The following is a 225,790-nucleotide window of genomic DNA, read 5'->3' as shown; positions in this document are numbered from 1 at the left end:
GGTCAGCGAGCGCGCCTGGCACTTCAACCCGCACAAGCCGTCCAACCTCGTCCAGATCCCCGACAGCCTGAAGGACCGCGAGCACGAGGCCCGGCAGGAGATGCTGGAAGCGGTGGCCGACTATGACGACGCGCTTCTGGAAAAGCTGCTGGAGGACGTCGCCCCCGACACCCAGGAGGTCTACGACCGGCTGGCCAGCGAGCTGGCCGACGACCTGATCGTCCCGGTCTTCTTCGGCTCGGCGGAGAACGACAACGGCATCCGCCGCCTGCTGAAGGCGCTGCGCCATGAGGGACCGGACGTCGCCACCTCGGCGGAGCGCGCCGGCATCCCGGCGGACGCCACGGTGGCCGCCCAGGTCTTCAAGACGCTGAATGGCTCCCACGCCGGCAAGATCAGCCTCGTCCGGGTCTGGCGCGGCACCGTCAGCGACGGCATGACGCTCGGCGGGGAGCGGGTGTCCGGCGTCTTCCGCATGATGGGGCACAATCAGGAGAAGCTGTCCCAGGCGGCGGCCGGCGAGGTGGTGGCGCTCGGCCGGCTCGACAAGGCGGCGACCGGCGACCTGCTGACGGACAAGGGCAACGCCGGCCGGTCGCCGCTGTGGCCGGAGCTGCCGCCGCCCGTCTTCGGCCTCGCCCTGCACGCCCAGAACCGCAACGACGAGGTGAAGCTGACCGCCGCCATCCAGAAGCTGGTCGAGGAGGACCCGTCGCTGCGTCTGGACCAGTCCACCGACACCGGCGAACTGGTGCTGTGGGGCCAGGGTGACATCCACCTCCAGATCGCCATGGACCGGCTGCGCAACAAGTTCAACGTCTCGGTCAAGGGCGTGCCGCCGCAGGTCCCCTACCGGGAGTCGATCCGCAAGGGCACCGCCCACCACGCCCGCTACAAGCGGCAGACCGGCGGCCACGGCCAGTTCGCCGACATCCATGTGGAGGTCAAGCCGCTGCCCCGCGGCACCGGCTTCCAGTTCGAGGACGGCATCGTCGGCGGCGTCGTGCCGCGCCAGTTCATCCCGGCGGTGGAGACCGGCGTGCGCGACTACGCGGTGCGCGGGCCGCTGGGCTTCCCCGTGGTGGATTTCGCGGTGAAGCTGACCGGCGGCCAGTTCCACGCCGTCGACAGCTCCGAGATGGCCTTCAAGACGGTGGCGCGGCAGGCGATGACCGAGGCGCTTCCAGCCTGCGAACCGGTGCTTCTGGAGCCGATCCTGACCGTCTCCATCGCCGTGCCCAGCGACTTCACCTCGAAGGTGCAGCGGCTGGTCAGCGGACGGCGCGGGCAGATCCTCGGCTACGACGCGCGCCCCGGCTGGCAGGGCTGGGACGAGGTGAAGGCCTATCTGCCGCAGGCCGAGATGCACGACCTGATCGTCGAGCTGCGCTCACTGTCGCTCGGCGTCGGCACCTTCACCTGGAGCTTTGAGCGCCTGCAGGAGTTGACCGGCAAGGCCGCCGACAAGGCGGTGGAGATCCGCAAGGAGACGCTGGCCGCGCAATAGCTGGCGGATGGGACGGTGCATGGGGCCGGGGGAGCGTCCTCCGGCCCCTTTTTCATGGCCGGACGGCGCGCGGCGGTCTTGCGGGCGCAAGACCGGAGAAAGAAAATCCGCTCAACAACAAATCAGTGAGACAAACAATACGTAAGTCTTTCATAACACGCCATGTGATGAGGGCAAGAAAGCGATGCATCGATTGCGCTTCTGGTATTTGGTATACCAAGATACAGTGCCTTCATCGAACGACGGAGACGATCATGACCTACGCGACTGTGACCCATCTGCATGCCAACCAGAACGGCACGAAGGGCTCGACTTTCCTGCAGGCCTTCAAGTCCTTCATGGAAGCCTGGTGCGAGAAGTCCCGTCTGTACGGCGTCCTGTGAGCATGCCTTGCGGACAGCCGGACGACACCGGACGACGAAAGGGCCGCGATCCAGTCGCGGCCCTTTCTGATTCCAGCGTCATTCAAATCCGCGCGTTTTTTGTCGTTCGACGCCGTCACGCCGATACGGCGTCAATCCGAGGTTTCCGCCGCAACCCACAGATGACGGCGGGTCCCGCGCGGAGGCCGGTTCATGTTGGCTGGCCGCCCCCAGGGTCGCACGGGTGCAACAAGGGCGCCCGGATCCCGGTGGCTTCCCCACACCGCGGTCAGCACGGACGCGATGCCGGTCGCGGCGAAGGTGGCAAGGCACAGCGCCACGGCGAGTGAGATCGGTTCCAGAACCATGGAAGCTCCCGCACAAACTGGTCGGTGCGCCGGCTTCGGGCAGCGCAATCCTCTGAGGCAACGCCCCGACAACAGATTGGCCGGCGCGCGTTGCACGGCTTCCCGCTCGCCTTACCCTTCAGCATAGATGCTTTCCGTTCCGCAGGACCTGCGCTTTTTTCACAGGGCGGAAAACCAACGCATCGGTGCGGTTTCTTCGCGCTGAGCGGCGCGGCTTTAAAATTCGCGCAGGCTATGGATTAAAAACCTAGCTGATGCGTCTCCCGTGCCGACGCCGCTGCGGGATTTGGCGGTCGCCGCCATCAGTTTTCATCCCTGAAGATATCAAAAAAAATTCCGTCTTCATAGTACTGAGACGCGAAAAGGCTGCCCCTGACTCAACAGGGACAGCCTTTGGGGAGGCGACGCAGCGTGCGGCCCAAGCTCGCTGAGTCGATCAGCATATGGATGCATCCATTGCCCTGTGCGACAAACCAAATTGAACATGAATTCCTTTTTATGAATCACGAATTCATCATAACCAATATAGGTAGCAGCAGTTTTAGTCCCGAGTTTTGATTCTTTTTCTGAGTCTGAAAAACGTCCCTCCTCGCCAGATTTTTTTTCCTACGCCTCGCTGATATTTGGCATACCAAACTATGGCGTGCAGGAATCCAGCCCCTGCAGCAAAGCACGGATCGGAAAAGGAGCCGGACGGAACCGGGCCAAAAATTTCTCGAACGGCCCGACGCCAATCGACAGGCCAATCCTAGGGAGGAACGGGAATGAGCGTCAGCTCGACGAACAGTGCGGCCATCGACGCCGATGGCCTCTACGGCGGCACCGCCGCGGACGGAAGCGCCAAGAAAGTCATCCGCTTGGAAGCCCCCGGCACCGGCTTCATGGACACCTGGAAGGCCATGGGACCCGGCATCGCCGCGGCGATGACCGGCATTGGCGCCAGCCACATCATGCACGCGCCGACCGCAGGCGCGCTCTACGGCTACGATCTGCTGTGGGTGATTCTGGCCGCCTACATCATCAAATACTGCGCCTTCGAATTCGCCCACCGCTACACGATGGTGAAGGGCGAATCCATCATCAACGCCTATCACCGCGTCGGCACCTGGCCGCTGTGGTTCATGATCTTCCAGGGCTTCGCCAACACCGTGGGCATCGCCGGCCGCGCGCTCGGCTGTGCGGCGCTGATGTGGGCGGCCTTCCCCTTCATGTCGATGCAGCTCTGGGCGGTGGCCATCCTGCTGCTGACCGTCGGCATCCTGTGGATGGGCAGCTACAAGGCGGTCGAGGGCATCTGCAAGATCCTCATCATCGTCTTCGCCGTGTCCTGCTTCGTGGCCTTCGCGCTCCAGGCCCCGCCGCCGGGCGAGTATCTGTCGCGGCTGCTGCCGACCCTGCCGCCGATCGGGTCGATGATGCTGTTCGGCGCCATGTTCGGCTATTTCCCGACCACGCTGGAAGTCGCGCCCATGCAGTCGAACTGGGCGGTGGACAAGAAGGCCGGCATGGTCAAGGTCAACGAGATGCGGGCCCAGGGGCACACCGTGCACATGGACCCCAACTACATGAAGAACAGCCTGATCCTGTTCAAGCGCGACATGAACATCAGCTACATCATCTCGATGCTGTCGGGCATGATCTTCCTGATCGTCGGCGCCGTGGTGCTGCACCCGCAGGGTCTGGTGCCCAAGGGCTCGGAGATGGGCGTGACCATCGCCAGCATCTACACCGACACCTTCGGCGCGTGGATCTTCCCGGTCATCATCGCCGGCGGTGTGGCCGCGCTGTTCTCCACCGTCTTCACCTACTTCGACGGCCAGGCCCGCCTGTTCGAGGAATGCGTGGTCCGTCTGAAGCGCGACTGGGACACCGCGGCGATCCGCAAGCTGCTGTACCGCGGCATGCAGGTGGTGTGGCTGGTCGCCGGCATCGCGGTGGTGTACGGCCTGCCCGAGCCGATCTTCGTGGTCCAGCTCGCCTCGGTCATGGCCCTGGTCTTCTCGCCGGTCCTGTTCTGGCTGACCATCAAGGCGGTCAAGGACAACTTCACCAGCGATTTCGAGCGCGATCTGCTGCCGAGCAAGCTCCAGTTCGCCTGGGCCTGGGGCGGAACGATCAGCCTGGTCGGCTTGACGCTCTACGTCCTCATCACGAAGTTCCTCATGTGATGTTGCGCGGCTGAGAAGAAACCTGCGTTGGCGTCATGGCGAAGCCGCCATGACGCCACATTCTTTTCACAAATTGCTCCCTCACGAACTTCCCGGCAATCCCGCACTTCCGGCCAACCAGAAAAGGAAACAAGCGCCATGGATGCTCACAGGCAACCCGCCGGCCGGCGCCCGGCTGCTTTCATCCGGGACTTCATGAGCAACGAGGCGTCGGGCGGCATTCTGCTGATGGTCGCCGCGGCGCTGGCCCTGGTGGTGGCGAATTCCCCTCTGTCCGCCGCCTATTTCGATACGCTGCACACCTACGTCCTCGGGCTCAGCATCGGCCATTGGATCAACGACGGGCTGATGGCAATCTTCTTCCTGCTGGTCGGGCTGGAGATCAAGCGGGAGATGCTGGACGGCCAGCTGTCCACCTGGTCGTGCCGCATCCTGCCGGGCGTCGCTGCGGCGGGCGGCATGCTGGTGCCGGCGCTGGTCTATCTGGCCTTCAACGCCGGAAACCCGGCGACGGTCAACGGCTGGGCCATTCCGGCGGCGACCGACATCGCCTTCGCGCTCGGCGTGTTGTCGCTGCTCGGGCCGCGCGTTCCGGTCTCGCTCAAGATCTTCCTGACGGCCTTGGCGATCATCGACGATCTGGGCGCGGTCATCATCATCGCCCTGTTCTACACCGCCGACCTGTCCCTGCCCGCGCTCGGCGTGGCGGCCCTGCTCCTGGCGGCGCTGATCGGGCTGAACCGGTTCGGCGTGCGCACCCTCCTGCCCTATCTGGTCCTGGGCGCGGGGCTGTGGGGCGCGGTCCTGCTCTCCGGCGTGCACGCGACGCTGGCCGGCGTGACGCTGGCCCTGACCATCCCGTTGCGTCCCTCCTCCGGCGCGGCGGCGGACCCGCACGCGCCGCTGCTCCGGCTGGAGCACGGCATCCACCCCTGGGTGGCCTTCTTGATCGTCCCGGTCTTCGGCTTCGCCAACGCGGGCGTGTCCTTCGCCGGGATGGACGCCTCGATCCTCACCGGCTCGCTGCCGCTGGGCATCGCGCTCGGCCTGTTCCTCGGCAAGATGGTGGGGGTGTTCGGCACCGCCTGGCTGACCATCCGGCTGGGCTTCGCGAACATGCCGGCCGGCGCCAACACCGCGCAGCTCTACGGCGTCGCCCTGCTGTGCGGCATCGGCTTCACCATGAGCCTGTTCATCGGCGCGCTGGCCTTCCCGACCTCGCCGGAGCTGGGCGACGCGGTGAAGGTGGGCGTCTTCGCCGGGTCGATCCTGTCCGCGACGGCGGGTGCCGTGGTTCTGCGGCTGGTATCGGGCAAGGACGCCGCGCCGGCCCTGCAGGCCGCGGGCATCGACCGCGGCGTATAAGACAGCAGTACACAAACGAAAAGAGGGGGCCTTCCGGCCCCCTCTTCCTGTTCCGCCGGTCGCAAGCGCCGGGGATCAGTCCTTCAGATTGCCGCAGGCGCGTTGGATGCGCTTGCAGGCCTCTTCCAGGGCCTCGGTGCTGGTCGCGTAGGAGATGCGGAAGTGCGGGGCGAGGCCGAAGGCCGAACCCTGGACGACCGCAACACCTTCCGACTCCAGCAGGTAGGTGACGAAGTCCTCGTCGGTCTCGATCACCTTGCCATCCGGCGTCGTCTTGCCGATGGTGCCGGCGCAGGACGGGTAGACGTAGAAGGCGCCTTCCGGCTTCGGGCAGGAGATGCCCTTGGCCTGGTTCAGCATCGACACCACCAGATCGCGGCGCTGGGCGAACACCGCCGCGCGCTCCGTGATGAAGTCCTGCGGACCGTTCAGCGCCTCGACGGCGGCGGCCTGGGCGATCGAGGTCGGGTTGGAGGTCGACTGGCTCTGGATCACGCCCATCGCCTTGATCAGCGCCTTCGGGCCGCCGGCGTAGCCGATGCGCCAGCCGGTCATGGCGTAGGACTTCGACACGCCGTTGACGGTCAGCGTGCGGTCGTACAGCGCCGGCTCGACCTGAGCCGGGGTCACGAACTCGATGCCGTCGTAGAGCAGGTGCTCATACATGTCGTCGGTCATCACCCAGACCTGCGGGTGCTTCACCAGCACGTCGGTCAGGGCCTTCATCTCGTCGCGCGTGTAGGCGGCACCCGACGGGTTGGACGGGGAGTTCAGGATCAGCCACTTGGTCTTCGGCGTGATCGCCTTCTCCAGATCGGCGGGCTGCAGCTTGAAGCCCTGCTCGGCCGGGCAGGAGACGAAGACCGGCGTGCCTTCGGCCAGTTCCACCATGTCCGGGTAGGACACCCAGTAGGGGGCCGGGATGATGACCTCGTCGCCGGGGTTCAGCGTCGCCATCAGGGCGTTGTACAGCACCTGCTTGCCGCCGACGCCGACCGTGATCTGGTCGGGAGCGTACTTCAGGCCGTTCTCGCGCTCGAACTTGGCGCAGATGGCCTTCTTCAGCGCGGGCGTGCCGTCCACGGCGGTGTACTTGGTGTCGCCGGCCTGGATGGCCTTGATGGCGGCGTCCTTGATGTTGTCGGGGGTGTCGAAGTCCGGCTCGCCGGCGCCGAGGCCGATGACGTCGCGACCGGCCGCCGCAAGCTCGCGGGCTTTCTGGGTGACGGCGATGGTCGGCGAGGGCTTGATGCGCGACAGACGGGACGCGATGATCGACATGGCGTACTGGCCCCTATGACGAAGGTGGCGGAAGGTTGGGGTGAGAACTTGGTATGACCGCGCGAACGCGACGCGGGACCTTACTTCCGCCTTATTGCTCTTGCAAGCCGATCACTCCCCGAGCGGGGCGGTTTCCCGGCAGGCGGACGCACCGTTCGGCCGAAAGCCGGATGCTGCACCGCACGGGCCCGGCTTGACAGCCTGCGCCGCGGACGGGGTATCTTACCTCTTTCTAATCAATTCCATCATCCGGAGGATCTGCATGCTCACCCGCGTCACGCTGGCCGCCATGGCCGCCCTGCTCCTCGTCGGTGTCGGCGTCGGCGGCACGGCAATGGCTCAGGATCCGATCAAGGCGCGCAAGGACGGGTTCGAGGCCAACAAGAAGGCGATGGCCGAGATCAAGGACCTGCTGGGGAACGACAAGGTCGCCCAGGTCGGCCCGGTCGCCCAGCGCATGAGCGCCTTCGGCGCCCAGATCCCGACCCTGTTCCCGGCGGGCAGCGACAAGGGCGACACCAAGGCCAAGGCCGACATCTGGGCGAACAACGCCGATTTCGCCGCCAAGGCCCAGGCTTTCGAGGCCGCCGCCAAGGGACTGGAAGCCGCTGCCGCCTCCGGCGACAAGGCCGCCACTGCCAAGCAATTCGCCGCCGTGGGCGGCACCTGCAAGGCCTGCCACGAGAACTACCGCGCCGACTGATCCGGCAAGCCCGCGAATGCCTTCCCCGCCGGGTGCGGGGAAGGAACCGTGGGACCAGGCCCCTCAGCCCGCCTGCACCACCGCCGCCACCAGCCCGGCCGCCGCGGCCAGCACGGCCAGAGCCAGCGCCACCGGACGGCGCTTCGGCGACTCGACCGGCGCATCCGCCGGGATCGCCTTCCGCCCAGTGACCATCGGGCGGATCAGATTGTCCCGCTTGACCAGCAGATAGGCCAGCACGGCCAGCACATGCACGCCGATCAGGATCAGGATTCCGTCGGCCAGGACGCGGTGCAGCGTGCTGAAGCCGGCCACCACGGCCCCCGACGCCTGCGCCACCAGCGGCCCGTCCACCAGGATGTCGTCGGTGGTGAAGAGACCGGCCACCGCCTGGAGCGTCAACGCCCCCAACAGCGCCAACACCATCAGCCCGCCCATCGGGTTGTGCCCGACGATCGGCTCCGGCTCGGTGCCGCTGCGCCCGGCGCGGAGCATCCCGCAGGCGTAGGCGAGGACGGCGCGCGGCCCCTTCACGAAATGGCTGAAGCGCGCGGTCTGGCTGCCGATCAGCCCCCAGACGAGCCGGAACAGCAGAAGCGCCAGGATCGCCTCCCCCGCCAGCATGTGGATGGTCATGCGGTCGGTCTTGGCGGAGACCACCGCGACCGTCACCAAAAGGACCAGGCTCCAATGAAACAGGCGTGTCGGCAAGTCCCAGACCGCCACCTCGCGCCGGGCCTTCGTCCGATTTGTGGTATTACCAACAACCATGAATCATCCCTCGCTTCTTCTGTTCTTCCTTAGACTATGCCCCAAGGCGGCGCCTTTTGCCCAGATTTCGGAAAAAAAGCGACAATCGTGAGGGAAGGAGGCAGCGAAGCACTGTCATTGCACTTGAAGAAGCGGGCGGACGACGGATATGACGTACTCAAAAATCCGGCCCACCCCCCGTCCCCACCCCATCCCAAAAAGGATGCCCGCGTCATGCCCGACAAGCAGCTTCTCCACCTCGTCTTCGGCGGTGAACTCGTCCGTCCCGATTCCGATCAGTTCGTCGACCCGACGAAGGTCCACATCGTGGGCATCTTCCCCAACTACGACGAGGCCTACAAGGCGTGGCGCGGCGCCACCGGGATGACCATCGACGACGCTCACACCCGCTACTTCATCGTGCACCTGCACCGGCTGCTCGATCCGTCGGCGGACGGGCACAAGCACGATTGACGGACGGCGTCAACGGCGGCGCGGGGAACCCTTAGCGCCGCCGCTGCGTTGAGGCCCCTCAATGGCGGTCTTCTTCACCAGCGACACGCATTTCGGCCACACCGGCGCGCTCAGCCGCTTTCGCCGCCCTTTCGCCTCGGTCGCGGAGATGGACGAGGCCATGGCGGCCAACTGGAACGCCACGGTCGGCCCGGACGACGTGGTCTGGCACCTCGGCGACTTTGCCCTGCATCGCAAGCCGGACGCGATGGAGGCGCTTCTGGAGCGCCTGCACGGCACCAAGCACCTGATCACCGGCAACAACGACGGCCCCGCCACCCTGGCCCTGCCCGGCTGGGCGAGCGTCCAGCCCTACGCGGAGTTTCCGCTGGGCGAGCGGCGGCTGGTGCTGTGCCATTACGCCTTCCGCACCTGGAACGGCATGTACAAGGGCGCGCTGAACCTGCACGGCCACAGCCACGGCCAGTTGAAGGGCATGCCCCGGCAATTCGACGTGGGCGTGGATGTGTGGAGTTTCCGACCCGTCACCGTCGAACAGATCCTGGCCTCGCGGCAACGAGCGAGGAATCGGGAATAGTCGGCGCACCGTGACCTCCGGTCAGGGGCAGGCGCGCGAGTCCACCGTCGGCGCGGCGCCGTGCCGCTTCAGAAAGGCGAGCAGATCGTCGGTCGGCTGTGCGAAGCTGATGCGGCCGGACTGCTGCTTGTCCACCGCGATGAAGGTGTTCATCCCGATCACCCGGCCGCAGGCGTCCACCAGCGGCCCCCCCGAATTGCCTTGAAGGATGGAGGCGGTGTGCACGATGGCCGTGCCGCCGCTGGGAAGCTGCTGGATCGCCTGGACGGCGCCCTGCGTGACGTTCAGGTCGGGGGCGGCCCTCGGGTCGCCGCCGATCAACCGGCGGAATCCCTCGTCGTTCAGCACGGTCAGGCCGGGATAGCCCGCGGCGGTGACCCCGGCCAACTTCCCGAAGCTGGAGGTCAACGGCAGCACGCCGGCCGCCGCACCGCCGTCCAGCCGGACCAGCGCGAAGTCGGTGGCGCCCACCGGCCCTTGGGAGGAGGCGCCGATCACCGTACCCTGCCGGACCTGCCCCAGGCTGCGGCTCGCCACGAAGACCCGCCCATCCTTGGCGCTCTCCACCGCGTGGCGGTTGGTCACCAGCCGCGATTCGTCGATGAAGAATCCGGTGGCGATGCTGTCGTCCGCCACCACCAGAACGGTCGCACGCTCCAGCAGGCCGAGCAGTTCCGGTGCCGCCAGCTTCGCCGCCTCGCCGCCGGATGGCGGGGCTACGGGCGGGGGTGTTGTGGGATTCGTCTGGGCGGGCGGCAAGGGCGGAACCTCGACACCGGCGATGGCCGGCGTCTGCGGGGGCCCCGCCTCGGCGCGCCGCGCGGTTCCCGGAGGGCAGGCCAACGGTGAAGGATCGCGGCCCAGCCGGGCGATCTCGGCCTCCAGGGAGCGGTTGAGTTCCTCCAGCTGGCGCACGCGAGTCGCGAACGCCGGATCCGGGGCGGGAACGGCGGCGACGGGCGCTGGCACCGTCACCTCCGTCGGCTTGCGGAGCAACAGGTAAGCGGCGAGCAGCAGCACGAAGATGAGCAGAATCAGCGTGGTCGCGAGCCACAAGCGCCGGGCGGGTATTCCGGAGCCGGCCTCCCGACCGGCGACACTCTCCGACATGACCTCGTCCCTCCGCGCTCCCCACGCTTCTTATCAAGCGTCATGATTGATTAGCAAGGCAAAGGTTCGTTTGTAACGTGCGAAATGTAGACCTATACTTCGCGCTTCAGAACAACAGCCTCACCCAGATTGCGCGGTTGGCGGCCATGGCCGATACACGGATCACCACCACGGACTCTTCCGGCACCCGCCGGTTGGGCCTGCATGGACAACTCGCGGTGTCCATGCATCGGCAGCTGGCAACCATCCTCGGCAACCGACTCGGTCCCCGGCACGCCCGCTACTTCGCCCGCCCGGCGCTCAACCCCAGCGGCGGCCGGATCGACTGGTACGCGCCGCTTCCCGGAACCGCCCGTCCGCTGACCGCGCTGCCGGCCGAGGATGCGGAGCGGCTGGCCGCGCAGGCCCGGCAGATCGAATCGGACATCGCCCAGCTCGCCACCAAGCTGAAGGCCGAGGGCCAATCCGCCGAGCTGGTGGGCCGCATGCTGGAACTGGCTCTGGTCACCCCCGGCCAGCCGCTTCCCCATCTCTACGAGGTCGACGGCCAGCCGGTGCTGACCCTGTGGGGGCACGAGGCCGAGGGAGCGGCGGGACTGGGCGATGCGACCGCGCCGTCCGGCCCCACGCCCGGCCGCCCCACGCCCGGCCCCACCCCCGACGCCCCGCCCGCCGGGGATCCCGCAGGAGCGTGGTCCGCCCGGACGGAGGCCCCCACGGCTCCGGCGCCCGAAACCGCCGGCACACGCATCACCAGCACGGGCCCATCCGGCGTGCGCCGGCTGGGGCTGGATGGGCAACCGGCGGTGTCCGTGCACCGGCAACTGGCGACCATCCTCGGCAACCGGCTGGGGCCGCGGCACGCCCGCTACTTCGCCCGCCCGCTGCTCAGCCCGGACGGCGGCCGGATCGACTGGCATGCGCCGCTGGCCGGGACCGCCCGTTCGCTGAGCACACTGCCGGCCGAGGACGCGGAGCGGCTGGCCGCGCAGGCCCGGCAGATCGAATCGGACATCGCCCAGCTCGCCGCCAAGCTGAAGGCCGAGGGTCAGCCTGACGAGCGGATGGGCCGGCTTCTGGAACAGGCTCTGGTCACCCCTGGCCCATCGCGCGCCCACCTCTACGAGGTTGGCGGCCAGCCCGTGCTGACCCAATGGGGGCACGAGGCCGAGGGAGGAGCGCCGAGGCCGGGCGGCGCAAGCGCGCCCTCCTCCATCACGGAGGCGGGTACGGATGCCGCAAGGGCGCGGTCCGTCCATCCGGCGGCTCCAACGGTTTCGCAGACCGCCGAAGCCGGGGCGCTCGGCGCCACCGCGGGCACACCGACCCGGCGGACGCTCCGGGGTTGGCTGACATGGCTGCTGCCGTTGCTGCTGGCGCTGTTGCTGCTGTTCCTGCTGCTGCGGGCGTGCGAGCCGTTGCCTCCGGTGGCGGTCGAGACCCCCGGAGCCGTGCCGGCCTCACCAGCGGGCAACGGTGACGCCCTCGCCACGCTGGAGAGCGAGGAGCAGGCCCTGCGCACCAGGCTGGCCGAGCTGAACCGCTCCCGTGCGGAGGAGCTGGCGCAGTGCGGACCGATCCCGCCATTGGTTCCGCCGGCGGTCCAGCCGCCAGAGCCGGTCCCGCCGGCCCTGCCGCCACGGGCGGAGCTGTCGCCACCTCCCGCCGCACCCGCGCCCGGACCGTCGTCGCCCGACGTCGCATCATCCGCGCCCCCGCCGCCCCCACCGAAGCCGAAGGCGCAGTCCGTGCAGGCGCCGCCCGCCGAGACGAAGCCGCAGCCGAAGCCGAAGAGCTGCAATCCCACCTTCGCCCCCGGCGACGAGCCGGAGGTCGTGCTGATCGTCGACGGCTCGAAAAGCATGGACGAGCGCCATCTCGGCCCGCAGACCCGGATGGATCTGGCGCGGCGCTCCATCGAGCACATGGTGCGGGGCCTGCCGAAGCCGGTCGAGGTCGCCCTGGTCGAGTTCACCACCTGCACCGACGTGCGGCGCGACAAGTTCTACTCCGCCCCCGAGCGCGACGCCCTGGTGCGTGAGGTGCAGCGGCTGACCCCGACCGGCGGCACGCCGCTCGCCCGCAGCCTGGAGCGCGCCGGCAACATCGTGTCCAGCGACGCCGAAGCGACCATCATCGTGGTCAGCGACGGCGACGATACGTGCCATGGCGATCCCTGCGCGGTCGCCCGCGCCATCAAGGAGCGCAAGCCGCGCGTGACCGTCAACGTGATCGACCTCTCCGATCAAAGCGGACGCGCGACCGTCCAGTGCATCGCCAAAGCCACCGGCGGCAAGGTGCTGTCACCCAATTCAGGCGCCGACATGCTGCAGAAGATGCAGCAGGCCACGCGCCAGCCCGACGTCCGTCAATGCGGTCCCTAACCCAATGCAGACCTCCATGCGCACCGGCCCCCTCCTCGTCGCCGACTCGGTCGACCGCTTCCAGCCGCTGGGCGCCTTCGGGCAACCGGTCTATCTGAGCCACACCCAGCTCAAGGCGGCGGTGCGCCAGAAACTCGGCGCGCGGTACGCGAACTACTTCGCGCGGCCGGACCGCGACCCGCAGGGGCGCGCCATCCGCTGGCTGTCCGATGTGCCGGGAACCCCGCGGCGCTGGCGCGATTTGCCGCAAGGCGAGCAGGTGGCCGCCGCCATGGAGCTGCACGAGATGCGCGGCGCGTTCCAGGGCTACCTGACGGACCTGCGTGGCCAGCCCGGTTCGTCGCGCGAAGCCGCAGCCTTCGCCAGCCTGCTGGAAAACGCCCTGCTGGTGCCGGACGACGAGCACCTGTTCTTCGTGGACGGCCAGCCGATGGTCAGTTTCTGGGGCTTCCGTCACGGCGAAGGCGCCGGGTTCGACGCGCTGACCGTCGCTCCGGCCCTGCCGGCCGCGGCTCCGGTGTCGGTTCCCCCGCCAACCGCCGCAGTGGTGCCGCCGGTGGCAGGCGCCCGCTGGCCGTGGTGGGCGTGGGCGCTCGGCCTGCTGGCGCTCCTGCTGCTGCTTGGCCTGCTGCTGTCGCTGTGGCGCGGCTGGTGGCCCTTCGGCCTGTCGTTGCCCGGTTTCCAGGTTCCGGGCATCGAGCGCTCCGGCGCCCCGGCGGTGACGCCGCCGGACGTCGGGCTGCCCGACACCAAGACCGAGCCGGCCCGGCCCGAGGCGGGCACGCCGGCGGTTCCGCTGGTTCCGGTGCCGGTGCCGACCCTCACCCCGACGGTGCCCATCCCGTCGGGTCCGGCGGTCGGAACGCCCGCGACACCGGCTCCGGTGGCACCGGTTCCGAATCCCGGAGGACCCGAGCCGTCGGCGGCGCCCCCGCCGACAATGACGCCCCCCACGCCGCCGGTACCGGAAGCCTCCGCTCCCAAGCCGGTCCCGGTTCCGGAAGTCCCGCCGCGTCCGCCGGCCGCCGGCGCCGAGCCGCCCGCCCTCGCCATTCCGCCCGAGTCGGAGCGAACCGGCAGCGTCGCCTTCCTGGAAGGCTGGTGGCGCAGCGGCAATGGGCTGGTGGACCAGAAGGACAAGACGCCGCTCCAGCAGTTCTACCGCTTCGATCAGCAGGGCAAGGGCGAGGTCGTCGTCCGCCGCGCCGACGGCGCCGAATGCCGGGCCAAGGCCCAGGCGGTGATCGGCGCCACGGGACTCGAGGTGACGGAGCTGGGCGATCCCACCTGCCCGGACGGCAGCACCATCGACCGTTCGCACACCACCTGCCGTCGTGACGACGCCGGGCGCACCCAATGCTTCGGCGTCAACAAGGATGAGAGCCGCTACAGAGTTCCGGTCGAACGTCTGCGTTAGTCTTTCCCTAGGCGTGTCCGGTGTGCCAATCACTCGCGTTGTAAGCGGTCGATCTTTCCGTCTAATCTACCGGCAAAAGGCTCACGCCGGGTTTTCGAGGTCTGCGCATGCCGTTGAACGAGTTGACCAAGTTTCCGAACCTCGTCTCCGTGATTCCAGGGAGCGGAATCCAATTCCTGGACTTTGGCTTCTCGCTGCCGAAGGACGCTCCGGTGCCGCGCGACTGGGGTTTCTTCGAGGAGCGGACGGCGGCACTGAATGACGACACGATGCCGGTCCTGGTCCGCCGCGGCGACGAGGAGACCAACCGGCAGGAGCGCTACTCGATCAACGTGCAGCAGGTGGTCCAGATGATGGACCGCAACTGGATGCCGATCCCGCTGTTCCGCGAGGAGATGGGCGGCGGCTATTTCCGCGGCCCCACCAACTGGGCGCGCGGCTGCCTGGTGGCGCTGGACGAGCCGGACGCCGACGGCAACGCCTACCGCTTCGTGCTGGCGCTGGACACCAACCTGGCCGACTTCTTCGAGGAAGAGGCCTACCTTGCCCCATCCCCCGAGGACGCCCGCAATGGCCGCAGCTTCTCGCTGCCGTCGCGCCGCGACCCGCTGGACTGGTTCCTGCGGGAGCCGTGGTTCAAGGACTGGTGCCTGGAAGCCTTCAAGGAGATGGTCGAGCGCGACGAGCGCCGCCGCGCCGGATCGCGCCACGTCCAGCCGCTGTCCTCGGACGAGCTGCTGGAGCGCATGGAGGGTCCGCACGAGCACATCGCGCGCTACAGGGCCTTCATCGACCTGCTGCACGCGCTGGACATCCTGCCGAAGCTGAAGGTGGTGGACCGCTCGACCGAGCCGCGCCCGGCGCCGGTGGACGTGGACATGGTCATCGACCTCGGCAATTCGCGCACTTGCGGCTTGCTGATCGAGACGGAGCCGGACCAGCTCGGCGCCGACATCACCAAGGCGGTGAAACTGCAGCTTCGCGACCTCAGCCGCCCCGAATACGTCTACAGCGACCCGTTCGAGAGCCGGCTGGAGTTCAGCCGCGCCTCCTTCGGACGCGAGCACCTGTCGCTGCGCAGTGGCCGGCCGGACGCCTTCTCCTGGCCGACGGTGGTCCGCGTCGGACCGGAGGCCACCCGCCTCGCCAGCCTGCGGCGCGGCAGCGAGGGCTCGACCGGTTTGTCCGGACCGAAGCGCTATCTGTGGGACGAGGACGCGCGCGAGGACAGCTGGCGCTTCAACGCCGCCGACGTGCACGGTGAGCAGGCGCCCGTAGCGACCGGCGTGGCCTTCACCACGCTGATCAACGACTACGGCGAGGCGATCCACGGCATCGACATGGCGATGGAGGGGGCGGACATGCGCCTTCTGCCGTCCATCCGCGCGCTCTATTCACGGCGCAGCCTGATGTCCTTCGTGCTGGCCGAGGTGTTCCTCCAGGCGCTGTGCATGATGAACTCGCCGTCCCACCGGCTGCGGCGGCGCAACGCCGACCTGCCGCGCCGGCTGCGCCGCATCATCATGACCATGCCGACCGCCATGACCCTGGCCGAGCGGCAGATCCTCCAGCAGCAGGCCGAGGCCGCGCGCGACCTCGCCTATCTGTCGCTGGGCCTCGCCGACATCGACTTCGACGAGAACGGCGCGCAGAAGCCGGTGCCGAAGCCCGACATGCGCCTGCCCGAGGTCATCCTGAAATGGGATGAGGCCAGCGCCACCCAGGCGGTCTATCTGTACGGTCAGGTGGCACTGCAATACTCCGGCGACGCGCGCGCCTTCTTCGACGTGATGCGCCACCCCGGCAACGCCGCCGACCCACAGACGCGGGATTCGCTGCGCGTGGCCACGCTGGACGTCGGCGGCGGCACCACGGATCTGGTCATCACCAGCTTCCGCGCCGAGGGCCAGGGCGCCAATGTCACGCTGTTCCCCAAGCAGGAATTCCGCGAAGGCTTCAACCTCGCCGGCGATGACGCGGTGTTCCAGGTGGTGCGTGAGCTGGTGCTGAAGCCGATCCGGCAGGCGCTCGCCGACTCCGGCCTGGGCGAGCGCGCCGAATCCGTTCTGGACCGCCTGCTCGGCGCCGATCACGGCGAGATGCACGTTTCCGACCAGCTGCGCCGCCAGCAGTTCGCGGCGCAGGTCGCGGCGCCCATCGCGTTGGGTATGCTGGCGCATTACGAGACGTACGACCTCACCGCGCCCAGGGACGCGGAGCTGCGGCCCTTCGCCAGCTTCTTCACCGCGGACAGCAAGCCCAACGACGCGGTGGTCGCCTACATCAACCAGGAGGCGGCACGCCAGGGCGCGCGCGGCTTCGATCTTCAACAGGTGGTTTTCCTGGTGGACGACACGGAGACCGACCGCGTCGTCCGCTCGGTCTTCCAGGAGATGCTGCGGGCCTTGAGCGAGGTGATTTGGCGCTACCGCGCCGACGTCCTGCTGCTGGCCGGGCGTCCGTCGCGGCTGCCGGCGGTGCGCGACATCCTGGTGGAGACCGGCGCTCTGCCGCCGCACCGCATCGTGCCCCTGCATCGCTTCCGCGTCGGCCAGTGGTACCCGTTCCGCGGCCAGAACGCGACCATCGGCGACCCGAAGACCACGGCGTCGGTCGGCGCCATGATCTGCCTGCTGGGCGAAGGGCAGCTCCAGAACTTCAACTTCCGGTCCGACGCGCTGCGGCTGGGCTCGACCGCGCAGTTCTTCGGCAAGCTGGACCGCAACAACCGTCTGCTAGACGCCGACGTCTATTACCGCGACATGCGGCTGGACGCCGAGGACTACGACCTGCCCGACGCGCCGTTCCAGTTCCGCGGGCCGATGCCGCTGGGCTTCCGGCAGTTCCCGGTGGACTGGTGGCCGGCGACGCGGATGTACAGCCTGGACTACGCCAACAACGAGGTCGCGGCCGAGCTGAACGCCCGCACCCCGCTGAACGTCACGCTGCGCCGCCGGACGCGGGACGTGAAGAAGCAGGTGGTGGACAGCTTCGAGCCGGCCTCGATCATCGACGCGCTGGGCCGCACCGTGCCGAAGAACAAGCTGCGGCTGCGGCTGCAATCCATCGACGACCAGCAGGGCTATTGGCTGGACACCGGCATCCTCCTCGACAAGTGATGTGAGGCGACGACGTGAGTGAGTTTGCGAAGGATCTGGTCGGCGCCGCGCGCCGCGTCGCCGAGGGCAGCGGGCAAGCCCGCCGCTGGGTCGAGGAGGTGCGCGCCTCCGCGGTCAGCGTCGCCAACGAGGCGCACGGGTTGCGCGCGGCGACGCGCCGGTCGGAGAATCTGGCGCGCAAGCTGATCGGCGCGGCCGGACGGCGCAACTGCGTGGGCGTCTTCGGCCCCAGCCAGGCCGGCAAGTCCTATCTGGTGTCGGCGCTGGCGCGCAGCCGATCCTCCTCGCTGACCGCGGACTTCGGCCGCGAGAGGAAGGATTTCCTGACCGAGATCAACCCCCCCGGCGACCGCGAGTCGACCGGCCTCGTCACCCGCTTCACGGTCCACCGCGACGGCCCGGTGGACCCTGAGCACCCGGTCGAGCTGCGGCTGCTCAGCGAGACGGATCTGGTGAAGATCCTCGCCAACAGCTTCCTGTCCGATTTCGACCCCAACAACATGACGGTGAAGCTGCCGGACGAGGCGGAGATCCGGCAGGTGCTGGCGACCGCCGAGGCGGAGGCGACGGGAACCCCGGCGGCGCATCTCGACGAGATCGCGCTGTACGACCTCGGCGAATATTTCCAGCGCAACTTCGCGGCGCGCATCCGTGCGCTGGACAACACCGATTATTGGGAAGGCGTGATCCGCCACGCCGCCCGCCTGACCCTGGCCGGGCGGGCGCGTCTGTTCGCCATGCTCTGGGGCAATCTCGGCGCCTTCACCGAGCTGTTCCTGACGCTGGCCGGCGCGCTCGAACGGCTCTCCCACGCGCCGGACGCGCGCGCTGCCCTGTCCGCCCTGGTGCCGCGCGAGACCAGCATCATCGACGTCGAGGTGCTGAAGCGCGCGCTCGGCACGCCGGAGGACGCGCGCGACCTCGTCAGCGTCCGGCCGCTGGCCGGCAGCGCGGCGGGCGCCCCGGTGCCGCTGCCCCGCGCCACGCTGACGGCGCTGGTGGCCGAGCTGAAGATCGTCATGGCCGACACGCCCTGGCCCTTCTTCCAGCACACCGATCTTCTGGACTTCCCCGGCGCGCGTTCGCGTCTCAAGCTCCCCTGCCTGCCTTCGGACGACGGGGAGAAGACAGCACAGGTCCGCGAACTGCTGCTGCGCGGCAAGATCGCCTACCTGTTCCAGCGCTTCACCGAGGAGCGCGAGCTGACCGCCATGCTGCTGTGCATGCCGCCAAGCACGGCGGAGGTGAAGGACCTCGCTCCGATGGTGCGCGGCTGGATCGACGTGACCCACGGCGCCACGCCGGAAGCGCGCGCGCGGGCGCGCACCGCGCTGTTTCTGATGCTCACCAAGTTCGATCTGGAGTTCGTGGAGAAGGGCGGCGAAACCGCCGAGTCCCGCCGCGGCAAGTGGGACCGCCGCCTCGGCGCCTCCTTCCTGGAGCTGTACGGCAAGGACGGCTGGCCGGAGAACTGGGACGGCAAGCCCTTCGCCAACACGCTGTTCCTGCGCAACCCCGGCATGAAGCAGCTCCATCTCATGGACTACATCGACCAGCAGCGGCTGGTCGAGGCCGGGCCGTCCGCCGCCCAGGCCGGCGTGATCGCGGAATACCGCGCCGCCTTCGAGAACTCCCCGCTGTGCGCCCGCCACGTCGCGGACCGCGGCACCGTGTGGGACGCCGCCTTCATGCCCAACGACGGCGGCGTCACCTTCCTCGTGGAACGGTTGAACGCGGTGCTCGACCCGGCGCTGAAGGAAGCGCAAATCCGCCAGCGGTTGCAGGAGGAGGCGACGCACCTCGAGGCGAGTCTCAAGCGCTTCTACCACGCCGACGACGACGCCTCGCGCCGTGAGCGCGAGCAGGCGCTGAACGCCACCCGCGTCCGCCTCAACCAAGCCATGAAGCCGACGGACTACACGCTGTTCGGCCATTTGCTGGAGCGCCTGCAATTCCGCGAGGCCACGGCGCGCGAGATCTTCCTGAACGCGGCGGCGCTGAAGCTCGACCGCCTCGCCCCGGCTCCGGCCGAGGCCGCGCCGCCGGTCCCCGACGACGATCCCTGGGGCGCGGCGGCCGTCACCCCGGCGGAGGCGCCGCCGGTCCCCCGCCGGCCGCCAGCCGACCGTCCCGCGGTCTTCGCCGAACAGGTGATGAACCATTGGACCGAACATCTGCGCGCCCTGTCGCAGGACGCCGGCCTGCTGTCGCGGCTCGGCCTGCCGGCCGCCGCGCTGGACGATCTCGTGCAGGAGGTGATCGTCGGCGCCCACCGCCGTGGGCTGGGCGACGCCATCGCCGAGGGTGTGCGCGCCCAGGTGCAGGCCGCGCACACCCGTTGGGACGACGTGGTGGACCGGGCCGTCGGCATCGCCATGATGCGGCTCAACGACTACGTCGCCGGCCTGGGATTCGCCGGGCTGGACGAGGCCGCCCGCCCCGGCTTTCCCGAGGCGCCGCAGCCCCGCGCCCGCGCCATCTTCACCCCGCCGCCGGTGCCCGCCGGCCTGCCGCCGCTGGACGGCCGCCGCCTGCCGATGGAACGCGACCGCTTCATCGACTGGGGCGTCGCCTTCCGCCAGCTCGGTCTCGACAATGTGAGCTTCGCCGGAGGCCGTGAGATCGGCGAAGCCCACAACCGCGCGCTCGGCGAGATCCTCGCGACCATCGCGATCGCGCAGCCCACCCCCATCACCGCCTGACGGACCGTCCAACCATGCCCGCGCGCGCGACCCAACCCTCCACCTACCCCGGCGGCCGAGCCCTGATCGAGGTGATCGGCCCGCCCGACCGCTTTCCCGACCCGGTCGAGATCTGCCTGCTGCACCAGATGGGCGGAGTGGACAAGGCCAAGCACCTCGATCCGCGCACGCCGGACGATCCCTGGAAAAGCGCCGTCTTCTGGTTTCCACCTGAGACTGTCGCGCGCGCCGAGGGCCGGCTGTCCTTCGACCTCGACCACGGGGTGACGGCCCATCTGCGCCCGAACATCCCCTATGTGATGCGGGTGCGCGGCGCCGGAGGGGCCGTGGTCGAGGAACGGCTGGTGTGGAAGGCCATCCGCGGCAAGTCCACCCCGCCCGTGTGGACGCCGCCGAAGGGACCGGAATGGCCGAAGGAGACGAAAGGGGAAGCGCCGGCCGGTCCGGCGGAACCGCAGGAGCCCCAGAAACCCCAGGAGATCCATATCCCGGCCGACATCGAGACGGGACCGCCTCCCACCGGGCCCGTCGGCACCGGCAAGGCACCCCCCTGGGGCGCCATCGCCGCGGGGGTGCTGCTGCTGGCCGCGCTCGCCGGCGGCGGCTGGTTCCTCATGCAGAACGGGGAGTCCGAACCGGCACCGGTCGCCGAGGCCGCCAAGCCCGCCCTGCCGCCCGCCCTGCCGCCGCCGACGGTCGAGGAGGCCCGTAAGCTGGTGCAGCAGGGCACGCCGGCCGGCGACGCCTACGCGGCCGGGGAGCGGTTCCGGCAGGCCAAGGCGCTGGACGGCGCCTTCCTGCTGTTCCGCCACGCCGCCGAGCGCGGCAGCGCCGAGGCGGCGATCGCGCTGGGCGCGATGTACGACCCCGCCACCCATTCCGCCGAAACCAGCCCGCTGCCCTCGGCCAACCCGACCCAGGCCGCCGAGTGGTACCGCCGCGCCGCCGAGGCCGGCGATGCCGAAGCGCAGTTCCGTTACGGCCGGCTGCTGATGAGCGGCAAGACCGACGACCCGCAGGGGCCGGACGCCGGCCTCGCATGGCTGCGCAAGGCGGCCGACCAGGGGCACGCACAGGCCAAGGAGGCACTGCCGAAATGACCGCCGCATCCTTCCGTGTCCTGGCCGCCGCCCTCGGCGTCGCCCTGCTGGCCGGCACCGCCGCGCCCGCGCTCGCGCAGGCCACCGGCAAGCGCACGCCGCTGCTGATCGAGGGCAAGACCGCGCTGCACCAGCGGGTGCTGACCCGGCCGGGCGCGGTGCTGGCCGCCTCCCCCGGCGGCACCGGCAAAACCGTGCCACCGATGTTCGTCTTCTTCGTCTACGACCGCAAGGAGCAGGGCGGGAAGAGCTTCCTGGAGGTGGGCGCGGACAGCGAGGGCAAGACCGCCGGCTGGGTGGAAGCCTCCGACACCATCCCCTGGCGCCACACGCTGGTGATGGCCTTCACCAACCCGGCCAACCGCGAGCGGGTGCTGTTCTTCAAGGACCGCAAGGGCCTCGTCGACCTGCTGAATTCCGACCGGCTGCTGGTCGATGCCGAGGCCGCGCGCCAGCAGGTGGCGTCCGGCGCGGTGCCGGCCGACAGCCCGATCATTTCGGCCGAGCCGGAGACCTTCATCGATCTCCAGAAGCAGTTCTACCTGCTGCCGATCCTCGAGGCGAACTCGACGGTGCTGAAATCCGGCTTCCGGGTGCGCACGGTGCGCGTCGCCTCCGTGACCAAGGAGAAGGCGGAGCCGCTGGCCCCCACCCCCTCCCGCCGCGGCAATCCCGAAGCGGAACTGGCCGACTTCCGGTCCGGCGTGGTGTTCCTGGTCGACGCCACCTCCTCCATGCAGCCTTACATCGATCGGGCGCGCACGGCCATCGAGCAGGTTTTCCAGCAGGTCGAGGCCGCCAAGCTGAACGACCGCGTCCGCTTCGGCATGATCGGCTATCGCGACGACCCGCAGAAGTCCAAGGGGGTCGAGTATCTGACCCGCACCTTCGCCGACCCCAACAGCACGGCGACCAAGTCGGCCTTCTTCGACTCGGTCAAGGGCGTGTCGGCCTCCACCGCCTCCACCCGCGCCTTCGCCGAGGACGGCTACGCCGGGCTGGAGCAGGCGATCCGCAAGATCGACTGGAAGCCGTTCGGCGGCCGCTACGTCATCTGGTTCACCGACGCCAGCTCGCGCGAAGGCACGTCGCCGCTGGCCAGCACCGGCCTGTCCACGGCGCAGATCCGCCAGCTCGCGCTGGAGAACCGCATCGCCATCTACGTGCTGCACCTTCAGACCGCCGAGGGGCGCAACGACCATCAGACCGCCCGGTCCCAATATGAGCGGCTGAGCAACTTCCCCAACGTCGGCTCCCTCTATTTCCCGGTGGAGGCCGGCGACGCCGAGGCCTTCCGCAGCCAGGTGCAGCGCCTGTCCGAGCTGCTGGTCAATCAGGTGAAGACCGCCCAGGCGGCAGCCAAGCCCGACGCGCAGCCCGCCACCCCGGCGGACGACCGCATGGCGAAGGCGGCGGAGGACGTGGGCAAGGCGATGCGACTGGCCTACCTCGGCGAGGTGCAGGGCACCAAGGCGCCGGCCATGTTCGAGGCGTGGGCGTCCGACCGCGATTTCCGCAAGCCGGACATCGCGTCCTTCAGCGTGCGCGTCCTGCTGACCAAGAACCAGATCAGCGATCTCCAGGCCACGCTGCGCAAGGTGGTGGAGGCCGGCGAACGTGGGCAGATCGACCCCGGCGACTTCTTCAACCAGCTGCGCAGCGCCGCCGCCGCCATGGGGCGCGACCCCAACCGCATCGCCCAGGGCAAGGCGCGCAACCTGGAGGAAACCGGCCTGATGGGCGAGTATCTGGAGGGCCTGCCCTACCAGAGCCGCATCATGTCCATCGACCCGGACGGCTGGGCCCGCATGGGGGTGGGGGAGCAGCAGGCGATCATCGACGACGTGAAGTCGAAGGTGGCGCTGTACCAGCGCTTCCACGACGACGTGGACCGCTGGGTGACGCTGCACGACAAGGCCTCGGCCGGCGACGCGGTCTATCCCGTGCCGCTCGACAGCCTGCCTTGACGTCATGACGGCGCCGCTCGTCGATCTTCAGGACTGTGTCCACGAACGCGCCGCCGGAAGCGACCGGTTCCGGCTGGCGGTGGAGCGCTTCACCCTGTGCCCCGGCGACCAGATCGCCCTGGTCGGCCCGAGCGGCTGCGGCAAGAGCACGACCCTCGACCTGCTCTCGCTGATTGTCGCCCCCACGCGGGCCGGGCGCTTCACGCTGCGCATGCCCCAGGCCGGAATGCTGGCCGAGCCCGTTGACGTGATGGCGTTGTGGCGTCGCGGGGCGCGCGACCGCCTGACCGCGCTGCGCGCCGCCCACATGGGCTATGTTCTTCAAACCGGCGGGCTGGTGCCGTTCCTGTCGGTGCGCGAGAACGTGCTGCTGACGCGCCGGGCGCTCGGTCTGCCCTGCCCCGGCCCGGCGGTGACGCTCATGGAGACGCTGGGGGTGGCCGAGCTGGGGCGCCGTCTCCCCCGGCAGATCTCCATCGGGCAGCGCCAGCGCGTCGCCATCGCCCGCGCCTTGGCGCACCAGCCGGCGGTGATCCTCGCCGACGAGCCGACCGCGTCGCTCGACCCGTCGCTGGCCGAGGGAACCATGAAACTGCTGAGCGCCGTCGCCCGCTTCCAGAAGGCGGCGCTGGTGGTGGTCACCCACGACCATCGCTTGGCCGAGCGGACCGGCCTCACCGTGGTGGAATGCCGGACCGGCGCCGGAGCGAGCGTGGTTCGCCACGACTCCGCAAAGGCCGAGGCGGCGGCATGATGGCGCGCATCGCCCAGCTCTTCCGCCTCGCGCTGGCCGACCTGCGGGTCGAATGGCCCATCGCGCTGTGCCAGGTGATCGCCATCGCCGCCGTGCTGACACCGTTGCTGGTGCTGGCGGGCTTGCAGCAGGGGGCCATCGGCACGCTGATCGACCGGCTGAACCGCGACCCGGCCATGCGCCTCGTCGTGCCGGAAGTGACCGGCGGCCACCGCTTCGACCACGCGTGGTTCGCCGCCATGGCGGCGCGCCCCGAGGTGGATTTCGTCATGCCCGCCACCCGCCAGATCGCCGGCCAGATCGACCTGCTGCGCGACGAGGCATCGGGGGACCAGTCCGGCGGCCAACCCAACGGACGGGGTGAAGCGCGCGTCACGCTGCTGCCCACCGCCCCCGGCGACCCGGTGACCGGGCCGCACGCCGCGGCGGCGGCCATGGACGGCGTGATCCTCAGTTTCCGCGCCGCCGGCCGGTTGGGCGTGATGCCGGGCGCCGTGGTGACCGCCTACGCCGAGCGCACGCGCGGCGGCAAGGCCGAGCCGCTGGCCTTCCCCCTGCGCGTCGTGGCCGTGCTGCCCGCGCAGCGCGACGGCGGGATGAGCGCCTTCGCCACCCTGCCGCTGGTGCAGGCGGTGCAGGACTTCCGCGACGGGAAAGCGGCACCGGCGCTCGGCGCCACGGCGGGCGACCCGGCCGGGCCGGCCGCCGACTACCCGCTGTTCCGGCTCTACGCCCGCTCGATCCGCGACGTGCAGGCGCTGGCGGCCGACTTCCAGGCCAACGGCATCGCCGTAGCCACCCGCCATGCCGAGATCGCCTCCACCCTGACGCTGGACCGCAACCTGCGCGCCATCCTGCTGATCATCGCGACCCTGTCGGTGGCCGGCTACGTGGTGGCGGTGACCGCCAGCCAGTGGGGCAATCTGCGCCGCAAGCGGCGCGATCTGGCGATCCTCAACCTCACCGGCTACGGCAGCGGCTGGCTGGTCGCCTTCCCCGTGGCGCAGGCGGCCATCCTGGCGCTGGTCGGCAGCCTCGTCGCCGCGGCGGCCTTCGCCGGGGCGGCGGCGACCATCAACGGGCATTTCCAGGAGAGCATCGCGTCGGGCGAGGCGGCCTGCCGGCTCGGCGCGCCGGACCTGCTGGCGGCGGCGGCGCTGACGCTCGCCCTGTCGCTCCTGCCCGCGGCGGCCATCGGGCTCGCCTGCCGCCGCATCGAAACCAGCGAGGAGCTGCGCAGTGTCTGACCGCACACCGATCCTGCCCGTGCTGGCGGCGCTGCTTGCCGCCGCCGCCGCCCCTGCGCTGGCCGCCGAGCCGGTCAAGCCAGCCTCACCGGTCAAGCCAGCCTCACCGGTCAAGCCAGACTGGGCGGAAGCCCTCTACAACCCGCAGCCGGACAAGGAGGATCTGGTCCTTCCCATGCCCTGCGGCGGCGCCATGACCTTCCGCAAGGTGGCTGTGCCGGCCGAGGGCGTTCTGGATGACCGGCGCGTCGAGCTGGGCGGCGGCGAGGCGAAGTTCGCCTATTCCGAAAACAGCCGGCGCGACTATGTGGCCGGCGGCTTCACCGAAGCCAAGACCCGGAATCTGCGCTTCTTCTATCTCGGCAAATACGAGGTGACGCGCCAGCAGTTCGACGCGCTGTCGGGCGGCGCCTGCGCCGAGCCGGACGAGGAGGCCCGCCTGCCCAAGGTGCAGGTGACCTGGGCGGAGGCCGTGGCCTTCTCCGGCGCCTACGCCACGTGGCTGGTCAAGAACGCGACCGACCGCCTGCCGGCCGAGGAGGGCGCGTCCGGCTTCGTCCGCCTGCCCACCGAGGCGGAGTGGGAATTCGCCGCGCGTGGCGGCATCGCGGTGTCGGACAGCGTCTTCGTGCAGCCCGCCTTCCCGATGCCGGAGGGGCCGGCGCGCTACGTCTGGTTCCAGGGCAGCGAGTCCGCCAACAACGAGCTGAACGCCGTCGGCCTGCTGAAGCCAAACCCGCTCGGCCTGTACGACATGCTGGGCAACGCCGGTGAGTTCGTGCTCGACCCCTTCCGCCTGAACAAGCTGTCGCGGCTGCACGGGCAGGCCGGCGGCCAGACGGTGAAGGGCGGCGACTTCCGCACCCCGCTGGCCGACATCCGCAGCGCCGCGCGGGAGGAGTTCGTCCCGGTCGACAAGCGCGGTGAGCGCCGATCCCCCTCCACCGGGTTCCGCCTCGCTCTCGCCGCCCCGAGCCTGCCCACCACCCAGCGCATCGGCACGGTGCGCAAGGCGTGGGAGGATCTGCCGAAGGCCGCGGCGGCGGCCATCGCCGGGCCCCAGGACGACCCGGTCAAGGAGGTCGAGGTGCTCCGCGCGGCGGTCGAGGACCCGGCCCTCAAGCAGCGCATCGGAAACCTGTCCACCGTCATCAAGTCCAGCATCCAGACCAGCAACGAGCAGCGCGCCCGCGCCGCCCGCAGCGAGATCCGCGTCGGCGCCTACCTCGCCCGCAAGCTGGCCGACGACAAGCGCATCATCGCCACCAAGGAACGCCAGATCGAGGCGCTGTCGACCGCCAACCAGCAGCTCAAGGACGGCATCCGCCGGGCGCTGGAGGCCGACCGCGCGGCGCTCGACTTCAACCTCGGCTACTACATCGACACGCTCACGCAGCTGAACGCCGAGTACCCGGAAAACCTGATGCTGGCCCAGGCCGAGGGGCTGAAGCGCGAGTTCGAGGCGCGCGACCTCGCGGCGCTCAACGGCTTCATCGACCTTTGCATCCGGCACGCGGCCCGCCTGCGCGCCGACGGGAAGCTCGACCGCCCCAACACGCTGGGGGAAATCCCGGCGCCATGACCAAGACGACCGAAACGACGCCAAAAAGGGGGACCACATCATGGCTTCGCACGCCGCTTCGCTGCCTCACTTAACCACCGGCCGGGCGGGCCGGGCGATCGCGGTCGCGCTGGCGGGATCGCTGCTGCTGTCGGCCTGCGCGACGACGGGCAACAGCACCGCCTCCGGCCAATGCTCCAGCAGCACGGCTCAGCTCTCGGCCGCCGAGATGCAGCTCTGCAAGGATTCGCAGGTCTTCAACGAGACGGTGGCCGGCGGCGCCGCTACGGGCGCGTTGGCCGGTATCCTGGTGGGAGCGCTGGCCGGCGCCTTGACCGGCGACGCCCGCAACATCGCCAAGGGCGCGGTGATCGGCGGCGTGGCCGGCGGCATCGCCGGTGGTGTGGACGGCTACATCACCGCCAAGGCCCAGGAATCCGGCAACAACCGCGTGCGCATGGTCGATGCGATGACCCGCGACGTCGACGCCGACAACACACGGCTGAAGGCTTTGGTCAACAGCTCCAACCAGGTGCTGGCCGACTCGCGCTCCCGTCTGGAACGCACGACCGCCGAATACAAGTCCGGCAAGACCTCGCTCGCCAACCTGGAGAGTGAGCGCAAGCGCCTTGAGGACAACCGCGCGCTGATGGAAACCTCGCTGGAGTCGCTGCGCAAGAAGCGCGACAACTATCAGGAGACCAGCATGAAGATGGCGAACAGCGGTGCTTCCACCACGCAGTTCAACAGCAAGATTTCTGAGCTGAACACGCAGATCGCGCAGCTCGAAGAGAATGTCAGCGGCATGAACGCCGCCCTGACGATCTCCAAGGTTTAAGGGGCAGCAAGATGAACGGACGGATGAGAGGCATCCTCCTTGCCGGTGGCATGGCCGCGCTGCTGAGCGGCTGTGTGAGCACCTATATGGACCAGAAGGCCGACCTGCGCGCCGGCGGACCGCAGGCGCGCGAGGCTGCGGCACGCCAGCAATACGCCTCCGCAAAGGCGCAGAACACCGACCTCAACGACCAGCTGGTGTCCACCCAGCGCGACATCGACCGCAACGAGCGCCGCATCGCCGCGGCCCAGACGCAGCTGAGCACGGTCCGCCAGGATCTCGACCGCGCCCGGCGCAGCAAAAAGCTGAGCGACTCCGAATACCGGCGGATGCGGGCGGAAGCCGACGACATCAACCGCGACATCACGGAACTGGATTTCAAGATGAAGGCCGGCGGCGCCTCCACCCCCGCCGACGCTGCCGAGAAGGAGCGGCAGATCCAAGCGCTGGAAAAGAAGAAGGCGGAACTGGAGAGAGCCATCCAGCTGACGCTCGGCCAGTGATGCGCAAGGCGCTCGATGGCCCCCATCGGGCGCCTGATTGAGCGCCTCGGTCCCTATCTATGCCAGCGCCGGCTTCAGCCCGAAGACGTGCACCGCTTGGGACAGCGTGCCTTCCACGCCTTGGCATAGGGCGTAGAGCGGCCGTTCACTGTCCATCTCAGTCCGGTTCCGTGCTGCCACCAAGCGGTAGCCCGCTTAGCCCCGCTTACCAGGGGGTGCCCGTCCCTCTTTCAACCCGCCACCGTGGGCATGACGGTGCCAGGAGAAGCTCCACCGCGCGGCTCAATGGCGACCGCCACCGAGATAGCTGCTCAGCACTTCCGGGTCGTCGGCGACCTTCGAGCCGTGGGTCTGGAAGGCGATCGCGCCGTTGGCGAGCACATAGGTGGTGCCGGCGACCGCCGCCGGGACGCCGATGTTCTGCTCGATGAGGAAGATGGTCATGCCTTCCCCGTTGAGCCGCCGGATCACCTCGATCATTTCCTGGACCAGCCGCGGGGACAGGCCGTGCGACGGCTCGTCCATCAGCAGGATTCGCGGCCGCGCCATCAACGCGCGCCCGATCGCCACCATCTGCTGTTCGCCGCCGCTCATGGTGCCCGCCGGCACGCTCCGCCGCTCGCGCAGGCGGGGGAAGAAGTCGTAGACGCGCTCCAGGTCGGCGGCGATGCCGGCCTTGTCGTGGCGCGCCGCGGCGCCGAGGGCGAGGTTGTCGGCGACCGTCATGCTCGGCCAGACGAAGCGGCCCTGCGGCACCTGGATCACGCCCTTGGTGACGATGTCGTGCGGGTGCAGGCCGGCGATGGGCCGCTCGTCGAACTCCACCGCGCCGCCGCGCGGCTTGACCAGGCCGCTCAGCGTCTTCAGCAGCGTCGTCTTGCCGGCGCCGTTGCCGCCGAGCAGCGCGACGACCTCGCCGCGCGGGACCGAGAAGGTGACGTCGCGCAGGACCTCGCTGAGGCCGTACCAGACGCTCAGGTTACGCACGGTCAGCATCGGGGCTCTTTCCAAGATAGGCTTCCTTGACGAACGGGTCGGCGAGGATGGCGTCCGGCGCGCCGTCGGCGATCTTCCGCCCCGAGTTCAGAACGGTGATGCGGTCGCACACGCCCATCACCAGGCGGATGACGTGCTCCACCATGATGATGGTGATGCCGCGCTTGTCGCGGATGCGGCGCAGCAGTTCATCCAGCTCGGCGACGCGCGGCGGGCTGAGGCCGACCGCCGGTTCGTCCAGCAGCAGCACCTTGGGCTCGGCAACCAGCGAACGGGCGATCTCCACCAGACGCTGCTGGCCGAACGACAGCGAGGCGCCGTCACGCTCGGCAAAGGACAGCATCCCGACGAAGGCCAGCGCCTCGCGCGCCCGCTCGCGGGCCTGCCGCTCCTCGCGGAGCACGCCGGGCAGGCCGATGGCGGCGCCCAGCACCGAGGCGCGCAGTCCCTGGTGCATCCCCGCCATGACGTTCTCAAGCACCGTCATCCCTTTGAAGAGGAGCGAGGTCTGGAAGGTGCGCCCGACGCCGCGGGCGGCCACTTCGCTGGCCTTGAGGCGGGTGAGCGGCTGGCCGTCCAGGCGGATCTCGCCCCCGGTCGGACGCACCAGGCCGGAGACGACGTTGAGCAGGGTCGTCTTGCCGGCGCCGTTCGGGCCGATGATGCCGCGGATCTCGCCGGCCGGCACCGCGATGTCCACGTCGCTGAGCGCGGCGAGGCCGCCGAACGACAGCGACAGGCGTTCGATGCTGAGTTCGGCCATCAGTCCTCCTCCCCTCGGCTGTGCGGTTCCGTCCACCCCGGCAGCCAGCGCCGCAGCGCCTGCACGAGGCCGCCCGGCGCGAACAGCAGCATGACCAGCAGCAGCAGGCCGAGGCCGATCTCCTGGAAGTCCTGCATGCCGCGCAGCCCCTCCTGCATGCCGATCAGCAGCACGGCGGCGATCGCCGACCCGGCGATCGAACCGAGGCCGCCGACGACGACCATGCAGAACTGCAGGACGATCTGGAACAGGTTGAAGGACTCCGGCACCACCACGTTCAGCAGGCCGGCGAACAGGCCGCCCGCCACCCCGGCGTAGACGGCGGTCAGCGTGTAGGCGGTGATCTTGGTGCGGGTGATGTCCACCGCGATGGATTCCGCCGCCACCTCGCTCTCGCGCAGGGCCACCAGGGCGCGGCCGATGCGCGACCGCATGACGCCGTACGCCGCGGCCACCAGCAGGACGGCGAGGACGAGGCTCAGATAGTAGATGCCCGTGGTGGTGCGCAGGCCAAGCGCGGTGAAGTCGACCGGCGCCATGACGAAGCCCGCCGTGCCGTGGGTCACCGAGTCCCAGTGCACGAAGGTCCACAGCGCGAACTGCGCGAAGGCGATGGTGGCGAGCGCCAGATAGAGCCCGCGCAGGCGCAGCGCCGGCAGCGCGATCGCCAGCCCGATGGCCACGGTGATGGCGGTGCCGGCGGGCAGGGCCAGCCAGAAGGGCAGGCCGGCGTCGAGGCGGAGCAGGCCGGTGGCGTAGGCGCCGACGCCGAACAGGGCGCCGTTGGCGAAGGAGAGCTGCCCGGCGAGGCCGAGCAGGATGTTCAGGCCGACGGCCAGGATCACGTAGATGAGCGCCAGATTGCCGACATAGACCTGATAGGGGTTGGCCACCAGCGGCAGCACGGCGAACAGCAGGACGCCGACGGCGAGCGCCGGGCGCCGGCCGACCAGCCGGCCGAGGTTGCGGCGCCTGAGGGCGCGGGGCGCCGAGGGTTCGGCCGAAGGATCATTGGACAGAGTGACCATCGTGTTACACCTCCCGTCGGGCGCGGGCGCCCAGCAGGCCGGTCGGCCGGAACACCAGGACGGCCAGAATGATGATGAAGGCCGAGACGTCCTGGATGCTGCTGGCAATGTAGGTGCCGGCGAGCGCCTCGAGGATGCCGACCAGGAGCCCGCCGATGACCGCCCCGGTCATGCTGCCCAACCCGCCGAGGATGGTGGCGGCGAACGCCTTCAGCAGCAGGCTGAGCCCGATGTCCGGGGTGAGCAGGGTGAGCGGCGCCACGAAGACCGCGGCCACACCGGCGAGCGCCGCCCCGGCCCCCCAGGTCAGCATGTAGACGCGCTCGACGCGGATGCCGACGAGGTAGGCGGCGTGCGCGTTCTCGGCGGTGGCCTGCATCATCTTGCCGGCCCGCGTCCGGGTGAAGAACAGCGTCAGCAGCAGCATGCACACCGCCACGCTGGCGATGACCACGAGCTGCTGAGGGAACACGGCGACGCCGCCGATGAGGACCGGGGCCGGGCTGACCAGCGGCGGAAAGGGCACCACCTCGCCCTGGCCGCCCCAGAAATGGCGGCCGATGCCCTTCAGCACGAAGGACAGCCCGACTGTCGCCATGACCATGGCGATCGGCGGCGCCTTGATGAGCGGCTGGTAGACGACGCGGTCGGTGAGCACGCCCAGCACGAACGAGCCGGCCACTGCGCCCAGCAGCGCCACGATGTAGGGCAACTCCCACATCACATGCAGGGTGAAGGCGAGGAAGCCGCCGATCATGAACAGCTCGCCGTGCGAGAAGTTGATGTGTCCGGTGGTCCGGTAGCAGAGCACGAGGCCGACCGCGACGAGCGCGTAGAGCGCGCCGCTGGTGATCCCCGAGGACAAGGCATAGGCGAGCAGCACCGCCGGGCTCCTTTCTCTGGAGGGCTGCGCCGGTCCCCTCCGGGGAGCCGGCGCAGGGGATGCGGAATCAGCGGGTCGGCTTGGTGACGCCGATGCCGGTGACGCGGCCGTCCTGGAAGGCGAAGATGCCCAGCGCCTTGTGGCACTGGTGGTCGGTGGGCTTGCACTCCAGCGGACCGGCATAGGTGTCGGTCTTCACCGTCAGGTTCGACATGATCTGGAGGATCTTCTCCCGCGTCGGCTCCGGACCGGCCTGCTTGAGCGCCTCGACCGCGAACTGCCCGGCGGAGATGCCGTACATGTGCAGGACGTTGAAGCGGTCGCCGAACCGCTTTTCGACGATGCCCTTCCACTTCGCCACCTGCGGGTCGTCGACGCCGTAGCCGGCGGCGGTGACGGCGCGGAGATTCTTTACGGAGTCGGGCGAGCCGACGCCCTTGGCCAGCACGTCGATCTCGCCGAGCGGCGAGCCGCCGACCATCAGCGGTTGGAGCCCCACCTTGTAGGCGTCCCGCAGGAACGGCACCGCCGCCTTGGGGAACAGCAGGAGGAGCACGGCGTCCGGCTTGGTGGCCTGGAGCTGCAGGACGGTGGGCGTGGTGTCGGTCGGCTCGACGGCGATCTCCTGGATGGAGACCGGCTCGATGCCCTTGGCCTTGAAGGCCTGCTTCATCGGATCGAGGCGCGCCTTGCCCCAGGCGTCCGGCTGCCAGACCACGGCGATCCGCGTCTTGCCCTGGTCGAGGGCGAGCTGGAGCTGGCCGTAGACCTCCATCCAGGCGGCCGACATGGTGGTGAAGATGTACGGATTGACCGGCTCGGTCAGGGAGTCGGCGGTGGAGGCGACGATCACCCAGGGGATTTTCGCCTCGATTACCTCGGGCTTCTGCGCGATGGCGGCGTTGGAGCAGCCGCCGCCGACGATCATGAAGGGCTTCTCCTCGTGGATCAGCTTCTTGACCGCGCCGACGCCCCGGCTGGGCAGGCACTCGTCGTCCTGCTTGGTATAGACGATCTTGCGGCCATGGATGCCGCCGGCGGCGTTGGCCTCCTCGAACACCGCCTGCACGCCGTTGAGCTGCGGGATGATGAGCCCGGCGGAGGGGCCGGTGAGCCCGCCCATGCCGCCGATGACGATGGTGTCGGCGGTGACGCCGGTCTCGGCCAAGGCGGCCGGCGCCGCCATCAGTGCCAGGCCGGTCATCGTGGCCAAGCCGGTCATCGTGAGCGTGCGCATGTGCCTTCCTCCCATATCGTTGGCCCTTTTCCGGGCGCTGCCCCTGTGTGCGGTCCTGCCGCGTCGTCGTCCGGTTCGGTTCAGGCGCTGCGGTTGCTGGCCCCTCCGTCCACCGTCACGATGGTGCCGCTGACGTAGCCGGCCCGCGGCGAGGCCAGGAAGGTCACCACGTCCGCCACCTCGCGCGGGGTGCCCATCCGTCCGAACGGCAGGCCGAGGGCGCGCTCCACCTCCGGCCAGCGCTCGGCGTCGCCGTGCCTTTGCGCGCTGAAGGTCCGCATCATCGTCACGGCGCGGTCGGTGGCGGTCATGCCGGGGTTGACGCCGACCACCCGCAACCCGGCGTCCGGCGCCCGCGCGCCGAGCGCCCGGGTGAACGCCATCAGGCCGGCGTTGCCGGTGGTGCCGGCGATATAGGCGGCGTTCGGCCGTTCGCCGGCGGTGCCGATGACGTTGACGATGACGCCGCGGCCGCGCTCGCTCATGGCGGCGTAGAACAGCCGGCACAGCGCGATGTAGCCGAACACCTTCAGCTCCCAGGCGCCACGCCACAGCTCGTCGGAGACCTCGCCGATCTCGCCGCCCGGAATGGCGCCGGCGTTGTTGACCAGGATGTCGGCGCCGGCCCAGTCCGCCGCCAGGGCCTGCCGGGCCCGCTCGTCGGCCATGTCCGTGGGCACCGCCGCCGCGGCGACGCCGAAGCGCGCGGACAGGGTCGCCGCCAGCTCCTCCAGCTCCGCGGACCCGCGGGCCACCAGCGTGAGGTCGCAACCTTCCCCGGCGAGGGATTCGGCGACGGCGCGGCCGATGCCCTTGCTGGCCCCGGTGACCACCGCGCGCTTGCCCTTCAGGTCGAGATCCATGTCAGTCCTTCCATGTCCGTCCTCCCCTCACGCCACCTTGTAGCCGGTCGTGCCCGTTTCCCCGTGTTCGGGTGGCCGCCACGCGGTGTCCACCTGCGGACGGCGGACATGCTCGGGGCGCGCCTGCGCGAAGGCCGCGGCCGCTTCCAGCGCGCGGTCGTCGCGCAGGCGCCGGCCGACGATCTGGACGCCCACCGGCAGCCCCGCCGACGTGAAGCCGCAGGGGACCGCCACCACCGGCAGCCCGGTGACGGAGAAGGCGTAGGTGCCGAGGAACACGTCGTAGAAGCGCTCCAGCGGCCGTCCGGCGATCTCGGTCGGCAGGGGCCGGTCGAGGTCGAACGCCGCGATCCCCACCGAGGGGGCGATGATGTGGTCGAAACGCTCCAGCACCCGCCGCACCCGGTGCCAGTAGTCGCCGCGCAGCCGCTCCGCCGCGGCCACCTCGCGCACCGAGCGCTTGAGCGCGTCCTCGATCTGGTTGACCAGCGGCACCGTCATCTCCGCCCGGTGGGCGTCGAGCAGGTCCGCATAGCGCCCGACCATGCCGAACGCCCGCGTTCCCATGACGATCTCGCGCAGGCCGCCCACGTCGAAGCCGGCGGCGAGGTCGCCGCTCTCGACGACGCAGCCGAGGTCTTCGAAGGCGAGCGCGGCGGCGCGGGCCAGCCGCGCCACCTCCGGATCCGTCGGCACCAGCCCGCCGAAATCCTCGACGTAGAGGATCCGCCGGCCGCGCACGGTGTCGGTGCGCCGGGCGGCGGCGGCGAGGTCCATGCCGTCGTCGGGCAGCGAAGCGGGGTCGCGGTCGTCCGGTCCCGCCATCGCGGCGAGCATCAGCCCGGCGTCCTCGACGTTGCGGGTCAGCGGGCCCTGAACGTGCTCGACCAGGGTGTCCCAGGCGAAGGCGCTGGGGTACACCGGGACGCGACCCGGCGTCGGGCGGACGCCGACGATGCCGTTGAAGGCGGCCGGCACGCGGATCGACCCGCCAAGGTCGGTGCCGATGCCGATCGGCGCCATGCCGGCGGCGACGGCGGCGCCCGTCCCGCCGCTCGACCCGCCGGAGGTCGCGTCGAGCCGCCACGGGTTGCGCGTCGTGCCGAACAGCGCGTTGGTGGTGTTCACGTCGTGCGCGAACTCCGGCGCGTTGGTCTTGCCGAGCAGCACCGCGCCGGCGCGGCGCAGCCGCTCCACGGCCACCGCGTCCTCGGCGGGCACGAAGTCCCGGCGCAGCCGCGAGCCGTAGGTGGTGCGCAGGCCGGCGGTGTCGATGTTGTCCTTGACGACGAAGGGCACGCCCTCCAGCGGCCGCGGCGCGGCGCCGGAGGCCAGATGGGCATCGCAGGCGTCGGCCTCGGCGAGCGCCGCTGAATTGAGGGTGCACACGGCGTTGACCACGCCGTTCACCGCCTCGGTGCGGGCGAGGAACGCCTCGGCCACGGCGCGGGCCGACAGTTGGCGGTTGCCCACCGCCCGCGCGAGGTCCGCCGCTCCCATGGTCAGGATGTCGTCCATCGCCGTCACCTCCGCGTCCAAGTGCTGGCGTCCATGGTCAGGAGCCGGCGGCGGAACCGCCAGGTGCCGCCGTCGAGCACGATGTCGTCCTCGTACACCCCGCAGTCGCCGATGGCCGGCAGTTCGCCCGACGGACCGTTGAAGGCCATCAGGTAGCAGCGGCCGCGCACCGAGCCGTCGTCGCGCCGTTCCAGCAGCAGGTTGCCGTTCCAGTGCCGCCGGTAGCCCTGCCGGGTGGCGAGGTCGCGCACCTTGTGCCCGTGCAGCGCGGCCCGGCCGGCGATGCGCAGCTCGTGCGGCATCAGCTCCAGCACCCCGTCCGCCGTGAAGCAGTCGGCGTAGCCGTCGGGGTCGCCGAGGTCGCTGCACAGGTTGTACCGGCTGTACAGACCGCCGATCTCGAAGGCCTCCTGGGCCGAAAGCTCGCTCATCCGACGTCCCTCTCCCGTTGTTCGTTCAGACCCCGCGGAAGCTGGGCTCCCGCTTTTCCTTGAACGCCGCCTGACCCTCGCGGTAGTCGTCGCTGCCCAGGCAGGCCCGCACCAGCGCGTCGACGGCGGCGGTGTCGCGCTCCGCCGCCGGGCGTGCCAGCTCGACCAGGGCGCGCTTGACCGCGCGCAGGGTGAGCGGGGCGTTGCCGCCGATGGTGGTCACCAGATCCTCGACCGCCGCGTCGGCCTCGGCGGCGCCGAACAGGCGCCCGACGAGGCCCAGGCGCCGCGCCTCCTCCGCGTCGACCGTGCGGGCGGTGAACAGCAGGTCGGCCGTCGCCGAGGCGCCGAGGCGCGCCGTCACCAGCTCGACGTTGGAAAACGTGTAGCCCAGGCCCAACCGCGCCGCCGGGATGCGGAACCGGGCGTCCGCGGCGGCGACGCGGAGATCGCAGCTCAAGGCGATGCCGACGCCGCCGCCGAAGCAGGCGCCGCGGACATAGGCGACGGTCGGCTTTCCGGCGGCGAACAACGCCGCCTGAGCCGCCTCGACCGCGGCGTCGTAGACCCGCCCCTCGGCCTCGCCGCTGCGCTTCTCGGAGAATTGCGAGATGTCGGCCCCGGCGCAGAAGGCGGCGTCACCGGCCCCGCGCAGCAGGATGACGCGCACCTCCGGGTCCGCCTCGGCGCGGCGCACCAGATCCGGCAGCGCCGACCACATGTCGAGCGTCATGGCGTTGCGGCGCGCCGGGTTGTCGATGGTCAGCCGGGCGACCGGGCCGGTGGTCCGGTATCGGAGCGACGGCGCGTCCATCAGATCACCCGCCGGCTGCGGAAATCGGCGACCTCCTGCGGCGTGTAGCCGAGGCCGCCGAGGATGTCGTCGGTGTGCGCTCCGGCCTCCGGCGTGGGGGCGGCGATGCCGGCCGGGGTGCGCGACAGCACCACCGGTTGGCCGACCAGCCGGATGGCGCCGCGGCGCGGGTGCTGCACCGGCACCGCCATGCCCAGATGCTCGACCTGCGGGTCGGCGAACACCTCGTCCATCCGGTTGACCGGCCCGGCCGGCACACCGTGCGCGGTGAAGGCGTCCAGCCACTCGCGCGACGGGCGCTCCGCCAGGATGGCGCCGAGTTCGGCGTTGAGCTGCGGCCGGTTGGCCAGACGGTCGGGTTCGCTGCGGAATTCGGGCCGCTCGGCGAGGGTCGGATGCCCGATGGCGCGGCACAGGCGGCGCCACAAATCCTCGCCGGAGGCGCCGATGTTGATGAAGCCGTCCGCCGTCCGGTACAGACCCATGGGGGTCGAGGTGGGGTGGTCGTTGCCCGCCTGCTCCGGCACCACGCCATCGATGAGGTAGCGGGCGGCCTGGAAGTCGAGCAGGGCGATCTGGCTCTGCAGCAGCGACGTCTGCACCCACTGCCCCTCACCGGAGTCTCCGCGCTCGGCCAGCGCGATCAGGATGCCGACGACGGCGTAGAGGCCGGAGGCGCTGTCGGCGATGGCGACGCCGGCGCGCACCGGCCCCTGGCCGGGCAGCCCGGTGAGCCACATCAGCCCGCCCATGCCCTGGGCGATCTGGTCGAAGCCGCCGCGGTCGCGGTACGGGCCGGTCTGCCCGAAGCCGGAGATGGAGGCCAGGACGATGCGCGGGTTGATCGCCCGCAGCGTCTCGTAGTCCATGCCCAGGCGGTGCTTGACGTCGGGGCGGTAGTTCTCGACCACGACGTCCGCGGTGCGGACGAGGCGGCCGAGGATGGCCTTGCCCTCGGGCGTCTTGAGGTTGAGCGACAGCGAGCGCTTGTTGCGGTGGAGGTTCTGCATGTCGTAACCGTCGCGCGGCCCATTCATGCCATCGTTCGGGTCGGCCCCGGCCGGCGCCTCGATCTTGATCACGTCGGCACCGAAGTCGGCGAGGACGCGGCAGCAGGTCGGACCGGCCCGCACCCGCGTCAGGTCCAGCACGCGGAGGTTCGCCAAGGCGTCCGACGCCACCGGCCGGTCGCCGACCGGACCGGTGCCGGTTCGTTCATGGGGGGTACTCGACGCGGCCATGTATGATCGCCCTCGTTTCCATCCCTGCCCGTGCACCCGGCCGCCGCTTGGGGGCCAAAGTGCGCTCTGGAAGAAACGGTATCATTTGTTTGTTTCGTAAACGAATTAGATTTCCCCGTAGTCAGCCTTCGCGGAATTCGAAGGCGGAAGCGCCGTTGCACCGGTGTCGGCGCTGCTGCACACTGGTTGCCTGCGGAATCGGACAAGGCGGCCCGTCGAAAGCCGCCACTGAGATCCTTAAGCGGGAAGGGGCGGCGGATGGTACGGCACGATGTCCAGACGTTGCTGCTGTTCCTGCGGGTGTGCGAAACGAAGAGCATCACGCGCGCCGCCAGCCAGTCGAACCTCGCCTTGTCGGCGGCGAGCCGGCGCGTGAGGCTCCTGGAGGATGGCTGCGGCACCGCGCTGCTGCACCGGCTTCCCTACGGCGTGGAGCCGACCCCGGCGGGGCTGGCGGTGCTGCGCTACGCGCGCGGGGTGTTGGGGATGAACCAGCAGCTCGACGCCGAATTGGCCGACTACCGTGCCGGTGTACGGGGGTCCGTGCGGGTGTTCGCCAGCAGCTCGGCGCTGGTGCAGCGGCTGGCCGGCGACCTGTCCGCCTTCGCCCGCGCCTTCCCCTCGATCCGTCTGGAGCTGCAGGAGCGCCCGAGTGTCGAGATCGTCGAGGCGCTCTACCAGAAGGAAACCGACATCGGCATCATCGTGCGCGGTGGTGACCTGTGGCAGCTCCGCACCCGGATGTACGCCGAAGACCGCCTGGCCATCGTTGTGCCATCCGATCATCCTTTGGCCCAGGGCGGCCCGGTCGCCTTCGCGTCGGTTCTCAAGGAAGAACTCGTCACGCTCGATCATGCAACCGCCGTGCACCGGCTTGTGACCGATCAGGCGCGCCGCAGCGGGCAGACCCCGAGGGTGCGTGTGCAGGTCCGCAGTTTCGAGGCCATGTGCCAGATGGTGCTGCACGGGCTGGGTCTGGGCATCCTGCCGGAATTGGCGGCGCAGCCGCTGGTGGCCGCCTTCGGGCTGACGCTCTTGCTGCTCGACGAACCGTGGGCACGGCGGGAGCTGGCCATCTGCACCCGCGCCGGGGACGAGTTGGACGCGTCGGCGCAGCGCCTGATCGACTTCCTGGTGACCTGCACCGGGGCCGCGAGCAGCTGACGGCACCGCCAAGCCCACGGTGGCGGATTGGAAGGAGGGCGGGATGACGGGCGCCGCGCCAGACGACCCGCCCGCTCCATCGCGGAAGGAGCGTTGATGCCTGGATGGTGGCCATGGCGGTCGACACGGCGCCCGATCCCCATCTCCGCGCGTTCTGTTGGAAACACTGGATCTGATCGGTTTCTTCGACGCGGTGACGGGAGCTGAGGATGAACCAAGCAAGCCAGGAGGTTCCTCGCGGTGCCGGCCCGAAGGACGATATAGCCGTCTATAGGTCATGTATTCTGCAACTAAAGAATATATAATGATGCATTCCCAGTAAATTTACCGCGCCTCCACAAGGGAATTTGATTCGTTTAGTCCTTTCATCAGCGCGTCGACGATCTCCTCGGTCGCACCGTTCAGGCGGAAGTAGGCCGCAGGGTCGCGGGCCAAGGTGCCAAAGGTCGCCATTTGGGCCAGAGCCTTTTGCGCGCCCTCACGATTTCCCAGCGCACCCTGGGCAATCGCGATCAGCGCTTGGCTGACGCCCAGTCCGCTCGTGGCCGATCGTTCCGCGGCCTCAAGCGCTTCCGCGTGACGCCCCTGCAGATACAGGTCGATCGCGATCAGATGATAGTACCACCCGGGCGGGTTGACGGTTCGCTCGATCGCCTGCTTGAGCATCGGGATGCCTTCGTCGAATTTGCCCCGAACGGCCAAACGCCATCCAAGCTGCGCAAGTGTGTCCGGATCGTTGGGGTTGCGCTCCACGGCCCGCCGGGCGAGGCGCTCGCTCTCTTCATAATGCCCCATGTAATGGCTGATGGAGGAAAGCGCCTTGAGCGCCAGCGTGTTGTCGGGCTCCATGGCCACCGCTCGCGACGCTGCCTGAAAGGCCAGTTCATATTCCCTCTGGCGCGAGGCGGGTTCGAGGCTACCCAAACGGGCGTGATCGAGGTGAAGCCAACCAAGCATGGCCCAGGCTTCGCTGAAGGCAGGGTCGCGCCGCACCGACTCCTCCAGACACTGACGCACCGGCGCGATTTCGCTTCGCGAAAAATTACGGCGGTAAATATAGGCGCGCTGCACGCAGAGATAACTCTGCACGCTGGATACAGCCGGCGTCTTCTCCCGCAGGAGGTCCCGATTCACGACGCCGTAAGGCTGGCCGAGGATCGTCGCGATCTCGCCGGCCAAGTCCCGCTGCGCACGGATCAGGGCGCCGGGCGTCAACTGGCGATCGTAGGAGCCGGCCCACAGGACTTGACCGGTCGTGGTGTTGGAGAGCTGAGCCGAGACGCGTACATGCTCGCCTTCGGCACGTACGCTGCCACGGACGACATAGGCCGCGTCCGAATCACGGTCGGTGGCCCTCGGCCCGGTCACGGCTGTGCCGCCCGTACCGAGGGGCATGACATAGAGCCGGAATCCCGGAAAGCGGATCAGGTTGCCGATGAGATCCTGGGCGAGACCGTTGGCGAGGCTGTGCGCAATATCCTCATCTCCGAAGGCATCGAAGGGCATGACCATCAGAGCGGGCCCATGTGTCGACCCTGATGAGGCGGATCGCTGCTCCCCGTCCCTCAACAGGCCGGCCATGACCCCAAGCAACATGGAAAGGAGGAGTGTGGCGGCGATCCCGATGGTCCGCGGGGTAAGGTGTGCGGCCAAGGTTGGCGGCTGAGATAGGGAACGTGCCGACGCAGCACCGGCGTCGCTCGGGTCGATAGCGGTGGATGTGGCGGCGGCGATCTCCGTGCGTTCGAAGCGCGGGACATAGGAACCTTTCGGGATCGAAATGCGGACGGCGTTGTTCCGTCCCGCCGCGACGTAATAGGAATCGAGATCGCGTCGAAGGCGTCCGGCTTCGAGGCGCACGACCGGATCGGTTTGGGGATCGAAACGGTCATCACGACCGAACACGCCGACCGCGATGGTGAAGCCTTTCAAGGTGTCGGCGTGCCCAGCCAGCGTCTCGTCGACGATGAACCGCAGAAAATCGCGCCGCCTCTGGCTGCTCTCGAACGCCGTGCTCGAAAGAATGGCCGCCAGTTCCGCCCGCACCTCGTCCACGGTCGGAGAATTGGGAAGAAGAGGATCGAAAGTGACGGGATGCCGACGAGGCATGAGCTGCGCCTTGATCCAAAACGCCCCGGCGGAGCGGGAATCAACCTAGCCAGCCCGAAACACCGGCGTAAAGACGGGATTCCGGGGCACTGCCGCATAAATGGGCTGTCCGGACCCACTCTCCCGTTCGTACGCCTTCCGTCAGGCAGCGGCAGGGTACGTACAGGTTCGTACTTCCGATCACCGCCACGGCTGGAATGATGGCCATCGGATCGATCGCCGGAGCCTTTTCCATCGGAAAGCTGCGCGGTGAACCGATCAGGCTTCGTCGGAGCTTGGGCGACACGACATGGAGCAGTTCCGTTCCATCATCGAGCGGCTTCCGCAACGCGAACTGGACATTCGCCGGCGGTACGGCCGCGACGCGCAATTCCGGACGGTCTGTGCGGACCATGAGGAAGCGACGGCGGCGTTTCGCCATTGGCGCAGCCTTGCCGAACAGGCGGGACGGAAGGCCGAGGAGTACACCGGCATCCTTCAGGAATTGGAAGCCGAGGTCCTGAACCGGCTTGGCCGTCCGCCGCCGCAAGGATGACCCGTTCCGACAGCCCACCACCGATGCATTGACGCAGTGTCCAGTGTTCAAAGCGGGAGGACAGCTCATGCGACATCTCACGAGACACGGTTCGCGGATCGCCTCCGGCCGTGCCTCCAAGGTTCGTCGCGGGCTTCCCGATGCCCCGATGCTCTGGATCGAAGGCGGTGCGTTCCACATGGGTTCGGACCGGCACTACCCCGAGGAACGTCCTGTTCACCGCGTTCGGGTCGACGGCTTGTTCATGGACGAGACGCCGGTCACCAACGCCCAGTTCCGAGCGTTCGTCGAGGCGACGGGCCACGTCACCGTCGCCGAGATTCCGCCGAACCCGAAGGACTATCCCGGCGCGCTGCCTCACATGCTGAAGGCCGGCTCGCTGGTCTTTTCCCCGCCCGATCACCCCGTCGACCTGCGCAACTGGGGCCAGTGGTGGACCTTCCGTTTCCGCGCCAACTGGCGCCAGCCCTATGGTCCCGGCTCCTCCATCAAGGGGCTCGACGACCATCCGGTGGTCCATGTCGCCTATGCCGACGCGGACGCCTACGCGACCTGGGCGGGCAAGGACCTTCCGACGGAGGCCGAGTGGGAGTTCGCCGCGCGGGGCGGTCTCGACGGCGCTGAATACGCCTGGGGCGACGCGTTGAACCCCGAGGGGAGGCAGTTGGCCAACACCTGGCAAGGCGAGTTCCCTCACCAGAACCTCGCCCTCGACGGCTTCGAGCGGACCTCGCCGGTCCGATCCTTCCAGCCCAACGGCTATGGCCTCTACGACATGATCGGCAATGTCTGGGAATGGACGGCGGACTTCTGGACGACGCGCCATCCCGACGACGCGCCCAAGGCGTGCTGCGTGCCGATCAACCCGCGCGGCGGGGCCATGGAAGCGAGCTACGACCCCAACCAACCCGCCATCCGCATTCCCCGCAAGGTGCTGAAGGGCGGTTCGCATCTCTGCGCCCCCAACTATTGCCGGCGTTACCGCCCGGCGGCCCGCCATGCCGAGCCGGTCGACACCTCGACCAGCCATGTCGGATTCCGCTGCGTGCGCCGCGTCCCGAACGGGTGAGGTGCCTGCCATGCTCAACGCAGCCGGTGTCCTCGCGCGCCAGATGACGCTCATCACCGTTCTCACCCTTGCGCTCGTCGCGTCCGCGCGTGCCCAGACCGACCCGCTGCCCTCGTGGAACGAAGGCGCGGCGAAGGCCGCGATCGTCGGTTTCGTCGGTCGGGTGACCCGCGAGGGAGGGGCCGACTTCGTGCCCGTCGAGGAACGCATCGCGACCTTCGACAACGACGGCACGCTGTGGTCCGAGCAGCCCATGTATGTCCAGGCCGCCTTCGCCATGGACCGCGTCAAGGCGATGGCGGGCGACCATCCGGAGTGGAAGGACCGGCCGGCGCTCAAGGCGCTGCTGGACGGCGACCATGCCGCCCTGGCCGCCCTGGGAGAAAAGGGCGTCCTCCAGATCATCGCCGCCACCCACAGCGGCATGACGGTCTCCGCGTTCGAGAGGGCGGTGCGGGACTGGGTTCGGGCCGCGCGCCACCCCCGCTTCGACCGCCCCTACAACGAGATGGTCTATCAGCCGATGCTCGAACTGCTCGCCTATCTGCGGGCGAACGGCTTCAAGACCTTCATCGTCTCGGGCGGCGGCGTCGAGTTCATGCGGGCCTGGGCGCCGGACGCCTACGGCATCCCCCCGGAGCAGATCGTCGGCTCCTCGGGCAAGACCGAGTTCCGCCTCGACGGCGATCAGGCGTCCCTCGTCAAGCTCCCCGAGATCGAGTTCGTCGACGACGGGGCGGGGAAGCCGGTCGGCATCAACCATGTCATCGGTCGCCGGCCGGTCTTCGCGGCGGGCAACTCGGACGGCGACCTGCAGATGCTGCAATGGACCACGCTGAACGCCGGCCCGCGGTTCGGAGTGATCGTCCACCACACCGACGACGGGCGAGAGTGGGCCTACGACCGCAGTTCGCCGGTCGGGCGGCTCGACAGGGCGCTCGACGAAGCGCCGAGGCGCGGCTGGACGGTCGTGAACATGAAGACGGACTGGAAGGTCGTCTTTCCTTTCGAGAAGCAATGACCATGCCGGCGCTCGACTCCATTCTCGAGATCCAGAGGCGCGTCAACCGCTCCGTCATCGGCCAGGAGCGGGTGGTCGAGCGCCTCATCATCGCCCTGCTCGCCAACGGCAATGTGCTGCTGGAAGGACTGCCGGGCCTTGCCAAGACACGCGCGATCAAGAGCCTGTCCCAGGCGCTGGTGAGCGAGTTCAGCCGCATCCAGTTCACCCCGGACCTGCTGCCCTCCGACGTGACCGGAGGAGACGTCTACGTGTCGGACGCGGACAGTTCCGGCCGCTTCGAATTCCGCCAGGGGCCGATCTTCGGCAACCTCGTTCTGGCCGACGAGATCAATCGCGCCCCCGCCAAGGTGCAGTCGGCGCTGCTCGAAGCGATGGAGGAGCGGCAGGTCACCGTCTCCGGCACGCGCTATCGGCTGCCGGACCTGTTCATGGTCCTGGCCACGCAGAATCCAATCGAGCAGGAAGGGACCTACCCGCTTCCCGAGGCGCAGATGGACCGTTTCCTCATGCATGTGCGGATCGGATATCCAAGCGATGCCGACGAGGCGAAGGTGTTGCGGCTGGTCCGCAGCGAGGAGGCGGGGACGGACGAGGCGCCTCTCCCCAAGATCGCGCAGACGGAAATCTTCGACGCCCGGAAGGAGATCAACGCCGTGCGCATGGTGGAGGCTGTCGAGAGCTACATCGTCGCCCTGGTCGCGGCGACCCGCCGGCCGGCCGAATTCGGCGACCGGTTGAAGGGTTGGATCGCCGTCGGGGCGAGCCCGCGCGGCACGCTCGCGCTCGACCGCGCCGGGCGTGCCCATGCCTGGCTGAAGGGTCGCGACTATGTGACGCCCGAGGATGTCCAGGCCGTCGCCCACGACTGCCTGCGCCACCGCGTCGCGCTCACGTACGAAGCAACGGCGGACGCCAAGCGGGCCGACGACGTCATCGACGAACTCATCCGGCAGGTGGCGGTCGCCGTCTAGGGAGGCTGTCTTGGCAACGCAAGCCCGCACCTACATCACGCTCGACGATCTCCTGCGCCTGCGGCATCGCGCCAAGGGCTTCAGTTTCCTGCCGAAACAGCCGGTGCATTCGCTGCTCGCCGGACGCCATGCCTCACGGCTGAGAGGACGGGGGCTCGAATTCGAGGAACTCCGCCCCTACTATGAAGGCGACGACGTTCGCGCCATCGACTGGCGTGCCACCGCCCGTCTCGGCGCTCCGCAGCTGCGTGTCTACACCGAGGAGCGTGACCGGCCGGTGATCCTCCTGGTGGATCAACGCCTCAGCATGTTCTTCGGCAGCCGGCGGGCGACGAAGTCCGTTGTCGCCGCCGAAGCCGCGGCGCTCGCCGCGTGGCGGGTGACGTCGCTTGGCGATCGCATCGGCGGGATCGTCTTTTCCGAGAACGGCGTGGATGAAATCCGTCCGCGCGCGCGGCAGGCGGCCATCGGCGCGCTGTTCGAGGCGATCGCCCGGCACAACCGGGCGCTCCGCGCCGACGATCCCCGCCCCGCCGACCCGGGCCTGCTCAACATCGCGCTCGCCAAGGCGCTGCGACTGCTGCCGCACGACGGCCTGCTCACGATCCTCACCGACGCTGCGGGGGCGGATGACGAGACGGTGCGGCTGGTGACGCAGGTGACGGCGCACAACGACGTGCTGGTCGTCTTCGTGTTCGATCCGCTGGAGGCCGAACTGCCGGACATCGGCCGCACGGTGATCGCCGAGGGCAGCCGCCAGATCGAAATCGACAGCTCCGCCAGGGGCGTGCGCTCGCGCTTTGCGGACCGCTTCGCACAGCGCCGGGAGGCCGTCGAGAGCGTCTCGCGGCGCCGCGCCATTCCCGTCCTCCCCCTCTCGACCGGGCGCGACACCAGCGAGCAGTTCCGCGAACTGCTCGGACGGCGGCTCGCCCGGTCGGCGGACCCCGTGCGCCGCGCGAGTGCCCCGTGATGGACGATCCGGCCGATCTGTCCCGTCTCGCCGACATCGTGGTGCCGCCGCCCGTGGCATGGTGGCCGCCGGCGCCCGGCTGGTGGATCGTCGTCGCCGCTTCGCTCGGCATCCTCGCCATTCTCGGCACGGCGCTCGTCGCCCGCTGGCGCCGGAACGCCTATCGCCGGGCATCGCTGGCCGAACTGGCCGCCATCGGCACCGTCGACGACCCGGCGAGCGCGGCAGCGGTCTCCGTCATTCTCAAGCGGACAGCGCTGACCGCCTATCCGCGCGACATGGTGGCGAGCCTGACCGGGGCCGGCTGGCTGGCCTTTCTCGACCGAACATCGGGAAGCCAGGACTTTACCAAGGGGCCAGGGACGGGTCTCACCCGCGCGGCCTTCGGCGCTCAGCCCAGTGATGGCGATGGCGATGCGGTCGCCGCCGCCGCGCGCCGTTGGGTGAAACGCCACCGGGTGGAGGGCTGATCCCGTGCCGATCTTCGCCCATCCATGGTTCGCCCTGCTTCTGCCGCTGCCGATGCTGGTCTATTGGCTGCTGCCGCCCCATGAGACCCGCCGCCCGGCCGTCCGGGTGCCGTTCTTCGCGGAACTGGCGCGGCTGACCGGCGCGACGCCCAGCGAGGGGGCGAGCGTCGGCCGGCGCGGCCTATGGCGGACGCTGACGTTGATCGTGTGTTGGCTGCTCGCCCTGCTCGCGTTGATGCGCCCGCAATGGGTGTTGCCGCCCATCCACCACGACCGGCCGGCACGCGATCTCCTGCTGCTGGTCGATTTGTCCGGGTCCATGGAGACCGAGGACTTCACCGACGCGTCGGGGAGGACGGTCAGCCGGCTCGCGGCGGTGAAGCAGGTGCTGGACGATTTCCTCGCCCGCCGCGACGGCGACCGGGCCGGCGTCGTCGTCTTCGGCAACGCGCCCTTCGCGCTGGTGCCCTTCACCACGGACCTGACGCTCGCCCGGCGGATGCTCGCCGAGATGCAGGTCGGGATGGCGGGACCGCGCACCGTCCTGGGCGACGCGATCGGGCTGGGCATCAACCTGTTCGACGCCTCCAAGGCCCCGGCGAAAACCATGATCGCGCTCACCGACGGCAACGACACGGCCAGCCGCGTCCCGCCGTCCGAGGCCGCCCGCATCGCCAAGGACAGGGGGATCGTCATCCACACCGTGGCGGTCGGCGACCCTGCGGCGGCCGGCGAGGAAAAGCTCGACGAGACGGCGCTGAGGGATGTCGCGGCGGCAACCGGCGGAGGGTATTACCGCGCCCTCGACCGCGACGAACTCACCGGCATCTACAGCCGGCTCGACGCGGTCGAGGCCCGCAAGGTCGAGACCGTCTCCTTCCAACCCCGCCTCGAACTCTACTGGCTGCCGCTCGCCGCGCTCGCGCTGTTTTCCATGCTGGCGCAGGCCGTCCGGCTGGTCCGCTGGCCGCGCCGCCGGAGAGCGGAAGCAAAGGCGGACATGGAGGCGACGTCATGACCGAAACGCTCGCCGCCTTTCATTTCCTTCGCCCGGAATGGCTGCTGCTCGCCGTGCCGGCGCTTGCCCTGTGGTGGCTGGAACGGCGGGAAACCGACGCCGCCTCCCGCTGGCGGGCGGTGATGGACCCCGTTCTGCTCGCCCGCCTCACCGTCGGCGGTGACCATCGACGCAGGCTTTCGCCCGGCGACCTGTTGCTTGCGGCTTGGCTGCTCACCGCACTGGCCGTCAGCGGCCCGACATGGCGCCAAGTCCCCTCGCCCTTCGCACAATCGGCGCGCCCGGCGATGGTCGTGCTGAAGGTCACCCCGTCCATGCTTGAACGCGACCTGGCCCCGACCCGGCTCGATCGTGCGCGGGAGAAGATGGCGGACCTGCTGGCCCTGCGCGAGGGGGCACCCACCGGGCTCATCGCCTATGCCGGTTCGGCGCACCTCGTGCTGCCCCCCACCCCCGACGCTTCGGTGGTCGACAGCATGGCCCAGGCGCTGGCGCCGGACGTGATGCCGGTGCAGGGGGACGCGCTGGTGGCCGCCGTGGCACTGGCAAGGACGACGCTGGCGGAGGCGGGACAGGGCGGCTCGGTCGTCGTGTTCGCTGACACGGTACCGGCGCTCAACACGTCCGCAGACGGCGGCCCACCTCTTTTCGTTTTTGCCGCACTGCCGCCCGCGCGGGCCGCGGCCGACCCGGCGTTGCGAACGGCGGCGGCGGCTCTCGACGCGGCGCTCATCATGCCAACCATCGACAACCAGGATATCGAGGGGCTCGCCCGCCGCCTCACCACCGCAGGACCACCGCCCCCCGCGCCGGGGGAAGCGCCGCGCTGGCAGGAGGCCGGATGGTGGCTGACGCCGCTCATCGCGCTGCTGGTGCTGGTCTGGTTCCGCCGCGGATGGGTGCTGGCATGAACACCCGCCGCGCCTTCGCGGTGCTCGGCACCGCCGTCCTCGCCGCCCTCGCCGTCGCGGTGTGGCGCGTCGGCTGGACCGGCCTGTGGGCGAGCCCGGACCAGCATGGGCAGGCGCTTTTCGAACAGGGGCGCTTTCAGGATGCGGCGGCGGCCTTCGCCGATCCGATGTGGCGCGGCGTGGCGCAGACGCGGGACGGCGACTTCAAGGCGGCGGCGGCGACCTTCGCGGCCATCGACACCGCAGAGGGCGCCTACGATCAGGCCAACGCGCTGGTGATGCTCGGCAAGTACGAGGAAGCTGTGGCCCGCTACGACCATGCCCTCGGCCTCCGCCCCGGCTGGCCGCCGGCGGAAGCCAACCGGGAGATCGCGCGGCTGCGGGCGGAGCGGCTGAACGCTCCCGGCGCCGATGCCGGGGACCAGCGCGAGGGCGCCGACCGGATCGTCTACGACAAGGACGCCCGCAACCCGGAGGGCCAGGAGACGCAGGTGGCCGGCGCGCCCATGAGCGACGAGGCTGTGCGCGCGCTGTGGTTGAAGCGGGTGCAGACGAAGCCCGCCGATTTCCTCCGCGCCCGCTTCGCCTACCAGCGTCAGGCGCCGCCCCCGGCGTCCGGGAGACCGGAGGGGCCGCCATGACGCGGGTCGTCCTCGCCCTGCTTTTGCTGTGGCCGGCATTCCCGATCGCCGCGCAGGACTCGCCGGGATCGGACGTTCTGGTCCGCCAGAGCATCAAGCCGGAGTCCGGCGCGGTGATCGGGCAGCATGTGGCGCTGTACGTGGACGTGCTTTTCCGGAATGGGATGCCGCGGCCGCCGCGGGTCAGCCTTCCCGACGCGCCGGGCCTTCAGGCGTTCCGCTTCGAGACGCAGGCCACGACGATACAGGAGAGCATCGGCAACGAATCCTATGTCGGTCAGCGCTTCGAATTCGCGCTCTATCCGCGTCGGGGCGGTGTGTTCGAGTTGCCTCCGGCCGCCGTGACGCTGCTCGACCGGAACGGCGCCGAGACGCGCACGGCCCAGGGGCAGGCGCTGCGCCTCGATGTCGGCGTGCCGCCCGGTGTCGATCCATCGCAGCCCGTGGTCGCGACGCGGGGGCTGACCTTGACGGAGCAATGGGTCCCCGGACAGGACGGCACCTTCAAGGCCGGGGACGCCATCTTGCGCACGATCACGCGCAGCGCCGAGGACGTGCCGGGCCTCGCCATGCGGGACCTTGCCTTTCCCGTGCCGGACGGCGTGCGCGCCTATGCCGATCCGCCCGAGATCGACGATCACAGCAACCGCGGCGCCATCACCGGGCGGCGCACCGACCGCGTCACCTACGTCTTCGAGCGCGGCGGGCACGTCACAATTCCGGCCGTCGCGCAGCCCTGGTGGGATCTGGCCACGCGAACGGTCAGGACGGCGCAGGCGCCCGGCGCCACGATCACCGTGGAAGCGCCATCTGCCACTGCCACCCCGGCCGCTGCCGCCGCACGATCCGAAGGCGGCTGGCTGGCCCGGCACCGCTCCTCGCTGATCGCGGGTGGAGCCTTCCTCGTCGTGCTCGCCTTCGCCGTCGCCGGCTTTCTCCGCCATCGGCGGAGGACGGATGCGGCGGATGAGAGCGCCGCCTTCGCCGCCTTGCGCCGTGCCTGCGCGACGTCCGATGCCGCCGCCGTCTATCACGCCTTCGCGCGGTGGCGGGCCTTTCTGGCACCCGCTGAGCGCGAGGCCGCGAGCCGGGCCGCCATCCGGCTCGACGCCGCCTTGTTCTCAGGGGCTTCGGCGCGTTGGGAGAACCGCGATTCCGTCGAATTCGTCCGTCTCCTCGCGGACATTCGCCGGTCGCATTCCCCACACGCATCGGAGTTTCGGCTGGCACCCCTCAACCCCAGGAGTCCATGACATCGGAAAACGCTCCTCAAGGACTCCGCAAACCCGGAACTCAAAGGAGAATCGCATGCCGAAGAACCAGGAAAGGACCGCGGACAAGACGACCCCGAATGACCACAAGTTGAGCCGCCGTTCCGTTCTGGCGGGCTCGACGGCGCTCGTCGCGGCGGCCGCCGCGGCGTCGCAGGCGACCGCGCAAACCCAGGCTCCGCCTGCGGCGGCACCCGCCGCGGGCGGAGCCGGCGGCAGGCCGCCCAACATCCTCGTGATCTTCGGCGACGACATCGGTGTCTCCCAGATCAGTGCCTACACCATGGGGCTGATGGGTTACCGCACGCCGAACATCGATCGCCTCGCGGCGGAAGGGGCGATCTTCACCGACTCCTATGGCCAGCAAAGCTGCACCGCCGGCCGCGCCTCCTTCATCCTGGGGCAGGAACCGTTCCGCACCGGCCTCCTGACCATCGGCATGCCTGGGGACCCCCACGGCATCACCGACTGGATGCCGACCATCGCCGACGTGATGAAGACGAGAGGTTATGCCACGGGCCAGTTCGGCAAGAACCATCTCGGCGACCAGGATCAGCATCTGCCGACCAACCATGGCTTCGACGAGTTCTTCGGCAATCTCTACCATCTCAACGCCGAGGAGGAGCCGGAAGGCTATTTCTACCCGAAGGACCCCGAATTCCGGAAACAGTTCGGCCCTCGCGGGGTGATCCATTCCCACGCCGACGGCAGGATCGAGGACACCGGGCCGCTGAACACGAAGCGCATGGAGACGGTGGACGAAGAGTTCCTTGCCGCGGCGAAGGACTTCATCGATCGCCAGCACCAGGCGAACAAGCCGTTCTTCGTCTGGTTCAACTCCACCCGCATGCATGTCTTCACCCACCTGAAGCCCGAAAGCCTCGGCAGGACCGGCAAAGGCATCGAGGCGGACGGCATGGCGGAGCATGACGGGCATGTCGGGCAGCTCCTGAAGCAACTCGACGATCTCGGCATCGCGGAGAACACCATCGTCCTCTACACCACCGACAACGGCGCCGAACTCGCCTTGTGGCCGGACGGGGCCATGACACCCTTCCACGGAGAGAAGGGCACCACCTGGGAAGGCGGCATGCGCATTCCCATGCTGGTGCGTTGGCCGGGCGTGGTGAAGCCGGGTTCCCAGGTCAATGAGATCGTGACCTTGATGGACTGGATGCCGACCTTCGCCGCTGCAGCCGGCATTCCCGACCTGAAGGAAAAGATGAGGGCCGGTTTTCAAGCCGGCACCAAGACCTTCAAGGTCCATCTCGACGGCTATGACCTGACGCAATTGCTGAAGGGTGAGGCGAAAACGCCGCCGCGCGACGTGATGTACTATTTCGACCAGGGCGGGAACCTGAATGCGATCCGCTGGAACGACTGGAAACTGAGCTTCGCGATTGCCAGCGAGGGCAACATCGCGACCGCGACGCGCGAGACTCCGAGTTGGGCACAGATCACCAACCTCCGGATGGACCCCTATGAACGGGGACTGCGGGAAGGAGGAGGAGCAACGGAGTTCCTGGGCCGCAACATGTGGCTGCTCGTTCCCATACAGGGAAAGGTCAAGGATTTCTTCGCCGACTTCAGCCAGTTCCCCTATCAGGAGGGCAGCACGCTCAACCCGAGCGGCATCAACTACGGGTTGCTGCGGCAGCAGGCGGCACTCAAGCGTCTTCAGGACGTGGAACGGCTCGCACCGCCCCGGTGAACCTGGACAGATCGACGATGAAAGGGGCGACGCCAAGCGCCCCTTTCATACTGGGAGGGAGGACCCCACCCGAACCCGGCGGATCAAGGCGTTCGCCAAATTCCGCCGTACGCCTCCGGTAAGCACCGCCTTGGCAAAGTAGGGTCCGGCGTCTGAGCAGGCCGTCGGCGGCACGGACCAATCTTAGCAGTGTGTCGCCGCTGACCGGCATGGCCAAACGCTTAGCCAAACGCGCCCCCGGCTCGCCGCCCATGCCGCAGCCAACGTGGCGCTGGATCTCGGCGAGCCGCGCGATCCGGCGCACGCACGGCGCCAGAACACTGGGCAGTCATTCGGCCACGATTTTGAATGGGCAGTCCGAAGGGGCTCCGTGACCAAGGGGCTTTTTTGATAATAAGAATAGTTCGCATTCAAAGCTCGATGCGGCTATACCAGTGTGATCGGTATCCCGGGCGATGGCCACACGGGCGCTGGTTTCTTTGCATCCATCATTCCGCTCATCTGTGAACGACACCCTCCGCCCACCGCTGTTTGACGCCCACCATTCCTGGAACGCCCGATGACGGGTTCCGTAGGCACTTGGGCGCGCAAGATCGCGGAGTTGTTCGATGCGCACCGACTGCGCGTGGAGCGTGCCATCGCGCGGCGCACCGGGGATCCGCAAACGGCGGGCGACCTCGCGCAGGATGCCTTCCTGCGGTTGGCCCGTCTGCCCGATGGCGAGGCGATCCAGAATCCGGCCGGTCTGCTGTATGTGGTGGCCGACCGCGTGGCGCTGGACCATTGCCGGGTGGCCAAGCGCCAGCGCCGGCGTGAGGCCGGTCCACCCGACGAGGCGTTGCCCTCCTCCGGCCCCGGTGCCGACATGGTGGTGGAGCGGAACCAGACCATGGCCCGGCTGCGCGGCGCCATCGATTCCCTGCCGCCCAAAACCCGGGACGTGTTCCTTCTCTACCATGTCGAAGGTTTGTCCTACCGCGCCATTGGGGAACGGCTTGGTATCTCCCCCCGCACGGTGGAGTACCATCTGCGCACGGCGCTGGAGCAGTGCCGCGCGCGCATGAAGCGGCGTCCGCTGCGATGATGGGCGGGGCGAAGGTCCCGGCCGGTCAATTTCTTTGAGGGATCGGCCGCCCTCGACCGTCTATCCAAACACGAGACAACAGGAGCGCTCAGCGGGACGCGATGGATCATCAGGATGGACAGCGCAGCGAGCCGGCGGAAAGCGGACCGGTGGACGGCGGACCGGACGAGGACCGGCTGTTCTCGGAAGCCAACGCGTGGCACTTCCGCCTGCAATCCGACGACGTCAGGCCGGCGGAGCGCGCTGCCTTTGCCGAATGGCTGGCCCGCAGTCCGGCCCACGCCCACGCCTGGGCCGGCCTCCAGACCCTGCTTCACGACCTGAGGGAACCCGCCCGCGCCGCTTACGCCGAATCCCGCATCGCGCCGCCCCGCCGCCCCGCGGCGGCCGGTGTGCGGCGCCTTGCCGCGGCGATGACCATCCTGCTGGTGGTCGGCGGCCTCGGCGTCTGGCACGGACCGACGCTTTACCAGAATGCCGTCGCGGATCAGGTGACCTCGACCGGACAGCGCCGGACCCTGACCCTGCCGGATGGCTCCACGGTCGACATGAACGGCGACACCGCGCTGGCGTTCGATTATCGAGATGGCGAGCGGCGCGTCCAAATTCTGCGCGGCGAGGCGTGGTTCCGCGTCACGCGCGATCCCGACCATCCCTTCGTCGTCGATGGCGGGGCGGGTGCCGCCCGTGTGCTGGGAACCCAATTCAGCGTCCGGCGCAAGGACGACCGCACGACGGTCACCGTGGGCGAAGGGCTGGTGGAGGTCGTCGCCCATCGCAACGCTGACGGCAACGCCCCCTGGCCCGACAGCGTCCGCCTGCGCCCCGGCGAGAGTGCGGAGGCCGACGCCAACGGCCTGACCGGGCCGCGGGCGGTGGACCCCGCCGTCGCCTTCGCGTGGCGCCAGGGCCAGATCGTCTTCCGCCAGCAGCCGCTCGCCTCCGTCATCGCGACCCTGAACCGGCAATGGCCGGGCCGGGTGATCCTGCTGAACGACGAGGCGGCGGAGCGCGTCGTGTCCGGCGTCTTCGCGCTCGACCGGCCGGATGCCGTGATTGACGCGCTGGAGCGCGGCCTCGGCATGCGCGCCACCCGCATCACCCCCTACCTCACCCTGCTCCGCTGAAAAAAATCGTCGGGACCTGAAAAAAACTTCCCAGGGTTCTCCGCGCGCCCGTCGTCATGTCCGGGAAAGGAGAGAATGAGACGCAATCGCAGAAAGCGGCGCGCTCTCTCACCGGACGACAGAGGCGAGCGATGACATCGGTGAAGTGTGAAGCGACGGGTGTGACGAACGGACGCCGGGACAGCGTCCAGGGCGGTCGGTTGGGCTGCGTGTTCACGGGGCGGCTCCCGAGGACGTTCCTGTGGCGGCTCCTGGCGACGACGATGCTGATCGTGCCGGGCCTTCCGCTGTCCGGCGTTCCCGCAGCGATGGCGCAGTCGATCCCGGCCGGCCCGGTGACCTTCGCCATCGCGCCACAGTCGGTGGACGGGGCGCTCGCCGCCTTCTCCACCGCCACGCGCATCCAGGTGCTGACCCCCGGCGCCGTGACCCAGGGCGTCAATTCTCCCGGCGTCAGCGGATCGATGACCGCGCGCGAGGGGCTGAACCGTCTGCTGTCCGGCACCGGGCTGGCCGCCCGCTTCCTCAACACGGAAACCGTGACGGTCGAGCGCGTGGCCGCCGGCGACGCCGTCCTGCTCGATCCGCTGCAGGTCGAAGGAAGCCGGGGCGCCACCGGCCCCGGCGCCCTGCCCCCGGCCTACGCCGGCGGTCAGGTGGCGCGCGGGGGGCGCATCGGCGCGCTGGGCAACCAGGACGCGATGGACGTCCCCTTCTCCATCACCAGCTACACCGCCGAAACCATCCGCAACCAGCAGGCGGACACCATCGCCGACGTTCTGGCCAACGACCCGGCGGTGCGCAGCAGCCTCGGCTACGGCAATTTCTCCGAAAGCTTCGTCATCCGCGGCTTCCAGCTGGCGGGGGAGGATCTGTCGGTCGACGGCCTCTACGGCACCGCTCCGCGCCAGATCGTCGCCACCAACATGTTCGAGCGGGTCGAGGTGCTGAAGGGCGCCAACGCCTTCCTCAACGGCGCGGCCCCCAGCGGGTCCGGCATCGGCGGCGGCGTGAACCTCGTGCCCAAGCGGGCGGAGGACGATCCGCTGACCCGGCTGACCGCCAGCTACGCCATGGACAGCCGGCTCGGCCTGTCGGCCGATGTCGGGCGCCGGTTCGGCGACGCCAACCAGTTCGGCGTGCGCGCCAACGCCGCGGTCCGCGGCGGCGACACCGCCATCGACGACGAGGAGCGGAGTCTGACGCTCGGCTCCCTGGCGCTGGATTATCGCGGCGAGCGCGCCCGCGTGACGCTCGACGTCGGCACCCAGACCCAGCGGGTGGAACAGGGCCGCCCCGTGGTCTATGTCGGCAGCTTCGTCCCGGCGGTGCCATCGGCCGCGCAGAATTACGCGCAGCCCTGGAGCTATTCGCGGATGCGCGACACCTTCGGCCAGATCCGCGCCGAATACGACCTCCTGCCCAACCTGACCGCCTACGGCGCCTTCGGCCTGCGCAGCATGCGCGAGGACGGCGACTATGCCTCCCCCACCATCACGCGGCCCGACGGCACCGGCACGGTCCGGCGCCTGACCGTCCCGCGCGAGGATGACACCGTCACCGGCCAGGCCGGCGTCCGGGCCGACCTGCAGACCGGCCCGCTCCGGCACCAACTCAACGCCGGTGCCTCCGCGCTGCGGACGACCAACAACAACGGCTTCGAATTCGGCACGACCTCAACCATCAACCTCTACACCATGGTCGGCCTGCCGCGCCCGGCGACGACCTCGGCCAGCGGCATGGTCGGTGATCTGCCGAAGGTCAGCGAGTCGGTGCTGCGCAGCGTCTACGCGTCGGACACCGTGTCGATCCTGAACGACCGGGTGATGGTCACCGCCGGCCTGCGCCAGCAGAACATCCAGGTTCGCGGCTACAACCGGGCCAACGGCGCCCGCACCTCCGATTACGACCAGTCGGCGCTGACGCCGGTGGTCGGGCTGGTGGTGAAGCCGGTCGAGACGCTGTCGCTCTACGCCAACCGGATCGAGGGGCTGGCGCAGGGGCCGACCGCCCCGTCCACGGCGGTCAATTCCGGCGAGATCTTCGCGCCCTACCGGTCGGTCCAGTACGAGGTCGGCGGCAAGCTGGACTTCGGCAGCTTCGGCGGCTCGCTGTCGCTGTTCCAGACCACGCAGCCCAGCGGCGTCACCGACCCGTTCACCCGCGTCTACAGCGTGTCCGGCGAACAGCGCAACCGCGGCATCGAACTGATGCTGTACGGCGAACCGGTGCAGGGCGTCCGGTTGCTCGGCGGCGCCACCTTCATCGATCCGGAGCTGAGCGACACCGGCAGCGCCGCGACCGAGGGCAAGGACGCCGTCGGCGTGCCGCGCCACCAGTTCAACGCCAACGTCGAATGGGACCTTCCCTTCCTCCCCGCGTCCGTCCCCACCGTGACGCTGACCGGGCGCATGATCCACACCGGGTCGCAGTATCTCAACACGGCCAACACGCTGAGGATTCCCAGCTGGACCCGCTTCGACATCGGCGCGCGCATGGTCGCCGACGTTCAGAACCGTCCGGTCACCATCCGGGCGGCGGTCGAGAACGTGACCGACAAGGCCTATTGGGCGTCGGCCTCCGGCGGCTACCTGAGCCAGGGGAGCCCGCTGACGGCCAAGCTGTCGGTGTCCGTCGATTTCTGAGGGCGGATTTCCGAGGCTGGATTTCCGACCCGGCGAAGCCATGACGGCGGCATGAGGGGGCCCCGATGACCAATCGAACCATCCGGATCTGGACGCTGATCCACAAATGGACCAGCCTGATCTGCACGATCTTCATGCTGCTGCTGTGCCTGACCGGCCTGCCGCTGATCTTCCATGACGAGATCGAGGCGCTGACGGCCGAGGACACCCTTCCGCCGATGCCCGCCGACACGCCCTTGAAATCGCTGGACGAGGCGGTGGCCTCGGCGCTGGCGACCTACCCCGGCGAGCGTCCGCTGTTCCTCAGCTTCGACGTGGACCGGCCGGTGGTGAACGTCACCACCGGTCCGGGGGCCCGCCCCCCGGTGTCGCAGATGCACATCTCGGCCATCGACCTGCGCACCACGCGGATTCTGGCCGACCTGAACGACGACGGCGGTTTCATGCATGTGATGCTGCGCCTGCATGTGGACCTGTTCGCCGGGCTGCCCGGCGAGCTGTTCCTCGGCTTCATGGGCTTCCTGCTGGTCCTGGCCACCCTGTCGGGTGTGGTGATCTATGCCCCCTTCATGCGCAAGCTGTCCTTCGGCACGGTGCGGGCCGGGCGCGGCCGGCGGCTGAAATGGCTCGATCTGCACAACATGCTGGGCATCGTCACGCTGATGTGGGTGGTGGTGGTCGGGTTGACCGGCGTCATCAACACCCTGTCCGTGCCGCTGGTCGCCTATTGGCGCGCCAACGAGCTTGCGGCGATGATCGCCCCCTATGAGGGCAAGCCGGTTCCGGAGCGCTTCGCCTCGGTTGACGCGGCCGTCCGCACCGCCATGGAGGCCGCCCCCGGCATGCGGCCGCAATTCGTCGCCTTCCCCGGCGTGCGGTTTTCCAGCAACCACCATTATGCGGTGTGGCTGAGGGGAGCCACGCCGGCCACCCACCGGATCCTGACCCCCGCCCTGATCGACGCCGAGACGGGGGCCTTCACCGACATGCGCTCCATGCCATGGTACATGCTGGCGCTGCGGTTGTCGCAACCGCTGCATTTTGGCGATTATGGCGGGCTGCCGATGAAGATCCTGTGGGCGGTGCTGGACCTGCTGACCATCGTCATCCTCGGCAGCGGCCTGTATTTGTGGATCGCCCGCCGCCGCCTTGTCCAGAATCGCCGTGCCCAGGACCGGCCTGTCCAGGACCGGCCTGTCCAGGATCATGCCGCCGCAGGCCCCGGCCCGCGTGGCGCCGCCGGAGAGGCTGCGGAATGACGCCCCGCGCTCCCTTCCGGCCGTTGGCGGTCTTCGGCATTCCCATGGCGATCGCGCTCGTCACCACCATCGGGCTGATCGCCGCCCTGCTGGATGACGGCGTCGTGGACGCCGTGTCCTGGGCAGCACTGTCGGTCCCCGTGCTCACCGCGGTCTGGTCCTGGCGCAAGCGCAAGCGCTGAACGCAACTCCTCATGTCGTCATGGGGGCCGTTCAGGATGTCGTTCGACACAAGAAAGGCGGAGAAGGACCGGGCAGATTGTTTGCGCTGGCGTGACGCCGGCTTCCCGCACTGGCGCTGGCGGCCGATGGAGACAGCGCAGAGATGCAGGCGGGGTCTACGGCACAACCCCATAGGCCCCGCACTCCCATAGGCCCCGCACTCCCATAGGCCCCGCACTGATGTCCGGAAACGTCTGCCGACAGCGGCGTCAATCCGGCGCCAAGCGTGAGGCAATCTGTGGGGAACGCCTATTCCAAAACGAAAAAGCCCAAGCAAATCAATTGCTTGGGCTAAATTCGTGGCGGAGGGAGAGGGATTCGAACCCTCGATACCCTTTTGGGGTATACACACTTTCCAGGCGTGCGCCTTCGACCACTCGGCCACCCCTCCGCAGAGGCCGCGTTTATATCCAGCCCGAAGGCGGTGCGCAAGCCCCTGAAATCACTTTTTGGAAAAATCTTGCACCGCCTTATGGATGATCCGCCGGGCGGATCGAAGCCTTCCCTCTCAGCCGAGACCGCGGACCAGATCGCCCACCGTGCGACACAGCAGGTCGATGTCCTGGTCGCGCGACAGGCGGTGGTCGCCGTCCTTCACCAGCGTCACCCGCACGTCCGCGCTGCTCAGACGGTCGGCCAGGGTCAGGCTGACCTGCCAGGGCACGTCGGGGTCGGCCATTCCGTGCAACAGGCGCACCGGCTTGTCGAAGGCGATGGGCTGGCGCAGCAGCAGGTGGTTGCGCCCATCCTCGATCAGGGCGCGGGTGATCGGCTGCGGCTCCGGCCCGTAGTCGGAGGGGCGCAGCCAGCGGCCCGTCTCCAGGATCTCGCGGCGGACGGACTCGTCGAAGAGGTCCCACATCAGGTCCTCGGTGAAATCCGGGGCGGCGGCGATGCCGACCAGGCCGGCCACCCGCTCCGGACGGCGCAGGGCGGTCAGCAGCATCATCCAGCCGCCCATTGAGGAACCGACAAGGATCTGCGGCCCCACCGTGACGCGGTCCAGGACGGCCAGCGCGTCGTCGGCCCACAGCCCGATCGTCCCCTCGTCGAACCGCCCGCTGGAGGCGCCGTGGCCCTGATAATCGAAACGGGTGAAGGACAGCCCTTCGCCCGCCGCCCATTCCTCCAAGGCCAGAGCCTTGGTGCCGGTCATGTCCGACATGAAGCCGCCGAGGAACATCACGCCGGGGGCCAGCCCCTCCGGGTCGCGGCCGGGGGTGTGACGATAGGCTATGGTCGCGGCGCCGCGCTTCAGGCTATGGTGCGCGCCGCCCGGCGACGGGACGGGGCCGGCTGCGGGTTCGGTCATTTCGGACACCTCTGTGGGCCAGGACTTTAGGAATCTGTGACTATGGACGTCGAATCCCAGCTTAGCACCGGCGAGGACCCGCGCAACCCGGCCAACGCCTTCGCGAAGGACGCCTTCGCGGCCGCCGGCCGCCGGCCCGTCGTTCTCCAGGTGCTGCCGGCGCTGGTCACCGGCGGGGCCGAGCGCGGCTGCATCGACGTGGCGCTGGCTCTGGCCCAGGCTGGGGCGCTGCCGCTGGTGGCGTCCGAAGGTGGGCCGATGGCGGCGGAGCTGGACCGCGCCGGCATCCGCCACATCACCCTGCCGCTGGCCTCCAAGAACCCGCTGGTCATCCGCCGCAACGCCCGCAAGCTGGAGGCGATCATCCGCGAGAACGGCGTGGACATCGTGCATGCCCGCTCCCGCGCCCCGGCCTGGAGCGCCTGGCTGGCCTGCCAGGCGACCGGCGCGCGCTACATGACCACCTTCCACGCCCCGTACAACTACAAGAACGGGCTGAAGCGCTGGTACAATTCGGTGATGGCGCGGGGCGAGCGGATCATCGCCATCTCCGGCTTCATCCGCCGCCACATCCTGGAGAATTACGACGTCGATCCGGCGGTCATCCGCACCATCCACCGCGGCATCGACCCGCTGTCCTTCGCGCCGGAACGGGTCAGTTCCGCCCGCATGATCCAGCTCGCCCAGAAATGGCGGCTGCCCGACGACAAGCCGGTGATCCTGCTGCCCGGCCGCCTGACCCGCTGGAAGGGCCAGACGGTGCTGATCGACGCGCTGGCGAAGCTGGGGCGCAAGGACGTCTGCGCGCTGCTCGTCGGGTCCGACCAGGGCCGCACCGGCTACCGGCAGGAGCTGGAGGAGCAGGTGCGCCGCGCCGGGCTGGAAGGCGTCGTCACGATGACCGACCATTGCAACGACATGGCCGCCGCCTACCGGCTGTCCACCGTCGTCGTATCCGCCTCGCAGGAGCCGGAAGCCTTCGGGCGGGTGATCGTCGAGGCGCAGGCCATGGGCCGCCCGGTGATCGTCTCCGCCATCGGCGCCTACCAGGAGACGGTGATTCCCGGCGAAACCGCCTGGGTGGTGCCGCCCGCCGATCCCGACGCGCTGGCCAAGGCCCTGGACGAGGCGCTGTCCCTGACGACGGAGCAGCGCGACGCCATCGGTGCCCGCGCCCGCGCCTTCGTCGCCGAGCGCTACACCAAGCAGCGCATGTGCGCCGACACGCTGGCCGTATACGCGGAGCTTCTCGCCGAGCCCAAACGGGCCGCGCAAGGCCGCTGAGCCGCCCCCCTTTCCTGCCCGTCACACCACCGGACCCCATGACCGACATCGTCCAGCTTTCCGGCATCGCCCCCGTCATCGACCGTTACGACGGGGTCATCCTCGACCTGTGGGGCGTCCTGCACGACGGCGAGCGGCCCTATCCCGGCGTGCCGGAGTGCCTGGACCGCCTGCGCGCGGCGGGCAAGGTGATCTGTTTGCTGTCCAACGCGCCGCGACGCACCGGCGGCGTCATCGCCAAGCTGGACGGCATGGGGATCGGGCGGGAGCGCTACCACCACGTCATGACCTCGGGCGAGGCCGCCTACGACGCGCTGCGCGACCGCGACGACCCGTGGCACGCCGCGCTGGGGCGGCGGCTGTTCCACATCGGTCCGGACCGCGACATGGACGTGTATGAGGGGTTGGACTACACGCTCGTGGCGTCGCCGGACGAGGCCGATTTCGTCGTGAACACCGGCATCGTCGACTTTGGAGAGTCGCTGTCGGTCTACGAGCCGGCGCTGGAGGCCTGCCGCCGCCGCAACCTGCCGATGGTCTGCGCCAACCCCGACCTGATCGTGATGGTCGGCGAGCAGATGGTCATCTGCGCCGGCACGCTGGCCCAGCGTTACCAGGCGATGGGCGGCAACGTCTTCTGGCACGGCAAGCCGCACGCCCCGGTCTATGACCGCTGCCTGTCGCTGATGGGCATCAAGGACAAGGGGCGCATCCTGGCGGTGGGCGACAGCCTGCGCACCGATGTGGCCGGGGCCAACGCCGCCGGGATCGACGTGGCGCTGGTCACCTTCGGCATTCATCGGGAAGAGTTGGGCGGCGCCTGGGGCGAGGCCGTCGATCCGGCCAAGCTGGCGGCCGCCGCGGCTGCGGCCGGCCATCAGCCGACCTACGGCCTCCCCAGCCTGCGCTGGTAAAGGGAAACCACCGCCATCCGGCTCCTCAGTCGAAGGGCGGGATGGCGTCGTCCATGGCCTTGCGCAGAATGGTGGATGGCCCGTCTTCGGAAAAGCCGCGGCTTCCGATGGCGTTGCGGAAATAGCTGACAATGAAGACGCGGATCGAGGCGGTCAAATTCGCCTCTCCGCGCCTTTGATCGATCTGGGTGCAGATGTCGTTCAGCGTCAGCCCCTCACGCTCACAGATTTCCTTCAAGGATTCCCAAATATAGGGCTCCATCCGAAGACTGGTGCGTCGGCCCGAAACCTTGACATTGCGACAGACCAGGACCGGCCCTTCCTTGTTCCCCTGTCTGCCCGCCATATCGTTGCCCTTGGTCCCCTGCCGTTGCGGAAAGGCGCTCGCATTTCCGGCGAATATACATTCACTTGTATGATGATATTGCAAGCAGCGTGTGGGCACAAAGCCAATTTCGACCGGTGGTCGCGATCCCGCCCCCGTGTTCACCGTTCCAGTCACCGGGCGACCCCGGCCCGGGCAAAAGCCGCTTCCCTTCGCCGGCGGCTTCGCTGTACCAGTGCCTGGACGAATCGGCACAAGCTGTAGTGGTCACTTCCGATGGAGAACGAGCGATGGTGCGGCCGGCGGCGTGGGGGATCGCGGTGACGCTGATGGCCGGGCTGGCTCCCCTTCTGCCAGCCCACGCGTCCGACCTGCCCATCGACCGCATCCGCGCCGAGGTGTCGCGCCTCGTCCCGCCCCTCTGGACCGTCGAGGAGGTGACGGCGGACCCGATTCCCGCCCCGGCGCCCGATGGCAAGCCCGCCGCGAAATCCGCCGAATCGCGGGCCGCCGTCCGAATCGGCGCAAGGCTGCGGCTCGCCAAGCCGACCTACAGGGTGGAAAGCCGGGATGGCGCCGTGACCTTCATCCGCCCCGTGGCCGAGGCCGGGCTGGAGAAGACGCTCAGTGCCACGGCGGTCGCCACGCTCGGCCCCAACGGCTGGAGCGCGCGCATCGAATTGCGCAACCCGGAGGTGCTGGAGGGCATCGGCCAACCGCTGGAGGAGCTTCCCGGCCGCCCGGTGCTGGCCGGTTCCGCCGAGGCCAACCGCCTGCGTGACCAGATCGCCCGCGACACCGAGGCCCGCGGCGCCGAGGAGGACGCGCGGCGGCGCCGCGAGGAGGATCTGCTCGCCCGGCAGACCGCCGCGACCAAGGCCGAGCACGAGCGCGCCGCCGCCGAACGGCGGCAGGAGGAGGCCCGTGCGGCGCAGGTCGCCGACCTCCGTGCCCGGATTTCGGAGGCCGACCGCCCGGTGCGGATCGCCGCCTACGAGGCGGCACTGGGCGGCAACGACCCGTCGCTGCGCCAGATCGCCATGGAGGCGGCGCTGCAAAGCCGCGACGCGGTGCTGGGCAATCTGGCGCTGAAGGACTGGATCGCCCGCCGCAAGGCGGTACCGGTGCAGCTCTACGCGACGAAGGAGGACCCGCATTCCGAAACGGTGCTGAACAATCTGGGTCCGCTGACGCTGGAGATCGACTCCTTCAACCCGATCAGCGGCGCGATTGCCGGGCGGCTGGGCGCCCCCGGCTACAGCATTGCCAAGCCCTCCGCCGCTATCGGCACGCTGGCGCAGACCACCCTGACGGTGAACGCCTACGGTTGCGCCCTGTCCCTGCGCCTGACCGAGCACCTGACCATGGACGGGCTGTTCCGCTGCCAGACCCTGCCCGCGCTCATCGCCCGCATCGTCGTGGATTGAGGCGGCGGATGCGCCGGGTCGCCCTTTCCCTTCTCGGCCTTCTGGCGCTGTTCGGCGGCCCCTCGGCGCGGGCGGACGAGGCCGAACCGACCTTCACGCCGCGCCCGCCGCCGACCGCCGTTCTGCCCCGGCTGACTCCGCTTGGAACGCTCGGGAAAGCGGCGCCGCAGGGTCTGGCGCCGTTGCTTCCCGTGCCGCTGCTGACCGCGCCCGCGCCATCAACAGCGGCGGCGACGGAACCGGCCACCGCCGCTGTTCCCGCGGCGGAGCCCCCGGTGCCGACCACCTCCGACACCCTTGCCGGCCCGCTGCCGGCCCGCAAACCGGCTGGCCCCGCCCCTGCGGCGGTTGCGGAAAGCTCGCCGACGAACCGTTTCAAAGGCGGCTACGCTAAGGCCTCGAAGGAGGATCGCGGCTGCGCCCTGCCCGGCCATATCACCGAGGAGCGCAGCGCCAACACGCGCCGCCCGACCATCGCCGTGGGGACGCGGGTGCGCGTCCGCGCCGCGGCGAACCTGCGCGTCGCCCCCTTCTGCGACGCCAAGGTGGCGGACGTCCTGGAACGGGGAGAAACGGTCACCGTGATGGCCGCCTTCGGGTCCTGGTACGAGGTCGGGCGGAACGGGCGGGCGCTCGGCTTCGTCGGCGCGTCCTTGCTCGCCGGGGCGAAGGGCCGCTAACCCTTCACCCGGGCGGCCTCGACCATGAAGCGGCGCCAGATTTCCGCCGGGACGGAGCCGCCGGTTACCCCCTTCATTGGCGTGTTGCCGTCGTTGCCGACCCATACGCCCACCGTCAGCCCGCGTCCGGCCACGCCGTCGGCAAAGCCAATGAACCAGGCGTCCCGGTAATCGTTGGTGGTGCCGGTCTTGCCGCCCGCGCCCCGTTTGGCTAGCGCCGCCGGCAGGCGGGCCGTCTTGCCGGTGCCGTCCCGCATGACCGACGACAGCATGGATTTCAGGGTGGCCGCGGTCTGCGGGTCGATCACCCGGTCCGCTTTCGACGGGGTGTAGCTGTAGATGGTCCGCCCGACGGGATCGCCGATGCGCTGGAACAGATGGCCACTGACCTTGCTGCCGCCGTTGGCGACCACCGCGTAGGCCTGGGTGATCTCCAGCAGCGACACCTCGCTGACCCCCAGCGCAAGGCCGAGATCCGGTTCCAGCGGCGATTCGACGCCGAGACGGCGGGCGGCAGCGGCGATCTCCTCCGCATGGCCGCGGGTCAGCCGGGCCGAGGCCGTGTTGGTGGAATGGGCGAAGGCGTCGGCCAGCGTCACCGAGGACGGATAGCGGTTGTCGAAATTGCGGATGGCCCGCCCGTCCGTGAACTCCATGCGGGACCCGTCCACCGGGGACGCCGGGGTCAGCCCGCGCTCCAGCGCCGCCAGAAAGACGAACAGCTTGAAGGCCGAGCCGGGCTGGCGGCGCGCCTGGAGCGCGCGGTTGAAGTGGTCGCGCCGCGCCGCCGCGTCGCGCCCGCCGATCATCGCCAAAATCGCCCCGTCGCCGTCCAGGGCGACCAGGGCGACCTCTGCGTCGCCCAGGCTCTTGGCGTGGCGCTTCAGGGTGGTCTCCACGCTGCGCAGGGCGGCGGCCTGAAGATCGCGGTCGAGCGTGGTCCGCGCGGTGAAGGTCGGCCCTGGAAGATCGCCGCCGTAGCGGTCGGCGGCAAAACGATCAAAGCGGGCCTTGGCCGTCTCGCGGAAATGGCCGGTGGACAGCACCGCCGCCTTGTTGGCCGCGGCCAGCATGGGGCGCTGGCGCTTGGTCTGCTCCGCCGTGCGTTCGGTGATGAAGCCGGCGTCGGCCATGGCGTCGAGCACCAGGGCGGCCTTGGCCTCCGCCTTTTCCAGATCGGCAAAGGGATTCAGGCGGGAGGGGGCGGGCAGCGCGCCGACGAGCATCGCCGATTCCTTCAGCGACAGCTTGCCCGCCGGCTTGCCGAAGAAAACGCGGGCCGCGGCGTCTACCCCGTACGCGCCGAAACCGAAATAGGCGCGGTTGAGGTACAGGTACAGGACGTTCTTCTTGCCGAGCTGCTCCTCGAAATCGCTGGCGCTGTACAGCTCATACGCCTTGCGGGACCAGCGGTTGTAGCGGTTGAGGAAGATCAGCTTCATCGTCTGCTGGGTCAGCGTGCTGCCGCCCTGGCTGAAGCGGCCGGAGGTCACCGCCACAGCCAGCGCGCGGGCCAGCCCCTGGAAGTCGATGCCGTCATGCTCCAGATAGCGCCGGTCCTCCTTGGCGATCAGCGCCTGGATCAGGTGCTTCGGCAACTTCTCCAGCGTCAGCGTGTCGCCGTACGTCTCGCCGATGGACCCGATGAAGCGGCCCTGGCGGTCGAGGAAGCGCACGCCGTGGCCGCGGTTGTACGCCAGCACATCGTCGACGGTGCGGAACTCGTCCCCGAACAGGTCCATCGCCTGGGCGGGGGGTGGCGCGGACAGGCCGGACAGCAGCGGCAGCGCGAGCGTCAAAGCCAGGGCGGCGCGGCGGAACAGAGAGGGTCGGGGCATAGGCCGGATGTTGGAGGCGGGATGAGCCTCACGTCGGCGCGCTGCCCCGCTTCCACAATGCCGCTACCCCGTAATTGCGGACCGCCGCAACGGCCCCGCCGCCCAACAAAAAAGCCCGCCGGTTTCGGCGGGCTTTTTTGAGAACGCGTGCGCTTTGCCGAAGGCGGTCGGGCCGTCGCGCCGAAGGATCACCTCGGCGCCTTATCTTGGCGCCAGGACCATGACCATCTGGCGGCCTTCGAGCTTCGGCATCTGCTCGACCTTCGCCAGTTCGTCCAACTCGTCGCGCACGCGGACCAGCACGTTCATGCCAAGATCCTGGTGCGCCATCTCGCGCCCGCGGAAGCGCATGGTCACCTTGACCTTGTCGCCTTCCTCAAGGAAGCGGCGGGCCGAGCGCATCTTCACGTCGTAGTCGTTGTCATCGATGTTGGGTCGGAGTTTGATCTCCTTCACCTCGATGATCTTCTGCTTCTTGCGGGCCTCAGCGGCCTTCTTCTGCGCCTCGTACTTGTACTTGCCATAGTCGAGGATCTTGCAGACAGGAGGCTCCGCCTGGGGGGCGATCTCGACGAGGTCGAGGCCCGCATCCTCAGCGGCCAGCAGCGCATCGCGCAGCGAAACGACGCCCACCATCTCGCCGTCGGCACCGACGAGACGGATCGAGCGAGCCGTGATCTCCCGGTTCACCCGCGGTCCATCGCGGGTCGGAGCGGCTTCGGACGGTATCCTGGCTATGGACGCTTCTCCATGACTGGAAACCCACCGGGGCGCGACCTCCCGGAGGAAGGCCCGCCCGGACGGTGCGGTCGGTTAGAACGGCGAATCGAAAGCGGCGGCGCCCGCGGGGGACCTCGCCTCCTCGCTCAGTTTATTGAGCGCGGCGTCGAGGGCAAGAACTTCCTGATCCTTACCACCGAGGGTACGCAGCGCGACGGTCCGCTCCTCCGCCTCGCGCTTGCCCACGACCACCAGGACGGGAACCTTCTGAAGGCTGTGTTCACGGACCTTCAGGTTGATCTTCTCGTTCCGGGTGTCGAGTTCGGCCCGGATGCCGCGGCGCTTCAGCAGGCTGACGACCTCCTGCCCGTAGCCGTCGGCCTCGTTGGTGATGGTGCAGACCACCGCCTGGACCGGCGCGAGCCACATCGGGAACTTGCCGGCGTAATGCTCGATCAGCATGCCGATGAAGCGTTCAAGCGACCCCAGGATGGCCCGGTGCAGCATCACCGGACGGTGGCGGGCGCCGTCCTCGCCGATGTAGGAGGCGTCCAGCCGCTCGGGGAGGTTCGGATCGTACTGGAGCGTGCCGCACTGCCAAGTGCGCCCGATGGCGTCGGTCAGGTGGAACTCCACCTTCGGGCCGTAGAAGGCGCCCTCGCCCGGCAGGTCCTCATACTCCAGCCCGGCGGCGTCGAGTGCTTGGCGCAGCGCGCCCTCCGCCCGGTCCCACAGGTCGTCGGAGCCGGTGCGGACGTCGGGACGCAGCGCCAGCTTCACCGCGATCTTGTCGAAGCCCAGATCCCGGTACACGCCGAGCTGCAGCTTGAAATACTCCGCCGCCTCGCTCGCAACCTGATCTTCGGTGCAGAAGATGTGGGCGTCGTCCTGGGTGAAGGCGCGCACGCGCAGGATGCCGTGCAGCGCGCCCGACGGCTCGTTGCGGTGGCAGGCCCCGAACTCCGCCATGCGGATCGGCAGGTCGCGGTAGGAACGCAGCCCGTGCTTGAAGATCTGCACATGGCCCGGACAGTTCATCGGCTTGATGCCGAGCATCTTCTCGCCGTCGTCCGCCGAGACCTTGAACATGTTGTCGCCATACATGTCCCAGTGGCCCGACGCCTTGAACAGCGAGCTGTCGATGAGCTGCGGCGTCTTGACCTCGACGTAGTCCGCCTGGCTCAGCTTGGTGCGGATGTAGGTCTCCAGCGTGCGGAACAGCGTCCAGCCCTTCGGGTGCCAGAAGACCGAGCCGACGGCCTCCTCCTGCACGTGGAACAGGTCCAGCTCCTTGCCCAGCCGGCGGTGGTCGCGCTTCTCCGCCTCCTCAAGCTGGTGCAGGTAGGCCTTCAGCTCCTTCTCGTCGCGCCACGCGGTGCCGTAGATGCGCTGAAGCATCGGGTTGCGGCTGTCGCCGCGCCAGTAGGCGCCGGCCACCTTCATCAGCTTGAAGCCGTTGCCGACCTTGCCGGTGGTCGGGGCGTGCGGGCCGCGGCACAGGTCCAGCCAGTCGTCCTGGCGGTAGACGCTGATGTCCTGGTCCGCCGGGATCGCTTCGATCAGCTCAGCCTTGTAATGCTCGCCGAGCTTTTTGAAGTAGGCGACCGCATCGTCGCGGGTCCAGACCTCGCGCACGATGGGAACGTCCTTGGCGACGATCTCGCGCATCTTCGCCTCGATCTTTTGCAGATCGTCGGGCGTGAAGGGTTCCTCGCGCGCGAAGTCGTAATAGAAGCCGTTGGCGATCGCCGGACCGATGGTCACTTGCGTGCCCGGATAGAGCTTCTGCACGGCGTCGGCGAGGACGTGGGCGGCGTCGTGACGGATGACCTCCAGCGCGTCGGGATGACTGCGCGTGACGATCTCGATCTTGGCGTTGGTGGTGACGGTGGTGGTGAGGTCCTTCACCTCGCCGTCGAGCTTGACGGCAAGCGCATCCTTGGCAAGGCGCGGCCCGATCGACTGGGCAATCTCAAGCCCCGTCACCGGCCGGTCGAACTCCCGCACGCTGCCGTCGGGCAGCGTGATGGCGATGTTGGACGTCACCGAAGTCACCATTTGACTGTTTGCATCGCACCCGGCGGATGCCGGGAGGCGAAACTTCTAATGCGGGCGGGCTTTCTGTCAAGGGCGCCGGGGGCATTTCCGGCCTGAATCCGCCACCCGAACGGCGAATTTCCTTGCAAAATTATTTCACGGCGGTTTGCGCGCCGGGCGCGGCTCGCCGAACAGGTAGCCCTGGCCGAAATCGATGCCGTTGCGCAGGATCGCGTCGAGCTGCGCCTCCGTCTCGATCTTCTCGGCGATGAGGTCGATCCCCGTACCGTCCAGGCGCCGCCGCAGCGCCTCGACGCGCGGCGCCAGGGCGGAATCGAGCAGCAGGGCGCAGTCCAGCTTCAGATAGCGGATCTCGTGGCGCAGCAGCGCGTCCACGTCGATGTCCAGGTCGCTCACCCGGTCCATGGAGAAGCGGAAGCCGATGCGGGACAGCTGCGACAGGATGCCCATCGTCACCGCCCCGCCCGCCCGCAGCTCCTGCTGGCTCAACTCGAACACCAGCTTGGGCACCAGCGTCTGGTTCCGGGCCAACAGATCGAGGAACTGACGCATGAAGGCCGCGTCGCTGAGCGTGGCGGCGGACATGTTGCAGAAGAAGCCGATGGCGTGCTGGCGCCGCTCCGTCTCGCGGATCAGCTGGATGCAGCGGACCAGCAGGAGATTGTCGATGGTGGCCATCAGCCCCGCGCGCTCCGCGATCTCCAGATAGCGGTCCGGCAGGATCAGCGACCCGTCGGCGGCGCGCACGCGCGAGAACACCTCGAAGAAGCGGTGCTTGCGCTGGGGCAGGCTGACGATCGGCTGGAGGTGGATGTCGATCCGGTCGGCGGCCAGCGCGTCGCGCACCGCTTCCAGAACCGCGGCGTCGTCCATCGCCCTCGCTTCAGCTCCGGCCGCGGGCTGCGGGTCCGGAATGCGCGAGGCTAGGGGCGCAGGCCGGACCGGACGGGATGCCGCCGGCGGTTCGCGCTCTCCCGACGATCGGGACTCGCCGAGCCGGGCGACCAGCGTGTGCAGGAGCCTGACCTCCTGAAGCACGGCCTCGTGGGCGGTGGACGAAGGAACAGCGTTGTCGGTTTCCGCTCCCGGCGTGATCCGCTGCTCCAGCCGTTCGCCCAGCGCGTCCACGCTCTTCTGAAGGTGGTCCAGCCGGCGCAGGGTGTCACGCTGCCGACGGGCCAAGCGGCGGTGCAGGTCCGCGACGCCACCCGCCAGAAGGACCAGCCCACCGCCGATCCAGCCCACCGCCGGGTCGGTGCCGGGTCGCAATTCCGGCAGGCCAAGGGCGACCGAGGCCGCCGCCGTGGCGACGGCAAGCCCGTACAGGAAGGCCGCCAGAGCCGCCATGCGCCCGCTCAGCGGTGATCCGCCCCCACGGCGTCGCTCAGCGAGACGAAGCCGTCGCGGCGCAGCAGGGCGGCGAGGTCGCGGCGGATCGCCAGCACCAGCGCCGGCCCGGCGTAGACCAGCGCGGAATAGAGCTGCACCAGCGAGGCACCGGCACGGATCTTGGCGTAGGCGTCCGCGCCCGACGCGATGCCGCCGACACCGACCAGCGGCAGCTTGCCGCCGGTCAGCCCGTACATCTCGCGCAGGACCGCGGTGGAGGGCGCGAACAGCGGCTTGCCGGACAGGCCGCCGGCTTCCCCGCGCAGCGGCTCCGGGATCTCCGCCGGGCGGGCGATGGTGGTGTTGGACACGATCAGCCCGTCGATGCCCGACTCCAGAGCGACCGCGGCGATATCCGCCTTGTCCTCGTCGGTCAGGTCCGGGGCGATCTTCAGCAGGACTGGCGGTGCCTTGGCCAGCCTGCAGGCCGACCGGGCGTCGAGAACGCGGCCCAGCAGGGTGCGCAGCGGGTCGCGCCCCTGAAGCGCGCGCAGGCCCGGCGTGTTGGGAGACGACACGTTGACGACCAGATAGTCGGCCAGCGCCGCCACCCGGGTCACGCCGAGGACATAATCGTCCGCGGCCTCCACCGTGTCCTTGTTCTTGCCGAGGTTGGCCCCGACGAGTCCCGGCGCCTTGCGCCCACCGGACTGGCGTCGCTCCAGCCGTTGGACGAAGGGCTCCAGCCCCTCGTTGTTGAAGCCCATGCGGTTGATGACGGCCCCCTGCTCCGGCACGCGGAACAGGCGCGGCCTGGGATTGCCGGGCTGCGGGCGGGGGGTGACGCTGCCCGCCTCGACAAAGCCGAAGCCCAGCCGCAGCATGGCGTCGACCACCTCGGCGTTCTTGTCGAAACCGGCGGCGAGGCCGACCGGGTTGGCGAAGTCCAGGCCGAACACGCGGCTGCGCAGGATGGGATCGTCCTTTTCCCGCACCGGCGGCATCAGCCCGCTCGACAGGGCCTTGATGGTCAGCCCGTGCGCCGTCTCGGGATCGAAGCTGCGCAGGATGGGGCCGACGATGGGAAAGAGGTCGATCACGGCGCGGTATCCTTAAAGGCGGCGTCCTTGAAGGTCGCCGGAAAGAGGTGGCGGCCGTCCGGCCCCAGCGGCAACGGGTCGGCGCGCAGCACCGCCGCGGGCGGCAGCGGGCCGTAGAGATGGGGAAAGAGCTGACCGCCGCGCGACGGCTCCCACCGGAGCGCGGCGCCCAGCGCGGCGCCGTCCACGGTCAGCAGGACGAGGCCGTCCTGCCCGGCGCGGTGCTTGGCGGCGCTTTCCTCGACCTGGGCGCCGGTGGAGAAATGGATGAAGCCGTCCGCCGCATCCTGCGACGAGCCGTGGTAGGCCCCGGCGGCGAGCGCCTTCTCCCACTCCGCGGCGCGGCACATATGAAAGATGATCCGTTCAGTCATGGCGGGGCGACCTTACCGCAAAGCCCTCCGCCAAAGCCAGCCGTGGCAAAAACGGGAGAACCGGCGGAGCGTTGATAACTTCAGAATGGGACGTTGCGCTGTTTGCTTCGCAATTTGCAAACGTGGCTTCGGGAATCCCCCGACATTTTGCAGAAGGAAAATTCGCCGTTCCGCCGCATCGCACCCCACCGACCACACGGAAAAGCCGCAGAATCAAGGGCTCTCCAAGGCAGCCGCCCCTTCGGCGGCAACTTTTCGGAATTGGCATTGGGATTGCTGGGAGGTGGGCAAGCAAGGAGAAGCCCCATGAACGCGATTGCGATGAATGTTGTGAAGGAACGCCACCCGGTGGAACACGCGCTCGACTCGCGCGTCCATGGGGTGATCGTGTCCAGCGTGGACAGCGCCCCCCTGACCGCCCTGGCGGAGCCCAGCAGCACGCCCGTTCCGCTGAAGCCCTCGGCGGCGATGCTGGCCGCCGGGTCGCGCGCCGGCGGCGTCTCGGTCGAGACGGCCTGGAAGATCTATCTGGCGATGATCAAGGAAGCCGCCTGACCGCTCCGTTACAACCTCTCCTTCCGCGATAGCGGTCCGGAGTGGTTGTCCGGCCCGGCAAAGCGCGTCGGGGAGGCGTCGGTGCAGAACGACAGGTCATTCGACGTCGTCGTAGAACTGGAACCCGCCGATCTCGGCACAGACGCTACGCCCTTGTGCCCATTGCGGGTTCATCCCCGCCCGGTGCATGTGTGTCGCTCCGCCCGTCGGGTCATCGAGCAGACCGGCCACCGCGCGGCGGGCAATCCGCTGGGCTGCGGCGAAGACCGGATCCGCAGCGGTGACCGACAGCAGTCCCAGCCGTCCCGGCGCGTCCGGGTCCCAGCAGGGAAACTGTCCCGGCAGGCGGCAGACGGCGACCACGTCATTCCCCCACCACCAGCCTCCATGGTCGCGCGCCCGGCCGACGCGGTTCATCACGACCGCCGCCACCGCCTCCATGGCCCGCACGGACTCGCCGCGCGCCTCCCCCCACAGGGTGCGGGCGAGCGTGTCGATGGCTTGGCCGTGAGCATCGACGGACGGCACCAGCGGCGCGGCCACCGGTCCGGGCTCCGGCTTCAGGACACGCGCCCTCATCGGCGGCCCCCGTCGCCGTAGGGTGGGGCGAAGTCGCCGTAGGGTGGGGCGAACGACGCACAGCCGTTTTCCAGCTTGGTCTCGATGCGCAGCAGATGGTCGGTCAGCCGCCGCTCCACATCCTTCAGCGTCGCGACCGAGACGTAGGTCTTGGCGACCTCCAGCTTATAGGCGGCCAGGCTCTCGCGGACCTGCGCCTGGGCGGTCTCGGCGCGCGCCCGCAAGGTTTCCAGCGCGGACTCGGCGTCGCGGCGCAGCCGCGCGATCAGCCAGAACAGCCCGCCCATGACCGGCAGCTCGACCGCCGTGATCCACCAGGACAGGTCGATGGACTCCTGCATCTCCGTTCTCCAAGGAAAAAGGCAAAAGAAAAGGCCGCCATCCGGTGAGGAAGGCGGCCCGTCGGAACACGGGACTTTGCGGTCAGCGATCACACGTCCCATTCCTTTACCGGGACCGGCGAGGCCGCGGCGCGCCAGTCCGGCTTCCGCCCCGGCGCCGGCTGGCGGTCGAAGCGGAAGGGCTCGCAGGACAGCGCGCCGGCCACCGCGTCCAGCCCGTCGTCGCGGCCCGTATAGCGCCCGTCCGGCGACCATTCGCGCATCTCGCGGACGAAAGGCGTCTCCCACACCGTGGCGTGGGCCAGCAGCCGGCGGTCGGCCAGCAGGGCGTCGAAGGCCTCGCGGATGCGCAGCGCCTTGGCGCGGCGGCTGGCCTCCTCGACCACGGCGGCGCCGACCTTCTCCGCGCGCAGCGCCTTGCGCAGCAGGCCGGGCAGGAAGCGCCCGATGCCGTTGATCTCCACGTGCACCGCCGGCAGGTGATGCCGCTCCAGGAAGCGGGCGACCTGGAGGCACTGCTGCTCCGCCTCGGTGTCCGGATCGCCGGGGTCCACCGACAGGTAGAGCACGCGGTGCAGATAGAAGCGCCCGTCCGCCCCGCCGAACACCGCGGCGACGACGCTGGAATCGCCGGGCTTGCCGCCCTCCGCCGCCGGCCGTGCGAAGGCCGGGTCCCACCAGCAGGAGGCCGAGGCCATGCGCTGCCCGTTCAGCGTCAGAACCGCCAGCCCCGCCGACTCCCGGTATTCCAGTTCGCCGTCGTAGCGGCCCAGCCGATCGGGGTCGAGGAAACCCTCCGCCTCGTTGACCGGCTGCAGCAGCATCTGGCTGGTGAACTTGTTGGGGCCGGTCGTCTTGCGGATGCGGTTGACATGGGCCTCGCCGAAGCGCTGCGGCCAGGCGTAGCGGCGCCGGCCGTCCGGGCCGTCGGTGTAGACGGGCAGGACCAGCCGCGCGAAACCGTCCAGGAAGGGCCGCATCTCGCCCGCCTCCACCCGCGGCTCCTCCGCGTAGATGGAGTAGTAGCTGTGCGGCGTCCCGACATAGAGCTGCACCCCGCCCGGCACCAGCAGATAGTCGATCTCCGCCAGCTTCTCGCGCAGGTCGGCGCGCTTGCCCGGGCTGCCGGAGGTCCGCGGCACCTCGACGTCGTCGCAGATCACCACGTCGGCGCGGCTGCCCGTGATGTTGCCGCCCACACCCGCCGCCACCATGGAGGGGTCGCGCAGCTCCTGCGCCCGCAACACGGTGAACTGGTCGGCCGCCCACTGGTCGCGCTCCTTCGCCGGGGGCTTCAGGCCGCGGGTGTCGGGATGACGCTCGATGATGCGCTTGACGTTGCGCACCATCTTCTTGGCCAGCTTCAGGTCCGCCGCCAGAACGAGCAGCCGCCGGTTGGGGTCCTGGTAGAGCATCCAGGCCGCGAACAGCCCGACGATGGACGACTTGCCCGCCCCGCGGAAAGCCATCAGCAGCAGGCGCGGCCCGATGCCAAGGGACCCGACTCCGACCGCTTGCCGCTCCAGCCACGCGGCGATCTGCAGATGGTGGCGGGGGGTGGTCAGCTCCGATTGACGATTCCAGTCCTGGACGAAGGCGAAGAAACCCTTCTTGCGCGTTTCCGCCTCCATCACGCCACCCGGCCCAGAATGTGCCAGCCGGCGCCGTTGGACATGGCGGTGACCGCGCTGCCGGTGGAATTCAGCGTCACCGGGGCGTTGTCCGGTCCGCCGCCGCCCTGCACGGTGACGGTGACCGGGTTGCCCGAGACATCGGCCTTCTTGACCGTCACCGTGCGCCCGACCGCGTGCAACGCCCCAGGCGTCGGCAGCCGCACCGTGACGGCACCACTGAAGGCACTCACCAGATACAAGGCTTGGTTCAGGTCCGGCTCGAACAGGCCCGGCTGGTCGTGGAAGTGGGCATTGCCCGGCCGGCTGTTGCCGGCCACCACCCACCATCCGGCCCCGTTCGACACCACGGTCACGAAGTCGTAGCGGTTGCCCAGCGCCGCCGTCCGGCCGTCGGGTCCCGGCCCGCCCTCCTCGGTAATGGTCAGGCGGTGGGTGGAGGCGTCGGTGCGCTTCACCGTCACCGCATGGCCGTTGGCCGCGTCCGCCGCCGGCAGCCGAAGCTCCACGTCGCCGCTGTAGGCACTGACCAGATAGACGGAGCTGGCGAGGTCCAGCGCGACCACCCCGCCGCCCTGCGGCTCCACATATTCGGTGTCGTAGCGCAGGGCCTCGACGACCAGCTCGGAAACGCGGCTACGCGCCAGCCGGTTCTTTTCCGGATAGCCGGCGTTGACCGCCGTGTACCGGCCCCCCGACAAATCGTAGATGGCCGGGCCGGCGGACATGGACAGGAGGTTGACGATGGCCGTCTCCACCGACCCGGCGTCGAGCTGCACGTTCGGCACACCGCCCAGCGACTCCGCGTAAAAGTTCAGGATCAGCGTCTTGTCCGTGTTGGCGCCGACGCGGAAACAGGCCAGCGCCATGGTCGACAGGTTGGCCTCGCAGTCCTGGAAGCTGTTGTTGTACTTGCCCTGCTCCACGAAGAAGCCGCAGCCGGCGATGGGCGCCGACAGGGAATAGACGCGCACCATGGAAAAGCGGTTGGCATTGGGCGTGTCGCCCTCCCCCGTCCGGGTCAGCCACACCCCGTGCAGCGACGGCCGGGCCACCAGCACGCGCGACACCATGTTCCAGTAGCAGGGCCGGTTGGGATCGGCGTAACCGTCGAACAGCAGCCCGACCCGCGGGTCCCAGATGGTCAGGTCGCTCAGCGTGTTGTGCACGCAGGGGCCGTCCCGCCCGAACAGCCGCACCGCGGCGTCGCCCCGCTCCAGCCGCAGGCCGCTCACCGTGGCGTAACCGTCCGGCAGATGGATCAGGTCGAACCCCGCCGAGGCTCCGGCGATGACCGACCTCTGCCCCGCTCCGTAGAGCGTCTGGCCGTAGCCCACCGTCAGCGTGTTGGTGATCCGGTAGGTGCCCGGCGGCACATGGACGGCATCCGCGCTGGTCAGCGCGGCCTGGATCGCCCGCGTGTCGTCCACGATCCCGTCACCGACCGCGCCGAAATCCTTCACCGACAGGGCGTCGGACAGCTTCTCCCGCACCGGGCGGCGCACCGCGCCGGCGCCGGGAGCGACGAAGGTCGACAGCGCCTCCTCATCCACCGGTGGACGGGCGATGGGGTTTCCCACCGTATCAAAGGCCAGAAGCTGCCCCGCCCGCACCGCCCGTTCCGGCAAGCGATTGGAGGCCGGAAGGTCGGTGTCGGTGTAGCGCAGCATCAGCTCCTGGTCGCCGGCCACCTGCTGCAGCGCCGCAGTGAGCTGATCGAACTCGCGGTTCAGGCTGGCGGCCGGCAGCGGCCCGCTCTCCAGGAAGTCGCTCATCCGCTCGATGGGCAGGCGCCGGCGCAGCAGGACGGGCGTCCCGGCCTCCGGCGGTTCCGCGAAGGCCACCGTGCCGCCCGCCGTGTTCCCGGCGCCGCTCACCGCGTAGCCGGTGGTCTGCCGCGCCGCGCCCAGGAAGACCTGGAGGTCGCTGTCCTCGAAGACCGGAAACGGAAAGGTGAAGTCCGTCTGCACGCCGTCGGCAAGATACTGGACGCGCGGGTTGCCGCGCGGAACGTCGATTGCGCTGGGCATGGGCTGCGCCCCTCCTCCTGCGTGGATGGACCGGAATGCGTCAATAGAAGCGGCTCATGAACTCCAGCCGCTGGCGCTCGGCGAGCTGCGCCTGTTCCAGCAGGTTGCGGCGGCGCACGCTGTCCACCTCCTGCTGGATGGCCTCGCGCTTCAGCCGGTCGGCGCCTTCCGCCTCCCCGCGCTCCGCGGCGCTGTCCTTGACGACACCGAGCAGGATCGCCTCGCCCGAGCCGTCCGCCGCGCTGACCCCGTTGGAGCCGAGCGTCGCGCGGGTGCGCGCCACGGTGCGGCGGAGGGCGTCCACGCGCCGCCGCTCGTCGGATTGCGCGGCGGCGGACATCTGGGCCAGCCGTGTGCGGGCGTCGCCTTCCTTGTCGGCCAGCGTGGCGGCCTGCCCTGCGCGGAGCTGCTGGGCCGCCAGATTCTGGCTCTGCGCCAGCCAGTCCATCTCGCGGGCGCGCTGCCGCTCCGCCTCGGCGCGCGCCTGCTCCTCCTTCTGGCGCTGAAGCTCCTGGTCCTGGCGGCGCAGTTCGTCCTCGCGCTGCCATTGCAGGCGCTGCTGCTCCGCCTGATAGGCGTAGCGGCGCTCGTCGGCGGCCTGCTGCCGGCGCGCACTGTCCGAGCTGCCGGAGACGCGGTCCACCGTATCGGCGACGGAGTTGGCCAGCGGCAGCGCCGTCGTGGCCAGGGTCGTGATTCCGCCCATCAGTCGTTCACCCTCAGTTCCATGGTTACGGACAAAAGCGTGAAGGGCAGCGGCGCGTCCTGCCGGATGCTCCACAGCGGCCGGTCGCTGTCGCGCCGCCAGCCCAGCGCCCGCAGCTTGCGGTCGCCGGAGACCAGCGCGGGGACGCCGCCCGCCGGCTGCGGCCCCGTCCGGTGCAGCGGCAGCTCCTGAAGGCCGCGCCCCAGGTCGGCGTGCAGCGCCGCCGTCTCTTCCAGCCGGAAGCCGACGGCGACCAGCCGCACCGCGTCGGTCCCGCCCGCCTGCCCGAGCAGGCTGACCGGCAGCGGCTCGATGCGGTGGCTGTAGGGCAGCCCGGCCTCGACGTGGCGGGCCGGCGGGTCGAGCACGATCTTGCCGGCGGCGACGGTGGCATCGGCGCGGACCGTCCCGTCGGCGACCACCGCGACGGTCCGCCCTTCCAGATGGTCCAGCCCGCTCCACACCGCGGTCGGGGCGTCGTGGTCGCCGACCAGGGCGGCGTCGAGATTCAGCCCGTCGTCGAAGCGCTCGACGCTCCACCGCCCGGCGCGGTCGACCAGCGCGTAGACCTCGTCCCCGACCACCGCGACGCTGCGCACCGCCCCGTCGGTTTCCAGCCGGGTCCAGGCGGTCACCTGCTCCAGCCGGTAGACGGTCAGGGCGCACAGCGCGCCGTCCTCCATCACCACGAACATCAGCCGGCGGCCCTGGTCGTAGTCCTGGTCGCGCGGCTTCACCACCAGATGGCGGGCGAGCAGCGCCAGATCGTTGGCCTGATAGGCGGCCTCGGTGTCGGTGTAGAGGAATTCGCGGATCTCCCGCCCGTTGCGCGACACGAACAGGGTGGCGCCGTCCACGTCGCGCGGCGGCACGGAGCGGTCGACGGGGGAGCCGATGCGCGTCTGCCGGTGGACCTGGATGTTCTGCGGGGTCAGCGGATCGCCCGACACCATGTATTCCGCGCCCGAGGTGAAGACCTGGAGATGCCGCCCGGAGAAGACGGCGCGCACCGCGTTCACCTGATCGGACAGGATGCCGAACTCGATGGCCTCGTCGTCCTGCCCGGTGCCCAGATCGAAATTCCACAGATCAGCGGAGCGCGACAGCCACAGCCGGTTGGGCAGGTCGCGGGACCCGCCGATGACCAGCCGGTCCTGGTGGAAGGCCGCCGACACCGGCCAGCCGCGCAGCGGCGAGAAGGACTGCTCGTCCCAGGCCGTCGTGGCGGCGGTGCCGGACAGCGTCTCCAGCACCGTCGCGGAAACCTCGGTCGCCGACACCACCCCCTCGACGCGGAGCTGTTTGCCCTGGATGCGCAGGCGGGCCCCCTCCTGCTTCGGGTCGAAGACCGGGGCGGAGGCGGTCACCGTCACCAGCCCGTCCGTTCCCGACGGGTTCAGAGTCACAGCCGGGTCGGCGAAGCGGTAGAAGGGCATCGCCACCCGCTCCCCATCCGCGACGTAGCTCCAGCCGGTCAGCGCCCAGGCGTCGGCGCCGCTGCGGGTCAGCTTGCGCGGCGGCACGTCGGGGTGGCAGACCAGCAGCGTGTCGGCGCTCTGCGTCCAGGTGATCTGGGGAAGCTGGGCGGCGGTCCAGGGGGCCTCCACGCTGGCGATGGGCGCGTCGTTGCCGTAGACGTCGATCCGCCCTTCGGAGAAGACCAGCAGATAGGTCTGCTCGGTGTTGAACTCGAAGGCGACCAGCCGCCCGTCGCCGCGGGCCGGATCGACGAAGGCGAGGCCGGAGCGGCGCGTCACCCCGCCGGTCGGGTGGATGAACAGGTTGCGCAGCGCCAGCGCCCCGTTGTCGTAGGCGCGCAGGTCGCCGCGCCCCAGCAGGCGGCGGGAAATCTCCCCCGCCGTGAAGTTGGTCTTCACCTGACGAATCCGCGCCATCAGCCCCTCGCGTCGATCAGGGTGAAACCCTCGAAGCCCGGCTGGCTGTCCTGCAGGGCGTCGATCTGGCGGGCGCGGCGGAACTCGCTTTCCGCCAGCCGCTGCAGCAGCTCCGCCCGGCTCGTGCTCTCGGTCAGCGGAATGCAGAACTCCGCGGCGAGCCGGGCGATCAGCGCCTGGTCGAAGAAGGCGGGAAAGTCCTCCTCCGCCGGGCGCCCGACATAGGTCAGCACCACCGCGTCCGACGCTGCGTGCAGCGCCCGCCCGGCGATGCGGTAGTCGAGCCCCCGCCCTCGCCCGCCCGACCCGGCGCCGAGCGCGCGCAGGAAATCGGCGGGAAGCTGGAAGGCCGCGCCGTAATCGGCGACCGGGTCGTCGGCCAGCCGCGCCAGCCGGGCCTGCCGGGTGGCGAAGCTCCAGGCGTTGGCGGAGAGCAGCGCGTCGCGCGCCGGCTCAAAGAGCGCCCCCGCGACCTCCGCCTCGGCGGTGCCCTCGTCGAAGGCGGTGATCGCCGTCGCCCCGATCTTGATGAGCGCGCGGCTGCACAGCCCGATAGCCGTCAATGCCATGGGATCGATCCTTCCGATCAGAAGTCGCCTTTCCCTCTCCCCTGGAGAGGGGGGAGAGGGAAAATCGTGCCAAGTCCGTCAGTCGGTGTTGGACGCGCCGAAGGGCGACAGGTTGGTGACGTCCACCACCCCCGCCGCGTTGGCGGCGACCACGAAGACGCCGGCGGCGGGCGTCCCGGCGGTGCCGGTGTTGGCCAGGATCATGTCGCCGCTGCGCAGCAGATCGGACGCGCCGTTGAAATAGCCGCTGTTGTCCACCAGCGTGGCGGCGTCCGGCGTCGTGTAGTGCCACAAGGTGAAGCCGTTGGCGTAGGCGAGGACGCTCAGGTCCTTCGGAAGATAGGCCATGGGAGGAAACTCCATTTCGATCGTCGGCAGGGAGGGCGTCAGGCTTCCAGGCAGCGCATGGTGACGACGCCCGCCGCGTCGATCAGGCCGGCGCCCTGCGACATCATGTTGTTGACGAAGTGCGCGGCGCGGTCGCCGTGCCAGGAGATGTCCGTCTTCACGTCGGCGCCGGAGGCGTGACCGACGGCCGTCTTGTGGTACCAGTGGCACAGGCGCACGCCGCTCTCCGCCTTCAGACCGGAATGGGGCATCCACAGCGTGCCCAGCCAGCGCTTGGCCTGGGTGCCGCGCCAGGGCAGCTCGTCGGCGCCGACATATTCGGTGCTGGCGAACTCGTCGATGCCCAGAAGCTGGCTCCACTGCTTCCAGCCGACGACGGCGTAGCGCTGGCCGTCGTCCGGCACGTCGGACTCGCCCAGCTTCTCGAAGGCCGTCAGCACCTTCGCCTTGGTCAGCCCGTCGCTGGACGCACCCGCGTAGTTGGTGGACCGGTTCAGCTCGCCGAGAATGAGTTCGTCGGTCTTGCGGCCCAGCGCGTAGGCGCCGGCGCTGGCGATGATCTGCCGCTCGTCGATGTTGGTCTTCAGCTCGTCCAGCCGATCGACCCAATCGCCGGCGTAGAAGTCGTAGAGGGTGCATTCGACCGGCGTGTGGTCCAGGTTCATCACCGGAACCGCGCCATGGCGCGCCTTGGTCGACGCGGTGCCCTTGCCGACCTTCTGGAAGACGGTAGAAGCGCCCTGGACGTTGTTCTTGGTGCGCACCGTGTTGCGCAGCTTGGAGCCCATGCGCTGGTAGGCGTCGTGCACTTCGCGTTCGAACTGCTTGACGAAAGCCTGGGCGACCGAGGTGGACATCGGATTGTATTCCTTTCGCGTTCTGCGGTGGTCCCGTCCGGCGGGAAGCATTCCGCCACCCGGTTGTCAGGCGCGCCCGATCCCGGAAAAGGACAAGGGACGCGCGCCCGGCCGCGGGCGAAGCGCGAAAAAAGAAAGGGGCTGACCGGGCCTTTCGGTTGTCCGGTCAGCCCCTTTCAGGACAGGCATGGAGGGAGGTTCGGGATGCCGCGGCCCACCGCGTGAGGGGACGCACGACGGGCGTTGGCAAGAGAGTTTCTAGGACACCCGCCCTCTTATGTCAAGAATATTTTCCTTTGATGAACCGTCATCCCCTTGGCGCGGTACCCCCTCGGGGCGTGGAATATCCCCCGAAGCCACGCTGTTGAATGGTTGGCCTCAACGGCCCGAAAAACACGGCAAAAAAAAGGAATACGCTTCATGAAGACGATCATCACCGCCTGTGGCGTCGCCGCGCTTCTGCTCGCCACGCCGGCCCTGGCCGAAAGCACGTCTGGAACCACCGCCAAGGAGGTCCCGAGCAACAAGGCGACCGGGCAGGTCGCGGCCACCCACGGTTCGCTCGACCCGGCGGTCGCGAAGATGACCGCGGCCCAGCTCAAGGGGAAGGACGTCTACGGCAGCGACGGCAAGGACATCGCCGAGATCGAGGGCATCGTCCGCAAGGGCGGCCAGACCTTCGCGGTGATCGACGTCGATCACATCGCCGACATCAGCGACAAGGACGTCGTCCTGCCGCTGGAGCGGCTGCACATGAAGGGCAAGCGCCTGACCGTCGACATGACGGAGAACGACCTCAAGGGCCTGGAGTCCTGGCAGAAGGACAAGTACGAGGACGTCAAGGGCGCGCTGCGCTGACCTCAGGGCCGATTCGGGAGGAAGAACCGGGGGCGACGGCCCCCGGTTCTTCCAGATCTCACGCCGACCGGCGCAGGCGCACGGCCAGCAGGTCGGCGGCCTGCCCGGCGGGAACCGGGCGCCCGGTCAGCCAGCCCTGGACCAGGGTGCAATTGTGGTGGCGCAGGAAATTGGCCTGCTCCTGCTTCTCCACCCCCTCCGCCACCACGTCGAGCCCCAGCATATCGGCCATGGCGATGATGGTGGAGACGATGCCGTTGTCCTCCCGCTCGCTCGGCACGCCGTTCACAAAGGAGCGGTCGATCTTCAGCGTCGTCACCGGCAACCGCTTCAGGTAGCTCAGCGAGGAATGGCCGGTGCCGAAATCGTCCACCGCCACGCGGATGCCCATGGCCTTCAACGCGGCCAGGACGGACAGGGCGTGGTCCATGTCCTGCATCACAGCACCCTCGGTGATTTCCAGCTCGACCAGATCGGGCGACAGGCGGTGGCGGTCGATGATGCGGCGGAAATCCTCGGCGGAACGCTGGCGCAGATGGCGCGGGGAGATGTTGACGGCCACCGGCACCGGCTCCAGCCCGCGGTCGATCCACTCCCGCAACTGCCGGCAGGCCTCGTCGATCACCCAGTCGCCGAGCGGCACGATGAAGCCAGTGTCCTCGGCGACCGGGATGAACTCGCCGGGCGGGATCATACCGAAACCGGGCTTGTCCCAGCGCAGCAGCGCCTCGAACCCTTCCAGCGACTGGTCGACCAGCGACACCTTGGGCTGGTAGTGGAGCTGGAACTCCCCGCGCGCCAGCGCCGCCCGCAGGTCGCGGTCCAGCGCCAGATGGCGGTGCGCCTGGTCGGCCAGCTCCTTGCGGAAGAAGGCGTGGCGCTTGCCGCCGGCCCGCTTGGCCGCGTAGAGCGCCGTGTCGGCGGAGCGGACCAGTTCCTGCGCGCTGTCGGCATGGTCGGGGAACAGGGCGATGCCGATCGACGGGCGGACGTAATGCTCCGTCCCCATCAGCAGCACCGGCTCGTCGAAGGCGGCCAGGATCCGCTGGGCGGCGATCTCCACCTCCTGCGCCTCGCCGACCTCGTCGAGGATCACCGCGAAGTCGTCGGTGCCGATGCGCCCCACCGTGTCGCTCGCCCGGACCGTGAGGACGATCCGCGAGGCGACCTCCTGCAGCAGCAGGTCCCCGGCGTGGTGGCCCAGCGTGTCGGTGATCAGCTTGAAGCGCGACAGGTCCAGGCACAGCACCGCGAAGCGGCGGCCGTGGCGCCGCGCCCGCTCGATCGAGGTGTCGAGCAGCGATTCGATGAGGGCGCGGTTCGGCAGGCCGGTCAGCCGGTCGCGCGTGGCCAGCCGCAGCAGCTCCCGCTCGTGGCGCAGCCGCTCCGTCATGTCGGCCAGCGCGCAGACGTAGCTGCGCCGCCCCTGCACGTCCAGGCAGGACAGGGAGAGCGAGGCGTCGATCCGCCCGTCCGCCCGCTCGATCACCAGCTCCTCGGCACGTTCCCTGCGACCGCCGGTTCCCAACCCCGCGACGGCTCCGTCGGCCGGTGTCCCCAACCCCAGCAGCCGGGCGATCCGCTCGCGGTCCTCCTCGACGAACAGATCGGCGAAGCGATGGCCGTCGAGCCGCTCCGCGGGCACGCCGAACAGCGCGGCGGCGGCGGGGTTGTGCTCTTCCACCCGACCGTCCTCGCCGACCAGCACGATGGCTTCGCCGATGTTGTTCATGATGCCGAACAGCCGCTCGTCGCGCACGATCAGCGCCTCGGCGGCCTGCCGGAAATAGTCCATGGCGCGGGCCATGGCGCCGAACTCGTCCTTGCGGTCGCGGCCGGGGATGTCGATGCCGGTCTGCCCTTCGGTCAGCCGCTCCATCCGCTCCGACAGCGCCTCGATGGGACCCAGCACATGCTGCGATAGAAACACCGACAGCGGCCAGCTCAGCACCAGCAGAACGGCGATGAACAGGACGAAGGCCAGGGCCTCCATGGCGAACTCGCGGTCGAGGTCGTCGGTCCCGCTGGCCGCCGCGATGGTCCAGCCCCACGGCTCGAAGGTTAGGCTGGCGCGGACCGAACGAGCCTCGTCCATCCAGCCCTCGGGCACGCGTCCGTCGGTGAACACGCTGACATGGAAGGGATCGCGTCCCAGCGCCCGCAGCGCCAGCCGCGCCTGCCCCTGACCTTCGTCCCGTGGCAGGGCGCCCGCCTCGATGGCCGCGTTGATCTCGCCAAGCATGGCGTGCGCCGACCCAACCAAGGCGTGGGTCAGCCGTCCCCGCTCCGTGATCAGACCGCTGCGCAGCAGGTAAAGCGCCGGGATTGCCGCCATGAGGCAGCCGATCAGGCCGATCCAGGTCAGCCAGCGGATCTTGCGGCGCAGCGTCATCACGGTCCCGGCGGCAATCGTCGCACCCGGCTGCTTCCGGGCGGTTGTCATTCTGCGCGAAAGCGTCGCTTTTTTATTTCAAACACGCAACGGTCAAGTTGCCTGCCGCGGTTCGCCTTCGTCCTTTTCAAACCGGCTGCGACATTTCGCCCATCCGGCGCGGCGTGGGTTCGAAGGTCACCCCGCGAAGCACACCGCGCCACCGGTCCGCCGCCTCAGGCGCTCGGGTACAGGCGCTGGAACCCGTCGGTCACCTTCGACACCACCGCCGGGTCGCGGTCCCGCCAATAGCGGGGATCGCGCATCAACGCCTGCAGCTCCGCCTCCCCGCCGGCGGACGGCGCGCCGGCGGGCATCGACAGGGCGGCGGGCTCGCCGCCGGTCATCATCCGGTGAAGCGCCATCACTCCCTCATAGGTGGTCGACAGCCCCTCCACCGCGGCGGGCGGCAAGTTCTTCACCGCCCAGGCGTGGAGCTGCCGCGACACCTCCCGCCAGCGCTCGGCCCCGCCGAACTGGGCGGACAGCCGTTCGACCTCGCGTTCCGCCTGGAATTCGGCGGCCAGCTCCTGGATCAGCGGGACCAGACGCTCGGCGGCGAGGTCATAGACGAGCTGCGCCTGGTCCGGCGTGAAGCCGGCGCCGTGCAGGCGGCCGTTGATCGCCGGGTCAGGCTCGAACAACCCATGGTCGCAGGCGATGCAATAGCCCTCCGGCCCATCGGGCACGCCCGGCGCCGCCAGCAGGTCGGGCCGCTCACCGCCGTCGAGCGCCGGGGCGGGAGCGGACAGCTTGCGCTCCAGCTCCAGATAGGACTTCAGCAGCGCCTCCACGCGCACCGCACCGGTTTCCGGGTCGCGGAACTTCTCGGGCACCGCGGGCGGGGCGCCGGGAACGGTCGACGTCAGCAGGTTCTCGGCCATGGATAGCTCCTTATTGATGAAAGACTCAGGCGCCCTGCCCACGGGCGGTCAAGGCGAGGATGAGGGCGACCAGACGGCGCTGGCCCTCCAGGTCGCGCAGCGCGGCGTCGGAGGCGTCGGGGCCGAGCGTGCGGTCCAGCGTCATGGCCCTCAGCGTGGCCAGCACCCGCGCCCCGTCCGGCCCGGCGAAGCAGCGGGCGAAGCTGGGCGCCGGATCGCCGGCCGGAACCGCCTCGGTGGGCGTCATGCCCTCCAGCCAAGCCCAGCCGCCGTTGTTCCAATCCGCCGGATCAGCCATGAGGCGCCTCCGCCCGCACCAGTTTGGCGGGCACGCCGAAGGCCTCGCCCAGCCAGCGCGCGGTCGCCGCGACGTCCACCGCGGACAGCGCCTCCGGTCCGAGCTGCCGCGCGGTATCCAGCCAGCGCAGCGTTGCCTGGACGTCCCGCTGCGCCTGCGCCTGGGCCAGCGGCGAGCGGTGCTGCAGAGCGACCGTGCGCCCGTCGACCGCGATGTCCGGAATCTCGCCGCGGCGGCGTAGGATGCCGACGGCGCGCAGCACCAGCGGGGTCAGCAGCTCCGCCTGGAGCCGCCCATAGGTCGCGCCGAGCAGCCGGGCCATCTCGGCGGAGCGTTCGACCACCTCGGTCGCGGTCATGCGCGGCTGGTCCAGCGGCCCCAGCCGGTCGGCGAGCAGCGCGTGGCGGATGCGCGCCCGCAGGTCGTCGAGCACGAGCTGCGACACGTCGAACCGCCCGGGGTTGGCGAGCGGCGTCAGCCCGGCCGACCCCACCGCCTTGGGAATGATCGTCCCCGGCACCAGCCGGATCGTCGCGGGGTTCAGCACCCCGTCGTCGTCGGCCTGCCAGATGCCGGTGACGGCGACGGAGGCGTTCTTCAGCACCAGCTCGACCACCTTGTTGGCGGTCTTGATGTCGGGCAACGCCTTCATGACCGGCGACCGGCCATAGGTCTCTCCCGGTGCCTTCAGCCAGCGGAAATTGATTTTCTTTTGGGGGGGCAAATAAACGCTCTAACAGGCTGCTGAAAAACACCCTTCCCGGCGCGGCATGGTTGTGATTCGCTTGCCCTGTGGTGGTCAGGCGAGGTCATGGGGATGCGCGGACGGCAGTCGCACCAGGGCGCGATGTTCAGCTACGTCTCGCTGGAGGAGCGGATTCCGGCGAAGCATCCGCTGCGGGCGATCTGGGCGGTGGTCGACGAGGTGCTGGCTGGCATGGGCGCGGCGTTCGCCGGGCTTTACGCCAGCACCGGGCGGCCGCCCATCCCACCCGAACAGGTGCTCAAGGCGCTGCTGCTGCAAGCCTTCTACTCGATCCGCTCGGAACGCCAGCTCGCCGAGCAGATCGACTTCAACCTGCTGTTCTGCTGGTTCGTCGGGCTGGGCGTGGACGATCCGGTCTGGCATCCGACGGTCTTCACCAAGAACCGCGACCGCCTGCTCGCCGGCGACGTGGCCGGTGCTTTCCTCGGTGCCGTGGTCGCGCACGCCAAGATCAAGGGCCTGCTTTCGGACGAGCACTTCTCAGTGGACGGCACCCTGGTCGAGGCATGGGCCAGCATGAAGAGCTTCCGTCCCAAGGACGGGAGTGACGAGCCGCCGGGGCCGGGGCGCAACGGCGAACGGAACTTCCATGGCGAGCGGCGCAGCAACGACACGCACGCCAGCGTGACCGATCCCGAGGCCAAGCTGTTCCGCAAAGGACGCGGCAAGGAGGCCAAGCTCAGCTTCATGGGCCACGTGCTGATGGAGAACCGGAACTGCTTGGTGGTCGGGGCGAGGCTGACGCAGGCCAGCGGCACCGCTGAGCGGATCGCCGCGCTGGACTTGGTCGGCGCACTGGAGGGCCGGCACCGCATCACGGTGGGCGCCGACACGGGCTACGATACGGCCGATTTCGTGGCCGACCTAAGCGCGCTCAAGGCCACGCCGCATGTGGCAGAACACGTCGAGGCGGCGTTCGCGCATCGACGCGCGCACCACCCGGCATTCCGGCTACGAGGTGAGCCGACGCTGCCGCAAGCGCATTGAGGAGGTGTTCGGCTGGGTCAAGACGGTGGCTGGTCATCGCAAGAGCCGCTTCCGCGGCACCGCCCAGGTGGGCTGGGCCTTCACCTTCGCCACGCCGGCCTACAACCTGATCCGGCTGCCCAAGTTGCTGGAGGCGGCGCCATGACGACGGCACGACGTTGCAAGGTGCTCGGCAAGTGGCGCCTCACCGAAGCCGACCAGTGGGACTGTGCCAATCTCAATCTGGTCGAGCCGGCCTACATCCGTTTCGACGAGGACGGCCGCGGCAAGATGGTGTTCGGCGCTCTTCAGGCTGGCCTAGTGCACTGACGCAGACATAGGATTCATAGAGGGCCGCCGACGTGCGATTCTATCGGCATGGCCCAGACCGTTAGCGTCATCGTTGGACCGGAGGACCGCGCGCGCTTGGCTGTGCTCCTCGGCGACCGCAACCGCCCGCTCAAGCATATCCAGCGGGCAAACATCATTGTGCTCTCGGCCGACCGGCTGCCCGTGCAGGAGGTGGCGCGCCGGGCCGGTGTCAGCCGCCCAGCGGTGTGGCGCTGGCAGGTGCGCTACGCCGAACAGGGCGTCGATGGTCTGCTGCGCGACAAGACGCGCAAGCCCGGCCGGGCACCGCTGCCCACCACGACGGTGGCCAAGGTGCTGGCGCTGACCTGTTCGGAACCGCCTGGCGCCGTCACCCACTGGACAGGCCGGGCCATGGCCAAGACGATCGGCATCAGCCTGCGCGCCGTACAGCGCATCTGGGAGGCCAACCGCCTTCAACCGCTTCGCCTGCGCACCTTCAAACGCTCCAGCGATCCGGCCTTCGCGGCCAAGGTCGAGGATATTGTCGGGCTTTACATGGACCCGCCCTGCCATGCGGTGGTGCTGTCCATCGACGAGAAGAGCCAGATCCAGGCGCTTGACCGCACCCAGCCCGGCTTGCCGCTGAAGCCCGGCAAGTGCGGGACGATGACGCACGACTACAAGCGCAACGGCACCACCACGCTGTTCGCTGCGCTGAACACGCTGGACGGCACCGTGGTCGGGCGCTGCATGCCCAAGCACACCCACAAGGAGTTCATCAAGTTCCTCGCCGCCGTGGAACGCGCCGTCCCGGCGGGCAAAGTGATCCACGCCATCGTCGACAACTACGCCACCCACACGCACCCGAAGGTGCTGGACTGGCTGGCTGATCATCCCCGTTGGGTGTTCCATTTCACGCCCAAGTCCGCCTCCTGGATCAACGCCGTCGAGGGCTTCTTCTCGATCATCACCCGCCGAAGCATCCGACGCGGCGTCTTCAAGTCCGTGGCCGATCTCCAGGACGCCATCGCACGCTACATCCGCGCGCACAACAAGGCGGCCAAGCCCTTCGTCTGGACCAAGCCCGCCGACACCATCTTCGCCAAACTCGATCGGTTGCCTGCACCTTCTGAATGAGTCAGTGCACTAGCCCGGATAATTCACCAGAGCTGAAGCTGGGGGTGGCGGGCGCGAGGTTAAGCCGCTGACTTCGTGTATGATTCTGGTGCTGAAGCAGTCTCACCACGGATCAACGGAGTTCACGCCCGCCATGGCCGAGAGTACCGGGGTTCTGCCCGGCTTGTCACCGGTTGCCGGCAAGCCGGTTCACGCCGCCTTCGATGGCGGCCGTCTCACCTCCGACGCCGGCGTCCTGCTGCTGGCCGAGATCGATCGGCGGCTTGGGGTCTGCGAGCGCCTGGCGCGCTGCATCGAGGACCCGCGCGCTCCCGAGCGCGTCCGGCACACGCTGGCGGAGATGATCCGCTTCCGCGCCCTGCTGATCGCCGCCGGGTACGCCGACGCCAACGACTGCGACGCCCTGCGCAGCGATCCCGCCTTCAAGATGGCGGTCGGCCGACTTCCCGAGAGCGGGGGCGACCTGTGCTCGCAGCCGACCATCAGCCGCCTGGAGAATCTGCCCGGTCCGGTGGCGCTCAAGCGCATGATGGCCGCCATGGTGGAGCTGTTCTGCGATAGCTTCGTCACGGTGCCGCGGCGCCTCGTGCTGGACATCGACGACACCGAGGACCGCGTCCACGGCGCCCAGCAGCTGTCCCTCTTCCACGCCCATTACGACGGGCGCTGCTTCCTGCCGATGCACATCTACGAGGCGACCACCGGCAAGCCGGTCGCCGTCATTCTGCGGCCCGGCAAAACGCCGGACGGTACCGAGGTGGCATTGGTGCTGCGCCATGTCGTGCGGGCCATCCGCGCCCGCTGGCCGCGCGTCGATATCCTGGTGCGCGGCGACAGCCATTACGGCCGCCACGAAGCGATGAGTTGGTGCGAGCGCAACCGCGTCGGCTACATCTTCGGCCTGGGCGGCAACACCGTCCTGCTCGGGCGCGTCACGGCCCTCGCCGAGGACGCCGCGATGGGCCGGGTGGCTGGGGAGGTGGACAAAGTGCGCCGCTTCGGCGAGTTCCGTTATGCCGCCCGCTCCTGGAAGGTCGAGCGCCGGGTCATCGCCCGCGTCGAGGCGTCGGCCCAAGGCACCGATACGCGCTTCATCGTCACTAACCTGACCGGCACGGCCAAGGCGCTGTACGAGACCACCTATTGCGCGCGCGGGCAGATGGAGAACCTGATCAAGGCGCACAAGCTGCACCTCGCCTCCGACCGGACGTCGTGCAGCAAGGCCACGGCCAACCAGTTCCGGCTGCTCATCCACACCGCCGCCTACTGGCTGCTGCACACCTTGCGCAGCTTGGCGCCGAAGGCGTCGTTCTGGCGCGAGGCGCAGTTCGACACGCTGCGCCTCGGCCTCATCAAGGTGGCGGCGCGGGTCACCGAGATGGTGACCCGCATCAAGGTGTCATTGCCGGCCGGCTTCCCCTACCAGGAAAGCCTGGCGATGCTGGCCGCCCGTACCGCGAAGTTGCCGCCGTAACCGCAGGGGCGGCGTGCCCCCGAACGAACCTGTCCCCGCAACCCTTGAGCCCCGTCATGCCGCGCCGTTGGCGCCACCCATCGACGCGCCTTCGGACCGCCGTTCCAAAACGCTGATGAATGATCCGGGCTAGAGTGCGAGACCAGCATCAGCAGCATCTTCTTCGATTTCGAGGGCGACAACGAGATGACCCCCATCCGCGGCACCGGCACGGCCGAACTGGCCGAGGATGGCAGCCTTGAAGTCGAAATCAGCATCCACCACAGCGACAAAATCCAGATCAAGGCTCATCGCTGGTAGTTTTTCAGCAGCCTGCTAAAGCGTTGTCGACATGTGGAACAAAACTTGATGCCATATACTCGAACCAAGGGGGGCACCATGGCCTTCATAATTATGCCGTGCAAACTGCGGGCGACGACTATTGGCACTCAGGACTTGGCGCGGATTCCGGTCCTATACGATCGAAATTACCAGTGTCATGCGCCAGCGTCGCAATACCTCATGGACATCGGGAGGGGACGATGGATTCGCGGAAATGAAAACTGCGAGGCGCACGCCCCAAGTGCTTACGCCCGGAAACGCATTCCGAGCGACGGCTCGATAGTGACTTACGGCCGACAGATTGAGCACTTTATCACGCATTGCGAGCGCCGCCGAATCAACTGGCGGGAACTCGACTACCAAGGGGTACTCGACCGGTACGTTAATCCGATGGTCTGCGGGAGGCTTGCACCGTCTACCATCAACGGTCGATTCCACACAGCCGTTGATTTCTTGACTTGGGCGGCGAACGCGGAAGAGCGCGGACCGTTTGAAGTGGTTGTGGAGGTGGTTGCCTCCGATCCGCGCAAGTCTGCCGCACCGCGGCGCCGGCTGGTCGGGGGCGTGCGGCCCGATCCCGGGGATTTGTCGCTGCCTGAGCGTTCGGCGATTGAGGAGTGGCTGACCTATCTACAGACGCGCGACAGCCACACGGCGAATGTTGATGCGCTCATGTGCTGGACGTTATTGCGGACCGCTCTGAGAGCCGAAGAGATTCTGCGGTTGCGGGTCTCCTGCCTGCAGCCCGTGAAGAAGCCGGGGCCGCACGATCATGACGCCACTCTGCTCGTCCAATACGGCACGAAGGGCGGTCGAAAGCCTAACGATCCGGAGGCACGCGGCAAGCCCCGGCGGATTATACTATCCCTCAGGGCGCTGGAAAGGTTGCAGGATTACGCGCGTGGTCGCCGCAAGATCGCGCTGCGCACATTCCTGCGCAAGAACCCGGGTGCCGCAGAACCCCGAGAGTTGTTCCTAAGCCCGGACACCGGCGGACCTATAGCCTACCGCACCTTTTGGGGGAAGTGGAAGGTCGGACCGGTGCCTCTGCCGCAGTGGAGCCCGCATCTCGGGCGCCACACCTGGGCGTGCTATACGCTGCTGGACGAACTCTACCCTATGGCCGAAGCGGTGTCTCGCGGTGGTCTCGAGCTCGCAGGGCTCGTGCAACCGCATTTCGACCATGTCATCACCACACTGATCAGGCCACAGCTCGGTCACATCAGCGCTGAGACCACTGAGATGTACCTGAAATGGGTGGCCGCTCAACTCCAGGTATCGCGCGCGCACCGGGAGTATGCCAACTGGCTCGACAGGATGGAATGATGCAATGAACCGCTACGAGAAACACCTGGAGGATGAGCGAGCCCTGGCGGAAACCGCTATAGCGGAAGAGGAAGCGTCGAAAGTCACGATGATCCATGAGCATCGCCCCATGACGCATCCGCTCGATTGGGCGTGGAGGGACCACAAGGGCGTACCGCGCGAGCATGGGCTCGAAGAATTCCGGGATGGAAACGTAGCAACCAGCATCGTAGGCAATCCGGGACTCATCCACGACCTCGCACCGTCAATCCGGAGGCACCTGTTCGGAAAGTCACCAAACACCCATGATTTGCTACTGTTTACATTGCGGACTTTCTGGCGGTTCCTCACGCACGCACAAGAGAAAGAAATTAAACTAATAGTTAAATCGCTGAAAGACATTGACGATGATGTGGCTGCACTCTACCTCAGCGAGCTGCGTAGTGCCGTTACGAGTGGGGCTTCTACAGAACAGCGTGGGATCTTCCAGTGGCGCGGGTTTTGTCGACTGATGAGTCGCGCGCAGTGCAACATTAGGACGTGGCCCGATTGGCCCCCCTCGCGTCGGATGGCGGTGCACAAAGACGTTCCGCCACGCGCAGTAAAGTATTTCTACGAGGCCGCTAAACGCACTTTATCGGAGGGGCGCGCGCGCCACTCGGCTGGTCAAGCGATCTTGGACCGGTTTGAACGGGCGTCCGGTCTGGTTGAACTGACCAAGGCCCACCTGCCTGGAGAATACCGCTCGTTCGGTCCTGAGTGGAACGAACCCAACAATATTCTATTCACTGTGCACCGTCGGTTCCAAGCACGGTTGAGAGGCATCGTCATCTCAAGGGAAGTGCCTGCAGTTGATAAAGGAATCAATCAAGCGATCAAGCGATTGGGCTATATTGACGGGGTACCGGGGTTCTCTGCTCTGGCAACACAGTCAGAACTGTGGAGTCTGTTCGCGCCTACGTCGCTTGAAGCCGTGGCGGCCCTCACACTCGTGACGGCAGAAACCGGCTGGGTCGATACCGCACGGGCGATCGATGTGTCCTCGGACGATTGGTTTAGAGAGGGCCGGCGGCAGACAGTGCAGAAGCGAAGCGGGCGGACCGTTGAGATCACCGAGATGATCATCAGCGGCCCGGAAATTACGTACGAGTACGACGTTCCATCGGAGGCCGAGCTCTCGGCAATCAGGCCAAAGACTCGGCGACTGCATCAGACGCGCTCGCTGATGCAGTCCGAAAAAGGCTTCCGGGCGTTCGCTGTGATCAAGTATATGGTCGAGCGCACACGCCTCTTGCGCGAGATTGTTAAGGAGGAACTGGCAACACTTCGGCGAATGCCGGCGCCACCTGCGGAGCACCTGCGACGCATTGCTGAGTTGGACGAACAGGTGCGGTGTCCCTGGCTGTTTTTTCCTGCCAGAGGGAAAGGAAATCCTACGGGGTTCACGCCATCTGGTGGCGATATTGTCATGCAGCCGTTCAACGACCTCAAGGAACTCGCTATCGCCGAGGCTGTCCGGAGAGGTGAGACGCTCGAGGTCATTGAGGGTATCGGTTCGCTGACGCCCAGCGACTTTCGCGATGCTTATGCCGCATGGATATACAATCGAACCGGCAACGACATCTTCGCTGTTCAGGCCGCGCTCAACCACCGGGGGATCAACACGACTCGTAGGTATCTACGCCAACGGTCGCAGATTCGGGAAAGGTTTGCGGGCTGCGCACGGGTGATGGAGGCTGGGTTTGACGAAGCTCAGGCCGGCAGGACGATCGACCCGACCATCCTGCGGTTGGCTGCTGACCGAACTGGGCAGGTTGTCTCCAAGGAGGATAGGAAGTTTCTAGCGGCGTTTCGATCGGCGTGCGGCGCCCGCTGCGTGGACCCAACCAATCCGCCAGAGGAAATCGAGCCGAAGAGCGAGCGGGTCGAAGGCGAGTTATGTGGTTCACAGCGCTGTGGCCTTTGTCGCCACGCACGCTTCGACAAGGGATCGTTGCGCGGCATCGCAGTTCGCATTGCTGAGTTGAAGGCACTGAGCACCGTCACTCCAACCGAACGTTGGCTACTCAGCGTCTACCCTGTCGAGTTGGAAGCGCTTGAACTCTTGGTGGAAGAGAAGTTCGTGGACTACGTCGCCCATGTTTGGGGGTGGGTAAGAGAGCATCGCAAGCGCCTGGAGCAAAGCAACGAACTCGTGTTCGGCGCGATATCTGTTGAGGCGGCGTCAGCCCTGATCGGAATGAACCAAGCGGAGGTCACCAAATGACGATCACCAACGCCGCTGTTGCCATCGATATCAACATTTGGCGCGCTGGGCTTCCGAGACCCAATTGGTGGTCCGCGCCTTGGAGCGAAATCGCCAATCTAATCATCCTGCCGAACGGAACGCTGCTTGCGGATGATGCATGGACCACGCCCAAAGGTTGGGGCCACAGGTGTTCGTCTTTGGACTTTACCAAGGCCCTTCCTGCACGCTGGCACCGCAAAGAACCGCGTGCGCAGGCGCTGCTTCGCCGGCTGAAGCGTCTCGCCGCAATCGATTTCACGGTTTCGGTTCGCGGATCATCGAACAAACCCTTTGGGCCAGGCCACTGGAACACATGGTTGGGCCGGAACCGCTCCCTCCATGCTGCGGCCAAGGCGGTTGCCGAGAATCCTCAAGGAGGCGCGCCGACGCGCTGCCCCGATGGCGATCCATTGTTCGCAGCACTATCACCGGCTGCGCTGGAGGATGTCCTGCCTGATGCTTCCTGGAGCCGCTACAAGCTTGTGAGTCGCCTCAACGCACTCTTCGCGGCAGGAGTAATCGATGATTGGCCGGTGGCCGACGTGGCGCATCAGAGCCATACCCCCCGCAGGCGCGGTGATCCAAATATCACACAGCCCTACTCCGACCAGTCGTTTACGACGTTGTGCCAAGCGGCGTTCACCATGGCGGCGCTTCAGGAGGATTTTCTCGCATGCTACCAACAAATTAGCGCCATTGAGGTGGACGATCAGGGCCGCCGCGATAGCAGGTACATGGATCCTTACCGCCAAGCGCGTTTAGCTGAATGGACGGGCACTTACCTTAGTCGAGGCGTAATATTCGGCTTGACTTTATTTATCAAGGAGCGCACCGGAAGTCCCAGCAGCGACAATTTACGCACATATAATGCGCCATTTAGTGCGTGGCCTCTTAGAACTCTTGGTCAAATTCACCAAGCACTTCGACTCTGCCAAGTCGCAAACTGGATTATCCTTGCAGCGGCGACCGGCGCACGCGCTGGCGAACTTGAGGCGCTCACCCGTGACGCTCTCATCGACTTTGTGCCCGCCCGATGGGGCGGTGACGCCAAGGAACTGGCGCTGCTCACTGGCAGAACCTTCAAAACTGAGGCCTTCGCCATGAATCGCCAGTGGCCGCTGCCGCGCCAAGCGGCGGAGGCATTCGGGCGTCAGCGCAAACTCGCGCAAGAACTCGCGCCAGGAGGAGAGTCGCTTTGGATTGCTCGCAACGACAAGGAAAGAGTAAGCCTGCACGATCGCCTCAAATACTTTTGTGAGGCGGTGTCGCTTGATGGCGAGCACCCAATCAAATCGCAGATTGAGGGCAGCGTTCACGCTCAGCGGTTCAGGGAAACTCTTTCCCGTCTAGTGGGGCTTTGCCTGGACAATGGCCATCACGTCCTGTTTGACGTGCTCGGCCATCGTGAAATGGACACCACAATTGGCTACATGATGTCCGACCTCGACTTTGCTGCGCAGGCACGGCGGGTCAGGCACGAGGCTGAGATGGTGCGGAAACGGCGGATCATCGGAAATGCGGACACCCTGGGCGGTCCCGCCGCCAAGGAGATCGTGCGGCTACGCAACACCGTCGCCAAGCAGGCATTCGGTGACCCAATGGATCTTGACAAGCCAGGGTCCGCCGATGTGGCGGCGCGGGTGGCAGAGTTTGCTGAGATAATGAGCAACGAGGAAATTGATACAATCCTGCCGCACGCGACAGTTGTCAGGTCGGGGATATACTGCGTCGCAAACGAGGCGCAACCAGGGTTATGCAGCAAAAGCACGGTCCGCGACGTCAGCCGGTGTAGCCCGTATTGCCATCACCGCTTGGAGGAGGCAGCGGCCATCGATGATCGCCGAAGGTCTGTACGGTACATCCTGGAGAAGATGGACGAACGCAAAATGCCCAGCTTGCAGCGCACATTCTACCAACGCCAATTACTTGATCAGTTCGCTGCAACCCCAAAATTATTCGAAGAATTCTCGAACGACCGAAGATTACACCCCGCTCTTGCGAACATTACTCCCGGCCGCATTGCCTTGTTGCCCGATGACCTGCGAACAACGCTCAAGGCACTTCTGGGAGAGGTGTCATGACGGACCATGCTGGCGGGCAGACATTGGCCGAATTCCAGCGTCTGCGCAAACACGACACAGCCGACCGTATTGTGGCAATGCTTCGGACAATCGAGGCTGAACTATACATTAATGGCAGTCTCTATTCAGAGAACCAGGGCCGACTCAACATCGCGGAGGTTTGTCGGAGGGCTGGCATTCGGCCGGTTACGCTTCGAAATCCGCGCCACAAGGAAACCAAGAACATTGTCGAGGCATGGCTGACCAACCTCCGCGAGCACGGTGTTATCACATCGAAGACGGCGGCACGCAAGCAGGTCCAGGCGCGCAAACTGCGGCGTCTGGACCACAACGAGCAGGCCATGCGTGCGATGGCAGCGGATCAGCAGAAATACCTTGAAGAAATTCGGGAACTACGTCGTGAGAACGCGGATTTGAAGGCGAAGCTCGCCGCAGCACAGTCGGCAGGCAATGTGATCGGCATGACCGGAAAACGTCACAAGTGACCTGTTAACGAGTAGACATGGCCGGCGCTCTCAACATACAGGCTCTGAAACCTCTGATCGGGTAACTCGAGGTGCTGGGCGATGCAACCGCTCCGCCGCCGCGCGCTTGCCTCCCATTCCAGAACACGGGACGGCCGCGTCCCGACCGGACGCTGGTTCACACGCCGGCCCTCGCGCGACCAAATTGGCGGTGGTTGCCGACGCGCCGACGCTCTTCCGCTGGGGTTCACTCACCGTCATGATCGTCAACTTTGACGATTGCGTGTCGATACGCGAGCAAGGAACATTTGCACCCCTTTGCACTTATGTGCTGCCGATCCGCCGGCCGCCCGGCGATCCGGCCCTTCGAACGGAGCTGGGCATGCAGCTGAAATCCACGGTTTCGATCAACGACACCACCGGCCAGTTCTCATCGTCCAGCACCGCCATCAAGGCCAATGTGGCGGCGGCGGTCGCTACGTAGGGAAACATCCTCCCCACCAACATTACCCTCGACGTGCGCGTGACCATCGCCCCAACGGCTCAGGGACGGATGGACGGTCGCTCGGAAACCGTCGTCGGCCTGGGCACAGCGAACGGCCTCACGATCTACGACCAAGGGGCGGCGTACGAGGTGAGAACCGGCAACGATCCCAACGGCGCAACGGCGGACGTGGTCATCGGCCTCGACCCCACTTACCGTAAGCGTCCGCCGAGCTACGCGGCGTCGGCGTTTCCGGTGACGCCGTCGGCCTTGGTTCAGTTCCAGGGCAGCAGTTCCCCTTTCACCACACCAACGCCAGCGGCTTTTGCCCCGATGCGGACCGTCGCTTACGACCGCTTTGCGCCATGAGCTGAAGTTGGTTGGCTGCTATAAAGCGGAGCGAACGGGCCCGCCGACCGCGGAAGGAATCCCGCTCCCAGCAGTACGGAACCACCACCGAGAGCTTGGCGCCTACCCCGCAACACTGAACCGAGCCCGAGGGTCTAAACTTCCTTGTGTCGACAATCACGAAGGATTGCTGTCGCGGGTATTGACCTGAGCGAGAGGCGGTTTTCCGGGTACGATGCGGTGCTGGTGGCATGGGGGCCCACCGTCCTGGAAACGGAGCGCGACAGCGGCTGGTCCATCCGCGGGCGTCTGACGGAGGTGATCAGGAGGCGACAGCGACTGCCCGCGCGCGCATGCCTCCCAGCACGACCAGGGCGGCCAGCAGCAGCACGATTCCGCTGGCGCCGAAGACCCCCCCGGCGCCGCTGACGCCGAAGATGGCGCCGCCCACTGCCGCACCGGTGGCGATGGCGAGTTGCACCGCCGCGACGAAGAGACCGCCGGCGCTTTCCGCCTCGTTCGGCACGGTGCGGGTGATCCAGGTGGACCAGGCCACCGGCACGGCGCCGAAGGCGACGCCCCACAGCGCGATCAGCACCGAGGCCACGGTCGGCGACCCGCCCAGCGCGGCCAGCCCGAGCCCGAGCAGCCCCATGGTCAGCGGCATGACCGTCAGGGTCAGCCGCATGCTGCGCGCCAGCAGCGCGCCGCCGAGATAGGTGCCGGCGAAGTTCGCCATGCCGAAGCCCAGCAGGATGCCCGACACGCCGCTGACGCCGACGCCGGTCACCGTCTCCAGGAACGGCCGGACATAGGTGAACAGCGCGAAATGCCCGGTGAAGACCAGGATGATCGACACCATGCCGATCCCGACCCCAGGCCGCGCCATCACCTCGCCCAGGGTGCGGAGGCTGGTGTGGCCGTTCGGCGCCATGCGTGGCAGCGTCAGAACCTGCGCCACCAAGGCCGCCAGCCCCAGCCCGCCGGCCATCAGGAACACTGCGCGCCAGCCGAGCAGGTCGCCCAGATAGCTTCCGATCGGGGCCGCGAAGACGGTGGCGGCGGACACGCCGCTGAAGATCATCGACAAGGCCCGCGGGATCATCGGCTCCGGCACCAGCCGCATGGCGATCGCGGCCGACATGGCCCAGAAGCCGCCGAGCGCCACCCCCAGCAGCACCCGCCCGACCAGCAGCGACAGCAGGTCGGGGGCGAAGGCGACGGCTAGGTTTGACACCAGCAGCAACGCCGAAAAGGCGAGCAGCACATGGCGCCGGTCGATCCGGCGGGTCGCGGCGGAGATCAGCAGGCTGGCGACCAGCGCCACCGCGGCAGTCGCGGTGACGGCCTGGCCGGCCATCGCCTCGGTCACATGCAGGTCGGCCGCCATCGGCGTTAGCAGGCTGGCCGGTAGAAACTCCGCCGTCACCAGTCCGAATACGCCGAGCGTCAGGGAGAAGACGGCACCCCAGGCGGGCTCCGCCGGCGCGGCGCCGGCTTGCCTCACAGGTTCCATCATGGTCTGTCCTCGCAGGAAGATTATGCTGCGACGCAGAGTAGATTGGAGGTGCTGGACGATCTATGCCACAACGTCCGCATTGTTTGATCGATAGTCCGGATATGCCCGACTCATCCCGTCTCCCTCCCGCCACCGACCTCGTCAGCGAGCTTCTGCTCGGCATGCGGCTGACCGGCGTGCAGTACCGCCGCATGCAGGTCGCCCCTCCCTTCGGCATCGGTTTCGGGACGGTGGAGGGGCGGGCGCAATTCCATTTCATCGCCCGCGGGCCGGTCGTGCTGAGGCTGCTCGCTGGCGGTACCTTCACGCTGGACACCGGCGATGCGGTGCTGCTGCCGCGCGGCGGCGCGCACGAACTGCTGTCGGCGCCGGAACTGTCGGCCCGCGACGTCGCCAGCTTCGCGACGGCGCCGCTGTGCGGCAATGTCGGTGCGCTCGAATCCTGCCCGCCGGAAAGCTGCCGAACGAAGGATGCGGTGATCTTCAGCGGCTGCATGGAGTTCGACCTCGGCGCCATGCAGCCGCTGGTCGGCCTGATGCCCGAGGTGATGCAGGTCGGCACCCTGCTCGACCGCTACCCCGAAATCCTGCCGATGCTGGAAGCGATGGAGCGGGAGGCGCGGGCGGAGCGCGCCGGTTATGCCGGCATCCTGGCGCGGCTGGCCGACGTGGTGTCCGCCTCCATCGTGCGGGGCTGGGTCGAATGCGGTTGCGGCGATGCGCGCGGCTGGATCGACGCCCTGCGCGACCCGCGGCTCGGCCGCGTCATCACCGCGCTGCATCGCGATCCCGGCCGCAACTGGACCGTGGCGGAACTGGCCGGGGAGATGGGCGCCTCGCGTTCGGTCTTCGCGGAGCGCTTCCTGGAGGTGACCGGCGTGACCCCGGTCCGCTACGTGACGGAGCTGCGGATGCGGCTTGCCGCCCAGTGGATCGGCCGGGAGCGTCTGCCGATCGAAACCGCCGCGCATCGGCTCGGCTACGGCTCGCAGGCCGCCTTCAGCCGTGCCTTCAAGCGCATCATGGGCTATTCGCCCGGCGCCTCGCGCAGTGCGGAATCATAGCACCGGCACGATCAGGACCAAGTGGGGGGCAGGTCCTTTCACAAGCCGGTCCCGCCCGCCCTCGCGGGTGACCTGACCAACTGTCAGCGCGTAAAGTTCGGCGACACCTTGCCCGACAGCGCGGGATCGGTTTGCCAGGCGCCGGACTGTCGACTCTGCGCCATGAGCAGCCAGCACCGTTCAGCGCAAGCTGCCCCGATACGCGACCTTGACGCCTTCCGCCCGTCAGGGCGCGCGGCACGTTATCCGGATGCCCGGCGCCGTGCCTCACTCATACACGGCGTCGCGCGGGCCGGTATCTCCCAACGCCATTTTGACGAAGGCATCAGCCGTCAGGTCTGCGTCGAGCAGCGCGCCATGGTGGGCGAAGCGATCACTCCGGTCGAGCCACAGCCGATCACACAGCGCATCGAGCGAGCCGGAAGCGCCGGGGAAGACCGCGTGCGACATCTCCTTGGTACAGATGAACCGGTCCGCCGAGAACGTGTCGGCACCCCATGCGGCGCGTCCGCAGCGCGCGAACTCGTAGTTCAGGAAGTCCATCTCGTTCTCATAGGCATGCGCCACCAGAAGGTCCTCGCCCAGAAAGGCGAGAAGCGCGTCGGCCACCTCGGGAAAGCGGGGCGCCACCTTCAGGTCGGCGGGCTTGATGCCGTGCACCTTGATGGCGTCGGGATGGAGAGGGGCGTCGGGGTTGACCCGCGACTCCCAGCTGCGCGCTTTCCTCCAGCCATCGCCCTCACGGATGATCTCAAGACACCCGATTTCGATGATAATGCCGGGCTGACGCAGGCCCTTGGGCGCCTTCCTGATGTCCTGGAGGCTCGGCAGGCGCCGTCCGGTCGTCTCGATGTCGATCGCGACCAGCCGGTCACGTCCTTCCCACGGCTGCATGCTCATTGATATCCAATCTTTCATCGGTGGAGCCACCTGTGGCACGGACGTGAAACAAGGACAACGCTCCGTCACGCCGCCCAGAGTAGCATGGCGAAAGCGCCGGCCGCCGATCAGCGACACCACGGTCACAAGCGGCCGGCCCATGCCGTCGAGGCTCTTGATCCTGATGGGTCAGGATAAAGAGTCGCTGGTATAAGGCATGACGGCCGCGCCATGACCGGCGCGACTACCGGTGAGCAAGGAGTATCGCTGTGAAAATTCCCGGCCCCGAGCATCCCATCACGATCATCCCCAACCCGAATCGGATTCGTGTCGTCTTCGCCAGCCGGGTCGTCGCCGACACGGCACGCGCCCTGACGCTGACGGAGGCGAAGTTGCCCGTGGTCCAATATATTCCCCGCGCGGATGTCGACATGACGGCCTTCGAGCGCACGGCGCACACGACGCATTGCCCTTACAAGGGCGATGCCACTTACTACAACCTGCGCGTGGGTGATCGCATCGCGATCAACGCTGTCTGGACCTACGAGACTCCCTATCCCGCCGTGGCCGCCATCCGTGAACATTTGGCGTTTTATCCGGAACGCGTCGATTGCATCGAAGAGCACGCGGCCACATAGCGGCAGCCGGCGGAAGGCTCCGCATGCGGTGTTGCTCTCATCGCAATGCCAGCTCCGTCTGCTCCTGACCCAAAGCGGACCATCGCTCGCGACCGCAAAACGCCGATAGCGGTCGTTAAGCGGGGGCGTACGATTTCCCGATAGCGAACAGGCGGGTCGAGACGATAACCGATATCGCACGGCTCATTGCTATACAGCCTGATCAAATTATTACTCATACTCTTGAACCTGGAGTATCGGGTAAAGCAGAGCGACAGATGATTACGGAAGTACTACGACTTCGTCCGCAGTAAACCAGCCGCACGCGTTGATGGCGGTCAGTGCCGAATTCGTGTCCTTTGCCCAAAGCACCAGCGCCAAGCTTTCTTCGGCACGGCTGCACGTAACATAGAGCAAACGAAGCGTGCGGTCGATGGTGGTTTCCTTCCCCGCAGCGATGTTATCCTTATCATCTTTGCTCAGTATTTCGGCACCGAACAGCTTATCGTAGGAGAACAGGTTTCCTCCGGCCTCCTCGTCATCCATGACGACCATGACATGCTTGAACTCTGAGCCCTTCACCACTTGGTGTGTGGCAAAAGGCGCCTCCCCACCGAGGTATGTCCGGTAGCGCGCGAGTTCGGCCCATGGAGCATTCATCAGGAGATGCCACCCGCGACGCTGACGGTCTTCCTTGCTCTCGCTGGCTTCTCGTTCGGGTTCTGGCGGCGGCGGGCGCTCGTCCCAATAGGCTCCAACTAGGCGGGAATCAGCAGGAAGCACGTTGGCCTCCAGAATCGGGGCCAGAACTTGCTTGACCTGTGCGCCTTCAGTACGGTGGCACAGCACGGCGAAGCGGCTGATCGCTTCGTAGAGCTCGGCAAGCCGCACAGCACGGGCAGCGTGTTCGCTCGGCAACTTTGTCAGGGCATTGTGACGGCGTAGCACTGCGACAGCGGCAAACTCGTCCAGCGTGCCATCTGGCCGGACGCATTCGGCGAGTTCAAGCAGCCCTCCAAGAAGGGGGCGAACCATCGCTGGTCCCATCCTCTCACCATTGGGGTCGGGCGTCGCCGCTTCTTTGTCGAGCAAGGCCATCCCGCAGTAGATATTGTAGAAATCGCCTCGCTTTGCCCCCAACTTGTGCTCTAATGCCAACGTCTTGAAGCTCTTTTGGTTCGCACTCCACGCTTCTGCCCCCGTTATCTGCGCCATGGAACGCGCGCAGTCAGCCTCAAAACTTAACTTTACGGATGTTGTGTTTGCCGTATCGCCGACGAATATTCGTACCTTGCCGCCTTGCTTTTCGCTACGCGGATGCTGGGCCACTCCGATCTTGGATTGCGTGCGCCCTTCAATGTCAGCCTCCCAAATGGCATTGATAAGCCGGACAATGCGCTCTCGGCTGCGATGGTTCATCTGCAACGCCGGTCGCGCCCATGTCGGCGGGATGTGCGATGGCAAGTCCACGTGACCATCGGGGTAGATGCGCTGACGGTGGTCGCCGAGCAATCCAAGCGTGAAATGGCCAGGGCGAATCGTCGTGAGGTCAAACAGGGCATCCAGCACGCCCCTCATCGTGTCCTGCGATTCGTCGATGAGTAGGAGCGGATGCCGGTCCTGCACGATGCGCTGCAAGGTAGGCCGCTCGCAAAGTAGCCACGCCGCCACGCGTAGCACCTCTTGGTGCGACAGCGCGCCTTCGCCATACGTATTTTGGTCGGGGTGATAACGGAACGTGGGGATCGCCCGTAGTTCCTCCGCCTTGGCTTCCAACTCCGCGTATTTTCTGCGGTCAGTGTCGCTCTCGCCTCTCTTCTTAGACTGCGCGTGGGCTTTAGCCTTAGCGAGCTCTTCCATGTTCTTTGCTATCAATGCCTCACGGATATCTTCGTCGAAGCCTTTCACCAAGTCCCAACAGAACGAGTGAATAGTGGACACCTCGGTCAATCGATTTTCGCCGAGTCGACTCGTCACCACCTTCGCAGCGTTTTTCGTGTATGTAATCACCCGTACCGACTGGCCTCGCACGCGCAGTTTCGAGGCGTAGATTCCGCCCGCGGCGTGCTCGACCACGCCAGTGATGCGGCGGAGGACCTCGACTAGCGTGCGCGTCTTTCCTGATCCAGCACCCGCGAACAGAAAAAAGCTCCGTGGGGGAATCCCAGTAACGTAGCCGCAGATTTCCTCAACGACGTGCGCATCTCGCTCATTACCCACCTGGTCAACTGCTGCGTTCACGCTGACGCTCCCGCCCCATGCAATTGCTTCGAGAGCCAATCAAGCGCCTCAGCGATGTAGCTCGGACACGCGAAGCTTCCTTTGTTGAATCGTTCGAATAGAGTGGCCGCAAAGTCCCCTTTGCTGAAACCCCTATGCATCATGTCATGGAGCTGCTGTGCCAGTTCCGTCGGATTCGGATAGTCTACCGCGAGTCCGATGACTTTACCCAAGGTTCCGCTGTGTTTGACCTTCTTGCCGCTAACCGGGTCCTTCTCCTCGTCCAATTGTTTGAACCAATCAATGTTTGAAAGCACCAGCGCATCTTCGAAAGAACTGGGCCACTGGCCGCCCGCACTTGGAATGGGCACTTGCCAAGCGAAGCGCACCTTGCCTCCGTTGGGCGAGGTCCATTCAAGGTCTTCTGCTTTTGGCGTGCCGTACTCTTGGAAGTTGGTGAGCTTCGGATGCCACACGGTCAGGGTATCGTTCCCGCATTCGAGATCCGACTGTCCTGCGATGCACACGGCGACCTTAACAGTCCGCCCCCGGACTTTCTGCGGTACCACCGGGTCGACGTCGGTAATGACCACTGTTGGAATGCCCAAGCATTCCACCAGAGGCCGAAGCCGGTGGGCATGGCTTCCCCCAATATCAAGGAATGACAGATACTTTCTATCCAGAGCTTGAAAGTCCCGCGCGATGAACTGCGGCACGAGCATCCGCTCCGCCGCGCCTTCCACGAACACCGCCGCGTCGGCGAACAGCAAGTCGGTGTGCTGAACCTCGAAGTATCGCTCTGCGAATGTTCTGGTCTGCTCGTCACTGCCAAACACGGTAGCCAAGTTGATGACGCGCGTGCTTGGCTTGGCCCCCGCAGCAGATGCCAGTGTTCGCTTCACGTAGCGCAACCGCGTAAATTTGTTGCCGTGAGCTAAGTGGCTTGAGTGTGTACTGATGAGAAGTTGCGTGTGCAAGTGGCTCTGTTCGGCGCCTTTGGGGCACAGCAGTGCGTGGGCGTTGGTGGAGAAGCAGCGTTGCACTTGCACATGCAGGTGCGCTTCGGGCTCTTCCACCATGACAAGATGGACGGCCGCAGGCGTGCCCTGCGTTGGATTCAATCTTGCTGTGCGGAACGACACGAGCATAAAACTCAGGGATTGCAGGTTTTGGTAACCAAGCCCGATGGAGTGTTCCGGCAGCAACTCGTTCAGCGCTGTCTCGTCGTTGCAATACTGGATGGCCGTGCTGTGCGCTAGGAGGTCCGCCGTCTTGATGCGCGTGCGGAAATGAATCCCCTGCGGGTCATGCAAACCTGGATAGCCAAGAATCCGCACATCCTGCATACTCGGTTGAAGTGCCTCGAAGATGCGTTCGTCCAGACTCGCCTGTGCATTGGCAATGGCCTCGACCAAGGCCTCGCTGTGTCCGTGTGCAGACGCGTTGACGTTCAAGTGCTGGCGCGCGAACTTCACAAGCTGGTTTGAGAATAAGCCGGGTCGCGCTCCTGCAGGTTCGGACCGTGCCTCGTCATCCTCAGCCCCCAGGCCGCGCTGCGCCGGCACGAAGTCTACGCGGATGAGTTGCCGCAGCAAAGCCAACTCAACTGGCTGCGAACTTGGCGGGAGGGGCTGCGGCGCACTCGCTTCAGGCGACTGTAGGGGACCTTTGGCGGGGTCCAGTCGATACGCTTGGATTCGGCGCAGGTCGGCCGGGTGCCGGAGCCAGTAATCGAGTAAGTCTGTCGGCCACGCGTGGCCCTTCTTCGCTAAATTGCGGACAGGAACCCGAGCCTCGCGATAACGCCAAGCCAGCTTGCGCAGATCGCTTGAATCACTCACCGGTTCTAGTCGAAGACGAAGGCCGACGGCGCCTCCTGACCATTTAAGCGTGTTGATGAAGGGCGCCACGTAGTGATATGCGCCCTCCTTCGCGTCGAACCATAGGTCGACGAACGGCATGCACGCCAGCAGTTGTTGATGCTGGTGTTCCCAGGCGTCGGCGTCTTTCGTGTCTGTCGTGGGATCCTCATCAATGGCTTCCCACACCTCGCCCAACTGCCGGAGTGTGGACCATTGAGCGAGGCCGATATCGAAGGCACGAAAGCCCGGAGACTCACTCAGAAAGTTGCGCAGTGCAATGAGCAGTGACGTCTTGCCGCTATTGTTGGCGCCGACCAGAACGGTCGTACAGTCGTCGAAATCCAGGCGCGTCTGAGCCAAGCGGCGGAAATTCCCCACCTCTGCACATGCGAGCCTGATGGGTGAGAGCACTGCAGGCACGGCCAATGGAGTCACCGCCTCATTCAGCGGCGTGGCGCTTGCAGCGTCGACAAGTGTTTCGGCAAAACTCTGCATGATCGATTCCTTGCGCGTATGTGGTAGCGCGGCGCAAAAAGGCGACTATCGTACGGCGTAAGCATGCTTGCAACTGCCCACTAACCGTCGCCGTATAGTAGCCATTGCGGTAGAACCCGCCACAACTCCGGGTGCAAGGTAAAGACCTACTACTGCGTTATGAATTCCTGACGAGCCTCTTTCAAAGGGCAAGCGAAGACGCGCTGCCCGTTTCAAGCCACGGCCGGATTGGCAAACCCGCCACTCACTGAACGCCAAACGAACGGCAGGTCTCCGGCCTCGCAAGTTCCAGACCTGCCATTCGGCTCCCGGCCGATTTCGAACATCGGATTTCGGGAGATCGATTTCCGCTCCTGGCGGATAGTGTTGAAAAATTCCCTGACGAGTACTTCGCGGCTCTTGGAAGTTTTGTGTGATCAAGCAGGGGTTGAGCTCGCAACCCAAAACAGTCGAAAGTAGGCGGAGCCCTTCGAAGTTCGCGGACCGCTATATGAGAGGAAGTGCATCCTCGACATGGTCCTCTCCTTGAACCTTTCCCTGCATTCGATTGGCTTTCTTCCTGGTCTCCATATCATTGACCAGATCGACCATGGCTCCCCACGCCTCACGTTGCGCGCGCAGCAAACGACGGTTTCGGCTCCCTGTACCGCGTGTGGGACGCCATCCCGGCGGATTCACGGTTCCTACTGGCGCAGCCTCGGCGACCTCGCGTGTTTCGGCCGCCCCACTGTCCTGCTGGTCCGGGTCCGCCGTTTCCGTTGCACAGCACCGACCTGTTCCCGGCGGACCTTCGCCGAATCACTGCCGGGCATTGCGCAATGGCGAAGCCGGCAGACCGATCGGCTGCGCTCGGTGCACCGGTCCATCGGCTTGGCGCTGGGCGGCAACCCCGGTGCCCGTCATGCCGTGGCGATGGGAATGCCGATCAGCCGAACGACGCTGCTGCGTCGCGTTCGCGCCGGCGGAAACAAGCCGATCCCTCCGGTCACCGTGCTGGGCGTGGACGATTGGGCTTGGCGCAAGGGGCATCGCTACGGCACCATTCTGTGCGATCTGGAGCGTCGGCGGGTCATCGACTTGTTGCCCGACCGCAGCGCCGACACCTTGGCGGCATGGCTCATGACGCACCCCGGCATCTCCGTCGTCGCCCGCGACCGTGCCGGCGCCTACGCCGAGGGGGTCGCCCGTGGTGCTCCCGAAGCGATCCAGGTCGCGGACCGGTGGCATTTGCTGCGAAATGCGAGCGACGCCCTGCGCGGGGTTCTCGAGCATCATCACCGTGATCTGCGCGAGGCCGCCCGAACGGCCGCCCTGAAACCGGAACCGCTGACACTGGAGGAGAACCGTTCGGAACCGGCCGCTCCTCCATCCGAAACCGAACAACGGCCGTTGCGAGCCGCGGAGCGGCGGTCGCGGGCGGCGCAGGAGCGCCGCGACGCCCGCTTCGCCGAGGTTGCACGCTTGCGTGAACAGGGCATGGCGCTGAAGGCCATTGCCCGAGCCACCGGGATCGAACGCAAGACGGTGCGCCGCTGGTTGCGGGCCGGCCATGCACCGACATGGCGCCATGCCGCTCGCGCGACCAGCATCCTCGACCCGTATCGCGCCCATCTGGAGGAGCGGTGGCAAGCCGGGTGTCGCAATGGGGCGGCCCTCTGGCGCGACCTCAAGGGCCGGGGCTTTGCCGGACAGTATTCCGTTGTGCGGAATTGGGCGATGCAGCGGCGGCGAGAGGACCCGATCCTTAGAAAATCTACGGGACCGGTGCGCCACTCGGCGGCGACCAGAGTTACGGAGCCGCCGACGCCTCGGCGGGCGGTGCGCCTGCTGACCACCGCCCTCGACGCGCTTTCCGAGGAGGACCGCCAGTTCGTCATCTCCTTGCGGGACCGCTCGCCCGCCATCGCCACCGCCGCTGATCTGATCAGTCGCTTCACGACAATGGTGAAGGACAAGACGCCGACCATGTTCGATGGTTGGCTGCGTGAGACGGAGGCCAGTGCCCTGGGGCCGTTCGCCGCCGGCATACGGCGCGACGAGGATGCCGTGCGCGCCGCGCTCACCGAGCCGTGGAGCAGCGGGCAAGTCGAGGGCCACGTCAACCGGCTCAAGGTCATCAAGCGGGATATGTACGGCCGGGCCGGCTTCGATCTCCTACGCAGCCGGGTCCTGGCTCACGCCTAACGCGAACATCACATCCCCAAACACCTTTTACTCATCCACACAAAACTTCCAAGAGCCCAGTTCGGGATGTCGTTTGACAGGGCGAAGAATGCCAACGCGCGTAATCAGGGCAGGTATTTGAATCCTCGGAGACCAATTGATGGATCAACTGGGAGTGCCGCCATGATCACTTATGGTTGACCCGCGAGCTAAAGATAATGTAAAGTGCAGAATGACGAAGGCGGCGTGAGGTGCCACCCCGCGGGCGACAGCGCGCACAGGGTGTTCATGCTGCCGTACGGCCTGTTCGATTTCCGCCGTACGCGCTGTTCAGTTTCGACCGGACAGCCTGTTCATTTTCACCGGACTGTGCAGCCTGGGGAAAGCTGCTGGTCCGAAGACCTACGGCTGTCGCCGCAGCGTGCCCCGTTACAGCGCTGTCGGGATTTCGACCGGGACGGGGCAAGCCCCTCTACCCGCACAGCCCCAGCACGCAAGATGATGACCCTGAACATGCGTGTTGGCAAGGGAGTGGCTTCTCGGAGCAGGTTCCCCTTTCACCACACGCCTTCGGTATCCCCACCCGCAGCCTGCGATCGTGCTCCATAGGTGGTATATGAGGTAAACCATGTACTTCTCGGCGAGTTGTAGAGTCTGGTCTACTCCGCTGCAATCGGCAGCGGTTCCCCACCAATAGCATGCCCCCCCATGCGGCCTTCATCGCCCGTCGGCAATCTTCGTAACGGAACCCGCTCTCGCGCCCGTGTTAGGGTCTGGACCCATAAAGAGCCTTTCCCGCAGGGAGTCGTTGTGATTCAACGCCCTGGAAAGGGGCAATGTGATGAGCGACGGTCAGTTCTGGTTGACGGTGGAGCAGTTTGGGCGGCTTGAGCCGCACCTTCCGCGGGACACCCGAGGCAAGCCGCGGGTGGATGATCGCCGTGTGATCAGCGGGATTGTCCATGTGCTGAAGTCAGGAGGGCGCTGGGCGGATGCTCCACCGGTCTACGGCCCCCGCAAAACGCTCTACAACCGCTTCGTCCGCTGGGCGGCCAAGGGCGTGTGGGAGAACATCTTCCATACCTTGGGGGACTGTCAGGAATTCCGTGTACGGGCCGGTTGTGATCAGGTGAGCGAGAACCGGTCCTCGAACAGGATGGCGAGCTGGGCTTTCGCCATGCCCCACTCGCGTGGTGGCATCTTCCAGTCTTTGGTGACTTGGTTCAAGACCAGGAACAGCAGCTTCAGCGCGCTGTCGTCGGTCGGGAAGTGGCCGCGGGTGCGCACCGCCCGGCGCAGCTTCGCGTTCAGCGCCTCAATGGCATTCGTGGTGTAGACGATCCGGCGGACGTCGTCAGGGAACGCGAAGAAGGGGATCACCGCCACCCAGTTGCGCCGCCAAGCCAGGGCGATCGCCGGATACTTGGTGCCCCAGGGGCCGGCAGCAAACGCCTCCAGGGCTCGTTCCCCAGCGGCCGCGTCGGTGGCCCGGTAAACCTCCTTCAGCGCCGCCGCGACCGCCCGGCGGTCCTTCCAGGACACGAACTCCAGCGACCCGCGAATGAGGTGGACGATGCAGGTTTGCACCTGGGCCTGCGGAAACACCGCGGTGATCGCCTCGGGAAAGCCCTTCAGGCCATCGACGATGGCGATCAGCACGTCCTCCACCCCGCGGTTCTTCAGCTCGCTCATGACGCGCAGCCAGAACTTGGCGCCCTCGGTCTGCTCGATCCACAGCCCCAGCACCTCCTTGGTGCCGTCGGGCCGCACGCCGAGCGCGACATGGACCGCCTTGTTGCGCACCGTGCCCTCGTCGCGCACCTTGACCCGCAGCGCGTCGAAGAAGACCAGCGGGTAAAGCGGCTCCAGCGGGCGCTCCTGCCAGGCCGCTACCTCCTCCAGCACGGCGTCGGTGACGGCGCTGACCAGGTCGGGCGAGACCTCGATGCCGTACAACTCGCGCAGATGTCCCTGGATCTCCCGCACGCTCATGCCGCGGGCGTACATGGAGATGATCTTCTCGTCGAAGCCCGGGAAGCGGCGCTGGTACTTGGCGATGAGCTGCGGGTCGAAGGTGCCGAGCCGGTCGCGCGGCACCTCCAGGGCGATCTTGCCGGTGTCAGTGAGCACCGTCTTGCGCCCATAGCCGTTGCGGCTGTTGGACCGCCCGTCCGGCTCACCGCTCTCCAGGTGATGGTCGATCTCGGCGTTCAGCGCCCGCTCGGCGAGCGCCTTCTTCAGCTCATCGAGCAGGCCATCCTTGGCGAAGGCACTCTTCGGATCGGCGCCGGCGAGCAATTGGTCAAGCAGCGCATCCGGAATGCTGGGGTGTTTGCGTCGTGCCATGCGGGGCCTCCTTCGGTCCCGAAGTTATGGCCCGTACACGAAATTTCAGACAGTCCCTACCTTGGCGGCGCGGGTGGCCCACCGGCCCAGGTGATGATCGACTCCACGGCGGTGCGCGCCCATCGTTCGGCAAGCGGCGGCAAAGGGGGGAGCGTGCCCAGCCCATCGGACGGTCCCGCGGCGGACGAACCACCAAAATCCACGCCTTGAGCGATCCGCGCGGTCGGCCGCTCGCCTTCCTGCTGACCGGCGGTCAGGTGGCCGACTGCACCGCCGCCGACCGTCTCCTCGACCAGATGCCTGCCACCGACCTCCTGCACGGCGACAAGGGCTACGACAGTGCCGCTGTTCGCCGGAAAATCGAAGAGGCCGGGGTCGCGCCCAACATTCCGCCACGCGCCAACAAGCGCTGGAAAAACTGCTTTTCCCCCTACCTCTACCGGAACCGCAACGTCATCGAGCGTATGTTCGGACGCCTCAAGGACTTCCGCCGTATCGCAACCCGCTATGACCGATCCGCCATCAACTTCATGGCCGCCGTTCACATCGCGGCAACCGTCGCCTACTGGTTATGAGTTCGGACCCTAGCAACCCTTTCTCTGCACAATGATCTGTATTGACGGTATGATGCAGACCGAACACACTGATCAACCAATTCTCAACGGCCGCGGCTCTCCATGACCTTTCAGATCCTGGCCCTCAGCGGTGGCGGCTATCTGGGCCTGTTCTCCGCCCATATCCTCGCACAGATCGAAGAACAAGCGAAACGTCCTCTTGGTCGTTGCTTTGATCTCATTTGCGGAACTTCCATTGGCGGGATCATTGCGCTCGGTTTGGCCAATGAGGTTCCCGCTGCCACCATCCTCCAGGCATTCGAGTCCCGCGGACTTGAGATCTTTCCACAGAAGCCGCGCTGGCTGGGGCGTCTTTCCGATTTGATCCAATTCGGCTTTAGGCCCAAGTACGATGGCTGCGCGCTCAGGCGCACCATCGAAGACATCCTTGGCCCTGCCACCTTGCTTGGAGAAGCCAAACACCGGGTCTTGATCCCGGCCGTGAACATGACGGAAGGCAAAATCCAGGTCTTCAAGACCCCTCATCACGTGAACTTCCATCTCGACCATCGTAAGCGCATGGTCGATATCGCTATGGCAACGTCGGCTGCACCGCTCTACTTGCCGATGGCCGAGATCGACGACGCGCTCTATGTCGACGGCGGTCTGTATGCCAATGCACCCGACCTGTGCGCCATTCACGAAGCTGAACACTTCCTCAATATCCCCCGAGGCGAGATCAGCGTCCTAAGCATCGGCACTACGACATCTAGCTACTCGCTGCCGCACTCGCTTGGCCGCAACTTCGGCGCCTTAGAATGGATCACCAAGCAGCGCATCGTCGCTACAGTTATGTCGGCGCAGCAACAACTCACCGACTTTATGGTCAAACACCAGCTGGGCGACCGCTACTTACGCCTTGACAAGGAGCAAACCGAGGAGCTTGCCAGAGACTTGGGAATGGACAAGGCAACAGACGCTGCTCGCAGGACCATCAAAGGTATTGCCCAGGCTGTCTATCAGGTAAACAGCACAAAGCCCCTGCTGCGATCCATGTTGGAGCACCACGCTCCAGAGCCCAACTTCCACCATGGCCCCCGAGCTGCCCCGCAGGAATCTGCAAATATTTAGCATGTCAATCGATAGGGGCGCAGTATCTTCTAACCGGCCAGATCAAATTCTGTATTGCTATTGATCTGTGTTGACTCCTCTTTTGCCCATTAAATTGCACTGTCAGGGCTTCGCAATTGGTGTAATACCGCCGAGCTTAAGCATTGACACATGGCACCCACGGATAACTGGTAAGGGAGCGTAGGCGTTCCGGTCTTGCGGTGAGGGCGTTCCAGGCGTCACAGCAGGCCTGGACGACGGCGTCGTAGTCGTCCAGGAGTCGGTGGGACAGAAAGCGCTCACGCAGATACAGCCAGAAGCGCTCGACTGGGTTCAACTCCGGACTGTAGGGCGGCAGCGGCACCAGCGTGATGGTGTCTGGCACGACCAGCGTCCGCGATCCATGCCAGCCGGCCTGGTCGAGAACGAGCACCGCCTGGACGTCCGGTTCCAGGCTCCGGGAGAAGCCGTCCAGGAACAGTCTCATGACGGTGGTGGAGACGGTCGGCATGACCAGCGCGAAGTCGGTGCCGTTGGCCGGGCAGACGGCGGCGTAGAGATAAGCCGAGGCGAAACGCTTGTCGCACAACCCGAGTGGACGCTGCCCGCGCTCCCACCAGCGGTGTACGGTGCGGCCCTTCTGGCCGATGCGCGCTTCGTCTTGGAACCAGAGTTGAAGGCGACGCTCCAGATGCGCGGCAGCCGCGGTCTTCAGCGCTTCGCGCAGCCCCTTTTTTGGAAGGCGGCCTGGGCCTTGGCGTCGGACTGCGGGTGGCGGGGCCGCGTCTTCTGCTTCGACAGGTTCGGCCGGCGCACGATGCGCGACAAGCTGGCCGGATGCAGCGTCTTGGCGAAGCGTTCGGCGATCACCTCGCACAGGATCGGCAGGGTCCATTCCACGCAGCCATGCCGCTTGGGATCGGAGCCGGCGAGGATGATCGCCTTGAGCGTCGCCTGCTCGCCTTCGCTCAGCCATTCCGGCCGGCCGGGCAGCGGACGATCATAGAGCCCGGCTACGCCTTCGGCGTTGTAGCGCACCACCGCATCGCGCAGGGCTTGGCGGTCCATGCCCGACAGCCGCGCCGCTTCCGCTCGGCTTGCCCCGTCGAGTGCATGGGCGATGGCGAACATCCGTGCCGCCACTCGCCCTTTGTTCTCCCGCCGCGCCAGGGCACGCAATTCGCCGGCGCTCAGGTCTTCCCGGATCGGTAACGCCGCTGGCATTCGCTCCTCCCTATCGCGATGGGGAATCGAATCACGGACTGTCAGCCTTGGGAATGCCCCTCAGTGAGTCAACGGCTCCGCTTGCCGGTATAAGCTGCTGCCGGACCTGCTAATTACGTTTCTGGGTCCGAGATCCGCTGTGCCTCGGACACCGCATGGAAGCGCAAGCCAACTCCGCACCAAATTGCTTTGCGGCCAACGATTACGTATACCCTAGGCGCGTCCGCGGTTTGTACTTGGTCTCGCCATGTCGCACGATCGACGCGCGACGGGATTGCCTCATCGGCTGGATGCGTGTGCCACTCGCCCACGCAAGTCACACGCCCGCCGCTGCACTGCCAGTAGCGCATTGCGATTTCCTGGTGACCAGGGTCCTGCCGATCGAAGAAGAATACTCCCCGCCGGTCGAGCGCTATGGGGCCCGTGCACGCGACCACGTCCACATGTGGCCCACGGTAGCTGCCGAGAAGAATGCCGCCAGCCTCACGGCCGGACTCTGACGGTAAGGAATATACCGCCATAGCGCTCGTCACATCGTCTCGGATGAGCACAAGCGATCCCAACACTTTGTGTTCGAAAATCACCGACTGCTGCACGCTGGGCAGCGCGGCGAGGGCGCAATTCGACTGTCTTTGCGAGCGTGCGCTTGGTTCGGATTGAGAAGCCTGTTCCGCTGTAGTGCACGCGGCATTCCTCGGCCCCAGTCCAGTACCATTTCCAAACCCAGCGCCGCTGCCTGCACCGACGCCGATACCGGAAACGGCACAAACACCGAGTCCGCGCACCCCGCCACTCGGGCCAACTCCGTCTCGCCCCGAAGCATACCGACTCTTCCCTCACCAGCCAGATCCGGCTTCAGGCACTTGTAGCACGCGGTTTCCGGTCCAAGATGCAGCAGCCCCTGTGCGGCCGCCCCATTGCCAAGAATCCACACGTGCAATAGCCCCGGTCGCTTATCTCCTGGGATTCCAACGACAAAATCATTCACCGCGATCGACACCGCCTCGGTCCCAGTCGCGTCAATCACCAAGTCCACTTTGTACATCCTCGGCTTCATTTCGAGAATGTCTCGCGGCTCTCCAACCACTGAGATGTGCGGCAACTGCTCCGCAATGAATTGTGCCAATGCCTCGGCTTTGTTCAAATCCAGGTACGGCATGCCCAAAACATGGCGCCCAAGATTCTGCGGCCCAAGCTTGTCGTCGTCGATAAGAATCAGTTGGCCGCCAAGCGTGCCGGCGCCATTCTGTGCAAGCATGTGGCCCAGGTAGCCACCAATAGTGCCGCAGCCAATCAACAAGATTTTCTTTCCCGCAAGCGGGATCTCACCGTTCATATTCCGACCATAAACGAACGCTTCATCTATCCTCTCCACGCCGTAAGTCGATACCGTGAATTTCACGCCGTAGCGCTCGAGAAGTCCTTTCATCGCACCAGGGCGCGATTTCTCGAACTCCAGTTTGCGGAATACCGCCGGTATTGTGACCAACAGCATAAAAACGCCGTTTCGTGCATGTAGTGCGACGCTCCGCACGTTGCCTCGAGCGGCAATGAGTGCAGCCTCGACTTCGATTCTGGTCCCGGGTGTGACGGCATCAAGCCATTCTGACAGCCGCGCCCACTGAGTTGGCGGCCATCGATCCGGTGCATCAATCGTCAGTGCAGCGTCCACACGGATAGCCGCACACGGGATCTCATCCAATGCACCGCCACCATTCTTACGGTGTAGTGTAGAAAATACTGTCGCGAACTTGCCATGAGGTGCTAGCACGGGCACCTCGTAACCCGCACGTAAGCGGACCCAAGCCACCGCGGCCTTTCCTTCAAAGTCCTGAGGCAAGTCGGAGAAGAACACTGGCAGGCCCCAATACACGTTGAACTCGTGGGCAAAATCACGATCCGCTGCCCCACGTAGTACCTCGCTAACGACCCTCTCGGCCTGCTGTATGCACCACAGCACCGTGCCGCCGGGACGGTACCGGTCGAGCACTGCTGCGTTACTGTCGAGATAGCAAATTGCTAGCGACGCCGGCAAAAGGTGCGGATACAAACGACCATCCACCGCGCCACGATCCTCAAGGCAGATCCTGGGCGGCCGGGCGAAGTCAAGGTCGTCCACCTCGACCCGAACCGCGAGCTCACCACGAAATGCTCGGATCCGCCCCCGCCACTTAGGAATAAAAGCAGCGCTGGCGTCGCGCAAGAAACCAATACGCAAAAGCGTTGCGTCGATTTCAGCCAAGGCTTCCGCCCGTGTCATCCCGAGATCGAACGCCCAACCGCCGGCGCCGCTGTTTTCACCGCCGGCCTTGACAGCACCTGAGCCGTCGCCTCAGACACGGCGCCTACTAGATCCGGCCGGTTTGGAACGCGAGGGCCGAACTGCCGCCGGACGGTGTCCACGGCAAGCTGTCTATCGTAGCAGCGATCAATTGCGCTATCGAGCTCTGCCGACAGAACTCGTGCCGTCGTCACTGCCACACCACGGATGTCCATCACGTCCAACCTCTCAGTCAGGTCCTCACCTTGGTCGGGCGCCGCGGGGTTCACCACAGGACCCGACAGCAGTTCGGGCAGACGTCGCGCAACGGCTGCAAGCGCCTGATCGTCGCGGCTCGGCACTGGCGCTCCATCCCCCAACGCATCCTCGAACGCGCGCGCCGCGCACGCCATCAACAAGATAGAAGTTACCGCTCCAATCTTCTCGTGATTGTAATCGCGCCACCCCTTCAGGTAGCGGCACACACGCCGAAGCAGCTCACCATGCCGCTCTTCGACCAAACGCGTGAACCAATCGTGCACGGCCCTAGGATCGGATTCTTTCCAATCCTCACCACGAACCGCGAGGAGCACCTCGTCCCGCGGCAGTAGGTCCCACCGGTCTCGCGATGGCTGGCGGGCTGCCTCATGAAGCATCACCGAGCCCGTAGCGGTCTCCAATCCAGCTGCTCGCGCCGCCTTCTGCAGCGTCATAAATTCCGCGTCTGGAATCGCATAAAGCGGTACATCAACATGCGCGCTGTCACTAATGATCAACCGACAGCAGGTAGGCTTCTCCTCAAAGTGCCACCCTTTGACCCGCGCTAGATCTTGCAGAGCATTGTCGACAAAGGTAAAGAAAGCTTCCGACACCTGTGAAGGCCGCCCCCGCCTGATAAAACTCATCGGTAGGTAACAGCCATCGTCCATATCCATCTGCTGCAGGGGGGCGAACGCTGGCCGGTTGATCGTCTTGTAAGCGTAGCTTCCCTGTGTGAAGAAGCGAGGTTCAACCCGCGGACCGCCATATCGAGCCGGATCCGCCTCTGCAAACACCCGTTTTAAATGACTCCGGACATCGCGCCGAGCAGAAACGAGGAGCGCACGCTCTTCGCGCAGAAGGTCAAGGCGACTCAGGTACGCTACGTCTTCGGTCGTATAATTGAGTAAGCGGGACACGTTGGCCATCGCAAACCACTCAGTCTTGTGCACCTTCGCGGGAATGTACCACGACATATAGCGAATAGAAATGTGGGTGCAATAGCCCCAGACCGCAAACGGTCTAAAATTTTCTAAAATGCATATGCATCAGCAACTTAGCTTGCCTGCAAGACGCCCGAACACCAAGCCGTGTATTCTGTGCTCACCAACAGCAATACCGATAGATCTTACAAGCACACATCGCGCTTGCTAAGCACAATATGATTGTAATTAAGCGGCTGGCAAAAATTACTTCAGATGCCAACGGAACCAATACGTCCCATATTTGCTCTAATATAACTCTATGTAAATTATGATACGGTATATTTACAGCTCCATTTCGTAATATCTCAAATATAATTCAGCGCATTTATTGAGATTAGACCTCTGTATCAACGTCACCTTTCATAGACAGGCCCATGGGCATACCTCTGACGAAGCAAAACCCCGCTCCGCCGGTAACAAGATAGAGACAATCCACTTCCGGCACCATAGACATTGCGACACAGCTATTGAACGCAGAGCCTCGATTAGGAACGTCATCCAATTGCATCGACGGCGGGAAGAGACGATAAGACCATCCCATGACAACATAAGGATCATTCTTGGTTCGTCGTCCAACCATTACTGCTCCATCATGGACAGCTGGATTTAAAGCGAGAGCCGCTGCATAGTAGTCGACAAACGATATATCCAACACCATGCCTGTCTGGGGATCTGGTCGCCTCAGCATTGGCGCGCAGAAAGGAGGACAGTCCTCACCAGTGTAGAGGCAAACGATCGTCGGCGAATAGCCCTTTGGCTTCGCGATCAATGGTTTGAAAATCGCACCTAGGTGATTCATTCAATTTCCGTTCGCTTAAGCTCAAAAATTCGCATAAAATTGCACCATGCTACACCTTTTCCCGGTCCGATACATCATCATCGGCATCATCGCACTGGCCGCGGTTTCAGCGATAATGGCTGGCTATGCCGGGTGGGTGGGCACCGGCGACGCCCTCAACGACATCCTGAAGGTTGCCAGGTGGTCCTCCGCCGCCGCCGCGGCGCTCCCGATCATAGCGTATGCGGCATGGCGCTGGATACCGCCTCTGCAACGCCTCATATTTCCTTATCTCGGGGGCATTTGGATCGGTGAACTACACTACAGCGGCCCAAATGGTGTTGGCGTCCGCGACGTATCTTTGATTGTTAATCATACATTATTGAAAGTAAGCATGATACTAGACAGTGCCGAATCAACGTCACGCACGCTGGCGGTGCACGCTGAGCGTGACACAGGAATGGATCGGGATCGCCTCTATTATGTGTATCTAACAGAACGGAAGGAAGGTGTCCCAGGAGCCGGCGATCGTTACCGGGGCCTCGCAATCATGCGCGTAGATTATTCTTCCACAATGGAGCTCCACGGGGACTACTTTACCGAACGACAACACCTGGGAACGTTGAAGCTCACGAGAGCGGTACGAACTTCATGGTGGAAGCTTTGGAAGTAGCTCCTGTAGCTTTGTCGGAACGCTTGGACTCTGCAATAGCAGGTCCAGCGCCTGTTTTGTAATTTAGGGAGACGACTTGGGCGTAAGGTTTTGGTGAGGTCAGTGGTACACTGTGAGATGAAGCCGGAGGATTCGAAGACCATGTGCGCTTGCGCTCCAGGCCTTCTTGGCTGGCTCACAGCCCCACTCGCCTTTCACTCCTCTCCCGCGGACTGAACGTGTCTGGGGCCGAGCACCCGGAACAGTGTACGGCGCGACACCTTGTACTGAGCGGCAATGTCCTCTACCGAAATCGAGGGATCGGCCCAAAGTGTCCGCGCAGTGTCCAGTCGAATGCCGGTCAGTGTCGGCTTGCGTCCTCCTGGCCGGCCGCGAGCGCGAGCGGCGGCAAGGCCGGCACGCGTGCGCTCCCGAATCAGATCGAGCTCGAACTCGGCAATGCCGGCCACGATGGTGAACATGAGCCGCCCCACCGGGGTCCCGGTGTCGATGCCGAGGTTCAAGACACGCAGAGCGACTCGGCGCCGCTCCAGTTCTTGCCCCAACTCCACCAAGTGCGCGACCGAGCGCGCTAAGCGGTCCAGCTTGACCACCACCAGAACGTTGCCGGGCTGCAGGGCGCGCAAACACGCTGCCAAGCCTGGCCGCTCCGCCTTCGAGCCGCTTGCAACGTCAGTGTAGATCCGCTCCGCGTCCACACCGGCCCGCACCAGCTCGTCGAGTTGGGGATTCACTGTCTGATCGGAAGTCGATACGCGCGCATACCCGATCAGGATAGGCGGGGGAGTGTCAGAACCCATGATCCGCGTCCACACGTGGCACACCCGTTTTGTCACTGATTTTGGCACAGTCAGCGCCTTCTCGGCCACTGACAAGGACGGCCGCAGTTTCTGGATGCCAGATACGGGCCTTTCTGCCGTGGCGGCAGCACCGTCCAATCGACGGCGCCGGCGTCACGTCTCCGCGGCATTCTCCCGCAGCCAACGCTCAATCGCCGCAACCACATGGGAGCGTTCTTCCGCGTTCAGGGCCTGTCCGCGGCGAATGCCGTGCCACTTCTCCAGGCAGTTCCGGCAGCATGTTGCCGTGGCGTGCTGCGCGATGAACACCGGATGCCCACGGAACGGCGTCTGTTTTCTGTCGTTGACGGGTTCCGCTGGCACAAGCCGCTTGTCGATGAAGTCCCGTGCGTGATCCAGCACCGTCGGAAACCCCTTGTCCCGCAGGTAGGCCTGCTCGCGGACCCCCAGCTGGATGCGTTGACGGAATGAAGAGCGGGCCAGTCCCGAAAACACCTGATCCAAATCCCTGATCGCGCCCATCGCCACTCCGTGGAAATGCCATCTAGTAACCACCCTCCGGCGGGGACCTCAGTCTGCACGCGTCAACCCCATCTGCCAGAAATCCGCTTCCAGGCGGCAGGCCTGCCGGAAGGTCGTCAGTAGCTGCGGGAACCGCTGCTCGGTCATGCCGCGTGCGGCCAAGCGGTCCAACGTGGCACGCGCGCCGGCCGCCACCTCCTGGTAGGTGTCGCCCGAGTACTCGGCGATCCAGGAACGATAAGGATTGCCGGCTGCTAAACCCGATGGGCTGGCGGCGAGGCGCGTGCCGATCTCGGCATAGCCCACGACGCAGGGAGCAAGGGCAACGTGCAGATCGAGCAGATCACCGCGCAGCCCCGTCTCGAGCACATACCGCGTGTAGGCCAGCGTCGCCTTGGCCTCCGGCGCCCATTCCAGCTCCGCGGCGGACAGGCCCCAGCCGGCACAGAGCCGAACGTGCAGGTCCATCTCCACGTCGAGAATAGCCTTCAGCCCGCCGAAGGCGGCGTGCATGTCGTCGAGCGACTGGCCCTTGTAGACGGCCAGGGCATAGGCGCGGGCAAAGTGGATGAGGAACAGGTAGTCCTGCACCAGGTAGTGGCGAAAAGAGGCCACCGGCAGCGTCCCCCGTCCCATCTGCTGGACGAACGTGTGGTCGACGTAAGCCGCCCATTCGTCGGCGGCCTCCGTGGCCAAACGGTCGAACAGGTCCACGGCGCTGCTCACCGTCATCGATCGGGTCCTCCGGGTTCTGATGTGTGAACTTGGCAATGCCGCCAGTGGCGCATTGTGGAGCGCCACGTCAGCAGGGGCAACGAAACGCGCTACTCCCGGATCTCCTGCTCGTCTTGATCGAGCGCACGGATCCGCCGCTTTTGATTGTTCTGAAGACGGGGCGCGGCCCGGACGCCAGCCGGACTGGCTACCCGGCTCCAAGTGTCCCGGACAGCCGCAAAGCGCGGCGCCGCGGCCGCCAACGCCGCCTCCAAGGCACCGTAACGCCACAGCCGATCGTCGGCCTGCCGCACCGCCAGGGGGTTGGGCGCCATGATCCCATCGCGGTCCAGCCGGAGCAGCCGCTGCGCCGCCTCGGCTTCGCGGCCGGCGCCGAGCTCGTCGGCGAGAACCGCCAGGGCCAAGGCCGGGGACAGGCTTTGCCCGTGTTCACAGTGGATGGCCAGCGTGGCGTCGGGCCGGCCGGCACGGATCGCCCGCGCGAAATCGATCACGGTGGCGATCTGCTCGTCCGTTGGCCCCCGCTGCGCCCCCAGCCGCGGCACGCCGATGTCGTCGCAGCGTAGGACCAGCATGGCGTCCACGTCGCCCAGGACAGCCTGCGCCATCGCGGTGTCGAGGGTTTCGAACGATCCGCGATCGGCATGCAGCCGCACCGAGATCACGGCATCGGCGCCTTCCGCGGCCCCGTCCTCGATTTCGGCGCGCGACCACACGAACACCTTCATCGCCATACTTCGCTCCACTCCGCACGCGCCCGCGGTTCCCATTCTCCAGCTGTCGGCCGACCCCTTCGAGAACCGAGCGGAGGCAGCGCACCAGGAAAGCGACGATACGGCACTTGCCGGATGTTCTCAATGCGTTCGCATTCCCGCCCATCGCCGCTGGAATTCGCCTTGGATCCCCTCTCACCGGCAGCGCGTCCGCGCCCCATATGACGTGGGCAGGATTGCCCGCCGCCGGCGTGCATCCGGAGCACAGGATGGGAGGCGGCCATGCCGGAACACCGCAGCGTCAGCCGCCGCACCCTGATGGCGGGCATGGCCACGCTGAGCACCACAGTCCTGCTCTCCAGACCGGCCCGCGCCACGCCCCTCGTCCCGACGCCCGGCCAGACGGAAGGCCCGTTCTACCCGACCAGCCTGCCGGCGGACGTCGACCACGACCTCGTCCGGGTTCATGGGGCCTCCGCCCAGGCACTGGGCACCGTCGCCCACATCGGAGGGAGGATCCTCGACCGCGCCGGGCGGCCGGTCTCCGGCGCGGTGGTCGAAATCTGGCAGTGCGACGCCCAGGGGATCTACCGGCATCCGCGGGCACCCGGTCACGACCGGTTCGACGGGAACTTCCAGGGCTACGGGCGAGCGGCGGTCGCCCTGGACGGAGCCTACCGGTTCCGGACGATCAGGCCGGTGCCCTATCCCGGCCGCACGCCGCACATCCATTACGCGGTGACCGTGCCCGGCACCGGGCGGTTCGTGACGCAGATGTACGTCGCGGGAGAACCGCTGAACGCCCGCGACGGCCTGCTGAACGCCATCCGCGACCCGCAGACGCGCCGCAGCGTGATCATTCCATTGACTGCGGCGGACGGCCTCGAGGCGGGCGCCGTCCGGGGCACCTTCGACATCGTCCTCGACCTCTGATCCTCCGTGGAGAATCGGTCTCCGCTCTCCACACCGGCGAGCGGTCCGATCCACCAAGCCAGCACCGCCTCAGAGGACGTGTTCGCTCGGCAGATGCGGCGGTTCGGCAACCAGCGCAGGACGCGGTATGGGCACATGCATTGGGGCGGGCCGTGTCGAGGCCTGCCACAGGTCGAGGAATGTCCCGAGGTGTGGCCGGTCGGCGCGCTCGCGCACGAGGCACTCAACCAAGCTGTCGACGCTGGCGTTGTGCCCGGCCGGGTCGGTGCGTCCGGTGAGCAGCGCCCAGCGGACATAGGCGGCGTAGAGGGTCAGCACGTCCGACTCGCAGTAGGCCCGCACCTTCTCCAGCTCGCCGCGCGCCATCATGTCGGCCACCTCGCTGCCGTGGCCGCCGATCTTGCCGGGCAGGCCGATCAGGTCGGCGATGTCCTGCAGACCGATGCGCTGTGAGGCGCCGTAGTCGGCGACCTGCTCCATGAGGTCGCAGTTGAAGTCGGGCTGGTAGCGCTGGGTGTAACCGTTCCATTTGTCGCCGGTTTGGAACCACGCCGGCACCGGCACGCCGTAGACCATCGCGCGCAGGCGCAGCACCGGCAGGTCGAAGCCGCGCCCGTTCCAGGTGACCACGCGCGGCAGCGTCCGGGCGAAGTGCTTCCAGAAGCCGCGGATCAGCCGCTCCTCGTCGTAGTCGAGGTCACCGCCGGACCGGCACTCGGTCACACGGTAGCGCTCCACGCCGGAAGACCGGTCGATGGCCGCCTCGACGAAGCTGATCGCCACGATCTGGTGGCAGTGCGGCGGCGGGAACTTCTCCGCCGGCCAGTCCGCCGGAAGGATCTGGCGGTCCGGCATCGTCTCGATGTCGAGGCAGAGCAGCGTGTCGTGGTGCATGGGGCCTCCGGGGTGCGGCGGCCCCATGCTCCTCAAACGATCGGAGAAGCACAACGGACAAATGACCGCTCCCTGGCACCGCGGGTATGGCGCTGCATGGACGGTACACCGCGACGTTCACCAGCGGAGCGGACCGCCCGATTGTGCCGCCGCCGAAGACCCCGATGCGGCGCTGCGTCGGTTGGGGCCGGGTCCGCGGTGCGGCCATTGCGGAATGAAGGGCTTGGGACTCATCGAACGCTTCTGGACGGAGCCGCGTCAGCCGGCTCCGGATGCTAAAACGCAGCCGTGTCAATGGGCACACCAATCGCGGCGCGGCGTGCCGTCCACGGGCTGGGCCAACGCCGCATCGACCAGGATACGCTGCAGGTCGACGCCATCGATGAGCACGACGGCCTCGACATCATTGGCGCCGACATCTCGTGGGGCGCAGAAGGCCACCAGCCGGGCGTTCCGCAGGGTGAGCACGATCGTGGTCTGAGCCAGGCGGGCGAGGAACCGCTCGGTGGAACACTGGCCATCGGGCTGGGGTCCCTCGACACCGCGCGGATGAACGCTCACCCAGCCCCGGTCCGGAACGAAGGCGGGGATCCGGCTGTCGCTCGTGACGTCGATGGGCTGGTGCCGCCAGGACTGGCACGTGACGACCTCCCGGCCCGCCGCGGGAGCGGCGGTTGTGAGCCCCAGAACGGCAAGGCACAAAAGGCGGCGGTTCATCAGCGGCACCAATCACCATCAACGATGCGGAGCGGCATCCGCACGGTGGGGCTGGATGCATCCCCTTCTTCCCAATGTATGCCATACGGGGAAAAGCGTCCCCGCCGAATCCACCTATGGGCGCGCGGTGTGGCAGCCAGCCTGCGACTGGAGCGTCTTTACCGGGCACCCCATCGGTCCATCACCCGTTCCAATCCTTGCCCGCCCTCGTCCTGTCGAACGGGACGTCCGTCGCCGGCGCTTCGGAGTCGAGGGGATCCTCGTTGGCGGCCTCACGGAAATACTGCGCGATGAACAGCCGAATCGCAGCGCTAACCGACAAACCCGCCGGACGCTTCCGGGCGGCCTCGGTGCAGAGGCTGTCGACACCTTGGCGCTCCCGTTTGGAGATTTCACGCAGCGCATCCCAGAGCGCATCCTGAAGGCGGACGGTGGTTCGCCGACCGCCGATCCTGATGCTGCGGCCCGGCGTAAGGGCGACGCCCCGGTTCACCTGCCCCAGCGCCGCCTTCATCATCGGCGACTGCGTCTTGCCGACCCGCTGGGACGGCTCGCTCCTCCGGCGGTTCGCTTTCTTCCCGGTCCCGTCCCGGTCGTCGTTGCCGGGTGCGGTCAACATCTCATCGTTCATGGCTCGGCCCTTGGTAGGCGAAGACGCGACAGGTCGGCACCGTGGCGGCTTGCGGCCGCTGCGGTGCTTTCCCCGTGTGGGTCAGGGACCGGTCGACGCGTCGGCGCCGGCCGTCCGGGATGGACGGAATATCCTTTTCGCGAGATAGGGGACGCTGAACACGATCACCGCGTAGACGAGCCCCCACCCGTAGGCCTTGGCGAACAGCAGGCATCCCATGACCGCCAAGCCACCGAAAATCCGGCTTGCGGCGGAGCGCCCGAGGGCCACGTAGACCGCACCGCTGGCGAGATAGAGCAGGAAGAAGTTCTGCCCCGCCGTCATCAGCAGCGTTTCGAGCGAGACGATCCCCACGGCCTGCGCGACCAGCACCGACCCGAAGATCAGCGCCATTCCGCCGACCGCGGCCCGCGGCGTCCCGCTCCCATTCACCGTGCCCAGGCGGAGCGAGGCCGGCGCCCATCCGCGGCGGCCGATGTCGAACAGCAGGCGCGACGCCGCCCAGCAGGCTCCGTTCAGGTTCACCACGATGATGCCGGTCACCAGAACCGCGACCGCCACGCCCGGCACTCGCCCGCCCGCCAGGTTCTCCACCACCGCGAGGAACGGCGCGCCGGCGAGTTGTGGGCTGTCGAGCGGCACGAGGGCCTGCACCGCCGCCGAGATGCCGAGGTAGAGCCCGGTCACCACCACGAAGCTGAGCACCACGGCGATGGGGAAGTCGCGCTTGGGGTTCTTGAACTCCTCCGCGGTGAAGGCGAGCATCTCCCAGCCTGTGAAGGCGAAGAAGGCCAGAGCCGCCCCGCCCCACAGGCCGGACAGCGACGGCGAGCCCGCGCGGAAGTCGATGGCGCCCCAATGCGGGACCGCGCCCAAGGCCACCGCGATCAGGCAGCCGGCCAGCACCATGACCACGATGTCCTGAAGGCGGCCGGCGAACTTCGCGCCGGCCCAGGTGGCGAGGAGACCGGTGCCGAGCAGGACCGCTCCCACCGCGGCGGTCAGCGCCGGCGCGGTGGCGGAGTCGGTCCCGAGGCCCTGGACGATGTAGGTGGCGCCGGTCAGCGCGATGGCCGGGATGCCCAGCGCGAAGGTGCCCAGCAGCAGGTAGGACGTGCCGATGGCCGCCCAGGGAAAGGCCTCCGCGACGAAGCCCGACACGCCGCCGGCCGAGGGAAAGCGTCGGCCCAGGCTGGCGAAGACCACCAGGAGCGGGGCGACCACCACCGCGTCCAGGCACCACGACCAGAGGGCCCACCCTCCGGCCTGCTGATAGACCAGACCGGGGAGCGCCAGCATGCCGGCACCCACCACGATGCCGATCGCCAGCGTCACCGCACCGAAGAGGCTGATGGTCGGCCGCAGGGCGTTGGCGTCAGGAGCGCTCATTGGCGATGATCCTCTCGTGGTGGAAGGGGGCCAGACCGGCATCCTCGGGAACGTCGAAGACGGCGGTCACCCGGTTGCCCACGATCACGGTCGGGACGCTCTGCCGTTCCAGGATCGCGCGGGGAAAGGTCGTCTCGTGCCAGGGGCACTTGATCGAGCCGGTCTTATGGTTGCCGGTGCCCAGGAACAGCGGGCCGCCGCGGTGGGGGCACTTGCCGCTGCACAGCAACGGCTTGTGCCCTTCGTGAGCGAGCAGGAAGTAGTGGGTCTCGTCCACGAGCACGCCGTTGTGTTGCGTGCGGTCGAATTCGACGACTCTCATGCGGCCAGCCCCAGGCCGGCGGCCTTGCGGATGCGGTAGGAGCAGGTGTCGGAAAGCACCCTGGTGCCGTGCAGGCGGCCGCCGGGAATGACGATGGACTGCCCCGCCGCCAGTTCGATCGAGTGCAGCGGGCCGACGGTGAACTCGACCGCACCTTCGGTGACCTGGAAAAGCTCGGCCTGGTCGTGGATGTGCAGCACCGAAACCTCGCCCTTCGGCTCGGTGAACGTCAGCACGTCGGGGCCGGACCACATGTCGGGATGCGAGGAGCAGAAGTCGCCGGCCATGGGCGCCTTGAACAGCCGATCGCCGAACGCGAGCTGGTCCATCAGATCCTTGTCCGCGAGCGTCTGGAGCAGCTTGAACTCCTCAAAGCCCCGCACGACGTCCGCCAGGATCCAGTCGCCGACCCGCTCGACCAACGGTACGATCACCCGTTCCATCGCCATACGGCCGTGGTGGGCGTCGATCTCGTGGTGTTCGTCGAAATAGCGGGTGTCCACCTCGGCGCCGAAGATCCGGCGCAGCATCTCGGACTGCTGCCGGTTCGCTTCGGCAAGCGTCGCCTCCGTGTAGAGAAGAGCACCGACATAGCGGCCGAAATGCTTGTGGTTGCGCGACACGAGGTGGAAGTAGTTCACCAGCGCCAGCGACGACGGCAGGAAGAACTGCCAGTAGGCGTGGGGACGGTGATCCAGCCCGCGGCTCTTCAGAGTGGTCTCGAAGATGGTGGAGTGCTTCGACGCCGGCACCCCATAGCCGTACTCGTCGATCAGGATCGTGAAGAGCCCCGACTGCGCCGGCCCGTAATTCCCCAGGACATTGCGGGCCATGGCCGAGGCCTCGGTGATGAAGTCGGACGAGAGCTGAACCAGGAATTCGTCGGCGGCCGTGGCCGGGTTGCGCGCCTCGAGGATGGCGCGCACGACCGCGCTTTCGCCGGTGTTGGCCTGCGCCAGAGCATGTTCCGCGTAGGCGCGGAACGACGGCATGGTCCAATGGCCGGAGGTTTCGATCTCGTCGTCCAGAAAGCCGAAGAGCTGGTGCTCCAGCCCGGGCCGAAGCCGTTCGCCAAGGCACTTCAGATCGTCGTCATAGAAGGCGGCGAACGCCTCGCGGCGAGGCCGGTCCATGGTTTCCGGCAGGAACAGCAGTTCGGCCTCGTAGATCGTGGTGAGCAGGCGCTGCCCGAACAGCGCGGCGTTGGTCGCGATCTGCGACGGGGAGAGCTTGACGGTCAGGTCGATGGTCGCGGCGTCCTGCCGGCGGAGCGGACGGAGAAACGGGTTGTCCTCGTTCAGGAAGGACATCGGCTGGCCGAACAGGGGATGGGATGAAAACAGCGTGGCGAGACCGTTCAGATCAGCGCGCGAAACCTCGTGGCGCCGGCAGGCGACAGCATTACCAGACATTGCGGACTACCCTTCGTCATGGTCGCGATGACGAAGAGGCTACAAATCATATTGTCCAGTTTGACCCATCAATACGTCCGGCGGTAACGTCAATTTGCCGAAATATGTCCAGTGGTGCGGAGTCGATGGTGGGGCAACAGCCTGGAGATGTGGATATGGTGGACGAGCTGATTCTGTGCCACTTGGAAGCGGACGGCCGCCAATCCGTCCAGGAACTGGCGCGCAAGGTCAACCTCTCGCGCAGCGCCGTCTACGCCCGCATCCAGCGCCTGGTCAAAGCCGGCGTGATCGCCGGCTTTACGATCCGGCGCGGGGTCCCCGTGCCCAAGCCGGTCGTATCGGCCTACATGATCCTGTATCTGACGGGCCCCATCTGCGAGAAGGTTGCGAAGGAGATCGAGAAAATCCCGCAGGTCAAGCTCAGCCAGTCCATCGGCGGAGAGATCGACATGATCCTGACCGTGGAAACCGGCAGCCTCGAGGATCTCAACGACGTGCGGGGCCGGATCGAGGCGATCAAGGGCGTGGTGCGGGTGAACACGTGCGTCATTCTGAAGGAACGCTTCAACCGGCTCCGACGTTGACCCCGGCCCGTCAGTTTACACGCGATATGGTGATTACGAACTTCGGCCTAATCTGCTCTCGATCGTTGTTCTCACGTTGGAGCGGCGCGACGGCCTGCCGGTTGTAGGCGACGACGAACACTTCGGCGGCCCTGCCCAGGGTCCTGGCGCGGGTGGAGCGGCAGCGATCCGCAAGCATCTCGAACGTCTCGTGCAGGCTTAGGCCCTCCAATCGGCAGATTTCCTCCAAGATCACCCATACCGTACGGTTCAACACCACTTTTCGAACGGTTTTACCGATACGGATCGGGCGAATTTCACGACCCACCAGCCAAGAAGCTTCGTCCGTTAAATCCAACTCTGAATCTTGAGTGGGTTTCACTGCCATATAGGATCGCTTCCCCTTGGAAACTGCGCCCGCACCATAGCGCGACAGCATATGGACAATCTACCATACCGCGATGAAATGGCAATATCGCGCAATTCGGTTGATTTCATAAAAAACAAAAGTTCTTGAGGTTGAATACGTTGTGGATTTTGCCCACGCAACGTCCTCTTTGCTGTCCAATTCAGCAACACCGACCGCTGCAGGATTATCACGCAGGGGCGTCTGCGGTCGCTCCGGGCCGCTTTCATTGAATGGTCCAAGCCTGCGAGCGGCCAGCTATGTCGCATCCCGACGAATTGAACGACCGCCGACACGCGTAAAACAATTCCTTTTGTCGACAGACACTTACACCATACGGACGCCGCAGCTTCTGGGTTTCTTTGGACGTCCCACCCGCTTCAGGTCGGACGACGGCGGCGGCCGTTCCGCATGGTGCCGCAGGAGCATGGGCACGAAGCGGGATGCAGGCGTCGATTGCCTCCTGAACGAGGCGCTCCCGGACTCCGAAGTCCGTCGGCGCGGCGACGCGCGCCAAGGCGGAGGCCGCTCCGACGATCGGCAGGAGTCCCAGCCATGGAAGGAGGATCGGCCGTATTCGTCACCTCGGTTCGCCGACGAAAGCCCCGGCATTCCGCGGTATTGGTCTCGACGGGGTGTTTGCAGCCGACCGCGGCGACGCGACATACTGCCGCTCCGTTCACGCCTCGCCGGAAAGTCGCCCGATGTCCCCCCGCACCGCAGCCGTCCTGGTTCTCGGCGTTCTTGCCTTTGCCGGCGTTGTTCCGCCGGCCGCGGCGGCTCCCACCGCGTGCCCACAGCACTTCGTCGCCGGGCAGGCGCCGGATCTGACACGGCAAAGCTTGGCCGCCAAGACGCGCCCGCTTTGCTACGATGGCTACGCCCTGCTGCATTCCGGGATCAGCCGCACGCCGCTGTGGACGGCCGAGCACCTGACCACGGAACGACTCGCCGCGGCGCGGGGGCTGAAGCGCAGGAACCGGTTTCATGCCGATCCCAACCTGCCGGCGGACGAGCGGGCCGAGCTGGACGACTACAAGGGATCGGGGTTCGATCGTGGGCACATGGCTCCCTCCGGTGACATGCCGACACCGGCAGCGCAGGAGGAGAGCTTCAGCCTCGCCAACATGATCCCGCAAAGCCCCAAGATGAACCAGCTCATCTGGGAATGGATCGAGAGCGGCATCCGTGACCTTGCGGAACGGCAGGGCGAGCTGTACGTCGTCACCGGACCGGTCTTCCAGGGGCAGAGCCTGCAGCGGATCAACGGCCGCGTCCTCGTGCCCAGCCACGCCTTCAAGGCGGTCTACGATCCGCAGCGGCGCCAGGCGGCCGCCTACCTCGTGGAGAACGTCACCACGAAGGCCCATCGGGTGTTGTCGATCGCCGAGTTGGAACAGCTGACCGGGGTTGCGGTGTTTCCTGGACTCCCGGAGGCGGTCAGAGCGATCGCGATGCCGTTGCCCGACCCCAAACCGCGCCGGCGGTCGTGACCATGACCGGCGCCTCCACACACCGCCCAGCTAACGAGGCTCCGATGCCGTCGCCGATAACGCCCTTCGTAGATGAGGCCGACTCGCTGCAGATCGACGATCTGACAGTCGAAAACCGCACCGACCGCGTGTCCCTCTACGGCAGTGTCGCGCTCACCAAGGACCGCGCAGGCCTGGAGCACGCCCGCGCGTTGAAGGCCGTCCTGGACGCGGTGATTGCCGCCTTGGAGGACGAGGAGAACCTACCCGAGACAGTCGCGACGAAGCCACCGGACCAAGTGCCCAATCCATTCGGCTGAGCGCCGTACGGCTGGTTAAGGGCCGACGGAACCGCGTTTTGTCCGAAGGCAGCCCCCGCGAGCCCAACGGCTTCCAGGGTCCCGCGGTTCACGCAGATGATTCGAAGCCCATTGCGGCGTCGTTCCTCCGCCACCTCCGGAAGACGCGATTCGCTGCGGCTGGTTCTCGTACGCAGCAAGGCAGCCAACCGAGCCCCAGGGGAACTGCATTTGAGAAAAGACCGTAGCGCAGAGAGCTGAAAGGGGTTCTTTAGAGGGGCTCATGCAGCCGAGCAAGGAGCCCCCCGATGTCGTGGTTTGACAAAGCGTTCGAGTCGCTGCCGGACCCGCGGACCGGCAATGTCAAGCGCCATGACCTGCTGGAGGTTCTGACCATCGCGCTGACCGCGACGGTGTGCGGGGCGGCGAGCTGCTCGGACTTTGCCGACTTCGCGGTCGACCGGGCGGACCTGTTCCGCAAGTTCCTGCGGCTGGAGAACGGGGTGCCGAGCCATGACACCTTCTGACGCATCTTCCGGCTTCTGGACCCGGCGGCGTTCGCCACGTGCTTCGGCCGCTTTGTGACCGACCTAGGGACGTCGGGGGAAGGCGTGCTCGCCATGACGGCAAGACGCTGCGGCGCTCGTTCGACGATGCCGCCCGCGCCAATCCGCTGGCGGTGGTGACGGCCTTCGCCCCGGCAATCCGCTTGGTGGTGGGCCAGCAGAGCTTTCGGGCGGCGAAGGGCGGCGGCGAGATCGTGGCGGCCCGCGCGCTGCTGGAGTGTCTGGCCTTCTACGACTTCCCCGCCGAGCACTGGGAGCACGTGCGGACGACGAATCCCATCGAAAGCGTATTCGCTACCGTCCGCCACCGGACCATCCGTACCAAGGGGGCGCTCTCGCGGGAGACCGCCAAGCTGATGGTGTTCAAACTGATCACCGCCGCCTCCAAGACTTGGCGCCGCTTGCAGGGTGAAAACCAGTTGCCCAAGGTCATCCAGGGGCGTCACATTCCGCAACGGCATCGAGGTCACCGAGCCCGCATCACAGAACGCCGCCTGACCAGACCGTCATCACCCACTTTCCCGTATAGCTCGGGCAAAGATCGCTGGTTTGAGCGCGCTCCCACAGTCACTCAATCGCACGAACCGCCGCGGACAGACTCTCCGGGCAACCTAAGGCCAGCAATTTGTCCAGCCACGCTTGCTGCGCCTCGCGCCATTCCCGTTCATTGGTATCAACCGATCGAGCGATCAGGCGCCAATTGAATTTGACTCCAGCTCGCTGCAATAGCAGACCGACCTCATATCCGTCCCAAGCTGGCCGGTCACAACCCTTCAGCCACTCAAGCGTTTGGTCCCATGCTGATTTAAACTGTTCCGCTGCTACCATTTCGCGACGCTGAGCTCCTGTGCAAGCATGCGGAAAGGGTCGGCGCGGGAAGCGCACCACAAATTCCGCAGCCCGACGTTGATTTTCGGGTTTTAGAGATAAGCCGAAACGCTGACCTATGGTCAAGCCATTTGCCCGAAACGACAGTTCGGGTCATGGCTCACGACCTGAAACGCCTTATCGGAATGCGAGTGCGAGCACGGCGCATGGCCCTGAACCTTACGCAGGAACAGGTTGCTGAAGCCGTTGCTCGCACTGTCGAAACGGTCTCGAACCTGGAACGAGGCAAGTCTTTTCCGAGTCTAGACATGCTGGAGCAAATCGGTCGTACGCTCGACCTGCCGCTCGCCAGTCTATTTGAGAACGCGGAAACTGTGCCTACAATGTCACCCTGGAGGGCCGAACTGCGCGCTCAGCTGCTCACTCTGTCTGACAGCCTTGCCGACGCCGACCTGGAGATTGCAGTTCGACAAGTGGAAGTTTTGGCGCAAAGGCGCAGAAGCCGCCCCTAACCATACCCATTCCGTAGGTACATTGGTTGCGCTCGACTTCGTGCGAATTGGAAATTCGCACGGAGTCTCACGCTCCAAGGATCGCTAGCTTCGAAGTGATATCAGTTGCCTCCAACACGGACCGTTATGTAGCGGTCCATTTGCGCTACAAAATTGCGAGTTAAGCATTTTCTCTGTCGTAGCGCACTCCCATCACATGAAACACATGGAACGGCGATTGCGCGAAGCGTCCCTCGGCCAACGTGGCGGGCTCGGCCAGCCCGCTGTCCAGCACCACCGTCCAATGGTAGGCCAGCCCGTCCGGCAGCACCGCCTCGACCAGCGGAAAGCGGCTGTCCGGCTCCGCGGCGCCGCGTTCCCGCACTTCGTCCGGGATGGTCACGCCGGGAAAGCGGCGCTCGATCTGGGCCAGAGTCGCCTCGCTGCGCCGGAAGGTGCCGTCCAGCCGCCCGTCCGCCCCCTCCTCCAGCACCGCTTCGGCCAACGGCACCGCGGTGAAGCGCAGGCTGGACGCGGCGCCGGGCGGGGCCTCCTCCATCAGCAGGCAGGCGGTGCCCACCGTCACGAGGTCCAGGAAGGCCTGATGGATCTCGACGGCAAAGTTGGAGCGGTCGACATGCGCCTGCACGATGCCGGCGGCGCGGTCGAGCATCGGGGCCACGCGGTCGCGCTCTCCGTCCGGCAGCGAGGGGCCGGGCTGCAGCCCGAACCAGCGCGACCAGGGCGGGGTCAGCTCGGCGAGCAGGCTGGCGGCGAGCTGTTCCACCGCATCGGGCGCGGTCCCGTCGAACAGACGGTCCACCCGCCGCTCGCCGGGGGTGCCGCCTCCGCGGAAGGGCCGCCCGTTGGGCAGGGCGTGGTCGTAGCATTCCTGCCAGTGGCTTTCCCAGACCGACCGGCGCTCCCGCGCCGCCCGGTAGCGTTCCAGCAGACGCTTCGGCCCGTTCGGCGACACGGAAGCGGCATCCCCCTTGCTGCGAGCCTGACCGATGCTCGGCGCGGCATCGTACGCGGTATCCCCCATGGCCTCACTCCCCCAACAGGCGCTTGCGCAGCGGCACCAGCGCGCCGACATCCAGCGCGCCCCGCCACGAGGTCTGGACCGTCCCCGCCCGTCCCCGGTTGCGCCGCTGGATCAGCGCCTCGGCGGCCTTGGCCGGGTCCTTCTCCTCCTCGGTGGTCGGAGCCGGGGTGGTCGGGTCGGCAGCAGGCGGAACCGCGGGAGCCGGGGTCTCAACCACCGGGGCGGCGGGTTCCGGAACCGGTTCCGGGGCCGTGTTCCACCAGGGGGGCGTGACGGGAACCGGCGCCGGGGCCTCCACGGGCGCCGGGGCCGGTTCGGGCACGGGGAGCGGTGCGGGCTGAGGGCCGGGCGCGGGGTCCGGAGCGGGGGCGGGGGGAGGCGCTGGCCGAGGCGCCTTGAACAGGTTCGCCATGGGCGGGGTTTCCTTGTTCGTTGTGAGACAGGGAGACAGCAGGCGGAACGGACCGGCGGCGTGGGTTCAGACCGCGGCAGCGGGCCGCGTCAGGCGCTGGTAAAGCTGCCAGGGCGTCAGAACGCCGGGCGCGTGGAGCCCCAGAAGGCGCTTGACCGCCTCGACACAGGTGAAGGGCGCCCAGGGAGCCGGGCGGGTCAGGCCGCGCCGCACCGGTGCCGGGGTCACCGCCATGCCCAACCCACGGTACCAGCCCGGCAGATCGAAGGCGGCGGGCAGATCAAGGACCGACACGTCGGTGAAGGGCGAGAGCGGATCGACGACCACCCAGCGGTGCCCGTCGTGCAGCAACGCGAAGCAGTGGCGGAATCCCGGCTTCAGCAGGCGCAGCCACCACAGCTCCGCCTCGCCCCGGAAGACCACCCAGACGCGCGGCGCATCCGCTCCCGCACGGCAGGGCCCCACCCGGCAGGGCTGAGGCATCGGCGTGCTCACTGGACGATCCCCTTCTCGCGCAGCACCGGGCGGAGCCGGTCGAACGCCTCCTGCCACAGGGTATGGGCGCGCTGCTCGCGGTACCGCGCCGGGTCCGGCGCCATCAAGCGGCGCCCGTAGTGGACCAGCACGTGCAGATGATCGCGGATCAGCAGGCGGCGACGGTACAGCCGGTCCACCGCGCACAGCACATCGCCGGGCTCGCAAGGACGTTGAACCAATCCCCGCCCGGCGGCGATACGCGCGCCGGCGGCCTTGGCGTCCTGCGCCTGGACCGACCAGAACCATGCCTCCTCCGCGCTGCCGAACGGTTCCCCGACGGCTTCGGACAGGACCATGAACATGTTGCGGCGCTGGACCATGCGTGAGGTCTCCCTGGGAATTGCAGCTCTTGGGTTCGCGGGCGCAACTTCGCTCTCGGGCGGAGCGCCGGATGGGCCGCGGCACGCGCGGCTGGCGAACTCTTGTTCACGTTATGTACTGATTAAAATCCTTCGTCAAGGAAAATATGAATAGGTTCCTAGGGACGCGCCGGCTTGCTTATGTGATTATCCTCCCATGCTCAAACATGCGGACATTTGGCGGGCGATCGACCGCCTCGCGGCCCAGCACGGGCTGTCGGCCTCCGGGCTCGCGCGGCGCGCGGGGCTCGACCCGACGACCTTCAACAAGAGCAAGCGGACCACCGGTGACGGCAAGCTCCGCTGGCCTTCGACGGAAAGCGTGTCCAAGGTTCTGGAGGCGACCGGCGCATCGCTGTCGGAGTTCGTCAGCCTCGTCGGCGATGCCGCCGGCGCCGGCTCGCTCCAGCGGGTGCCGGTCATCGGCTATGCGCAGGCGGGCAACGCGGGTTTCTTCGACGACGCCGGCTTTCCTTCGGGTGTGGGCTGGGACGAGCTTCTGTTCCCCAGCATCGGCGATCCGCACGCCTACGCTCTGGAGATCGCGGGGGACAGCATGGACCCCGTCTACCGCGACGGCGACACCATCATCGTTTCTCCCGCCGCGCAGATCCGGCGCAACGACCGCGTCGTCGTCCGCACCAAGGGTGGCGAGGTGATGGCGAAGCAGCTCCTCCGCGAAACCGCCACGAAGATCGAGCTGATCTCCATAAACCGCGCCCACCCGGACCGCAGCATCCCGCGCGCCGAGGTGGCCTGGATGGCCCGCATCGTCTGGGCAAGCCAGTAAGCGTCAGCCCTGCGGCACCCTGTCCTAGGATGATTGTCCTTTACATTGGTCATCTGAAGGCTTAACGTCCGAGGATGACCGGATCCGCCGGGGCGCAGCCGCGTCCATTCCCCGCCCCGCTGGCCCTCATTTCACATCGTTTGGATGAACTCGAACGCCGTCACGACGACACGCCGCCCCGCGGCGTGCTTCGGACGGCGCTTCTCGATGGAACGGACCGGCACGCCACTCTGGCCCGCGCCGCAATGCTTCGCCTGCACGACCGCTTGGCCGCCGAGGCCCGGCAAGGCGCGGCGCAACGCCGCCGCACCCTGCCCGCCGACCGGACCGCTGGCGACGCTTGGCTGTCCCGCCTCGCCGCCGCTTTGGCCTACCACCGCAACGCCGCCAGCATCCTGTTCCTTGCGGAGGCTTGAGCCGGGGTCGCCTTCACGCGGCCGGAGGAGCGCCGGTCTCGTCCGTTTTGGAAACCTCTGTGTTCAGGGCAACGACACGGGCGGTCTTTGCCTTCCTTGCGCGCGGCTTGCGAACAAACGCCTTGGCTGGCGGAACCTCCGCCGGCTCGGCCACCTCCTCCGCAGCGACCTGCACGGCAACCGTCGAAACGGCGAGCGTTGGCGCCTCAGCCCTCTCCGCGGCCTTCTTCAGGAGCTTGCTTTTTGAAAAACCGGACTCGCGCAAGGCGGTCTTCAACTCCTCCCACGCCAAGCGGATTTCCATGGCGAAGGCCCGCGCATCGTCGTCGCGGTGGGTGCGGAAATACTCCGCCGCCCCCCGCATCTGGGCCGGCAGGGTTTCCGCCCCGGCGCGCACCGCCTCGTTGCGCAGGCGGTTGTGGCGGTCGTCCAAATAGGTGAGGATCTCCGACAACTCCTCGGGCGTGCAGCTTTTCTGGAGCTTGTCGGTAACCAGGGGCGCAGCCTTGTCGATCTTTCCGACCAGTTCCGACCGCCCGCGCTTCAGATCCGGATCGTAGACGGTGCGGATCACCTGGATCACGCGGCGCCGTTCGCGGAACTGCATGCCCGTTCCCCCTCGACAGAGTCCTTCGACGGACCGACTCACCGTTTCGGAGGAATCATGCCGCGGAACAGGCCGTCCATCAAGCCGGATTTCGGGCCGCATACCGCCCGAAATCCGGCAATCCGGGTCATTCGATGCCATCAGCGGAAGGCGAACTCCCAATAGAGCGCCCGCGCCCGCGCCGCCAGGGGGCCGGGTTGCAGGGTGCGCTCCTCGACGCGGGTGACTGGCACCACCTTCGCGTAATTGCCGGTCGAAAAGACCTCGTCCGCCTCCAGCACATCACGGGGGCTTAGGGTGGCCTCCTCCACCGCCACGCCGTCGTCGCGCAACAGGGCGATCACGCGCTGGCGGGTGATGCCATTGAGAAAAGTGCCGTTGTGCACCGGCGTGCGCACCACCCCGTCCTTGGCGATGAACAGATTGGCCGTCGCGAATTCCGCCACGTTGCCGATGGGGTCGAGCATGATGGCGTTGTCGAAGCCGCGCTCCCGCGCCTCCTTCAGCGCCAGCCCGGCGTTGGGGTAGAGGCAGGCGGCCTTGGCCTCGGTCGGCGCCATGTCCGGCACCGGACGGCGGCGGCTGGACAGTCCGGCGGTGAAGCCGGCGGCGCTGGGCAGCGGCGCCTCGTAGACCGACAGGACGAAGCGCGTGCTCTCGGCGTCGGGCGCGACGAAGCCCTCCTCCGCGTAGAACATCGGCCGGATGTACAGCTCGGCCTCCTTGGGGAAGCGGCGGATGCCGTCCCAGCACAGCTCCTCGATCTCCCCGGCGGTCAGCATGGGGGCGAGGCCCATCACCTGGGCCGAGCGCACGACGCGGGCGCAGTGGCGGTCGAGGTCCGGGGCCACGCCCTGGAAGGCGCGGGCGCCGTCGAAAACGACCGAAGACAGCCAGAGCGCGTGAGTCATCGGGCCGACGATGGCGGGGTTGCCCGCGATCCATTCGCCCTGGATGTAGCTCAGCGCCTGGCCGGCCGTGCTGCCCATGATCTTCTCCCTTTTTGGCTTCGGGTTGGTTCTATCCGGATGATTCGCTCCCTCGAAAAGCATACCCCCTCATCGCCGCCGGTCAACCTGCGCAGACGGGCCAGCCGGACGGTTGATGCAGGACACCCTCATCACTTCGGGAGCGACCGATCCATGGGCTGGACCTATTCGAGCGCCTTTCCGCAGCCGCTGCGCGCGGCCCCGCCCTTCCCGCCGCCGGGCCAGGACGTTCCCACCCCGGGGCCCCTGACCGACAACCCGGACCTGCCGACCCCCGGCCCGCAGGAGGACATGCCCTCCCCCCTGCCCAACGACGACCTGCCGCCGTCCCGGCCCACCGATCCCGACTTCGCCTGAGCCGCAACGACGCGACGGGCCAAAGAAAACGGGGCGCCCCCTTGCGGAGGCGCCCCGTTCTTCATCGGTGAACCGAAACGGACGGATCAGCGGCGCTGAACCATCAGCTTCTTGATCTCGGCGATGGCCTTGGCCGGGTTGAGGCCCTTCGGGCACGCCTTGGTGCAGTTCATGATGGTGTGGCAGCGGTAGAGGCGGAACGGGTCCTCGAGGTTGTCGAGGCGCTCGCCCGTCATCTCGTCGCGGCTGTCCACGATCCAGCGGTAGGCCTGGAGCAGGATCGACGGGCCGAGGTAGCGGTCGCCGTTCCACCAGTAGCTGGGGCAGGAGGTCGAGCAGCAGAAGCACAGGATGCACTCGTAGAGGCCGTCCAGCTTGGCGCGGTCCTCCGGCGACTGCAGGCGCTCGCGGCTCGGGGCCGGCGACTGCGACTGCAGCCACGGCTTGATCGAGGCGAGCTGGGCGTAGATGTGCTTCAGGTCGGGGACGAGATCCTTGACCACCGGCATGTGCGGCAGCGGGTAGATCTTGACGTCGCCCTTCACCTCCTCGATGGCCTTCAGGCAGGCCAGCGTGTTGGTGCCGTCGATGTTCATCGCGCAGGACCCGCAGATGCCCTCGCGGCAGCTCCGCCGGAAGGTCAGGGTCGAGTCGATGTTGTTCTTGATGTAGATGATCGCGTCCAGGATCATCGGGCCGAACTTGTCGAGGTCGACGACATAGGTGTCGACCCGCGGGTTCTGCCCGTCATCCGGCGACCAGCGGTAGATCTTGAAGGTCTTCGCCCGCTTGGCGCCGCTGGCGGCGTTGATGGTCTTGCCGACGCCGACCTTGGAATTGGCGGGCAGGTTGAATTCGACCATGGTTCGTATCCTTGCCTTGCTCTTGCCGCCTTAGTAGACGCGGGCCTTGGGCGGGAACACCTGCACCTCGTCGGTCAGGGTGTAGAGATGGACCGGGCGGTACCCGATCTTCGTCTCGCCCTTGTCCGACACCTCGATGACGGTGTGCTTCATCCAGTTCTCGTCGTCGCGGTCCGGATAGTCCTCGCGGGCGTGGGCGCCGCGGCTCTCCGGCCGGTTCTTCGCCGAGTGGAGCGTGGCGACCGCCTGGTACAGCAGGTTGTCCAGCTCGATGGCTTCGACGAGGTCGGAATTCCAGACCAGCGAACGGTCGCTGATTGCCATGTCGCTCTTCTTGGCGAAGGTCTGGTCGATGAGCTTGACGCCCTCCTCCAGCACCTCGCCGGTGCGGAAGACCGCGCAGTTGTTCTGCATGGTCCGCTGCATTTCCAGGCGAAGCTCCGACGACTTGATGGAGCCCTTGGCGTTGCGGATGCGGTCGAAGCGCTCCAGGGCGACGTCGGTCGCGGCGGCGGACGACGACACCGACTTGCCCTTCTCGACGATCTCGGCGGCGCGGATGGCCGCCGAACGGCCGAACACCACGAGGTCGAGCAGCGAGTTGGAGCCCAGGCGGTTCGCGCCGTGCACCGACACGCAGGCCGCTTCGCCGATGGCCATCAGGCCGGGCACCACGCGATCCGGGTCCTCGGCGGTCGGGTTGACCACCTCGCACCGGAAGTTGGTGGGGATGCCGCCCATGTTGTAGTGCACCGTCGGTAGAACCGGGATCGGCTCCTTGGTGACGTCCACGCCGGCGAAGATCTTGGCCGTCTCGGCGATGCCGGGCAGGCGCTGGTGGATGATCTCCGGCGGGAGATGCTCCAGGTGCAGGTGGATGTGGTCCTTGTGCTCACCGACGCCGCGGCCTTCACGGATCTCGATGGTCATCGAGCGGGACACCACGTCGCGCGAGGCGAGGTCCTTGGCCGACGGCGCGTAGCGCTCCATGAAGCGCTCGCCGTTGGAGTTGGTGAGGTAGCCGCCCTCGCCGCGCACGCCCTCGGTGATGAGGCAGCCGGAGCCGTAGATGCCGGTCGGGTGGAACTGCACGAACTCCATGTCCTGCAGCGGCAGGCCGGCGCGCAGCACCATGCCGCCGCCGTCGCCCGTGCAGGTGTGGGCCGAGGTGGCGGAGAAGTAGGCGCGGCCGTAGCCGCCCGTCGCCAGAACGACGAGCTGGGCGCGGAAGCGGTGGATGGTGCCGTCGTCGAGGTTCCAGGCCACCACGCCCTTGCAGACACCGTCCTCCATGATGAGGTCGAGCGCGAAATACTCGACGAAGAACTCCGCCTCATGCTTCAGCGACTGCTGGTAGAGCGTGTGCAGGATGGCGTGGCCGGTGCGGTCGGCGGCGGCGCAGGTACGATAAGCCTGCTGCTTGCCGTAATGGGCGGTCATGCCGCCGAAGGCGCGCTGGTAGATCTTGCCTTCCGGCGTGCGCGAGAAGGGCACGCCGTAGTGCTCCAGCTCGATGATCGCCGGGATGGCCTCGCGGCACATGTACTCGATGGCGTCCTGGTCGCCCAGCCAGTCCGACCCCTTGACGGTGTCGTACATGTGGAAGCGCCAGTCGTCCTCGCTCATGTTGCCGAGCGCCGCCGAGATGCCGCCCTGGGCGGCCACGGTGTGCGAACGGGTCGGGAAGACCTTGGTGATGCACGCCGTCTTCAGGCCCTTCTCGGCCATGCCGAAGGTGGCGCGCAGGCCCGCACCGCCGGCACCGACGACGACGACGTCATAGGAATGATCGATAATATCGTAGGCGGCCATGGCTCGTCAGGCTCCGAACGAAATCTTGAGGACGGCGATGACGCAGGCGGCACCCAGCACGAAGCACAGGGCTTTCACGGCCAGGATGCTCAGGATCTTCGCCATCTCGTTGTGCACGTAGTCCTCGATCACCACCTGCAGCCCGGCCTGGGCGTGGTGGAAGGTGACCACGGCGGTCAGCACCATCATCAGCGCCGAGAAGGGCGACTGCAGCCACGCGACGAAGGCCGCGTGGTCGGCGCCCAGATGGCGGATCACCCCGAAGACGAACCAGATGGTCAGCGGAACCAGGGCGATGGCGGTGACGCGCTGGTGCCACCAATGCTCGGTGCCGTGCTTGGCGGAGCCCAGGCCGCGCGCGATCTGCAGCGGCGAGCGGAGGGTCTTGCTGTTGGACGCCATGTCTTCTCTCCTCACCACACGGCCAGGCCGATGATCCAGGTCAGCACGGTCAGCACGGCCGCCGCACCGATGACGATCTGGTTGCCGCGGTCGGCCTCGCTCAGCTCGAACGCCTTGCCGGCGTCCCACACCAGATGCCGGATGCCGTTGCACAGGTGATAGTAGAGCGCCAGCGACCAGCCGAACATCAGCAGCAGCCCGAAGAAGGAGCCGATGAAGTGCTGCGCGCGCTCATACGCGGCAGGGCTGGTGGCGGCGGCGACCAGCCACCAGGTCAGCAGAAGGGTCCCGACGGCCAGCCCCACGCCCGTGATGCGGTGCGTGATGGACAGGAGCGCGGTCCTGGGGAGTTTGTAGACTTGCAGATGCGGAGAGAGCGGCCGACCGCTGCCGTTTGCCATTGCGTCGTCCTCAGTTCGGCGACCGGTCGCGGCAAGGAGGGCTGTTGCCGCGACGGCGGGTGATGCGAGACCGAAAGTTTTAAGCCCTGCTGTGTTTGGCGATTGAATTACGCCTCTACCGCACACGAGTCAACGGCAGGGACTTGGCCGTGGCCAAAATGGCGCACCGCGGGAAGTGCCTGAAAACTAACGGGCTTTGCTGCAGCTGGTATTACCAGGGCCGAAACCCGGTTTCGCCGTTCAGCCTATTACTTGTCGAAGCGGCGAACATTCTCCACCATCATCGAATACATCTGGGTAATCAGCTCCGCCGGACGCAGCCGGCCGAAGGGAATGTTCTCCTTGGCCCACTCCACCAGCCCCTCGGGCGGGCGGACCGGCGCGACCTCGTAGCCGGCCTTCTTCAGCGCGGTCATCACCGAACGCGCCTGCTTGGTGTAGTCCTCGTTGAAGAAGGACTTGTCCGCGTCCTTGATCGCCTTGGCAATGATGTCTTCGAGCGGAGTGGCCATGCCCCGGTGTGCCGGTCGCGGTCGTTCGTGATAGGGCGGACACGGTGTCACAACGCGGGCGCTGTTGCAATTCCATTGGGAACCGCATACCTCAAGCCCTCTTCGCACCGCAGATCACAGGGATTAACCGCCATGGGCTACACAGTCGCGGTCGTCGGCGCCACCGGCAACGTCGGACGGGAAATGCTGACCACCCTCGCCGACCGCCGGTTCCCGGCCGACGCGGTGATCGCCCTGGCCGCCGACAGCGCGGTCGGCAAGGAGGTGTCCTTCGGCGAGGACGCGGTGCTGAAGGTCGAGGACGTCGGCCGCTTCGACTTCACGGGCGTGGACATCGCGCTGTTCGCCGCGGACGCCAAGGTTTCGGCGGCCCACGCGCCGCGCGCCGCCGCGGCGGGCGCCGTGGTGATCGACGCCAGCCCGCAGTTCCGCATGGACCCCGACGTCCCCCTGGTGGTCCCGGAGGTCAACGGCGACGCGCTCGCCGGCTACGCGAAGAGGAACATCGTCGCCAGCCCCGGCGGTGCTGCCATCCTGCTGGCCATGGCGCTGAAGCCCCTGCACGGGCAATTCACGGTGAGCCGCGTCGTCGTCTCCACCTACCAGGCGGCCTCGGATGCCGGAAAGGAAGGCATGGACGAGCTGTTCAGCCAGACCCGCGCCATCTACGTGAACGACCCGGTGCAGAAGTCCGTCTTCTCCAAGCAGATCGCCTTCAACATCATCCCGCACATCGGCCCCTTCATGGAGGACGGCGCGACGCGGGACGAGTGGGCGCTGAACGTCGAGACGAAGAAGGTCCTCGACCCCAAGATCAAGGTGAGCGCGACCTGCGTCCGCGTCCCCGTCTTTATCGGCCATTCCGCCGCCATCACCATCGAGTGCGTGGAGCCGGTGACCGCCGAGGAGGCCCGCCGCATCCTGCGCAAGGCGCCGGGCATGCAGGTGATCGACCAGCAGGAGAACGACGGCTACATCACCCCGGTCGAGGTTGCCGGCGACGACCCGGTCTTCGTCAGCCGCATCCGCGAGGACTACACCGTGGACAACGGCCTGTCCTTCTGGGCGTCCACCGACAACCTGCGCAAGGGCGCCGCGCTCAACGCCGTGCAGATCGCCGAGCTGCTGGTGAAGGAGTATCTCGACGCGTGATCCCGATCCGCTCCTCCCGCCCGGACGACGCCCCAGCGCTGTTCGCCGTCTGGCTCGCCGCGGTGCGCAGCACGCACGACTTCCTGAGCGAGGAGGACATCGCCTTCTACGCCGACCTCGTGCGTGACCAGTATCTTCCGGCGGCGGCGCTGCTGGTCGCGGTGGACGGCGACGACCGGCCGGCCGGCTTCCTTGGCATGACCGGACGAAAGATCGACACGCTGTTCGTCGATCCGGCGTGGCACGGCCGGGGGATCGGCCGTGCCCTGGTCGCCCGCGCCCTGGAGGGTGGGCCGGAGCTGACAGTCGACGTGAACGAGCAGAACAGCGCCGCCCGGGCCTTCTATCGCCGTCTCGGCTTCCGGGAGGTCGGGCGTTCCGCGCTGGATGACAGCGGCCGCCCGTTTCCCCTGCTGCATCTCGCCCTTGACGGCTCCGGCCGGAGCGACCCAACCGGAGCCTGAAGGGCTTACTTGACGAACAGCCGGTAGAGGGCGGAATGGTCCAGCCCGCCGTCGCCCTGCTCGGCCAGCAGCTCGAACAACTCCAGGCTGAGGCCCAGCGCGGGAAGCTGGATGCCGGACTGCTCCGCCAGCTCCTCCGCCTGCTTCAGATCCTTGATCTGGGTGAGCACACGGCCGCCCGGCGTGAAGTCGCCGGAGACCATGCGCTGGCCGTGCAGCTCCAGGATGCGCGACTCGGCGAAGCCGCCGCGGATGGCGTCGCGGACCTTGCCCGGTTCCACCCCCGCCGCCTTGGCCAGCGCCAGGGCTTCCGCCACCGCGCCGATGCTCAGCGCGACGATCACCTGATTCGCCATCTTGGCGACCTGCCCCGCCCCGCTGTCGCCGACATGGGTGATGCGTTGGCCCATCGCCTGGAACAGCGGCAGGGCGCGGGCGAAGGCCTCCTCCGTGCCGCCGGCCATGATGGTCAGGGTGCCGGCCTCCGCCGCCACCGTGCCGCCGGACACCGGGGCGTCCACCCAGTCGGCGCCCTTGGCGCGGACGGCCTCGGCCAGCTTACGGGTCGCCCCGACCGCCGTGGTGCCCATGTCGATGACGAGATGGCCGGGCCGCAGCGCGTCCATCAGGGATGCCGCCACCGCCTCGACCGCCACCGTGTCCGACAGCATCAGAACGATGGAATCGGCGCGGGCCGCGACCTCGGCGGGATTGGCGGCGGGGCTCATGCCCTCGGCCGCCAGTTCCTCGACCGGGCCGGGGCTGCGGCTGCTGATCACCAGGGCGGCACCGGCCTTCGCCAGATTGCGGGCCATCGGCCGGCCCATCAGGCCCAGCCCGATGACGCCGACCGTCCGTCCCGCCAGACCGCCCGGCCCGGTCATATCCCCGGCCGTCACAGGCGGGTGTGGCGCGCCCGCGCGCCGCGTTCGATGGCGGCGGCACACAGCCGGTCCACGCCCAGCTTGTGCCGGAGCAGCTCCAGCATGCGCAGCTCCTCCTGCGAGGCCGACGGATCCGCCGCCGCGATGTCGCAGGCGAGCGCGTAGGCGGTCTCGGACAGCTTGGACGGAATGGCCTCCTTGACGATCTGGAGCGTCGTCTCCAGCCCGTCGGCGTCGGCCAGCAGGCCGGAGCATTCGCGGGTCACGTCGGTCAGCCGGTCGATGTCGAAATCCTTGAAGATCGGCAGGTAGCGGACGTTCTCGCCGATGGCCTCAAGCTCCGCGTCCGTCATGTCGCCGTCGCACGCCGACACCAGCACCATGACGTAGATGAGCGCGCTGTGATGGTTGATCATCGAAACTCCTGCGGAAAAAGGGCCCCGCCCAATCTTGCCCGCCCCCCGCGCGCCGTCAAGGGAGGGAGCGCCGGCAAGGGAGCTATGCCTGCGACGGACGGGTGGGTCCCTCGACAGAGGACGGGTTGCCCCTTAAGGTCGCCTCCCATGTCGGTGGTCTTCAATGTGGCGCTCCCGGTCTTCGCCATCATCCTGGCGGGCGTCCTTTCCGGTAAGGCGAAGCTTCTCGGTCCCGCCTCGTCGGAGGCGCTGAACAAGTTTGTCTATTGGATGGCCCTGCCGCCGGTGCTGTTCCTCGGAACGGCCAAGCGCTCACTGCCGGAGATCTTCAACGGTCCCTTCATCGGCGCCTTCCTCGGTTCGATGCTGGCGGTCTACGCGCTGGGCGCCCTGCTCGGCTGGCTGATCCACCGGGAGCGCACGCAGATCCAGTGCATGCAGGGGCTGAACGCCTGCTTCTCCAACACCGGCTACATGGGCATTCCGCTGTTCCTGGCCGCTTTCGGCCCGGACCGTCTGGCCCCGGCCATCCTCGCCACCGTCATCATGAGCGCGATCATGGTCGGCATCGCGGTGATCTGGCTGGAGTTCGCCAACAGCCAGGGCGGCGGCATCGGCAAGGCGCTGCGCGACGTCGGCCGGGCGCTGGTCAAGAACCCGCTGATCATTTCCACCGCCCTTGGGCTCGCCTGGTCGGTCTTCCTGTCCGGCGTGCCGGTGCCGCGCCCGATCGCCATCTACTGCGACCTGATGGGCGCCTCCGCCGGTCCCTGCGCCCTGTTCGCCATCGGCCTGTTCCTGGCGACACAGAGCCTGAAGGCCAACCTGCTGGAAGCCGGCTGGATCAGCGCCCTGAAACTGGTGGTGCAGCCGGCGCTGGCCTGGCTGCTCATCCAGACCCTGTTCCCGCTGGACGCCTTCTGGGCCGGGTCGGCCATCATCCTCGCCGGCCTGCCCACCGGCGCCCTGACCTTCGTGGTGGCCAGCCAGTACCGTATCTATGTTGAGCGCACCTCCACCGCGATCCTGATGTCCACCATCGCCAGCGTGGTCACCCTGTCCTTCCTTCTGGCCACCTACGCGCCGTCCCTCTGAATCTCGGCTTGCCGTCTCCCGGCCGTTCATCGTTCTGAACAGTAAGAGCGCGCGCGACAACGCATAGCAGACCGCCCTGCGTATTTTTGCGTCTTTCTTAATATTTGCTGCTCCATCATTTGATCCCGGCAAGTCCAACGCCCGACGCACGGACGTCTGGTCTGCCGCTTCCTTTCGTTCAGACTCAAAACAATCAATCGCCGCCGCATCGTTTCGGGGGAAAGAGATACGCGCCATGTCCATGCTGAGTTCCATGACCATCCGGACCAAGGTGGTCGCCGCCACCGTCTGTGTCCTGCTGATGTCAGTCGCCCTGGGACTGTTCGCCGTCGACCGGCTGAGCACCGTCAACCACGCCGCGGAGGAAATCCGCTCCAACTGGCTGCCCAGCGTCACCGCCATCGGAGAGATCGACGGTGCGGCCAACGATTACCGCATCCTGGAGGCGTCCCACATCCTGGCGCTCTACCCGGCGGAAATGGCCGAGGTCGAAAAGGAGATGACCACGGTTCTGAACCGCCTGGCGGAGGCCCGGCGGAAGTATGAGCCGCTGCTGGCCCCCGGTTGGGAAACCCAGACCTTCAGGCGCTGGGAGGCGGCTTGGGATGGCTATCTGAAAATCAGCCAGGGCAAATTGCTTCCCCCCTCACGAGCCAACGAGAACGAGAAGGCCACAGGCATCTACCGGGACGAATCGCGCAAGGCGTTCGATGAATGCTCCGCGCTCGTCAATGACCTGACCACCTCCAACGTCCAGAACGCCACGAAGGCGGCGGACTCGGGGCGCGCCACCTATGTCGGAGCGCGGAACTGGATTCTGGGCGCCATCGCGTTCGTGGCGGTCCTCTGCCTGTTCGCCGGCATCGCCATGACGAAGTCGGTCGCCCGGCCCATCGTCGCCCTGACGTCCATCATGGACCGTCTGGCCAGGCGCGACCTCGGAGTCGCGGTCGAGGGCGGCGGCCGCCAGGACGAGATCGGCGCCATGGCCCGCGCGGTGCAGGTCTTCAAGGACGGCCTGATCGAGGCGGAGCGCCTGACCGCCGCCCAGGCCGCCGAGGAGGAGAACAAGCGCCGCCGCACCGAGCGGATCGATTCGCTGATCAGCAACTTCGACGGCGCGGTGCACAGCGTCCTGCAAACCGTGGGCGCCGCGGCGTCGCAGCTCGACACCACCGCCCGCAGCATGACCGACATCGCCGAGCACACGCGGGCCGAGGCGGGCAGCGCGGCGGCGGCGGCCGAACTGACCTCCGCCAACGTGCAGACCGTCGCCGCCGCGTCGGAGGAGATGGCCGCCTCCATCACCGAGATTTCCCAGCAGGTGTCGCAGTCGGCCAACATCGCCGGCAAGGCGGTGGACGAAGCCGACCGCACCAACGCCACCGTGCAGGGGCTGTCGGAAGCGGCCCAGCGCATCGGCGACGTGGTGGACCTGATCCAGAACATCGCCGCCCAGACCAACCTGCTGGCTCTGAACGCCACCATCGAGGCGGCACGGGCGGGCGAGGCCGGCAAGGGCTTCGCCGTCGTGGCGAGCGAGGTCAAGAGCCTCGCCAACCAGACCTCCAAGGCGACGGAAGAGATCGCCCAGCAGATCGGCGCCATCCAGGCGGCCACCGGCGGGGCGGTCGGCGCCATCCGCGGGATCGGGGCGACCATCTCGTCGATCAACGACATCTCCTCCTCCATCGCCGCCGCCATCGAGGAGCAGGGTGCGGCGACCCAGGAGATCAGCCGCAACGTCCAGCAGGCGGCGCAGAGCACCCAGGAGGTGACCAGCAACATCGGCCGCGTGTCGCAGGCCGCGACCGAGACCGGCAGCGCCGCGACCCAGGTGATGTCGGCCTCCGGCGACCTGAACCAGGGGGCGATGCGCCTGAAGAGCGAGGTGGAAAACTTCCTCGTCGCCATCAAGGCCGCCTGAAGACCGCAAGACAGGACGGGTGGGCGGCCGCGGGACCGCTCACCGGCAGCCTTGCCGCAGCATGGGCTCCGGCGTCCCGCGTCCCCTCATACTTTCGAAGAAGCGCTCGGCAATCGGTTTGACAACCGGCGGCTGTCACGGCACTCCATGACCGTCACTGGTCACTGTCTCATCAAGAATACACAATGGAGGAGCCGCCATGCTGGGCATCTATGCGCAGCACGCGCAGACCTATTTGCTTGTCCTGATGATAGGCACGACGTTTTTCTTTGCTCTCCCAATTTTCATCGCGCCGCTCGCCTGGGCACGACTGATGCTGTGGCGCATCCCGCAGGACACCGACCTCGCCGTTTATTTCGGTCGCTGCCTCGGGGCGTTCATCCTGATCGTCGAGTTCCTGATGCTGCGCGGCGCGACGACGGTGGAGGCGACCGCCTATGCCTTCGACGTTCTGTTCGGCGTGTTCGGGCTGATGCTGGCGGTCCATGTCTACGGCGCCATCCGGCGCATCCAGCCGATCACCGAAACGCTGGAGATCGGCTTCTGGGCGCTGTTGCTCCTGCTCAACACATGGTTCTACCCGGCCTTTCCCGCCTGACGGAACCATGGCAACGCCGGTGCCCCACTCCTGTTGCCAAGCCGCCGCTGCCCGTATAATGTGCACCGTGCATCAAGAGTTGAGCGGACGCTCAACGCCAACCTGCTTTCCCGAGCAAGGTGGCGTCCCGAAGGGGGATGTGGCCGGACCGGCAAACAAACGGGGTTCGCCATGACGTCTGTTCCGACCGATGCACCGACAGCGGAGCCGGACGAGTCATGCCCATCAAGATACCCAACGATCTTCCCGCCTTCACCGCCCTCCAGGCCGAGGGCGTCATGGTCATGCAGGAGGCCGACGCCATCCGGCAGGACATCCGGCCCCTGCGCTTCGGCCTGCTCAACCTGATGCCTGACAAGATCCGGACCGAGACGCAGATCGCGCGCCTTCTCGGCAGCACGCCGCTTCAGGTCGAGCTGTCGCTGATCCGGATCACCAACCATGTGCCGCGCAACACCGCGGCCGACCACATGAGCGCCTTCTACCGGTCGTGGGAGGATGCGCGCCGCGAGAAGTTCGACGGCTTCATCGTCACCGGCGCCCCGGTCGAGACGATGCCCTTCGAGGAGGTGTCCTATTGGGACGAGCTGTGTTCGGTCTTCGACTGGACGCAGAGCCACGTCCATTCCTGCCTGAACATCTGCTGGGCGGCGCAGGCCGCCGTTCATCATTTCCACGGCGTGCCGAAGCATCTTCTGCCGCGCAAGGCGTCCGGCGTGTACCGGCACCGCAACCGCGCCCCCGCCTCGCCCTATCTGTGCGGCCTGTCCGACGGCGTGCCCATCCCGGTCTCGCGCTGGACCGAGGTGCGCGAGGAGGACATCCCTCCCGAAAGCGGCCTGCGCGTGCTCCTGGATTCCCCGGAGACCGGCCCCTGCCTGCTGGAGGACGCCGCCCGCCGGTCGCTGCACATGTTCAATCATGTCGAGTACGACACCGACACCCTGCGCAACGAGTATGTCCGGGACGTCGCCAAGGACGCGGCCACGCCGGTTCCCCACGGCTATTTCCCCGACGACGACCCGAGCCTCCCGCCCGAAAACCGGTGGCGGAGCCACGCCCATCTGCTGTTCGCGAACTGGATCAACCGGATCTACCAGACGACGCCCTTCGATCTCGCCCGGATCGGCACGGCGGGGGGATCGGCCATCCTCACGGCGGCCTGACCGCCCCGTCCCCCTCCCCCACCGGCCGCACCGCGTCGTCCATCTGCAAGGCGAGCCAGAGCAGATGCGCCGCGGCGGACGGGCTGACGCGCGGCGGACGGGAGCCGCTCCCGCCGCCGTCCTCCCCCGCCAACGCCAGACCGTACAGGGCCGCCACAAGATTGCCCTTGGCGCGGGACGACAGGCGGCGGCCCAGGTCGTCCAGCCCCTGCTCAACGAGGGCGATCGCCTCGCTCAACAGCGCGAGGTCGAGCACAGACCCGGACTCGCGCGGCGACAGCGGAAGCGCGGCGTCGCCGGACTCCGGCCGGCCGGCCGCCATCCGCATGCTGCCCCGGCCGGTCAGCAGCCAGTTCATGTCGATGCCGAGGGCGGCCAGTTCCGCCAGGGTTTCTCCCTTCGGAAGCTTGCCGTTCAACTCGTAGGACTGCCAGGTGTTCTCCCCAAGGCGGAACCGGCGAGACATTGTTTTTTGTGTCTCACCGAGAAATTCGCGCACGGTCTTGAGCCGATCCCCAAGCTGCACCATGCCGATTTCTCCCAAGCCTGGCGAGGAAGCCTCCATTTCCAAGGTGAATTTGCTTCCCACGGCGCCCCGCTCGCGGCGAGGCCAATCGTCGGTTGCACGCTTTCTCATGTTGCGACGATACGTATTATCATGTAAGAAACGCTGAGATACGCGGTGCGCAGCACTTTTACGCATGGATACGACATGGCCATTCTCGGTGTGCGCTCCATTCATTCCGCCTTTGGTCCGGGCCCCGCGGGACCACCGGTCAGCGCCCGCACGCGACACTAGAAACCGTGTGCCCCGAGGGCGTTCAGGCTCTGCACCGGTAGAGTAGCGAAGTCTCCTTCACCGCCCGCGGGAGCGCGGCGGCCATGATGACTGCAGGACGCCAGTTTCTTCCGGACCAACGTCTTCGGAAACGTCCCACGAATCTCCCCGCATGGTCGCCCCTCGGCCACCGACCAATCCTTCAACTTATCGCAGAACATGTAGGCTTTTGCATTGCCCATCCGCGCACCCATGCGGCCGGACGTGCGGAAGCATGTGAGGCATCCCTTCACTGTCACACAATGAACAATTTTGCCGCAACCGGTTCATTGCAAAATTGATCATTTTCAACGAAGAAAAACAAAAATACAAAATGCTCTTTTGGTGAAAGCGCGAGGAAGCTGACCACCGACACGACAGAAAAGAGAAAAACAAACCATGAATGACATCAGCGTCAGAACAAAGACTTTCGCCGTTTTTGCGTTTCTATCCCTGCTTCTCGCTGGAATTGGCGCCCTTGGAATCAACCGTCTGTCGGTGGTCAACGACAGCTCGACCGAGATCGCCACCTTCTGGATGCCGCGGGTCGTGCAGGTCAACACCGTGAACGACGCGGTGTCGAACTTCCGCATCCTGCAAAGCGCTCACATCCTCAGCACCAGCGAGCCGGAAATGGCCGCGGCGGAGAAGAGGATGGACGAAATGGAAGCCAACATCGCCAACGCCCGCCGGACCTACGAGGCAACGCTGCGCACGGCCGAGGGGCGCGCTCTGTTCACCCAGTTCGAGCAGCAATGGGCGCAGTATCTGACGCTGCAGCGTCAGATCACCGCCCTGTCGCGGCGCAACGAGAACGCCGCCGCCAACGCCCTGTTCCGCGATGCGGCCGACAAGGGCTTCCAGGAGGTCGGGCGGACTCTCGACGCCATGATCGACCACAACAACCGCGGGGCCGCCAAGGCGAGCGACGACGCCGACGCCGTCTACGCCCAGTCCAGCACGATGCTCATCGGCGCGCTGCTCATCGGCGTCGCCGTCTGCCTGGGCGGCGCGCTGATGATGATCCGCGGGGTCTCCTCGCCGATCGGCGCGATGACCGAGGCGATGCGCCGGCTGGCCGGCGGCGACAAGACGACGGCGATTCCCTTCGCCAGCCGGGGCGACGAGATCGGCGCCATGGCCACCGCCGTCCAGGTCTTCAAGGACGGGCTGATCGAGGCCGACCGGCTGGCCGCCGAGCAGGCCGCCGAGCAGGCCGCCAAGCTGCGGCGGACCGAGGCGGTCGAGCGGCTGATCGCCTCCTTCGAGGAGCAGGTCGCCGACGCGCTGCGCAACGTCGCCGCCGCCGCGACCGAGTTGGACACCACCGCCCAGAGCATGGCGGTCACCGCCCGCCAGACCAACGACCAAGCGGCCAACGCCGCCGCCGCCGCGGAGCAGACCAGCGCCAACGTGCAGACGGTGGCCAGCGCCGCGGAGGAGATGTCCAGCTCCATCGGGGAAATCGGCTCGCAGGTCACCCGCTCCACCGGCATCGCCGGACAGGCGGTGCAAGAGGCCGGGCGCACCACCGACTCCGTGCGCGGGCTCGCCGACGCCGCGCACCGCATCGGCGCCGTGGTGCAGCTCATCACCAACATCGCCGGACAGACCAACCTGCTGGCGCTCAACGCCACCATCGAGGCGGCCCGCGCCGGTGAGGCCGGCAAGGGCTTCGCCGTCGTCGCGTCGGAGGTGAAGCAACTCGCCAACCAGACCGCCCGCGCGACGGACGAGATCGCCTCGCAGATACAGGCGATCCAGGAGGCCACCGCCGGCTCGGTCGGCGCCATCGAGGGGATCGGCCGCACCATCGCGGCGATCAACGAGATCTCCACCTCCATCGCCGCCGCGATCGAGGAGCAGTCCGCCGCGACCAACGAGATCTCGCGCAACGTCCAGCAGGCGGCGATCGGCACGCGCGAGGTGTCCAGCAACATCGTCCAGGTGACCGAGGCCGCCGGCACCACCGGGGCCGCCGCCCATCAGGTGCTGGGTGCGGCCGGCGGGCTGGCGTCGCAGGCGGAGAACCTGCGCCGCGACGTGGAGAGCTTCCTGGCGGCGATCCGCGCCGCCTGAGGCGCTGTCCGGTTCCTGCGGGGTCTCACCAGCCCCGCAGGAATTCCGCCGTCGCCTCCACCGCCTCCTTGATGCCGACACGGCGGACCTCCACCCCCTCGGGGAAGGCGCCGAACAGGCGGCTCGGCATCATCGGGTCGAGCAGAACGAACACCCCGGTGTCGTCGGCCCGCCGGACCAGCCGGCCGAAGGCCTGCTTCAGCCGCAGCCGCGCGATCATGTCCTCGTAGCGCCGCCGCCCGAAGGCATCGCGCCGGGCGCGGTGCAGGATGTCCGGGCGCGGCCAGGGCACGCGGTCGAAGACGATCAGCCGCAGCGAGCGGCCCGGCACGTCCACCCCGTCGCGCACCGCGTCGGTGCCGAGCAGGCAGGCGTGCTCCTCCCCCCGGAAGATGTCGATCAGGGTCGCCACGTCCAGCGGATCGACATGCTGGGCGTAGAGCGGAATGCCGGTGGCATCCAAAGGCTCCACGATGCGGTCGTAGACGGCGCGCAGCCGGCTGATCGCCGTGAACAGCCCCAGGCCCCCGCCGCCCGCCGCCTGGAACAGCGTGCGGTAGGCCGACGCCACCTGCCCCAGATCGTCCTTGCGCACATCGGTGACCACCATCACCCGCGTGCGGTTGGGATAGTCGAAGGGCGAGGGCACCTGGGCGCGCAGCGCCGGCTTGGGCAGGTGGCTGGCGCCGCAGCGGTCCTCCGCCGCCTGCCAGTCCATGGCGGTGTCGCCGGTGCCGTCGGTCAGCGTGGCGGAGGTGACCACCATGCCGTGCGCCGGCCCGGCCAGCGCCTCCGCGAAGGGCACGGTCGGGTCGATCCAGTGGCGGTAGAGCCCGACGTCGACGTCGCGCCCGTCGATCCGCTCCACCGCAAACCAGTCCACGAACTGCGCCGGGGTTTCCACGGGCAGCGTCTTCAGCATGGCCCGCCACGCCTCGACCGTCAGCACGCCGCGCCGGGTCAGGCTGCGCGCCATGGCGTCGATGCGCCGCCGCTGGTCGCTGTCCAGTTCCGCCGTCTCGTCCTCCAGCCTTGCCGCCAGCCGCTTGGCCAGCCCGGCCAGCGGTTCCGCCAGCCGGACCAGCGCCGCCTCCAGCGCCACCGCCGCATCGAGCAGCCCATCCACCGGATAGGCCTTGTCGGCCTCCAGGCTGTAGGGACCGCCCTGCCCCGCCGTGCGGGAATAGACCTGCCGCCGCGCGGCGAGCAGGAAGGCCTCGGTCGGCCCCTGCGGGTTGTCGGCGGACAGCCGCGCCGCCCACCCCTCCGCCGGCAGGACGCGGGCGCCCAGCATCACCGCGTCCATCAGCTCCTGCGCCTGTTCGTCGCTGGCGACCAGATCCTCGATGCGGCGCTTCAGCCCGCGGGCGCGGCTGCGCCCGGTCTCCTCGGCCCCCAGCAGCCAGCGCCGCAGTTCCTGGGTCTCGCGCCCGGTCAGATGCCCGGCGAAGGCGCTGTCCGCGGCGTCGAAGACGTGGTGCCCCTCGTCGAAGACGTAGCGGGTGGGCAGCGTCGGCTCCTCGCCGCCGCCCAGCGCCGCCTGCACCATGACCAGCGCGTGGTTGGCGATCACCACGTCGGCCTTGCGGGCGCGGCGCACGCTCTTCTCGATGTAGCAGCGGGCGTAATGGTCGCAGGCGGAGTAGATGCACTCGCCCCGCCGGTCGGCGAGGCCCAGCGTCCGCCCGCGCCCGGCGATGTCGACCAGCCAGCCGGGAAAGTCACCGCCGGTCAGGTCGCCGTCGCGCGTCGCCGCGGCCCAGCGCGCCATCAGCCCGACCCCGATGGCGTGGTGCGGCTGCATCGGCATGCCGCGGACGGCCTCCTCCAGGTTCAGCAGGCACAGGTAGTTCTCCCGGCCCTTGCGCAGCACGACCTTGCGCGCCTTGGTCGCCGGCTCGGGGTAGAGGCGGTCCAGCTCCGCGTCGATCTGGTGCTGGAGGTTGCGGGTGTAGGTGGAGATCCACACCGTCCCGCCGTTCTTCTCCGCCCACACCGTGGCCGGCGCCAGATAGCCCAGCGTCTTGCCGACGCCCGTCCCGGCCTCCGCCAGCACGACGTTCGGCGTGTCGGGGGCGGGGCGCGGGGCGAAGGCGGCCGACACCGCGCTGGCGTAGTCGGCCTGCTGCGGGCGCGGCTCGGCGACCTTGCCGGGCACGCTGGCCGCCAGCATCACCGACAGCCGGCGGCGCGCCTCGTCCGGCTCCACCGGGTGGTGGGCGGGCGGCGGCTCGGGCGGGCCGTCCTGCCACTCCTTGATGCGGGTCCAGACGCGCAGGCCGGCGCGGCCGGCGCCCTTCTCCGGCCCGTCCGGCTTGCCGAGCGCGGCCAGCACGGCGGGCGCCCACAGCCAGCCGGCGCGCCCCATCTCCCAGGCGAAGGCCACCGGGTCGGACGCCTCCTCCCGCCCCGGCGCACCCAGCAGGCCAAGCAGCTTGCGCACCGCCCGGTGCAGGGCCAGCGCGTCGTCCTCCAGCCCGTCGGGAATCGGCAGGTCCAGCGCCTCGGCCAACCCGCGCGGGGTCGGCACGCAGAAGCGGGCGGGCAGGACGAAGGCGAACAGCTCCAGCAGGTCGAAGGCGGCGAAGGGCTCCGTCCCCAGCCGCCGCGCCATGGCCCGCGCGTGGCAGACGAGCGGCGGCTGGCGGCGCGCCCGCTTCGCGGCGGCGGCGGGCGGCAGTTCCTCCACCTCCCCATCACCGGTCAGCAGAACCACGCGGCGCGCACCGGCCACCAATGCCGGCGCGTCATCGAGGCTGAAGGACGGGAGGGAGGGCGCCGAGGTCAGATCCATGGCGCGCAGTATAATGGCCCCCGTCGCCGCAATGCGAGCAAACCCGTGTTGACCGATCGGCCCGCCCCCTCGAAAGTGCTCCCCCCGTCCTTGAGCGTCGCAGAGGAGAGGTCGAGCGCATGCGGTTTCCGGTCCGGCGTCTGCTGAGACTCCTGATGGCCCTGGCCGTCGCCCTGGTGGCCTTCAGCGTCGGCTGGGCGGCGCTCTACCGCGTGGTGCCGGTGCCGGCCACGCCCCTGATGCTGATCCGCGCCGCCGGAGGGTCCGGGCTGGCGCACGACTGGGTGCCCATGTCGCAGATCTCCCCCCACCTCGCCCGCGCGGTCATCGCGTCGGAGGACACGCTGTTCTGCGGCCATGGCGGCTTCGACTGGGCGGCAATCGAAGGCGCCTTCGAGGACAACGAGGAGGGCCGGCGCCTGCGCGGCGGCAGCACGATCAGCCAGCAGACCGCCAAGAACGCCTTCCTCTGGCCGGACCGCAGTTGGACCCGCAAGGGCGCGGAGGCATGGTTCACCCTGCTGATCGAGGCGCTGTGGCCCAAGAGCCGCATCCTGGAGGTCTATCTGAACATCGTGGAGTGGGACGACGGCGTCTACGGCGCCGAGGCCGCCGCCCGCCACCATTTCACGAAACCGGCATCGGCCCTGACCCGCCGCGAGGCCGCCCTGCTGGCCGTCGTCCTGCCCAACCCCCGCAACTGGTCCCCGAACCCGCCCGGCGCCTATGTGGCGCGGCGGGCCGGCGTCATCGAACGGCGCATGGCGGTGGTGGAGCGGGACGGGTTGGCCGATTGCGCGCGTTAGCTTTGGACCATCGCCGTTCAACCTGAGAACTTGCCGATCGACCGCCAATACATCTTTTGGTAAACTTCCTCGATTATCACACACGGCCGTAGAGTGATCCGGCACGCCGACACTCTCCAATCACTGGCAAGCCTCGGCAATCGGAGAGCGGTCTGATGAACGTCATGGATGCATCGTTGGGTGCGGCTCGGCAACCGGCCACCCTGATCGCGACGACACCATCCACCTCAAAGAGTGCGGTGGGGGCAAAGGACACGGCCGCCGACTCCTCCAACGGCACGCGCGATGCGGCGGTCGTCACATTGTCGGAGACGGCCCAGGCGTCCCTGGCGTCCCAGGCCTCACCCCAGACCGCGGGAAAGAAGGATTTCGCGACCGTCGCCAAGGACACGCGGGCGGCCATCGACGCCAAATACGCGGAACTGGCCGCGAGCGGCAAGCCGATGGACTACATGCACGCCACCCAGGAAAGCTGGGACACCGTCTATGGCGGGCTCGACCGCCGCGCCCTCTTCGCCATCGCCAGCAACAGCGACGGCAGCTTCTCCAAAGACGAGCAGGACACTGCCCAATCCATCATGTCGCAACAGCAGGGGCAGGCCATGATGGCCGCGGACCCGACGGGCAACGATCACGCCGCCCGCTTCCGGGCCGGCGTCGCCTTCCTGGAGAGCGTCAGCGACGAGGAGAAAGGCTCGGCCAACTGGGCGGTCCAACGCGCCGCCAACCAGTTCGGGTACGAGCAGTCGATGCGGAGCAGCGGTCGGGAACCGGACGATCTCGACAGCGAGAATCCGTTGGTCGCCATGATCAAGGGCGCCATGGACCGCCTCAAGGACAAGTCGCCCGAGGCTGTCGCCACCGGTGGCTATGTCAAGGACCTGAAGGACATGCCTCTGTTCCGCGACGGCGTGCCGGTGGTGGCCGCCGGCATTAGTCCGTCGCTCGACATCCGGGCATGAGGATCTACGCCCCGCTCCCCGACATCCTCAAACTCACCACCCCCGCCACGATCAGCAGAATCCCCGCCAGCTTCAGGAAGTTGAGCGACTCGCCGAACACCCAAATCCCGATCGCCGCGATGGCCGCCGTGCCCACCGCGGACCAGATGGCGTAGGCCACGCCCACCTCGATCTCGCGCAGCGCCTGGGCCAGCATCGCGAAGGCAACCAGATAGCAGGCCACCACCGCCAGGCTGGGCCACAGGCGGGTCATGCCGTCGGACATCTTCATGGCGACGGTGCCCACGATCTCGAAGGCGATGGCGACGGACAAAAACAGCCAGCTCATGCGGGTCCTCGGCGGGTGATCCACATCCAGACATGCGCCCGAACCGTGAAACGGACAAGCGGCGCCCGTTGACGGACGGCACGGACCGCCCTAGGGTCGCTGCCTTTCTACACTTCCGTCGAGTTTTGAAGGGGCTCTACCATGACCGGCGAGCGGGAATTGGCGTTGCAGGCGAAGGCGTGGCCGTTCGAGGAGGCGCGCAAACTGGTCGCGCGCTTCGCGAAAGAGCCGCCGGCCAAAGGCTACGTCCTGTTCGAGACCGGCTACGGTCCGTCGGGCCTGCCGCACATCGGCACCTTCGGCGAGGTGGCGCGCACCACCATGGTCCGTCAGGCCTTCCAGCGGATGAGCGACATCCCGACGAAGCTCTTCTGCTTCTCCGACGACATGGACGGGCTCCGCAAGGTCCCGGACAACATCCCGAACAAGGAGCTGGTGGCCGCCAACCTCGGCAAGCCGCTGACCCAGGTCCCCGACCCGTTCGGCACGCACGACAGCTTCGGCGCGCACAACAACGCGCGGCTGCGCGCCTTCCTCGACAGCTTCGGCTTCGAGTACGAGTTCCAGTCCTCCACCGACTGGTACAAGTCGGGCCGCTTCGACGAGGCGCTGCTCGGCGTGCTGCGGCGCTATGACGAGATCATGGCCGTCATGCTGCCGACGCTGGGCGAGGAGCGCCAGCAGACCTACAGCCCGTTCCTGCCCGTCTCCCCCTCCACGGGGCGCGTGCTGCAGGTTCCGGTGCTGGAGCGCAACGTGGACGCCGGCACCATCGTCTTCCAGGACGAGGACGGCAAGAAGGTCGAGGTCCCCGTCACCGGCGGCCATGTGAAGCTCCAGTGGAAGCCCGACTGGGGCATGCGCTGGTACGCGCTGGGCGTCGATTACGAGATGTACGGCAAGGACCTGATCCCGTCGGCCGAGCTGGCCGGGAAGATCGTCAACATCCTCGGCGGCACCCCGCCGCAGGGCTTCAACTACGAGCTGTTCCTGGACGACAAGGGGCAGAAGATCTCCAAGTCCAAGGGCAACGGCCTGACCATGGAAGAGTGGCTGGCCTACGCCCCGCCGGAGAGCCTCGCCCTCTACATGTTCCAGAAGCCGAAGTCGGCCAAGCGCCTGTATTTCGACGTGATCCCGCGGGCGGTGGACGAGTATCTGGCCTTCGTCGCCAAGCTGCCGGTGGAGGAGCCGGCCAAGGCGCTGGAGAACCCGGCTTGGCACATCCACAACGGCACGGCCCCGGCGGTGCGCTCGGACGTGTCCTTCAACCTGCTGCTGAACCTCGCCGGGGCGGCGAACGCCGAGACCAAGGACGTGATGTGGGGCTTCATCAGCCGCTACGCGCCCGAGGCGACGCCGGAGAACAGCCCCTTCCTGGACAAGCTGGTCGGTTACGCCGTCCGCTACTACCAGGATCAGGTGAAGCCGACGAAGCGCTTCCGCGCCCCCACCGACGCCGAGCGCGCCGCGCTGGAGGATCTGCTGACGCGTCTGGACGGCATCCCCGCCGACGCGGCGGGCGACGTCATCCAGAACGAGGTCTTCGCGGTCGGCAAGGAGCACGGCTTCACCGAGCTGCGCGCGTGGTTCCAGGCGCTCTACGAGGTGCTGCTCGGCCAGACCACCGGCCCGCGCATGGGCTCCTTCATCCAGCTCTACGGACTGGACGAGACCAAGGCGCTGATCCGCGAGAAGCTGGCCGCCTGAGCACCGTCTCCTTTCTCCTCCCCCGCGCCGCGGCCCGCCGCGGGGGAGGGTTTTCCCAGCGGACCGGCACGTATTGCGAACAATTTGGCAAACGCACAAACCCCGCCCAACGGAGGCGGTGTTCCAGGGCATGCCCGGATGAATGTCGCTCAGCATTCGGCGAGACTTCACCCGCCATCGTTCCGGTCACAAACAATACTCCCAATCCGATCGTTTGCATTTCCATCATCCGGCCATGCGGCTCGAATGTGTGCAAACGATCGAAATCCTGCCCACCGGCTGGGCAAACAACATTTTATTCCCGCATCGCCATGCGCACACCGCACCGCACCAATACCAACTTGGTATTACCATCCGCCAAGGTCAAAGCCTATGATCCGCCCCGTTACTGCTTTTGCAGTGCGTTTCCTCCCTAAACTCTTCAAGGCCGCGCCCCATCGGGGTTGCGGCCCTTTTTCTTTTCGACCTCCGCTTTTCGACGCTTCGATACCACAACCCGGCGGAAGGACCGGCGGCGCAGGGTCTGGTTGCTTGCGCCGGACGGCGATGACAAGTTCGGCTCCGTTAGCGGCCCGTTAACCGGCCCGTCGTTGGATATCCGGATGCAGCCACGTCAGCCCCCCTACGCCGGTCATGGGGACGACCGTCCCGGCGCGGCCCGCTCGGCGCCGCGGGCCGACCCCTCCGCGGACGACGGGGTGGACCCGGACCTGCTCGGCTATCTGTTTGACGATTCACCCCCCGCTCCTCCTGCGCCGGAACCGGTCCGCCGCCGCGTCGGCACGGCGCTGGTCGAATCGCGGCGGGCCGGGATGGGCGATGCCGGGGTCCGCGCGCATCTGGCGCGCAAGCTGTGCCGGCTGCTGCCCGACCTGCCCCCGGAGCGCCAGGACAAGGCCACCGCCACCGCCCTGCGCACGCTGGAGCGGCTGGCCCGCGATCATGCGGCCCATGTGCGGACGGCGCTGGCCGGGGCTCTGAAAGACGTCGCCTGCGCCCCGCCAGCCGTGGCGCGCACGCTGGCCCGCGACGTGGAGCGCTCGGTGGCGGAGCCGATCCTCCATTGCTGCGCCACCCTGACCGACGACGACCTGCTGGAGATCATCGCCAGCCATCCCGCGGGCTGGGCGCTGTCGGCCATCGCGCGGCGGCCGGCGGTCAGCGCGCCGCTGTCCTGCGCCATCGTCGACACGGGCGATGCGGAGGCCACGGGCGTCCTGCTGGACAACGACGGCGCGGTCATCCCCGAAGACCGGCTGGAGGATCTGGTGGAGCGTTCGGGCGGCCATCCGGACTGGCAGGCCAAACTGGCCGGCCGGCCGGCCCTGCCGCAGCGGCTGGCCCTGCGGCTGGCGGAGTTCGTCGACGACTCGGTGGCCGACCTGCTGCGCCGCCGCTCCGATCTGGACGCGGTCACCGCGGCGGAGGTCGCCGCCGTGACCCGCCGCCGCGTCTCCTGGGTCGAGGAGCGCGATCCCGCCGAGTCGCCGGGGCGCCGCGCCGTCCGCCTGCACCGGCAGGGCTCCTTGGACGAGACGGCGCTGGGCGACGCCCTGTCCTGGGAGGAAACGGACTTCGTCCGCGCCGCCCTGGCCCTGCGCGCCGCCGTCCATCCGGGAATCGTGGACGACATCCTGCGGTCCGGCGACGCCCGCGCGGTCACCGCCCTGGTCTGGCGGGCGGGCTTTTCGATGCGCTGCGCCATGCGGGTGCAGATCCGCGCCGCCGGCATCCCGCCGCGCGCCGTGCTGAACGCCCGCCAGGGCACCGACTACCCGCTGCCCGCGGCGGACATGACCCGCCACCTCGCGCTCTACGGCGTCCGTTCCTGACGCCGCGGAGCCCTGTCTCCCAAATATTCCTTACTGGATCTCCAGCGGCCGGCGGGCCGGGGCCCGCCGCGTGTCGGGCGCCAGCGTCGGATCGTTCTGATACAGCGGGCGCGACGGGTCGGTGTCGATCAGCTGCGGCGGGGTGACGATCTCCTCGCCCGACCCGGAATCGAACTGGATCACCGCCATCCGGCGCACCGTTTCGCACAGATCGCGCTTGCGCAGGGTCTCCGGGTCGCTCGGCCCGTCGAAGGCGACGAAGGGCACCACGATGCCGCTGCGCTCCCCGGGCGGGACGGAGGTGTACACATAGTTCGACACGGGCCGGCAATAGAGCACATCGGTGGCCGACGGAACATCCGCCGACATGGTCCCCGAAGCGGTCGCCGGACTGGCTGCCGCAGCGCCGGCCGCCGCTGTGTTCAACGGAGCCTTGGCCAGAGCGGCCTCATAGTCTGCGACGGTTTGTCCCAAGGCCGCGCCGCCGCTTCCCAGGGCCAGCGTCACGGTCAGGCAAAATGCCGGTGCAAAGCGAATCATGGTTCTTCCCCCCATCCCAAACGGCCTTCAAAACCTATCCAAAGAATAGTGCGCCGCACCCGCAACGCCAAATTCCTGTTTGCCGCTGCGGCCATTCGCCGTAATCGATTGCACAGTTCCGTCTCCCGTGCTTGCGGTCACGCTTGCTCTCGGGCCGGAATCGCGCTAGGAACCGCCCTCGAAATCTCAGGGCGCTGGACCCCTAGGACGCTACACTCAATCGGTTCTGTCCTCCGCTGAATGGGGGACGCTCACGCTTAGGGAAACGCTCCATGGCTCGCAAGAAGATTGCGCTCGTCGGCGCCGGCCAGATTGGCGGCACGCTGGCTCTGCTCGCTGCCCAGAAGGAACTCGGCGACGTCGTGCTGTTCGACATCGCCGAAGGCATGCCGGAGGGCAAGGCCCTCGACCTGGCTGAGACCTCGCCGGTCGAAGGCTTCAACGCCAAGCTCAGCGGCGGCAACGACTATTCGGTCATCGAAGGCGCCGACGTGGTGATCGTCACCGCCGGCGTGCCGCGCAAGCCGGGCATGAGCCGCGACGACCTGATCGGCATCAACACCGGCGTCTGCCAGACCGTCGGCGAGAACATCAAGAAGTACGCACCGAACGCCTTCGTCATCGTCATCACGAACCCGCTGGACGTGATGGTGTGGGTGCTCCAGCAGGCCTCCGGCCTCCCGCCGGAGCGCGTCGTCGGCATGGCCGGCGTGCTCGACTCGGCCCGCTTCCGCTACTTCCTGGCCGACGAGTTCAAGGTGTCGGTCGAGGACGTCACCGCCTTCGTGCTGGGCGGCCACGGCGACACCATGGTCCCGCTCGTCCGCTACTCGACCGTCGCCGGCATCCCGCTGCCGGATCTGGTCAAGATGGGCTGGACCACGCAGGAGAAGCTGGACGCCATCGTGCAGCGCACCCGCGACGGCGGTGCGGAGATCGTCAAGCTGCTGAAGACCGGCTCGGCCTTCTACGCCCCGGCCGCCTCCGCCATCCAGATGGCCGAGTCCTACCTGAAGGACCAGAAGCGCGTCGTTCCGGTCGCCGCCTACCTGACCGGCCAGTACGGCCAGAACGACCTCTACGTCGGCGTCCCGACGATCATCGGCGCCGGTGGTGTCGAGAAGATCATCGAGATCGATCTCTCCGAGGAAGAGAAGAAGATGTTCGATCACTCGGTCGACGCTGTGAAGCAGCTCGTCGAGGTGGTCAAGAAGCAGCAGGCTGAGAAGGCCGCCTCCTAAGGCGGCCTGTTTTTTGCCTGCGCGACGGCCTGCGGCCTTGTCGCCCCGGGGCGGACGGTTGAACCGTCCGCGCCCGGTGGTACAGTGATCGCGGACGTTCGCGCCAGCCGGCGTAAGGCTTCCTGAAGGACTCAGCTCCCCCGAAGACTTGCGTCCTGGCGCGTCCGCCAGCAGGAAACGCCTGCCCGATCTTCGCCCATCGTCAGCCGACCCGAAATCCGTCAGCCGACCATAAAAACAGATGGACGCCCGATGAACATCCATGAGTATCAGGCCAAAGGCCTGCTGAAGAAGTACGGCGTCGCGGTGCCCCGCGGCGGCGTTGCCTACACCCCGCAGGAAGCCGAGACCGTCGCCCGCGAGCTGGGCGGCCCGGTGTGGGTCGTGAAGTCGCAGATCCACGCGGGCGGCCGCGGCGCCGGCCGCTTCAAGGACAACCCCGAGGGCAAGGGCGGCGTCCGCGTCGTCAAGTCCATCGAGGAGGTCGGCAAGAACGCCGGCGAGATGCTGAACCACGTCCTGGTCACCAAGCAGACCGGGCCGGAAGGCCGCGAGGTGAAGCGCCTCTACGTCGAGGAAGGCGCCGACATCAAGCGCGAGCTGTATCTCGGCATGCTGACCGACCGCGCCACCGGCTGCGTCACCATCATGGCGTCCACCGAGGGCGGCATGGAGATTGAGGAGGTCGCCCACAACACGCCGGAGAAGATCGTCAAGGTCGCCATCGACCCGGCCACCGGCATCCAGGGCTACCACACCCGCAAGGTCGCCTTCGCGCTCGGTCTTGAAGGCAAGCAGGTCTCCGCCGCCGCCAAGTTCATCGTCGCCGCCTACCAGGCCTTCGTGGACCTGGACTGCGCGATCGTCGAGATCAACCCGCTGATCGTCACCGGCTCGGGCGAGATCCTGGCGCTCGACGCCAAGATGAGCTTCGACGACAACGCCCTGTTCCGTCACAAGGACGTCGAGGAGCTGCGCGACGAGGCCGAGGAAGATCCGGCCGAGATCGAGGCGGCCAAGCACAGCCTCAACTACGTCAAGCTGGACGGCAACATCGGTTGCATGGTCAACGGCGCCGGCCTGGCGATGGCGACCATGGACATCATCAAGCTGTACGGCGGCGAGCCGGCCAACTTCCTCGATGTCGGCGGCGGCGCCACCAAGGAGCGCGTCACTGCGGCCTTCAAGCTGATCCTCTCCGACCCGAACGTCGAAGGCATCCTGGTCAACATCTTCGGCGGCATCATGCGCTGCGACGTCATCGCCGAAGGCGTGGTCGCGGCGGCCCGCGAGGTGCACCTGCACGTTCCGCTGGTCGTCCGTCTGGAAGGCACGAACGTCGAGCTGGGCAAGAAGATCCTCAGCGAGTCCGGTCTGCCGATCCTCTCGGCCGACAACCTCGCCGACGCCGCCGACAAGGTGGTCAAGGCCGTGAAGGAGGCCGCGTAAGATGGCTGTTCTCGTCGATAAGAACACGAAGGTGATCTGCCAGGGCTTCACCGGAGCCCAGGGCACCTTCCATTCCGAGCAGGCGATCGCCTACGGCACCAAGATGGTCGGCGGCGTCACCCCGGGCAAGGGCGGCACCAAGCACCTCGACCTGCCGGTCTTCGACACGGTGGCCGACGCGGTCGAGAAGACCGGCGCCAACGCGTCGGTGATCTACGTGCCGCCGCCGTTTGCCGCCGACGCGATCCTGGAGGCGATCGACGCCGAGATCCCGCTGGTGGTCTGCATCACCGAGGGCATCCCGGTGCTCGACATGGTGCGCGTCAAGCGCGCCCTGAGCAACTCCAAGACCCGTCTGATCGGACCGAACTGCCCGGGCATCATCACGCCCGACGAGTGCAAGATCGGCATCATGCCCGGCCACATCCACAAGCGCGGCAAGATCGGCATCGTCTCGCGCTCGGGCACGCTGACCTACGAGGCGGTGGCGCAGACCACCGCGGCGGGGCTGGGCCAGACGACCTGCATCGGCATCGGCGGCGACCCGGTCAACGGGACGAACTTCGTGGACAGCCTGGAGCTGTTCCTGAAGGACCCGGAGACCGAGGGCATCATCATGATCGGCGAGATCGGCGGCGACGCCGAGGTCAAGGGCGCGGAGTTCATCCGCGACTCCGGGACCAAGAAGCCGGTCGTCGGCTTCATCGCCGGGCGCACCGCGCCTCCGGGCCGCCGCATGGGCCACGCCGGCGCGGTGATCTCCGGCGGCAACGACACCGCGGACTTCAAGATCGAGTTCATGAAGTCCGTCGGCATCGCCGTCGCCGACAGCCCCGCGAGCCTGGGTTCCACCATGCTCAAGGTCTTCAAGGGCTGATAAAGCGGTAGGCGGGACCCCATATTCCCGCCCACTGCCGAAGGACCGGCGGCCCCTGGCTTCTCTCCCGAGATCCAGGGGCCGCCCGGAGCCCCGCGACAAGCAAAAAAACTCTCTGAGGGAACCGGGCAAACGCCCGAGGCAAACATATGTCCGCTAATCTGGAGAAGACCTCGTTCCTGTTCGGCTCGAACGCCGAATATGTCGCGGAGTTGTACGCGCGCTTCCTGAAGGACCCCTCCTCGGTGGATTCGAGCTGGAACGGCTTCTTCAGGGAGCTGGACGACGACTCCCGCGCCGTCCTGAACGAGCTGAACGGCCCGTCCTGGAGTCTTGAGGAGGGCACGCTCGCCAACGGCGCGCTCGACCCCGTCGCCGCCTCGCTGGACAGCATCGGCGCCCCGGCCGCGACCAACGGCAACGCCGGCCTCGTCGCCCACGCCCAGCAGGTCTATGGCGGCATCAGCCACCAGCAGCTGCGCGCCGCGACGCTCGACAGCATCCGCGCGCTGATGCTCATCCGCGTCTACCGCGTGCGCGGCCACATGAACGCGCATTTCGACCCGCTGGGTCTCGAGAAGCGCGAGCCGCACCCCGAGCTGGACCCGGCGACCTACGGCTTCGGCCCGGGCGACATGGACCGCCCGATCTTCCTGAACTACTCGCTGGGCCTGGAGACGGCGTCGCTGCGCCAGATCCTGGAGATCCTGCAGAAGACCTACTGCGGGAACATCGGCGTCGAGTTCATGCACATCCAGGACCCCGAAGAGAAGGCCTGGATCCAGGAGCGCATCGAGGGCGGGCGCAACCACACCGAATTCACGGTGAACGGCAAGCGCGCCATCTACGAGCGGCTGATCGCCGCCGAGGGCTTCGAGAAGTTCCTGCAGCTGAAGTACACCGGCACCAAGCGCTTCGGCCTTGAGGGCGGCGAGTCGATGATCCCCGCGCTGGAGCAGGTTCTCAAGCGCGGCGGCCAGCTCGGCCTGAAGGAGGTCGTCGTCGGCATGGCCCACCGCGGCCGGCTGAACATGCTGACCAACTTCATGGGCAAGCCCTTCGCCGCGGTCTTCTCGGAGTTCCAGGGCAACCCGTCCAGCCCGCAGGACGTGCAGGGCTCGGGCGACGTGAAGTACCATCTCGGCACCTCGTCGGACCGCGACTTCAACGGCAACATCGTCCACCTGTCGCTGACCGCCAACCCGTCCCACCTGGAATGGGTGAACCCGGTCGTGCTGGGCAAGGTGCGCGCCAAGCAGGCGCAGCGCAACGACCTGGACCGCGAGCAGGTCATGGGCGTGCTGATCCACGGCGACGCCGCCTTCGCCGGCCAGGGCATCGTGGCCGAGACGCTGGGCCTGTCGGAGCTGCGCGGCTACCGCACCGGCGGCACCGTGCACTTCATCATCAACAACCAGATCGGCTTCACCACGAACCCGACCTATTCGCGGTCCGGCGTCTACTGCTCGGACATGGCGAAGATGGTTCAGGCGCCGATCTTCCACGTCAACGGCGACGACCCCGAGTCCGTCGTCCACATCAGCCGCATCGCCGCCGAGTTCCGCCAGAAGTTCAAGCGGGACGTGGTGATCGACATGGTCTGCTACCGCCGCCACGGCCACAACGAGGGCGACGAGCCGGGCTTCACCCAGCCGCTGATGTACAAGAAGATCCGCGCCCACGCGACCACGCGGGAGCTGTACGGCAAGCAGCTCGTCGAGGAGAACGTCCTCACCCAGGCCGAGTCCGATCAGATGATCCAGGACTTCATGAAGAAGCTGGAGGGTGAGTTCGAGGCCGCCAACTCCTTCAAGCCGAACAAGGCCGACTGGCTGGAAGGCAAGTGGTCGGGCCTGGAGGCCGCGAAGACCGACGACGAGCGCAAGGGCAACACCGGCGTGGCGATCGACGTGCTGCGCGAGGTCGGCAACAAGCTCTGCGAGTACCCGAAGGACTTCGCGATCAACTCGAAGATCGCCCGCCAGCTCGAAGCCAAGAAGAAGTCGCTGGAGACCGGCGAGGGCATCGACTGGGCGACGGCGGAAGCGCTCGCCTACGGCACGCTGCTGGTCGAGGGCAACGGCGTCCGCTTGTCGGGCCAGGACTCGGGCCGCGGCACCTTCTCGCACCGCCACGCGGTGATGTACGACCAGAACACCGAGAACAAGTACATCCCGCTGAACCACCTGCGCCCCGACCAGGGCCCGTTCGAGGTGCATGACAGCCCGCTGTCCGAGGCCGCCGTGGTCGGCTTCGAATACGGCTACTCGCTGGCCGAGCCGCACAGCCTGACCCTGTGGGAGGCGCAGTTCGGCGACTTCGCCAACACCGCCCAGACCATCATCGACCAGTTCCTCTCGTCGGGCGAGTCGAAGTGGCTGCGCATGTCCGGCCTCGTGCTTCTGCTGCCGCACGGCTACGAGGGCCAGGGCCCGGAGCACTCCTCGGCCCGTCCGGAGCGCTTCCTCCAGATGTCCGCCGAGGACAACTGGCAGATCTGCAACCTGACGACCCCGGCGAACCTGTTCCACGCCTTCCGCCGCCAGATGCGCCGGCCCTTCCGCAAGCCGCTGGTGCTGTTCACGCCGAAGTCGCTGCTGCGCCACAAGCTGTGCGTCTCCAGCCTGTCGGAGCTGGCCGAGGGCACGAACTTCCGCCGCGTGCTGGGCGAGACGGCGACCGACCTGCTGCCGAACGAGCAGATCCGCCGCATCGTCGTCTGCACTGGCAAGGTCTATTACGACCTGCTGCAGGAGCGCACCGCGCGCGGCATCAAGGACGTGGCGTTGGTCCGGCTGGAGCAGCTCTACCCGTTCCCCCGCTCCGCCCTGACCGAGGAGTTCGCCCGCTATCCGAACGCCGAGGTCGTGTGGTGCCAGGAGGAGCCGGAGAACCAGGGTTACTGGGCCTTCGTCGACCGCCGTCTGGAAGGCGCCCTCACCTCGATCGAGCACAAGGCCTCGCGCCCCAGCTACGCCGGCCGCCCGGCCGCCGCGTCGCCGGCCACCGGCCTGCTCAAGCGTCACAACCAGGAGCAGGCGAAGCTTCTGGAAGACGCGCTCGTCATCCGCTGACTCGACGCCCAGGCGTAGAACAAGAAAGTACGAGAGGAACTTATGGCTACCGAAATCAAGGTCCCCACCCTGGGCGAGTCCGTCTCCGAGGCGACCGTTGCCCGCTGGCTGAAGAAGGTCGGCGACGCGGTCGCCGCCGACGAGGCGCTGGTCGAGCTGGAGACCGACAAGGTCACGCTTGAGGTGAACGCCCCGTCCGCCGGCACGCTGGCGGAGATCGTCGCCGCCGACGGCGCCAACGTCGGCGTCGGCGCCCTGCTGGGCGTGCTGGGCGAGGCCGGCGCCGCCGTGGCCGCCCCGGCCAAGGCCGCCGCTCCCGCCGCCGCCACGCCGGTACCGGCGGCTGCCCCGGCCGCCGCTCCGGCCCCGGCGGGCAACGCTGCCCTGGCCGACGCCGGCCCGGCCGCCCGCAAGATGGTCGCCGAGAAGGGCCTCGACGCCGCGCAGATCGCCGGCACGGGCAAGGACGGGCGCATCACCAAGGGCGACGTGATCGACCACGCCGCCAAGCCGGCCGCGGCCCCCGCCGCCGCTCCGGCCGCCGCGCCGCAGAAGTACCAGTGGACCGCCGGCACCGCGGGCGACCGTCCGCGCGCCGCGCAGGAGGAGCGGGTCCGCATGACCCGTCTGCGCCAGCGCATCGCCGAGCGTCTGAAGGAGGCCCAGAACAGCGCCGCCATGCTGACCACCTTCAACGAGGTGGACATGACCAACGTCATGGCGCTGCGCAACGAGTACAAGGACTTCTTCGAGAAGCGCCACAAGGTGCGTCTCGGCTTCATGTCCTTCTTTGTGAAGGCGGCGATCCAGGCGCTGAAGGAAATCCCGGCGGTCAACGCCGAGATCGACGGCACCGATCTCGTCTACAAGAACTACTACGACATCGGCGTCGCCGTCGGCACGCCGCAGGGTCTGGTGGTTCCGATCGTCCGCGACGCCGACAAGCTCGGCTTCGCCCAGATCGAGGGCAAGATCGGCGAGCTGGGCAAGAAGGGCCGCGACGGCAAGCTGTCGATGGACGAGCTGACCGGCGGCACCTTCACCATCTCCAACGGCGGCGTCTACGGCTCGCTGATGTCCACCCCGATCATCAACCCGCCGCAGTCGGCCATCCTGGGCATGCACAAGACCCAGGAGCGTCCGGTCGTCGTGAACGGGAAGATCGAGATCCGCCCGATGATGTATCTGGCCCTGTCCTACGACCACCGCATCATCGACGGCAAGGAGGCGGTGACCTTCCTCGTCCGCATCAAGGAGAACATCGAGGATCCGCGGCGTCTGCTGCTGGACGTCTGATCCCGACAAAGGGACACCGACAAGGGGACTGCGGGAGGCACCGTCCTCCCGCACCCGACCGACGGGGGATGAAATCCTCCGAACTTAAAAAAGGCGCCGTGCGGCGCCTTTTTCTTTGTCGTCACACCACTGAGCGCCCATCACACCAGCACGGCGGCGATCCTCGCCGCGGTGTCTTCCGGCTTCACCACCCGCTCAGCGGGCAGGCGCAGAGTCATGGTCGTTCCGGCGCCCAACGTGCTGGCGCAGGTCAGCGAACCGCCGTGCAGCTCCATGAAGTTCTTGGAGATGGACAGGCCCAGACCGGTGCCCTCGAACTGGCGGCTGGCCGAGTTGTCGGCCTGCCGGAAGGGCTGGAACAGATGATCCATGAATTCCCTCGGGATGCCGATCCCGGTGTCGGCCACCGACAGGGCCAGGGCGCCGTCCTCCTCGACGCGGGCGGCCAGGGTGACGCTGCCGCCTTCCGGCGTGAATTTCACCGCATTGGACAGCAGGTTCAGCAGCACCTGCTTGAAGGCACGGCGGTCCACCCAGATGGCGGGAAGGCCGCCGGACACGCCGTTGCGCAGGTCCACCCCACTGTCGGTGGCGCGGTCGCGGACCATGGTCAGGCATTGGGCCACCGCCTCGCAGGGGTCGATCACCTCTTCGGACAGCTCGTAGCGGCCCGCCTCGATCTTCGACATGTCGAGCACCGCGTTCACGATGTCGAGCAGATGCTTGCCGCTGTCATGGATGTCCTTGGCACAGGACTTCTGGCGGTCGTTCAACTTGCCAAAGAACTCGCTGTCGAGAATCTCCGAGAAGCCGATGATGGCGTTCAGCGGCGTGCGCAGCTCGTGGCTCATGTTGGCCAGGAAGTCGGACTTGGCGCGGTTGGCCATCTCCGCCTGACTCTTGGAGGCGAGCAGCTCAGCCTCCTGCTGGCGGCGCTTGGTGATGTCGCGGATGACGCCGACGAAGACGCGCCGCGGGGCCCCCTTCTCCTCCAGCCCGCTCTCCCCGTCCGGCCCGCCCAGCCTTAGCGCGCTGACCGCCAGATTGATCGGGAAGGTGCCGCCGTCGCGGCGCAACGCCAGGACCTCGCGGTCGTTGCCGATGATGCGCGAGCCGGCGTTCGGGCGGTAGCCGGCCATCGAACGGTCGTGGCCGGCGCGGAAGCCTTCCGGCAGCAGGATGTTGACACTCTGCCCCACGACCTCTGCCTCGGCGTAGCCGAACATGCGCTCCGCCGCGGGGTTGAAGGTCTCAATGATGCCGTGCGAGTCGATGGTGACCACCGCGTCCACCATGGATTCCAGGATGCCGCGGATGCGGCGGGAGGCGCGCTCCAGCCGGTTCTGGTCCTGCTCCCGTCGGGACTGCTGCCGCTCCACGTACCAAGTGAGCAGGGCGATCACCACCGACATGGCGAGGCCCATGGCGATCCACACCGCGCTGTCGCGCTTCCATTCGCCCAGCGCCTCGGCCTTCGGCAGGGTGGCGGCTACGGTGAAGGGATAGTCGGCGACGCGGCGGACGCTGGCGATGCTCGGGCGTCCGTCGGTGGGCAGCACGGTGTCCAGCGTCGCCGCGTCGCGCGTGCGCAGCGCGGTGTCGACCTCCGGCCAGTCGGCCAGCGTGGCAAGGCGCCGGCGGCCCTCGTCCCAGGGGCGGTGGATCAGCACCGTGCCGTCGGCCAGCGCCAGGGTGACCGTGCCCTCCAGCCCCAGCCGCAACCCCTCGAAGCCGGCCCCCAGCCGCAGCGGGTTGATCATGGCGACGACCACCCCGGCGAAACTGCCGTCCGGGTGGGACCAGCGGCGGCTCATCGGAATGACGTAGGTGCCGGGAAAGGCCATGCTGGGGATCGGCACGCCGACGTGAAGCCCGCCGTCCGACGCGCCCTCGTCCCGGTGGGCCGCGAAATAGGGCCGGCTGGTCAGGTCGAAGGCCGGCGGGCTGCTGTCGGCGGAGTGGTGCAGGACGCGGCCCTGCTCGTCCACCACGATCAAGCCGGAGATCGGGCCGATGGCGTCGCGGCGGTTGCGCAGAAGAGCGTTCACCGACGGCGCCGCCACGGTGCGGGCCTGCGGGTGGGTGTCCAAAACCGTGACCAGATCGGAGAGCAGCAGGTCCACGCTGAACACCGTGCGGACGGCCTGCTCCTCCAGGATGCGGGCGAGGTTGCGGGTCGAACGCTCGGCCCCCTGCACCGCCTCGGTGTGGCGCTGCCAGACGCCGTAGGCGATCATCGCGTTGACCACGACGATGAAGGCCACGCCGGACGCCCTCATCAGGAAGCGCACCGACCCCAGAATTTCGAACAGCCGCTCGCCCATTCCGGCGGGCCCCATTCCAGAGGGCGGCAAGGTCGCGTCGCGAACCGGATTGCGGCTGGCCATGGCTGTGAACAACTCTCCGCACGCGGTGCAACAGGGCCGTTGAGGGACCGCCCGCCTGGCATTGCCCAACGTAAGACGGTACTGCCATCGGCCACCGCCAATCTCGCGCGAAAACCATAATGGAAGTTTAACCTTAATGCATCAATGAACCCGATTGCCCGGACGAGCGATTGCCGCTTTGCCTGACGGTCTCCGGGCGTTAAGAATTCGCGGGGGTCGGGGACGGTTGCGCAAAGGAACAGGGACGATGGACAGCCAGAAAGACCGCAAGGCCGCGATCCTCGCCGCCACGCTGTCGTCGCTGTGGACGGACACCGAACCCGCCGTGCGCGAGCGCGTGACGGCCATCGCGCTCGCCGAGGCCGAGGCGATCTCCGGCGTCTTCTACACGATCCTGCTGGACCGTCCGGACAGCAACGCCTTCCTCAGCCACACGCTGGTCCAGGAACGGCTGCGCCCGTCGCTGGCGCGCTGGATCGCCGCGCTCTTCACCGCCTCCACCGACGAGGCCATCGCGGCGGTGCTGGAGCAGAATTACCAGGTCGGGCTGATCCACGCCCGCATCAACATCCCGCTGACCCTGGTCAACGCCGGGATGCGAATCGTCAAGAAGGAGCTGTCCGCCCGCCTGCTGGCGGCCGACCTCAGCCGCGCCCAGACCGCGTCCGCCATCCTGTTCGTCGGCGAGCTGCTGGACACCGTGCTGGACAACATGCACGAGGCCTATCTGGGGGACCTGCTGGGCAACGTCCGCCACCAGCAGTCGCTGAAGATGTTCATGAGCGGCCCCAATCTGGCTTTGGAGGGCGAACGGCTGAAGTCGTCGCTGTTCGATTGGCTGCGCAACACGGTGGTGTCCTTCTATGCGCATGAGGACAACGGCCATGCAAGCCCGCCGCCCATCGAATCCTCCGATTTCGGCCTGTGGCTGAACCACAAGGCGGAGCTGACCTTCGGCCGCGTGACCGAGCTGGACCTCATCCGTGAGCGCACCAACCGGATCAGCGCCAAGGTGACCGCGGCGGTGGAGGGCGGCTGGATCACTCCCGCCTTCGTCAAGGAGCTGAACAACGACGTCACGGAAATCGCCTACGTCCTCGGCACCATCATCGAGAAGGCGATGGAGATCGAAAGCGGCCGCGATCCGCTGACCCGCCTGCTGACGCGGCGCTTCATGCCGGCGATCTTCCAGCGCGAAGTGGCCATCAGCCTGCGCCACGGCAAGCCCTTCGCGGTGTTGCTGATGGACGCCGATCATTTCAAGACGATCAACGACACGCTGGGCCATCAGGCGGGCGATTCCGTTCTGTCGGACATGGCCGAACTGTTGCACACGCACGTCCGGGCGGGCGATTTCGTCTTCCGCTACGGCGGGGAGGAGTTCCTCATCCTGCTGACCGAAATGGACGAGGCGTCGCTGCGCGTGAAGGCCGACCAACTGCGCCGGACGGTCGAGGAGCACCGTTTCAACGGGGCCGGGAACGGGCTGCGGGTCACCGCCTCGATCGGGGCGGCCCTGCACGAGGGGCACCCGGATTATGAACACACCGTCCGCCGGGCCGACGCCGCGCTCTACGAGGCCAAGCGCCAGGGCCGCAACCGTGTGGTGGTCGCCTAATAGTAGGCGCCTGAGCGCATCTGCATCCCGGCATCGGGCGTTGCCCCGCGGGGACGCATCGGCTACGTAAGACCTTTCCCTGCCGATCCCTGCCGAGACCCGCGAATTCCATGTCTGACGGACCGCTTTCGCTTTACCGGGCCCGCCGCGGCACCGGGACGCTGCGCCCCGACCCCGACCAGGAGCTGGCCGCCGAGAAGCTCCAGAGCCTGTACAAGGCACTGAAGGGCTACAGCCCGCAACCGGCCGGGAAGGCCGGCGGAGCGAAGGCCGGCTGGCTGGAGCGGTTCGGGCTGGGCCGCCCGCGCTCCGAACCGGCGGAGGCGCCGCAGGGCCTCTACATGTATGGCGGCGTCGGGCGCGGCAAGTCGATGCTGATGGACCTGTTCTTCGACACCGCTCCGGTGGAGAAGAAACGCCGCGTCCATTTCCACGAATTCATGCTGGAGGTGCACGAGCGCATCCACCAGCACCGCCAGTCGGGCAAGAGCAAGGGCAAGGACGCCGACGACGCACTGCCCGAGCTGGCCCGCGCGCTGGCCGACGAGGCGTGGCTGCTCTGCTTCGACGAGTTCCACGTCACCAACGTCGTGGACGCGATGATCCTGGGCCGGCTGTTCACCAGCCTGTTCGACCTGGGCGTGGTGGTGGTCGCGACCTCCAACTGGCCGCCGGACATGCTCTACAAGGACGGTCTCCAGCGCGAGCTGTTCCTGCCCTTCATCGCGCTGCTCAAGGAAAAGCTCGACGTGCTGGCGCTGGAGGGGCCGACCGACTACCGGCTGGACCGGCTCCAGGGCAAGCCCGTCTATTTCTGGCCGCTCGGCCCGGAGAGCGATGCCAGGATCCGCCAGACCTTCGCGACGCTGACCGACGGCGCCCGGGGCGAGCCGACCCATCTGTCGGTCCAGGGCCGGAAGGTGGAGATCGCCTGCGCCGCCAAATGCGTCGCCCTGGTGGATTTCTGGAGCCTGTGCGGAAAGCCGCTGGGTGCGGCCGACTACATCGCCATCGCGACGCACTTCCACACCGTGCTGATCCACGGCGTGCCGACGATGAAGGACGAGCTGCGCAACGAGGCCAAGCGCTTCATGACGCTGATCGACGCGCTCTACGAGCACAAGGTCAACCTCGTGGTCGCCGCCGAAGGCCCACCGGAGCGGCTGTATCCCGAGGGCACCCACGCCTTCGAATTCGAACGCACGGTCAGCCGCCTGATGGAGATGCAGTCCGAGGACTATCTGCGCCAGCAGCACCTGACCTGAGGGGCCGCGGTCCCGCGCTTCCGCCCGTGTTACCACGGGGATGCCGCCCTACTCCCGTTTCGCGCCGAAGATATGCGGGCGCCCGACGTTGTATTGCTGAACGTCGGTCCAATGGCGAGGGAGAGGGCAAAGCATGCCTTGGCGGTCCCAGTGCGGTGCACTGACGCTGGCGCTTTTTCTGACGGCACCGATCCATCCCGCCCCCGCCGCCGCGGCGGGCAGCGTTGATTGCTGGCTGCTTGATGGGGACGCGCTGACCCAGGCGCGCGATGGCGGCTGGTGCAAGGACGCCTTTTCCCGGAATTCGCAGACCGGGGAGGCGCCGGTCGTCACGGTGACCGCGGCCCCCCTGCCCGCCCGCAAGCCCGACCCGCCCCCGAAGAAGCGGGTCGTCACCGTCCAGCGCAAGGCGAAGGCGCAGCCGGACTCCCAGGCGGCGGCCATCGTCCGGCCCGCGGGCCGGAGCGGAGCGGTCGCCGAGGTGGATTTCGGCACCCAGTTCAAGCGGGACTGGAACGCCCTGATGAAGAAGCTGCTTGAGCCGTAAGGCCCCGCCGGGTCAGGTGCGGGCCTCGTCCAGCCACTTCCGCACCGCCGGCGGCTCGTAGGCGGCGAAGGCGTCCAGGATGCCCGGCGCGGTGTCGCGGACGATCAGCATGTCGCGGTGCTTGGGCTGCATGAAACGCTCCCCCGCCACATGGTCGAGGAAACCGGCCAGCCCGTCGTAGAAGCCGGCGGCGTTGAGCAGGCCGCAGGGCTTGTCGTGGCGGCCGAGCTGCGCCCAGGTCCACACCTCGAACAGTTCCTCCAGCGTGCCGATGCCGCCGGGCAGCGCGATGAAGCCGTCCGACAGCTCGGCCATCAGGGCCTTGCGCTCGTGCATGGTGGCGACGATCCGCAGTTCCTGGAGTCCCTGGTGGCCGACCTCCTTGTCCATCAGGAATTGCGGGATGATGCCGGTGACCGTGCCGCCCGCCGCCAGGACCGAGTCGGCGATCCGCCCCATCAGGCCGGTCCGCCCGCCGCCGTAGACGAGGCCGATGCCACGCTCCGCCATGTGGCGGCCAAGCTGCTCCGCGGCCTCGCCATAGGCCGGGTTGGTGCCGGGGTTGGACCCGGCATAGACGCAAATCCGCATGTCGTTCCTCTGTGCGCGCCGTCTCGTAGGCGCGTGGTCGTAAGGGGCTTACCGGACGCGGGTGGCCGTGAAGCGCTGGCCAGGGTTCACGAACTCGTCCTGCGCCGCGATCAGTTGAAGCTCCCGCGTGCCCATCCGGCGGGTGGTCTGGAAGATGGCGTAGATGGCCGCCGCCGCCCGCTCCAGCGCGTCGGCCGGGTCGAAGGCCTTCAGGTAATGGGCCAGGAACAGGGCGGCCACCGCGTCGCCCGACCCGTTGGGGGACGGGTCCAGCGGCAGGCGCGGGGTGGAGACCAGCCACGCGCCGTCGCGGTCGTCGGCCAGCATCTCGATGTGGCCGGGGTCGGCGTCCTTGCGCGTCAGGCTGGTCACCAGGACCAGCCGCGGCCCGCGCTCCCGCAGGGCGGCGGTGGCGGCCAGCGCGTCGTCCAGAGTCTCCACGGTCCGGCCAGTCAGATACTCCAGCTCGAACTGGTTGGGGGTCATCAGATCGGCGGCGGGGACGGCGTGGTCGCGGATGAACTCCGGCAGGCCGGGGCGCACGAAGAAGCCGCGCCCGACGTCGCCCATCACCGGGTCGCAGGCGTAGACGGCGCGCGGGTTGGCGGCCTTCAGCCGGGCCGCCGTCTCGACGATCACCTGCCCAAGCCCGACGTCGCCCATGTAGCCCGACAGCAGCGCGTCGCAGGTGGGCAGGACGCCGCGCGCGGCGACTCCGTCCATCAGGTCGGCCACATGCTCCGCCGTGAAGACCTGCCCGGTCCATTCGCCGTAGCCGGTGTGGTTGGAGAACTGCACCGTGTTCACCGCGATGGCGTCGCAGCCCAGCCGTTGCAGCGGGAACACCGCGGCCCGGTTGCCGACATAGCCGTAAGCGACGTGGGACTGGATCGAAATGACGGTCTTCATGGGCGGACGATCCGAAAGGTTGGGCGCGCATCCTAAACCGTCCGCGCCACACGCTGGGGATGTTTCCATGCAGAGCAGAGTTTCACGCCTTACGCGCCGCATGGACAGTGGGATCAGACGCAGCTAATTCCTGTGGCAACGACACAAGACCGCTTGGGGGAAATGCCATGGCCGCCACCGCCCGCCCGCGCCGCAGCGTGCTCTACATGCCCGGCTCCAACGCCCGCGCCCTGGAGAAGGGGCGCAGCCTGCCCGCCGACGGGCTGATCCTCGATCTGGAGGACGCCGTCGCCCCCGACGCCAAGGCGGAGGCCCGCGCCACCATCAAGGCGTCCATCGCCGCCGGCGGCTATGGCGGGCGGGAGCTGGTGGTCCGCACCAACGGGCTGAACACGCCGTGGGGGTACGACGACCTCGTGATGGCGGCCTCCAGCGGGGCCGACGCGGTGCTGCTGCCGAAGGTGGAGAGCCCCGACATGGTCCGCCAAGCCGAGGCGGTGCTGCGCGCCAACGGCTCCCCCGAGGGACAGACCATCTGGTGCATGATGGAGACGCCGCTCGGCATGCTCAACGCCAGGGAGATCGCCGGGGCCAGCCCGAAGCTGGGCGGCTTGGTGATGGGCACCTCAGACCTCGCCAAGGATCTGCACGCGGCGCACACGCGCGACCGGCTGCCGATGCTGACCAGCCTGGGCCTCTGCCTGCTGGCGGCGCGGGCCTACGGCCTTGCCATCCTCGATGGGGTGCATCTCGACCTGAACGACGACGCGGGCTTCGCCGACTCCTGCGCCCAGGGGCGGGAGCTTGGCTTCGACGGCAAGACGCTGATCCACCCCAAGACCATCGCCGCCTGCAACGCCGCCTTCGCCCCGAGCGAGGAGGAGGTCGCCCAAGCCCACCGCATCATCCAGGCCCACGCCGAGGCCGTTGCCCAGGGCAAGGGGGTCGTTCTGGTGGACGGGCGGCTGGTGGAAAACCTGCACGTCGAGAACGCCCGGCGCCTCGTCGCCATGGCCGAGGCGATCCGGGCGCTGGAGGCGGCGGGCTGACGCCCACCGCCCCTCTCAATGGACCGGGCGCTCAGGAATCGCGGCGCGCCTGGGCGTCCTTCACGAACTGCGACACCCGCCCGATCTCTCGCGGGTCGGTGTCGACCGTCCGGCGCCCGCTGGGGATCGGGCGCATGCCCTTGCGGGGGGTGCGTCCGGGGGACGGGTGCCGGGGCTCCGCGTCCCTCCTGCGCTTCAGGGCATCCTGAAGGTTGGCCTGGATGATCTCTCGCCGCCGCTCGGCGCGGAACCGCTCCAGCCGCCCGTTCACCCGCTTCAAGGCCCGCGCATAGACCTGCTTCTTGGCGGACAGGCCGCGTTCGCTGGCATCGGCCGATTGCTGGCCGGTGCCGCTGGCCTTGCCCCGCCGTCCGCGGCGGCGTGAGGCGATGATGTCGCGCGCCCGGTCGCGCTCCTCGCGCAGCCAGCGGGCGAGCGTCAGGGTTTCATCGGGGGGCAAGCCCTCCAGCTCCGGGTAATGGCTGCGGCGGACCTGCTCGAATTCCTTTTCGGACAACAGCCGTCGTTCGGCCGTGAGTTCGACTCCCATCGTTCAACCTCTCTGCTTATGGCGCTCTGCTTCGTGGTCCCGCTTCGGCTTACCCCCGTCCGCTCAACCGATCGGGAGGCGAAGCGTTCCCGGATGCAGTCCAATGGATTCCGATGCCACTTAGGGGTGCCGAAGGAACCGGAATCACGACCTCCCCGGAACCAAGTCGCCCCCCATCGGTTTTCCGACATGTGGCAGAGGTGGAGGTTGAAGATGGCCTCGAAAGACAACGGCCAAGACGAAGTCCAATCCGGGAGCGGTCGCACATCGAACCGCGGCTTCGCGTCGATGGACCGTGACCGGCAGCGCCAGATCGCCAGCAAGGGCGGGGAAAGCGTGCCGGCCGACAAGCGCAGCTTCTCCAAGAACCCGGAACTCGCCGCGGAGGCGGGGCGGAAGGGGGGCCGAAGCGTACCGGCATCCTCCCGCAGCTTCTCCAAGAACCCGTCCCTGGCCGCCGAAGCGGGGCGGAAGGGCGGGCAGGCGAGCCATGGCGGACGCGGGGCCGCCCTGCGTCCGGGCGAAGGCGACTGACGGCACCAACGAGAAAAGCCCCTCTCCGGAACCGGAGAGGGGCTTTCTTTTCGTCATCCACCAGTCAGCGTCTCCAGCCCGTCGGACCGGAGGCGCGGCCGGTCAGGAGGCCAGCTTGTCCAGCTCGCGCAGGATCGAGTCGCCCATGACGGTCGTGGAGCAGCGGGCCATGCCCGGCGCCATGATGTCCGCCGTGCGCATGCCGCCCGACAGCACGTTCTGCACGGCCTTCTCCAGCATCTTCGCCTCCGCGTCCATGTTGAACGAGTAGCGCAGGCACATGGCGAAGGACAGCAGCGTCGCGCAGGGGTTGGCGAGATCGCGACCGGCGATGTCCGGGGCGGAGCCGTGCACCGGCTCGTAGAGCGCCTTGCGCTGGCCGTTGGCGTCCGGGGCGCCGAGCGAGGCCGACGGCAGCATGCCGAGCGAGCCGGTCATCATCGCCGCTTCGTCCGACAGGATGTCGCCGAACAGGTTGTCGGTGACGATCACGTCGAACTGCTTCGGGTTCTTCAGCAGCTGCATGGCGCCGTTGTCGGCGTACATGTGCTCCAGCGTGACGTCGGAGAACTCCTCCTGATGGAGCTTCGTGACTTCCTGGCGCCACAGGAGGCCCGATTCCATCACGTTGGCCTTCTCCATCGAGTGGAGCTTGTTGCCGCGCTTGCGCGCCAGCTCGAAGGCGACGCGGGCGACGCGGCGGATCTCGCTGGTCGTGTAAACTTGGGTGTTGACGCCGCGGCGCTCGCCGTTGCCGATGTCGGTGATGCCGCGCGGCTCACCGAAATAGACGCCGCCGGTCAGCTCGCGGACGATCAGGATGTCCAGGCCCCTGATGACGTCGGCCTTCAGGGTCGAGGCGTCGACCAGGGCGTCGAACACCACCGCCGGGCGCAGGTTGGCGAACAGGTTCAGCTCCTTGCGGAGCGTCAGCAGGCCGGCTTCCGGGCGCTTGGTGTAGTCGGTGGGGTTGTCCCACTTCGGGCCGCCGACGGCGCCCAGCATCACCGCGTCCACCGCCAGCGCGTCGGCCAGCGTCTCGTCCTTCAGGGGAACGCCGTAGGCGTCGATGGCCGCGCCGCCGACCAGCCCCTCGGTGACGTCGAAGGTGACGTTGCGCTTGCGGTCGAGCCAATCGATGACCCGACGCACCTGGCGCATGACCTCCGGACCGATCCCGTCGCCGGGCAAAAACAGAAGCTTCTTGTTGGCGGGCATGGCGCACGCACTCCCATTGGAGACTTTATCAGTGTTGTCTAATCCGCGGACCGACAGGCCGGAAGGTGGTTCCCACCCCGTCGGTCCGCAAGGCCATCATGGCCGCTGATCGGTTGGACCGGATCAGCCCCAGAGCCAGGGCTGGCCGCCGCGCTGCTTGCCTTCATACTGGTCGATGAAGGTGGCCTGCTGCATGGTCAGCCCGATGTCGTCCAGCCCGTTCAACAAGCAATGCTTGCGGAAGGGGTCGACCTCGAAGCTGATCTTGCCGCCGTCCGGACCGGTGATCTCCTGTTTTTCCAGATCCACCGAAACGATGGCGTTCGACCCGCGCGACGCATCGTCGAGCAGCAGGTCCACCTGTTCCTTCGGCAGCTTGATCGGCAGGATGCCGTTCTTGAAGCAGTTGTTGAAGAAGATGTCCGCGAAGCTCGGCGCGATGATGCAGCGGATGCCGAAGTCGGCCAGCGCCCACGGCGCATGCTCACGCGAGGAGCCGCAGCCGAAATTGTCGCCCGAAACGAGGATCTTGGCGCTGCGGTAGGCCGGCTTGTTGAGGACGAATTCCGCGACCTCGGCGCCGTCGGGGGTGTAGCGCATCTCGTCGAAAAGATGCTTGCCCAGCCCGGTCCGCTTGATGGTCTTCAGGAATTGCTTGGGAATGATCATGTCGGTGTCGACGTTGATCATCGGCAGCGGCGCCGCAACACCGGTGAGAACCGTAAACTTTTCCATCGCCAGAATCCTGTCGCGCAAAAGAGGCGCAAGCGTGTGCATGCGGAGTTCGGTGAATAGCAGACCCGTCCCGCCATTGCCAGAGGAAGCTTGCCGCAAACGGCGCTCGCGGCGCGCGATTCCGCATCCCGGAACACAGCTGGGCGCAACGAAATTGCTCCCGAATTCCCTCCCCATGTCCTCTGCCGTGTCGTCTGCCAGGACCGACCCGGCATCCCGTCCTTGCTGCGGAACGCTCCCTCGCCTACCAAGGGGCCGACGTTCCCCTGGGTTCCGCGACCTCGATGACCTTGCTTCCCACCGCCCGCCGCCCGCGCACCATGGCGCTCGCCTTTCTGCTGCTGGCTCCGCCGCTCTATGGCCTGCTCGGGCTGGCGCTCGGCATGGACGCCAACTGGGACCTGCGGAACTATCATTGGTACAACGCCTACGCCCTGCTGACCGGGCGGCTGGGCATGGACATGCTGCCGGCGCAGATGCCCAGCTTCTACAACCCCCTGCTGGACGTGCCCTTCTATCTGCTCGCCAGCCATCTTCCGGCGCGCGCGGCGGGATTCGTCTGGGGGACGCTGCACGGGCTGAATCTGGCTCTGGCCTTCCTGCTGGCCCATGCCACGTTGCGCGTCGGCGGCGCGGGGGCGCGGGTGGCCCTGGCCGCCCTGCTGGCGGCGATGGCCGGTTTCGGGGGCGGCACGCTGGGGCTGCTCGGCACCACCTTCCACGACAATATGGTCAGCCTGGGCGTGCTCGGCGCACTGGTCGTGGTGGCGGGATCGCTGCCGCGGCTGATCGGCGGGCCGGCGCCCGGCGCCTTCGCGCGGGTGGCCGCGGCGGGGCTGCTGGCCGGGGCGGCGATGGGCATGAAGAACCCGACGGTGATCTACGCGGTCGGGCTCTGCCTCGCCTTCCTGGCTGTGCCGGCGCGGCCTTGGCGGCGGCTGTGGCTAGCCTTCTTCTTCGGCGTCGGGGTGCTGGGCGGGCTGGCGCTGTGCGGCGGCTTCTGGATGGCCCATCTGTGGGTGGAGTACGGGAACCCCGTCTTTCCGCACATGAACCAGATCTTCAAGTCGCCCTTCGCCGCGCTGTCCGGCTACGTCAACGTCGGATTCTTCCCGGACTCGCGGCTGGAGCGCCTGTTCTTCCCGCTGGTCTTCCCCTTCGCACCGCTGAAGGTCGGCGAGGTCCCTTTCTTCGACCTGCGCGTCCTGGCGCTGTTCCTTCTCGTGCCCGTCGCCGCGGCGCTGGCGCTGCTCGGACGGGCCTTCCACCGGCCCTCCGCAGGGCTGACCGAAACAGCCGCCACCCGCTACCTGCTGACCGCCATGGCCGTGACCTACGCGCTGTGGGTGGCGATGTTCTGCATCTACCGCTATCTGGTGCCGCTGGAGATGCTGGCCCCGCTGGCCATCGTCATGGCGGCGGGCCTGCTGCCGGTGCCGCGCCGGGCGGCGCTCATCCTCGCCGCGCTGCTCCTGCTGCTGGTCCAGGCCACCGCCCGGCCCGCTGACTGGGGTCGCGTGCCGTGGAGCGAGCGCTGGGTGGAGGCCGCCGTGCCGCCCATCGAGGACCCGGACGACACGATGGTGCTGATGGCCGGCTACTGGGCGATCTCCCACGTCATTCCGGCCTTCCCGCCGCGCATCCCCTTCGTGCGCATCCAGTCCAACTTCCTCCAGCCGGACTCGGTCGGCAACGGCTACCTCGCCTTGATGCAGGACAAGGTGGGCACGCATCGCGGGCGCTTCCTGATGCTCAGCACCATCCCCGACACGCCCGGCGCGGCGAAGGCCGCGGCCCTTCTGGGGCTGCGGGTAGCGCAGGACAACTGCCGCGTCATCCCCAACAACCTGGGCGAGCCGCTGAACCTGTGCGCCGTGCAACGAATGGCGGACCTTGAAAGGTCAGTGGATTAAATCAGGCGATTGTGCTGTTTAACCCTGCATCGGCACCGTTTCGAAGCGCATCGCCATGACCGTCTCCGCCATCGACCGCCCTGCAGCGTCCGCAGCCCCGACCACGGACCCGGACCCGGACACGGCGCCCGCAATGACCCCCGTGGTGGCGGTTCTGATCCCCTGTTACAACGAGGAGGCGGCCATCGCCGCCGTCGTGCAGGATTTCCGCAAGGCCCTGCCCGACGCGACGGTCTATGTCTACGACAACAACTCGTCCGACCGCACGGTCGAGGTGGCGAAGGCCGCCGGCGCCGTGGTCCGGCACGAACCGTTGCAGGGCAAGGGCAACGTCATGCGCCGGATGTTCTCCGACATCGAGGCGGACGTCTATGTGCTGGTGGACGGCGACGACACCTACCACGCCCCTTCCGCGCCGCTGATGGTCAAGCGGCTGTGGGAGGACCAGCTCGACATGGTCAACGGCGCCCGCGTCACCGAGATCGTCAAGGCCTACCGGCCCGGCCACCGCTTCGGCAACAAGCTGCTGACCGGCATGGTCGCGCTGATCTTCGGCAACCGCATCCAGGACATGCTGTCCGGCTACCGCGTCTTCTCGCGGCGCTTCATCAAATCCTTCCCGGCGCTGGCCAGCGGCTTCGAGACGGAGACGGAGCTGACCGTCCACGCGCTGGAGCTGAACATGCCCATCGCCGAGATCAAGGCGCCCTACAAGGACCGCCCGCCGGGCTCGCACAGCAAGCTGAACACCATCCGCGACGGCGTCCGCATCCTGCGCACCATCGTCAATCTGGTGAAGGAGGAGCGCCCCCTGCCCTTCTTCTTCGCCATCTTCGTGGCGCTGGCCGCGGCGTCGATGATCCTCGCCTGGCCGGTGGTGGCGACCTTCCTGCAGACCGGGCTGGTGCCGCGCCTGCCCACCGCCGTTCTGTCCACCGGGCTGATGCTGCTGGGCTTCCTCAGCCTGACCTGCGGGCTGATCCTCGACACGGTCACGCTGGGCCGCCGCGAGGCCAAGCGCATGCGCTACCTGTCCATCCCCGCGCCGGGCGTCCATCCGGTCCGCAAGGCCGCCGGGTCCTGACCATGGGCGAATTCATCGGCACCCTGTCCGACAGCCGGCTGGGACGGCTGGCCGTGCAGTTCGGCAAGTTCGGCCTCGTCGGCGTGGTCGGTCTGGTGGTGGACACGGCGGTGGTCTACGCGCTCGTGTTCGGCGCCGGTCTGGAGTTCTTCGCCGCCCGCGTCCCCGCCTATCTGGCCGCTGCCACCACGACCTTCGCGCTGAACCGCGCCTTCACCTTCCGCGGTGCGGCCGACGCGCCGCTGTACCGGCAATGGGCGACCTTCCTGGCCGCCAACGCCTTCGGCGGGGCGGTGAACTACGGCGTCTCGGTCGGGCTGGAGGCCGCCCTGCCGCTGGCCGAAGCCCATCCGGTGCTGGCCGTCGCCGCCGGTTCGCTGTCCGGCATGGTCCTGAACTTCGCCGCCTCCAAGCATCTGGTCTTCAAGGGCGCCTGATCCTTTAAGGCCCTGAGCCCCCCTCTCCTTCCGGATAACGCCGGAAGTCGCATTGTGCGCCGCCGCAAACACCCGAAGTCCATGGAATGGGGCGCATCCAACGGGAATGGCCCCGACACCGACCTGCCTTGGCAAGGAGCCGGGAGGGAGCCATGAACAACAGCGACGTGCTGTGGGCCTGGGTGGCCGGAGTCACCGTGTCCGCAGCCCTGCTGATCGGGCTGTCCCGCGCGCACGGACCGCCGACCCACGCCACGGACGGGCATTTCATGCTGCCCGACATGGCGATGGGCGCCGCGGGTTGGGATTACGAGGCGTGGGAGCGCACCGGCGGAACGCCGCCGCGGCCCGAGTCGGAGGACACCCTCGCCCGGATGCTCGACCTGCTGGAGGGCATCCCTCCGGCGTCGGGCACGACCCTGCCCGACGGGGACACGGCCGACACCGGCGGGGCCGAAACCCAGTGACCTCATGAACTGTTTGCCACGACCACCCCGTGCAGCCATGGACTCCGCAGGCCCGGTCGCCATATAACGGCGGTCATGACGCGCGAATTCCTGAAGATGCACGGGCTCGGCAACGACTTTGTCGTGATCGACGCCCGCAACACGCCGTACTCGCCGGCCGAGGCCGAGGTGCGTGCCATCGCCGACCGCAAGACCGGGGTGGGCTGCGACCAGTTCATCGTGATCGAGCCGGCGAAAACGGACGGCACGGCGGGCTTCATGCGCATCCGCAACGCCGACGGCGGCGAGGTGTCCGCCTGCGGCAACGCCTCGCGCTGCGTCGGCTGGCTGCTGATGGAGGAGGCGGGGGCGGAGCGCGTCGCCTTCGAGACCAACGCCGGCATCCTGCGGGCCAGCCGCGCCAACAACGGGCGCATCACCGTGGACATGGGTCAGGCCAATCTGGACTGGACGCAGATCCCGCTGGCGGAACCGGCGGACACGTTGCGCCTCGACGCGGTGTCGCACGGCGGCTTCGCCGGCCCCACGGCGGTCAGCATGGGCAACCCGCACGCCGTCTTCTTCGTGGACGACGCCGAGGCGGTGCCGCTGGCCGAGGTCGGTCCGGTGTTCGAGAACCACCCGGCCTTCCCCCAACGCACCAACGTCGAGTTCGTCCAGGTGCTGTCCCCCACCGCCGTCCGCATGCGGGTGTGGGAGCGCGGGGCCGGCATCACCCAGGCCTGCGGAACCGGCGCCTGCGCCACCGCGGTCGCCGCGATCCGCCGCGGGCTGACCAACCGCAAGGTCGACGTGATCCTGGATGGCGGCACCCTGACCATCGAATGGCGTGAGGACGGCCGCGTCCTGATGACCGGCCCGGTCGCCCTCAGCTACACCGGGCGGCTGTCTCCGGAGCTGGTCGCCGTCTGAGCGGTTTCCATTGAAGCGTAGGGCCGCCCGTTAGGCTGAAAGAGCATGAGCGACACTGTGACCAACGAGCCGGAGATCGTCACCTTCGGCTGCCGCCTGAACACCTACGAATCCGAGGTGATGCGCACCCACGCCCGCAACGCTGGGCTGGGGGACGTCGTCATCGTCAACACCTGCGCGGTGACCTCGGAAGCGGAACGGCAGGCCCGCCAGACCATCCGCAAGCTGCGCCGCGAGCGCCCGAACGCACGCATCGTGGTGACCGGCTGCGCCGCCCAGATCGACCCGCAGCGCTACGGCGCCATGCCGGAGGTCGATCAGGTGCTGGGCAACCAGGAGAAGCTGCAGCCGGAAAGCTGGGGTCTGGCCCCGGCGGAGAAGGTGCTGGTCAACGACATCATGTCGGTCAAGGAGACCGCCGGCCACCTGATCGGCGGGTTCGAGGACCGCGCGCGCGCCTTCGTCCAGGTCCAGCAGGGCTGCGACCACCGCTGCACCTTCTGCATCATCCCCTATGGCCGCGGCCCGTCGCGCTCCGTCCCCATCGGCGCGGTGGTGGAGCAGGTGCAGGCGCTGGTGAAGGCCGGCTACAACGAGGTCGTGCTGTCCGGCGTGGACATCACCAGCTTCGGCCCCGATCTGCCGGGCACGCCGACGCTGGGGCAGATGGTGCGCCGCCTGCTGGCGCTGGTGCCGGAGCTGCCGCGGCTGCGCCTGTCCTCGCTCGACTGCATCGAGATCGACGACGACCTGTGGCGCCTGATCGAGACGGAGCCGCGGCTGATGCCGCACCTCCACCTGTCGCTCCAGGCCGGCGACGACATGATCCTGAAGCGCATGAAGCGCCGGCACAGCCGCGCCGACGCCATCGCCTTCTGCGAGCGCGTGCGCTCCCTGCGTCCCGACATGGTCTTCGGCGCCGACTTCATCGCCGGTTTCCCCACGGAAACCGACGCGATGTTCGAGAACACGCTGCGGCTGGTCGAGGAGTGCGGCCTGACCTGGCTGCACGTCTTCCCCTACAGCCCGCGCCCCGGCACCCCCGCCGCCCGCATGCCGCAGGTCGACGGCGGCGTCCGCAAGGAGCGCGCGGCCCGTCTGCGCGCGCGCGGCGCCGAGGCGGAGGCCCGTACCCTGGCCTCGCTGGTCGGTCGTGAGGTGTCCGTGCTGGTCGAGAAGGACGATCTCGGCCGCACCCAGCATTTCGCCGAAATCCGCCTGGGCACGCCCCAGGCCCCCGGCTCCGTCCTGCGCGCCATGGTCACCGGCGTGGCCGGCGGCGCGCTGACCGGCACCCCCCTTTGAGAACAGTGGACACGCCATGATCCTGCGTTGGTTCGGCCGCAAGAAGCCCGAAGAGCAAGCCCGCAAGGACGAGACGACCGCCCTGCTCCCGGAAGCGGTCCCCGCCGAGCCTGCACCCGCGGAGCCGACCCAAGAGACGCCGGTCCAGGAGCCGCCTGTCCCGGAACCGGTCGCCGAGGAACCGCCGGCCCCCGAGCCGGTGCCGGAACCCGAGTTGCCGCCCCCGCCCGCGGTCGAGACTCCGCCCCCGCCGCCCATCGCCCCGCCGTCCGAGCCGGAGGAGCGCAAGGACACGCCGGAGATCGTCCGCGACGACCTCCCCGCAGCCCTGACGGCCGAGGAGGAGAAGCCCAAGAAGGGCTGGTTCGCCCGGTTGAAGGACGGCCTGTCCAAGTCTTCGTCCAAGCTGACCGAGGGCATCTCCGGCATCTTCACCAAGCGCAAGCTCGACGACGAGGCGCTGGAGGAGTTGGAGGAGCTGCTCATCACCGCCGACCTCGGCCCGACCACGGCGGCCAAGGTGACGGCGGAGCTGGCCCGCACCCGCTTCGGCAAGGAGGTCAGCCCCGAGGAGGTCAAGGCCACGCTGGCCGCCGAGGTCGCGAAGATCGTCGGCCCGGTGGCCAAGCCGCTGGAGATCGACGCCACGCTGAAGCCGCACGTCATCCTGGTGGTCGGCGTCAACGGCACCGGCAAGACGACGACCATCGGCAAGCTGGCCCGCCAGTTCCGCGCCGAGGGCAAGACGGTGATGCTGGCCGCCGGCGACACCTTCCGCGCCGCCGCGGTCAGCCAGTTGAAGATCTGGGGCGAGCGCACCGGCTGCCCGGTGGTTTCCCGTGACACCGGCGCCGACGCCGCCGGCCTCGCCTTCGACGCGCTGGAGGAGGCGCGGCGCCAGGGCGTGGACATCCTGCTGATCGACACCGCGGGCCGCCTGCAGAACAAGGCCGGCCTGATGGAGGAACTGCGCAAGATCGTCCGCGTCATCAAGAAGGTGGACGAGAGCGCCCCCCACACCACCCTGCTGACGCTGGACGCCACCACCGGCCAGAACGCGCACAATCAGGTGGAGGTGTTCCGCGACATGGTGAACGTCTCCGGTCTGATCCTGACCAAGCTGGACGGGTCGGCGCGCGGCGGCGTTCTGGTCTCGCTGGCCGAGCGGTTCAAGCTGCCGGTGCACGCCATCGGCATCGGCGAGGGCGTCTACGACCTGCGCCCCTTCGACGCCGACCAGTTCGCCAAGTCACTGATGGGGCTGCCGTCCCAGTAACGGCGCCCAACCGCGGGCTTGGGCGAGAAAGGGACTTCCGGCCGCCACGCCCAAGCCCTATCTGAAGACTATGACGGCTGCCCAGACCTCCCCCTCCCCCGTTCCCCCCGGTCCTGTCGAGCGCTTCACCGACGCGGACGCCGCCCTGGCCCTCGTCAAGGACCTCTACGACCGCAACACCGCCTATCTGCGCGACCGCTTCGCCGCCTTCACCCGCGGCGAGGACGGCGGACGGCGGGAGCAGGCCCATTACCCCTACGTCCGCCTGTCCACCGCCTCGGCGGCCACGGTGGACACGCGGCTGGCCTACGGCTTCGTCGAGGGGCCGGGCACCTACGCCACGACGCTGACCCGCCCCGACCTGTTCGACCGCTATTACCACGAACAGCTCTCGCTCCTGCTGCGCAACCACCATGTTCCGCTTGAGGTCGGCGTCAGCGACGAGGCGATTCCCATCCATTTCGCCTTCCCCCAGGGCATGCATGTCGAGGGTGACCTGACGCCGGAGCGGCTGGCCGGCCTGCCCGACCTGTTCGACCTGCCCGACCTCGCCCGCATGGACGACACCATCGTCAACGGCACCTACGAGGAGTCGCTGGACGCGGTGAAGCCGCTGGCCCTGTTCACCGCGCCGCGGGTGGATTTCTCGCTGCACCGGCTGCGCCACTACACGGCGACGGCGCCGGAGGATTTTCAGAACTTCGTCCTGTTCACGAACTACCAGTTCTACGTGGACGAGTTCATCCGCATGGCCCGCGAGATCATGGAGCCGGCCGCCGATCCCGAGCTGGCCGCCTACCGCAGCCAGTACGACCGCTTCGTCGAGCCCGGCGGCGTCATCGTCCACAACGTCAATCTGGGGGGCAACCCCGGCGAGGCGCCGACGAACGGCGCGCGGCTGCTCCGCCTGCCGCAAATGCCCGCCTACCACCTGACCCGCCCGGACGGCAACGGCATCACCCTGGTCAACATCGGCGTCGGCCCGTCCAACGCCAAGACGATCACCGACCACATCGCCGTGCTGCGCCCGCACGCCTGGATCATGCTGGGCCACTGCGCCGGGCTGCGCAGCACGCAGCGGCTGGGCGACTATGTGCTGGCCCACGGCTATGTCCGCGACGACCATGTGCTCGACGCCGATCTGCCGACCTGGGTGCCGGTCCCGGCGCTGGCCGAGGTGCAGCGCGCCCTGGAGACGGCGGTGGAGCGGGTGACCGGCCTGTCCGGCTACGCGCTGAAGAGCATCATGCGCACCGGCACCGTGGCGACCATCGACAACCGCAACTGGGAACTGCGCGACCACCGCGAGCCGCTGATGCGCTTCAGTCAGAGCCGCGCCGTCGCGCTGGACATGGAAAGCGCCACCATCGCCGCCAACGGCTTCCGCTTCCGCGTTCCCTACGGCACGCTGCTCTGCGTCTCCGACAAGCCGATGCACGGGCAATTGAAGCTGCCGGGCATGGCCGACCGCTTCTACCGCGAGCGGGTGGACCAGCATTTGAAGATTGGCGTGCTGGCCATGGAGCTTCTGCGCGAGCATGGCATGGAAACCCTGCATTCCCGCAAGCTGCGCAGCTTCGCCGAGGCAGCTTTCCAGTAAGCCGCCCTCCGAAACCCATTTTGCCTCACCCAAAAGTGCAGGCGCCAAAGGGCGCCCGCGTCTTATCTTAGGGTGCTCGGCAACGAAGGGAATTCGACCATTATGGCCGTGCGTGCAGGTTGGAGCGTCATCGCCACCCTCTCTCTCGGGCTGGCGGCAGGACCGGTGCTGGCGCAAGGCGCACCGGGAACGGAAACCACTCCACCAGCGGACCCCATTCCGAACACGGACACCGTACCGCCGCCGGACACCGCTCCCCGGTCCGGGCCGTCCATCGGCGCCTGGGTGGACAACGACCTGTTCGGCGGCGGGACGGACCGTTACTACACGAACGGCGTCCAGTTCTACTACGTCTCCGGCGAGCGCCCGACCTACGGCAACATCGACTGGCTGGCCAACCTCGTCCCCTGGATCGGGGAGCATGGGGTGCGGCGCTACGGCATCGCCTTCGGCCAGAACATGTACACCCCCAGCGACATCACCAAGCCGATCCCCGACCCCACCGACCGCCCCTACGCCGGCTGGCTGTACGGCCGCCTGTCGGTGATCTCGGAGGAGACGCGGCAGGTGGACCGCATCGACCTCGATCTCGGCATGGTCGGCCCGGCCTCGCTGGCGGAGCAGACCCAGAAGGCGGTGCACCGCATCGTCCCCGGCGCCCGCTGGCCGGAGGGCTGGGACTACCAGCTCAAGAACGAGCCGGGCATCATCCTCAGCTACGAGCATGTCTGGCGCGCCGAGCGCCCGGCCCGCATCGGCCCCTTCGAGGCGGACATCAGCCCTCACGTCGCCGGCAGCGTCGGCAACATCCTGACCTTCGGCGGGGCCGGCGTTACGATGCGGCTGGGCGGCAACATGGCGCCGCCGGTCGGCGCGCTGATCCTCCGCCCGACCGCCAGCATCCCCTACCAGGACAGCGTGGCCGCAGGGGAACCGCGCCCGCCCTTCTCCTGGTACGTCTACGCCGGGGCGGAGGGGCGCGCCGTCGCCCGCAACATCTTCCTCGACGGCAACAGCTTCCGCGACAGCCGGTCGGTGGACAAGCACAACTTCATCGCCGCCTTCCAGCTCGGCGTGGCGCTGCGCTACGGCGCGTTCGGCATCTCCTACGCCCAGAACTTCCTGTCGCCGGAGTTCGAGGGGCAGAAATCCTACACCAACTACGGCTCGATCCGCGCCTCCTACCGGTTCTGACCGGGCGCGGGGGCGTCCCCTCGCTTCCCTCTTTATCCCAGGCCCGGTTCGGTCTATGTGAGGATCATGAACCAATACGCCCGACTGCTGATCGAAGCCGGCCCGCTGGCGGCCTTCTTCATCGCCAATTCCCAGGCCGGCATCATGATCGGCACCGCCGTCTTCATGGTGGCGATCAGCATTTCCGTGCTGGTCTCCTGGCGGTTCGAACGCAAGGTCCCGGTGATGCCGGTGGTCGGGGCGGGCTTCGTCCTGCTGTTCGGCGGGCTGACCCTGTGGCTTCAGGACGACCTGTTCATCAAGATCAAGCCGACGCTGGTCAACCTGCTGTTCGCCGCGGTCCTGTTCGCGGCGCACCTGACGCGGCGCAACGTGCTGAAGCATGTCCTGGGCTCGGTGCTGAACCTGTCCGACGCAGGCTGGCGCACGCTGGCGATCCGCTGGGCGTGGTTCTTCCTGCTGCTGGCCGCGCTGAACGAGGTGGTGTGGCGCACCATGACCACCGACGCCTGGGTGAACTTCAAGGTGTTCGGCATCATGCCGCTGACCCTGCTGTTCAGCGCCCTCCAGGCTCCGCTGATCCTGCGCCATCAGGTGCCGGAGGAGCCGCCGGCCGAGAAGTCCTCCTCCGCCTCCTGACCGCCCACACTTCCCCACGGAGCGCACCCGCCATGTCCCACGACTATCCGCGCGACCTGATCGGCTACGGGTCCCGTCCGCCGCACCCCTACTGGCCGGGCGGGGCGCGGGTGGCGGTGCAGTTCGTCATCAACTACGAGGAGGGCGGGGAGAACTGCGTCCTGCACGGCGACGCCGCGTCGGAGGCCTTCCTGTCGGAGATCGTCGGCGCCCAGCCCATCGTCGGCATGCGCCACATGAACATGGAGTCGATCTACGAGTACGGCTCCCGCGCCGGCTTCTGGCGGCTGCACCGGATGTTCACGGAGCGCGGCCTGCCGGTGACCGTCTACGGCGTCGCCATGGCGCTGGAGCGCAACCCGGACGCCGTCCGCGCCATGCAGGACGCCGGGTGGGAGATCGCCACCCACGGCTACCGCTGGATCGACTACCAGCATCTGCCGGAGGAGGTGGAGCGCGAGCACATGCTGCGCGCCATCGAGATCCACACCCGCGTGACCGGCTCCCGCCCGCTCGGCTGGTATCTCGGGCGGTGCAGCCCCAACACCTGGAAGCTGGTGTCGGAGGAAGGCGGCTTCCTCTACAACGCCGACAGCTACGCCGACGACCTGCCCTATTGGGACGACCGCTTCGGCCGGCCGCAGCTGATCGTGCCCTACACGCTCGATGCCAATGACATGCGCTTCGCGACCAACCAGGGCTTCAACACGGGCGAGCAGTTCTTCACCTACCTGAAGGACAGCTTCGACGTGCTCTACGCCGAAGGCGAAGACCAGCCGAAGATGATGTCGATCGGGCTGCACTGCCGTCTGGTCGGACGCCCGGGGCGCGCCGCGGCGCTGGCCCGCTTCCTCGACTATGTGCGGGGCCACGACAAGGCGTGGGTCGCCACCCGGCTGGACATCGCCCGCCATTGGATGGCCGAGCATCCCTACCGGCCGGCGGCCTGAACCCGGAGCGGGCGTCTCGAACACGCTCCCGGCCCAACTTTCTCACGCCAATTCGTCGCATCGGCGTTTGAACGAACGTCGAAATACAGTAGAAGGTCTTTGGATCGCGGCGCGGCCCTTTCGGGGCCGCGGTCCCGTGACTGCCGATTCCTTGCGATCTTCAACTGGGTGCGCACGCCGCCGTGACGTTCAAGGATGAGATGAAGGCCGCCGGTCAGACCGCGGATCACAAGGCGCGCCCCATGGCCGATGCCCTCGCCGACGATGGCGGGGAGGCCCGGGACGACATCGCCCGCCTTCTGCGCGCCCTCAACGACGACCTTAAGGCCGACCCGGCGGAGGACGACGATCTCCTGTCCCCGGACGCCGGGCGGAAGGCGGAGCGGCACCTGCCCATCGGCAAGATCGCCGCGGCGCTGGCCGCCGCCATCGGCATCGGCGCGGTCGTCGTGATGCTGGACCAGGGTGGGGAGGCGCCATCCGCGCCCCCGGCGCCGCTCATCACCGCCGTCCCCAGCGCGCCGCCCACCGGCGGCGCCTCGCCCGGCGTCGTAAATCCGGCAAAGCCGGAAGCGCTCATCACCCGCGCGGCCCCTGCTCCCGCTCCGGCCCAGCCGCCGATGCAGACGCAGACCATCGTTGCACCGCCCACGGTGGCCACGCCGCCCATGGCGCTGCCGCAGATTCCGCCACCGGCGCTGAAGGTGCCGGAACCGCCGGCTCCGCCCTCGCCCGCCCCCGCCGTCACCAAACCGGCCGACCCCGTCCCCGCGCCGCACCCCGTGGAAACGGCGGACGGTGCGAAGGCTCCGGCGCATCCGCCGGCTTCGGTCGTGACGGCGCCGGTGCCCGAGCCCGCCAAGGCCCCAGCCCCTGCGAAGACCACGGAAACGGCGGAGCTTCAGGCCATGCTGTCGGCCCCGCCCCCGCCGGCCGCGGCCCAGCGCCCAGCCGCCGCGGCGCGCCCGGCGCCGCAGCCCGCCAAGCCGGCGCCAAAGACGGCGTCCACCCCACCCGCCACAGCACCGTCATCGGGCGTGCTGACGCCCCCGCCGTCCGCCGCCAGCGTTCCGGACGGTCGTTACACCGTGCAGGTCGGGTCCTTCCAGCAGGCCGACAACGCCGAAGGGCTGGTCCGCCGCCTGCGCGGTCTCGGCTTCAACGCCTACGCGCTGGACTGGACCGACGCCGAGCAGCGGTCCTGGCACGTCGTCCGCGTCGGCGGCTATGCCGACACCACCGCCGCCCGTCAGGCCGCCGCATCGCTGAAGGGCAAGGTGGAAGCGCAGCCCATCGTCGTCTCGACGCGCTGACCGCAGGCAACGGTGGCGCCGCGACAAACTGTCGCTCCCCTCTATTCCGCTTCTTTCCTTTGGAAAAGCCCGTCCGCAATTTCGGTATTGCGGGCGGGCTTCGTCTTGATCTGTCCTTCTCCTTGCCGCTAACATGGGATTGAACAGGCACGCATATTAGAACAAGCGCGGCCGCAAGAAGCCGGCGCATCAGACCGGCGAACCGGAGGAAACCCTGGTATGAAGCCGACGATCCTGGTCGCCGACGATGAGCCCAGCATCGTCCTCTCCCTGCAGGTCCTCTTGCAGAAGGCGGGCTTTGCCGTGCGCATCGCCCGCAATGGCGAGGAAGCCCTTGAATCGGTTGCGGAAAGCACGCCCGACCTGATCCTGCTGGACGCCATGATGCCGCGCCGCGACGGGTTCGACGTCTGCCAGTCGCTGCGCGCCAACCCTGCCTACCAGTCGCTGCCCATCATCATGCTGACGGCCAAGAGCCGCGACGTGGAGCGGCAGAAGGGCATGGCGCTGGGTGCCACCGACTACATCACCAAACCCTTCTCGACCCGCGACCTCGTCACCACCGTCCGCAAGTATCTGAACCCCGAAAGCAACCAGGGCGGCACCCAGGGTGGAACCGCGGAGCCTCAGCCATGAGCGCGCCGGCGACCACCGGAAGTGCCGGAGCCGCCGCTCCGGCAACCACCCCGGCGGAACCGCGCCGGATCATCCCCCTCGCCTTCCGCGCCGCCGGCGTCGGCCTGCCCCTGCTGTCGGTGGGGGCCGCGGTCGGCTTCAGCGCGGACAACGACCCCAACGCCTTCGTCACCTACGCCGTCACCATGACCGCCGCCGTCACCGCCGCGGTCTGGGGCCTGTGGGGGCTGGTCGACCGGCGTCTGCTGCGCGCCTCTGAAACGCTGAGCCGCGAGGCCGGGCTGATCGCCCATGGCGCGGCGGACGGCAAGACCGGCGCGCGCATCCCGCTGGCCCGCTACGGCGACCTTGCCCCGGTGGCCAAGGCGGTCAACGAGCTGTCGGACAAGCTGGCCGCCGCCCGCCGCGACACCGCCCGCACCGTCGCGGAGTCGACCGCCAAGGCGGAGGAGCAGAAGACCCGGCTGGCCGCCGTCCTGCGCGACCTGCACGAAGGCGTCCTGGTCTGCAACCTGAAGCACCAGATCCTTCTCTACAACCAGACGGCGCTCGACATCCTGCATCTGGCCGGCGACCTCGGGCTGGGCCGCTCGCTGCTGCATTTCGTGGTGGCGGAGCCGGTGATCCACACGCTGGAGCGGCTGACGCTCCGCGTGCGCGAGGGTCGGCACGTCAACCACGAGCATGGCACCACCGCCCAGTTCGTCGGCGCCACCACCGACGGGCACATCCTGCTGGCCGGGCGGATGAGCGCCATCCTGCAGGAGCCGCCGGAGGGCACGGACGAACCGCCAACCATCACCGGTTACGTCATCACCTTGTCCGACGCGACCAGCGAGCTGGCCGCGCTCGGCCAGCGCGACGCCCTGCTGCGCGAGGCGACGGAGGGCTTCTGCGCCCCCATCGCCAACCTGCGCGCCGTGCTGGAGACGCTGGACGACACGCCGGAGCTGGGGCCGGAGGAGCGCGCCGCCTTCCAGGCCGCGCTGATGGACTCGTCCAACACCCTGTCGGAGCGGCTGGCCCGCGTCACCAACGCGTACCGCAGCGTCGTCACCGGCTCCTGGCCGATGAGCGACATCCACTCCACCAACCTCATCAACCTGATCCGCCACCGCGTGGGGCCGGAGGCGCAATACGGCGTGACGCTGACCGGGCTGCCGCAGTGGGTGCACGGTGACAGCTACAGCCTCGTCATCCTGTTCGGCTACCTGATCGAGTATGTCTACGCGCTGACCGGGGTTCCCGCCTACGACCTGTCGGCGGAGCCGGGGGACCGCTGGGTCTATCTGGACATCACCTGGCGCGGCCCGTCGGTGCCCAGCGGCATCGTGGACAGCTGGCTCGACCACCCGCTGCCCGACGCGCTGGGCGGCCTGACGGTCGGCGACGTGCTCCAGCACCACAAGAGCACGATGTGGAGCGAGCCGGTGAAGGGACCGGGATCGGAGGGCGAGCTGCTGTCGCGCCTGCGCGTGCCGCTGCCGCCCGCGCTGAAGCCGCCGTCGGCCCACACCGCGGCGCGCGGCGGGGCGCGGCCGGAATTCTTCGACTTCAACCTGCTGCACCAGCCGCTGGCCACCAGCGAGCTTGGCCGCACGCCGCTCGACCAGCTCCATTACGTGGTCTTCGACACCGAGACGACGGGCCTGTCGCCCAGCACCGGCGACGAGATCATCCAGATCGCCGCCGTGCGCGTCGTCGGCGGGCGCATCCTGACCGGCGAGACCTTCAACACGCTGGTCAACCCGAAGCGGAGCATCCCGGCGGAATCGATCCCCTTCCACGGCATCACCGACGCCATGGTCACCGACAAGCCGACCATCGACAAGGTGCTGCCGCAGTTCCGCGGCTTCGTGTCGGGCGCGGTGCTGATCGCCCACAACGCTGCCTTCGACCTGAAATTCCTGAAGATGAAGGAACGGGTCTCGGGCGTGCGGTTCGACAGCCCGGTTCTCGACACCATGCTGCTGTCGCGGATGCTGCTCGGCGAGGGCGGCGACCACACGCTGGACGGCATCGCCGAGCGGCTGGGGATCGAGGTGGTGGACCGCCACACGGCGCTGGGCGACAGCCTCGTCACCGCCGCGGTCTTCCTGCGCATGGTCGAGATGCTCAAGGAACGCGACGTCCGCACGCTCGACGACGCCATCCGCGGCGCCAACATCATCGTCGAGCTGGCGGCACGGGAGCGCGCCTTTTGACCGGGGGGCCCGCCCCGCAACCCGCAACGCCTCCACCGCGCCAGGCGGGCGCCGACCGCCTGATCGCGCTGTTCCTGTTCGGCGTGGTCGCCTTCAACCCGCCGCTGCTGCGCGTCTTCGGCGCCGGCGACACGCTGTTCGGCCTGCCCCTGCTGTACGTGTACGCCCTGGGGGTGTGGGCCGGGGTGATCGCGCTGTCGGCGGTGCTTCTGGAACGCAGGGGGCGCTGACATGCCCTGGCCCACCATCGTCGCCGCCAGCTTCGCCTACCTGCTCCTCCTCTTCGCCATCGCCTGGTGGGCGGACCGGCGGGCGGACGGCGGGCGCAGCGTCATCGCGTCGCCGTACGTGTACGCGCTCTCGCTAGCGGTGTACTGCACCACCTGGACTTTCTACGGCTCGGTGGGGCGGGCGGCGTCTCTGGGCATCGGCTTCCTGCCGATCTATCTCGGCCCGACCCTGCTGATGCTGCTGGGGCCGCTGGTGCTGCGCAAGATCCTGCGCATCGCCAAGGCGCAGCGCATCACCTCCATCGCCGACTTCATCGCCTCCCGCTACGGGCGCAGCCAGGGGCTGGGCGGGCTGGTGGCGCTGACCGCGGTGATCGGGGTGACGCCCTACATCGCCCTGCAGCTCAAGGCCGTGGCGGTCAGCTTCGACGTGCTGTGGGGCACCGACCCGTCCGGCGCCACCGGCGGCCTGTCCCTGCCCGTCGTGCTGGACAACGCCTTCTACGTGGCGGTCGTCATGGCGGCCTTCGCCATCATCTTCGGCACGCGCCACATCGACGCGGCGGAGCATCACGAGGGCATGGTGGCGGCCATCGCCTTCGAATCCGTGGTCAAGCTGGTGGCCTTCCTGGCGGTCGGCGCGGCGGTGGTCTGGAGCCTGCACGACGGCCCGACCGAACTGTTCGCCACGGCCGCCGAGCATCCGGAGATCCGCGACCTCTTCACCTCCGCCCCGGCGCTGGCCGACGGCTCGTGGCTGACCATGACGCTGCTGTCGATGGCGGCGGTGCTGTGCCTGCCCCGCCAGTTCCAGGTGACGGTGATCGAGAATGTGGACGAGCGGCACCTGACCCGCGCCCTTTGGCTCTTCCCGCTCTACATGCTGCTGATCAACCTGTTCGTCCTGCCGGTGGCGGTGGCCGGGCTGATGCGCTTCCCCGACCGGGCGGTCGACCCGGACATGTTCGTGGTGGCACTGCCGCTGGCCGCCGGGAACGAGTGGCTGGCCCTGCTGGCCTTCATCGGCGGGCTGTCGGCGGCCACCGGCATGATCGTGGTCGAGGCCATCGCGCTGTCCACCATGGTGTGCAACGACATCGTGATGCCGCTCCTGCTGCGCGCCCGCAGCGCCCGGCTGGAGCGGCTGCACGACCTGTCGCCGCTGTTGCTGACCATCCGGCGCGCCGCCATCGTGGCGATCCTGCTGCTCGGCTACCTGTATTTCCGCATCGCCGGCTCGGCCTACGCGCTGAGCGCCATCGGCCTGATCTCCTTCACGGCGGTGGCGCAGTTCGCCCCGGCGCTGATCGGCGGCGTCTATTGGGCGGGGGCGACCCGGCGCGGCGCGCTGGCTGGCCTCGGCACCGGCATCCTGACCTGGGCCTACACGCTGCTGCTGCCCAGCTTTGCGCGGTCGGGCTGGCTGCCCGCCTCCTTCATCGACCAGGGGCCGTGGGGCGTCGCCCTGCTGCGGCCCTACGCCCTGTTCGGGCTGGACGGCATGGACCCGCTGACCCACGCGCTGTTCTGGAGCATGCTGCTCAACATCGGCCTCTACGTCGTGGTCTCCCTGCTCGACCACCCCGGCTTGGGCGAGCGGGCGCAGGCCACCGCCTTCGTCGAGGTGTTCCAGCACCGCGACACTCCCCTGCCCGCGGGCGCGTGGCGCGGCACCGCCACGGTCGGCGACCTGCAGCGCATCGTCGCGCGCTTCCTCGGTCCGCAGCGGGCGGAGGCCGCCTTCGCCCAATACGTCCGCCGCAACGGGCCGCTGGAGCCGGACCGCCGGGCCGGGGCGGAGCTGGTGCGCTTCGCCGAGCGGCTGCTCGCCGGGGCGATCGGCGCCGCCTCCGCGCGGGTGGCGCTGGCCTCCGCGGTCGAGGGCGGCGAGGTCAGCTACCCCGAGCTGATGCGGATGCTCGACGAGACCAGCCACGTCATCGAGTACAGCCGCCAGCTCGAACACAAGACGGCAGAGCTGCAGCGCGCGTCGGCCGCGCTGCGCGCCGCCAACGAACGGCTGACGGAGCTGGACCGGCTGAAGGACGAGTTCCTGTCCACCGTGACGCACGAGCTGCGCACGCCGCTGACCTCCATCCGCGCCCTGACCGAGGTGCTGCACGACAACCCCGACATCGAGCTTGAGCAGCGGCAGGAGTTTCTCGGCCTCGTCATCACCGAGAGCGAGCGGCTGACCCGCCTCATCAACCAAGTCCTCGACATGGCGAAGATCGAGGCGGGGGAGATCGATTGGCAGGTCCGCCCGATGGACCTCGGCGCCGCGTTGGAGCAGGCGGCGGCGGCCACCGCCCGGCTGTTCCATGAGCGCGGCATCGCGCTGGCCGTCACCATCCCGCACGGCCTGCCGCCGGTGCGCGGCGACCACGACCGGCTGGTGCAGGTGGCGGTGAATCTGCTGTCCAACGCCGCGAAATTCACCCCGGCGGGCGGCCGGGCCTCGCTGTCCGTCGCGGCGGAGGGCGACGCCCTACGCGTGTCCGTCACCGACAGCGGCCCGGGCATCGCCGCGGAGCATCAGGCCATCGTCTTCGACCGCTTCCGGCAGGTCGGCGACACCATGACCGACAAGCCGCAGGGCACCGGGCTGGGGCTGGCCATCAGCAAGCGCATCGTCGAGCATCTCGGCGGCCGCATCTGGGTGGCCAGCGCCCCCGGCAAGGGCGCCACCTTCGCCTTCACCGTTCCTTTGGCGACAATGGCAACAGCCATGTCACAAAACGATCAAACCGCGAAAGAACCGGACCACACCGCCGGAACGCGCTCCGGTTGACACAGGTCAGTCCAGTTGCCTTAACGAATCCTTATACGTGTTTCAGGCAGGTTTTTTACCAAATGCCGGACATGATCAGTCTTCCGGACGGGGCATTGCCCGGTCGGGTTGCAAGGAGACGGGCGGTGACTTTGATCAAGTGGAGCGACGAGGGGGGAACGGTGCGGCTGGGCCTGCCCAGCGACCTCGACCTCGCCATGGCGCAGCCCCTGCTGGACAGCCTGCGCGCCGGCTTCGCCGCGTCCCAAGCCGTCATCGCCGAGGCCGCGGCCGTGGAGCGGGTCAGCACCGCCTGCGTCCAGGCGCTTCTGGTCGCCTCCCGGCACGCCGCCGAACAGAACCGTACGTTCGCCATCGCCCAGCCGTCCGAGGTCCTGGCGGAAGCCTGCGAGGATTTGGGACTGGACGGCTGGTTGAAGCAATGGAGCCAAGCGTGAAGAAGAAGGTACTCACCGTCGACGATTCGCGGACCATGCGGGACATGGTCTCCTTCACGCTGAAGGGCGCCGGCTACGACGTGGTCGAGGCCGCCGACGGCCAGCAGGCGCTGGGCGTCATCGGCGCCAACAAGGTGGACCTCGTCATCACCGACCTGAACATGCCGGTGATGGACGGGCTGACCCTGATCCGCCGCCTGCGCGCCACCCCGGCGCACCGCACGCTCCCCATCCTGATGCTGACCACCGAGGCCGACGAGAAGAAGAAGTCCGAAGGCCGGGCGGTGGGGGCGACCGGCTGGATCGTGAAGCCCTTCAACCCGGAGAAGCTGATCTCCGTCGTGCAGAAGGTGTGCGGCTGACGCCGCGTCCTGGCTTGTGAGGTGGCGCCCGTGGAAGACCTGAGCCGGTTCAAGCAAACCTATTTCGACGAAAGCGCGGAGCTGCTGGAGGTCGCCGAGTCCGGCCTGCTGCGGCTGACGCCGGGCGAGGTCGATTCCGACGAAGTCAACGCCATCTTCCGCGCCGTCCATTCCATCAAGGGCGGCGGCGGCGCCTTCGGCTTCACCGAGCTGGTCGCCTTCGCGCACGAGTTCGAGACGGTCATGGACGGGGTGCGCAACAACACCGTCCCTGTCACGACGGAGCTGGTGGACACACTGATCCGCGCCAACGACCTGCTGGGCCAGATGCTGGCCTACGCGCGCGAGGGCGACCCCGCCCCGGCGGGGACCACCGACGGCACCGTGGCCGCCCTGCGCCGCCACCTGTCGGGTGGGGCTCCGCAGGTCCAGGCTCCGGCGGCCGCGGCCGCCGTACCGGCACCGGCCCCCATCTACGCCGACGACGAGGACGACGAGGCCGGGCTGTTCGGCGACGCCATGGCGGCCATCGCTGCCGCCCGCGCGGAAGAGGACCCGGTTCCTCCCGGCAAGCTGCGCTGGACCATCGTCTTCCGGCCGCGGTCCGACCTGCTGATGTCGGGCAACGAACCGGCCTTCATGCTGCGCGCGCTGCGCCGGCTGGGCGACGCCACCGTCGAATGCCACACCGACGCCCTGCCCAACCTCCAGAACCTGGAGGCGGAGCTTCTCCACCTCTCCTGGACGGTCACGCTGCTCGCCGACGCGGATGTCGATCTGGACAAGATCAACGACGTCTTCGAGTTCGTGGCCGACGACTGCGACATCCGCATCACCGCCGAGGCCCCGCCGCCCGCCGCCCCAGAGGCTCCGCCGCCCGTCACCGATCCGGTGCCCGTCGCCGCTCCGCCGGCGGTGGTCGCCACGGTCCCCGAGCCACTCCCCAAAACGCCTGGGGCCGACGCCCCGAAAGCCGAAACCGCCCGCCCGCGCCCCAACGGCGGCGGTGCGGAGCATGCCGGGCTGACCAGCCACACCATCCGCGTCGATCTCGACAAGATCGACCGGCTGGTCAACATGGTCGGCGAGATGGTCATCACCCAGGCGATGATCGCCGAGCATGTGCGCGAGCTGCCCCCCGGCGAGTTCCAGGAGCTTCTGGAAGGGCTGGAGCAGCTGGCCCAGCACACCCGCGAGCTGCGCGAGAGCGTGATGTCGATCCGCGCCCAGCCGGTGTCGAGCGTCTTCTCCCGCATGCCGCGGCTGGTCCGCGAGTGCGCCGCCACCACGGGCAAGGAGGTCCAGCTCGTCACCAGCGGCGAGACGACCGAGGTGGACAAGACGGTGGTGGAGAACCTCGTCGATCCGCTGACCCACATGATCCGCAACTCCATCGACCACGGGCTGGAAGGGCCGGAGGAACGGGAGCGCGTCGGCAAGCCGCGCGCCGGCACCGTACACCTGTCGGCGCAGCACCGCTCGGGCCGCATCGTCATCGAGATCACCGACGACGGGCGCGGCATCAACCGGCCCAAGGTGCTGTCCAAGGCCATCGAGAAGGGGCTCGTCCAGCCGGGCGCCACCCTGTCGGACGAGGAGATTGACAACCTGATCTTCCTGCCCGGCTTTTCCACCGCCGATCAGGTGTCCAACCTGTCGGGACGCGGCGTCGGCATGGACGTGGTGCGGCGGAACATCTCCTCGCTCGGCGGGCGCATCGGCGTCTATTCCACGCCGGGCGAGGGCTCGCGCTTCGTGCTGTCGCTGCCGCTGACCCTGGCGGTGCTCGACGGCATGGTGATCTCGGTCGGCGAGGAGCGCTTCGTCCTGCCGCTGACCAACATCGTGGAGAGCCTGCGCCCCAAGGCGGCGGACCTGCACGGGCTGGTCGGCAAGTGCGACGTGATGATGGCCCGCGGCGAGTATGTGCGGCTGGTCTACCTGCACCAGCTGTTCGGCATCCCCGGCGCCGTCGCCGACCCCACCCGCGCGCTGGTCGTGCTGGTGGAGACAGAGGACGGCTCCCGCCTCGGCCTCGTCGTGGACGAGGTGCTGGGCCAGCAGCAGGTCGTCATCAAGAGCCTGGAAGCGAACTTCCGCCGCCTCGACGGCGTGGCCGCCGCGACCATCCTGGGCGACGGGCGCGTCGCCCTGATCCTGGACGTCGCGGGCCTGCGCGAGATGAGCCGGCACATGGATTCCAGGGCGCCGCGTCCGCCGTCTTCGCCGGTGGCCGCGCTGCCCGCACCCGCACTCGAACCGGTCTGAGGCCACAGCGATGAGCAGTTCCACCGCGCTCGCCACCGTCGGCGGTAGCCGCACCGACGCCCGAAACGACGTCATGGCGGTCAACGCCGCCGAGGAGCAGTACGTCACCTTCACCGTCGGCAGCGAGGAGTACGGCGTCAACATCCTGTCGGTCCGCGAGATCCGCGGCTGGACGCCGGAAAGCCGCCTGCCGAACCTGCCGGACTACGTGCGCGGCGTCATCAACCTGCGCGGCATCATCATCCCCATCTTCGACCTGCGCGCCCGCTTCGGCGGCGGCGCCACGTCGGTCACCAAGCGCCACGTCGTGGTGGTGATCCAGGTGGGGGAACGCACCCGCGGCATCCTGGTGGACGCCATCTCCGACATCCTGGCGATCGGCCACGACGCCATCAAGCCGCCGCCCGACGTGGACGGCGGCATGGTCGACGCCGAGTATCTCAGCGGCCTCTACACCGCCGACGACCGCATGGTCACGCTGCTCTGCGTCGAGAAGCTGTTCTCGGTCGAGAACAGCGAGCTGGACTCGGCGACCAAGGCCCTGCCGGCGCTGGAGCGGGCGTCCTGAACAGCGCCCCACGTTGGTGCCCACACAGGCGCCGACGGGGTGCGTCATGTCGCGGCTTTTCACACGGGTTGGTTTCAAATAAGGGCTAACGCCGACGTGACGCGGCGGGCAAGGGGGATGGCATGGCGAAAGGGGTCGGTTCGTTCGTTGGGTCGATGGGCATCTCGAAGCGGCTGTGGCTGGCCTTCGCGCTCCTGCTCGCCCTGCTGGCCGCCCAGGTCGCCGCCAGCCTGCTGAGCATCCGCAGCCTGAACGGCAGCGTCGACGCGGTGCTCACCGGCGGTGAACTCGCCACCTTCGCCAAGGACCTCTCGGCCCGCCTCGCCAACCAGCGCATCCACGGGCGCGACTATCTGGTCTCCGGCGACCCCGCCGCGCTCAACCGCCAGCGGGCGCTGCGCACCGAGTTCGATCAGGCGCTCGCCGCCCACGAGGGCGCCATTCAGCGCTCCAGCCAGGCGGCGGCCTTCGCCGAGCTGGCGCGGCTGCACAGCGAGTACCATACCCAGTTCGAGACGATCCGCGTCGTCCGCGACCGCTACGACGCGGCCATCCGCCAGACGATGGACCCGCTGGGCACCCAGATCACCGAGACGCTGGAGCGCGTCGTCGAGGGCGCCCAGGCCACCGGCGACAAGGACGCCGCCCTGGTCGGGGAGGAGATGGAGAAGCACTGGGTGCTGAGCCGTCTCTTCGCCAACCGCGCGCTCGGCATGCGCGACGCCGCCGCCGCGGCGCCGATGGAAAAGAACCTGGACGAGATGCTGGAGCATGTGCGCGAGGCGCAGGCCCTGCTGACCGAACCCCGCGTGGCGGCGCTGCTGCGCGAGGTGGCGGAACGGGCGCCGGGCTACCGCGCCGCCTTCCGCGACGCCGTCGCCGCCGACAAGGAGATCGACCGCCTGCGCGCCGAGATCGTCGCCAAGATCGTCACCGCCCTGACCGCGACGATCGACTCCATCGCCATCGCCATCCAGGCCGAGCAGAAGGGAATCGAGACCCGCGCCGAGGCGGAGGTGGAGAACAGCGTCCTGCTGGCCCTGCTGCTGGGCGGCCTGTCGCTGCTGCTGGGCATCGGCGCCGCCCAGGTCATCGCCCGTTCGATCACCGGCCCGGTCCAGGGCATCCGCAAGGTGATGACCGACCTCAGCGACGGCCATCTGTCGGTCACCGTCCCCCACACGGACGGGCGCGACGAGCTGGGCGCGATGGCCCGCGCCGTTGCCGCCTTCAAGGAGGACGCGGTGACCGCCGTGCGGGCCGGGATCGCGCTCGACCGCGTGTCGTCCTGCATCATGACGGTGGGCGAGGACGGGACCGTCACCTATTGCAACGCCGCCGCCCTGGCGATGTTCAAGGCCGCCGAGAGCGACCTGCGCCAAGCCCTGCCCGCTTTCGACGCCGCCGGGCTGATTGGACAGACCCTCGACGCGCTGGACACCGAGGCCCCGCGCCTGCGCTCCAGCCTGAGCGGCCTCGCCAGCCCTTACAAGGGCATGGTCAAGACGGGCCGCCGCAGCTTCGAAATCACCGCCAGCCCGGTCGCCGGGCGCCATGGCGAGAAGCTGGGCCTCGTCGTCGAATGGCGCGACCTCACCGCCGAGCTGTCCATCGAGGCGGAGATCGCCGGCATGGTCGACAGCGCCGTGCGCGGCGACTTCTCCCAGCGGATCGCGCTCGACGGCAAGTCCGGCTTCTTCCGGCTGGTCAGCGAGGGCATGAACCGGCTGGCCGGCAACGTCTCCGGCGTGACCGAGGATCTCGCCGCCATGCTGGAGTCGCTGTCCCAGGGCGACCTGTCGCGGCGCATCGACAAGCCGTACGAGGGCGTGTTCCTGCGCCTGAAGGACGACTTCAACGGCACGGCGGAGAAGCTGTCGGAGATCGTCCGCCGAATCAACGGCGCCGCCGAATCCATCGCCGCGGCCAGCCGCGAGATCGCCGACGGCAGCCTCGACCTGTCCGAGCGCACCGAGCAGCAGGCCTCCTCGCTGGAGGAGACGGCGGCGAGCATGGAGGAGCTGGCGGCCACCGTCCGCTCCAACGCCGACAACGCCCAGCAGGTAAACGCCTTCGCCAACGACGCCCGGCGCGCCGCCGAGAGGGGCGGTCAGGTCGCCGCCAGCGCCGTGGAGGCGATGCGTGGGATCGAGCGCTCGTCGCAGAAGATTTCCGACATCATCGGGGTGATCGACGAGATCGCCTTCCAGACCAACCTGCTGGCGCTGAACGCGGCGGTGGAGGCGGCGCGGGCCGGCGACGCCGGGCGCGGCTTCGCCGTGGTGGCCCAGGAGGTGCGCAACCTCGCCCAGCGCTCCGCCCAGGCGTCCAAGGAGATCAAGACGCTGATCCTCGACAGCGGGGCGCAGGTCAAGGACGGGGTTGAGCTGGTCCGCTCCGCCGGCTCCTCGCTGACCGACATCGTGGCGGGCATCGCGCGGGTCGCCGACCTCGTGTCGGAGATCGCCCGCGCCACCGCCGAGCAGGCGTCCGGCCTGGACGAGGTCAACACCGCCGTCGCCCAGATGGACGAGATGACCCAGAAGAACGCCGCGCTGGTCGAGGAGAGCACCGCCGCCGCCCGCTCGCTGGAGGAGCAGGCCGGGCAGTTGCGCCAGCAGATGGCCTTCTTCTCGCTGGACGCCGGCCACGCCCACGGCGGGTCCGAGCTGTCCCGCGGACGGGCGGCATGACCACCGTCCCCAGCCCTTCCCCCGCCCCCGACTCGGCCCCGACCGACCGCGGCGCCGTCCCCGCGGCGACGTCGGGACGGCGGGAGTTCCCGTTCGAGCGGCGGCACTTCGACTTCATCGCCCACATGCTCTACCAGCTCGCCGGGATCGCGCTGGCCCCGCACAAGATCGAGATGGTCTATTCCCGCCTCGCCCGGCGGCTGCGCGACCTGCGCCTGAGCGACTTCGACACTTACTGCGCCCTGCTGGAGAGCGAGGAGGGAGCGAACGAGGTCGGCTTCCTGGTCAACGCCCTGACCACCAACCTGACCAGCTTCTTCCGCGAATCGCACCATTTCGACTTCCTGGCGAAGACCGCGGTGCCGGAGATGCGCGCCCGCCACACCGGGGAATCCTCCCACCCGCGGCTGCGCATCTGGTCCGCCGGCTGCTCCTCCGGGCAGGAGCCCTACACCATCGCCATGGTTCTGGCCTCCAGCTTCGGGCCGGAGCTGCGGCGCTGGGACGCGAAGATCCTGGCGACCGACATCGACACCCATATGGTCGACACCGCCCGGTGCGGCGTCTATCCCGCCGATCTGGCGAACAGCATCCCGGCCCCCCTGCGCGACCGCTTCACCCGGCGCCAGCGCGAGGGCGGCGAGCCGATGGTGGCGATGGAGGAGGAGCTGAAGCGGCTGATCACCTTCAAGCCGCTGAACCTGCTGGAGCGTTGGCCCATGAAGGGGCCGTTCGACGCGATCTTCTGCCGCAACGTGCTGATCTATTTCGACCGCGTCGGGCGAACCCAGGTCATCGGCAACTTCGCCCGCATGCTGGAGCCCGGCGGTTATCTGTTCCTCGGCCATTCGGAAAGCCTGTACGGCGTGTCGGACCGCTTCCGCCAGACCGGCCCCACCATCTACCGGAGGCTGTGACGCATGACCGCATTCGCAAGCCGCCGCGCGGCGGAGGCCCGGCAGACCGGCGGCTACTTCCACCCGCAGTTCCGCGCCCACACGATGAAGGTCTTCCTCGGCCATCATCTGGTCAGCGACCGCTCGGACGTGATGATGGTGACGACGCTGGGCTCCTGCGTGGCCGCCTGCGTCCACGATCCGGCGACGGCGATCGGCGGCATGAACCATTTCCTGCTGCCAGAGGTGCCGGAGTCCGAGGACGCCGGCACCGGGGCGGCGGCGCGCTACGGCTCGGTCGCCATGGAGCGGCTGATCAACGACCTGCTGGCGCGCGGCGCCCAGCGTGGACGGCTGGAGGTCAAGCTGTTCGGCGGCGCCCGCGTCATCGATTCCAGCTTCGACGTCGGCCAGCGCAACGCCGCCTTTGCGCTCGACTACGTGCGGCGGGAGGGGCTGAAGCTGATGGGCCAGGATCTCGGCGGCGCCTCGGCCCGGCGCATCCACTATTTTCCCCACACCGGCAAGGCCATGCGCAAGATGCTGCGGCCCGAGGCCCTGTCGGAGACGGCGAACCAAGAACTGCATTTCCGCTCCAGCCTGCGGCACCAGCCGATCGAGGGCGACGTGGAACTGTTCGGGGAGGACTGAGCCATGACACGCTCCATCCGCGTCGTGATCGTGGACGACAGCAGCCTGATGCGGGAGATGCTGAAGGCCATCATCTCCGAGGAGCCCGGCATCGAGGTGGTCGGCGTCGCCCGCGATCCCTACGAGGCGCGCGACGTCATGAAGCGGACCAACCCGGACGTCGTCACGCTGGACGTCGAGATGCCGCGGATGGACGGGCTGTCCTTCCTGGAAAAGATCATGACGCTGCGCCCGACGCCGGTCGTCATGGTCTCCTCCCTGACCCAGGAGGGGTCGGAGGCGACGATCCGCGCGCTGGAGATCGGCGCGGTGGACTGCGTGGCCAAGCCCGACGGCTCGGAGGGGCACGGCTTCGAGGCGATGGCCCATGAGCTGGTCGGCAAGATCCGCATCGCCGCCACCGCCCGCCTGTCGATGCGGCGGCCCAAGCCCGCGACCTCACCCCTCCAGACGCCGCGCCGCGCCGGGTCGGGCACCCGCCTCATCGCCATCGGCGCCTCGACCGGCGGGGTGGAGCGCATCCGCGACGTGCTGGCGGTCATGCCCGCCGACTGCCCGCCCATCGTCATCACCCAGCACATGGGTCCCAGCTACGTCCCCAGCTTCGCCGCCCGGCTCGACCGCATCTCGCCGCCGTCGGTGGAGGTCGCCACCCAGGGCGCCCCGCTGGTCCAGGGCAAGGTCTACATCGCCCCCGGCGACCGTCATCTGGTGGTGATCCGCGACGCCCAGGGCTATTCCTGCCACATCCAGGACGGGCCGGCGGTCAGCGGCCACCGCCCGTCGGTGGACGTGCTGTTCTCCTCCGTCGCCAAGGCGGCGGGGGCGAACGCGGTGGGGGTGATCCTGTCCGGCATGGGCCGCGATGGGGCGTCGGGCATGCTGGCGATGCACGACGCGGGGGCCTATACCATCGGCGAACAGGAATCGAGCTGCGTCGTCTACGGCATGCCGCGCGCCGCCCGGGAAGCCGGGGCGGTGGCCGTCGAACTGCCGCTGGCGCAGATACCGGCCGAGATGCTGCGCGCGTTCGACGCCATCGGCGAACACCGCACGCGCGCGAACTGAGGAGCAGCACCATGTCTTTCTACGGCCGCGCGCCCCGCCTGGAAGCCGGACCGGAACCGGAGAAGCCGGGCCTTCCCGACGATGGCGCTCCCGTGCACAGCCTGCCCAAGATCGGCGAGAAGATTCCGGTGACCGGCGAGCTTCTGGCGACCTGGATGGGCTACGCCGACATTCAGCGCCGCACGCTGGAGGCGGTGCAGAACGAGCTGACCCGCACCTCCTCGACGGTCGAGGACGCCACGCTGGATCTTTCCCACCGCTTCCGCGAGCTGGCCGAGAAGGCCATGCAGCAGTCGGAGCGGGTGGAGCAGATCGTCGGCATGGCCGGCTCCGTCTCCATCGATGGGGAGCGGGTGCCGATGGACCAGCTCGTCACCGGCATGCAGCAGATGATCGCGGACATGATCTCCAACATCGTCCTGCTGTCGCGCCACGCCATGAGCATGGTCTATCTGCTCGACGACGTGCAGAAGGACGTGGCGGAGCTGGAGAAGTCGATTGGCGACATCGACGCCATCAACCGCCAGACCAACTTCCTGGCGCTGAACGCCACCATCGAGGCGAGCCGCGCCGGCGAGGCCGGCCGCACCTTCGCGGTGGTCGCCCAGGAGGTGCGCCACCTCTCCCGCTCCACCGGGGCCCTGGCCGACCGCATGCGCTCCAAGGTCACCGCGGTGGTCAAGGGCGTGCGCAACGGCCACGACATCCTGCGCCAGATCGCCGACACCGACATGTCCCCCCAGATGCTCGCCAAGGAGCGGGTGGACAAGACCATGGACAGCCTGGTCGACCAGACCAACCACTTCCAGGCGGTGCTGGAGACGGCGGCGAACGTGTCGTCGGACATGTCCGCCACCATCAGCCGCATGGTCACCGGGATGCAGTTCCAGGACCTGACCAAGCAGCGGCTGGAGGCCATCAACGACAGCCTCGCCATCATGGCGGAAGGCCTGAACGAGCTGGAAAACCGCACCCGCGTCGAAATGCCCGCTTCCTTGGGACCGCAGGTTCCGCAGGAATGGCTCGACGAGCTGCTGGGCCGTTTCAAGCTGAGCGAGATGCGCCAGCGTTTCGTGCGCCGTCTGCTGCTGGAAGGGACGGCGCTGGACGAGCATGGCGTCCTTGACGTCGATGCCGGCCAAGCCGACAGTTCCGGCGGCGACATCGAACTTTTCTGAGGCCGAGGGATTCTGTGGAATCCCCAGCCTGACTTGCTCCATTCTGGCGTGGTCCGCACAAGGCCACCCGCCCCAATGCCCCTTCAAGAACACCCTTCAGGAACACCGGACCGATGGACTACGGAATTGAGGACAAGGAGCAGGAGACCCTGGTTCGGTTGCGCGGTCGCCTGACCTTCAACGACCACGCCAAGCTGCGCGCCCTGATCCGGGAGATGCTGCAGAACAAGGCCAAGCGACAGGTGCTCGACCTCGCCACGCTGGAATTCGTCGATTCGGCGGGAATCGGCATGCTGCTGATCGCGCGGGAGGAAATGGCGAACGCGGACAAGCAGCTGGTCCTGCGCTCCGCCGCCGGGCAGGTCAAGCGCGTGCTGACGGTGGCCCAGCTCAACAAGATCGTCACGATCGAGGACTGATCCTCTTGGTCCCCTCCCCCACCCGCGTTGCCGCCCTGCAAGGACTGGGCGTGCCGGCCGACCGGCTGGACCGGCTGTCGGCGGCGCTTCGGCTTCCGCACCGGCGGCCCGGCTCTCCGGCGGGGGAGGCGTTCGGCCCCTCCGTTCTGCTTCTGGTGGGCGACGCCGGCACCGTGGAGGCGCCCGACTTCTGGCAGCGGCCCTTTGGGGCATGGATCGAGGTCGCCGGCCTGTCCGACGCCCAGATCATCGAGGCCGCGCACCGCGCCGCCCGTTCCGACCTGTTCGCCTGCGTGACGACGGTGACTGCCAACCGCCTGCATCTGGCCGGGCGCATCCTGAACGGGCTGGCCGCCCTGCACCCGATGCCGGAGGCCCAGCGCGACGACATGGAGCTGGCGCTGCACGAGGCGATCAGCAACGCGGTGGTGCATGGCAACCTTCAGGTCGAAGGCATGAAGGGGCTGAGCGTGGAGGCGCTGGAGCGTTTCTCCCACGATCTGGCGGCGCGCATGGCCGACCCCGCCTTCGCCGACCGCCGGATCGAGGTCGCCGTCTGGCTGGAAAGCGCTAGCGCGGTGGTGGAGGTTGCCGACGAGGGAACCGGCTTCGCCCGGCCGGAGCGCATCGACTACGGCGCCTCGGGCCGCGGGCTGGACCTGATCGCCGCCATCGTGGAAGAGCTTCAGCTTCTCGACGGCGGGCGCCGCATCCGCATGAGGTTCCCCCTCTGATGGACGACGCCATCGCCGCCTGCCGCATCCTGGTGGTGGATGACACCGACTTCAACCGCACACTGATCGGCGCCCTGCTCGGCGAAGCCGGATTCCAGAACGTCGTCTACGCCAAGGATGGCTTCGACGCGCTGGCCCAGATCGCCGCCGAGGCGCCGGACCTGCTGATCCTCGACATCATGATGCCGGGGATGGACGGGTTCGAGGTGTGCCGCCGCCTGCGCGCCGACCACGCCTACGCCGACCTGCCGGTGCTGGTGCAGACCGCCCTGTCGTCCAGCGACGATCGCAACCGCGCCTTCGCCGCCGGCACCACCGACCTGATCTCCAAGCCGCTGGACCGGACGGAGCTGGTCGCCCGCGTGCGCATCCACCTGCAGAACCGGGTGCTGATCCGCGACCTTCAGACCTACCGTGCGCGCGTCGAGGGAGAGCTGGCGATGGCCCGCTCCATGTACGACCATCTCCTGCCCTCCGCGGCGCTGTGCGCCTCGCTGACGGACAGCGCGGGGGTGACGCTGCGGTCGCACACGGCGCTCTCCTCCGACCTCGGCGGCGACCTCTGGGGGGTGCTGCCGCTGGCTGGCGGGCGGTTCGGGCTGTTCCTGCTGGACATGGCCGGACGCGGCGTGTCGGCGGCGCTGAACGCCTTCCGCATGCACACGCTGATTCACGAGCTGGCGCCCCATCTCGGCGAGCGGCCCGGCGCCTTCCTGACCGAACTGAACGAGCGGGCCGTCTGCCTGCTGGAGCTTGGACAGCACGCCACGGTCATCTATGGCGTGGTGGACGGCGCGGCGGAGCGCTTCACCTACGCGGCGGCGGCGGCGGCCCCACCGGTCCTGATCCCGCCTGCCCCGATCACCCCAGACGGCACGCCGCTGGTCTTCGGGGAGGGGGTCGGCCAGCCGGTGGGCGTCGCCGCCGGCACGCGCTACGAGGAGCGCAGCCTGCCCTTCCCGCCGAAGTCCGTGTTGATCCTTCACTCCACCGCCGTGCTGGAGACGCTGGGCGGGCGCGACGGCGGCCTCGCCGCCCTGCTGCAGAGCGCCGCCGTCCGGAACGCCATGGCCGACGGCAGCGGCGGCGACGCCTTCACGGCGGTCACCAAGGCGCTCGCCGCCGCCCAGGGCGACGTGCCGCTCGACGACCACACGCTGGTCTGGATCGGACTCGGGGGCGCGCGATGAACGACCTGCCGGGTGTTCCGGGGCTGGAAACGGCCCGTGTTCTGGTGGTGGACGACAACCGCGTGAACCGCCATCTGCTCCAGGCCCTGCTGGAACGCGGCGGCGTGACCCGCATCGACATGGCGGAGGACGGCAACGACGCGCTGGCCCGTCTGGACGCCTTCCGGCCCGACCTGATCCTGCTCGACCTGATGATGCCGAACCTGGACGGGTTCGAGATGTGTCGGCGCTTGCGCGCGATCCCCGCATGGAAGGATCTGCCGGTCCTCGTGCAATCGAGCCTGAACCGGGCGGAGGACCGCGCCAAGGCCTTCGCCGCCGGGGCCACCGATTACGTGACCAAGCCGATCAACGCGGTCGAGCTGCTGGCCCGCGTGCGCATCCATTTGCAGAACCGCGCCCTCCTGCACGATCTCCAGCGCTTTCACGAGCGGACGGAGAGCGAACTGTCGCTCGCCCGCAAAATGCAGGAGCGGCTGATGCCCTCGCCGGAGCGTTTGGCCGAGGTGGAGGCCGCGGCGGGGGTGGGCATCGCCGCCCATTTCGCTCCCTCGTCGGAGCTGGGCGGCGACTTCTGGGACCTGCGGCACGACACTGTTGCGCCGGGCCAGGGCCGGACCATGCTCTACATGGTCGATTTCTCCGGCCATGGAGTCGGGGCGGCGCTGAACACCTTCCGTCTGCACGCGATCTGCCAGCAGATGGACGTGTCCGGCCTGACCCCAGGCGAGTTCCTGTCCACCGTCAACCGGCGGCTGTGCGCGCTGCTTCCCAATGGGCAGTTCGCCACCATGCTGGCCGGGATGGTCGAACCGGCGGAGAACCGCTTCGTCTACGCCTCGGCCGGGTCCACGCGCCCGATGGTCTGGGCGCCGGGCGATGCCGCGCCGCTGCTGGGCGACAGCGCCGGCCTGCCGCTCGGCCTGCTGGCCTCGGCGGAGTATGAGGAGCGCTCCCTTCCCCTGCCTCCCGGCGGACGTCTGTTCCTTTATTCGGACGGCGCCATCGAGATCCCGGTCGGCAATGACGTCCTCGACGAGCCGGGCCTCGCCGCCCTGGTCGCCGAGCGGATGGGCGAGACGGACGGCGGCGGTTTCCTGGACGGGTTGCTGGACCGCCTGCGCGCCGTCGGCCCGATCGACGATGACCTGACCGCGCTGCTGCTGACCCGCAAGGGCTGAGCGGGCCATGGAACCGACGGGCTCATGACCACCAGCCCCCACCACGCCGCCCGGTCTTTCCAGGGCGTCCCCTTCCGGACCGTTCTGGACACCAACATCCTCGTCGGCTACGCCCTTCTGGGCGCCGAGGTGCCCCGCCGCAGCCTGGCCATCCAGCACAGCGTCGAGGCGGTGCGGGCGCGGGGAACCGCTTTCGTCTCCGACGCCACGCTGGCGGAGCTGCGCGAGGTGCTGATGCGCCCGGACTTCGACCGCTACCGTCCGGCGGAGGAGCGTGCCGCCTTCCTGGCCGCCTTCGCCGCGGAGGCTCACAGGGTCGAGCCCGCCCCGGTGGAGCGGCTGTGCCGCGATCCCGACGACGACATGTTCCTGGCCGTGGCGCTGGCCGCCGACGCCGACTGGCTGGTGACGGTGGATCGGCAGCTTCTGTCGGTGCGTCAGGTGGGCCGCACCCGCATCCTGCGCCCCGAACGGTTCCTGGACGCGATCGCCTGACTCCGCGTTTCGCGTTTCCGCCCAAAAAGTTTCCACTCGACTTCCGGCCTTCGTTCTCTAGAATGAAAAGAGAACACTTCGCAAACTAGCGGTGAACGGATCGCGGGTGACCGGATGAGCACGCAACCTCTTCTGTTCGACAGCCTGCCCGAGACGGAGCGGGCGCGCAAGCCGGTGCGACGGTCCCGCGCCTCCACCGTGGCGGCGCCGGTGGCCGTCGACGTGCTGCGGGAGGACGTTCCGTCGGCGCCGCCGCCGATGACCCTCGCGCTCGTTCCGCCGCCGCCCGTCCCGATGGCGCCGCGCGGCGACTTCGACCCGGCGGCCCTGACCAACGCCGAATTGCGGGCGCTGGCGCAGGCCCTGCCCGACCAGAAGCTGGCCCACCTGCTGATCGAAGCCGCGCGTGAGCTGAAGCGCCGCGCCGCGCCGGGGGCCTGGGAGGAGGAAGAGGGAGAGGATGGCCCGTCCGAACCGAATCCCCTGCTGCTGCGCGCCGCCCGGCAGGCGGTCGGCGAATTGTCGGGCGAGGATGGCTGACCAAGTCACGAACACTGACCGATTCACAGAATACGTGCCCGGAAACAAAATAATCCCACCGCAATAGATCGTTTCGTACCCCAACTTTGTACGGTTCCCTCCCCCCGATTCGGGAATGATTGCGCGACAAGACACGCACTTATGTGCAATGATGTGTCCGTAGCCTGACCGATGGCCGCGCCTGCGTTTCCCTGGCGCATCGCCGGCGGTCCGAGCCGAAAAGGAACGACCCGCGGGGAGGGTGATTTGGACTGGATGACCTGGCTCCAGGATTGGGGCGATGCCTTCTATCCCCTGGCCTTCATATGGGCCTTCTTCGAAGGCGAGACCTTCGTCATTTTCGGCGGGATGGGCGCGCATCTGGGGATCATCAACCTATACTGGTTGGTTGCCGCCGTGTGGATCGGCAGCTTCATGGGCGACCAGTGCTATTTCTGGATCGGCCGCAAATGGGGCGGCAAGGCTCTGGCCCGCTTCCCGGCGGCGGAAGCCCGCGCGTCCCGCGTGCTGTACTGGCTGGAAACCTACGGCGTCGGCTTCATCCTGGCCTTCCGCTTCCTCTACGGGGTGCGCAACATCGCGTCGGTCGCCGTCGGCACATCCCGCATGCCCTGGCGCAAGTTCCTGTTCTGGAACTTCATCGCCGCCGGCATCTGGGCCTGGAGCTTCGCCGGGGCCGGCTACCTGTTCGGCGAGGCCGCCGCCGCCATCGGCGAGAACGGTCCGAAAATCCTCCTGCTCATCGCGCTGGGCATCGGCGTCACCATCTTCGCGGTGAAGAGCGTGATGTGGGTCCGCCGCCGCTACGCCGCGTCCGAGACGCAGGCGTAACGGCGCCCCTCCCCCCGAGCCTCAGGCAGAAGGGCCGCCGCGGACAACCGCGGCGGCCTTTTTCGTTTCCAGGCAGTAGTGTCCGGGCCTGTCCTCACGCCCGGCGGGCGATCCACACGGCGGTCAGGTCGTCGCGCAGCGGCAGGCTGGTGCGGGCGTAGAAGCGCTCCAGCAGCGGCCCCAGTGGGCGGGCGCGGTTGGCGGCCATGGCGCCGCGCAGCAGGCCGGGCACCCCGTCCTGGCCGATCGGCTCGTTGTCCGGACCGCTGCATTCGATCAGCGCGTCGCTGTAGAGGAACAGGCAGCTCCCGCGCGGCAGGCGCAGGCTGCGGTCGGCGTAAATGGCGCGGCGCGACGCGCCCAGCACCAGCCCCGCCGAATCGAGCAGACGAAGCTCCCCCGCGATCCCCACCACCGGATTCGGCGCCCCGGCCGAGGCGTAGGTCAGCGTGTCGGTGTGCAGGTCCAGGATGCCGAAGAAGGCGGTGGCGAACTGCCCGACCGGCAGCACCTCCTTCAGCGCCCGGTTCAGCCCGGCCAGCCATTCCGAGGGGGGCACATGCTGCATGGGAAAGCGGTCGATCAGCGTGTGCAGGCGGAAGGTGTTGATGGCGGCGGTGATGCCGTGCCCGGCGAAATCGACCAGCAGGAAGGCGACGCGGTGGCTGTCCAGCGGGTAGACGTTCCAGAAATCGCCGCCCAGCTCCGACGAGGTTTCGAAATGGGCGTCCAGCACCAGCTCGTACCGCTCGGCGACCGCCTCCAGTTCCTTGGGTTCGGGCAGCAAGGACAACTGCATCGCCTTGGCGTGCTTCAGCTCCCGCTCCACCCGCCCGCGGAAGTTGGCGAGGTCGGTGAACAGCTTGCGTTTTTCGAGCTGGTGGCGGACGCGGGCGACGCACTCGCCGGGCTTGATCGGCTTGGAGATGAAGTCGCTGCCGCCGGCCTCGAAGCAGCGGACCTGCTCCTCGTCGCTGTCCAGCGCGGTCTGGAACAGGATCGGCAATTCCTCGTGGGTCAGCCGCTCGCGCAGGCGCCGACACATCTCCAGCCCGTCCATCACCGGCATGCTGACGTCCAGCAGGACGAGGTCGGGGCGGAAGCTCTCCACCTTGCGCAGCCCCTCCACCCCGTTCTCGGCGACCTCGATCTGGGTCAGCCCGGCGCGGCGGATCATCAGGGCCAGCGACTTCCTGTTGAATTCGTTGTCGTCGACGATCAGGACGCGGCTGGCGGCGAGGGAAATCGGCATGCGCGGTCCCGCCCGTCCGTCACAGGTCGAACTGCAGCAGGGTGCAGCGCCCGCCGTCGGTCACGTGGATGCGCCGGGCCAGCGCCCGCATGAACACGAAGCCGCGGCCGGAATGGGCGCCGCTGTCGGTGTCCTGCGGCAGGGCCGCGGCGTCGAACCCGTTGCCCTGGTCGACCACCGCGATGGACAGGCTGTCGGCGGTCCAGCGCGCGAAGATGTCGATCCGCCGCTGCCGCACGGCGCCGTCGCCCAGCCGTTCGCGCAGCAGCCGGCTGAACAGCCGGTAGCCCTCCGGCTGCTCCTTGGTCGCGCTGGGAATGCCCAGATTGCCGTGGACGATGGCGTTGGCGATGGCCTCGTGCAGGCACAGCTCGACGTTGCCGCGCCGCTCCGACGTCAGCACGCCGCGCCGGGTCAGCTCGTCGCAGACCAGAACCGCGCATTGCAGGCCATAGGCCGTGCCGGTGGTCAGCGACAGGTAGAAGCCCTGCTCCACCGGAGGGGCGCCCAGCCAGTCGGCGTCGATGGCGCCGGTCCCCTCCTCCCGCTCCGTCAGTTCCACCGTCAGGAAGCGGTTGAGTCCGAAGGCGCCGCGCAGGATGTCGCGGTCGGCCTGGGCCAGCAGCACCGCGGCGGCGGCCCGGCCATCAAGGGCGTCTCCGACGCCTGCAGCGGCCTCGCTCACGCCGAAGCGCGCGGCGACCCGCGCGGCGATCTCCGCCGGCACGCGATCCCGCACCACGCTGAAGGGGCGCACGGCACCGGCCGGACCGGGGGGAAGACAGGCGGGGGAACCGTCCATCGCCCGCTCACCGCTCGATGGCGACGACTTCGCCGATCCGCGCGAGCTCGATGGAGCGCAGCACATCGCCCTGCAGCTTGCGGAGGATCAGCTTGATGTTGCGCTGCTCCGCCTCGTCCTGAAGGATCAGCAGCATGCCGATCCCCGCAGAATCGATGAAGGTCAGCCCGTCCATGTCCAGGATGAAGCGGCGCGTGCCCTCGCCGTCGAGCAGCTCCACGATGTCGGGAAGGCTGTCATGGTCGGTGAACTCCAACCGGCCGCTCAACAGCACCTCGATGGTTTCAGAGGACCGGCGCACCTGGAAATTCATGACATCCTCTTGTGTTGCACCGCGCAAGCGGCTCCCGCGAACAGTAGTGCAAGGCCGATCCCCCCTCAAGCCTCAAGTATACATTCCGTCATTTTTATCGACCATAGGAAGAGTTTTCACGCTTCACACGCCATAGACGGATGATACAGGTTGATAGTACAACCTCAAGACCGGAGAGGGCGGCGCCGTGCCGCCGGCCCGCCCGACTTGCGGTCCCGGTTGCGGGAATACCTTTCATGACGGTGATCGAGCAGGCGTGGAAGACGGTGCCGACGGTGTCGGCGAAGTTCCTGCTGATCCTGATTCCCATCCTGATGCTGACCACGCTCGGCTTCTCCTCGATTTTCTTCTACGGCAAGTACAAGGATCTGCGCGGCGCCCTGCGCGACCGGATCGAGGCGGTGGCGGAGATCAACGCCGTCGCCCTGTCCTCCAGCCTGTGGGCCGTGGACGTTCCGGCGATCCGCAACATCATCCAGGCGATCTCCGTCAACCGCGAGCTTCTCTGCATCGAGGTGGCCGACGAATTGGCCGACGGCTCCTTCGCGTGGCCGGAAGCCGATTGCCGTCCCTTCACCGGGCACGAGGCCGTGCGCCGTCCGATCCAGGTGCAGAACCGGCGGCTCGGCACGCTGACGCTCTATTTCAGCTACGCCCCGGTCGACGAGCAGATCCGGCAGGAGATGGTCAACACGCTGTGGCTCCTGCTGCTGATGCTGGTCGGCACGCTGGTCACCGCGCTGACCGCCCACCGGCTGACCATCGGCGTGCCGCTGGGTCGGCTGATCGCGTCGATCCGCACCGCGGAACAGGAGCATCTGCGCCAGCCCGTGCACTGGTCGTCGGCCGATGAGCTGGGGCGGGTGATCGCCGCCTACAACGGCATGCTGACCCGGCTCGACGAGGAGGAGGCTGCCTTGCGCCAGAGCGAGGAGCGGCTGGGGCTGGCCATCACCGCCACGCGGTCCTCCGTCTGGGATTACGATTTGCGGACCGGCCAGTATTGGTGGTCGAAGGAGTTTCCCGCCCTGCTGGGCTACGGCCCGGCCGAGCTGGCGATGACCGCGCGGACCTGGGAGTCGCTGATCCATCCGGAAGAGCGGCGGCGCGTCGTCGCGGAGTCCCGCAGCCGCGTGCGTGACAAGGACAGCGCCTACGCCGCCGTCTACCGCATGCGGCGCCGGGACGGCGGCTGGAGCTGGATCGAGGATCGCGCGACCGCCCTGCGCGACGGCGAGGGAACCGCGGTCCGCCTGACCGGCACCATGTCCGACGTGACGGAGCGCATGCAGGCCGAGCGGGATCTCGCGCGCGAACGGAACGTCCTTCAGATCACGCTCGACAACACCGACCAGGGCATCATCATGGTGGACCGCAACCTGCGGGTCGTCATGTCCAACCGCCGCGCCGCGGAGCTTCTCGACGTGCCGGCGGCCTTTCTGGCCCGCAATCCGCTGTTTCCCGAAATCATCCGGCTTCAGCGCGCCCAGGGCGCCTTCGAGGACTTCAGCATCGACCCTGATCTGGAGCTGGACGAGACCGCCGTGATTCCCGACCAGCCCTTCGCCTTCAAGCGGCGGCGGCCCGACGGCACGATCATCGAGGTGCGGTCCAACCCCCTGCCGGAGGGCGGATTCGTCCGCACCTTCACCGATGTGACGGTGGAGGCGCGCTCCGCCGAGGAGGTGTTCCACGCCATGGAGGCGCTGGAGACCGCCTACGCCGACCTCAAGGAGACCCAGGACAGCCTCGTCCAGGCGGAGAAGATGGCCTCGCTCGCCCTGCTGGTGGCCGGCGTCGCGCACGAGATCAACACGCCCGTGGGCATCGCCTACAGCTGCTCCACCCATCTGGCTTCGAAGACGCGGACGCTGACCGAGGCCTTCGCGACGGGGAGCCTGAAGAAATCCGACCTGACCGGCTATGTGACGGCGGCGGGCGAGGCCTCCCGCCTGATCGAACAGAACCTGACCCGCGCGGCGGAGCTGATCCAGAGCTTCAAGCGCGTCGCCGTGGACCAGACCAGCCAGGAGCGCCGCCGCTTCGACCTGCGCTCCTATCTCGACGAAATCATCACCTCGCTGGGTCCGCGCCTGCGCAAGAGCCCGCACGAGATGACCGTCGCCTGCCCGGACGGCATCACCATGGACGGCTATCCCGGCGCGCTCAGCCAGGTCATCACCAATCTGGTCATCAACGCGCTGACCCACGCCTTCCCCGACGGCCGGAAGGGGGCGATGACGCTGAGCGTGGAGGAGTTGCCGGACGGCGAGCTGGACATCCGCTTTTCCGACGACGGGGTCGGGATCGCCCCGGACAATCTGCCCAAGGTGTTCGAACCCTTCTTCACGACCAAGCGCGGCACCGGGGGCAGCGGCCTCGGCCTTCACATCGTCTTCAACCTGGTGACGCAATCCTTGGGCGGGCGGATCTCGGTGGACAGCCCGGCCCCCAACCAGTCGGCTCCCGACACGCCCATGGGCGGGGGCACCACCTTCCTCCTGCGGATTCCCGTAACGGCCCCCCGGATGGCCGGTGCCGCCGGGAAGGACCTGGCAACCGACGAGGCATGACGGACGCAGCATGACCGACGAGCTGATCGTGCCCGACTCCGACCCCAACTCAGACGACGAGATCCTGTTCGCCGACGAGGAGGGGGAAGACGGAGACGAATCCCCGCCCTGGCCCATCCTGGTGGTGGACGACGAGGACGACGTCCATTCCATGACCGCCCTCCTGCTGGACGACGTGGAGTTCCAGGGCCGCCGGCTGGAGCTGATCGGCTGCCGCTCCGCCGCCGAGGCGCGCGCCGCCCTGCGCGCCCGCCGGGACATCGCCGTCATCCTGCTGGATGTGGTGATGGAGAAGGACGACGCCGGGCTGACGCTGGTCCGCTGGATCCGCGGCACGCTGGGAAACCTCGACGTCCGCATCATCCTGCGCACCGGCCAGCCGGGGCAGGCGCCGCAGCGCGACGTGATCGTCGGCTGCGACATCAACGACTACAAGTCGAAGGCCGACCTGTCGGCGGAGGGGCTGTTCACCGCGGTGATCGCGGCGCTGCGCGCCTACGACCACATCCGCTTCATCGAGACCAAGGTGGCCGAACGCACGCACGAGCTGCGGCAGAGCCGCGAACAGATGCGCGTCATCCTGGAGTCGAGCCCGGTCGGTGTCTGCGCCTACACCCACGACGGCGTCCTCGTGATGTGCAACGACCGGCTGGTCCACCTGCTGGGCGTGCCGAAGGAGCGGCTGGTCGGCGTCTCCATCGCCGACCTGTTCATCGAACCGGACAACACCGAGGCGCACGAGACGCACTGGACCTTCTTCCGCCGCTCGCTGCGCGACGCCGAGGTGCGGGTGCGGCGGGCCGACGGCTCCGTCTTCTGGGCGCTGGTGTCGGTGGACCCCACGCTGCTCGACGGCCGCCCGGTCCATCTCGCCTGGGTCTACGACATCACGCGGCGCAAGCTGGCCGAACACCAGATGGAACGCGCCAAGGAGCAGGCGGAGCAGACGACCACCGCGAAGTCCGCCTTCCTTGCAACGATGAGCCACGAGATCCGCACCCCGATGAACGGCGTTCTGGGCATGCTGGAGCTGCTGGAGCGCACGCCGCTGGACGGCGGGCAGCGCGACACCGTGGCGACCATGCGGGAATCGGCGACTTCGCTGCTGCGGATCATCGACGACATCCTCGACTTCTCGAAGATCGAGGCCGGCAAAATGGACCTGGAGCAGGTGCCCGTCTCCATCCCCGCCCTGGTCGAAGGGGTGGCCGACACGCTGGCCCCGGCGGCGCGGGCCAAGGGGCTGGCGCTGCTGACCTACGTGGAGCCGGCGATCCCGCCGGCGCTGACCGGCGATCCGGTGCGGCTGCGCCAGATCCTGTTCAACCTGTGCGGCAACGCCATCAAGTTCACCGAGCGCGGGCGCATCGTCGTCCGGGCCACCCTGGCCGCCAGGACGGACGGCAACAGCCGGGGCGGCAGCCAGGGCGGCACCCGGCTGCGCATCGAGGTGGCGGACACCGGCATCGGCATTTCCGAGACGGCGCGCCGCCTGCTCTTCCAGCCCTTCATCCAGGCGGAAAGCTCGACCGCCCGGCGCTTCGGCGGCACCGGGCTCGGCCTGTCGATCAGCCGCCGCCTGGTTGCGCTGATGGGCGGGGCGATCGGGGTGGACAGCGCACCGGGGGCGGGCTCCACCTTCTGGGTCGAGCTGACGCTGAGCGCCGCAACCGATCCGACCCCGCCCGAGCCCCCACCCAAGCCCATGGCGGCGGAAGAACCGGACATCTCCGGCCTGACCGTTCTGGTCGGCCTGCCGGACATGGAGGAGCGCCGGATCGTCGCCCGCTATCTGGAAGCGGCCGGGGCGCGCGTGCTGGCCGCCGGTCAACCGGACGCGCTGGCCGAACAGGCCCGCATGGCCCAAACGGAACGCGGCGTCCTGAACGTCGTGGTGGTTGACGAGGCGCTGCACACCCCTGCCGCCGCTCGGGCGCCGCAATTGCTGGGCCGCCGCGTTGGGGAAGCGCAGGTGCCGACGGTGCTGCTGCAGGACCCCAGCACCATCGGCGGCCGCCCTGCCGACGGGTCGGTCCCGGTGAGCCGACCGGTCCGCCGCACGGCCTTGGTGCGCGCCGTGGCGGTGGCCGCCGGGTACGCCCTGACCGACGCCACGTCCTGCGAAGGTCGACCGCCCACAGCCCCCTGCGCTCCGGCCCCGCTGAGTCCGGAGCGCGTCATCGCCGAGGCGGAGGCCCGCGGGCGGCTGATCCTGGTGGCGGAGGACAACGCCATCAACCGGAAGGTCCTGCAGATGCAGCTCACCTCGCTGGGCCACGCGGCGGAACTGACCAACGGCGGGGCGGAGGCCCTGGCCGCGCTGGGGCGGCGGCGCTACGCCCTGCTGCTGACCGATATCCAGATGCCCGAGGTGGACGGGTTCGAGCTGACCCGCCGCATCCGCGCGGCGGAGCGCGCCACCGGCGCCCATCTGCCCATCGTCGCCCTGACCGCCAACGCCGCCCCGGCGGACATCGAGAGCTACCGCGCGGCCGGCATGGACGCGGCGCTGAGCAAGCCGCTGGATCTGGCGAAGCTCGACGCCGCGCTGTCCCGCTTCCTGCCGCCCACAATGGCCGACCCGGCGGCCGACCCGGCGGCCGACCCGGCGGCCGACCCGGCGGCCGACTTGCCCCCGATCAACCTCGATGTCCTGCGCCGGCTCTGCGGCGACGACCGGGCGCTGATGGATGAGCTGCTGAACGACTTCGTCGGGGTCGGCCGCCACATCGCGGACGAGGTCGCCGCCGCCGTCGCCGCGCGGAACGGAACGGCGATCCGCGCCGGCGCCCACAATCTGAAGGGCTGCTCCCGCAACGCCGGGGCGATGCCCCTCGGCGACGCGGCGCAGGCGCTGGAGCAGGCGGTGATGCAGGACGCCCCCTGGGAACGGGTGACCGCGCTGGCCGCAACGCTGGAGCAGGCGATGCGGGAGGTCGAACGCGTCATCGCTGCGGCACCACCTTCCTGAACGGTCTCCCGAACTCCCTTTGTCCGTTCGACCCGGCGTCCGATTGGGGTATCGTCCCCGCAACCCGCCACGCCGAGAGACGCGCATGAACCGCCGCCAGTTCTCCAGCCTGCTGCTCTCCCTGCCGGCGCTCCCCTATGCGGCCCCGATTGCCGCGCAGGAGAAGGTTCCTGCCCTGGGGGAGGAGCTGACTCCCTTCGGCGCGGTGCGCGGCGCCAGCCGGACGCGGGCCATTCCGGCCTGGAAAGGGGGGTTGACCCGTGTCCCCAACGGCTGGAAACCGGGCACCCATCTGCCCGACCCCTACGACGAGGATGGGCGGTGGTTCACCGTGGGCCCCGCGGATCTGGACCGCTACAAGGTCCGCCTGTCCGCCGGCCTGCAGGCGATGCTGACCAAGTATCCGTCCTTCGAGATCCCGGTCTTCCCCAGCAACCGCAGCGCCGCCGCCCCCCAGCGCGTCTACGACGAATCGATCGAGAACGCCAAACGCGCCAAGCTGGGCGAGAACGGTCTGGCGCTGAGCGGAGCGCGGGTGGGCGTGCCCTTCCCCATCCCGGCAAACGGGGTGCAGGCGATGTGGAATCACATCCTGCGCTGGCGCGGCAATTCCTTCAGCCGCACCGGCGCCACCATCCTGCCGGAAGCCGGCGGCATCCACACCGCGGCGGTCTACCGCGAGGACTGGCAATCCAGCTACGCCGCCGGGATCGACGGCGGCCGCCCCTTCCACTATCGCCGCACCACCCTGATGCCCAAGGCGGAGGCCGGGACCACCCTGCTGCTGCACGGCACGCTGAACCCGATCCAGGCCGGCTTCGCCGCCTGGTTCCGCCAGGGGGAAACCGGCAAACCGGTCCGCGCGCCCGACTTCGTCTACGACACGCCGGACCCGGCCAGCGGCGGCATCCGCACCGCCGACATGCTGGACATGTTCAGCGGCCCGCTCGACCGCTTCGACTTCGCGCTGGTGACGCGGCGGGAAATGTATGTGCCCTACAACGCCAACCGGATGAACACGCCCAATCTGGCGCCGGTGGATTTCCTGTGGCTGGGCCACCCCAACCCGCAGTTCATGCGCTACGAGATGCACCGGGTGTGGATCGTCGAGGCGCGGGTGAAGCCCAACTTCCGCCACGCCCTGCCGGAGCGCACCTATTATCTGGACGAGGACACCTGGCAAATCGTCATGGCCGACCATTACGACGCCAAGGGCGATCTGGTCCGCTACGCGGAAGCGCACGGGATCGCCTATCCCCAGCTGCCCGTCTTTGCCCCGGCGCTGGAGATCACCTACGACCTCACGGGCGACCGCTATATGGTGAGCGGCCTCGACAACCAGCTCGCCCCGCCGGACTTCGCCAAGACCCTGCGGCCTGAGGACTTCGCCCCCGACACGCTGGAGCGCAAGCGGCGGCGCTGGTGAGGCGGCTGGGGTGAGGCGGCCGGCGGGAAGTCAGTGCCGGACTGGGCCGGCCACCCACTGGCTGACGATGGTTTCCGCCTGGAAGGGCGGGGTTTCGGGGTGGTGGTAGCGGAAGACGGTCACCGCCGCCTCCAGCGCGTAGCGCTCCGGCTGGCCACAGTCGCACAGGCCGGCGTAGCAGCGCTGGACCGCGTCGCGGCAATTCAGGCTCACCGCCGGGTAGGGGTCGATCGTCAGCCAGCGCATGCTCTTCATCGACGCTCCCCGCCTTCCCCAGAGTTGCCGTCCAGCGCGTCGCCGCCGTCAAGAGACACGCTGTCGAGCGGAACGCCGTAGATTTCCAGCCGGTGACCGACGATGCGGTACCCCAGTTCCCGCGCGATGCGCTCCTTCAGCGCCTCCAGCTCCGGGCTGGCGAACTCGACGATCCGCCCGCTGCGCGTGTCGATCAGGTGGTGGTGGTGGTCGGTGGACGCCTCTTCATAGCGGGCGCGGCCGTCGCCCAGGTCCACCTTCTCGATCACCTGCGCGTCTTCCAGAAGGCGCATGGTGCGGTAGACGGTGGCGATGGAGATGCGCGGGTCGATCAGGACGGCGCGGCGATGGACCTCCTCCACGTCGGGATGGTCCTCCGACTCCGACAGGACCTGGGAAATGACCCGGCGCTGGCCGGTCATCTTCAGCCCCTTTTCCAGGCACAAGGATTCGAGACGCGACGTCATTGCCCCACCGCCTTTGCCATCCGTTGCGGCGCCGTGTCCCGCGATCCGGGGCGCCATGCTGCAGCGCGCATCATAATACTGAAATTCATTCGCAATCCTATACCCCGTTTTTTTGTCCGGGAATTCACGCGTCAAAATGCCTCACCCACCGCCGCGGCACGCTCCGCCATCCCCAACCGTCCCCCGAACCCGCCGCCCGGACCAGGGACATTTCCGGTCCGGAACGGGGCCAAGGTCCTTGTTTGCTTGCCAAAAGCCGCCCCACCCCCTATGTGTGTCCGGTCGATTTTGCTTTGGGGCTGCCGGCTCCTCGTCGTCCCGGTACCGGCGCCGCTTGCGCCTTCCCACGGTGAATTGATGGCTCCGCGCACTCCCGCGGCGGAGCGCCCCAAGCCACGCCGCCCCGGAAGAGTCCGGGCACGGCCCAGGTGCAGCCTCTGTTCACGTGACCAGGACCCTCCCCGTATGACCGAATTCAGTGGCCTCGGCCTGATCGAGCCCCTTCTGCGCGCCGTCGCCGAAGAGGGTTACCAGACCGCCACGCCGATCCAGGCCGGCGCCATCCCCGTTCTTCTGGAGGGCCGCGACGTGCTCGGCCTCGCCCAGACCGGCACCGGCAAGACCGCCGCCTTC

General features: G+C 67.9%; 204 protein-coding genes, 1 tRNA gene, 6 pseudogenes and 1 riboswitch (2 of these 212 cut by a window edge). Of the genes and pseudogenes, 124 read left to right on the top strand and 87 right to left on the bottom strand.

The window, feature by feature from the left end; genetic code table 11:
* The 4 genes from AMK58_RS03310 to nhaA all read left to right on the top strand — a co-directional run.
* Positions 1 to 1,507 carry the 3' portion of an elongation factor G gene (locus tag AMK58_RS03310; protein WP_035675599.1) on the top strand. It extends 533 nt beyond the left edge of the window, so the window shows 1,507 of its 2,040 coding nt (coding positions 534–2,040); its start codon lies off the left edge, out of view; it ends in the stop codon at positions 1,505 to 1,507.
* Between the two features lie 254 nt (positions 1,508 to 1,761).
* Positions 1,762 to 1,890, top strand: coding sequence for a hypothetical protein (locus AMK58_RS31685; protein WP_257722158.1), 129 nt, complete (start codon positions 1,762 to 1,764; stop codon positions 1,888 to 1,890).
* Positions 1,891 to 3,001: 1,111 nt separating this feature from the next.
* A complete protein-coding gene (locus AMK58_RS03305) occupies positions 3,002 to 4,405 on the top strand; it encodes an Nramp family divalent metal transporter (protein ID WP_079285122.1) in 1,404 nt (467 codons plus the stop codon).
* A gap of 138 nt (positions 4,406 to 4,543) precedes the next feature.
* Complete coding sequence (nhaA, locus tag AMK58_RS03300) at positions 4,544 to 5,770, top strand: Na+/H+ antiporter NhaA (RefSeq protein WP_035675603.1); 1,227 nt, start codon at positions 4,544 to 4,546, stop codon at positions 5,768 to 5,770.
* 75 nt (positions 5,771 to 5,845) lie between these two features.
* Here the strand turns inward: nhaA and AMK58_RS03295 are convergent, their stop codons facing one another.
* Positions 5,846 to 7,051, bottom strand: coding sequence for a pyridoxal phosphate-dependent aminotransferase (locus AMK58_RS03295; RefSeq protein ID WP_059398622.1), 1,206 nt, complete (start codon positions 7,049 to 7,051; stop codon positions 5,846 to 5,848).
* A 262-nt stretch (positions 7,052 to 7,313) separates the two neighbouring features.
* Between AMK58_RS03295 and AMK58_RS03290 the strand changes: the two genes are divergently transcribed.
* Entirely contained in the window at positions 7,314 to 7,754 is a 441-nt protein-coding gene (locus AMK58_RS03290) for a c-type cytochrome (RefSeq protein ID WP_035675606.1), read from the top strand.
* A 63-nt stretch (positions 7,755 to 7,817) separates the two neighbouring features.
* Here AMK58_RS03290 and AMK58_RS03285 read toward each other — a convergent pair whose 3' ends face one another.
* A complete protein-coding gene (locus AMK58_RS03285; RefSeq protein ID WP_035675607.1) occupies positions 7,818 to 8,525 on the bottom strand; it encodes a cytochrome b/b6 domain-containing protein in 708 nt (235 codons plus the stop codon).
* 213 nt (positions 8,526 to 8,738) lie between these two features.
* Between AMK58_RS03285 and AMK58_RS03280 the strand changes: the two genes are divergently transcribed.
* A complete protein-coding gene (locus tag AMK58_RS03280; RefSeq protein ID WP_035675610.1) occupies positions 8,739 to 8,978 on the top strand; it encodes a DUF4170 domain-containing protein in 240 nt (79 codons plus the stop codon).
* Between the two features lie 61 nt (positions 8,979 to 9,039).
* Positions 9,040 to 9,555 carry a metallophosphoesterase family protein gene (locus AMK58_RS03275; protein ID WP_035675611.1) on the top strand — a complete coding sequence of 172 codons (516 nt, stop codon included), beginning with the start codon at positions 9,040 to 9,042 and terminating at the stop codon, positions 9,553 to 9,555.
* Positions 9,556 to 9,576: 21 nt separating this feature from the next.
* Here AMK58_RS03275 and AMK58_RS03270 read toward each other — a convergent pair whose 3' ends face one another.
* Positions 9,577 to 10,665 carry a S1C family serine protease gene (locus tag AMK58_RS03270; protein ID WP_079292115.1) on the bottom strand — a complete coding sequence of 363 codons (1,089 nt, stop codon included), beginning with the start codon at positions 10,663 to 10,665 and terminating at the stop codon, positions 9,577 to 9,579.
* Between the two features lie 146 nt (positions 10,666 to 10,811).
* Here AMK58_RS03270 and AMK58_RS03265 point away from each other — a divergent pair, with 146 nt between their 5' ends.
* The 11 genes from AMK58_RS03265 (at position 10,812) to AMK58_RS03215 (ending at position 28,257) form a co-directional block, all read left to right on the top strand.
* A complete protein-coding gene (locus AMK58_RS03265) occupies positions 10,812 to 13,049 on the top strand; it encodes a VWA domain-containing protein (RefSeq protein WP_137165183.1) in 2,238 nt (745 codons plus the stop codon).
* Positions 13,050 to 13,065: 16 nt separating this feature from the next.
* A complete protein-coding gene (locus AMK58_RS03260; RefSeq protein ID WP_104675377.1) occupies positions 13,066 to 14,466 on the top strand; it encodes an SrfA family protein in 1,401 nt (466 codons plus the stop codon).
* A 107-nt stretch (positions 14,467 to 14,573) separates the two neighbouring features.
* Positions 14,574 to 17,585, top strand: a complete 3,012-nt coding sequence (locus tag AMK58_RS03255; RefSeq protein ID WP_059398618.1) for a virulence factor SrfB — start codon at positions 14,574 to 14,576, stop codon at positions 17,583 to 17,585.
* 14 nt (positions 17,586 to 17,599) lie between these two features.
* The gene (locus AMK58_RS03250) at positions 17,600 to 20,287 is read left to right on the top strand and encodes a putative virulence factor (RefSeq protein WP_059398617.1); all 2,688 of its coding nucleotides are present in this window, start codon (positions 17,600 to 17,602) and stop codon (positions 20,285 to 20,287) included.
* A gap of 14 nt (positions 20,288 to 20,301) precedes the next feature.
* Positions 20,302 to 21,387 (top strand): tetratricopeptide repeat protein, encoded by a 1,086-nt coding sequence (locus AMK58_RS03245; protein WP_059398616.1) that lies wholly within the window; start codon positions 20,302 to 20,304, stop codon positions 21,385 to 21,387.
* Positions 21,384 to 23,354 (top strand): vWA domain-containing protein, encoded by a 1,971-nt coding sequence (locus AMK58_RS03240; protein WP_059398615.1) that lies wholly within the window; start codon positions 21,384 to 21,386, stop codon positions 23,352 to 23,354. The genes AMK58_RS03245 and AMK58_RS03240 overlap by 4 nt, the downstream gene beginning before the upstream one ends.
* 4 nt (positions 23,355 to 23,358) lie before the next feature.
* Positions 23,359 to 24,108, top strand: coding sequence for an ABC transporter ATP-binding protein (locus AMK58_RS03235; RefSeq protein WP_051140354.1), 750 nt, complete (start codon positions 23,359 to 23,361; stop codon positions 24,106 to 24,108).
* A complete protein-coding gene (locus AMK58_RS03230; RefSeq protein WP_059398614.1) occupies positions 24,105 to 25,355 on the top strand; it encodes an FtsX-like permease family protein in 1,251 nt (416 codons plus the stop codon). The genes AMK58_RS03235 and AMK58_RS03230 overlap by 4 nt, the downstream gene beginning before the upstream one ends.
* On the top strand, positions 25,348 to 26,937 hold the full coding sequence (locus tag AMK58_RS03225) for a formylglycine-generating enzyme family protein (protein ID WP_059398613.1): 1,590 nt from the start codon (positions 25,348 to 25,350) through the stop codon (positions 26,935 to 26,937). The genes AMK58_RS03230 and AMK58_RS03225 overlap by 8 nt, the downstream gene beginning before the upstream one ends.
* Positions 26,938 to 26,977: 40 nt before the next feature.
* Positions 26,978 to 27,754 carry a hypothetical protein gene (locus tag AMK58_RS03220; RefSeq protein WP_035675668.1) on the top strand — a complete coding sequence of 259 codons (777 nt, stop codon included), beginning with the start codon at positions 26,978 to 26,980 and terminating at the stop codon, positions 27,752 to 27,754.
* A gap of 23 nt (positions 27,755 to 27,777) precedes the next feature.
* Positions 27,778 to 28,257 carry an HlyD family secretion protein gene (locus AMK58_RS03215; protein WP_137165182.1) on the top strand — a complete coding sequence of 160 codons (480 nt, stop codon included), beginning with the start codon at positions 27,778 to 27,780 and terminating at the stop codon, positions 28,255 to 28,257.
* Positions 28,258 to 28,539: 282 nt separating this feature from the next.
* Here AMK58_RS03215 and AMK58_RS03210 read toward each other — a convergent pair whose 3' ends face one another.
* The 10 genes from AMK58_RS03210 to AMK58_RS03165 all read right to left on the bottom strand — a co-directional run bounded on the left by AMK58_RS03210 (position 28,540) and on the right by AMK58_RS03165 (position 38,031).
* Entirely contained in the window at positions 28,540 to 29,253 is a 714-nt protein-coding gene (locus AMK58_RS03210) for an ABC transporter ATP-binding protein (RefSeq protein ID WP_059399034.1), read from the bottom strand.
* Positions 29,237 to 30,016, bottom strand: a complete 780-nt coding sequence (locus AMK58_RS03205) for an ABC transporter ATP-binding protein (RefSeq protein WP_035675673.1) — start codon at positions 30,014 to 30,016, stop codon at positions 29,237 to 29,239. The genes AMK58_RS03210 and AMK58_RS03205 overlap by 17 nt, the downstream gene beginning before the upstream one ends.
* A complete protein-coding gene (locus AMK58_RS03200; protein ID WP_051140358.1) occupies positions 30,016 to 31,044 on the bottom strand; it encodes a branched-chain amino acid ABC transporter permease in 1,029 nt (342 codons plus the stop codon). Before AMK58_RS03200 ends, AMK58_RS03205 begins: the two co-directional genes overlap by 1 nt.
* 4 nt (positions 31,045 to 31,048) lie before the next feature.
* Positions 31,049 to 31,927, bottom strand: a complete 879-nt coding sequence (locus AMK58_RS03195) for a branched-chain amino acid ABC transporter permease (RefSeq protein ID WP_014241452.1) — start codon at positions 31,925 to 31,927, stop codon at positions 31,049 to 31,051.
* A gap of 67 nt (positions 31,928 to 31,994) precedes the next feature.
* On the bottom strand, positions 31,995 to 33,164 hold the full coding sequence (locus AMK58_RS03190; RefSeq protein WP_035675676.1) for an ABC transporter substrate-binding protein: 1,170 nt from the start codon (positions 33,162 to 33,164) through the stop codon (positions 31,995 to 31,997).
* A gap of 80 nt (positions 33,165 to 33,244) precedes the next feature.
* Positions 33,245 to 34,027, bottom strand: a complete 783-nt coding sequence (locus AMK58_RS03185) for a short-chain dehydrogenase/reductase (RefSeq protein WP_035675678.1) — start codon at positions 34,025 to 34,027, stop codon at positions 33,245 to 33,247.
* A gap of 27 nt (positions 34,028 to 34,054) precedes the next feature.
* Entirely contained in the window at positions 34,055 to 35,545 is a 1,491-nt protein-coding gene (locus AMK58_RS03180) for an amidase (RefSeq protein ID WP_137165181.1), read from the bottom strand.
* A 5-nt stretch (positions 35,546 to 35,550) separates the two neighbouring features.
* Entirely contained in the window at positions 35,551 to 35,976 is a 426-nt protein-coding gene (locus AMK58_RS03175) for a nuclear transport factor 2 family protein (RefSeq protein WP_051140359.1), read from the bottom strand.
* Positions 35,977 to 36,001: 25 nt separating this feature from the next.
* On the bottom strand, positions 36,002 to 36,790 hold the full coding sequence (locus AMK58_RS03170; RefSeq protein ID WP_035675693.1) for an enoyl-CoA hydratase: 789 nt from the start codon (positions 36,788 to 36,790) through the stop codon (positions 36,002 to 36,004).
* Positions 36,790 to 38,031, bottom strand: a complete 1,242-nt coding sequence (locus AMK58_RS03165) for a CaiB/BaiF CoA transferase family protein (RefSeq protein WP_059398611.1) — start codon at positions 38,029 to 38,031, stop codon at positions 36,790 to 36,792. Before AMK58_RS03165 ends, AMK58_RS03170 begins: the two co-directional genes overlap by 1 nt.
* A gap of 258 nt (positions 38,032 to 38,289) precedes the next feature.
* Here AMK58_RS03165 and AMK58_RS03160 point away from each other — a divergent pair, with 258 nt between their 5' ends.
* Positions 38,290 to 39,195, top strand: coding sequence for a LysR family transcriptional regulator (locus AMK58_RS03160; RefSeq protein ID WP_035675695.1), 906 nt, complete (start codon positions 38,290 to 38,292; stop codon positions 39,193 to 39,195).
* A gap of 324 nt (positions 39,196 to 39,519) precedes the next feature.
* Here the strand turns inward: AMK58_RS03160 and AMK58_RS03155 are convergent, their stop codons facing one another.
* Together AMK58_RS03155 and AMK58_RS30280 are read right to left on the bottom strand one after the other, a co-directional pair.
* Positions 39,520 to 41,250, bottom strand: a complete 1,731-nt coding sequence (locus AMK58_RS03155; RefSeq protein ID WP_051140360.1) for a hypothetical protein — start codon at positions 41,248 to 41,250, stop codon at positions 39,520 to 39,522.
* Positions 41,251 to 41,344: 94 nt separating this feature from the next.
* On the bottom strand, positions 41,345 to 41,833 hold the full coding sequence (locus AMK58_RS30280; protein ID WP_155903507.1) for a hypothetical protein: 489 nt from the start codon (positions 41,831 to 41,833) through the stop codon (positions 41,345 to 41,347).
* A 73-nt stretch (positions 41,834 to 41,906) separates the two neighbouring features.
* Here AMK58_RS30280 and AMK58_RS03145 point away from each other — a divergent pair, with 73 nt between their 5' ends.
* The 10 genes from AMK58_RS03145 to AMK58_RS03100 are packed head-to-tail and all read left to right on the top strand — an operon-like array spanning position 41,907 to position 51,898.
* Entirely contained in the window at positions 41,907 to 42,908 is a 1,002-nt protein-coding gene (locus AMK58_RS03145) for a formylglycine-generating enzyme family protein (protein WP_079285127.1), read from the top strand.
* Positions 42,909 to 42,918: 10 nt separating this feature from the next.
* Complete coding sequence (locus AMK58_RS03140; RefSeq protein ID WP_035675699.1) at positions 42,919 to 43,929, top strand: HAD family hydrolase; 1,011 nt, start codon at positions 42,919 to 42,921, stop codon at positions 43,927 to 43,929.
* A gap of 2 nt (positions 43,930 to 43,931) precedes the next feature.
* On the top strand, positions 43,932 to 44,903 hold the full coding sequence (locus tag AMK58_RS03135) for an AAA family ATPase (RefSeq protein ID WP_035675709.1): 972 nt from the start codon (positions 43,932 to 43,934) through the stop codon (positions 44,901 to 44,903).
* A 10-nt stretch (positions 44,904 to 44,913) separates the two neighbouring features.
* Positions 44,914 to 45,876 carry a DUF58 domain-containing protein gene (locus AMK58_RS03130; protein WP_051140361.1) on the top strand — a complete coding sequence of 321 codons (963 nt, stop codon included), beginning with the start codon at positions 44,914 to 44,916 and terminating at the stop codon, positions 45,874 to 45,876.
* The gene (locus AMK58_RS03125; protein WP_035675700.1) at positions 45,876 to 46,346 is read left to right on the top strand and encodes a DUF4381 domain-containing protein; all 471 of its coding nucleotides are present in this window, start codon (positions 45,876 to 45,878) and stop codon (positions 46,344 to 46,346) included. The genes AMK58_RS03130 and AMK58_RS03125 overlap by 1 nt, the downstream gene beginning before the upstream one ends.
* Before the next feature lie 4 nt (positions 46,347 to 46,350).
* Complete coding sequence (locus tag AMK58_RS03120; protein WP_104675376.1) at positions 46,351 to 47,364, top strand: VWA domain-containing protein; 1,014 nt, start codon at positions 46,351 to 46,353, stop codon at positions 47,362 to 47,364.
* On the top strand, positions 47,361 to 48,275 hold the full coding sequence (locus AMK58_RS03115) for a VWA domain-containing protein (protein WP_035675702.1): 915 nt from the start codon (positions 47,361 to 47,363) through the stop codon (positions 48,273 to 48,275). The genes AMK58_RS03120 and AMK58_RS03115 overlap by 4 nt, the downstream gene beginning before the upstream one ends.
* The gene (locus AMK58_RS03110) at positions 48,272 to 48,916 is read left to right on the top strand and encodes a hypothetical protein (RefSeq protein ID WP_059398610.1); all 645 of its coding nucleotides are present in this window, start codon (positions 48,272 to 48,274) and stop codon (positions 48,914 to 48,916) included. The genes AMK58_RS03115 and AMK58_RS03110 overlap by 4 nt, the downstream gene beginning before the upstream one ends.
* Complete coding sequence (locus AMK58_RS03105; protein ID WP_051140362.1) at positions 48,913 to 50,169, top strand: BatD family protein; 1,257 nt, start codon at positions 48,913 to 48,915, stop codon at positions 50,167 to 50,169. Before AMK58_RS03110 ends, AMK58_RS03105 begins: the two co-directional genes overlap by 4 nt.
* A gap of 55 nt (positions 50,170 to 50,224) precedes the next feature.
* Complete coding sequence (locus AMK58_RS03100) at positions 50,225 to 51,898, top strand: arylsulfatase (protein ID WP_059398609.1); 1,674 nt, start codon at positions 50,225 to 50,227, stop codon at positions 51,896 to 51,898.
* A gap of 169 nt (positions 51,899 to 52,067) precedes the next feature.
* On the opposite strand, the pseudogene AMK58_RS31215 reads toward AMK58_RS03100, so the two are convergent.
* Positions 52,068 to 52,265, bottom strand: a pseudogene (locus AMK58_RS31215) (ISL3-like element ISAzs13 family transposase); the annotation flags it as partial.
* 192 nt (positions 52,266 to 52,457) lie between these two features.
* Between AMK58_RS31215 and AMK58_RS03095 the strand changes: the two are divergent.
* From AMK58_RS03095 to AMK58_RS03075, 5 genes are all read left to right on the top strand, one after another.
* The gene (locus AMK58_RS03095; RefSeq protein WP_035683564.1) at positions 52,458 to 52,982 is read left to right on the top strand and encodes an RNA polymerase sigma factor; all 525 of its coding nucleotides are present in this window, start codon (positions 52,458 to 52,460) and stop codon (positions 52,980 to 52,982) included.
* A 101-nt stretch (positions 52,983 to 53,083) separates the two neighbouring features.
* Positions 53,084 to 54,109 (top strand): FecR family protein, encoded by a 1,026-nt coding sequence (locus tag AMK58_RS03090; protein WP_079285128.1) that lies wholly within the window; start codon positions 53,084 to 53,086, stop codon positions 54,107 to 54,109.
* Positions 54,110 to 54,270: 161 nt separating this feature from the next.
* Positions 54,271 to 56,754, top strand: a complete 2,484-nt coding sequence (locus tag AMK58_RS03085) for a TonB-dependent receptor (RefSeq protein ID WP_236778164.1) — start codon at positions 54,271 to 54,273, stop codon at positions 56,752 to 56,754.
* Between the two features lie 65 nt (positions 56,755 to 56,819).
* Positions 56,820 to 58,013 carry a PepSY-associated TM helix domain-containing protein gene (locus tag AMK58_RS03080; RefSeq protein ID WP_059398608.1) on the top strand — a complete coding sequence of 398 codons (1,194 nt, stop codon included), beginning with the start codon at positions 56,820 to 56,822 and terminating at the stop codon, positions 58,011 to 58,013.
* Positions 58,010 to 58,195 carry a hypothetical protein gene (locus AMK58_RS03075; RefSeq protein WP_035683559.1) on the top strand — a complete coding sequence of 62 codons (186 nt, stop codon included), beginning with the start codon at positions 58,010 to 58,012 and terminating at the stop codon, positions 58,193 to 58,195. Before AMK58_RS03080 ends, AMK58_RS03075 begins: the two co-directional genes overlap by 4 nt.
* 340 nt (positions 58,196 to 58,535) lie before the next feature.
* Here AMK58_RS03075 and AMK58_RS03070 read toward each other — a convergent pair.
* Positions 58,536 to 58,626 (bottom strand) — tRNA-Ser (locus tag AMK58_RS03070).
* Between the two features lie 117 nt (positions 58,627 to 58,743).
* Complete coding sequence (locus AMK58_RS03065; protein ID WP_035683558.1) at positions 58,744 to 59,547, bottom strand: alpha/beta hydrolase; 804 nt, start codon at positions 59,545 to 59,547, stop codon at positions 58,744 to 58,746.
* Between the two features lie 42 nt (positions 59,548 to 59,589).
* Here AMK58_RS03065 and AMK58_RS03060 point away from each other — a divergent pair, with 42 nt between their 5' ends.
* Together AMK58_RS03060 and AMK58_RS03055 are read left to right on the top strand one after the other, a co-directional pair.
* The gene (locus AMK58_RS03060; protein ID WP_035683555.1) at positions 59,590 to 60,831 is read left to right on the top strand and encodes a glycosyltransferase family 4 protein; all 1,242 of its coding nucleotides are present in this window, start codon (positions 59,590 to 59,592) and stop codon (positions 60,829 to 60,831) included.
* Positions 60,832 to 60,869: 38 nt separating this feature from the next.
* The gene (locus AMK58_RS03055) at positions 60,870 to 61,745 is read left to right on the top strand and encodes a TIGR01459 family HAD-type hydrolase (protein WP_035683552.1); all 876 of its coding nucleotides are present in this window, start codon (positions 60,870 to 60,872) and stop codon (positions 61,743 to 61,745) included.
* Positions 61,746 to 61,770: 25 nt separating this feature from the next.
* Here AMK58_RS03055 and AMK58_RS03050 read toward each other — a convergent pair whose 3' ends face one another.
* A complete protein-coding gene (locus tag AMK58_RS03050) occupies positions 61,771 to 62,091 on the bottom strand; it encodes a ribbon-helix-helix domain-containing protein (protein WP_079285129.1) in 321 nt (106 codons plus the stop codon).
* Positions 62,092 to 62,360: 269 nt separating this feature from the next.
* Here AMK58_RS03050 and AMK58_RS03045 point away from each other — a divergent pair, with 269 nt between their 5' ends.
* Both AMK58_RS03045 and AMK58_RS03040 read left to right on the top strand, forming a co-directional pair.
* Positions 62,361 to 63,497 (top strand): hypothetical protein, encoded by a 1,137-nt coding sequence (locus tag AMK58_RS03045; protein ID WP_035683548.1) that lies wholly within the window; start codon positions 62,361 to 62,363, stop codon positions 63,495 to 63,497.
* 8 nt (positions 63,498 to 63,505) lie between these two features.
* Entirely contained in the window at positions 63,506 to 64,177 is a 672-nt protein-coding gene (locus tag AMK58_RS03040) for an SH3 domain-containing protein (protein WP_035683545.1), read from the top strand.
* Here AMK58_RS03040 and AMK58_RS03035 read toward each other — a convergent pair.
* From AMK58_RS03035 to AMK58_RS03010, 6 genes are all read right to left on the bottom strand, one after another.
* Complete coding sequence (locus AMK58_RS03035) at positions 64,174 to 66,015, bottom strand: transglycosylase domain-containing protein (protein WP_059398607.1); 1,842 nt, start codon at positions 66,013 to 66,015, stop codon at positions 64,174 to 64,176. The genes AMK58_RS03040 and AMK58_RS03035 overlap by 4 nt on opposite strands.
* Positions 66,016 to 66,216: 201 nt before the next feature.
* Positions 66,217 to 66,744, bottom strand: coding sequence for a translation initiation factor IF-3 (gene infC, locus AMK58_RS03030; protein WP_035675720.1), 528 nt, complete (start codon positions 66,742 to 66,744; stop codon positions 66,217 to 66,219).
* A gap of 84 nt (positions 66,745 to 66,828) precedes the next feature.
* On the bottom strand, positions 66,829 to 68,793 hold the full coding sequence (gene thrS, locus AMK58_RS03025; protein WP_035675722.1) for a threonine--tRNA ligase: 1,965 nt from the start codon (positions 68,791 to 68,793) through the stop codon (positions 66,829 to 66,831).
* A gap of 135 nt (positions 68,794 to 68,928) precedes the next feature.
* Positions 68,929 to 70,140, bottom strand: coding sequence for an EAL domain-containing protein (locus AMK58_RS03020; RefSeq protein WP_059398606.1), 1,212 nt, complete (start codon positions 70,138 to 70,140; stop codon positions 68,929 to 68,931).
* Between the two features lie 8 nt (positions 70,141 to 70,148).
* Entirely contained in the window at positions 70,149 to 71,222 is a 1,074-nt protein-coding gene (locus tag AMK58_RS03015) for a quinone-dependent dihydroorotate dehydrogenase (protein ID WP_035684203.1), read from the bottom strand.
* Positions 71,219 to 71,596, bottom strand: a complete 378-nt coding sequence (locus AMK58_RS03010; protein ID WP_035684204.1) for a DUF952 domain-containing protein — start codon at positions 71,594 to 71,596, stop codon at positions 71,219 to 71,221. The genes AMK58_RS03015 and AMK58_RS03010 overlap by 4 nt, the downstream gene beginning before the upstream one ends.
* A 306-nt stretch (positions 71,597 to 71,902) precedes the next feature.
* Here AMK58_RS03010 and AMK58_RS03005 point away from each other — a divergent pair, with 306 nt between their 5' ends.
* A complete protein-coding gene (locus tag AMK58_RS03005) occupies positions 71,903 to 72,151 on the top strand; it encodes a hypothetical protein (protein ID WP_035684206.1) in 249 nt (82 codons plus the stop codon).
* A 96-nt stretch (positions 72,152 to 72,247) separates the two neighbouring features.
* Here AMK58_RS03005 and AMK58_RS03000 read toward each other — a convergent pair whose 3' ends face one another.
* The 9 genes from AMK58_RS03000 to AMK58_RS02960 form a co-directional block, all read right to left on the bottom strand.
* Complete coding sequence (locus tag AMK58_RS03000; protein ID WP_035684208.1) at positions 72,248 to 72,730, bottom strand: cell wall hydrolase; 483 nt, start codon at positions 72,728 to 72,730, stop codon at positions 72,248 to 72,250.
* Positions 72,727 to 73,071: a hypothetical protein gene (locus tag AMK58_RS02995; protein ID WP_059398605.1), complete on the bottom strand. Its 345-nt coding sequence runs from the start codon at positions 73,069 to 73,071 to the stop codon at positions 72,727 to 72,729. The genes AMK58_RS03000 and AMK58_RS02995 overlap by 4 nt, the downstream gene beginning before the upstream one ends.
* Positions 73,072 to 73,160: 89 nt before the next feature.
* Complete coding sequence (gene terL, locus AMK58_RS02990; protein ID WP_059398604.1) at positions 73,161 to 74,702, bottom strand: phage terminase large subunit; 1,542 nt, start codon at positions 74,700 to 74,702, stop codon at positions 73,161 to 73,163.
* Positions 74,702 to 76,732 (bottom strand): glycosyl hydrolase family 28-related protein, encoded by a 2,031-nt coding sequence (locus tag AMK58_RS02985; RefSeq protein WP_035684211.1) that lies wholly within the window; start codon positions 76,730 to 76,732, stop codon positions 74,702 to 74,704. The genes terL and AMK58_RS02985 overlap by 1 nt, the downstream gene beginning before the upstream one ends.
* A 40-nt stretch (positions 76,733 to 76,772) precedes the next feature.
* A complete protein-coding gene (locus AMK58_RS02980; protein WP_059398603.1) occupies positions 76,773 to 77,438 on the bottom strand; it encodes a hypothetical protein in 666 nt (221 codons plus the stop codon).
* Complete coding sequence (locus AMK58_RS02975) at positions 77,438 to 79,333, bottom strand: phage tail protein (RefSeq protein WP_059398602.1); 1,896 nt, start codon at positions 79,331 to 79,333, stop codon at positions 77,438 to 77,440. Before AMK58_RS02975 ends, AMK58_RS02980 begins: the two co-directional genes overlap by 1 nt.
* A complete protein-coding gene (locus AMK58_RS02970; protein WP_035675731.1) occupies positions 79,333 to 79,902 on the bottom strand; it encodes a phage connector family protein in 570 nt (189 codons plus the stop codon). The genes AMK58_RS02975 and AMK58_RS02970 overlap by 1 nt, the downstream gene beginning before the upstream one ends.
* Before the next feature lie 78 nt (positions 79,903 to 79,980).
* On the bottom strand, positions 79,981 to 80,250 hold the full coding sequence (locus AMK58_RS02965; RefSeq protein ID WP_035675734.1) for a hypothetical protein: 270 nt from the start codon (positions 80,248 to 80,250) through the stop codon (positions 79,981 to 79,983).
* Between the two features lie 38 nt (positions 80,251 to 80,288).
* Complete coding sequence (locus AMK58_RS02960; RefSeq protein ID WP_035675736.1) at positions 80,289 to 81,107, bottom strand: phage capsid protein; 819 nt, start codon at positions 81,105 to 81,107, stop codon at positions 80,289 to 80,291.
* A 420-nt stretch (positions 81,108 to 81,527) separates the two neighbouring features.
* On the opposite strand from AMK58_RS02960, the gene AMK58_RS02955 reads away from it, so the two are divergent.
* Complete coding sequence (locus AMK58_RS02955) at positions 81,528 to 81,965, top strand: PRC-barrel domain-containing protein (protein ID WP_035675739.1); 438 nt, start codon at positions 81,528 to 81,530, stop codon at positions 81,963 to 81,965.
* Between the two features lie 58 nt (positions 81,966 to 82,023).
* Here AMK58_RS02955 and AMK58_RS02950 read toward each other — a convergent pair whose 3' ends face one another.
* The 4 genes and pseudogenes from AMK58_RS02950 to AMK58_RS02935 all read right to left on the bottom strand — a co-directional run.
* Positions 82,024 to 84,408, bottom strand: coding sequence for a putative bifunctional diguanylate cyclase/phosphodiesterase (locus tag AMK58_RS02950; protein ID WP_079285130.1), 2,385 nt, complete (start codon positions 84,406 to 84,408; stop codon positions 82,024 to 82,026).
* A 164-nt stretch (positions 84,409 to 84,572) separates the two neighbouring features.
* On the bottom strand, positions 84,573 to 85,280 hold the full coding sequence (locus AMK58_RS02945; RefSeq protein ID WP_059398600.1) for a capsid assembly protein: 708 nt from the start codon (positions 85,278 to 85,280) through the stop codon (positions 84,573 to 84,575).
* Between the two features lie 25 nt (positions 85,281 to 85,305).
* Positions 85,306 to 85,578, bottom strand: coding sequence for a Bbp19 family protein (locus AMK58_RS02940; protein ID WP_035675743.1), 273 nt, complete (start codon positions 85,576 to 85,578; stop codon positions 85,306 to 85,308).
* Positions 85,571 to 86,284: pseudogene (locus AMK58_RS02935) on the bottom strand (portal protein); the annotation flags it as partial. The pseudogene AMK58_RS02935 and the gene AMK58_RS02940, both read right to left, overlap by 8 nt.
* Before the next feature lie 111 nt (positions 86,285 to 86,395).
* On the opposite strand from AMK58_RS02935, the pseudogene AMK58_RS02930 reads away from it, so the two are divergent.
* The 4 genes and pseudogenes from AMK58_RS02930 (at position 86,396) to AMK58_RS02920 (ending at position 90,233) form a co-directional block, all read left to right on the top strand.
* Positions 86,396 to 87,476, top strand: a pseudogene (locus AMK58_RS02930) (IS5 family transposase).
* Positions 87,473 to 87,640: a hypothetical protein gene (locus AMK58_RS30275; RefSeq protein WP_155903510.1), complete on the top strand. Its 168-nt coding sequence runs from the start codon at positions 87,473 to 87,475 to the stop codon at positions 87,638 to 87,640. Before AMK58_RS02930 ends, AMK58_RS30275 begins: the two are co-directional and overlap by 4 nt.
* A 48-nt stretch (positions 87,641 to 87,688) precedes the next feature.
* Entirely contained in the window at positions 87,689 to 88,759 is a 1,071-nt protein-coding gene (locus tag AMK58_RS02925) for an IS630 family transposase (protein WP_059398598.1), read from the top strand.
* 133 nt (positions 88,760 to 88,892) lie between these two features.
* Positions 88,893 to 90,233 (top strand): IS1380 family transposase, encoded by a 1,341-nt coding sequence (locus AMK58_RS02920; protein WP_059399031.1) that lies wholly within the window; start codon positions 88,893 to 88,895, stop codon positions 90,231 to 90,233.
* 129 nt (positions 90,234 to 90,362) lie between these two features.
* Here AMK58_RS02920 and AMK58_RS30270 read toward each other — a convergent pair whose 3' ends face one another.
* The gene (locus AMK58_RS30270) at positions 90,363 to 90,524 is read right to left on the bottom strand and encodes a hypothetical protein (RefSeq protein ID WP_156355532.1); all 162 of its coding nucleotides are present in this window, start codon (positions 90,522 to 90,524) and stop codon (positions 90,363 to 90,365) included.
* 210 nt (positions 90,525 to 90,734) lie between these two features.
* Here AMK58_RS30270 and AMK58_RS02915 point away from each other — a divergent pair, with 210 nt between their 5' ends.
* From AMK58_RS02915 to AMK58_RS02895, 6 genes are all read left to right on the top strand, one after another.
* Positions 90,735 to 91,880 (top strand): tyrosine-type recombinase/integrase, encoded by a 1,146-nt coding sequence (locus tag AMK58_RS02915; RefSeq protein ID WP_137165178.1) that lies wholly within the window; start codon positions 90,735 to 90,737, stop codon positions 91,878 to 91,880.
* Between the two features lie 4 nt (positions 91,881 to 91,884).
* Positions 91,885 to 94,125, top strand: a complete 2,241-nt coding sequence (locus tag AMK58_RS30265; RefSeq protein ID WP_137165177.1) for a site-specific integrase — start codon at positions 91,885 to 91,887, stop codon at positions 94,123 to 94,125.
* Entirely contained in the window at positions 94,122 to 96,227 is a 2,106-nt protein-coding gene (locus AMK58_RS30260) for a hypothetical protein (protein ID WP_137165176.1), read from the top strand. The genes AMK58_RS30265 and AMK58_RS30260 overlap by 4 nt, the downstream gene beginning before the upstream one ends.
* A complete protein-coding gene (locus AMK58_RS02900; protein WP_035683354.1) occupies positions 96,224 to 96,712 on the top strand; it encodes a hypothetical protein in 489 nt (162 codons plus the stop codon). Before AMK58_RS30260 ends, AMK58_RS02900 begins: the two co-directional genes overlap by 4 nt.
* A 184-nt stretch (positions 96,713 to 96,896) precedes the next feature.
* A complete protein-coding gene (locus AMK58_RS30255; RefSeq protein WP_137165175.1) occupies positions 96,897 to 97,175 on the top strand; it encodes a hypothetical protein in 279 nt (92 codons plus the stop codon).
* A 39-nt stretch (positions 97,176 to 97,214) separates the two neighbouring features.
* Positions 97,215 to 97,544, top strand: coding sequence for a hypothetical protein (locus tag AMK58_RS02895; protein WP_143265649.1), 330 nt, complete (start codon positions 97,215 to 97,217; stop codon positions 97,542 to 97,544).
* Positions 97,545 to 97,845: 301 nt separating this feature from the next.
* Here the strand turns inward: AMK58_RS02895 and AMK58_RS02890 are convergent, their stop codons facing one another.
* Entirely contained in the window at positions 97,846 to 99,042 is a 1,197-nt protein-coding gene (locus AMK58_RS02890; protein ID WP_104675504.1) for an MFS transporter, read from the bottom strand.
* A gap of 101 nt (positions 99,043 to 99,143) precedes the next feature.
* Here AMK58_RS02890 and AMK58_RS02885 point away from each other — a divergent pair, with 101 nt between their 5' ends.
* The gene (locus AMK58_RS02885; RefSeq protein ID WP_035683358.1) at positions 99,144 to 100,106 is read left to right on the top strand and encodes an AraC family transcriptional regulator; all 963 of its coding nucleotides are present in this window, start codon (positions 99,144 to 99,146) and stop codon (positions 100,104 to 100,106) included.
* 267 nt (positions 100,107 to 100,373) lie between these two features.
* Here the strand turns inward: AMK58_RS02885 and AMK58_RS02880 are convergent, their stop codons facing one another.
* Positions 100,374 to 101,006, bottom strand: coding sequence for a 3'-5' exonuclease (locus AMK58_RS02880; RefSeq protein WP_035683360.1), 633 nt, complete (start codon positions 101,004 to 101,006; stop codon positions 100,374 to 100,376).
* A gap of 248 nt (positions 101,007 to 101,254) precedes the next feature.
* On the opposite strand from AMK58_RS02880, the gene AMK58_RS02875 reads away from it, so the two are divergent.
* On the top strand, positions 101,255 to 101,623 hold the full coding sequence (locus tag AMK58_RS02875) for a DUF427 domain-containing protein (RefSeq protein WP_035683362.1): 369 nt from the start codon (positions 101,255 to 101,257) through the stop codon (positions 101,621 to 101,623).
* A 261-nt stretch (positions 101,624 to 101,884) separates the two neighbouring features.
* Here the strand turns inward: AMK58_RS02875 and AMK58_RS02870 are convergent, their stop codons facing one another.
* Both AMK58_RS02870 and AMK58_RS02865 read right to left on the bottom strand, forming a co-directional pair.
* Positions 101,885 to 103,843 carry a UvrD-helicase domain-containing protein gene (locus tag AMK58_RS02870; protein ID WP_035683363.1) on the bottom strand — a complete coding sequence of 653 codons (1,959 nt, stop codon included), beginning with the start codon at positions 103,841 to 103,843 and terminating at the stop codon, positions 101,885 to 101,887.
* Positions 103,840 to 106,179, bottom strand: a complete 2,340-nt coding sequence (locus AMK58_RS02865) for an AAA family ATPase (protein WP_035683365.1) — start codon at positions 106,177 to 106,179, stop codon at positions 103,840 to 103,842. The genes AMK58_RS02870 and AMK58_RS02865 overlap by 4 nt, the downstream gene beginning before the upstream one ends.
* Before the next feature lie 513 nt (positions 106,180 to 106,692).
* On the opposite strand from AMK58_RS02865, the gene AMK58_RS02860 reads away from it, so the two are divergent.
* Both AMK58_RS02860 and AMK58_RS29395 read left to right on the top strand, forming a co-directional pair.
* Complete coding sequence (locus AMK58_RS02860; protein ID WP_076612189.1) at positions 106,693 to 108,363, top strand: ISL3-like element ISAzba9 family transposase; 1,671 nt, start codon at positions 106,693 to 106,695, stop codon at positions 108,361 to 108,363.
* Between the two features lie 820 nt (positions 108,364 to 109,183).
* A pseudogene (locus AMK58_RS29395) lies at positions 109,184 to 109,429 on the top strand (transposase); the annotation flags it as partial.
* Positions 109,430 to 109,467: 38 nt separating this feature from the next.
* Here AMK58_RS29395 and AMK58_RS02855 read toward each other — a convergent pair.
* A complete protein-coding gene (locus AMK58_RS02855; protein WP_059398593.1) occupies positions 109,468 to 110,688 on the bottom strand; it encodes an IS256 family transposase in 1,221 nt (406 codons plus the stop codon).
* Between the two features lie 60 nt (positions 110,689 to 110,748).
* Here AMK58_RS02855 and AMK58_RS29390 point away from each other — a divergent pair.
* Positions 110,749 to 111,263, top strand: a pseudogene (locus AMK58_RS29390) (IS5 family transposase); the annotation flags it as partial.
* A 102-nt stretch (positions 111,264 to 111,365) separates the two neighbouring features.
* Positions 111,366 to 112,373 (top strand): CBASS cGAMP-activated phospholipase, encoded by a 1,008-nt coding sequence (locus tag AMK58_RS02845; RefSeq protein ID WP_035676977.1) that lies wholly within the window; start codon positions 111,366 to 111,368, stop codon positions 112,371 to 112,373.
* A gap of 136 nt (positions 112,374 to 112,509) precedes the next feature.
* On the opposite strand, the gene AMK58_RS30250 is transcribed toward AMK58_RS02845, so the two are convergent.
* The 4 genes from AMK58_RS30250 to AMK58_RS02825 form a co-directional block, all read right to left on the bottom strand.
* A protein-coding gene (locus AMK58_RS30250; protein WP_104675443.1) for an IS630 family transposase occupies positions 112,510 to 113,576 on the bottom strand; the annotation gives its coding sequence in 2 pieces (ribosomal slippage) (positions 112,510 to 113,088 and positions 113,091 to 113,576; 1,065 coding nt in all).
* A gap of 113 nt (positions 113,577 to 113,689) precedes the next feature.
* On the bottom strand, positions 113,690 to 114,097 hold the full coding sequence (locus AMK58_RS31910) for a Mov34/MPN/PAD-1 family protein (protein ID WP_366861588.1): 408 nt from the start codon (positions 114,095 to 114,097) through the stop codon (positions 113,690 to 113,692).
* 59 nt (positions 114,098 to 114,156) lie between these two features.
* Entirely contained in the window at positions 114,157 to 115,818 is a 1,662-nt protein-coding gene (locus AMK58_RS29380) for a ThiF family adenylyltransferase (RefSeq protein WP_158283106.1), read from the bottom strand.
* Positions 115,819 to 115,832: 14 nt separating this feature from the next.
* Positions 115,833 to 117,023, bottom strand: coding sequence for a CBASS cGAMP synthase (locus tag AMK58_RS02825; RefSeq protein ID WP_035677054.1), 1,191 nt, complete (start codon positions 117,021 to 117,023; stop codon positions 115,833 to 115,835).
* Positions 117,024 to 117,925: 902 nt separating this feature from the next.
* Here AMK58_RS02825 and AMK58_RS30245 point away from each other — a divergent pair.
* Positions 117,926 to 118,531, top strand: a complete 606-nt coding sequence (locus tag AMK58_RS30245; protein ID WP_137165173.1) for a Cap15 family cyclic dinucleotide receptor domain-containing protein — start codon at positions 117,926 to 117,928, stop codon at positions 118,529 to 118,531.
* A 194-nt stretch (positions 118,532 to 118,725) separates the two neighbouring features.
* Here AMK58_RS30245 and AMK58_RS02820 read toward each other — a convergent pair whose 3' ends face one another.
* The 4 genes from AMK58_RS02820 to AMK58_RS02805 all read right to left on the bottom strand — a co-directional run bounded on the left by AMK58_RS02820 (position 118,726) and on the right by AMK58_RS02805 (position 121,322).
* Positions 118,726 to 119,331, bottom strand: coding sequence for a recombinase family protein (locus tag AMK58_RS02820; RefSeq protein WP_301340839.1), 606 nt, complete (start codon positions 119,329 to 119,331; stop codon positions 118,726 to 118,728).
* Positions 119,332 to 119,484: 153 nt separating this feature from the next.
* Positions 119,485 to 119,853 carry a DUF4186 domain-containing protein gene (locus AMK58_RS02815; protein ID WP_196813160.1) on the bottom strand — a complete coding sequence of 123 codons (369 nt, stop codon included), beginning with the start codon at positions 119,851 to 119,853 and terminating at the stop codon, positions 119,485 to 119,487.
* Positions 119,854 to 119,901: 48 nt separating this feature from the next.
* Positions 119,902 to 120,585 carry a thiaminase II gene (gene tenA / locus AMK58_RS02810; protein WP_079285244.1) on the bottom strand — a complete coding sequence of 228 codons (684 nt, stop codon included), beginning with the start codon at positions 120,583 to 120,585 and terminating at the stop codon, positions 119,902 to 119,904.
* Positions 120,586 to 120,677: 92 nt separating this feature from the next.
* Positions 120,678 to 121,322, bottom strand: coding sequence for a hypothetical protein (locus tag AMK58_RS02805; protein ID WP_035676969.1), 645 nt, complete (start codon positions 121,320 to 121,322; stop codon positions 120,678 to 120,680).
* A 261-nt stretch (positions 121,323 to 121,583) separates the two neighbouring features.
* Between AMK58_RS02805 and AMK58_RS02800 the strand changes: the two genes are divergently transcribed.
* Positions 121,584 to 122,234 (top strand): dioxygenase family protein, encoded by a 651-nt coding sequence (locus AMK58_RS02800; protein ID WP_059398591.1) that lies wholly within the window; start codon positions 121,584 to 121,586, stop codon positions 122,232 to 122,234.
* A gap of 69 nt (positions 122,235 to 122,303) precedes the next feature.
* On the opposite strand, the gene AMK58_RS02795 is transcribed toward AMK58_RS02800, so the two are convergent.
* The 6 genes from AMK58_RS02795 to AMK58_RS02770 all read right to left on the bottom strand — a co-directional run bounded on the left by AMK58_RS02795 (position 122,304) and on the right by AMK58_RS02770 (position 127,599).
* Positions 122,304 to 123,128, bottom strand: coding sequence for a 3'-5' exonuclease (locus tag AMK58_RS02795; RefSeq protein WP_059398590.1), 825 nt, complete (start codon positions 123,126 to 123,128; stop codon positions 122,304 to 122,306).
* A gap of 291 nt (positions 123,129 to 123,419) precedes the next feature.
* Entirely contained in the window at positions 123,420 to 123,845 is a 426-nt protein-coding gene (locus tag AMK58_RS02790) for a hypothetical protein (protein WP_059398589.1), read from the bottom strand.
* A gap of 181 nt (positions 123,846 to 124,026) precedes the next feature.
* Positions 124,027 to 124,476, bottom strand: a complete 450-nt coding sequence (locus AMK58_RS02785; protein WP_051141066.1) for a ribbon-helix-helix domain-containing protein — start codon at positions 124,474 to 124,476, stop codon at positions 124,027 to 124,029.
* Positions 124,477 to 124,557: 81 nt separating this feature from the next.
* Positions 124,558 to 125,865, bottom strand: coding sequence for an APC family permease (locus AMK58_RS02780; RefSeq protein WP_051141067.1), 1,308 nt, complete (start codon positions 125,863 to 125,865; stop codon positions 124,558 to 124,560).
* On the bottom strand, positions 125,852 to 126,187 hold the full coding sequence (locus tag AMK58_RS02775) for a Rieske 2Fe-2S domain-containing protein (RefSeq protein WP_035683850.1): 336 nt from the start codon (positions 126,185 to 126,187) through the stop codon (positions 125,852 to 125,854). The genes AMK58_RS02780 and AMK58_RS02775 overlap by 14 nt, the downstream gene beginning before the upstream one ends.
* Positions 126,184 to 127,599 carry an iron-containing redox enzyme family protein gene (locus AMK58_RS02770; protein ID WP_051141068.1) on the bottom strand — a complete coding sequence of 472 codons (1,416 nt, stop codon included), beginning with the start codon at positions 127,597 to 127,599 and terminating at the stop codon, positions 126,184 to 126,186. The genes AMK58_RS02775 and AMK58_RS02770 overlap by 4 nt, the downstream gene beginning before the upstream one ends.
* Before the next feature lie 155 nt (positions 127,600 to 127,754).
* Between AMK58_RS02770 and AMK58_RS30815 the strand changes: the two genes are divergently transcribed.
* Positions 127,755 to 128,183: an Lrp/AsnC family transcriptional regulator gene (locus AMK58_RS30815; RefSeq protein ID WP_051141069.1), complete on the top strand. Its 429-nt coding sequence runs from the start codon at positions 127,755 to 127,757 to the stop codon at positions 128,181 to 128,183.
* 10 nt (positions 128,184 to 128,193) lie between these two features.
* Here AMK58_RS30815 and AMK58_RS30235 read toward each other — a convergent pair whose 3' ends face one another.
* Entirely contained in the window at positions 128,194 to 128,601 is a 408-nt protein-coding gene (locus AMK58_RS30235) for a ribbon-helix-helix domain-containing protein (protein ID WP_107685985.1), read from the bottom strand.
* A 671-nt stretch (positions 128,602 to 129,272) separates the two neighbouring features.
* On the opposite strand from AMK58_RS30235, the gene AMK58_RS02755 reads away from it, so the two are divergent.
* The 4 genes and pseudogenes from AMK58_RS02755 (at position 129,273) to AMK58_RS02735 (ending at position 132,245) form a co-directional block, all read left to right on the top strand.
* Entirely contained in the window at positions 129,273 to 130,061 is a 789-nt protein-coding gene (locus AMK58_RS02755; protein ID WP_035683858.1) for a DNA/RNA non-specific endonuclease, read from the top strand.
* A 44-nt stretch (positions 130,062 to 130,105) separates the two neighbouring features.
* Positions 130,106 to 130,360 (top strand): hypothetical protein, encoded by a 255-nt coding sequence (locus tag AMK58_RS02750; protein ID WP_059398587.1) that lies wholly within the window; start codon positions 130,106 to 130,108, stop codon positions 130,358 to 130,360.
* Positions 130,361 to 130,647: 287 nt separating this feature from the next.
* Positions 130,648 to 131,403, top strand: a pseudogene (locus AMK58_RS32035) (ISAs1 family transposase).
* 485 nt (positions 131,404 to 131,888) lie between these two features.
* Positions 131,889 to 132,245 (top strand): helix-turn-helix domain-containing protein, encoded by a 357-nt coding sequence (locus tag AMK58_RS02735; protein WP_079285242.1) that lies wholly within the window; start codon positions 131,889 to 131,891, stop codon positions 132,243 to 132,245.
* Between the two features lie 160 nt (positions 132,246 to 132,405).
* Here the strand turns inward: AMK58_RS02735 and AMK58_RS02730 are convergent, their stop codons facing one another.
* From AMK58_RS02730 to AMK58_RS02715, 4 genes are all read right to left on the bottom strand, one after another.
* Positions 132,406 to 133,269, bottom strand: coding sequence for a portal protein (locus AMK58_RS02730; RefSeq protein ID WP_236778163.1), 864 nt, complete (start codon positions 133,267 to 133,269; stop codon positions 132,406 to 132,408).
* A gap of 4 nt (positions 133,270 to 133,273) precedes the next feature.
* On the bottom strand, positions 133,274 to 133,591 hold the full coding sequence (locus tag AMK58_RS02725) for a hypothetical protein (RefSeq protein ID WP_137165172.1): 318 nt from the start codon (positions 133,589 to 133,591) through the stop codon (positions 133,274 to 133,276).
* A gap of 156 nt (positions 133,592 to 133,747) precedes the next feature.
* Positions 133,748 to 134,176 carry a hypothetical protein gene (locus AMK58_RS02720; RefSeq protein WP_236778162.1) on the bottom strand — a complete coding sequence of 143 codons (429 nt, stop codon included), beginning with the start codon at positions 134,174 to 134,176 and terminating at the stop codon, positions 133,748 to 133,750.
* Positions 134,173 to 134,538 carry a hypothetical protein gene (locus AMK58_RS02715; protein ID WP_035675791.1) on the bottom strand — a complete coding sequence of 122 codons (366 nt, stop codon included), beginning with the start codon at positions 134,536 to 134,538 and terminating at the stop codon, positions 134,173 to 134,175. Before AMK58_RS02715 ends, AMK58_RS02720 begins: the two co-directional genes overlap by 4 nt.
* A gap of 196 nt (positions 134,539 to 134,734) precedes the next feature.
* Between AMK58_RS02715 and AMK58_RS02710 the strand changes: the two genes are divergently transcribed.
* Positions 134,735 to 135,367, top strand: coding sequence for a S24 family peptidase (locus AMK58_RS02710; RefSeq protein ID WP_014241596.1), 633 nt, complete (start codon positions 134,735 to 134,737; stop codon positions 135,365 to 135,367).
* A gap of 74 nt (positions 135,368 to 135,441) precedes the next feature.
* Entirely contained in the window at positions 135,442 to 135,783 is a 342-nt protein-coding gene (locus AMK58_RS02705; RefSeq protein ID WP_059398585.1) for a hypothetical protein, read from the top strand.
* Positions 135,784 to 135,796: 13 nt separating this feature from the next.
* Here AMK58_RS02705 and AMK58_RS02700 read toward each other — a convergent pair whose 3' ends face one another.
* Positions 135,797 to 136,390 (bottom strand): hypothetical protein, encoded by a 594-nt coding sequence (locus AMK58_RS02700; protein WP_035675794.1) that lies wholly within the window; start codon positions 136,388 to 136,390, stop codon positions 135,797 to 135,799.
* A 140-nt stretch (positions 136,391 to 136,530) separates the two neighbouring features.
* Positions 136,531 to 137,379, bottom strand: coding sequence for a branched-chain amino acid aminotransferase (locus AMK58_RS02695; RefSeq protein WP_035675797.1), 849 nt, complete (start codon positions 137,377 to 137,379; stop codon positions 136,531 to 136,533).
* A gap of 153 nt (positions 137,380 to 137,532) precedes the next feature.
* Between AMK58_RS02695 and AMK58_RS02690 the strand changes: the two genes are divergently transcribed.
* Positions 137,533 to 137,736: a hypothetical protein gene (locus AMK58_RS02690; RefSeq protein ID WP_035675800.1), complete on the top strand. Its 204-nt coding sequence runs from the start codon at positions 137,533 to 137,535 to the stop codon at positions 137,734 to 137,736.
* A gap of 86 nt (positions 137,737 to 137,822) precedes the next feature.
* On the opposite strand, the gene AMK58_RS02685 is transcribed toward AMK58_RS02690, so the two are convergent.
* From AMK58_RS02685 to AMK58_RS02665, 5 genes are all read right to left on the bottom strand, one after another.
* Positions 137,823 to 138,599, bottom strand: a complete 777-nt coding sequence (locus AMK58_RS02685; RefSeq protein WP_014241601.1) for a succinate dehydrogenase iron-sulfur subunit — start codon at positions 138,597 to 138,599, stop codon at positions 137,823 to 137,825.
* A 30-nt stretch (positions 138,600 to 138,629) separates the two neighbouring features.
* Positions 138,630 to 140,411 carry a succinate dehydrogenase flavoprotein subunit gene (gene sdhA, locus AMK58_RS02680; protein WP_035675802.1) on the bottom strand — a complete coding sequence of 594 codons (1,782 nt, stop codon included), beginning with the start codon at positions 140,409 to 140,411 and terminating at the stop codon, positions 138,630 to 138,632.
* Positions 140,412 to 140,417: 6 nt separating this feature from the next.
* Positions 140,418 to 140,813 carry a succinate dehydrogenase, hydrophobic membrane anchor protein gene (gene sdhD, locus AMK58_RS02675; RefSeq protein ID WP_035675804.1) on the bottom strand — a complete coding sequence of 132 codons (396 nt, stop codon included), beginning with the start codon at positions 140,811 to 140,813 and terminating at the stop codon, positions 140,418 to 140,420.
* Positions 140,814 to 140,824: 11 nt separating this feature from the next.
* A complete protein-coding gene (gene sdhC / locus AMK58_RS02670; RefSeq protein ID WP_014241603.1) occupies positions 140,825 to 141,214 on the bottom strand; it encodes a succinate dehydrogenase, cytochrome b556 subunit in 390 nt (129 codons plus the stop codon).
* Between the two features lie 248 nt (positions 141,215 to 141,462).
* Positions 141,463 to 141,726 (bottom strand): hypothetical protein, encoded by a 264-nt coding sequence (locus AMK58_RS02665; RefSeq protein WP_035675805.1) that lies wholly within the window; start codon positions 141,724 to 141,726, stop codon positions 141,463 to 141,465.
* Positions 141,727 to 141,858: 132 nt separating this feature from the next.
* Here AMK58_RS02665 and AMK58_RS02660 point away from each other — a divergent pair, with 132 nt between their 5' ends.
* Both AMK58_RS02660 and AMK58_RS02655 read left to right on the top strand, forming a co-directional pair.
* Positions 141,859 to 142,878: an aspartate-semialdehyde dehydrogenase gene (locus AMK58_RS02660; RefSeq protein WP_035675807.1), complete on the top strand. Its 1,020-nt coding sequence runs from the start codon at positions 141,859 to 141,861 to the stop codon at positions 142,876 to 142,878.
* Positions 142,875 to 143,342 carry an acetyltransferase gene (locus tag AMK58_RS02655; protein ID WP_051140369.1) on the top strand — a complete coding sequence of 156 codons (468 nt, stop codon included), beginning with the start codon at positions 142,875 to 142,877 and terminating at the stop codon, positions 143,340 to 143,342. The genes AMK58_RS02660 and AMK58_RS02655 overlap by 4 nt, the downstream gene beginning before the upstream one ends.
* A 5-nt stretch (positions 143,343 to 143,347) precedes the next feature.
* On the opposite strand, the gene AMK58_RS02650 is transcribed toward AMK58_RS02655, so the two are convergent.
* Entirely contained in the window at positions 143,348 to 144,226 is an 879-nt protein-coding gene (locus tag AMK58_RS02650) for an NAD(P)-dependent oxidoreductase (protein WP_059398584.1), read from the bottom strand.
* Between the two features lie 11 nt (positions 144,227 to 144,237).
* Positions 144,238 to 144,642 carry a tellurite resistance TerB family protein gene (locus AMK58_RS02645; protein WP_059398583.1) on the bottom strand — a complete coding sequence of 135 codons (405 nt, stop codon included), beginning with the start codon at positions 144,640 to 144,642 and terminating at the stop codon, positions 144,238 to 144,240.
* Positions 144,643 to 144,789: 147 nt separating this feature from the next.
* Here AMK58_RS02645 and AMK58_RS02640 point away from each other — a divergent pair, with 147 nt between their 5' ends.
* From AMK58_RS02640 to AMK58_RS02625, 4 genes are all read left to right on the top strand, one after another.
* Entirely contained in the window at positions 144,790 to 145,737 is a 948-nt protein-coding gene (locus AMK58_RS02640) for an AEC family transporter (protein ID WP_035675809.1), read from the top strand.
* 235 nt (positions 145,738 to 145,972) lie between these two features.
* Positions 145,973 to 147,664 (top strand): HAMP domain-containing methyl-accepting chemotaxis protein, encoded by a 1,692-nt coding sequence (locus AMK58_RS02635; protein ID WP_035675811.1) that lies wholly within the window; start codon positions 145,973 to 145,975, stop codon positions 147,662 to 147,664.
* 199 nt (positions 147,665 to 147,863) lie between these two features.
* The gene (locus AMK58_RS02630; protein WP_035675812.1) at positions 147,864 to 148,262 is read left to right on the top strand and encodes a hypothetical protein; all 399 of its coding nucleotides are present in this window, start codon (positions 147,864 to 147,866) and stop codon (positions 148,260 to 148,262) included.
* A gap of 64 nt (positions 148,263 to 148,326) precedes the next feature.
* Positions 148,327 to 148,431, top strand: a riboswitch (SAM-I-IV-variant riboswitch).
* Positions 148,432 to 148,480: 49 nt separating this feature from the next.
* Positions 148,481 to 149,428 carry a homoserine O-succinyltransferase gene (locus AMK58_RS02625; protein WP_059398582.1) on the top strand — a complete coding sequence of 316 codons (948 nt, stop codon included), beginning with the start codon at positions 148,481 to 148,483 and terminating at the stop codon, positions 149,426 to 149,428.
* Here AMK58_RS02625 and AMK58_RS02620 read toward each other — a convergent pair.
* Complete coding sequence (locus tag AMK58_RS02620; protein WP_236778161.1) at positions 149,415 to 149,894, bottom strand: hypothetical protein; 480 nt, start codon at positions 149,892 to 149,894, stop codon at positions 149,415 to 149,417. The genes AMK58_RS02625 and AMK58_RS02620 overlap by 14 nt on opposite strands.
* A 750-nt stretch (positions 149,895 to 150,644) precedes the next feature.
* Here AMK58_RS02620 and AMK58_RS02615 point away from each other — a divergent pair.
* Entirely contained in the window at positions 150,645 to 152,324 is a 1,680-nt protein-coding gene (locus AMK58_RS02615) for a methyl-accepting chemotaxis protein (RefSeq protein ID WP_035675816.1), read from the top strand.
* 25 nt (positions 152,325 to 152,349) lie between these two features.
* On the opposite strand, the gene AMK58_RS02610 is transcribed toward AMK58_RS02615, so the two are convergent.
* Positions 152,350 to 155,118: an ATP-dependent DNA helicase gene (locus AMK58_RS02610; protein WP_059398580.1), complete on the bottom strand. Its 2,769-nt coding sequence runs from the start codon at positions 155,116 to 155,118 to the stop codon at positions 152,350 to 152,352.
* Between the two features lie 119 nt (positions 155,119 to 155,237).
* On the opposite strand from AMK58_RS02610, the gene mtgA reads away from it, so the two are divergent.
* Positions 155,238 to 155,924, top strand: a complete 687-nt coding sequence (mtgA, locus tag AMK58_RS02605; protein ID WP_035675829.1) for a monofunctional biosynthetic peptidoglycan transglycosylase — start codon at positions 155,238 to 155,240, stop codon at positions 155,922 to 155,924.
* 155 nt (positions 155,925 to 156,079) lie between these two features.
* Entirely contained in the window at positions 156,080 to 156,886 is an 807-nt protein-coding gene (locus AMK58_RS02600; RefSeq protein WP_035675831.1) for a hypothetical protein, read from the top strand.
* Between the two features lie 4 nt (positions 156,887 to 156,890).
* On the opposite strand, the gene AMK58_RS02595 is transcribed toward AMK58_RS02600, so the two are convergent.
* Positions 156,891 to 157,214 carry a DMT family transporter gene (locus AMK58_RS02595; RefSeq protein WP_035675833.1) on the bottom strand — a complete coding sequence of 108 codons (324 nt, stop codon included), beginning with the start codon at positions 157,212 to 157,214 and terminating at the stop codon, positions 156,891 to 156,893.
* Between the two features lie 141 nt (positions 157,215 to 157,355).
* Between AMK58_RS02595 and AMK58_RS02590 the strand changes: the two genes are divergently transcribed.
* From AMK58_RS02590 to AMK58_RS02585, 3 genes are all read left to right on the top strand, one after another.
* Positions 157,356 to 158,924, top strand: coding sequence for a lysine--tRNA ligase (locus AMK58_RS02590; protein WP_035675834.1), 1,569 nt, complete (start codon positions 157,356 to 157,358; stop codon positions 158,922 to 158,924).
* A gap of 142 nt (positions 158,925 to 159,066) precedes the next feature.
* Positions 159,067 to 159,300 (top strand): hypothetical protein, encoded by a 234-nt coding sequence (locus tag AMK58_RS30230; RefSeq protein ID WP_137165171.1) that lies wholly within the window; start codon positions 159,067 to 159,069, stop codon positions 159,298 to 159,300.
* Positions 159,301 to 159,526: 226 nt separating this feature from the next.
* Positions 159,527 to 160,756, top strand: a complete 1,230-nt coding sequence (locus AMK58_RS02585) for a DUF2336 domain-containing protein (RefSeq protein WP_059398579.1) — start codon at positions 159,527 to 159,529, stop codon at positions 160,754 to 160,756.
* Between the two features lie 30 nt (positions 160,757 to 160,786).
* Here the strand turns inward: AMK58_RS02585 and AMK58_RS02580 are convergent, their stop codons facing one another.
* Complete coding sequence (locus AMK58_RS02580) at positions 160,787 to 161,296, bottom strand: hypothetical protein (protein WP_035675838.1); 510 nt, start codon at positions 161,294 to 161,296, stop codon at positions 160,787 to 160,789.
* Positions 161,297 to 161,568: 272 nt separating this feature from the next.
* Between AMK58_RS02580 and mdh the strand changes: the two genes are divergently transcribed.
* The 5 genes from mdh to odhB all read left to right on the top strand — a co-directional run bounded on the left by mdh (position 161,569) and on the right by odhB (position 169,233).
* Positions 161,569 to 162,537, top strand: coding sequence for a malate dehydrogenase (gene mdh / locus AMK58_RS02575; RefSeq protein WP_035675841.1), 969 nt, complete (start codon positions 161,569 to 161,571; stop codon positions 162,535 to 162,537).
* 252 nt (positions 162,538 to 162,789) lie between these two features.
* Positions 162,790 to 163,986 (top strand): ADP-forming succinate--CoA ligase subunit beta, encoded by a 1,197-nt coding sequence (gene sucC, locus AMK58_RS02570; protein ID WP_059398578.1) that lies wholly within the window; start codon positions 162,790 to 162,792, stop codon positions 163,984 to 163,986.
* A 1-nt stretch (position 163,987) separates the two neighbouring features.
* Positions 163,988 to 164,863, top strand: a complete 876-nt coding sequence (gene sucD, locus AMK58_RS02565) for a succinate--CoA ligase subunit alpha (protein ID WP_059398577.1) — start codon at positions 163,988 to 163,990, stop codon at positions 164,861 to 164,863.
* Positions 164,864 to 165,012: 149 nt separating this feature from the next.
* On the top strand, positions 165,013 to 167,937 hold the full coding sequence (locus AMK58_RS02560; RefSeq protein WP_059398576.1) for a 2-oxoglutarate dehydrogenase E1 component: 2,925 nt from the start codon (positions 165,013 to 165,015) through the stop codon (positions 167,935 to 167,937).
* Positions 167,938 to 167,979: 42 nt separating this feature from the next.
* Positions 167,980 to 169,233 carry a 2-oxoglutarate dehydrogenase complex dihydrolipoyllysine-residue succinyltransferase gene (odhB, locus tag AMK58_RS02555; protein WP_059398575.1) on the top strand — a complete coding sequence of 418 codons (1,254 nt, stop codon included), beginning with the start codon at positions 167,980 to 167,982 and terminating at the stop codon, positions 169,231 to 169,233.
* A gap of 140 nt (positions 169,234 to 169,373) precedes the next feature.
* Here the strand turns inward: odhB and AMK58_RS02550 are convergent, their stop codons facing one another.
* Positions 169,374 to 171,620 (bottom strand): ATP-binding protein, encoded by a 2,247-nt coding sequence (locus AMK58_RS02550; protein WP_059398574.1) that lies wholly within the window; start codon positions 171,618 to 171,620, stop codon positions 169,374 to 169,376.
* Positions 171,621 to 171,867: 247 nt separating this feature from the next.
* Here AMK58_RS02550 and AMK58_RS02545 point away from each other — a divergent pair, with 247 nt between their 5' ends.
* The 3 genes from AMK58_RS02545 to AMK58_RS02535 all read left to right on the top strand — a co-directional run bounded on the left by AMK58_RS02545 (position 171,868) and on the right by AMK58_RS02535 (position 175,050).
* Positions 171,868 to 173,238, top strand: coding sequence for a diguanylate cyclase (locus AMK58_RS02545; protein ID WP_035675850.1), 1,371 nt, complete (start codon positions 171,868 to 171,870; stop codon positions 173,236 to 173,238).
* A 110-nt stretch (positions 173,239 to 173,348) separates the two neighbouring features.
* A complete protein-coding gene (zapE, locus tag AMK58_RS02540) occupies positions 173,349 to 174,503 on the top strand; it encodes a cell division protein ZapE (RefSeq protein ID WP_014241638.1) in 1,155 nt (384 codons plus the stop codon).
* Between the two features lie 133 nt (positions 174,504 to 174,636).
* Entirely contained in the window at positions 174,637 to 175,050 is a 414-nt protein-coding gene (locus tag AMK58_RS02535; RefSeq protein ID WP_035675852.1) for a hypothetical protein, read from the top strand.
* 12 nt (positions 175,051 to 175,062) lie between these two features.
* Here the strand turns inward: AMK58_RS02535 and AMK58_RS02530 are convergent, their stop codons facing one another.
* Positions 175,063 to 175,641: an LOG family protein gene (locus AMK58_RS02530; RefSeq protein ID WP_035675854.1), complete on the bottom strand. Its 579-nt coding sequence runs from the start codon at positions 175,639 to 175,641 to the stop codon at positions 175,063 to 175,065.
* A gap of 48 nt (positions 175,642 to 175,689) precedes the next feature.
* Entirely contained in the window at positions 175,690 to 176,550 is an 861-nt protein-coding gene (gene pdxY, locus AMK58_RS02525; RefSeq protein WP_035675856.1) for a pyridoxal kinase PdxY, read from the bottom strand.
* Positions 176,551 to 176,717: 167 nt separating this feature from the next.
* On the opposite strand from pdxY, the gene AMK58_RS02520 reads away from it, so the two are divergent.
* On the top strand, positions 176,718 to 177,599 hold the full coding sequence (locus AMK58_RS02520; RefSeq protein ID WP_035675857.1) for an HpcH/HpaI aldolase/citrate lyase family protein: 882 nt from the start codon (positions 176,718 to 176,720) through the stop codon (positions 177,597 to 177,599).
* Positions 177,600 to 177,630: 31 nt separating this feature from the next.
* Here AMK58_RS02520 and AMK58_RS02515 read toward each other — a convergent pair whose 3' ends face one another.
* Entirely contained in the window at positions 177,631 to 178,149 is a 519-nt protein-coding gene (locus tag AMK58_RS02515) for a hypothetical protein (RefSeq protein WP_035675860.1), read from the bottom strand.
* 213 nt (positions 178,150 to 178,362) lie between these two features.
* Here AMK58_RS02515 and AMK58_RS02510 point away from each other — a divergent pair, with 213 nt between their 5' ends.
* Positions 178,363 to 178,683, top strand: a complete 321-nt coding sequence (locus tag AMK58_RS02510; protein WP_079285003.1) for a con-10 family general stress protein — start codon at positions 178,363 to 178,365, stop codon at positions 178,681 to 178,683.
* A gap of 102 nt (positions 178,684 to 178,785) precedes the next feature.
* Here the strand turns inward: AMK58_RS02510 and leuB are convergent, their stop codons facing one another.
* Together leuB and leuD are read right to left on the bottom strand one after the other, a co-directional pair.
* Complete coding sequence (gene leuB, locus AMK58_RS02505; protein WP_035675864.1) at positions 178,786 to 179,901, bottom strand: 3-isopropylmalate dehydrogenase; 1,116 nt, start codon at positions 179,899 to 179,901, stop codon at positions 178,786 to 178,788.
* 123 nt (positions 179,902 to 180,024) lie between these two features.
* The gene (leuD, locus tag AMK58_RS02500) at positions 180,025 to 180,636 is read right to left on the bottom strand and encodes a 3-isopropylmalate dehydratase small subunit (RefSeq protein WP_035675865.1); all 612 of its coding nucleotides are present in this window, start codon (positions 180,634 to 180,636) and stop codon (positions 180,025 to 180,027) included.
* A gap of 284 nt (positions 180,637 to 180,920) precedes the next feature.
* Here leuD and AMK58_RS02495 point away from each other — a divergent pair, with 284 nt between their 5' ends.
* From AMK58_RS02495 to AMK58_RS02340, 32 genes are all read left to right on the top strand, one after another.
* Entirely contained in the window at positions 180,921 to 182,549 is a 1,629-nt protein-coding gene (locus AMK58_RS02495) for a hypothetical protein (protein WP_059398572.1), read from the top strand.
* Positions 182,550 to 182,604: 55 nt separating this feature from the next.
* Positions 182,605 to 183,633, top strand: a complete 1,029-nt coding sequence (locus tag AMK58_RS02490; protein ID WP_035675866.1) for a glycosyltransferase family 2 protein — start codon at positions 182,605 to 182,607, stop codon at positions 183,631 to 183,633.
* 2 nt (positions 183,634 to 183,635) lie between these two features.
* Entirely contained in the window at positions 183,636 to 184,070 is a 435-nt protein-coding gene (locus AMK58_RS02485) for a GtrA family protein (protein WP_035675867.1), read from the top strand.
* Between the two features lie 152 nt (positions 184,071 to 184,222).
* The gene (locus AMK58_RS02480) at positions 184,223 to 184,537 is read left to right on the top strand and encodes a hypothetical protein (protein WP_035675869.1); all 315 of its coding nucleotides are present in this window, start codon (positions 184,223 to 184,225) and stop codon (positions 184,535 to 184,537) included.
* A gap of 75 nt (positions 184,538 to 184,612) precedes the next feature.
* Positions 184,613 to 185,449, top strand: a complete 837-nt coding sequence (gene dapF, locus AMK58_RS02475; RefSeq protein WP_035675871.1) for a diaminopimelate epimerase — start codon at positions 184,613 to 184,615, stop codon at positions 185,447 to 185,449.
* 45 nt (positions 185,450 to 185,494) lie between these two features.
* On the top strand, positions 185,495 to 186,754 hold the full coding sequence (gene mtaB, locus AMK58_RS02470; RefSeq protein WP_059398571.1) for a tRNA (N(6)-L-threonylcarbamoyladenosine(37)-C(2))-methylthiotransferase MtaB: 1,260 nt from the start codon (positions 185,495 to 185,497) through the stop codon (positions 186,752 to 186,754).
* Between the two features lie 16 nt (positions 186,755 to 186,770).
* Positions 186,771 to 188,030 carry a signal recognition particle-docking protein FtsY gene (gene ftsY, locus AMK58_RS02465; protein WP_079285002.1) on the top strand — a complete coding sequence of 420 codons (1,260 nt, stop codon included), beginning with the start codon at positions 186,771 to 186,773 and terminating at the stop codon, positions 188,028 to 188,030.
* Between the two features lie 70 nt (positions 188,031 to 188,100).
* Positions 188,101 to 189,630, top strand: a complete 1,530-nt coding sequence (locus AMK58_RS02460) for an AMP nucleosidase (RefSeq protein ID WP_059398570.1) — start codon at positions 188,101 to 188,103, stop codon at positions 189,628 to 189,630.
* Between the two features lie 102 nt (positions 189,631 to 189,732).
* Positions 189,733 to 190,824: a lipid A deacylase LpxR family protein gene (locus AMK58_RS02455; protein ID WP_035675885.1), complete on the top strand. Its 1,092-nt coding sequence runs from the start codon at positions 189,733 to 189,735 to the stop codon at positions 190,822 to 190,824.
* A 66-nt stretch (positions 190,825 to 190,890) separates the two neighbouring features.
* Positions 190,891 to 191,463, top strand: coding sequence for a septation protein A (locus AMK58_RS02450; protein WP_035675886.1), 573 nt, complete (start codon positions 190,891 to 190,893; stop codon positions 191,461 to 191,463).
* Positions 191,464 to 191,495: 32 nt separating this feature from the next.
* The gene (gene puuE / locus AMK58_RS02445) at positions 191,496 to 192,413 is read left to right on the top strand and encodes an allantoinase PuuE (RefSeq protein ID WP_035675887.1); all 918 of its coding nucleotides are present in this window, start codon (positions 191,496 to 191,498) and stop codon (positions 192,411 to 192,413) included.
* Between the two features lie 182 nt (positions 192,414 to 192,595).
* Positions 192,596 to 193,726 carry an SPOR domain-containing protein gene (locus AMK58_RS02440; protein WP_137165170.1) on the top strand — a complete coding sequence of 377 codons (1,131 nt, stop codon included), beginning with the start codon at positions 192,596 to 192,598 and terminating at the stop codon, positions 193,724 to 193,726.
* A gap of 219 nt (positions 193,727 to 193,945) precedes the next feature.
* Entirely contained in the window at positions 193,946 to 194,362 is a 417-nt protein-coding gene (locus tag AMK58_RS02435; protein WP_035670599.1) for a response regulator transcription factor, read from the top strand.
* Complete coding sequence (locus tag AMK58_RS02430) at positions 194,359 to 196,566, top strand: 3'-5' exonuclease (protein WP_035670602.1); 2,208 nt, start codon at positions 194,359 to 194,361, stop codon at positions 196,564 to 196,566. The genes AMK58_RS02435 and AMK58_RS02430 overlap by 4 nt, the downstream gene beginning before the upstream one ends.
* Positions 196,563 to 196,796, top strand: a complete 234-nt coding sequence (locus AMK58_RS02425; RefSeq protein WP_035670605.1) for a hypothetical protein — start codon at positions 196,563 to 196,565, stop codon at positions 196,794 to 196,796. Before AMK58_RS02430 ends, AMK58_RS02425 begins: the two co-directional genes overlap by 4 nt.
* 1 nt (position 196,797) lies before the next feature.
* Positions 196,798 to 199,587 carry a sensor histidine kinase gene (locus AMK58_RS02420; RefSeq protein ID WP_059398568.1) on the top strand — a complete coding sequence of 930 codons (2,790 nt, stop codon included), beginning with the start codon at positions 196,798 to 196,800 and terminating at the stop codon, positions 199,585 to 199,587.
* Positions 199,588 to 199,712: 125 nt separating this feature from the next.
* Positions 199,713 to 200,024: an STAS domain-containing protein gene (locus tag AMK58_RS02415; protein ID WP_035675895.1), complete on the top strand. Its 312-nt coding sequence runs from the start codon at positions 199,713 to 199,715 to the stop codon at positions 200,022 to 200,024.
* On the top strand, positions 200,009 to 200,386 hold the full coding sequence (locus tag AMK58_RS02410) for a response regulator (protein ID WP_014241666.1): 378 nt from the start codon (positions 200,009 to 200,011) through the stop codon (positions 200,384 to 200,386). The genes AMK58_RS02415 and AMK58_RS02410 overlap by 16 nt, the downstream gene beginning before the upstream one ends.
* Positions 200,387 to 200,416: 30 nt before the next feature.
* Entirely contained in the window at positions 200,417 to 202,654 is a 2,238-nt protein-coding gene (locus AMK58_RS02405) for a chemotaxis protein CheA (RefSeq protein WP_059399028.1), read from the top strand.
* A gap of 10 nt (positions 202,655 to 202,664) precedes the next feature.
* Positions 202,665 to 203,222: a chemotaxis protein CheW gene (locus AMK58_RS02400; RefSeq protein ID WP_035675900.1), complete on the top strand. Its 558-nt coding sequence runs from the start codon at positions 202,665 to 202,667 to the stop codon at positions 203,220 to 203,222.
* A 122-nt stretch (positions 203,223 to 203,344) separates the two neighbouring features.
* A complete protein-coding gene (locus tag AMK58_RS31820; RefSeq protein ID WP_059398567.1) occupies positions 203,345 to 205,915 on the top strand; it encodes a methyl-accepting chemotaxis protein in 2,571 nt (856 codons plus the stop codon).
* Positions 205,912 to 206,832: a CheR family methyltransferase gene (locus AMK58_RS02390; protein ID WP_035675904.1), complete on the top strand. Its 921-nt coding sequence runs from the start codon at positions 205,912 to 205,914 to the stop codon at positions 206,830 to 206,832. Before AMK58_RS31820 ends, AMK58_RS02390 begins: the two co-directional genes overlap by 4 nt.
* Positions 206,833 to 206,835: 3 nt before the next feature.
* Positions 206,836 to 207,462 (top strand): chemotaxis protein, encoded by a 627-nt coding sequence (locus AMK58_RS02385; RefSeq protein WP_014241672.1) that lies wholly within the window; start codon positions 206,836 to 206,838, stop codon positions 207,460 to 207,462.
* A gap of 3 nt (positions 207,463 to 207,465) precedes the next feature.
* Positions 207,466 to 208,530: a protein-glutamate methylesterase/protein-glutamine glutaminase gene (locus tag AMK58_RS02380; RefSeq protein ID WP_035675906.1), complete on the top strand. Its 1,065-nt coding sequence runs from the start codon at positions 207,466 to 207,468 to the stop codon at positions 208,528 to 208,530.
* An 11-nt stretch (positions 208,531 to 208,541) separates the two neighbouring features.
* Positions 208,542 to 209,708 (top strand): methyl-accepting chemotaxis protein, encoded by a 1,167-nt coding sequence (locus tag AMK58_RS02375; protein WP_035675908.1) that lies wholly within the window; start codon positions 208,542 to 208,544, stop codon positions 209,706 to 209,708.
* Between the two features lie 113 nt (positions 209,709 to 209,821).
* Positions 209,822 to 210,127, top strand: a complete 306-nt coding sequence (locus tag AMK58_RS02370) for an STAS domain-containing protein (protein ID WP_035675909.1) — start codon at positions 209,822 to 209,824, stop codon at positions 210,125 to 210,127.
* A gap of 5 nt (positions 210,128 to 210,132) precedes the next feature.
* Positions 210,133 to 210,861, top strand: a complete 729-nt coding sequence (locus AMK58_RS02365; protein WP_158283100.1) for an ATP-binding protein — start codon at positions 210,133 to 210,135, stop codon at positions 210,859 to 210,861.
* Entirely contained in the window at positions 210,861 to 212,051 is a 1,191-nt protein-coding gene (locus AMK58_RS02360) for a fused response regulator/phosphatase (protein ID WP_059398566.1), read from the top strand. Before AMK58_RS02365 ends, AMK58_RS02360 begins: the two co-directional genes overlap by 1 nt.
* Positions 212,048 to 213,232 carry a PP2C family protein-serine/threonine phosphatase gene (locus AMK58_RS02355; protein WP_035675913.1) on the top strand — a complete coding sequence of 395 codons (1,185 nt, stop codon included), beginning with the start codon at positions 212,048 to 212,050 and terminating at the stop codon, positions 213,230 to 213,232. The genes AMK58_RS02360 and AMK58_RS02355 overlap by 4 nt, the downstream gene beginning before the upstream one ends.
* A gap of 24 nt (positions 213,233 to 213,256) precedes the next feature.
* A complete protein-coding gene (locus AMK58_RS02350; protein ID WP_035675914.1) occupies positions 213,257 to 213,727 on the top strand; it encodes a putative toxin-antitoxin system toxin component, PIN family in 471 nt (156 codons plus the stop codon).
* A 114-nt stretch (positions 213,728 to 213,841) separates the two neighbouring features.
* A complete protein-coding gene (locus AMK58_RS02345) occupies positions 213,842 to 214,267 on the top strand; it encodes a hypothetical protein (RefSeq protein ID WP_059398565.1) in 426 nt (141 codons plus the stop codon).
* A gap of 255 nt (positions 214,268 to 214,522) precedes the next feature.
* Entirely contained in the window at positions 214,523 to 215,098 is a 576-nt protein-coding gene (locus AMK58_RS02340; RefSeq protein WP_035675919.1) for a DedA family protein, read from the top strand.
* Positions 215,099 to 215,192: 94 nt separating this feature from the next.
* Here the strand turns inward: AMK58_RS02340 and AMK58_RS02335 are convergent, their stop codons facing one another.
* From AMK58_RS02335 to AMK58_RS02325, 3 genes are read right to left on the bottom strand one after another with little or no spacing between them, the layout of a single operon-like run.
* Complete coding sequence (locus AMK58_RS02335) at positions 215,193 to 216,350, bottom strand: PP2C family protein-serine/threonine phosphatase (protein WP_035675920.1); 1,158 nt, start codon at positions 216,348 to 216,350, stop codon at positions 215,193 to 215,195.
* Between the two features lie 19 nt (positions 216,351 to 216,369).
* Entirely contained in the window at positions 216,370 to 217,152 is a 783-nt protein-coding gene (locus tag AMK58_RS02330) for an ATP-binding protein (protein WP_059398564.1), read from the bottom strand.
* A gap of 7 nt (positions 217,153 to 217,159) precedes the next feature.
* On the bottom strand, positions 217,160 to 217,465 hold the full coding sequence (locus AMK58_RS02325) for an STAS domain-containing protein (RefSeq protein ID WP_035675925.1): 306 nt from the start codon (positions 217,463 to 217,465) through the stop codon (positions 217,160 to 217,162).
* Positions 217,466 to 217,701: 236 nt separating this feature from the next.
* Between AMK58_RS02325 and AMK58_RS02320 the strand changes: the two genes are divergently transcribed.
* From AMK58_RS02320 to AMK58_RS02310, 3 genes are all read left to right on the top strand, one after another.
* The gene (locus AMK58_RS02320) at positions 217,702 to 220,038 is read left to right on the top strand and encodes a PAS-domain containing protein (RefSeq protein WP_059398563.1); all 2,337 of its coding nucleotides are present in this window, start codon (positions 217,702 to 217,704) and stop codon (positions 220,036 to 220,038) included.
* Between the two features lie 10 nt (positions 220,039 to 220,048).
* Positions 220,049 to 223,009 carry a hybrid sensor histidine kinase/response regulator gene (locus AMK58_RS02315; protein ID WP_059398562.1) on the top strand — a complete coding sequence of 987 codons (2,961 nt, stop codon included), beginning with the start codon at positions 220,049 to 220,051 and terminating at the stop codon, positions 223,007 to 223,009.
* Between the two features lie 85 nt (positions 223,010 to 223,094).
* Positions 223,095 to 224,435 (top strand): DUF1329 domain-containing protein, encoded by a 1,341-nt coding sequence (locus tag AMK58_RS02310; RefSeq protein ID WP_035675927.1) that lies wholly within the window; start codon positions 223,095 to 223,097, stop codon positions 224,433 to 224,435.
* 30 nt (positions 224,436 to 224,465) lie between these two features.
* Here AMK58_RS02310 and AMK58_RS02305 read toward each other — a convergent pair whose 3' ends face one another.
* Together AMK58_RS02305 and AMK58_RS02300 are read right to left on the bottom strand one after the other, a co-directional pair.
* Positions 224,466 to 224,690, bottom strand: a complete 225-nt coding sequence (locus tag AMK58_RS02305) for a hypothetical protein (RefSeq protein ID WP_014241688.1) — start codon at positions 224,688 to 224,690, stop codon at positions 224,466 to 224,468.
* Positions 224,687 to 225,157, bottom strand: coding sequence for a Fur family transcriptional regulator (locus AMK58_RS02300; protein ID WP_051140376.1), 471 nt, complete (start codon positions 225,155 to 225,157; stop codon positions 224,687 to 224,689). The genes AMK58_RS02305 and AMK58_RS02300 overlap by 4 nt, the downstream gene beginning before the upstream one ends.
* A gap of 465 nt (positions 225,158 to 225,622) precedes the next feature.
* Between AMK58_RS02300 and AMK58_RS02295 the strand changes: the two genes are divergently transcribed.
* A protein-coding gene (locus AMK58_RS02295; protein WP_059398561.1) for a DEAD/DEAH box helicase crosses the window boundary here: on the top strand, positions 225,623 to 225,790 show its beginning. The gene runs 1,269 nt beyond the window's last position; only the first 168 of its 1,437 coding nucleotides appear in the window; the start codon lies at positions 225,623 to 225,625; its stop codon lies off the right edge, out of view.

Source organism: Azospirillum brasilense (genome assembly GCF_001315015.1).
GTDB lineage: Bacteria > Pseudomonadota > Alphaproteobacteria > Azospirillales > Azospirillaceae > Azospirillum > Azospirillum brasilense.
Note: the sequence above shows the minus strand (reverse complement) of the source record. Positions and strands in the feature narration are given on the sequence as shown.

What these genes read in the sequence shown, in the direction of transcription:
- AMK58_RS02330 (WP_059398564.1), bottom strand. Translation starts at nt 217,152, where the DNA reads ATGGACGGTTCCCCCGCCTGTCTTCCCCCCGGTCCGGCCGGTGCCGTG.
- AMK58_RS02335 (WP_035675920.1), bottom strand. Translation starts at nt 216,350, where the DNA reads ATGCCGATTTCCCTCGCCGCCAGCCGCGTCCTGATCGTCGACGACAAC.
- AMK58_RS02715 (WP_035675791.1), bottom strand. Translation starts at nt 134,538, where the DNA reads ATGGTCCAGCGCCGCAACATGTTCATGGTCCTGTCCGAAGCCGTCGGG.
- AMK58_RS30235 (WP_107685985.1), bottom strand. Translation starts at nt 128,601, where the DNA reads ATGCTGTCGCGCTATGGTGCGGGCGCAGTTTCCAAGGGGAAGCGATCC.
- AMK58_RS03035 (WP_059398607.1), bottom strand. Translation starts at nt 66,015, where the DNA reads ATGCCCCGACCCTCTCTGTTCCGCCGCGCCGCCCTGGCTTTGACGCTC.
- AMK58_RS02985 (WP_035684211.1), bottom strand. Translation starts at nt 76,732, where the DNA reads ATGCCCAGCGCAATCGACGTTCCGCGCGGCAACCCGCGCGTCCAGTAT.
- AMK58_RS02945 (WP_059398600.1), bottom strand. Translation starts at nt 85,280, where the DNA reads ATGGCCGAGAACCTGCTGACGTCGACCGTTCCCGGCGCCCCGCCCGCG.
- mdh (WP_035675841.1), top strand. Translation starts at nt 161,569, where the DNA reads ATGGCTCGCAAGAAGATTGCGCTCGTCGGCGCCGGCCAGATTGGCGGC.
- AMK58_RS02315 (WP_059398562.1), top strand. Translation starts at nt 220,049, where the DNA reads ATGACCGACGAGCTGATCGTGCCCGACTCCGACCCCAACTCAGACGAC.
- AMK58_RS03190 (WP_035675676.1), bottom strand. Translation starts at nt 33,164, where the DNA reads ATGCGCACGCTCACGATGACCGGCTTGGCCACGATGACCGGCCTGGCA.
- AMK58_RS03200 (WP_051140358.1), bottom strand. Translation starts at nt 31,044, where the DNA reads ATGGTCACTCTGTCCAATGATCCTTCGGCCGAACCCTCGGCGCCCCGC.
- AMK58_RS30275 (WP_155903510.1), top strand. Translation starts at nt 87,473, where the DNA reads ATGACGACGGCACGACGTTGCAAGGTGCTCGGCAAGTGGCGCCTCACC.
- AMK58_RS02480 (WP_035675869.1), top strand. Translation starts at nt 184,223, where the DNA reads ATGAACAACAGCGACGTGCTGTGGGCCTGGGTGGCCGGAGTCACCGTG.
- AMK58_RS03115 (WP_035675702.1), top strand. Translation starts at nt 47,361, where the DNA reads ATGACCGAAACGCTCGCCGCCTTTCATTTCCTTCGCCCGGAATGGCTG.
- AMK58_RS03045 (WP_035683548.1), top strand. Translation starts at nt 62,361, where the DNA reads ATGGTGCGGCCGGCGGCGTGGGGGATCGCGGTGACGCTGATGGCCGGG.
- AMK58_RS02970 (WP_035675731.1), bottom strand. Translation starts at nt 79,902, where the DNA reads ATGGCATTGACGGCTATCGGGCTGTGCAGCCGCGCGCTCATCAAGATC.
- AMK58_RS02630 (WP_035675812.1), top strand. Translation starts at nt 147,864, where the DNA reads ATGCTGGGCATCTATGCGCAGCACGCGCAGACCTATTTGCTTGTCCTG.
- AMK58_RS02900 (WP_035683354.1), top strand. Translation starts at nt 96,224, where the DNA reads ATGACGGACCATGCTGGCGGGCAGACATTGGCCGAATTCCAGCGTCTG.
- AMK58_RS02375 (WP_035675908.1), top strand. Translation starts at nt 208,542, where the DNA reads ATGTCTTTCTACGGCCGCGCGCCCCGCCTGGAAGCCGGACCGGAACCG.
- AMK58_RS02400 (WP_035675900.1), top strand. Translation starts at nt 202,665, where the DNA reads ATGAGCAGTTCCACCGCGCTCGCCACCGTCGGCGGTAGCCGCACCGAC.
- AMK58_RS02520 (WP_035675857.1), top strand. Translation starts at nt 176,718, where the DNA reads ATGGCCGCCACCGCCCGCCCGCGCCGCAGCGTGCTCTACATGCCCGGC.
- AMK58_RS02535 (WP_035675852.1), top strand. Translation starts at nt 174,637, where the DNA reads ATGCCTTGGCGGTCCCAGTGCGGTGCACTGACGCTGGCGCTTTTTCTG.
- AMK58_RS02485 (WP_035675867.1), top strand. Translation starts at nt 183,636, where the DNA reads ATGGGCGAATTCATCGGCACCCTGTCCGACAGCCGGCTGGGACGGCTG.
- AMK58_RS02310 (WP_035675927.1), top strand. Translation starts at nt 223,095, where the DNA reads ATGAACCGCCGCCAGTTCTCCAGCCTGCTGCTCTCCCTGCCGGCGCTC.
- AMK58_RS02820 (WP_301340839.1), bottom strand. Translation starts at nt 119,331, where the DNA reads ATGGGTTCTGACACTCCCCCGCCTATCCTGATCGGGTATGCGCGCGTA.
- AMK58_RS03295 (WP_059398622.1), bottom strand. Translation starts at nt 7,051, where the DNA reads ATGTCGATCATCGCGTCCCGTCTGTCGCGCATCAAGCCCTCGCCGACC.
- AMK58_RS02940 (WP_035675743.1), bottom strand. Translation starts at nt 85,578, where the DNA reads ATGGCTGATCCGGCGGATTGGAACAACGGCGGCTGGGCTTGGCTGGAG.
- AMK58_RS02595 (WP_035675833.1), bottom strand. Translation starts at nt 157,214, where the DNA reads ATGAGCTGGCTGTTTTTGTCCGTCGCCATCGCCTTCGAGATCGTGGGC.
- AMK58_RS30815 (WP_051141069.1), top strand. Translation starts at nt 127,755, where the DNA reads ATGGTGGACGAGCTGATTCTGTGCCACTTGGAAGCGGACGGCCGCCAA.
- AMK58_RS02385 (WP_014241672.1), top strand. Translation starts at nt 206,836, where the DNA reads ATGACCGCATTCGCAAGCCGCCGCGCGGCGGAGGCCCGGCAGACCGGC.
- AMK58_RS02995 (WP_059398605.1), bottom strand. Translation starts at nt 73,071, where the DNA reads ATGCAGGAGTCCATCGACCTGTCCTGGTGGATCACGGCGGTCGAGCTG.
- leuD (WP_035675865.1), bottom strand. Translation starts at nt 180,636, where the DNA reads ATGGAAAAGTTTACGGTTCTCACCGGTGTTGCGGCGCCGCTGCCGATG.
- AMK58_RS03240 (WP_059398615.1), top strand. Translation starts at nt 21,384, where the DNA reads ATGACCGCCGCATCCTTCCGTGTCCTGGCCGCCGCCCTCGGCGTCGCC.
- puuE (WP_035675887.1), top strand. Translation starts at nt 191,496, where the DNA reads ATGTCCCACGACTATCCGCGCGACCTGATCGGCTACGGGTCCCGTCCG.
- sdhD (WP_035675804.1), bottom strand. Translation starts at nt 140,813, where the DNA reads ATGGCGTCCAACAGCAAGACCCTCCGCTCGCCGCTGCAGATCGCGCGC.
- AMK58_RS02300 (WP_051140376.1), bottom strand. Translation starts at nt 225,157, where the DNA reads ATGACGTCGCGTCTCGAATCCTTGTGCCTGGAAAAGGGGCTGAAGATG.
- AMK58_RS03100 (WP_059398609.1), top strand. Translation starts at nt 50,225, where the DNA reads ATGCCGAAGAACCAGGAAAGGACCGCGGACAAGACGACCCCGAATGAC.
- sucC (WP_059398578.1), top strand. Translation starts at nt 162,790, where the DNA reads ATGAACATCCATGAGTATCAGGCCAAAGGCCTGCTGAAGAAGTACGGC.
- AMK58_RS03005 (WP_035684206.1), top strand. Translation starts at nt 71,903, where the DNA reads ATGAACGCGATTGCGATGAATGTTGTGAAGGAACGCCACCCGGTGGAA.
- AMK58_RS03305 (WP_079285122.1), top strand. Translation starts at nt 3,002, where the DNA reads ATGAGCGTCAGCTCGACGAACAGTGCGGCCATCGACGCCGATGGCCTC.
- dapF (WP_035675871.1), top strand. Translation starts at nt 184,613, where the DNA reads ATGACGCGCGAATTCCTGAAGATGCACGGGCTCGGCAACGACTTTGTC.
- AMK58_RS30260 (WP_137165176.1), top strand. Translation starts at nt 94,122, where the DNA reads ATGACGATCACCAACGCCGCTGTTGCCATCGATATCAACATTTGGCGC.
- AMK58_RS02420 (WP_059398568.1), top strand. Translation starts at nt 196,798, where the DNA reads ATGCCCTGGCCCACCATCGTCGCCGCCAGCTTCGCCTACCTGCTCCTC.
- AMK58_RS02460 (WP_059398570.1), top strand. Translation starts at nt 188,101, where the DNA reads ATGACGGCTGCCCAGACCTCCCCCTCCCCCGTTCCCCCCGGTCCTGTC.
- AMK58_RS02560 (WP_059398576.1), top strand. Translation starts at nt 165,013, where the DNA reads ATGTCCGCTAATCTGGAGAAGACCTCGTTCCTGTTCGGCTCGAACGCC.
- AMK58_RS02730 (WP_236778163.1), bottom strand. Translation starts at nt 133,269, where the DNA reads ATGGGGGATACCGCGTACGATGCCGCGCCGAGCATCGGTCAGGCTCGC.
- AMK58_RS02845 (WP_035676977.1), top strand. Translation starts at nt 111,366, where the DNA reads ATGACCTTTCAGATCCTGGCCCTCAGCGGTGGCGGCTATCTGGGCCTG.
- AMK58_RS02780 (WP_051141067.1), bottom strand. Translation starts at nt 125,865, where the DNA reads ATGAGCGCTCCTGACGCCAACGCCCTGCGGCCGACCATCAGCCTCTTC.
- AMK58_RS02885 (WP_035683358.1), top strand. Translation starts at nt 99,144, where the DNA reads ATGCCCGACTCATCCCGTCTCCCTCCCGCCACCGACCTCGTCAGCGAG.
- AMK58_RS02645 (WP_059398583.1), bottom strand. Translation starts at nt 144,642, where the DNA reads ATGATCAACCATCACAGCGCGCTCATCTACGTCATGGTGCTGGTGTCG.
- AMK58_RS02585 (WP_059398579.1), top strand. Translation starts at nt 159,527, where the DNA reads ATGCAGCCACGTCAGCCCCCCTACGCCGGTCATGGGGACGACCGTCCC.
- AMK58_RS02890 (WP_104675504.1), bottom strand. Translation starts at nt 99,042, where the DNA reads ATGATGGAACCTGTGAGGCAAGCCGGCGCCGCGCCGGCGGAGCCCGCC.
- AMK58_RS02345 (WP_059398565.1), top strand. Translation starts at nt 213,842, where the DNA reads ATGAGCACGCAACCTCTTCTGTTCGACAGCCTGCCCGAGACGGAGCGG.
- AMK58_RS03180 (WP_137165181.1), bottom strand. Translation starts at nt 35,545, where the DNA reads ATGGACGACATCCTGACCATGGGAGCGGCGGACCTCGCGCGGGCGGTG.
- AMK58_RS02950 (WP_079285130.1), bottom strand. Translation starts at nt 84,408, where the DNA reads ATGACAACCGCCCGGAAGCAGCCGGGTGCGACGATTGCCGCCGGGACC.
- AMK58_RS02980 (WP_059398603.1), bottom strand. Translation starts at nt 77,438, where the DNA reads ATGGGCGGAATCACGACCCTGGCCACGACGGCGCTGCCGCTGGCCAAC.
- AMK58_RS03290 (WP_035675606.1), top strand. Translation starts at nt 7,314, where the DNA reads ATGCTCACCCGCGTCACGCTGGCCGCCATGGCCGCCCTGCTCCTCGTC.
- AMK58_RS03040 (WP_035683545.1), top strand. Translation starts at nt 63,506, where the DNA reads ATGCGCCGGGTCGCCCTTTCCCTTCTCGGCCTTCTGGCGCTGTTCGGC.
- AMK58_RS30230 (WP_137165171.1), top strand. Translation starts at nt 159,067, where the DNA reads ATGTCGCTCAGCATTCGGCGAGACTTCACCCGCCATCGTTCCGGTCAC.
- AMK58_RS02685 (WP_014241601.1), bottom strand. Translation starts at nt 138,599, where the DNA reads ATGGTCGAATTCAACCTGCCCGCCAATTCCAAGGTCGGCGTCGGCAAG.
- AMK58_RS02495 (WP_059398572.1), top strand. Translation starts at nt 180,921, where the DNA reads ATGACCTTGCTTCCCACCGCCCGCCGCCCGCGCACCATGGCGCTCGCC.
- AMK58_RS03245 (WP_059398616.1), top strand. Translation starts at nt 20,302, where the DNA reads ATGCCCGCGCGCGCGACCCAACCCTCCACCTACCCCGGCGGCCGAGCC.
- odhB (WP_059398575.1), top strand. Translation starts at nt 167,980, where the DNA reads ATGGCTACCGAAATCAAGGTCCCCACCCTGGGCGAGTCCGTCTCCGAG.
- terL (WP_059398604.1), bottom strand. Translation starts at nt 74,702, where the DNA reads ATGGAGGCGGAAACGCGCAAGAAGGGTTTCTTCGCCTTCGTCCAGGAC.
- AMK58_RS02735 (WP_079285242.1), top strand. Translation starts at nt 131,889, where the DNA reads ATGGCTCACGACCTGAAACGCCTTATCGGAATGCGAGTGCGAGCACGG.
- AMK58_RS02770 (WP_051141068.1), bottom strand. Translation starts at nt 127,599, where the DNA reads ATGTCTGGTAATGCTGTCGCCTGCCGGCGCCACGAGGTTTCGCGCGCT.
- AMK58_RS03175 (WP_051140359.1), bottom strand. Translation starts at nt 35,976, where the DNA reads ATGAGCGAGCTTTCGGCCCAGGAGGCCTTCGAGATCGGCGGTCTGTAC.
- AMK58_RS02755 (WP_035683858.1), top strand. Translation starts at nt 129,273, where the DNA reads ATGTCCCCCCGCACCGCAGCCGTCCTGGTTCTCGGCGTTCTTGCCTTT.
- AMK58_RS02960 (WP_035675736.1), bottom strand. Translation starts at nt 81,107, where the DNA reads ATGTCCACCTCGGTCGCCCAGGCTTTCGTCAAGCAGTTCGAACGCGAA.
- AMK58_RS02615 (WP_035675816.1), top strand. Translation starts at nt 150,645, where the DNA reads ATGAATGACATCAGCGTCAGAACAAAGACTTTCGCCGTTTTTGCGTTT.
- AMK58_RS03265 (WP_137165183.1), top strand. Translation starts at nt 10,812, where the DNA reads ATGGCCGATACACGGATCACCACCACGGACTCTTCCGGCACCCGCCGG.
- leuB (WP_035675864.1), bottom strand. Translation starts at nt 179,901, where the DNA reads ATGCCCGCCAACAAGAAGCTTCTGTTTTTGCCCGGCGACGGGATCGGT.
- AMK58_RS03110 (WP_059398610.1), top strand. Translation starts at nt 48,272, where the DNA reads ATGAACACCCGCCGCGCCTTCGCGGTGCTCGGCACCGCCGTCCTCGCC.
- AMK58_RS02665 (WP_035675805.1), bottom strand. Translation starts at nt 141,726, where the DNA reads ATGGCCACTCCGCTCGAAGACATCATTGCCAAGGCGATCAAGGACGCG.
- AMK58_RS02915 (WP_137165178.1), top strand. Translation starts at nt 90,735, where the DNA reads ATGGACATCGGGAGGGGACGATGGATTCGCGGAAATGAAAACTGCGAG.
- AMK58_RS03140 (WP_035675699.1), top strand. Translation starts at nt 42,919, where the DNA reads ATGCTCAACGCAGCCGGTGTCCTCGCGCGCCAGATGACGCTCATCACC.
- sdhC (WP_014241603.1), bottom strand. Translation starts at nt 141,214, where the DNA reads ATGGCAAACGGCAGCGGTCGGCCGCTCTCTCCGCATCTGCAAGTCTAC.
- AMK58_RS03000 (WP_035684208.1), bottom strand. Translation starts at nt 72,730, where the DNA reads ATGAGGGCGCGTGTCCTGAAGCCGGAGCCCGGACCGGTGGCCGCGCCG.
- AMK58_RS03165 (WP_059398611.1), bottom strand. Translation starts at nt 38,031, where the DNA reads ATGGCCGCGTCGAGTACCCCCCATGAACGAACCGGCACCGGTCCGGTC.
- AMK58_RS31910 (WP_366861588.1), bottom strand. Translation starts at nt 114,097, where the DNA reads ATGGCGGTATATTCCTTACCGTCAGAGTCCGGCCGTGAGGCTGGCGGC.
- AMK58_RS02865 (WP_035683365.1), bottom strand. Translation starts at nt 106,179, where the DNA reads ATGCAGAGTTTTGCCGAAACACTTGTCGACGCTGCAAGCGCCACGCCG.
- AMK58_RS03275 (WP_035675611.1), top strand. Translation starts at nt 9,040, where the DNA reads ATGGCGGTCTTCTTCACCAGCGACACGCATTTCGGCCACACCGGCGCG.
- AMK58_RS02390 (WP_035675904.1), top strand. Translation starts at nt 205,912, where the DNA reads ATGACCACCGTCCCCAGCCCTTCCCCCGCCCCCGACTCGGCCCCGACC.
- AMK58_RS02545 (WP_035675850.1), top strand. Translation starts at nt 171,868, where the DNA reads ATGGACAGCCAGAAAGACCGCAAGGCCGCGATCCTCGCCGCCACGCTG.
- AMK58_RS03260 (WP_104675377.1), top strand. Translation starts at nt 13,066, where the DNA reads ATGCGCACCGGCCCCCTCCTCGTCGCCGACTCGGTCGACCGCTTCCAG.
- AMK58_RS03090 (WP_079285128.1), top strand. Translation starts at nt 53,084, where the DNA reads ATGGATCATCAGGATGGACAGCGCAGCGAGCCGGCGGAAAGCGGACCG.
- AMK58_RS02325 (WP_035675925.1), bottom strand. Translation starts at nt 217,465, where the DNA reads ATGAATTTCCAGGTGCGCCGGTCCTCTGAAACCATCGAGGTGCTGTTG.
- AMK58_RS02455 (WP_035675885.1), top strand. Translation starts at nt 189,733, where the DNA reads ATGGCCGTGCGTGCAGGTTGGAGCGTCATCGCCACCCTCTCTCTCGGG.
- AMK58_RS02600 (WP_035675831.1), top strand. Translation starts at nt 156,080, where the DNA reads ATGAACGTCATGGATGCATCGTTGGGTGCGGCTCGGCAACCGGCCACC.
- AMK58_RS02430 (WP_035670602.1), top strand. Translation starts at nt 194,359, where the DNA reads ATGAGCGCGCCGGCGACCACCGGAAGTGCCGGAGCCGCCGCTCCGGCA.
- AMK58_RS02515 (WP_035675860.1), bottom strand. Translation starts at nt 178,149, where the DNA reads ATGGGAGTCGAACTCACGGCCGAACGACGGCTGTTGTCCGAAAAGGAA.
- sdhA (WP_035675802.1), bottom strand. Translation starts at nt 140,411, where the DNA reads ATGGCCGCCTACGATATTATCGATCATTCCTATGACGTCGTCGTCGTC.
- AMK58_RS02410 (WP_014241666.1), top strand. Translation starts at nt 200,009, where the DNA reads ATGGAGCCAAGCGTGAAGAAGAAGGTACTCACCGTCGACGATTCGCGG.
- AMK58_RS03185 (WP_035675678.1), bottom strand. Translation starts at nt 34,027, where the DNA reads ATGGATCTCGACCTGAAGGGCAAGCGCGCGGTGGTCACCGGGGCCAGC.
- AMK58_RS03205 (WP_035675673.1), bottom strand. Translation starts at nt 30,016, where the DNA reads ATGGCCGAACTCAGCATCGAACGCCTGTCGCTGTCGTTCGGCGGCCTC.
- AMK58_RS03060 (WP_035683555.1), top strand. Translation starts at nt 59,590, where the DNA reads ATGGACGTCGAATCCCAGCTTAGCACCGGCGAGGACCCGCGCAACCCG.
- AMK58_RS31685 (WP_257722158.1), top strand. Translation starts at nt 1,762, where the DNA reads ATGACCTACGCGACTGTGACCCATCTGCATGCCAACCAGAACGGCACG.
- AMK58_RS02610 (WP_059398580.1), bottom strand. Translation starts at nt 155,118, where the DNA reads ATGGATCTGACCTCGGCGCCCTCCCTCCCGTCCTTCAGCCTCGATGAC.
- AMK58_RS02370 (WP_035675909.1), top strand. Translation starts at nt 209,822, where the DNA reads ATGGACTACGGAATTGAGGACAAGGAGCAGGAGACCCTGGTTCGGTTG.
- AMK58_RS02975 (WP_059398602.1), bottom strand. Translation starts at nt 79,333, where the DNA reads ATGGCGCGGATTCGTCAGGTGAAGACCAACTTCACGGCGGGGGAGATT.
- zapE (WP_014241638.1), top strand. Translation starts at nt 173,349, where the DNA reads ATGTCTGACGGACCGCTTTCGCTTTACCGGGCCCGCCGCGGCACCGGG.
- AMK58_RS02380 (WP_035675906.1), top strand. Translation starts at nt 207,466, where the DNA reads ATGACACGCTCCATCCGCGTCGTGATCGTGGACGACAGCAGCCTGATG.
- AMK58_RS03255 (WP_059398618.1), top strand. Translation starts at nt 14,574, where the DNA reads ATGCCGTTGAACGAGTTGACCAAGTTTCCGAACCTCGTCTCCGTGATT.
- AMK58_RS02650 (WP_059398584.1), bottom strand. Translation starts at nt 144,226, where the DNA reads ATGACCGGGCCGGGCGGTCTGGCGGGACGGACGGTCGGCGTCATCGGG.
- tenA (WP_079285244.1), bottom strand. Translation starts at nt 120,585, where the DNA reads ATGACGGTGAGCAGCGCCGTGGACCTGTTCGACCGTTTGGCCACGGAG.
- ftsY (WP_079285002.1), top strand. Translation starts at nt 186,771, where the DNA reads ATGATCCTGCGTTGGTTCGGCCGCAAGAAGCCCGAAGAGCAAGCCCGC.
- AMK58_RS02800 (WP_059398591.1), top strand. Translation starts at nt 121,584, where the DNA reads ATGCCGGAACACCGCAGCGTCAGCCGCCGCACCCTGATGGCGGGCATG.
- AMK58_RS03270 (WP_079292115.1), bottom strand. Translation starts at nt 10,665, where the DNA reads ATGTCGGAGAGTGTCGCCGGTCGGGAGGCCGGCTCCGGAATACCCGCC.
- AMK58_RS02805 (WP_035676969.1), bottom strand. Translation starts at nt 121,322, where the DNA reads ATGGCGATGAAGGTGTTCGTGTGGTCGCGCGCCGAAATCGAGGACGGG.
- AMK58_RS03135 (WP_035675709.1), top strand. Translation starts at nt 43,932, where the DNA reads ATGCCGGCGCTCGACTCCATTCTCGAGATCCAGAGGCGCGTCAACCGC.
- AMK58_RS03160 (WP_035675695.1), top strand. Translation starts at nt 38,290, where the DNA reads ATGGTACGGCACGATGTCCAGACGTTGCTGCTGTTCCTGCGGGTGTGC.
- AMK58_RS02710 (WP_014241596.1), top strand. Translation starts at nt 134,735, where the DNA reads ATGCTCAAACATGCGGACATTTGGCGGGCGATCGACCGCCTCGCGGCC.
- AMK58_RS02435 (WP_035670599.1), top strand. Translation starts at nt 193,946, where the DNA reads ATGAAGCCGACGATCCTGGTCGCCGACGATGAGCCCAGCATCGTCCTC.
- AMK58_RS03055 (WP_035683552.1), top strand. Translation starts at nt 60,870, where the DNA reads ATGACCGACATCGTCCAGCTTTCCGGCATCGCCCCCGTCATCGACCGT.
- AMK58_RS02510 (WP_079285003.1), top strand. Translation starts at nt 178,363, where the DNA reads ATGGCCTCGAAAGACAACGGCCAAGACGAAGTCCAATCCGGGAGCGGT.
- mtgA (WP_035675829.1), top strand. Translation starts at nt 155,238, where the DNA reads ATGCGGTTTCCGGTCCGGCGTCTGCTGAGACTCCTGATGGCCCTGGCC.
- AMK58_RS03285 (WP_035675607.1), bottom strand. Translation starts at nt 8,525, where the DNA reads ATGGTTGTTGGTAATACCACAAATCGGACGAAGGCCCGGCGCGAGGTG.
- AMK58_RS02590 (WP_035675834.1), top strand. Translation starts at nt 157,356, where the DNA reads ATGACCGGCGAGCGGGAATTGGCGTTGCAGGCGAAGGCGTGGCCGTTC.
- nhaA (WP_035675603.1), top strand. Translation starts at nt 4,544, where the DNA reads ATGGATGCTCACAGGCAACCCGCCGGCCGGCGCCCGGCTGCTTTCATC.
- AMK58_RS02955 (WP_035675739.1), top strand. Translation starts at nt 81,528, where the DNA reads ATGAAGACGATCATCACCGCCTGTGGCGTCGCCGCGCTTCTGCTCGCC.
- AMK58_RS02825 (WP_035677054.1), bottom strand. Translation starts at nt 117,023, where the DNA reads ATGGCCAACGTGTCCCGCTTACTCAATTATACGACCGAAGACGTAGCG.
- AMK58_RS02690 (WP_035675800.1), top strand. Translation starts at nt 137,533, where the DNA reads ATGGGCTGGACCTATTCGAGCGCCTTTCCGCAGCCGCTGCGCGCGGCC.
- AMK58_RS30265 (WP_137165177.1), top strand. Translation starts at nt 91,885, where the DNA reads ATGAACCGCTACGAGAAACACCTGGAGGATGAGCGAGCCCTGGCGGAA.
- AMK58_RS03010 (WP_035684204.1), bottom strand. Translation starts at nt 71,596, where the DNA reads ATGACTGAACGGATCATCTTTCATATGTGCCGCGCCGCGGAGTGGGAG.
- AMK58_RS02795 (WP_059398590.1), bottom strand. Translation starts at nt 123,128, where the DNA reads ATGCACCACGACACGCTGCTCTGCCTCGACATCGAGACGATGCCGGAC.
- AMK58_RS02925 (WP_059398598.1), top strand. Translation starts at nt 87,689, where the DNA reads ATGGCCCAGACCGTTAGCGTCATCGTTGGACCGGAGGACCGCGCGCGC.
- AMK58_RS03105 (WP_051140362.1), top strand. Translation starts at nt 48,913, where the DNA reads ATGACGCGGGTCGTCCTCGCCCTGCTTTTGCTGTGGCCGGCATTCCCG.
- AMK58_RS02530 (WP_035675854.1), bottom strand. Translation starts at nt 175,641, where the DNA reads ATGCGGATTTGCGTCTATGCCGGGTCCAACCCCGGCACCAACCCGGCC.
- AMK58_RS02695 (WP_035675797.1), bottom strand. Translation starts at nt 137,379, where the DNA reads ATGGGCAGCACGGCCGGCCAGGCGCTGAGCTACATCCAGGGCGAATGG.
- AMK58_RS03020 (WP_059398606.1), bottom strand. Translation starts at nt 70,140, where the DNA reads ATGGCGGCTCTGGCGGCCTTCCTGTACGGGCTTGCCGTCGCCACGGCG.
- AMK58_RS02880 (WP_035683360.1), bottom strand. Translation starts at nt 101,006, where the DNA reads ATGAGCATGCAGCCGTGGGAAGGACGTGACCGGCTGGTCGCGATCGAC.
- AMK58_RS02355 (WP_035675913.1), top strand. Translation starts at nt 212,048, where the DNA reads ATGAACGACCTGCCGGGTGTTCCGGGGCTGGAAACGGCCCGTGTTCTG.
- AMK58_RS03280 (WP_035675610.1), top strand. Translation starts at nt 8,739, where the DNA reads ATGCCCGACAAGCAGCTTCTCCACCTCGTCTTCGGCGGTGAACTCGTC.
- AMK58_RS02635 (WP_035675811.1), top strand. Translation starts at nt 145,973, where the DNA reads ATGTCCATGCTGAGTTCCATGACCATCCGGACCAAGGTGGTCGCCGCC.
- AMK58_RS02550 (WP_059398574.1), bottom strand. Translation starts at nt 171,620, where the DNA reads ATGGCCAGCCGCAATCCGGTTCGCGACGCGACCTTGCCGCCCTCTGGA.
- AMK58_RS02860 (WP_076612189.1), top strand. Translation starts at nt 106,693, where the DNA reads ATGGTCCTCTCCTTGAACCTTTCCCTGCATTCGATTGGCTTTCTTCCT.
- pdxY (WP_035675856.1), bottom strand. Translation starts at nt 176,550, where the DNA reads ATGAAGACCGTCATTTCGATCCAGTCCCACGTCGCTTACGGCTATGTC.
- AMK58_RS02785 (WP_051141066.1), bottom strand. Translation starts at nt 124,476, where the DNA reads ATGAACGATGAGATGTTGACCGCACCCGGCAACGACGACCGGGACGGG.
- AMK58_RS02340 (WP_035675919.1), top strand. Translation starts at nt 214,523, where the DNA reads ATGACCTGGCTCCAGGATTGGGGCGATGCCTTCTATCCCCTGGCCTTC.
- AMK58_RS02965 (WP_035675734.1), bottom strand. Translation starts at nt 80,250, where the DNA reads ATGGCCTATCTTCCGAAGGACCTGAGCGTCCTCGCCTACGCCAACGGC.
- AMK58_RS02750 (WP_059398587.1), top strand. Translation starts at nt 130,106, where the DNA reads ATGCCGTCGCCGATAACGCCCTTCGTAGATGAGGCCGACTCGCTGCAG.
- AMK58_RS31820 (WP_059398567.1), top strand. Translation starts at nt 203,345, where the DNA reads ATGGCGAAAGGGGTCGGTTCGTTCGTTGGGTCGATGGGCATCTCGAAG.
- AMK58_RS30245 (WP_137165173.1), top strand. Translation starts at nt 117,926, where the DNA reads ATGCTACACCTTTTCCCGGTCCGATACATCATCATCGGCATCATCGCA.
- AMK58_RS30270 (WP_156355532.1), bottom strand. Translation starts at nt 90,524, where the DNA reads ATGAGCCTTGATCTGGATTTTGTCGCTGTGGTGGATGCTGATTTCGAC.
- mtaB (WP_059398571.1), top strand. Translation starts at nt 185,495, where the DNA reads ATGAGCGACACTGTGACCAACGAGCCGGAGATCGTCACCTTCGGCTGC.
- AMK58_RS03235 (WP_051140354.1), top strand. Translation starts at nt 23,359, where the DNA reads ATGACGGCGCCGCTCGTCGATCTTCAGGACTGTGTCCACGAACGCGCC.
- AMK58_RS03210 (WP_059399034.1), bottom strand. Translation starts at nt 29,253, where the DNA reads ATGCTGACCGTGCGTAACCTGAGCGTCTGGTACGGCCTCAGCGAGGTC.
- AMK58_RS02640 (WP_035675809.1), top strand. Translation starts at nt 144,790, where the DNA reads ATGTCGGTGGTCTTCAATGTGGCGCTCCCGGTCTTCGCCATCATCCTG.
- AMK58_RS03075 (WP_035683559.1), top strand. Translation starts at nt 58,010, where the DNA reads ATGACGCCCCGCGCTCCCTTCCGGCCGTTGGCGGTCTTCGGCATTCCC.
- AMK58_RS02920 (WP_059399031.1), top strand. Translation starts at nt 88,893, where the DNA reads ATGGCCGAGAGTACCGGGGTTCTGCCCGGCTTGTCACCGGTTGCCGGC.
- AMK58_RS02580 (WP_035675838.1), bottom strand. Translation starts at nt 161,296, where the DNA reads ATGATTCGCTTTGCACCGGCATTTTGCCTGACCGTGACGCTGGCCCTG.
- AMK58_RS03095 (WP_035683564.1), top strand. Translation starts at nt 52,458, where the DNA reads ATGACGGGTTCCGTAGGCACTTGGGCGCGCAAGATCGCGGAGTTGTTC.
- AMK58_RS02790 (WP_059398589.1), bottom strand. Translation starts at nt 123,845, where the DNA reads ATGAACCGCCGCCTTTTGTGCCTTGCCGTTCTGGGGCTCACAACCGCC.
- AMK58_RS02815 (WP_196813160.1), bottom strand. Translation starts at nt 119,853, where the DNA reads ATGGGCGCGATCAGGGATTTGGATCAGGTGTTTTCGGGACTGGCCCGC.
- AMK58_RS03170 (WP_035675693.1), bottom strand. Translation starts at nt 36,790, where the DNA reads ATGGACGCGCCGTCGCTCCGATACCGGACCACCGGCCCGGTCGCCCGG.
- AMK58_RS03230 (WP_059398614.1), top strand. Translation starts at nt 24,105, where the DNA reads ATGATGGCGCGCATCGCCCAGCTCTTCCGCCTCGCGCTGGCCGACCTG.
- AMK58_RS03065 (WP_035683558.1), bottom strand. Translation starts at nt 59,547, where the DNA reads ATGACCGAACCCGCAGCCGGCCCCGTCCCGTCGCCGGGCGGCGCGCAC.
- AMK58_RS02320 (WP_059398563.1), top strand. Translation starts at nt 217,702, where the DNA reads ATGACGGTGATCGAGCAGGCGTGGAAGACGGTGCCGACGGTGTCGGCG.
- AMK58_RS02490 (WP_035675866.1), top strand. Translation starts at nt 182,605, where the DNA reads ATGACCGTCTCCGCCATCGACCGCCCTGCAGCGTCCGCAGCCCCGACC.
- AMK58_RS03125 (WP_035675700.1), top strand. Translation starts at nt 45,876, where the DNA reads ATGGACGATCCGGCCGATCTGTCCCGTCTCGCCGACATCGTGGTGCCG.
- AMK58_RS02775 (WP_035683850.1), bottom strand. Translation starts at nt 126,187, where the DNA reads ATGAGAGTCGTCGAATTCGACCGCACGCAACACAACGGCGTGCTCGTG.
- AMK58_RS02620 (WP_236778161.1), bottom strand. Translation starts at nt 149,894, where the DNA reads ATGTCTCGCCGGTTCCGCCTTGGGGAGAACACCTGGCAGTCCTACGAG.
- AMK58_RS02350 (WP_035675914.1), top strand. Translation starts at nt 213,257, where the DNA reads ATGACCACCAGCCCCCACCACGCCGCCCGGTCTTTCCAGGGCGTCCCC.
- AMK58_RS02305 (WP_014241688.1), bottom strand. Translation starts at nt 224,690, where the DNA reads ATGAAGAGCATGCGCTGGCTGACGATCGACCCCTACCCGGCGGTGAGC.
- AMK58_RS02660 (WP_035675807.1), top strand. Translation starts at nt 141,859, where the DNA reads ATGGGCTACACAGTCGCGGTCGTCGGCGCCACCGGCAACGTCGGACGG.
- AMK58_RS02855 (WP_059398593.1), bottom strand. Translation starts at nt 110,688, where the DNA reads ATGGCACGACGCAAACACCCCAGCATTCCGGATGCGCTGCTTGACCAA.
- AMK58_RS03050 (WP_079285129.1), bottom strand. Translation starts at nt 62,091, where the DNA reads ATGGCGGGCAGACAGGGGAACAAGGAAGGGCCGGTCCTGGTCTGTCGC.
- AMK58_RS02360 (WP_059398566.1), top strand. Translation starts at nt 210,861, where the DNA reads ATGGACGACGCCATCGCCGCCTGCCGCATCCTGGTGGTGGATGACACC.
- AMK58_RS03220 (WP_035675668.1), top strand. Translation starts at nt 26,978, where the DNA reads ATGGCTTCGCACGCCGCTTCGCTGCCTCACTTAACCACCGGCCGGGCG.
- AMK58_RS02705 (WP_059398585.1), top strand. Translation starts at nt 135,442, where the DNA reads ATGACCGGATCCGCCGGGGCGCAGCCGCGTCCATTCCCCGCCCCGCTG.
- AMK58_RS03080 (WP_059398608.1), top strand. Translation starts at nt 56,820, where the DNA reads ATGACCAATCGAACCATCCGGATCTGGACGCTGATCCACAAATGGACC.
- AMK58_RS02700 (WP_035675794.1), bottom strand. Translation starts at nt 136,390, where the DNA reads ATGCAGTTCCGCGAACGGCGCCGCGTGATCCAGGTGATCCGCACCGTC.
- AMK58_RS02625 (WP_059398582.1), top strand. Translation starts at nt 148,481, where the DNA reads ATGCCCATCAAGATACCCAACGATCTTCCCGCCTTCACCGCCCTCCAG.
- AMK58_RS03145 (WP_079285127.1), top strand. Translation starts at nt 41,907, where the DNA reads ATGCGACATCTCACGAGACACGGTTCGCGGATCGCCTCCGGCCGTGCC.
- AMK58_RS03215 (WP_137165182.1), top strand. Translation starts at nt 27,778, where the DNA reads ATGAGAGGCATCCTCCTTGCCGGTGGCATGGCCGCGCTGCTGAGCGGC.
- AMK58_RS02450 (WP_035675886.1), top strand. Translation starts at nt 190,891, where the DNA reads ATGAACCAATACGCCCGACTGCTGATCGAAGCCGGCCCGCTGGCGGCC.
- thrS (WP_035675722.1), bottom strand. Translation starts at nt 68,793, where the DNA reads ATGGTGACTTCGGTGACGTCCAACATCGCCATCACGCTGCCCGACGGC.
- sucD (WP_059398577.1), top strand. Translation starts at nt 163,988, where the DNA reads ATGGCTGTTCTCGTCGATAAGAACACGAAGGTGATCTGCCAGGGCTTC.